The organism is Pseudomonas sp. NFACC32-1, from assembly GCF_900101215.1.
Lineage (GTDB): Bacteria > Pseudomonadota > Gammaproteobacteria > Pseudomonadales > Pseudomonadaceae > Aquipseudomonas.
On sequence record NZ_FMUL01000005.1, the window covers coordinates 112,434 to 330,873 of the forward strand.

At 61.8% G+C, this 218,440-nt stretch carries 216 protein-coding genes, 5 tRNA genes and 1 pseudogene (1 of these 222 running past the window's edge); 151 read left to right on the forward strand and 71 right to left on the reverse strand.

Going from position 1 to position 218,440, the window contains the following annotated elements:
- A protein-coding gene (locus tag BLP99_RS10370) for an alpha/beta hydrolase (RefSeq protein ID WP_072459317.1) crosses the window boundary here: on the reverse strand, positions 1-612 show its 5' portion. It extends 354 nt beyond the left edge of the window; the window shows 612 of its 966 coding nt (coding positions 1-612); the start codon lies at positions 610-612; its stop codon lies off the left edge, out of view.
- A gap of 142 nt (positions 613-754) precedes the next feature.
- On the opposite strand from BLP99_RS10370, the gene aroC reads away from it, so the two are divergent.
- The 3 genes from aroC to BLP99_RS10385 are packed head-to-tail and all read left to right on the forward strand — an operon-like array spanning position 755 to position 3,606.
- On the forward strand, positions 755-1,846 hold the full coding sequence (gene aroC, locus BLP99_RS10375) for a chorismate synthase (RefSeq protein WP_072431604.1): 1,092 nt from the start codon (positions 755-757) through the stop codon (positions 1,844-1,846).
- A gap of 34 nt (positions 1,847-1,880) precedes the next feature.
- Entirely contained in the window at positions 1,881-3,026 is a 1,146-nt protein-coding gene (locus BLP99_RS10380; protein WP_092180275.1) for an MFS transporter, read from the forward strand.
- Between the two features lie 34 nt (positions 3,027-3,060).
- Positions 3,061-3,606 carry a 1,2-dihydroxy-3-keto-5-methylthiopentene dioxygenase gene (locus BLP99_RS10385; RefSeq protein WP_092180277.1) on the forward strand — a complete coding sequence of 182 codons (546 nt, stop codon included), beginning with the start codon at positions 3,061-3,063 and terminating at the stop codon, positions 3,604-3,606.
- A 122-nt stretch (positions 3,607-3,728) separates the two neighbouring features.
- Here the strand turns inward: BLP99_RS10385 and BLP99_RS10390 are convergent, their stop codons facing one another.
- Entirely contained in the window at positions 3,729-4,007 is a 279-nt protein-coding gene (locus BLP99_RS10390) for a DUF3509 domain-containing protein (protein ID WP_053149889.1), read from the reverse strand.
- Between the two features lie 343 nt (positions 4,008-4,350).
- On the opposite strand from BLP99_RS10390, the gene BLP99_RS10395 reads away from it, so the two are divergent.
- The 4 genes from BLP99_RS10395 to BLP99_RS10410 all read left to right on the forward strand — a co-directional run bounded on the left by BLP99_RS10395 (position 4,351) and on the right by BLP99_RS10410 (position 7,731).
- Entirely contained in the window at positions 4,351-6,177 is a 1,827-nt protein-coding gene (locus BLP99_RS10395) for a long-chain-acyl-CoA synthetase (protein WP_072431601.1), read from the forward strand.
- Positions 6,178-6,271: 94 nt separating this feature from the next.
- Positions 6,272-6,790, forward strand: coding sequence for an ankyrin repeat domain-containing protein (locus BLP99_RS10400; RefSeq protein WP_072393656.1), 519 nt, complete (start codon positions 6,272-6,274; stop codon positions 6,788-6,790).
- A 148-nt stretch (positions 6,791-6,938) separates the two neighbouring features.
- Positions 6,939-7,469, forward strand: a complete 531-nt coding sequence (locus tag BLP99_RS10405; RefSeq protein WP_072459314.1) for a hypothetical protein — start codon at positions 6,939-6,941, stop codon at positions 7,467-7,469.
- Between the two features lie 70 nt (positions 7,470-7,539).
- The gene (locus tag BLP99_RS10410) at positions 7,540-7,731 is read left to right on the forward strand and encodes a PLDc N-terminal domain-containing protein (RefSeq protein WP_053149901.1); all 192 of its coding nucleotides are present in this window, start codon (positions 7,540-7,542) and stop codon (positions 7,729-7,731) included.
- Between the two features lie 50 nt (positions 7,732-7,781).
- On the opposite strand, the gene BLP99_RS10415 is transcribed toward BLP99_RS10410, so the two are convergent.
- From BLP99_RS10415 to gcl, 9 genes are all read right to left on the reverse strand, one after another.
- Complete coding sequence (locus tag BLP99_RS10415; protein WP_072393650.1) at positions 7,782-8,987, reverse strand: MFS transporter; 1,206 nt, start codon at positions 8,985-8,987, stop codon at positions 7,782-7,784.
- A gap of 294 nt (positions 8,988-9,281) precedes the next feature.
- Positions 9,282-10,280, reverse strand: a complete 999-nt coding sequence (locus BLP99_RS10420) for a sulfate ABC transporter substrate-binding protein (protein WP_072393647.1) — start codon at positions 10,278-10,280, stop codon at positions 9,282-9,284.
- Positions 10,281-10,360: 80 nt separating this feature from the next.
- Entirely contained in the window at positions 10,361-11,185 is an 825-nt protein-coding gene (locus tag BLP99_RS10425) for an ion transporter (protein ID WP_092180279.1), read from the reverse strand.
- 20 nt (positions 11,186-11,205) lie between these two features.
- The gene (locus BLP99_RS10430; RefSeq protein WP_072431599.1) at positions 11,206-12,108 is read right to left on the reverse strand and encodes an urea transporter; all 903 of its coding nucleotides are present in this window, start codon (positions 12,106-12,108) and stop codon (positions 11,206-11,208) included.
- Between the two features lie 170 nt (positions 12,109-12,278).
- Positions 12,279-13,694, reverse strand: a complete 1,416-nt coding sequence (gene pyk, locus BLP99_RS10435) for a pyruvate kinase (RefSeq protein ID WP_076406460.1) — start codon at positions 13,692-13,694, stop codon at positions 12,279-12,281.
- The gene (locus tag BLP99_RS10440; RefSeq protein WP_072431597.1) at positions 13,684-14,964 is read right to left on the reverse strand and encodes a glycerate kinase type-2 family protein; all 1,281 of its coding nucleotides are present in this window, start codon (positions 14,962-14,964) and stop codon (positions 13,684-13,686) included. The genes pyk and BLP99_RS10440 overlap by 11 nt, the downstream gene beginning before the upstream one ends.
- 77 nt (positions 14,965-15,041) lie before the next feature.
- Positions 15,042-15,932 carry a 2-hydroxy-3-oxopropionate reductase gene (locus tag BLP99_RS10445; RefSeq protein ID WP_072393631.1) on the reverse strand — a complete coding sequence of 297 codons (891 nt, stop codon included), beginning with the start codon at positions 15,930-15,932 and terminating at the stop codon, positions 15,042-15,044.
- 150 nt (positions 15,933-16,082) lie between these two features.
- Positions 16,083-16,865, reverse strand: coding sequence for a hydroxypyruvate isomerase (hyi, locus tag BLP99_RS10450; protein WP_092180281.1), 783 nt, complete (start codon positions 16,863-16,865; stop codon positions 16,083-16,085).
- Between the two features lie 136 nt (positions 16,866-17,001).
- A complete protein-coding gene (gene gcl / locus BLP99_RS10455; protein ID WP_092180283.1) occupies positions 17,002-18,777 on the reverse strand; it encodes a glyoxylate carboligase in 1,776 nt (591 codons plus the stop codon).
- A gap of 268 nt (positions 18,778-19,045) precedes the next feature.
- On the opposite strand from gcl, the gene BLP99_RS10460 reads away from it, so the two are divergent.
- Positions 19,046-19,486 (forward strand): GlcG/HbpS family heme-binding protein, encoded by a 441-nt coding sequence (locus BLP99_RS10460; protein WP_072393622.1) that lies wholly within the window; start codon positions 19,046-19,048, stop codon positions 19,484-19,486.
- Positions 19,487-19,612: 126 nt separating this feature from the next.
- Here BLP99_RS10460 and BLP99_RS10465 read toward each other — a convergent pair whose 3' ends face one another.
- Positions 19,613-20,221 (reverse strand): TetR/AcrR family transcriptional regulator, encoded by a 609-nt coding sequence (locus tag BLP99_RS10465; RefSeq protein ID WP_072431596.1) that lies wholly within the window; start codon positions 20,219-20,221, stop codon positions 19,613-19,615.
- A 128-nt stretch (positions 20,222-20,349) separates the two neighbouring features.
- Here BLP99_RS10465 and BLP99_RS10470 point away from each other — a divergent pair, with 128 nt between their 5' ends.
- Complete coding sequence (locus tag BLP99_RS10470; RefSeq protein WP_092180285.1) at positions 20,350-21,264, forward strand: DUF808 domain-containing protein; 915 nt, start codon at positions 20,350-20,352, stop codon at positions 21,262-21,264.
- Between the two features lie 132 nt (positions 21,265-21,396).
- Here BLP99_RS10470 and BLP99_RS10475 read toward each other — a convergent pair whose 3' ends face one another.
- Together BLP99_RS10475 and BLP99_RS10480 are read right to left on the reverse strand one after the other, a co-directional pair.
- Positions 21,397-22,185: an MlaA family lipoprotein gene (locus tag BLP99_RS10475; RefSeq protein WP_072393617.1), complete on the reverse strand. Its 789-nt coding sequence runs from the start codon at positions 22,183-22,185 to the stop codon at positions 21,397-21,399.
- Entirely contained in the window at positions 22,178-23,476 is a 1,299-nt protein-coding gene (locus BLP99_RS10480) for a serine/threonine protein kinase (protein WP_072393615.1), read from the reverse strand. The genes BLP99_RS10475 and BLP99_RS10480 overlap by 8 nt, the downstream gene beginning before the upstream one ends.
- Positions 23,477-23,850: 374 nt before the next feature.
- Here BLP99_RS10480 and BLP99_RS10485 point away from each other — a divergent pair, with 374 nt between their 5' ends.
- The 3 genes from BLP99_RS10485 to BLP99_RS10495 all read left to right on the forward strand — a co-directional run bounded on the left by BLP99_RS10485 (position 23,851) and on the right by BLP99_RS10495 (position 26,988).
- Positions 23,851-24,705: a glycine betaine ABC transporter substrate-binding protein gene (locus tag BLP99_RS10485; protein ID WP_072393612.1), complete on the forward strand. Its 855-nt coding sequence runs from the start codon at positions 23,851-23,853 to the stop codon at positions 24,703-24,705.
- A gap of 316 nt (positions 24,706-25,021) precedes the next feature.
- The gene (locus BLP99_RS10490; RefSeq protein ID WP_072393609.1) at positions 25,022-25,333 is read left to right on the forward strand and encodes a DUF485 domain-containing protein; all 312 of its coding nucleotides are present in this window, start codon (positions 25,022-25,024) and stop codon (positions 25,331-25,333) included.
- Positions 25,330-26,988 carry a cation acetate symporter gene (locus BLP99_RS10495; RefSeq protein ID WP_072393601.1) on the forward strand — a complete coding sequence of 553 codons (1,659 nt, stop codon included), beginning with the start codon at positions 25,330-25,332 and terminating at the stop codon, positions 26,986-26,988. The genes BLP99_RS10490 and BLP99_RS10495 overlap by 4 nt, the downstream gene beginning before the upstream one ends.
- A gap of 286 nt (positions 26,989-27,274) precedes the next feature.
- Here BLP99_RS10495 and gltA read toward each other — a convergent pair whose 3' ends face one another.
- Entirely contained in the window at positions 27,275-28,564 is a 1,290-nt protein-coding gene (gene gltA / locus BLP99_RS10500; RefSeq protein ID WP_053149956.1) for a citrate synthase, read from the reverse strand.
- 351 nt (positions 28,565-28,915) lie between these two features.
- On the opposite strand from gltA, the gene sdhC reads away from it, so the two are divergent.
- From sdhC to BLP99_RS10555, 11 genes are all read left to right on the forward strand, one after another.
- On the forward strand, positions 28,916-29,302 hold the full coding sequence (gene sdhC, locus BLP99_RS10505; protein WP_172679607.1) for a succinate dehydrogenase, cytochrome b556 subunit: 387 nt from the start codon (positions 28,916-28,918) through the stop codon (positions 29,300-29,302).
- Positions 29,296-29,664, forward strand: coding sequence for a succinate dehydrogenase, hydrophobic membrane anchor protein (gene sdhD / locus BLP99_RS10510; protein ID WP_047698960.1), 369 nt, complete (start codon positions 29,296-29,298; stop codon positions 29,662-29,664). Before sdhC ends, sdhD begins: the two co-directional genes overlap by 7 nt.
- Positions 29,665-29,667: 3 nt before the next feature.
- On the forward strand, positions 29,668-31,440 hold the full coding sequence (gene sdhA / locus BLP99_RS10515) for a succinate dehydrogenase flavoprotein subunit (RefSeq protein ID WP_072393598.1): 1,773 nt from the start codon (positions 29,668-29,670) through the stop codon (positions 31,438-31,440).
- Between the two features lie 11 nt (positions 31,441-31,451).
- Complete coding sequence (locus BLP99_RS10520) at positions 31,452-32,156, forward strand: succinate dehydrogenase iron-sulfur subunit (protein ID WP_039594133.1); 705 nt, start codon at positions 31,452-31,454, stop codon at positions 32,154-32,156.
- Positions 32,157-32,418: 262 nt separating this feature from the next.
- A complete protein-coding gene (locus tag BLP99_RS10525; protein WP_072393595.1) occupies positions 32,419-35,250 on the forward strand; it encodes a 2-oxoglutarate dehydrogenase E1 component in 2,832 nt (943 codons plus the stop codon).
- 42 nt (positions 35,251-35,292) lie between these two features.
- A complete protein-coding gene (gene odhB / locus BLP99_RS10530; protein WP_072393592.1) occupies positions 35,293-36,519 on the forward strand; it encodes a 2-oxoglutarate dehydrogenase complex dihydrolipoyllysine-residue succinyltransferase in 1,227 nt (408 codons plus the stop codon).
- 110 nt (positions 36,520-36,629) lie between these two features.
- Positions 36,630-38,066, forward strand: a complete 1,437-nt coding sequence (gene lpdA / locus BLP99_RS10535) for a dihydrolipoyl dehydrogenase (protein ID WP_072393589.1) — start codon at positions 36,630-36,632, stop codon at positions 38,064-38,066.
- Positions 38,067-38,262: 196 nt separating this feature from the next.
- A complete protein-coding gene (gene sucC, locus BLP99_RS10540; protein ID WP_003179235.1) occupies positions 38,263-39,429 on the forward strand; it encodes an ADP-forming succinate--CoA ligase subunit beta in 1,167 nt (388 codons plus the stop codon).
- On the forward strand, positions 39,429-40,313 hold the full coding sequence (sucD, locus tag BLP99_RS10545) for a succinate--CoA ligase subunit alpha (RefSeq protein ID WP_053149972.1): 885 nt from the start codon (positions 39,429-39,431) through the stop codon (positions 40,311-40,313). The genes sucC and sucD overlap by 1 nt, the downstream gene beginning before the upstream one ends.
- Positions 40,314-40,848: 535 nt before the next feature.
- Positions 40,849-42,162, forward strand: coding sequence for a branched-chain amino acid transport system II carrier protein (brnQ, locus tag BLP99_RS10550; protein WP_092180287.1), 1,314 nt, complete (start codon positions 40,849-40,851; stop codon positions 42,160-42,162).
- A gap of 281 nt (positions 42,163-42,443) precedes the next feature.
- Positions 42,444-43,181 (forward strand): DUF599 domain-containing protein, encoded by a 738-nt coding sequence (locus BLP99_RS10555; protein WP_092180289.1) that lies wholly within the window; start codon positions 42,444-42,446, stop codon positions 43,179-43,181.
- Between the two features lie 74 nt (positions 43,182-43,255).
- Here the strand turns inward: BLP99_RS10555 and BLP99_RS10560 are convergent, their stop codons facing one another.
- The gene (locus tag BLP99_RS10560; protein WP_072393580.1) at positions 43,256-43,507 is read right to left on the reverse strand and encodes a hypothetical protein; all 252 of its coding nucleotides are present in this window, start codon (positions 43,505-43,507) and stop codon (positions 43,256-43,258) included.
- Positions 43,508-43,664: 157 nt separating this feature from the next.
- On the opposite strand from BLP99_RS10560, the gene BLP99_RS10565 reads away from it, so the two are divergent.
- The 4 genes from BLP99_RS10565 to BLP99_RS10580 all read left to right on the forward strand — a co-directional run bounded on the left by BLP99_RS10565 (position 43,665) and on the right by BLP99_RS10580 (position 47,390).
- A complete protein-coding gene (locus BLP99_RS10565) occupies positions 43,665-44,141 on the forward strand; it encodes a PaaI family thioesterase (RefSeq protein WP_072393577.1) in 477 nt (158 codons plus the stop codon).
- Complete coding sequence (locus BLP99_RS10570) at positions 44,138-44,599, forward strand: PaaI family thioesterase (RefSeq protein ID WP_092180291.1); 462 nt, start codon at positions 44,138-44,140, stop codon at positions 44,597-44,599. Before BLP99_RS10565 ends, BLP99_RS10570 begins: the two co-directional genes overlap by 4 nt.
- A gap of 87 nt (positions 44,600-44,686) precedes the next feature.
- Positions 44,687-46,591, forward strand: a complete 1,905-nt coding sequence (htpG, locus tag BLP99_RS10575) for a molecular chaperone HtpG (protein WP_072393571.1) — start codon at positions 44,687-44,689, stop codon at positions 46,589-46,591.
- A gap of 70 nt (positions 46,592-46,661) precedes the next feature.
- Positions 46,662-47,390: a dienelactone hydrolase family protein gene (locus BLP99_RS10580; RefSeq protein WP_072459309.1), complete on the forward strand. Its 729-nt coding sequence runs from the start codon at positions 46,662-46,664 to the stop codon at positions 47,388-47,390.
- A 160-nt stretch (positions 47,391-47,550) separates the two neighbouring features.
- On the opposite strand, the gene BLP99_RS10585 is transcribed toward BLP99_RS10580, so the two are convergent.
- Complete coding sequence (locus BLP99_RS10585; RefSeq protein ID WP_076406468.1) at positions 47,551-48,411, reverse strand: pirin family protein; 861 nt, start codon at positions 48,409-48,411, stop codon at positions 47,551-47,553.
- 161 nt (positions 48,412-48,572) lie between these two features.
- Between BLP99_RS10585 and BLP99_RS10590 the strand changes: the two genes are divergently transcribed.
- Both BLP99_RS10590 and BLP99_RS10595 read left to right on the forward strand, forming a co-directional pair.
- Entirely contained in the window at positions 48,573-49,526 is a 954-nt protein-coding gene (locus BLP99_RS10590; RefSeq protein WP_092180349.1) for an amidohydrolase family protein, read from the forward strand.
- 223 nt (positions 49,527-49,749) lie between these two features.
- Positions 49,750-50,214, forward strand: coding sequence for a DUF3859 domain-containing protein (locus BLP99_RS10595; RefSeq protein ID WP_072431591.1), 465 nt, complete (start codon positions 49,750-49,752; stop codon positions 50,212-50,214).
- Positions 50,215-50,411: 197 nt separating this feature from the next.
- Here BLP99_RS10595 and fabB read toward each other — a convergent pair whose 3' ends face one another.
- The 5 genes from fabB to BLP99_RS10620 form a co-directional block, all read right to left on the reverse strand.
- Positions 50,412-51,632 (reverse strand): beta-ketoacyl-ACP synthase I, encoded by a 1,221-nt coding sequence (gene fabB, locus BLP99_RS10600; RefSeq protein WP_072393556.1) that lies wholly within the window; start codon positions 51,630-51,632, stop codon positions 50,412-50,414.
- Between the two features lie 11 nt (positions 51,633-51,643).
- Positions 51,644-52,159: a 3-hydroxyacyl-[acyl-carrier-protein] dehydratase FabA gene (gene fabA, locus BLP99_RS10605; protein WP_072393552.1), complete on the reverse strand. Its 516-nt coding sequence runs from the start codon at positions 52,157-52,159 to the stop codon at positions 51,644-51,646.
- A gap of 237 nt (positions 52,160-52,396) precedes the next feature.
- Positions 52,397-54,298, reverse strand: coding sequence for an ATP-binding protein (locus BLP99_RS10610; RefSeq protein ID WP_072431590.1), 1,902 nt, complete (start codon positions 54,296-54,298; stop codon positions 52,397-52,399).
- Positions 54,295-55,227 carry an ABC transporter substrate-binding protein gene (locus BLP99_RS10615; protein WP_072393546.1) on the reverse strand — a complete coding sequence of 311 codons (933 nt, stop codon included), beginning with the start codon at positions 55,225-55,227 and terminating at the stop codon, positions 54,295-54,297. The genes BLP99_RS10610 and BLP99_RS10615 overlap by 4 nt, the downstream gene beginning before the upstream one ends.
- Positions 55,228-57,387: a TonB-dependent receptor plug domain-containing protein gene (locus BLP99_RS10620; RefSeq protein WP_231991055.1), complete on the reverse strand. Its 2,160-nt coding sequence runs from the start codon at positions 57,385-57,387 to the stop codon at positions 55,228-55,230.
- A gap of 164 nt (positions 57,388-57,551) precedes the next feature.
- Here BLP99_RS10620 and BLP99_RS10625 point away from each other — a divergent pair, with 164 nt between their 5' ends.
- From BLP99_RS10625 to BLP99_RS10640, 4 genes are all read left to right on the forward strand, one after another.
- Entirely contained in the window at positions 57,552-58,577 is a 1,026-nt protein-coding gene (locus BLP99_RS10625) for an NAD(P)H-dependent glycerol-3-phosphate dehydrogenase (RefSeq protein WP_072393543.1), read from the forward strand.
- Between the two features lie 31 nt (positions 58,578-58,608).
- Positions 58,609-58,956 carry a DUF4389 domain-containing protein gene (locus tag BLP99_RS10630; RefSeq protein WP_072393540.1) on the forward strand — a complete coding sequence of 116 codons (348 nt, stop codon included), beginning with the start codon at positions 58,609-58,611 and terminating at the stop codon, positions 58,954-58,956.
- Positions 58,953-59,405 carry a phosphohistidine phosphatase SixA gene (gene sixA / locus BLP99_RS10635; RefSeq protein ID WP_072393537.1) on the forward strand — a complete coding sequence of 151 codons (453 nt, stop codon included), beginning with the start codon at positions 58,953-58,955 and terminating at the stop codon, positions 59,403-59,405. Before BLP99_RS10630 ends, sixA begins: the two co-directional genes overlap by 4 nt.
- A gap of 62 nt (positions 59,406-59,467) precedes the next feature.
- Positions 59,468-59,911 carry a hotdog fold thioesterase gene (locus tag BLP99_RS10640; protein WP_072393534.1) on the forward strand — a complete coding sequence of 148 codons (444 nt, stop codon included), beginning with the start codon at positions 59,468-59,470 and terminating at the stop codon, positions 59,909-59,911.
- Between the two features lie 19 nt (positions 59,912-59,930).
- Here BLP99_RS10640 and BLP99_RS10645 read toward each other — a convergent pair whose 3' ends face one another.
- Positions 59,931-62,945, reverse strand: coding sequence for an RHS repeat-associated core domain-containing protein (locus BLP99_RS10645; protein ID WP_092180293.1), 3,015 nt, complete (start codon positions 62,943-62,945; stop codon positions 59,931-59,933).
- A 228-nt stretch (positions 62,946-63,173) separates the two neighbouring features.
- On the opposite strand from BLP99_RS10645, the gene BLP99_RS10650 reads away from it, so the two are divergent.
- The 4 genes from BLP99_RS10650 to BLP99_RS10665 all read left to right on the forward strand — a co-directional run bounded on the left by BLP99_RS10650 (position 63,174) and on the right by BLP99_RS10665 (position 66,864).
- Entirely contained in the window at positions 63,174-63,968 is a 795-nt protein-coding gene (locus BLP99_RS10650; RefSeq protein WP_072393528.1) for an alpha/beta fold hydrolase, read from the forward strand.
- Positions 63,965-64,816: an alpha/beta hydrolase gene (locus BLP99_RS10655; RefSeq protein WP_092180295.1), complete on the forward strand. Its 852-nt coding sequence runs from the start codon at positions 63,965-63,967 to the stop codon at positions 64,814-64,816. The genes BLP99_RS10650 and BLP99_RS10655 overlap by 4 nt, the downstream gene beginning before the upstream one ends.
- A 141-nt stretch (positions 64,817-64,957) precedes the next feature.
- The gene (locus BLP99_RS10660; protein WP_076407341.1) at positions 64,958-65,764 is read left to right on the forward strand and encodes a DUF4892 domain-containing protein; all 807 of its coding nucleotides are present in this window, start codon (positions 64,958-64,960) and stop codon (positions 65,762-65,764) included.
- Between the two features lie 62 nt (positions 65,765-65,826).
- Positions 65,827-66,864: an AI-2E family transporter gene (locus BLP99_RS10665; protein ID WP_072393522.1), complete on the forward strand. Its 1,038-nt coding sequence runs from the start codon at positions 65,827-65,829 to the stop codon at positions 66,862-66,864.
- A 73-nt stretch (positions 66,865-66,937) separates the two neighbouring features.
- Here the strand turns inward: BLP99_RS10665 and xopAW are convergent, their stop codons facing one another.
- From xopAW to BLP99_RS10680, 3 genes are all read right to left on the reverse strand, one after another.
- Positions 66,938-67,789: a XopAW family type III secretion system calcium-binding effector gene (gene xopAW / locus BLP99_RS10670; RefSeq protein ID WP_092180297.1), complete on the reverse strand. Its 852-nt coding sequence runs from the start codon at positions 67,787-67,789 to the stop codon at positions 66,938-66,940.
- Between the two features lie 159 nt (positions 67,790-67,948).
- On the reverse strand, positions 67,949-69,025 hold the full coding sequence (locus BLP99_RS10675; RefSeq protein WP_072393516.1) for a sensor histidine kinase: 1,077 nt from the start codon (positions 69,023-69,025) through the stop codon (positions 67,949-67,951).
- On the reverse strand, positions 69,025-69,783 hold the full coding sequence (locus tag BLP99_RS10680) for a response regulator (protein WP_072394128.1): 759 nt from the start codon (positions 69,781-69,783) through the stop codon (positions 69,025-69,027). Before BLP99_RS10680 ends, BLP99_RS10675 begins: the two co-directional genes overlap by 1 nt.
- Positions 69,784-70,075: 292 nt before the next feature.
- On the opposite strand from BLP99_RS10680, the gene pyrF reads away from it, so the two are divergent.
- Positions 70,076-70,774 (forward strand): orotidine-5'-phosphate decarboxylase, encoded by a 699-nt coding sequence (pyrF, locus tag BLP99_RS10685; protein WP_176776500.1) that lies wholly within the window; start codon positions 70,076-70,078, stop codon positions 70,772-70,774.
- Between the two features lie 57 nt (positions 70,775-70,831).
- Here pyrF and BLP99_RS10690 read toward each other — a convergent pair whose 3' ends face one another.
- The gene (locus tag BLP99_RS10690) at positions 70,832-71,836 is read right to left on the reverse strand and encodes an NADP-dependent oxidoreductase (RefSeq protein WP_072393513.1); all 1,005 of its coding nucleotides are present in this window, start codon (positions 71,834-71,836) and stop codon (positions 70,832-70,834) included.
- Positions 71,837-72,061: 225 nt separating this feature from the next.
- On the opposite strand from BLP99_RS10690, the gene BLP99_RS10695 reads away from it, so the two are divergent.
- The 4 genes and pseudogenes from BLP99_RS10695 to BLP99_RS26830 all read left to right on the forward strand — a co-directional run bounded on the left by BLP99_RS10695 (position 72,062) and on the right by BLP99_RS26830 (position 76,503).
- Complete coding sequence (locus BLP99_RS10695; protein WP_072393510.1) at positions 72,062-72,823, forward strand: SDR family oxidoreductase; 762 nt, start codon at positions 72,062-72,064, stop codon at positions 72,821-72,823.
- A gap of 214 nt (positions 72,824-73,037) precedes the next feature.
- Positions 73,038-74,429 (forward strand): aminotransferase-like domain-containing protein, encoded by a 1,392-nt coding sequence (locus tag BLP99_RS10700; RefSeq protein WP_092180300.1) that lies wholly within the window; start codon positions 73,038-73,040, stop codon positions 74,427-74,429.
- A 148-nt stretch (positions 74,430-74,577) separates the two neighbouring features.
- Positions 74,578-75,642: pseudogene (locus BLP99_RS26825) on the forward strand (HAMP domain-containing protein); the annotation flags it as partial.
- On the forward strand, positions 75,640-76,503 hold the full coding sequence (locus tag BLP99_RS26830; RefSeq protein ID WP_371128594.1) for a methyl-accepting chemotaxis protein: 864 nt from the start codon (positions 75,640-75,642) through the stop codon (positions 76,501-76,503). The pseudogene BLP99_RS26825 and the gene BLP99_RS26830, both read left to right, overlap by 3 nt.
- Positions 76,504-76,653: 150 nt before the next feature.
- Here the strand turns inward: BLP99_RS26830 and BLP99_RS10710 are convergent, their stop codons facing one another.
- Positions 76,654-77,412 (reverse strand): VHS/ENTH/ANTH domain-containing protein, encoded by a 759-nt coding sequence (locus BLP99_RS10710; RefSeq protein ID WP_072393500.1) that lies wholly within the window; start codon positions 77,410-77,412, stop codon positions 76,654-76,656.
- A 370-nt stretch (positions 77,413-77,782) separates the two neighbouring features.
- Between BLP99_RS10710 and BLP99_RS10715 the strand changes: the two genes are divergently transcribed.
- From BLP99_RS10715 to BLP99_RS10730, 4 genes are all read left to right on the forward strand, one after another.
- Positions 77,783-77,858, forward strand: a tRNA-Glu gene (locus BLP99_RS10715).
- A 2-nt stretch (positions 77,859-77,860) separates the two neighbouring features.
- Positions 77,861-77,936 (forward strand) — tRNA-Gly (locus BLP99_RS10720).
- Positions 77,937-78,041: 105 nt separating this feature from the next.
- A tRNA-Glu gene (locus BLP99_RS10725) sits at positions 78,042-78,117 on the forward strand.
- 3 nt (positions 78,118-78,120) lie between these two features.
- Positions 78,121-78,196: transfer RNA gene (locus tag BLP99_RS10730), tRNA-Gly, on the forward strand.
- Between the two features lie 54 nt (positions 78,197-78,250).
- Here the strand turns inward: BLP99_RS10730 and BLP99_RS10735 are convergent.
- The gene (locus BLP99_RS10735) at positions 78,251-79,120 is read right to left on the reverse strand and encodes a helix-turn-helix transcriptional regulator (RefSeq protein WP_072459172.1); all 870 of its coding nucleotides are present in this window, start codon (positions 79,118-79,120) and stop codon (positions 78,251-78,253) included.
- Between the two features lie 276 nt (positions 79,121-79,396).
- Here BLP99_RS10735 and BLP99_RS10740 point away from each other — a divergent pair, with 276 nt between their 5' ends.
- From BLP99_RS10740 to BLP99_RS10795, 12 genes are all read left to right on the forward strand, one after another.
- Positions 79,397-79,591: a Flp family type IVb pilin gene (locus BLP99_RS10740; RefSeq protein WP_072393491.1), complete on the forward strand. Its 195-nt coding sequence runs from the start codon at positions 79,397-79,399 to the stop codon at positions 79,589-79,591.
- A 142-nt stretch (positions 79,592-79,733) separates the two neighbouring features.
- Complete coding sequence (locus BLP99_RS10745) at positions 79,734-79,928, forward strand: Flp family type IVb pilin (RefSeq protein WP_072393488.1); 195 nt, start codon at positions 79,734-79,736, stop codon at positions 79,926-79,928.
- 26 nt (positions 79,929-79,954) lie between these two features.
- Positions 79,955-80,485, forward strand: a complete 531-nt coding sequence (locus BLP99_RS10750; RefSeq protein ID WP_072393485.1) for an A24 family peptidase — start codon at positions 79,955-79,957, stop codon at positions 80,483-80,485.
- Positions 80,486-80,487: 2 nt separating this feature from the next.
- On the forward strand, positions 80,488-81,816 hold the full coding sequence (locus BLP99_RS10755; protein ID WP_072393482.1) for a P-loop NTPase family protein: 1,329 nt from the start codon (positions 80,488-80,490) through the stop codon (positions 81,814-81,816).
- 15 nt (positions 81,817-81,831) lie between these two features.
- A complete protein-coding gene (gene cpaB, locus BLP99_RS10760) occupies positions 81,832-82,650 on the forward strand; it encodes a Flp pilus assembly protein CpaB (RefSeq protein ID WP_072393479.1) in 819 nt (272 codons plus the stop codon).
- A 65-nt stretch (positions 82,651-82,715) separates the two neighbouring features.
- Positions 82,716-84,035 (forward strand): TadE/TadG family type IV pilus assembly protein, encoded by a 1,320-nt coding sequence (locus BLP99_RS10765; RefSeq protein WP_072393476.1) that lies wholly within the window; start codon positions 82,716-82,718, stop codon positions 84,033-84,035.
- 8 nt (positions 84,036-84,043) lie between these two features.
- A complete protein-coding gene (locus BLP99_RS10770) occupies positions 84,044-84,523 on the forward strand; it encodes a TadE/TadG family type IV pilus assembly protein (RefSeq protein ID WP_072393473.1) in 480 nt (159 codons plus the stop codon).
- 11 nt (positions 84,524-84,534) lie between these two features.
- Positions 84,535-85,029, forward strand: a complete 495-nt coding sequence (locus BLP99_RS10775) for a TadE family protein (RefSeq protein WP_072394120.1) — start codon at positions 84,535-84,537, stop codon at positions 85,027-85,029.
- On the forward strand, positions 85,023-86,243 hold the full coding sequence (locus tag BLP99_RS10780; RefSeq protein ID WP_072393470.1) for an AAA family ATPase: 1,221 nt from the start codon (positions 85,023-85,025) through the stop codon (positions 86,241-86,243). Before BLP99_RS10775 ends, BLP99_RS10780 begins: the two co-directional genes overlap by 7 nt.
- Positions 86,244-86,246: 3 nt before the next feature.
- Positions 86,247-87,689, forward strand: coding sequence for a TadA family conjugal transfer-associated ATPase (locus BLP99_RS10785; RefSeq protein ID WP_072393467.1), 1,443 nt, complete (start codon positions 86,247-86,249; stop codon positions 87,687-87,689).
- Positions 87,686-88,672 carry a type II secretion system F family protein gene (locus BLP99_RS10790; protein ID WP_072393464.1) on the forward strand — a complete coding sequence of 329 codons (987 nt, stop codon included), beginning with the start codon at positions 87,686-87,688 and terminating at the stop codon, positions 88,670-88,672. Before BLP99_RS10785 ends, BLP99_RS10790 begins: the two co-directional genes overlap by 4 nt.
- Positions 88,673-88,699: 27 nt before the next feature.
- The gene (locus tag BLP99_RS10795) at positions 88,700-89,665 is read left to right on the forward strand and encodes a type II secretion system F family protein (protein ID WP_072393461.1); all 966 of its coding nucleotides are present in this window, start codon (positions 88,700-88,702) and stop codon (positions 89,663-89,665) included.
- Between the two features lie 446 nt (positions 89,666-90,111).
- Here the strand turns inward: BLP99_RS10795 and BLP99_RS10800 are convergent, their stop codons facing one another.
- The 5 genes from BLP99_RS10800 to BLP99_RS10820 form a co-directional block, all read right to left on the reverse strand.
- Entirely contained in the window at positions 90,112-90,381 is a 270-nt protein-coding gene (locus tag BLP99_RS10800; RefSeq protein ID WP_072393458.1) for a DUF3613 domain-containing protein, read from the reverse strand.
- Positions 90,382-90,402: 21 nt separating this feature from the next.
- Positions 90,403-91,113 (reverse strand): tetratricopeptide repeat protein, encoded by a 711-nt coding sequence (locus BLP99_RS10805; RefSeq protein ID WP_072393455.1) that lies wholly within the window; start codon positions 91,111-91,113, stop codon positions 90,403-90,405.
- 56 nt (positions 91,114-91,169) lie between these two features.
- Complete coding sequence (locus BLP99_RS10810) at positions 91,170-92,393, reverse strand: type II and III secretion system protein family protein (protein WP_072393452.1); 1,224 nt, start codon at positions 92,391-92,393, stop codon at positions 91,170-91,172.
- Positions 92,394-92,898: 505 nt separating this feature from the next.
- On the reverse strand, positions 92,899-93,306 hold the full coding sequence (locus BLP99_RS10815) for a PA2817 family protein (RefSeq protein ID WP_072393448.1): 408 nt from the start codon (positions 93,304-93,306) through the stop codon (positions 92,899-92,901).
- An 83-nt stretch (positions 93,307-93,389) separates the two neighbouring features.
- The gene (locus tag BLP99_RS10820; protein ID WP_072393444.1) at positions 93,390-95,837 is read right to left on the reverse strand and encodes an acyl-CoA dehydrogenase; all 2,448 of its coding nucleotides are present in this window, start codon (positions 95,835-95,837) and stop codon (positions 93,390-93,392) included.
- 308 nt (positions 95,838-96,145) lie between these two features.
- Here BLP99_RS10820 and BLP99_RS10825 point away from each other — a divergent pair, with 308 nt between their 5' ends.
- The 4 genes from BLP99_RS10825 (at position 96,146) to BLP99_RS10840 (ending at position 99,362) form a co-directional block, all read left to right on the forward strand.
- Positions 96,146-96,805 (forward strand): transglutaminase-like domain-containing protein, encoded by a 660-nt coding sequence (locus BLP99_RS10825; protein WP_072393441.1) that lies wholly within the window; start codon positions 96,146-96,148, stop codon positions 96,803-96,805.
- A 44-nt stretch (positions 96,806-96,849) separates the two neighbouring features.
- On the forward strand, positions 96,850-97,473 hold the full coding sequence (locus tag BLP99_RS10830; RefSeq protein ID WP_072394117.1) for a glutathione S-transferase family protein: 624 nt from the start codon (positions 96,850-96,852) through the stop codon (positions 97,471-97,473).
- A gap of 180 nt (positions 97,474-97,653) precedes the next feature.
- Positions 97,654-98,586 (forward strand): ABC transporter ATP-binding protein, encoded by a 933-nt coding sequence (locus BLP99_RS10835; protein ID WP_072393438.1) that lies wholly within the window; start codon positions 97,654-97,656, stop codon positions 98,584-98,586.
- Positions 98,583-99,362 (forward strand): ABC transporter permease, encoded by a 780-nt coding sequence (locus BLP99_RS10840; RefSeq protein WP_053150099.1) that lies wholly within the window; start codon positions 98,583-98,585, stop codon positions 99,360-99,362. The genes BLP99_RS10835 and BLP99_RS10840 overlap by 4 nt, the downstream gene beginning before the upstream one ends.
- A gap of 62 nt (positions 99,363-99,424) precedes the next feature.
- Here the strand turns inward: BLP99_RS10840 and BLP99_RS10845 are convergent, their stop codons facing one another.
- Positions 99,425-99,940, reverse strand: coding sequence for a DUF2062 domain-containing protein (locus BLP99_RS10845; protein ID WP_072393434.1), 516 nt, complete (start codon positions 99,938-99,940; stop codon positions 99,425-99,427).
- A gap of 145 nt (positions 99,941-100,085) precedes the next feature.
- On the opposite strand from BLP99_RS10845, the gene BLP99_RS10850 reads away from it, so the two are divergent.
- The 12 genes from BLP99_RS10850 (at position 100,086) to BLP99_RS10905 (ending at position 111,695) form a co-directional block, all read left to right on the forward strand.
- Positions 100,086-102,320 (forward strand): DNA internalization-related competence protein ComEC/Rec2, encoded by a 2,235-nt coding sequence (locus BLP99_RS10850; protein ID WP_072431801.1) that lies wholly within the window; start codon positions 100,086-100,088, stop codon positions 102,318-102,320.
- A 139-nt stretch (positions 102,321-102,459) separates the two neighbouring features.
- Positions 102,460-103,095 carry a MotA/TolQ/ExbB proton channel family protein gene (locus BLP99_RS10855; RefSeq protein ID WP_165887346.1) on the forward strand — a complete coding sequence of 212 codons (636 nt, stop codon included), beginning with the start codon at positions 102,460-102,462 and terminating at the stop codon, positions 103,093-103,095.
- Positions 103,092-103,520, forward strand: coding sequence for an ExbD/TolR family protein (locus BLP99_RS10860; RefSeq protein WP_072393427.1), 429 nt, complete (start codon positions 103,092-103,094; stop codon positions 103,518-103,520). The genes BLP99_RS10855 and BLP99_RS10860 overlap by 4 nt, the downstream gene beginning before the upstream one ends.
- Positions 103,520-104,530 (forward strand): tetraacyldisaccharide 4'-kinase, encoded by a 1,011-nt coding sequence (gene lpxK / locus BLP99_RS10865; RefSeq protein ID WP_072393424.1) that lies wholly within the window; start codon positions 103,520-103,522, stop codon positions 104,528-104,530. The genes BLP99_RS10860 and lpxK overlap by 1 nt, the downstream gene beginning before the upstream one ends.
- 23 nt (positions 104,531-104,553) lie before the next feature.
- The gene (locus BLP99_RS10870) at positions 104,554-104,739 is read left to right on the forward strand and encodes a Trm112 family protein (RefSeq protein ID WP_042728811.1); all 186 of its coding nucleotides are present in this window, start codon (positions 104,554-104,556) and stop codon (positions 104,737-104,739) included.
- Positions 104,736-105,500 (forward strand): 3-deoxy-manno-octulosonate cytidylyltransferase, encoded by a 765-nt coding sequence (gene kdsB, locus BLP99_RS10875; protein ID WP_092180304.1) that lies wholly within the window; start codon positions 104,736-104,738, stop codon positions 105,498-105,500. Before BLP99_RS10870 ends, kdsB begins: the two co-directional genes overlap by 4 nt.
- Positions 105,500-105,964 carry a low molecular weight protein-tyrosine-phosphatase gene (locus tag BLP99_RS10880; protein WP_092180306.1) on the forward strand — a complete coding sequence of 155 codons (465 nt, stop codon included), beginning with the start codon at positions 105,500-105,502 and terminating at the stop codon, positions 105,962-105,964. Before kdsB ends, BLP99_RS10880 begins: the two co-directional genes overlap by 1 nt.
- Positions 105,961-106,980 (forward strand): UDP-N-acetylmuramate dehydrogenase, encoded by a 1,020-nt coding sequence (murB, locus tag BLP99_RS10885; protein ID WP_072393415.1) that lies wholly within the window; start codon positions 105,961-105,963, stop codon positions 106,978-106,980. The genes BLP99_RS10880 and murB overlap by 4 nt, the downstream gene beginning before the upstream one ends.
- A 340-nt stretch (positions 106,981-107,320) precedes the next feature.
- Positions 107,321-107,791 carry a (2Fe-2S)-binding protein gene (locus BLP99_RS10890; RefSeq protein WP_072459176.1) on the forward strand — a complete coding sequence of 157 codons (471 nt, stop codon included), beginning with the start codon at positions 107,321-107,323 and terminating at the stop codon, positions 107,789-107,791.
- Positions 107,788-110,103 (forward strand): xanthine dehydrogenase family protein molybdopterin-binding subunit, encoded by a 2,316-nt coding sequence (locus tag BLP99_RS10895; RefSeq protein WP_076406487.1) that lies wholly within the window; start codon positions 107,788-107,790, stop codon positions 110,101-110,103. The genes BLP99_RS10890 and BLP99_RS10895 overlap by 4 nt, the downstream gene beginning before the upstream one ends.
- Positions 110,103-111,074 carry an XdhC family protein gene (locus BLP99_RS10900; protein WP_072393407.1) on the forward strand — a complete coding sequence of 324 codons (972 nt, stop codon included), beginning with the start codon at positions 110,103-110,105 and terminating at the stop codon, positions 111,072-111,074. The genes BLP99_RS10895 and BLP99_RS10900 overlap by 1 nt, the downstream gene beginning before the upstream one ends.
- Positions 111,075-111,101: 27 nt before the next feature.
- A complete protein-coding gene (locus tag BLP99_RS10905; RefSeq protein ID WP_076406489.1) occupies positions 111,102-111,695 on the forward strand; it encodes a nucleotidyltransferase family protein in 594 nt (197 codons plus the stop codon).
- A gap of 90 nt (positions 111,696-111,785) precedes the next feature.
- Here BLP99_RS10905 and rne read toward each other — a convergent pair whose 3' ends face one another.
- Entirely contained in the window at positions 111,786-114,986 is a 3,201-nt protein-coding gene (rne, locus tag BLP99_RS10910; protein WP_092180308.1) for a ribonuclease E, read from the reverse strand.
- Positions 114,987-115,684: 698 nt separating this feature from the next.
- Between rne and rluC the strand changes: the two genes are divergently transcribed.
- From rluC to sppA, 3 genes are read left to right on the forward strand one after another with little or no spacing between them, the layout of a single operon-like run.
- Entirely contained in the window at positions 115,685-116,641 is a 957-nt protein-coding gene (gene rluC, locus BLP99_RS10915; RefSeq protein ID WP_072394114.1) for a 23S rRNA pseudouridine(955/2504/2580) synthase RluC, read from the forward strand.
- Positions 116,631-117,293, forward strand: a complete 663-nt coding sequence (locus BLP99_RS10920) for an HAD-IA family hydrolase (RefSeq protein WP_092180311.1) — start codon at positions 116,631-116,633, stop codon at positions 117,291-117,293. The genes rluC and BLP99_RS10920 overlap by 11 nt, the downstream gene beginning before the upstream one ends.
- Positions 117,294-117,313: 20 nt before the next feature.
- Positions 117,314-118,303, forward strand: a complete 990-nt coding sequence (gene sppA, locus BLP99_RS10925; RefSeq protein ID WP_072459181.1) for a signal peptide peptidase SppA — start codon at positions 117,314-117,316, stop codon at positions 118,301-118,303.
- Between the two features lie 66 nt (positions 118,304-118,369).
- On the opposite strand, the gene BLP99_RS10930 is transcribed toward sppA, so the two are convergent.
- A complete protein-coding gene (locus BLP99_RS10930) occupies positions 118,370-118,948 on the reverse strand; it encodes a Maf family protein (protein ID WP_092180313.1) in 579 nt (192 codons plus the stop codon).
- Between the two features lie 105 nt (positions 118,949-119,053).
- Between BLP99_RS10930 and BLP99_RS10935 the strand changes: the two genes are divergently transcribed.
- From BLP99_RS10935 to araH, 23 genes are all read left to right on the forward strand, one after another.
- The gene (locus tag BLP99_RS10935; protein ID WP_072393389.1) at positions 119,054-119,581 is read left to right on the forward strand and encodes a YceD family protein; all 528 of its coding nucleotides are present in this window, start codon (positions 119,054-119,056) and stop codon (positions 119,579-119,581) included.
- A gap of 13 nt (positions 119,582-119,594) precedes the next feature.
- Positions 119,595-119,777: a 50S ribosomal protein L32 gene (gene rpmF / locus BLP99_RS10940; protein WP_003179396.1), complete on the forward strand. Its 183-nt coding sequence runs from the start codon at positions 119,595-119,597 to the stop codon at positions 119,775-119,777.
- Positions 119,778-119,780: 3 nt separating this feature from the next.
- Positions 119,781-120,791: a phosphate acyltransferase PlsX gene (plsX, locus tag BLP99_RS10945; protein ID WP_072393385.1), complete on the forward strand. Its 1,011-nt coding sequence runs from the start codon at positions 119,781-119,783 to the stop codon at positions 120,789-120,791.
- Between the two features lie 123 nt (positions 120,792-120,914).
- Positions 120,915-121,853, forward strand: a complete 939-nt coding sequence (gene fabD / locus BLP99_RS10950; RefSeq protein WP_072393382.1) for an ACP S-malonyltransferase — start codon at positions 120,915-120,917, stop codon at positions 121,851-121,853.
- A 15-nt stretch (positions 121,854-121,868) separates the two neighbouring features.
- Positions 121,869-122,612, forward strand: a complete 744-nt coding sequence (fabG, locus tag BLP99_RS10955; protein WP_072431811.1) for a 3-oxoacyl-ACP reductase FabG — start codon at positions 121,869-121,871, stop codon at positions 122,610-122,612.
- Positions 122,613-122,803: 191 nt separating this feature from the next.
- Positions 122,804-123,040, forward strand: a complete 237-nt coding sequence (gene acpP, locus BLP99_RS10960; RefSeq protein WP_007987170.1) for an acyl carrier protein — start codon at positions 122,804-122,806, stop codon at positions 123,038-123,040.
- A 108-nt stretch (positions 123,041-123,148) separates the two neighbouring features.
- Complete coding sequence (gene fabF / locus BLP99_RS10965) at positions 123,149-124,393, forward strand: beta-ketoacyl-ACP synthase II (RefSeq protein WP_072393376.1); 1,245 nt, start codon at positions 123,149-123,151, stop codon at positions 124,391-124,393.
- Positions 124,393-125,208, forward strand: coding sequence for an aminodeoxychorismate lyase (gene pabC, locus BLP99_RS10970; protein WP_092180315.1), 816 nt, complete (start codon positions 124,393-124,395; stop codon positions 125,206-125,208). The genes fabF and pabC overlap by 1 nt, the downstream gene beginning before the upstream one ends.
- A 3-nt stretch (positions 125,209-125,211) precedes the next feature.
- Positions 125,212-126,372 carry an endolytic transglycosylase MltG gene (gene mltG, locus BLP99_RS10975; protein ID WP_072393370.1) on the forward strand — a complete coding sequence of 387 codons (1,161 nt, stop codon included), beginning with the start codon at positions 125,212-125,214 and terminating at the stop codon, positions 126,370-126,372.
- Between the two features lie 19 nt (positions 126,373-126,391).
- Complete coding sequence (gene tmk / locus BLP99_RS10980; RefSeq protein ID WP_072393367.1) at positions 126,392-127,024, forward strand: dTMP kinase; 633 nt, start codon at positions 126,392-126,394, stop codon at positions 127,022-127,024.
- Positions 127,017-128,003 (forward strand): DNA polymerase III subunit delta', encoded by a 987-nt coding sequence (locus BLP99_RS10985; RefSeq protein WP_072393364.1) that lies wholly within the window; start codon positions 127,017-127,019, stop codon positions 128,001-128,003. Before tmk ends, BLP99_RS10985 begins: the two co-directional genes overlap by 8 nt.
- Before the next feature lie 162 nt (positions 128,004-128,165).
- Positions 128,166-128,522: a PilZ domain-containing protein gene (locus BLP99_RS10990; RefSeq protein ID WP_072393361.1), complete on the forward strand. Its 357-nt coding sequence runs from the start codon at positions 128,166-128,168 to the stop codon at positions 128,520-128,522.
- A gap of 11 nt (positions 128,523-128,533) precedes the next feature.
- Positions 128,534-129,328, forward strand: coding sequence for a TatD family hydrolase (locus tag BLP99_RS10995; protein ID WP_072393358.1), 795 nt, complete (start codon positions 128,534-128,536; stop codon positions 129,326-129,328).
- Positions 129,329-129,712: 384 nt separating this feature from the next.
- The gene (locus BLP99_RS11000) at positions 129,713-130,351 is read left to right on the forward strand and encodes a TetR/AcrR family transcriptional regulator (RefSeq protein WP_072393355.1); all 639 of its coding nucleotides are present in this window, start codon (positions 129,713-129,715) and stop codon (positions 130,349-130,351) included.
- A gap of 136 nt (positions 130,352-130,487) precedes the next feature.
- Entirely contained in the window at positions 130,488-131,456 is a 969-nt protein-coding gene (locus BLP99_RS11005) for a GTP 3',8-cyclase MoaA (protein WP_072431813.1), read from the forward strand.
- Positions 131,457-131,683: 227 nt separating this feature from the next.
- Positions 131,684-132,289, forward strand: coding sequence for a DUF4823 domain-containing protein (locus BLP99_RS11010; protein ID WP_072393349.1), 606 nt, complete (start codon positions 131,684-131,686; stop codon positions 132,287-132,289).
- Positions 132,290-132,304: 15 nt separating this feature from the next.
- Positions 132,305-132,865, forward strand: coding sequence for a DUF1285 domain-containing protein (locus BLP99_RS11015; protein WP_092180317.1), 561 nt, complete (start codon positions 132,305-132,307; stop codon positions 132,863-132,865).
- Positions 132,866-132,975: 110 nt separating this feature from the next.
- Complete coding sequence (locus BLP99_RS11020) at positions 132,976-133,722, forward strand: FadR/GntR family transcriptional regulator (protein ID WP_072393343.1); 747 nt, start codon at positions 132,976-132,978, stop codon at positions 133,720-133,722.
- Positions 133,719-134,594: an SMP-30/gluconolactonase/LRE family protein gene (locus BLP99_RS11025; RefSeq protein WP_072393340.1), complete on the forward strand. Its 876-nt coding sequence runs from the start codon at positions 133,719-133,721 to the stop codon at positions 134,592-134,594. The genes BLP99_RS11020 and BLP99_RS11025 overlap by 4 nt, the downstream gene beginning before the upstream one ends.
- A gap of 235 nt (positions 134,595-134,829) precedes the next feature.
- A complete protein-coding gene (locus BLP99_RS11030) occupies positions 134,830-135,648 on the forward strand; it encodes an SDR family oxidoreductase (protein ID WP_072393337.1) in 819 nt (272 codons plus the stop codon).
- Between the two features lie 171 nt (positions 135,649-135,819).
- A complete protein-coding gene (locus BLP99_RS11035; protein WP_072393334.1) occupies positions 135,820-136,824 on the forward strand; it encodes a substrate-binding domain-containing protein in 1,005 nt (334 codons plus the stop codon).
- Positions 136,825-136,919: 95 nt separating this feature from the next.
- A complete protein-coding gene (gene araG, locus BLP99_RS11040; protein ID WP_072431816.1) occupies positions 136,920-138,464 on the forward strand; it encodes an L-arabinose ABC transporter ATP-binding protein AraG in 1,545 nt (514 codons plus the stop codon).
- 9 nt (positions 138,465-138,473) lie between these two features.
- Entirely contained in the window at positions 138,474-139,442 is a 969-nt protein-coding gene (gene araH, locus BLP99_RS11045; RefSeq protein WP_072393328.1) for an L-arabinose ABC transporter permease AraH, read from the forward strand.
- Positions 139,443-139,670: 228 nt separating this feature from the next.
- Here the strand turns inward: araH and BLP99_RS11050 are convergent, their stop codons facing one another.
- Together BLP99_RS11050 and BLP99_RS11055 are read right to left on the reverse strand one after the other, a co-directional pair.
- Positions 139,671-140,051 (reverse strand): Rho termination factor N-terminal domain-containing protein, encoded by a 381-nt coding sequence (locus BLP99_RS11050; protein WP_072393324.1) that lies wholly within the window; start codon positions 140,049-140,051, stop codon positions 139,671-139,673.
- A gap of 30 nt (positions 140,052-140,081) precedes the next feature.
- Positions 140,082-140,426, reverse strand: a complete 345-nt coding sequence (locus BLP99_RS11055) for a hypothetical protein (RefSeq protein WP_072393321.1) — start codon at positions 140,424-140,426, stop codon at positions 140,082-140,084.
- Between the two features lie 167 nt (positions 140,427-140,593).
- Here BLP99_RS11055 and BLP99_RS11060 point away from each other — a divergent pair, with 167 nt between their 5' ends.
- On the forward strand, positions 140,594-141,076 hold the full coding sequence (locus BLP99_RS11060; protein WP_072393318.1) for a GNAT family N-acetyltransferase: 483 nt from the start codon (positions 140,594-140,596) through the stop codon (positions 141,074-141,076).
- A gap of 5 nt (positions 141,077-141,081) precedes the next feature.
- Here the strand turns inward: BLP99_RS11060 and BLP99_RS11065 are convergent, their stop codons facing one another.
- Positions 141,082-141,714: a glutathione S-transferase family protein gene (locus BLP99_RS11065; protein WP_072393315.1), complete on the reverse strand. Its 633-nt coding sequence runs from the start codon at positions 141,712-141,714 to the stop codon at positions 141,082-141,084.
- Between the two features lie 185 nt (positions 141,715-141,899).
- Here BLP99_RS11065 and BLP99_RS11070 point away from each other — a divergent pair, with 185 nt between their 5' ends.
- From BLP99_RS11070 to BLP99_RS11090, 5 genes are all read left to right on the forward strand, one after another.
- On the forward strand, positions 141,900-142,871 hold the full coding sequence (locus BLP99_RS11070) for a 2-dehydro-3-deoxygalactonokinase (RefSeq protein ID WP_092180319.1): 972 nt from the start codon (positions 141,900-141,902) through the stop codon (positions 142,869-142,871).
- A gap of 20 nt (positions 142,872-142,891) precedes the next feature.
- Positions 142,892-143,512, forward strand: coding sequence for a 2-dehydro-3-deoxy-6-phosphogalactonate aldolase (locus BLP99_RS11075; protein WP_072459184.1), 621 nt, complete (start codon positions 142,892-142,894; stop codon positions 143,510-143,512).
- A 49-nt stretch (positions 143,513-143,561) separates the two neighbouring features.
- Positions 143,562-144,710 carry a galactonate dehydratase gene (dgoD, locus tag BLP99_RS11080; RefSeq protein ID WP_072393306.1) on the forward strand — a complete coding sequence of 383 codons (1,149 nt, stop codon included), beginning with the start codon at positions 143,562-143,564 and terminating at the stop codon, positions 144,708-144,710.
- Between the two features lie 179 nt (positions 144,711-144,889).
- Positions 144,890-146,200 (forward strand): MFS transporter, encoded by a 1,311-nt coding sequence (locus tag BLP99_RS11085; RefSeq protein ID WP_092180321.1) that lies wholly within the window; start codon positions 144,890-144,892, stop codon positions 146,198-146,200.
- 59 nt (positions 146,201-146,259) lie between these two features.
- On the forward strand, positions 146,260-147,063 hold the full coding sequence (locus tag BLP99_RS11090) for an IclR family transcriptional regulator (RefSeq protein WP_072393299.1): 804 nt from the start codon (positions 146,260-146,262) through the stop codon (positions 147,061-147,063).
- Positions 147,064-147,069: 6 nt separating this feature from the next.
- Here the strand turns inward: BLP99_RS11090 and BLP99_RS11095 are convergent, their stop codons facing one another.
- Positions 147,070-148,122 carry an NAD(P)-dependent alcohol dehydrogenase gene (locus BLP99_RS11095; protein ID WP_072393296.1) on the reverse strand — a complete coding sequence of 351 codons (1,053 nt, stop codon included), beginning with the start codon at positions 148,120-148,122 and terminating at the stop codon, positions 147,070-147,072.
- A 177-nt stretch (positions 148,123-148,299) separates the two neighbouring features.
- Between BLP99_RS11095 and BLP99_RS11100 the strand changes: the two genes are divergently transcribed.
- Positions 148,300-149,190 (forward strand): AraC family transcriptional regulator, encoded by an 891-nt coding sequence (locus tag BLP99_RS11100; protein WP_072393292.1) that lies wholly within the window; start codon positions 148,300-148,302, stop codon positions 149,188-149,190.
- Between the two features lie 183 nt (positions 149,191-149,373).
- On the opposite strand, the gene BLP99_RS11105 is transcribed toward BLP99_RS11100, so the two are convergent.
- Positions 149,374-151,038 carry an electron transfer flavoprotein-ubiquinone oxidoreductase gene (locus tag BLP99_RS11105; RefSeq protein ID WP_072393289.1) on the reverse strand — a complete coding sequence of 555 codons (1,665 nt, stop codon included), beginning with the start codon at positions 151,036-151,038 and terminating at the stop codon, positions 149,374-149,376.
- 546 nt (positions 151,039-151,584) lie between these two features.
- On the opposite strand from BLP99_RS11105, the gene BLP99_RS11110 reads away from it, so the two are divergent.
- The 14 genes from BLP99_RS11110 to BLP99_RS11175 all read left to right on the forward strand — a co-directional run bounded on the left by BLP99_RS11110 (position 151,585) and on the right by BLP99_RS11175 (position 162,965).
- On the forward strand, positions 151,585-152,334 hold the full coding sequence (locus tag BLP99_RS11110; RefSeq protein ID WP_039760104.1) for an electron transfer flavoprotein subunit beta/FixA family protein: 750 nt from the start codon (positions 151,585-151,587) through the stop codon (positions 152,332-152,334).
- 2 nt (positions 152,335-152,336) lie between these two features.
- Positions 152,337-153,266 (forward strand): electron transfer flavoprotein subunit alpha/FixB family protein, encoded by a 930-nt coding sequence (locus BLP99_RS11115; protein ID WP_072393286.1) that lies wholly within the window; start codon positions 152,337-152,339, stop codon positions 153,264-153,266.
- A gap of 86 nt (positions 153,267-153,352) precedes the next feature.
- Positions 153,353-154,177 (forward strand): substrate-binding periplasmic protein, encoded by an 825-nt coding sequence (locus BLP99_RS11120; protein WP_072393283.1) that lies wholly within the window; start codon positions 153,353-153,355, stop codon positions 154,175-154,177.
- 9 nt (positions 154,178-154,186) lie between these two features.
- The gene (locus BLP99_RS11125) at positions 154,187-154,546 is read left to right on the forward strand and encodes a DUF4398 domain-containing protein (RefSeq protein WP_072393279.1); all 360 of its coding nucleotides are present in this window, start codon (positions 154,187-154,189) and stop codon (positions 154,544-154,546) included.
- Positions 154,543-155,352 carry an OmpA family protein gene (locus BLP99_RS11130; RefSeq protein WP_072459188.1) on the forward strand — a complete coding sequence of 270 codons (810 nt, stop codon included), beginning with the start codon at positions 154,543-154,545 and terminating at the stop codon, positions 155,350-155,352. The genes BLP99_RS11125 and BLP99_RS11130 overlap by 4 nt, the downstream gene beginning before the upstream one ends.
- A 197-nt stretch (positions 155,353-155,549) precedes the next feature.
- Complete coding sequence (locus tag BLP99_RS11135) at positions 155,550-156,992, forward strand: aminotransferase-like domain-containing protein (RefSeq protein ID WP_072393273.1); 1,443 nt, start codon at positions 155,550-155,552, stop codon at positions 156,990-156,992.
- 98 nt (positions 156,993-157,090) lie between these two features.
- Complete coding sequence (locus BLP99_RS11140; RefSeq protein ID WP_072393271.1) at positions 157,091-157,564, forward strand: translation initiation factor 2; 474 nt, start codon at positions 157,091-157,093, stop codon at positions 157,562-157,564.
- A gap of 146 nt (positions 157,565-157,710) precedes the next feature.
- Complete coding sequence (locus BLP99_RS11145; protein ID WP_072393268.1) at positions 157,711-157,965, forward strand: YkgJ family cysteine cluster protein; 255 nt, start codon at positions 157,711-157,713, stop codon at positions 157,963-157,965.
- Between the two features lie 78 nt (positions 157,966-158,043).
- A complete protein-coding gene (locus BLP99_RS11150) occupies positions 158,044-158,655 on the forward strand; it encodes an START domain-containing protein (protein WP_072393265.1) in 612 nt (203 codons plus the stop codon).
- A 147-nt stretch (positions 158,656-158,802) separates the two neighbouring features.
- Positions 158,803-159,039, forward strand: coding sequence for a hypothetical protein (locus BLP99_RS11155; protein WP_072393262.1), 237 nt, complete (start codon positions 158,803-158,805; stop codon positions 159,037-159,039).
- Positions 159,040-159,241: 202 nt separating this feature from the next.
- Complete coding sequence (locus BLP99_RS11160; protein ID WP_072393259.1) at positions 159,242-159,583, forward strand: ribonuclease E inhibitor RraB; 342 nt, start codon at positions 159,242-159,244, stop codon at positions 159,581-159,583.
- Between the two features lie 194 nt (positions 159,584-159,777).
- Positions 159,778-161,187, forward strand: coding sequence for a circularly permuted type 2 ATP-grasp protein (locus BLP99_RS11165; protein ID WP_072431823.1), 1,410 nt, complete (start codon positions 159,778-159,780; stop codon positions 161,185-161,187).
- A gap of 27 nt (positions 161,188-161,214) precedes the next feature.
- Positions 161,215-162,165, forward strand: coding sequence for an alpha-E domain-containing protein (locus BLP99_RS11170; protein WP_072431824.1), 951 nt, complete (start codon positions 161,215-161,217; stop codon positions 162,163-162,165).
- Entirely contained in the window at positions 162,162-162,965 is an 804-nt protein-coding gene (locus BLP99_RS11175) for a transglutaminase family protein (protein WP_072459189.1), read from the forward strand. Before BLP99_RS11170 ends, BLP99_RS11175 begins: the two co-directional genes overlap by 4 nt.
- A gap of 4 nt (positions 162,966-162,969) precedes the next feature.
- Here the strand turns inward: BLP99_RS11175 and BLP99_RS11180 are convergent, their stop codons facing one another.
- Positions 162,970-163,797 (reverse strand): c-type cytochrome, encoded by an 828-nt coding sequence (locus BLP99_RS11180; RefSeq protein WP_072393246.1) that lies wholly within the window; start codon positions 163,795-163,797, stop codon positions 162,970-162,972.
- Between the two features lie 590 nt (positions 163,798-164,387).
- On the opposite strand from BLP99_RS11180, the gene BLP99_RS11185 reads away from it, so the two are divergent.
- The 3 genes from BLP99_RS11185 (at position 164,388) to BLP99_RS11195 (ending at position 168,600) form a co-directional block, all read left to right on the forward strand.
- Entirely contained in the window at positions 164,388-165,593 is a 1,206-nt protein-coding gene (locus BLP99_RS11185) for an acetyl-CoA C-acetyltransferase (protein ID WP_072431826.1), read from the forward strand.
- A 41-nt stretch (positions 165,594-165,634) separates the two neighbouring features.
- Positions 165,635-167,779: a 3-hydroxyacyl-CoA dehydrogenase NAD-binding domain-containing protein gene (locus BLP99_RS11190; RefSeq protein ID WP_092180323.1), complete on the forward strand. Its 2,145-nt coding sequence runs from the start codon at positions 165,635-165,637 to the stop codon at positions 167,777-167,779.
- Positions 167,780-167,865: 86 nt separating this feature from the next.
- Positions 167,866-168,600, forward strand: coding sequence for an amidotransferase (locus BLP99_RS11195; RefSeq protein ID WP_072393237.1), 735 nt, complete (start codon positions 167,866-167,868; stop codon positions 168,598-168,600).
- Between the two features lie 147 nt (positions 168,601-168,747).
- Here BLP99_RS11195 and BLP99_RS11200 read toward each other — a convergent pair whose 3' ends face one another.
- From BLP99_RS11200 to BLP99_RS11210, 3 genes are all read right to left on the reverse strand, one after another.
- The gene (locus BLP99_RS11200) at positions 168,748-169,719 is read right to left on the reverse strand and encodes a magnesium and cobalt transport protein CorA (protein ID WP_072393234.1); all 972 of its coding nucleotides are present in this window, start codon (positions 169,717-169,719) and stop codon (positions 168,748-168,750) included.
- Between the two features lie 136 nt (positions 169,720-169,855).
- A complete protein-coding gene (locus tag BLP99_RS11205; protein WP_072393231.1) occupies positions 169,856-170,578 on the reverse strand; it encodes a lysophospholipid acyltransferase family protein in 723 nt (240 codons plus the stop codon).
- 207 nt (positions 170,579-170,785) lie between these two features.
- On the reverse strand, positions 170,786-171,475 hold the full coding sequence (locus BLP99_RS11210; RefSeq protein ID WP_092180325.1) for a crotonase/enoyl-CoA hydratase family protein: 690 nt from the start codon (positions 171,473-171,475) through the stop codon (positions 170,786-170,788).
- Between the two features lie 307 nt (positions 171,476-171,782).
- Between BLP99_RS11210 and BLP99_RS11215 the strand changes: the two genes are divergently transcribed.
- The 4 genes from BLP99_RS11215 to BLP99_RS11230 all read left to right on the forward strand — a co-directional run bounded on the left by BLP99_RS11215 (position 171,783) and on the right by BLP99_RS11230 (position 173,652).
- A tRNA-Ser gene (locus tag BLP99_RS11215) sits at positions 171,783-171,872 on the forward strand.
- Between the two features lie 333 nt (positions 171,873-172,205).
- The gene (locus tag BLP99_RS11220) at positions 172,206-172,679 is read left to right on the forward strand and encodes a hypothetical protein (RefSeq protein WP_143007944.1); all 474 of its coding nucleotides are present in this window, start codon (positions 172,206-172,208) and stop codon (positions 172,677-172,679) included.
- 162 nt (positions 172,680-172,841) lie between these two features.
- Positions 172,842-173,339, forward strand: a complete 498-nt coding sequence (locus tag BLP99_RS11225; protein WP_231991056.1) for a nuclear transport factor 2 family protein — start codon at positions 172,842-172,844, stop codon at positions 173,337-173,339.
- 85 nt (positions 173,340-173,424) lie between these two features.
- A complete protein-coding gene (locus BLP99_RS11230) occupies positions 173,425-173,652 on the forward strand; it encodes an integrase (RefSeq protein WP_072393222.1) in 228 nt (75 codons plus the stop codon).
- Positions 173,653-173,931: 279 nt separating this feature from the next.
- On the opposite strand, the gene BLP99_RS11235 is transcribed toward BLP99_RS11230, so the two are convergent.
- The gene (locus BLP99_RS11235; protein ID WP_072459194.1) at positions 173,932-174,510 is read right to left on the reverse strand and encodes a TetR/AcrR family transcriptional regulator; all 579 of its coding nucleotides are present in this window, start codon (positions 174,508-174,510) and stop codon (positions 173,932-173,934) included.
- 167 nt (positions 174,511-174,677) lie between these two features.
- On the opposite strand from BLP99_RS11235, the gene BLP99_RS11240 reads away from it, so the two are divergent.
- Together BLP99_RS11240 and BLP99_RS11245 are read left to right on the forward strand one after the other, a co-directional pair.
- Positions 174,678-175,475 carry a crotonase/enoyl-CoA hydratase family protein gene (locus BLP99_RS11240; RefSeq protein ID WP_072393216.1) on the forward strand — a complete coding sequence of 266 codons (798 nt, stop codon included), beginning with the start codon at positions 174,678-174,680 and terminating at the stop codon, positions 175,473-175,475.
- A 106-nt stretch (positions 175,476-175,581) separates the two neighbouring features.
- The gene (locus BLP99_RS11245; protein ID WP_072431831.1) at positions 175,582-176,463 is read left to right on the forward strand and encodes an alpha/beta hydrolase family protein; all 882 of its coding nucleotides are present in this window, start codon (positions 175,582-175,584) and stop codon (positions 176,461-176,463) included.
- A gap of 29 nt (positions 176,464-176,492) precedes the next feature.
- Here the strand turns inward: BLP99_RS11245 and BLP99_RS11250 are convergent, their stop codons facing one another.
- Positions 176,493-177,017 (reverse strand): hypothetical protein, encoded by a 525-nt coding sequence (locus tag BLP99_RS11250; protein WP_371128593.1) that lies wholly within the window; start codon positions 177,015-177,017, stop codon positions 176,493-176,495.
- Position 177,018: 1 nt separating this feature from the next.
- Between BLP99_RS11250 and BLP99_RS11255 the strand changes: the two genes are divergently transcribed.
- The 8 genes from BLP99_RS11255 to BLP99_RS11290 all read left to right on the forward strand — a co-directional run bounded on the left by BLP99_RS11255 (position 177,019) and on the right by BLP99_RS11290 (position 184,073).
- Entirely contained in the window at positions 177,019-177,600 is a 582-nt protein-coding gene (locus BLP99_RS11255; RefSeq protein WP_072459196.1) for a GNAT family N-acetyltransferase, read from the forward strand.
- An 88-nt stretch (positions 177,601-177,688) separates the two neighbouring features.
- Positions 177,689-178,717, forward strand: coding sequence for a sterol desaturase family protein (locus tag BLP99_RS11260; RefSeq protein WP_092180351.1), 1,029 nt, complete (start codon positions 177,689-177,691; stop codon positions 178,715-178,717).
- A gap of 223 nt (positions 178,718-178,940) precedes the next feature.
- Positions 178,941-181,130, forward strand: coding sequence for a GAF domain-containing hybrid sensor histidine kinase/response regulator (locus BLP99_RS11265; protein WP_072431833.1), 2,190 nt, complete (start codon positions 178,941-178,943; stop codon positions 181,128-181,130).
- A gap of 662 nt (positions 181,131-181,792) precedes the next feature.
- A complete protein-coding gene (locus tag BLP99_RS11275) occupies positions 181,793-182,200 on the forward strand; it encodes a glycine zipper domain-containing protein (protein ID WP_072393204.1) in 408 nt (135 codons plus the stop codon).
- Between the two features lie 124 nt (positions 182,201-182,324).
- Positions 182,325-182,483 carry a hypothetical protein gene (locus BLP99_RS26395; RefSeq protein ID WP_165887350.1) on the forward strand — a complete coding sequence of 53 codons (159 nt, stop codon included), beginning with the start codon at positions 182,325-182,327 and terminating at the stop codon, positions 182,481-182,483.
- A 29-nt stretch (positions 182,484-182,512) separates the two neighbouring features.
- Complete coding sequence (locus BLP99_RS11280) at positions 182,513-182,716, forward strand: hypothetical protein (protein WP_072393201.1); 204 nt, start codon at positions 182,513-182,515, stop codon at positions 182,714-182,716.
- A 94-nt stretch (positions 182,717-182,810) separates the two neighbouring features.
- On the forward strand, positions 182,811-183,167 hold the full coding sequence (locus BLP99_RS11285) for a hypothetical protein (protein WP_072393198.1): 357 nt from the start codon (positions 182,811-182,813) through the stop codon (positions 183,165-183,167).
- Between the two features lie 210 nt (positions 183,168-183,377).
- Complete coding sequence (locus tag BLP99_RS11290) at positions 183,378-184,073, forward strand: HAD-IA family hydrolase (RefSeq protein WP_072393195.1); 696 nt, start codon at positions 183,378-183,380, stop codon at positions 184,071-184,073.
- A 62-nt stretch (positions 184,074-184,135) separates the two neighbouring features.
- Here the strand turns inward: BLP99_RS11290 and BLP99_RS11295 are convergent, their stop codons facing one another.
- Positions 184,136-184,882: a 3-oxoacyl-ACP reductase family protein gene (locus tag BLP99_RS11295; protein WP_092180327.1), complete on the reverse strand. Its 747-nt coding sequence runs from the start codon at positions 184,880-184,882 to the stop codon at positions 184,136-184,138.
- 125 nt (positions 184,883-185,007) lie between these two features.
- On the opposite strand from BLP99_RS11295, the gene BLP99_RS11300 reads away from it, so the two are divergent.
- On the forward strand, positions 185,008-185,931 hold the full coding sequence (locus BLP99_RS11300) for a LysR family transcriptional regulator (protein ID WP_092180329.1): 924 nt from the start codon (positions 185,008-185,010) through the stop codon (positions 185,929-185,931).
- A gap of 45 nt (positions 185,932-185,976) precedes the next feature.
- On the opposite strand, the gene BLP99_RS11305 is transcribed toward BLP99_RS11300, so the two are convergent.
- The 3 genes from BLP99_RS11305 to BLP99_RS11315 all read right to left on the reverse strand — a co-directional run bounded on the left by BLP99_RS11305 (position 185,977) and on the right by BLP99_RS11315 (position 189,554).
- Positions 185,977-186,705 carry an aspartate/glutamate racemase family protein gene (locus BLP99_RS11305; protein ID WP_072393184.1) on the reverse strand — a complete coding sequence of 243 codons (729 nt, stop codon included), beginning with the start codon at positions 186,703-186,705 and terminating at the stop codon, positions 185,977-185,979.
- A 60-nt stretch (positions 186,706-186,765) separates the two neighbouring features.
- Positions 186,766-188,295 (reverse strand): NCS1 family nucleobase:cation symporter-1, encoded by a 1,530-nt coding sequence (locus BLP99_RS11310; protein ID WP_072394102.1) that lies wholly within the window; start codon positions 188,293-188,295, stop codon positions 186,766-186,768.
- Positions 188,296-188,813: 518 nt separating this feature from the next.
- Positions 188,814-189,554 carry a phosphoadenylyl-sulfate reductase gene (locus BLP99_RS11315; protein WP_092180331.1) on the reverse strand — a complete coding sequence of 247 codons (741 nt, stop codon included), beginning with the start codon at positions 189,552-189,554 and terminating at the stop codon, positions 188,814-188,816.
- A gap of 154 nt (positions 189,555-189,708) precedes the next feature.
- Between BLP99_RS11315 and thrH the strand changes: the two genes are divergently transcribed.
- Positions 189,709-190,326: a bifunctional phosphoserine phosphatase/homoserine phosphotransferase ThrH gene (gene thrH, locus BLP99_RS11320; protein ID WP_072431836.1), complete on the forward strand. Its 618-nt coding sequence runs from the start codon at positions 189,709-189,711 to the stop codon at positions 190,324-190,326.
- Between the two features lie 116 nt (positions 190,327-190,442).
- Here thrH and pabB read toward each other — a convergent pair whose 3' ends face one another.
- The 4 genes from pabB to rloA all read right to left on the reverse strand — a co-directional run bounded on the left by pabB (position 190,443) and on the right by rloA (position 195,166).
- Positions 190,443-191,786 carry an aminodeoxychorismate synthase component I gene (gene pabB / locus BLP99_RS11325; RefSeq protein ID WP_072393175.1) on the reverse strand — a complete coding sequence of 448 codons (1,344 nt, stop codon included), beginning with the start codon at positions 191,784-191,786 and terminating at the stop codon, positions 190,443-190,445.
- 319 nt (positions 191,787-192,105) lie between these two features.
- On the reverse strand, positions 192,106-193,092 hold the full coding sequence (locus tag BLP99_RS11330) for an alpha-L-glutamate ligase-like protein (protein WP_072393172.1): 987 nt from the start codon (positions 193,090-193,092) through the stop codon (positions 192,106-192,108).
- A complete protein-coding gene (gene rloB / locus BLP99_RS11335) occupies positions 193,092-194,624 on the reverse strand; it encodes an osmotic stress tolerance membrane protein RloB (RefSeq protein WP_072393169.1) in 1,533 nt (510 codons plus the stop codon). The genes BLP99_RS11330 and rloB overlap by 1 nt, the downstream gene beginning before the upstream one ends.
- Positions 194,625-194,629: 5 nt before the next feature.
- Entirely contained in the window at positions 194,630-195,166 is a 537-nt protein-coding gene (rloA, locus tag BLP99_RS11340) for a retropepsin-like aspartic peptidase RloA (RefSeq protein ID WP_072393166.1), read from the reverse strand.
- Positions 195,167-195,447: 281 nt separating this feature from the next.
- On the opposite strand from rloA, the gene BLP99_RS11345 reads away from it, so the two are divergent.
- The 5 genes from BLP99_RS11345 (at position 195,448) to prpF (ending at position 202,279) form a co-directional block, all read left to right on the forward strand.
- Positions 195,448-196,161: a GntR family transcriptional regulator gene (locus tag BLP99_RS11345; RefSeq protein WP_072459198.1), complete on the forward strand. Its 714-nt coding sequence runs from the start codon at positions 195,448-195,450 to the stop codon at positions 196,159-196,161.
- Positions 196,158-197,048, forward strand: a complete 891-nt coding sequence (prpB, locus tag BLP99_RS11350; RefSeq protein ID WP_072431840.1) for a methylisocitrate lyase — start codon at positions 196,158-196,160, stop codon at positions 197,046-197,048. The genes BLP99_RS11345 and prpB overlap by 4 nt, the downstream gene beginning before the upstream one ends.
- Before the next feature lie 58 nt (positions 197,049-197,106).
- Positions 197,107-198,234: a bifunctional 2-methylcitrate synthase/citrate synthase gene (gene prpC / locus BLP99_RS11355; protein ID WP_092180333.1), complete on the forward strand. Its 1,128-nt coding sequence runs from the start codon at positions 197,107-197,109 to the stop codon at positions 198,232-198,234.
- Between the two features lie 190 nt (positions 198,235-198,424).
- On the forward strand, positions 198,425-201,016 hold the full coding sequence (gene acnD, locus BLP99_RS11360; protein ID WP_072431842.1) for a Fe/S-dependent 2-methylisocitrate dehydratase AcnD: 2,592 nt from the start codon (positions 198,425-198,427) through the stop codon (positions 201,014-201,016).
- A gap of 69 nt (positions 201,017-201,085) precedes the next feature.
- Positions 201,086-202,279, forward strand: coding sequence for a 2-methylaconitate cis-trans isomerase PrpF (prpF, locus tag BLP99_RS11365; RefSeq protein ID WP_072431843.1), 1,194 nt, complete (start codon positions 201,086-201,088; stop codon positions 202,277-202,279).
- 112 nt (positions 202,280-202,391) lie between these two features.
- Here the strand turns inward: prpF and BLP99_RS11370 are convergent, their stop codons facing one another.
- The 10 genes from BLP99_RS11370 to soxR form a co-directional block, all read right to left on the reverse strand.
- A complete protein-coding gene (locus BLP99_RS11370) occupies positions 202,392-203,285 on the reverse strand; it encodes a metal ABC transporter solute-binding protein, Zn/Mn family (RefSeq protein WP_092180335.1) in 894 nt (297 codons plus the stop codon).
- Positions 203,286-204,185 carry a metal ABC transporter permease gene (locus BLP99_RS11375; RefSeq protein WP_072393143.1) on the reverse strand — a complete coding sequence of 300 codons (900 nt, stop codon included), beginning with the start codon at positions 204,183-204,185 and terminating at the stop codon, positions 203,286-203,288.
- The gene (locus BLP99_RS11380; protein ID WP_092180337.1) at positions 204,185-204,952 is read right to left on the reverse strand and encodes a metal ABC transporter ATP-binding protein; all 768 of its coding nucleotides are present in this window, start codon (positions 204,950-204,952) and stop codon (positions 204,185-204,187) included. The genes BLP99_RS11375 and BLP99_RS11380 overlap by 1 nt, the downstream gene beginning before the upstream one ends.
- Positions 204,949-205,878, reverse strand: coding sequence for a metal ABC transporter solute-binding protein, Zn/Mn family (locus tag BLP99_RS11385; RefSeq protein WP_072393137.1), 930 nt, complete (start codon positions 205,876-205,878; stop codon positions 204,949-204,951). Before BLP99_RS11385 ends, BLP99_RS11380 begins: the two co-directional genes overlap by 4 nt.
- A 34-nt stretch (positions 205,879-205,912) precedes the next feature.
- Complete coding sequence (locus BLP99_RS11390) at positions 205,913-206,488, reverse strand: DUF6162 family protein (protein WP_092180339.1); 576 nt, start codon at positions 206,486-206,488, stop codon at positions 205,913-205,915.
- Positions 206,485-206,811, reverse strand: a complete 327-nt coding sequence (locus BLP99_RS11395; protein WP_072431846.1) for a hypothetical protein — start codon at positions 206,809-206,811, stop codon at positions 206,485-206,487. Before BLP99_RS11395 ends, BLP99_RS11390 begins: the two co-directional genes overlap by 4 nt.
- Positions 206,808-207,353 (reverse strand): thiamine pyrophosphate-binding protein, encoded by a 546-nt coding sequence (locus BLP99_RS11400; RefSeq protein WP_072393128.1) that lies wholly within the window; start codon positions 207,351-207,353, stop codon positions 206,808-206,810. Before BLP99_RS11400 ends, BLP99_RS11395 begins: the two co-directional genes overlap by 4 nt.
- Complete coding sequence (locus tag BLP99_RS11405; protein ID WP_092180341.1) at positions 207,350-208,564, reverse strand: PepSY-associated TM helix domain-containing protein; 1,215 nt, start codon at positions 208,562-208,564, stop codon at positions 207,350-207,352. Before BLP99_RS11405 ends, BLP99_RS11400 begins: the two co-directional genes overlap by 4 nt.
- A 294-nt stretch (positions 208,565-208,858) precedes the next feature.
- Positions 208,859-209,317, reverse strand: coding sequence for a VOC family protein (locus BLP99_RS11410; protein ID WP_092180343.1), 459 nt, complete (start codon positions 209,315-209,317; stop codon positions 208,859-208,861).
- A 102-nt stretch (positions 209,318-209,419) separates the two neighbouring features.
- A complete protein-coding gene (gene soxR / locus BLP99_RS11415; RefSeq protein WP_072459208.1) occupies positions 209,420-209,872 on the reverse strand; it encodes a redox-sensitive transcriptional activator SoxR in 453 nt (150 codons plus the stop codon).
- Positions 209,873-209,965: 93 nt separating this feature from the next.
- Here soxR and BLP99_RS11420 point away from each other — a divergent pair, with 93 nt between their 5' ends.
- The 5 genes from BLP99_RS11420 to BLP99_RS11440 all read left to right on the forward strand — a co-directional run bounded on the left by BLP99_RS11420 (position 209,966) and on the right by BLP99_RS11440 (position 214,601).
- The gene (locus tag BLP99_RS11420) at positions 209,966-210,331 is read left to right on the forward strand and encodes an antibiotic biosynthesis monooxygenase (RefSeq protein WP_072393118.1); all 366 of its coding nucleotides are present in this window, start codon (positions 209,966-209,968) and stop codon (positions 210,329-210,331) included.
- A gap of 113 nt (positions 210,332-210,444) precedes the next feature.
- Positions 210,445-210,714, forward strand: a complete 270-nt coding sequence (locus BLP99_RS11425; protein WP_072393115.1) for a hypothetical protein — start codon at positions 210,445-210,447, stop codon at positions 210,712-210,714.
- A 95-nt stretch (positions 210,715-210,809) separates the two neighbouring features.
- Positions 210,810-211,424: a LysE family translocator gene (locus BLP99_RS11430; protein ID WP_072393113.1), complete on the forward strand. Its 615-nt coding sequence runs from the start codon at positions 210,810-210,812 to the stop codon at positions 211,422-211,424.
- Between the two features lie 158 nt (positions 211,425-211,582).
- Positions 211,583-212,749, forward strand: a complete 1,167-nt coding sequence (locus BLP99_RS11435) for a cysteine desulfurase family protein (RefSeq protein WP_092180345.1) — start codon at positions 211,583-211,585, stop codon at positions 212,747-212,749.
- A 43-nt stretch (positions 212,750-212,792) separates the two neighbouring features.
- The gene (locus BLP99_RS11440; protein ID WP_076406524.1) at positions 212,793-214,601 is read left to right on the forward strand and encodes an aminopeptidase P family protein; all 1,809 of its coding nucleotides are present in this window, start codon (positions 212,793-212,795) and stop codon (positions 214,599-214,601) included.
- 8 nt (positions 214,602-214,609) lie between these two features.
- On the opposite strand, the gene BLP99_RS11445 is transcribed toward BLP99_RS11440, so the two are convergent.
- The gene (locus BLP99_RS11445) at positions 214,610-215,200 is read right to left on the reverse strand and encodes a 2-hydroxychromene-2-carboxylate isomerase (protein ID WP_072393104.1); all 591 of its coding nucleotides are present in this window, start codon (positions 215,198-215,200) and stop codon (positions 214,610-214,612) included.
- 33 nt (positions 215,201-215,233) lie between these two features.
- The gene (locus tag BLP99_RS11450) at positions 215,234-215,962 is read right to left on the reverse strand and encodes an SDR family oxidoreductase (protein WP_072394096.1); all 729 of its coding nucleotides are present in this window, start codon (positions 215,960-215,962) and stop codon (positions 215,234-215,236) included.
- A 90-nt stretch (positions 215,963-216,052) separates the two neighbouring features.
- Here BLP99_RS11450 and BLP99_RS11455 point away from each other — a divergent pair, with 90 nt between their 5' ends.
- On the forward strand, positions 216,053-216,622 hold the full coding sequence (locus BLP99_RS11455) for a TetR/AcrR family transcriptional regulator (RefSeq protein ID WP_076406529.1): 570 nt from the start codon (positions 216,053-216,055) through the stop codon (positions 216,620-216,622).
- A 10-nt stretch (positions 216,623-216,632) separates the two neighbouring features.
- Here the strand turns inward: BLP99_RS11455 and BLP99_RS11460 are convergent, their stop codons facing one another.
- The 3 genes from BLP99_RS11460 to BLP99_RS26505 form a co-directional block, all read right to left on the reverse strand.
- Positions 216,633-216,914: a hypothetical protein gene (locus BLP99_RS11460; protein ID WP_072393098.1), complete on the reverse strand. Its 282-nt coding sequence runs from the start codon at positions 216,912-216,914 to the stop codon at positions 216,633-216,635.
- Between the two features lie 167 nt (positions 216,915-217,081).
- Entirely contained in the window at positions 217,082-217,969 is an 888-nt protein-coding gene (gene rhtA / locus BLP99_RS11465; protein WP_072459205.1) for a threonine/homoserine exporter RhtA, read from the reverse strand.
- Positions 217,970-218,213: 244 nt separating this feature from the next.
- A partial coding sequence (locus BLP99_RS26505; protein WP_218124369.1) for a hypothetical protein occupies positions 218,214-218,440 on the reverse strand: 227 nt, incomplete at its 5' end.

The following is a 218,440-nucleotide window of genomic DNA, read 5'->3' on the forward strand; positions in this document are numbered from 1 at the left end:
TCGACCGCCCTTGAGGCTGTCGAGCAGCTCGTTGCTGCGTAGCATCAGGGGAGGCGGCAGGCGGCTGCCCAGTTGTTGGCGAAGCACCTGGTCGATCGGCCGGGCACTGCCGCCCACTGAAACCACCGCCACCGCGCTGGCCTGGGGAGCGGCGAGACTGGCGATCAAGGCACCCTCGCTGTGCCCAAGCAGGACCAGCGGCCCCAAGCGCGGATCGGCGGCGAGCTTGCGACTCCAGGCCACGGCATCGGCCACGTAGGCTTCGACGCTCAGGTTGCGTTCATCCGCAGTGGCGGCCAGGCTGGCGGCCACCCCGCGCTTGTCGTAGCGCACACTGGCGATATTGTGCCTGGCCAGCACCCAGGCCAGGCGCTTGAGGCTGTCGTTGCGCCCGCCTTCGGGGTTGTTGCCGTCGCGATCCGTGGGGCCGGAGCCGGAGATGATCAGGACAACCGGCACGGGCGTATCGGCCTTGGGCAACAACAAGGTGCCGAACAGCTCACCGTTGCCCGTGTCGAGGCTGATGGGGCGTTGCAGGACCGTGGCCTGGGCCAAGCCGCAAAACAGGCAAGTGAACAGGGTGAGGCTCAGGGCAAGCAGGTTTAACATCATCACGCCATTAGTTGCGAAGGTGCCGGTTGGACTGACGGGCCTCGATAAGGTTCGAGGATGAACTACGCAGGGAGCCTGCGTATACTGGCGTCCATCACGAATCCAAGGTTGAGTCTCTCAGCGATTTCACGGAGCACCCTGCATGTCCGGCAATACCTACGGCAAGCTGTTCACTGTCACCACCGCGGGCGAAAGCCATGGCCCGGCGTTGGTCGCCATTGTCGATGGCTGCCCGCCGGGCCTGGAGATTTCCCTGGAAGACCTGCAGCGTGACCTGGACCGCCGCAAGCCGGGCACCAGCCGCCATACGACCCAACGCCAGGAAGCCGATGAAGTCGAAATCCTCTCCGGGGTGTTCGAAGGTCGCACCACCGGCTGCGCCATCGGCCTGCTGATCCGCAACACCGACCAGAAATCCAAGGACTACTCGGCCATCAAGGACCTGTTCCGGCCGGCCCACGCCGACTACACCTACCACCACAAGTACGGTGAGCGCGACTACCGTGGCGGCGGTCGCAGTTCGGCCCGGGAAACCGCCATGCGCGTGGCGGCCGGGGCGATTGCCAAGAAATACCTGGCCAGCCAGGGCATCGTGATCCGCGGCTACATGAGCCAGCTGGGGCCCATCGAGATTCCGTTCAAGACCTGGGACTCGGTGGAGCAGAACGCCTTCTTCAGCCCTGACCCGGACAAGGTGCCGGAGCTCGAGGCCTACATGGACCAGCTGCGTCGGGACCAGGACTCGGTCGGTGCGAAGATCACCGTGGTGGCCGAAGGCGTGATGCCCGGCCTCGGCGAGCCGATCTTCGACCGTCTCGACGCGGAACTGGCCCATGCGTTGATGAGCATCAACGCGGTGAAAGGGGTGGAGATCGGCGCCGGTTTCGCCTGCATCGCCCAACGTGGCACCGAGCACCGTGACGAGCTGACGCCGCAGGGTTTCCTGAGCAACAATGCGGGTGGCATCCTCGGTGGCATTTCCTCGGGCCAGCCGATCGTGGCGCACCTGGCGCTGAAGCCCACGTCCAGTATCACCACCCCGGGGCGCTCCATCGACATCCACGGCAATCCGGTGGACGTGATCACCAAGGGCCGTCACGACCCCTGTGTCGGCATTCGGGCTACGCCAATCGCCGAGGCGATGATGGCGATCGTGCTGATGGACCACCTGCTGCGTCATCGCGGCCAGAACGCCGGCGTGCGGGTCGCCACGCCGGCGCTGGGTCAGCTTTGATGGCTGGCCTGCCGACCGCCGTGGCCTGACGACCGTGGCGGCACTGCCGTACTGGCGGCTCTCCAGTTTCTATCTGTTCTATTTCGCGCTGCTCGGTTCGACGGCGCCGTTCCTGGCGCTGTATTTCGATCATCTGGGTTTCAATGCGGCGCGCATCGGCGAGCTGGTGGCGATTCCCATGCTGATGCGCTGCGTGGCGCCGAATATCTGGGGCTGGCTGGGGGACTACACCGGCCAGCGCCTGGCAATCGTGCGTTTCGGCGCGATCTGCACGCTGCTGACCTTTTCCCTGATCTTCATTGACAAGAGCTATGCCTGGCTGGTGATGGTGATGGCGCTGCATGCTTTCTTCTGGCACGCGGTGTTGCCCCAGTTCGAGGTCATTACCCTGGCTCATCTGGGGGGCCAGGCCTCGCGCTACAGCCAGGTTCGCCTGTGGGGCTCCATCGGCTTCATCATCGCGGTGGTGGCCCTGGGACGGCTGCTCGAATGGCTGAGCCTGGACATCTATCCGGTGGCGCTGGTGCTGATCATGGGCGGCATCGTGTTCGCCAGTTTCTGGGTGCCCAACGCCCAGCCGGTGCAGGGGCCCCGGGTGGCGGGGGATGGTTTCCTGCGCCAACTGCGCAACCCGGGCGTCCTGGCGTTCTATGCCTGCGTCGGCCTGATGCAGGTGAGCCATGGGCCGTATTACACCTTCCTGACCCTGCACCTGGAACACCTGGGCTACAGTCGTGGCCTGATCGGCGTGCTCTGGGCCGTGGGCGTGGTAGCCGAAGTCTTGATGTTCCTGTTGATGAGCCGGATCCTCGCGCGCTTTTCCGTGCGTCGTGTGCTGCTGGCGAGTTTCCTGTTGGCGGCATTGCGCTGGTTGCTGCTGGGATCGCTGGCCGAGTTCCTCTGGGTGCTGCTGTTTGCCCAGGTGCTGCATGCCGCCACCTTTGGCAGCTTCCATGCCGCCGCCATCCATTTCGTGCAACGTAGCTTCGGCCCACGCCAGCAAGGCCAGGGTCAGGCGCTGTACGCAGCGCTGGCTGGCACGGGTGGGGCGCTGGGTGCGTTGTATTCCGGCTACAGCTGGAACGCCCTGGGCGCCAGTTGGACATTCAATATCGCCAGCCTCGCGGCCTTTGCGGCAGCACTCCTCATTGCCATTCGCATGAAAGAGGACAGGTCATGAGCCTTCGAACCGTTAATTTGCTGGAGCCACAGTCATGAGCAGCCTGTCCGTTTATCACCTCTCAAGCCCCGACATCCCGAACAAGGTGCTGACCCACTTCGAAGATATCGCCGCGACCCTGGCCGAAAAGGGCGTTCGCTTCGAGCGTTGGCAAGCCGCCACGAAGATCCAGCCTGACGCGACCCACGACGAGATCATCGCGGCCTACCGGCCCCGGATCAAGCAGTTGATGGGTGAGGAGGGATTGTGTGAGGTCGAGGTCATCAGCTTGGATAACGACCATCCGCAAAAAGACGAAGTCCGCGCCCGGCTCCTCGAAGAGCACCACTACGAACAGGACGAAGTCCGTTTTTTCGTGGCCGGTCGAGGCCTGTTCAGCCTGCACATGGACGATTACATCTACGCCGTGCTGTGTGAAAAGAACGACCTGATCTCGGTGCCCGCCGGCACGTCTCACTGGTTCGACATGGGGGAGCAACCGTATTACGTGACTCTTCGCCTGTTCAAAGATCAGGAAAAGCGCGCCGCCCGGTTCACCGGCAATGACATTGCCAGCCGTTTCCCACGGCTCGAGGACTGACGCGGCGCCTTGAGCGTGCCAGGAAAAACGAAGCGGGCTTGTTGGCAAAAGCGCGGTGTCGGCCAGTATTCAACTGACTGGCACCGCGCTTTTGTCAGCAAGCCCGCTTTTTTTCGACAGACTCAGGCGCTGTGATAGGTCGGCAGCGCGAAGCGATGTTGGCTCTGCAGCAGGGTAATCTGCGGCAATTCGCTGGCCTGCTCAGCCAGGTCACGACGGATGGCGCTGATGGCCCAGGACAGTTGATCCCCGGCGTGCAACTGGGCGTAGGAAATCGTGCGTTTGAACAGTTTGCCTTCGCTGTTGCGCAAGGTCAGCAGGATGCCGCCGTCCGGGCGTGCCTGAGTGGTGACTTCATAGTTGGAAAACAGGGATGCAAACTTTTCTTGAATCATGTTCATGTGACTGCTCCATGGTGAGGCAAACCGTGGAGGAGCTGTTGCAGTGTCTGTGCCAGCCTTTGAAGTTAAATAAATACCTTTAAAAACAATAGGTTAAATTTTCATTGGGTTTTTGCGGTCGTGCATCTTGCATGAATGGCCATCGTGCATCCTGCATTTTGCGTGGTGGGTCGATGTTTTACGGAACCAAATCGCTTCGCGATGCTCCCGTTTCGCTCCCAGGGTGGTGGGATACAAAACATTGCAAAAACCGCATGTACAGCCCCGCGATCCCTGGCGTACTTTCGAGCCCATACCACCTTCCGCCCGATAACAAGACACTCGAAGGTCGAACGGGAAATCCATGAGTCCAACACCCAGCGATGCCATTACCTGGGGCATGATGCTGCGCAAGCTGCCCACCCTGGCCAGGGCCGTTCCCCGGATCGTCAAAGGCCTCAAGCTGGCCAACGTCCAGGACCCGACCCAGCCCTGCGGCCTGGGCTGGTGTTTCGAACAGGCCGTCCAGCGCAACCCCCAGGGGCCGGCGCTGCTGTGCGGCGACCTCTGTTTGAGTTATGCACAGGTCAACGAGCAAGCCAACCGCATCGCCCACTACCTTTTGGCGCAAGGGATCGGCAAGGGTGACTGCATCGCCATCTTCCTGGAGAACCGCCCGCAGCTGCTGGTCACGGTATTGGCCGTGGCGAAGGTCGGCGCGGTCAGCGCCATGGTCAACACCTCGCAGACGGGGGATGCACTTGTCCACAGCCTGGCGTTGGTCGCGCCGGTGGCCGTGGTGGTGGGCGACGAGCGGGTCCCGGCGTTCAATGAAGTACGCGGCCGAACCGGATTATCGGACACCCGCACCTGGTGGGTCGCGGATGAACAGAGCGCCGCCATGCCCGAGGGGTTCGTCGACCTGATGGGCAGTACCGCAGACTACCCGCACGATAACCCGGCCAGCAGCCGGCAGGTCTTTTCCAACGACCCCTGCTTTTACCTCTACACCTCGGGCACCACCGGGCTGCCCAAGGCCGGCGTGTTCCGCCATGGCCGCTGGATGCGCACTTCCACCAGCTTCGGGCTGATCGCCCTGGACATGAAGCCCGATGACATTCTCTATTGCACCTTGCCGCTGTACCACGCCACGGGCCTGTGCGTCTGCTGGGGCGCGGCAATCTGCGGAGCCTCGGGATTCGCGATCCGGCGCAAGTTCAGCGCCAGCCATTTCTGGAGCGATGTGCGTCGCTATAGGGCCACTACCCTGGGGTATGTCGGTGAGTTGTGCCGATACCTGATCGACCAGCCAGCCAGTACCGAAGACCGCCGGCACCGGGTGCGCAAGATGATCGGCAACGGCCTGCGACCGGGGGCCTGGTCGGCTTTCAAGACGCGCTTTGGCGTGGAACATATCTGCGAGCTGTACGCCGCCAGCGACGGCAACATCGGCTTTACCAACGTGTTGAATTTCGACAATACCGTCGGTTTCTCCCTGATGGGCTGGGAGCTGGTGCGCTACGACCATGACAGCGGGGCACCGCTGCGCAACCTGCAGGGGCGCATGCAGAAGGTTCCCAAGGGCCAGCCGGGCCTGCTGTTGGCGCGCATTGACGACAAAGCCCCACTGGACGGCTACACCGATCCGGCCAAGACCGAAAAGACCATCTACCGGGACGTCTTCGTGCCGGGCGACCGCTACTTCAACACCGGCGATCTGCTGCGCAACATCGGCTTCGGTCATGGGCAATTCGTCGATCGCCTGGGTGACACCTATCGTTGGAAAGGTGAAAACGTCTCCACCACCGAGGTCGAGAATGTGTTGTTGCAGCATCCGCAAGTGGCCGAGGCGGTGGCTTACGGTGTGGAGATCAATGGCACCAACGGCCGGGCAGGCATGGCGGCGATCACCCCGTCCGAGTCCCTGGCGACCCTGGATTTCAGCGAGTTGCTCCTGTTCCTCCAGGGCAAGTTGCCGAGCTATGCGGTGCCGTTGTTCTTGCGCATCAAGGTGAAAATGGACACCACCGGCACCTTCAAGTACCAGAAGAACCGCCTCAGGGCCGAGGCCTTCGATCCCTGTGTCACCGGCGACGAACCGGTCTTTGCCTGGCTGCCCGGCACCGAAACCTATGTGCGCATCGACCGGCCATTGGCCGCACGGATTCAGGGCGGGCAATACCGTTATTGACTACGGCTATGGCCGGTACAGAAAAAAAGCGAGTGACAGGGCATGGGGCGCCCCGGAAACTAGCCGCTTCGTGAAGAGCCAAGTGGAGTTGCCCATGTCCGATACAAGCCGCCAGATGACCCCGCAAGAAGCCGCGGAATTTGCCGAGCAGGTATTCAACGTTGCACGCCAGGGCGATGCCGCCATGATGGCGGCCCTGCTCAATAAAGGCCTGCCACCCAACTTGCGCAACCACAAGGGCGATACCCTGCTGATGCTCGCTGCCTATCACGGCCATGTGGACACGGTGAAAGTCCTGCTGGAGCACAAGGCCGACCCGGAAATACGCAACGACAATGGCCAGAGTCCGATTGCCGGCGCGGCATTCAAGGGCGACCTGGCCGTGGTCACGGCGTTGGTGGAAGGGGGCGCACAGGTGGAAGGCGCCTCCTTCGACGGCCGCACGGCGTTAATGATGGCGGCCATGTTCAACCGGGTGCAGATCGTCGATTACCTGATCAGCCAAGGCGCCGACCCGAAAGCCCGGGACGCCAATGGCAGTTCGGCGCTGGACGCGGCCAGGACCATGGGCGCGGCCGACACCACGGCGCAGTTGGAGAAGTTGCTCGGCTGAGAGCCTTGGGTACAAAGCTCGAACCTGCTGCTGGTGGCGAGGCGCTTGCGTTCGCAGGGCTGCCTGGTCACCTGTCAGCCCCATCCTAATCGGTTCGCGGATGCGCTATTCTGCGCGCCCTTGAAATTCCCTCGCCACAGGATTTGCCATGAAACCCGCACTCGTCGAACTCATCAGCAAAATCAGCTCCGGTTGCCTGGGCGATGCCGAGATTGAGCGAATCGCAGATGAAGCGGCCCAGGCCTATGCCGATCCAGCGACATTTCTGGCGGCCAACCCGGACATCAATTACGACGACACTTTCCCGATCCCGCTGGGTGAGTGGGTCGTGGTCGGCAGCCTGCCGGATACCGTGCTGTTCCAGGCCGATACCTATGTGCAGTTGTTCGAGCAGATCCTCGCCTCGTTCGGCCCGGGCGTGGCGTTCAACCTCAAGCCCAAGCAGTTGGCGAAGACCGAGGCACTCACCGCGCTGAATCGTATCCAGGTCCAGATGAGCAGCCTGAACAAGGAAAACGGCGGCTACGTGCTGATGAACTTCAGCCAGTTGCTCGACGATGAATTGCAGATGGTGCTGGTATACGGCAATGACGTGCCGCGGGTGCTGGAACTGTGTGCCGAGGTCGGCATCGCCGCCACGCCAGCCCTTGAGGCCCTCAGGATCGCCGTGCATATCTGAAGCGATAAACGGAACCCTTGCCGAGGCGCCGCTATCCTAAGAGTGCATGTCACCATTCTGGAGCGACACCATGGGTTCTACCTTCAACGGCCTGATAGGCCTGATCATCCTGGCGCTCGATATCTGGGCGATCATCAATGTGCTCAAGAGCGGCGCGGGAACCGGGGCGAAAGTGCTGTGGGTGCTGCTCATCCTGCTGCTGCCGGTGCTGGGGCTGATCATCTGGGCGATTGCCGGGCCGCGAGGCAACGTGCGGGTCTGACGGCTGCCTGCGATACCCGGCGGTCCCTGACCGCCGGGTTGTCGTTCGTGTCAGGCCGTCGCCACTGAGCGCTCCTGCGAAGCGCCCAGGAAGCGCAGCAAGGCCAGCAACGGGAATACGCTGCCGACGATGACCACCCACGACCAGCCGCCGTGTTCATAGATCGCGCTGGCAATCGACGAGCCGAATGCGCCGCCGATGAAGATGCTGGTCATGTACAGCGCATTGAGGCGACCGCGACTCTTGGCGTCGAGGGCGTAGATGGTGCGCTGGCCCAGGACCATATTCATCTGTACACAGAAATCCAGCAGCACCCCCGTGACGGCCAGGCCGATGACGCTGTAGAGCGGATGCACGAATGCCGGCAGGAAGCTCAGGCTCGCAAAGAGCATGGCCAGCAGCGAAGCGATGCGGGTATGACCGGCGTCCGCCAGGCGCCCGGCGATGGGCGCGGCGATGGCGCCGATGGCCCCGACCAGGGCGAACAAGGCAATTTCGCTCTGGCTCAGGCCATGGTTGCGTGCCAGTTCCAGGGGGACCGCCGTCCAGAACAGGCTGAAGGTGGCGAACAGGCAGGCCTGGTAAAAGGCCCGTTGCCGCAGCAGCGGTTGCTGGCGCAGCAGGGTGCCGAGGGAGGCCAGCAACTGGCCGTAGGAGGCACTGTGGTCAGGCTGGCGCTTGGGCACGGTGAAAGCCAGGATGATACTGATGGCTGCCATCAATCCGGCCGCGCCCATGAACATGGCACGCCAGCCGAAGTGGTCGGCGACGACGCTGGACACCGGCCGCGCCAGCAGGATCCCCAGCAACAGGCCCCCCATGATCCCGCCGACCACCCGTCCCCGGGAGGCTTCCGGCGTCAGGTGCGCGGCCAGGGGAATCAGGACTTGCACCGACACTGAACTGAAGCCCACCAGCAATGAAACCAGCAGGAACACATTGGGCTGATCGGTGAACGCCGCGCCCAGCAGGCTGGCGATCGCCACCAGGCTGGTGAGGATCATCAACCGACGGTTTTCCAGCAGGTCGCCCAGCGGCACCAGGAAAAACAGGCCCAGGGCGTAGCCGATCTGGGTCAGCGAGACGATCAGGCTGGCCATTGTGCTGGTCAGGCCGATGTCTGGTGCGATCAGTTCGATGATGGGCTGGGCGTAGTAGATGTTGGCGACGATGGCGCCGCAGCAGAAGGCGAACAGCAGCACCATGCCGCGGGTCATGCTTGTACCGGCGGGTGCGGTGGATGGGGGGGCACTCATGGCAATCTCGTCAGTAGCTTGAAAGGATGGCGTGAGGCTAATGAGTTGCGCCGCTCAGGAACAGGCTTTGCGGCTGATATCAGACATGCTTGCCGTTGATGGTGCGGCGAATCCTTTATAGGGCGAGGGCGTTGCCTCTGTGGGAGGGGATTCATCCCCGCTGGGCTGCGCAGCAGCCCTAAAACAGGACACAACGGTATTCAGACAACCCGCGTCGGCTGGATTGGGGCCGCTACGCAGTCCAGCGGGAATAGATCCCCTCGCCACAGGACTGCGCATGACCCATTGGTTTTGTTACTGGCCGCTGTAGATCTGGTCGAAGACCCCACCGTCATTGAAGTGAGTCTTCTGCACCGTGCGCCAGTCACCGAAGGTTTTTTCCACCGACAGGAAATCCACTTTCGGGAAACGATCGGTGTATTTGGCCAGGACAGCCGGGTCTCGTGGACGCAGGTAGTTGGCGGCGGCGATTTCCTGGCCTTCCGGCGACCACAGGTACTTGAGGTATGCCTCGGCGGCCTGGCGGGAGCCTTTCTTCTCGACGACCTTGTCCACCACGCTCACGGGCGGCTCGGCTTCGGCGGACACGCTCGGGTAGACCACTTCGAACTGGTCGCGGCCGAACTCGCGGGCGATCATTTCGGCTTCGTTTTCAAAGGTCACCAGGACATCGCCGATCTGGTTGGTCATGAAGGTCGTGGTCGCCGCGCGGCCGCCGGTGTCCAGGACCGGGGCCTGCTTGAACAGCTTGCCGACGAAGTCCTTGGCCTTGCTTTCATCGCCGCCATTCTTGAGCACGTAGCCCCAGGCCGACAGGTAGGTGTAACGGCCGTTGCCGGAGGTCTTGGGGTTGGGCACGATCACCTGCACGCCGTCCTTGAGCAGGTCGGGCCAGTCTTTCAGGGCCTTGGGGTTGCCCTTGCGCACGATGAACACCGTGGCCGAAGTGAACGGGGCGCTGTTGTTCGGCAGACGGGTGACCCAGTTCTCGGGGACCAGCTTGCCGTTGTCCGCCAGGGCATTGATGTCGGTGGCCATGTTCATGGTGATGACATCCGCCGGTAGCCCGTCGATCACCGAACGCGCCTGCTTGCTGGAGCCGCCGAAGGACATTTGCACCGTGATGCTTTCGTTGTGTTCGGCCTGCCAGTGCTTCTGGAAAGCAGCGTTGTAGTCCTTGTAGAAGTCGCGCATCACGTCGTAGGAAACGTTGAGCAGGGTCGGGGCGGCGTGGGCCAGGCTGCCGAAGGTCAGGCCGGCGGCAAGGAGTGAGGCGCCAAAGAGTTTCTTCACTGCGAATTCCTTTTTATTGAAAGGGGTTCCGGACACTAGCTGTAAGCCTAGGGCCCTTCAAGCATCAAAAAGTGCTTTGCTTATTCCAGTTTCTTGAACAGTGCATTACCGCAGCGGGAGCAGAACGCCGCCCCGTGCTCGTGGTTGTTTTTGCTGCACACCGGGCAGTCGTGCTTGAGCTGGTCACCGCGCATGGCCGAGGCCAGTTCAGCCGTGAAGATACCGGTCGGCACCGCGATGATCGAGTAACCGGTGATCATCACCAGGGATGAGACCACCTGGCCCAGCGGTGTCTTGGGCACGATGTCGCCGAAGCCCACGGTGGTCAATGTCACGATAGCCCAGTAGATGCCCTTGGGGATGCTGGTGAAGCCGTGCTCGGGACCTTCGATGACATACATCAGCGTGCCGAATACGGTCACCAGGGTCGAGACGCTGACCAGGAACACGATGATTTTCTGCTTGCTGCCCCGCAGTGCCGACATCAGGTAATTGGCCTGCTTGAGGTAGGGGCTGAGCTTGAGCACGCGGAAAATGCGCAGCATGCGGATGATCCGGACGATCAGCAGGTACTGGGCATCGCTGTAGTACAACGCCAGGATACCCGGCACGATCGCCAGCAGGTCCACCAGGCCGTAGAAGCTGAAGGCGTAGCGCAGGGGCTGGGGCGAGCAGTACAGGCGCAGGCCATATTCCATCAGGAAGATGAAGGTAAAGCCCCATTCGATGTAGGCCAGCAGGGCCGCGTAGTCCTTGTGCACGCTGTCGATGCTGTCGAGCATCACCGTCACGAGGCTGGCGAGGATGATCAATAGCAATGCGCTGTCGAAGCGTCGGCCGGCCACGGTGTCGGTCTGGAAAATCATGATGTAGAGGCGCTGACGCCAATCGTTGCTGTGGTCCATAACCTTCGCCTGAGTCGGAATCAGCGAAGCCTAGGTCGATTGCGTTGCAGAGCGCAAGGCGTGGCGTCGAGACTGGCCTGGCGCCATGTCCGAACCGTGGCGTGGACCAGCCAGCAGGCGAGGATGAACGGGGCCGTCAGCGGCACCAGGCCGAGGGCGGCGAACCCTGGTGCGAGGATCAACGCCAGCACGATGCCAGTCAGTGGCAGCCATGGCCGGTGATGCTGTTGGCTGAGGGCCAGGGCCACCAGCACCGGGTTGTAGCTGCCCAGCCCGGAAAGGGCGGATGCGTTTTCATGCTGTAGCAACGTGAAGGCCAGGCCGACGGCGGAAGCGAACAATGCCCAGGCGCCGGCGCGCAGGTTGGCCAGCAGCAGACCGGTGGCAATCAGCGCACCGGCCACCGGATGGCCGAGAAACATGGCCTGGCCCAGTCCGCTCAACTGAGCGGCCAGCAGGTTGGGTAAGGTTATTTCAATCGAGGTGGCCAGAGGCGGCGGCAGGGTGAACCCCATCAGCAGCCAGGCCAACGCAACAAAGGGCGCGGTGTAGGCGGGCAGGCAGCGAGGGTCTCGGGTGCGCTTGAGCCATTGCTGGGTGAGCATCGCGCTGAGGCCACCCGCGGCGATGATCAACGGTGGCAACAGGACGGACCAGGGCAACGTGAGGCTCAGCAGCAAGCCCAGCAGAATGCCGTTGTAGCTGAACAGTCCGGCTTGGCGGTCGGCCTTGGTGTAACCACGTCGCTGGGCCGTCAGCAACCCGGCCACCCCGCCGAGCAACGCGCCGCCGAACAGGGCGGGCGCAGTGAGCAGAATCGCCGACAGGCACAGCAGACCGCACAGCGGATGGCGCTGGAGAAAAACCTGGCTGAAGCCGTTGAGCAGGGCGGTGGCCCAGTCGGGGCAGTGGGTGTTGGGCATGATAGGTATATGTCAGAGGGACGAGTCGACTTCATCGCGAGCAAGCTCGCCCCCACAAGGGCACCGCAGCTCCCTGTGGAAGCGAGCTTGCTCGCGATCAGGCCAGTACCGACGTTCGTGGCCTGTGTGGCTGATGCGTGCGCTCAAATTCGAATCAGCCGTACAGGCCCCTAGATCAACGTCTCGATGCGCAGGGAATTGGTCGACCCCGGTTTCCCGAACGGAACGCCCGCGGTGATCAGCAGCGTATCGCCGCGTTGGGCCATGCCTTGCGCCTGGGCGATTTCCAGGGCGGTGGAGCACACCTCGTCCACCTGCCGCAGTCGATCGTTGACCACCGAGTGCACGCCCCAGGCCACCGTCAGGCGGCGGGCGGCCTGCAGGTTCGGCGTGAGATTGAGGATCGGTACTGTCGGCCGCTCCCGCGCCGCTCGCAGGCTGGAGCTGCCCGACTCGCTGTAGTTCACCAGCACCGCCACCGGCAGGACATTGCTGATCCGGCGGATCGCGCAACTGATGGCGTCCGACACCGTGGCCTCGGCTTTCGGCCGGCTGACATCCAGCTGGGCCTGGTAATCCGGACCGTTTTCCACCTGGCGAATGATCTTGCTCATCATCTGCACGGCTTCCAGGGGGTAATCGCCGGAGGCGGTCTCCGCCGACAGCATCACCGCGTCGGCGCCTTCGGCCACGGCGTTGGCCACATCGGTCACCTCAGCCCGGGTAGGCGCCGGGGAGAAACGCATCGACTCCAGCATCTGGGTCGCCACCACCACCGGTTTGCCGAGGGCGCGACAGGTGCCGATGATGGTCTTCTGGATCTGCGGCACACTCTCGGCAGGCACCTCCACGCCCAGGTCTCCACGAGCGACCATGATCGCGTCGCTCAGTTCGGCGATTTCCCGCAGCCGGGTCACCGCCGATGGCTTTTCGATCTTCGCCATCAGGAAGGCCTTGTCGCCGATCAGAGCGCGAGCTTCGCGGATATCTTCGGGGCGTTGCACGAAGGACAGGGCCACCCAGTCCACACCCAGTGCCAGGCCGAAGCTCAAGTCGCGGCGGTCCTTGGCCGTCAGCGGGCTCAGGTCGAGCAAGGCCTGGGGCACGTTCACGCCTTTGCGGTCCGACAGCTCGCCGCCATTGAGCACTTCGGTGTCGATGGCGTCATCATGCCGGGCCGTCACTCGCAGGCGCAGCTTGCCGTCATCCAGCAACAGGTCCATGCCGGGTTCCAGGGCCGCGATGATTTGCGGGTGGGGCAGGTTGACCCGACGGCGATCGCCCGGTGTCGGGTCCAGATCCAGCCGCAGGGCCTGGCCTCGCTGCAGCGACACTTTTGCTTCGGCGAAGCGGCCGACCCGCAGTTTCGGACCTTGCAAGTCCATCAGGATGCCCAATGGGTAGTTGAGCTGTTGTTCGACCTCACGAATCCACTGGTAACGCTGGGCGTGGTCGGCATGCTCGCCATGACTGAAGTTGAGGCGAAAGATGTTCACGCCGGCCTCCACCAGTTCACGTACATCGTCGAGGCCACGGGTGGCGGGGCCGAGGGTCGCGAGGATCTTGACCTTTTTATCAGGCGTCATGAGTGGAGGTCTCGAGAATCAGGAGGGCGCGAAAGTCGTTGACGTTGGTGCGGGTCGGCTCGGTGACGATCAATGCGTCCAGCGCGGCGAAATAGCCATGGCCGTTGTTGTTATCCAGTTCATCGCTGGCATTGAGGCCCAGCTCGGCGGCGCGGCGGTAACTGTCCGGGGTCATGATGGCGCCGGCGTTGTCTTCGGAACCGTCGATGCCGTCCGTATCGCCGGCCAGTGCGTAGATGCCAGGGTGGCCCTTGAGGCTGTCGGTCAGGCTCAGCAGGAATTCGGCATTGCGCCCGCCACGGCCCTGGCCACGCACGGTCACGGTGGTTTCGCCGCCGGACAGGATCACGCAGGGTGCCGCCAGAGGCTGGCCATACCGGGCGACTTGCCGGGCAATGCCGGCATGGACCTTGGCCACTTCCCGGGACTCGCCTTCCAGGTCGCCCAGGATCAACGGGCTGAAGCCGGCCTGGCGGGCTTTCACCGCGGCCGCCTCCAGGGATTGCTGGGGCCGGGCGATCAACTGGAAGTGACTGCGGGACAGGCTCGGGTCGCCGGGCTTGACGGTTTCCGATTCCGGGCTCAGCAGCCAGTTGCGCACCGAGGCCGGGACCTCGATGTCGTAGCGTTTGAGGATCGCCAGGGCTTCGGCCGATGTACTGGGGTCGGCCACGGTGGGACCGGACGCGATGACCGTGGCCAGGTCGCCCGGCACATCGGAGATGGCATAGGTGTAGACCGTCGCCGGCCAGCAGGCCTTGCCCAGGCGTCCACCCTTGATGGCCGACAGGTGCTTGCGCACGCAGTTCATCTCGCCGATGGTGGCGCCGGACTTGAGCAGGGCTTTGTTGATCGCCTGTTTGTCCGCCAGGGTGATTCCGGCGGCTGGCAGCGCCAGCAACGCCGAGCCGCCGCCGGACAGCAGGAAGATGACCCGGTCGTCTTCGTTCAGGTGGCTGACCAGTTCCAGCACCCGCCCGGCCACCGCCAGGCCGGCCGCGTCGGGCACGGGATGAGCGGCTTCCACCACCTCGATTTTCTGGCACGGCGCGCCGTGGCCGTAGCGGGTCACCACCAGGCCGGTGACTTCGCCCTGCCAGCAAGCCTCGACCACCTGGGCCATTGCCGCGGCCGCCTTGCCGGCACCGATGACGATCACCCGGCCGCTGCGGTCGCTGGGCAGGTACTGTTCGAGGACATGCTGCGGATGGGCCGCTTCGATGGCTGTGGCAAACAGCTCGCGGAGCAATTGTTGCGGATCGACCGACATGGCGGGCTCCCGGTTTTTTATTATTGGTGTTGAAGCGAGCCTTGTGGGCGCGAGCTTGCTCCCACAAGGGGCAGGGTTTATTTGTCGCGAATCGAGAAATTGGCCATATGCTCCAGGCCCTTGATCAGCGCCGAGTGGTCCCAGTTGCTGCCGCCGATGGCCGCGCAGGTGCTGAACACTTGCTGGGCGTTGGCGGTATTGGGCAGGTTGATGTTCAGTTCCCTGGCGCCTTGCAGGGCCAGGTTCAGGTCCTTCTGGTGCAGGCTGATGCGGAAGCCTGGGTCGAAGGTGCCCTTGATCATGCGCTCGCCATGCACTTCGAGGATCTTCGACGAGGCGAAACCGCCCATCAGGGCTTCGCGGACCTTGGCCGGGTCGGCGCCGTTCTTCGAGGCGAACAGCAAGGCTTCGGCCACGGCCTGGATGTTCAGCGCCACGATGATCTGGTTCGCCACTTTCGCGGTCTGGCCGTCGCCGTTGCCGCCCACCAGGGTGATGTTCTTGCCCATGGCCTGGAACAGCGGCAGGGCGCGCTCGAAGGCCGCACTGTCACCGCCGACCATGATGCTCAAGGTCGCGGCCTTGGCGCCGACTTCGCCGCCGGAAACCGGCGCATCGAGGTACTGCGCGCCCTTTTCGTTGATCTTCGCCGCGAACGCCTTGGTGGCGGTGGGGGAGATCGAACTCATGTCGATGACCACCTTGCCCGCACCCACGCCAGCCGCCACGCCGTCGGTGCGTAACAGCACATCCTCGACTTGCGGAGTGTCCGGGACCATGACGATGATGAACTCGGCTTCCTGGGCGACTTCCTTCGGATTGGCCAGGGCCACCGCGCCGCCATCCAGGAGGTCGGCGGGTGCCGGGTCGTGATGCACGGACAGGAACAGGCTGTGCCCGGCCTTTTGCAGGTTCAGTGCCATGGGGTGGCCCATGATGCCGGTGCCGATGAATCCGATTTTAGCCATGGGAAAATCCTCTTGTGGTTATCGCTGCTTCAAGCAAACGAGGGAGTGCTTTCTGTGGGAGCGAGCTCGCGATGACGGTGTGTCAACCAGAAAATGAGTGACCGGACTGACGCCATCGCGAACAAGCTCGCTCCCACAGGGGGAATTGCGTCAGATCGCGTTATGGCTCTTCAGCCACCCCAGACCTGCTTCGGTGCTGGTCAACGGCTTGTATTCACAGCCGACCCAACCCTGGTAGCCGATGCGGTCCAGGTGTTCGAACAGGAAGCGGTAGTTGATTTCGCCGGTGCCCGGCTCGTTGCGTCCCGGGTTGTCCGCCAGCTGCACATGATTGATCTCGCCCAGGTGCGCCGACAGGGTCCGGGCCAGGTCGCCTTCCATGATTTGCATGTGATAGATGTCGTATTGCAGGAACAGGTTGGCGCTGCCCACCTGCTCGCGGATCGACAGGGCCTGGGCGGTGTTGTTCAAGTAGAAGCCTGGAATGTCGCGGGTGTTGATGGCTTCCATCACCAGCTTGATGCCTTTGGCCTGCAGTTTTTCGGCGGCGTACTTGAGGTTGGCGACGAAGGTTTTCTCCGCCAGGGCTTCGTCGCATTTGTGCGGGCGAATCCCGGCCAGGCAGTTGACCTGGGTATTGCCCAGGACCTGGGCGTAGGCGATTGCCAGGTCGACGCCGGCGCGAAACTCCTCGACCCGGTCCGGCAGGCAGGCGATACCACGTTCGCCTTTGGCCCAGTCGCCGGCCGGCAGGTTGAACAGCACCTGGGTCAGGCCGTTGGCGTCCAGCAGGGCCTTGAGTTCGGCGGAGCTGTAGTCGTAGGGGAACAGGTACTCGACACCGCTGAAGCCGGCCTTGGCGGCCGCCTCGAAACGGGCGAGGAAATCCTGCTCGGTAAACAGCATGGACAGGTTGGCTGCGAAACGCGGCATGGTGGTCTCCTGTGAATATTTATCAGGCCCCCTGTGGGAGCGAGCTTGCTCGCGATAGCGGTGTGTCTGCTTGCATCCAGGTTGAATGTTGCGCCGTCATCGCGAGCAAGCTCGCTCCCACTGGGACGCCGGTCGGTCAGTCCAGCAGCGAAATGGCGGTTGGTGCATCGTTGCCCACCAGCGCCAGGTCTTCGAACTCGTTGACCGCGTTGATCTCGGTACCCATGGAAATATTGGTCACCCGCTCCAGGATGATCTCGACGATCACCGGTACCCTGAATTCCTCGATCATGTCCTGGGCCTTGCGCAGCGCCGGCTGGATGCCGGATGGCTCGAATACCCGCAGCGCCTTGCACCCCAGGCCCTCGGCCACGGCGATGTGGTCCACGCCATAGCCGTTGAGCTCCGGCGCGTTGAGGTTGTCGAAGGACAGCTGCACGCAGTAGTCCATATCGAACCCGCGCTGGGCCTGGCGGATCAGTCCGAGGTAGGAGTTGTTCACCACGACATGGATGTAGGGCAGCTTGAACTGCGCCCCCACCGCCAGTTCTTCGATCATGAACTGGAAGTCGTAGTCCCCCGACAGCGCCACGACCTTGCGGCTCGGATCGGCCTTGACCACCCCCAGTGCCGCCGGAATGGTCCAGCCAAGTGGGCCTGCCTGGCCGCAGTTGATCCAGTGGCGCGGCTTGTAGACATGCAGGAACTGCGCACCGGCGATCTGGGAAAGGCCGATGGTGCTCACGTAGCAGGTGTCTTTGTCGAACACCTGGTTCATTTCCTCGTACACCCGTTGCGGCTTGACCGGCACGTTGTCGAAGTGAGTCTTGCGCTGAAGGCTGGCCTTGCGCTGGCGGCAGTCCTGCAACCAGGCGCTGCGGTCCTTTAGCTTGCCTGCGGCCTGCCATTCGCGGGCCACTTCGATGAACGCCGTCAGCGCCGAAGCGGCATCGGAGACGATACCCAGGTCGGGTGTGAAGACCCGGCCGATCTGGGTCGGCTCGATATCCACATGAATGAACGTTCGGCCTTCGGTGTAGACGTCCACCGAGCCGGTGTGACGGTTGGCCCAGCGGTTGCCGATACCCAGCACCAGGTCCGACTTGAGCAGGGTCGCGTTGCCGTAACGATGGGATGTCTGCAAGCCGACCATGCCGACCATCTGGGGATGATCGTCCGGGATGGTTCCCCAGCCCATCAGCGTAGGGATTACCGGAATGCCGGTCAGCTCGGCGAACTCCACCAGCAGGTCGCTGGCATCGGCGTTGATGATGCCGCCACCGGCCACCAGCAGGGGACGCTCGGCCTGATTGAGCATGGCCAGGGCTTTCTCGATCTGCACGCGGTTGGCGGCGGGTTTGGCCAGGGGCAGCGGCTGGTAGGCATCGATGTCGAATTCGATCTCGGCCATCTGCACATCGAAGGGCAGGTCGATCAGCACCGGGCCCGGACGGCCGGAGCGCATCTCGAAGAATGCCTTCTGGAAGGCATACGGCACTTGTCCGGGTTCGAGCACGGTGGTCGCCCACTTGGTCACGGGCTTGACGATGCTGGTGATATCCACCGCCTGGAAGTCTTCCTTGTGCAGGCGAGCGCGGGGGGCTTGCCCGGTAATGCACAGGATGGGAATGGAATCGGCCGAGGCGCTGTAGAGCCCGGTCACCATGTCGGTACCGGCCGGACCCGAGGTACCGATGCATACGCCGATATTGCCGGCCTTGGTGCGGGTGTAACCCTCGGCCATGTGCGAGGCGCCTTCAACGTGGCGAGCGAGGACATGATCGATGCCGCCCACCTTTTGCAGGGCCGAGTACAGCGGGTTGATCGCAGCGCCCGGAATACCGAAGGCGGTGTCCACGCCTTCATGGCGCATCACCAGAACAGCGGCTTCGATTGCTCTCATTTTGCTCATCGCTTTGTGCCTCTTGCGTTTTGTAATTGTATACAAGTTGCTGTGTGGCGGAGTTTATTCACGGCAAGAGGCCCAGGTCAATGCCTTTTCTCAAGCGGCTGTTTCATTGTCTCGTCCCCAGGAATGCGCCGGCCTTTCGTCGATAATGAGACTGTGTAGAGTATTTTTGTATACAAAAAATGTGTTTGTTGTGTTCTATTTGGTTGGTCCGGTTTTGCTGGAAATTTGATCCGGAAGGCTTCTCCATAACAAAAGAAGGACAGCACCCATGAGCGCTTTAACCTTGAAAACAGCCGTAGACCTGGCAAGACAGGCCCTTGCCGCGGGACGGGAAATCAACGCCGCCCCCTTGACCGTGGCGGTCCTGGACGGCGGCGGGCATCTCATCACCCTGCAGCGCGAGGACGGCGCCAGCCTGCTTCGCCCACAGATCGCCATCGGCAAGGCTTGGGGCGCTATCGCCCTGGGCAAAGGCTCCCGCCTGCTCGCCCAGGACGCCCAACAACGCCCGGCGTTCTTTGCGGCTTTGAATGGGTTGGGACAAGGCAACGTCGTACCGGCCCCGGGTGGGGTGTTGATCAGGGATCAGGATGGCAGGGTGCTGGGGGCGATGGGGGTCAGCGGCGATGTTTCGGATGTGGATGAGCAGGTGGCGATCAAGGCTGTGGAGGCGGTGGGGTTGTGGGCGGATGCGGGGATGGTTGCCTGATTTTGTGGTGAGTGGGCCGGCGCCATCGCGAGCGAGCTCGCTCCCACAGGGTTTGATGCTGGACACATAATGTCTAGACACCGCAAACCAGTGTGGGAGGGGGCTTGCTCGCGATGAAGCCTCGGGCTATCGGTCTGGCTCGCATCCCTTCAACACCAACCGGATAATCGTCTGCGCCGCGGCTTCGTAGTCGGTTTCATCCAGCTTCGCCTTGCCGGTCACGGCGGAGATCTGCCAGTCGAAATCGGCGTAGGTCTGGGTAGCCGCCCAGATGCTGAACATCAGGTGGTTGGGGTCGATGGGGGCGATCTGGCCGCGGTCGATCCAGGTCTGGATGCATTCGATGTTGTGCCGGGCCTGGGCGTTGAGCTGTTCCACCAGGTCGGGGCTCAGGTGCGGGGCGCCGTGCATGATTTCGCTGGCGAAGACTTTCGAGGCAAAGGGCAGGTCGCGGGAGATGCGGATCTTGGAGCGGATGTAGTGACTGAGCACCTCGCCCGGCACGCCATCGGCGTTGAACGGCGTCGAGGCCTGGAGGATGGGTTCGATGATGCTTTCCAGGACTTCCCGATACAGGTTTTCCTTGGATTTGAAGTAGTAGTAGACGTTGGGTTTGGGCAGGCCCGCCTTGGCCGCGATGTCGCTGGTCTTGGTCGCCGCGAAGCCCTTGTCGGCAAATTCCTCGCTGGCGGCACGCAGGATCAATTCTTTGTTGCGCTCGCGGATAGTGCTCATAAACCCAGGGGTTCCTTGCCTGTTCTGGCGGTTGCGCATGGTAGCACCGGCCTCGTGAGGCGCTCAAGAATGCCCCGGATTGACGCATGCGCTATGCTGCGCAGCATTTATGATCAAGGAGCCTTTCCATGGCTGGAAGCAGTTTGCTGGTGCTGATCGATGACATCGCCACCGTGCTCGACGATGTTGCATTGATGACCAAGATGGCCGCCAAGAAAACCGCCGGGGTGCTCGGCGATGACCTGGCACTCAATGCCCAGCAGGTCTCCGGCGTCCGTGCCGAGCGAGAGTTGCCCGTGGTCTGGGCGATGGCGAAGGGGTCCTTCATCAACAAACTGATCCTGGTGCCTTCGGCCCTGGCCATCAGCGCTTTCGTACCCTGGCTGGTGACGCCGTTGTTGATGGTGGGGGGCGCCTACCTGTGCTTCGAAGGCTTCGAAAAGCTCGCCCACAAATTTCTTCACAGCCCGGCCGAGGACCAGGCCGAGCATGAGCAATTGGTGGAGGCGGTGGCTGACCCGGCGGTCGACCTGGTGGCCTTCGAAAAGGACAAGATCAAGGGCGCGGTGCGCACCGACTTCATCCTGTCGGCGGAAATCATCGCCATTACCCTGGGCACCGTGGCCGATGCACCATTGACCCAGCAGGTGATCGTGCTGTCGGGCATCGCTATCGTCATGACGGTGGGTGTCTACGGCCTGGTGGCCGGGATCGTCAAGCTCGATGACCTGGGCCTGTGGTTGACGCAGAAACCAGGCCAGGCCGCCAAAAGCATCGGCGGTGCGATCCTGAGTGCGGCCCCCTACATGATGAAAAGCCTGTCGGTGATCGGCACGGCGGCGATGTTTCTGGTGGGCGGTGGCATCCTGACCCATGGCGTGCCAGTGGTGCATCACTGGATCGAAGGCGTGGCGACCAGTGCTGGCGGTGCCGGGTTTATCGTGCCGATGCTGCTCAATGCGGTGGCGGGGATCGTGGCAGGGGCGGCGGTGTTGGCGGGGGTGATGGTTGTCGGCAAGGTCTGGAAAGCGCTGAAAGGCTAAGACCTGGCAACCCATGATAACTGTGGGAGCGAGCTCGTTCGCGATAGCGGTCTGTCAGACAACATCAAGGTTGAATGTCAGGCCCTCATCGCGAGCAAGCTCGCTCCCACAGAGGGTTTGGGGCGGCGAAAATTACTCGGCAATCTGCAACTTGCGTGACTCGGTGTACACGTAGCGCACCTTCTCGTATTCGAACGGCGAGTTCAGCTGGCCGTAGCGGAAGCTGGTCTGGTAACGCCGGTCCACGCCACGCAAGAGCAGCAGTTCCGGGTGGTTGGAGCTGACCTCGGAGACGTTCAGGAAGTTGATCGCCGATTCGGCGGTGTAGTCCACCAGCAAGCCCGAAGTATCCCGCAGGTTCGAAGGGCCGAAGATCGGCAGTACGAAGTACGCCCCGGCTGGCACGCCATAGAAGCCCAGTGTCTGGCCGAAGTCCTCGCTCTGGCGCGGCAGGCCCATGGCGGTGGCCGGGTCCCACAGGCCGGCGATGCCGACGGTGGTGTTGAGCAGCAGCCGCGCCGTGGTTTCCATCGAACGCTTGCCCTTGAACTGCAGCAGGCTGTTCATCAGGTTCGGCACATCCCCCAGGTTGTTGAAGAAATTGCTGACCCCTGTGCGCACGAAACTCGGGGTGATGTAGCGATAGCCGTCCACCACCGGCAGGAACACCCATTGGTCGAAGCGGTAGTTGAAGTGATAGACGCGACGGTTCCAGGATTCCAGCGGGTCATAGACGTTCAAGGCGCTGAGGGTCGAGCGCTCGAATTCCCGCTGGTCCAGCCCTGGGTTGAACTTGAGCTTGGTCAAGGGCTCCTTGAAGCCGTCGGCGTCTTCTACCACGGGGTCGTTGGCCTTGCTGTTGTCGGCATGAACAAGGCCTGCGCTCATTAAAGCGGCGATAAGCAGGAGATATTTAGCCACGGAAGAACTCCAGCATGGCGTCGCTGTTGACGCGATAGTTAAGGTTGCCGCAGTGGCCGCCCAGTGGATAAACCGTCAGGCGGTCACCAAAGGTCTTGCGCAGGAAGCCCAGGTCGCCAGGGCCGAGAATGACGTCGTCGGCGTTGTGCATGACGGCGATCTTGGGGCTATCGTGCAGGTAGTCCTTCAGTGCATAGAGGCTGACCTGATCGATCAGCTGCAGCAGGCTGCCGCCATCGGTGCGCGCGCGCCACATTGGAATCACCTGTTCGGTGAGGTAGCAGTCGAAATCGCATTGCAGTGCACGCTTGAGGAACGGCGACAGGCTGGTGCTTTCTGAGATCGGGTATTTGGGTGGGGTGATAAGGCCGCGGCGGTTGATCAGGTCCGAAGTGAACGCGATATCGGCCGCCGAAAAGCGGAACGATGTGCCGATCAGCATTGCCATCTGCTCGTTGCTCAGGTGTTGCTTGGATTGCTGGAAGTCATAGAGCAAGGCGTCGTTGAGGTCGATGTAGCCTTTTTGCTGGAAGTAGCGGGTCAGCTTGTTCAGCACCAGTTCATAGAAGGTGGTGGTGCTGTTGATACCTTTCACCTCGGTCTGGACCAGTTTGTCCAGGTTGGTGATCGAGGTGTAGAGGTTCACCGGGGGATTGAGCAGCAACACTTTCTTGAAATTGAAGCTGCGCCGGGTTTCATCCAGATGGGCGACAAACGCCGCGTCCAGGGCGCCGAGGCTATAGCCGGTGAGGTAGTACTCGGTCACCGGTACGTTGGGGTTCTGCGCACGCACGGCTTGCATCACCCGGTACATGTCCTCGGCGTCTTCCTTGGTGATGCCCGGCGTGGCGAAGCGCGAGGCGGCGCTCATGAAGTCGAAGCTGGTGGGCGAAGACAGCTGCACCACGTGGTACCCGGCCTTGTAGTAGAGGCGCTTGAGGTATTCGTTGAGGGTGCTGTCGTAGCGAGCCCCGGTCCCGGCGATCAGGAAGATCAGCGGCGCCGGCTTGTCCTGGGTGGCCATGCGGTAGGTGAGACTTTTTACCGGCCAGAAATTGTCCGGCAGGATGAACTCGCGTTCCGGGCGCAGAGTGACGCTATGGTCCGCCTGGTTGATGTCTTCGACCAGAGGCAGCTCCGGGCGCAGGTCGGGCGGTGTGGTGGCGATGGTCGCCTCGAACGGGTTGGTCAAAGGGTAGCCATAGCTGGCGGCGTCGATATCCGCCGCCAGCGCGGACGCACTCAGAAGAAGGCCGCCGGCGAGGGCAGCGAAGCGCAAGGAACGGAGCATGACGGTATCCCTTAGAGGAAGGTGCCGAATGAAGGTCGCAGGCTATGACCACCGAAGTGAAGCCTAGTGCCATGACGGACATTAAACAGGTATGAACGTGGCGCAATGGCTACGGGACGATACACGTTGCGGCCGGTTGGTGGCTAGTTGCCTTCGACTTGTCGCTGATGGCGTTCTCATGTCGTTTCCCGCTGTTTCGAGGTCGCTGCCAGAGCAGGTCCCGGATCGGCGCAGGCCGATGATCGACAGGTCAGTACTCCACTGGCGTTCGAGGCAGTTAGGCAGGCGAGCGTGATGGGGGCGCTGGGCACCATAAAAAATACGTTGATGTCGCTCGACATCCGTCGGGCGCAGCACTTTCGGGGAAGTAAACGATGAAGATGCGACGACTCTTGGGCGCAGGTGCCGCACTGGTACTGGCGATCAGCTCCACCCTGGCCAGCGCCGAAACCAAAACCCTGAGCATCGGTTACGTTGACGGCTGGTCCGATAGCGTCGCGACCACTCACGTGGCGGCCGAAGTCATCCAGCAGAAGCTCGGTTATGACGTGAAACTGCAGGCGGTCGCGACCGGGATCATGTGGCAAGGTGTAGCCACCGGCAAGCTCGATGCAATGCTCTCGGCCTGGTTGCCGGTGACCCATGGCGATTACTGGACCAAGAACAAGGATCAGGTCGTCGACTACGGCCCCAACTTCAAGGACGCGAAAATCGGCCTGATCGTGCCTGAGTACGTCAAGGCCCAGACTGTGGCCGACCTCAAGACCGATGACAGCTTCAAGAAACGCATCGTCGGCATCGACGCCGGTTCGGGCGTGATGCTCAAGACGGAACAGGCCATCAAGGATTACGACCTGACCGGCTATCAACTCAAGGCCAGTTCCGGCGCCGGCATGATCGCCGAGCTGACCCGTGCCGAGAAGAAGAACGAATCCATCGCCGTCACCGGTTGGGTGCCGCACTGGATGTTCGCCAAATGGAAACTGCGCTTCCTGGAAGACCCGAAAGGCGTCTATGGCGCGGCTGAAACCGTGAACAGCATCGGCAGCAAGGGCCTGGAGGCCAAGGCACCGGAAGTGGTGGCGTTCCTGAAGAAATTCCAATGGGCTTCGAAGGACGAAATCGGCGAAGTCATGCTGGCGATCCAGGAAGGTGCCAAGCCGGACGCCGCTGCCAAGGATTGGGTTGCCAAGCACCCGGACCGCGTCAAAGAGTGGACCGGCAAATAATTCACCTGGTTCAGCTGTCCCGCAAAACCGCATGACGTTGGGTCATGCGGTTTTTTTGTGCCTGCAGTTTTCGATTGGCGCCACTCCCCTGTGGGAGCGACTTTGCTCGCGATAGCGATGTGTCTGCTTGCATCCATGTTGAATGTGGCGCCGTCATCGCTAGCAGGCTCGCTCCCGCAGGGGGTAACTGCCGGAATTTGGCTGGAAAATGGCAAAACCGTCATGTCGTTCTAATACTAAGGTCGTCTGGAACCTGGCCTTGAGCCGCATAGAGTAGAGTCGTTCCAATTAAATCTGTGCTGCGAGGATAAAAACAATGAACGACAGCATTTACCTCTCGATTCAAAACAGCCCGCGCTTCAAGGAGCTGGTGAGAAAAAGGGAAAGGTTCGCCTGGATTCTTTCGGCGATCATGCTAGGGCTGTATTCCGGCTTCATTCTTCTGATTGCCTATGGGCCACATATTCTCGGGGCCAAAATCACGCCCGAGTCCACCATCACCTGGGGGATTCCCATCGGTGTCGGCCTGATTCTCTCGGCCTTCGTCCTGACCGGCATCTACGTGCGACGTGCCAACGGCGAGTTCGACGATCTGAACAATGCGATTCTCAAGGAGGCTCAGCAATGATCCGGCGTCTATTGGCTCTCTTGAGCATCGCAGCATTCGCACCGGGCGTCTGGGCGGCTGACGCCGTGGCGGGTGCTGTGCAGAAACAACCCCTCAACATCGCGGCTATCTTGATGTTCGTCGCCTTCGTCGGCGCAACGCTGTACATCACGTACTGGGCTTCCAAGAAAAACAACTCCGCGGCCGACTACTATGCGGCTGGCGGCAAGATCACTGGCTTCCAGAACGGCCTGGCAATCGCTGGCGACTACATGTCGGCGGCGTCTTTCCTGGGTATTTCCGCGCTGGTGTTCGCGTCCGGTTATGACGGCTTGATCTACTCCATCGGCTTCCTGGTGGGCTGGCCGATCATTCTGTTCCTGATCGCCGAGCGCCTGCGTAACCTGGGTAAATACACCTTTGCTGACGTGGCGTCTTATCGCCTCGGGCAGACCCAGATCCGCAGTCTGTCCGCCTGCGGCTCGCTGGTGGTGGTAGCGTTCTACCTGATCGCGCAAATGGTCGGTGCGGGTAAGCTGATCCAGCTGCTGTTCGGCCTGGACTACCACGTTGCGGTGATCCTGGTCGGTATCCTGATGTGCCTCTACGTGTTGTTCGGTGGCATGCTGGCCACCACCTGGGTGCAGATCATCAAGGCGGTGCTGTTGCTGTCGGGTGCTTCGTTCATGGCCCTGATGGTCATGAAACACGTCAACTTCGACTTCAACATGCTGTTTGCCGAAGCGGTCAAGGTTCACCCTAAAGGCGAGGCGATCATGAGTCCCGGTGGCTTGGTGAAGGATCCGGTCTCGGCCTTCTCCCTGGGTCTGGCGCTGATGTTCGGTACCGCTGGCCTGCCGCACATCCTGATGCGCTTCTTCACCGTGAGCGATGCCAAGGAAGCCCGCAAGAGCGTGCTGTATGCCACTGGTTTCATCGGCTACTTCTATATCCTGACCTTCATCATCGGCTTCGGCGCGATCCTGCTGGTCAGCACCAACCCGGCCTTCAAGGACGCGGCAGGTGCCTTGCTGGGCGGCAACAACATGGCGGCGGTGCACCTGTCCAACGCTGTGGGCGGTAGCATCTTCCTGGGCTTCATCTCGGCGGTGGCGTTCGCGACCATCCTGGCGGTGGTGGCGGGCCTGACCCTGGCCGGCGCCTCGGCGGTGTCCCATGACCTGTACGCCAGTGTCATCAAGAAGGGCAAGGCCAACGAGAAGGACGAGATTCGCGTCTCGAAGATCACCACCATCGCCCTGGCGGTTCTGGCGATTGCCTTGGGTATCCTGTTCGAGAAGCAGAACATCGCGTTCATGGTGGGCCTGGCGTTCTCCATCGCGGCGAGCTGCAACTTCCCGGTACTGCTGCTCTCGATGTACTGGAAGAAGCTGACCACCCGTGGCGCCATGATCGGCGGCTGGATGGGGCTGGTCAGTGCCGTGGGCCTGATGGTTCTCGGCCCGACCATCTGGGTACAGATCATGGGGCACGAGAAGCCGATCTACCCGTATGAATATCCGGCGCTGTTCTCGATGATCATCGCGTTCGTCGGCATCTGGTTCTTCTCCATCACTGACAAGTCGGCCGAAGGCGCCAACGAGCGGGCGCTGTTCTTCCCGCAGTTCGTGCGTTCGCAGACTGGCCTGGGGGCGAGCGGGGCGGTCAACCACTGATGCGCTAAGTTGTAAAGGGTGAAGAAGTACCCCGGTCGAGAGACCGGGGTATTTTTTTGTCCCCGTTTCGGGGTGGGCAGGTCTACCGTCATCGCGAGCAAGCTCGCTCCCACAAAGCAGGCGGGTACACGGATCCACTGTGGAGCGAGCTTGCTCGCGATGACACAGGGTCTGGCACTGAAATGCCGGGAGGTAAAGGAGGAGGGCGTAAACAAAACAGCCCCCGCTCTTATATAAGAAGCGGGGGCCGTTTCAGTGCAGCGTCGGACCTGGCATAGAGCAGGTCTTACTTGCGGTCTTCCAGCTTGGTGATGTCACGCGACTCGTAGCCGGTGTACAGCTGGCGTGGACGGCCGATCTTGTACGGGCTGGAGAGCATTTCCTTCCAGTGGGAGATCCAGCCCACGGTGCGCGCCAGGGCGAAGATCACGGTGAACATGCTGGTTGGAATGCCGATCGCCTTGAGGATGATCCCCGAGTAGAAGTCGACGTTCGGGTACAGCGAGCGCTCGATGAAGTACGGATCGGTCAGGGCGATCTCTTCCAGGCGCATGGCCAGTTCGAGTTGCGGGTCGTTCTTGATGCCCAGTTCCTTGAGGACTTCGTCGCAGGTCTGCTTCATGACGGTGGCGCGTGGGTCGCGGTTCTTGTAGACCCGGTGACCGAAGCCCATCAACTTGAACGGATCGTTCTTGTCCTTGGCCTTGGCGATGAACTTGTCGATGTTCGAGACATCGCCGATTTCATCGAGCATGGTCAGTACCGCTTCGTTGGCACCGCCGTGGGCTGGGCCCCAGAGTGCCGCGATGCCGGCGGCGATACAGGCGAACGGGTTGGCACCCGACGAGCCGGCCAGGCGCACGGTGGAGGTAGAGGCGTTCTGCTCGTGGTCGGCATGGAGGATGAAGATCCGGTCCATGGCCTTGGCGAGCACCGGGCTGATCGGTTTGATCTCGCACGGTGTGTTGAACATCATGTGCAGGAAGTTCTCTGCATAGTTCAGGTCGTTGCGTGGGTACATCATGGGCTGGCCCATGGAGTACTTGTAGACCATGGCTGCCAGGGTCGGCATCTTCGCCACCAGGCGGATCGCGGAGATTTCGCGGTGCTGGGGGTTATTGATGTCCAGGGAGTCGTGGTAGAAGGCCGAGAGGGCACCGACAACGCCGCACATGACGGCCATCGGGTGGGCGTCGCGACGGAAGCCGTTGAAGAAGGACTTCAACTGCTCGTGAACCATGGTGTGGTTCTTCACGGTGCTGACGAACTGGGCCTTTTGCTCTGCGGTTGGCAGCTCGCCGTTGAGCAGCAGGTAGCAGGTTTCCAGGTAGTCCGATTTTTCAGCCAGTTGCTCGATCGGGTAGCCGCGGTGCAGCAGGATGCCGTTGTCGCCGTCGATGTAGGTAATCTTCGACTCGCACGAAGCGGTCGACATGAACCCCGGGTCGAAGGTGAAACGGCCCGTGGCGGTCAGGCCGCGGACGTCGATTACATCGGGACCAACGGTGCCGGTTAAAATGGGCAGCTCGACGGGGGCTGCGCCCTCGATGATCAACTGCGCTTTTTTGTCAGCCATGTGGCCTCCTATTAATGCTTGGAATCATCAGACAGACCCCCCACGCAGGGCCCGCACCACTATAGTGAGATAAATCCGAATGTCAATTTGCCTAAAGTCTTGCTCCAGAAGGCTTTAACCGGACTTTTTCCTCGAAATTACCTGCCGTTTACGCCTTTTGCCGTTGTTGTGCAATGCGCCATCAGTGGAAGGTGAACGCGTTGTCATTAGTAACCTAACTGTCTATACTCGGCAGCCGACCGCCAGGGGCTTTTGGGCCAGCTTTGCTGGGGGTCGTCACTCCCTGGGTGGTGAGTACCTGACCAGTGCGCGCCGCAACAACTTTGCCCTGATTCTTAGGGGCTCTTCAGTGTGAAAAAAGCCGTGAAAAGCCAACGACCTGTAAACCTAGACCTAAGGACCATCAAACTCCCAGTCACTGCTTACACGTCCATTCTTCACCGTATCTCCGGTGTCATCCTCTTCGTCAGCCTGGCCATCATGCTTTATGCATTGGACAAGTCGCTCGACTCGGAAGAAGGCTTCGGTCAGGTGAAAGCGTGTCTGACCAGTCCGCTAGCCAAGCTAGTGATTTGGGGCATCCTGTCCGCCTTGCTGTATCACCTGGTTGCCGGTGTGCGCCACTTGATCATGGACATGGGCATCGGTGAGACGCTGGAAGGCGGCAAGCTGGGCTCGAAAATCGTTATCGCCGTTTCCGTGGTGGTAATCGTTCTGGCAGGAGTCTGGATATGGTAACCAACGTTACGAACCTCTCTCGTTCGGGCCTCTATGACTGGATGGCGCAGCGTGTGTCTGCGGTCGTTCTCGCGGCTTATTTCATTTTCCTGATCGGATATGTGGTCGCCAACCCTGGCCTTGGCTATGCCCAATGGCATGAACTGTTCGCAAGCAACTGGATGCGTATCTTCAGTCTGCTGGCCCTTGTCGCACTGGGCGCTCACGCCTGGGTCGGCATGTGGACCATCGCGACCGACTACCTGACGCAGATGGCGTTCGGCAAGTCGGCGACTGCCGTACGTTTCCTCTTCCAGGCAGTATGCGGCGTTGCGATGTTCGCTTACTTCGTCTGGGGCGTGCAGATTCTCTGGGGTATCTGATCCATGGCTAACATTCCAACTATTTCCTTCGACGCCATCATCATTGGTGGCGGCGGTGCCGGCATGCGCGCAGCGCTGCAACTGGCACAGGGCGGTCACAAGACTGCCGTGATCACCAAGGTTTTCCCGACCCGTTCGCACACCGTTTCCGCCCAGGGTGGCATTACCTGCGCCATCGCTTCGGCCGACCCGAACGATGACTGGCGCTGGCACATGTACGATACCGTCAAGGGTTCCGACTATATCGGCGACCAGGATGCTATCGAATACATGTGTCAGGAAGGTCCGGCCGCGGTCTTCGAACTCGACCACATGGGCCTGCCGTTCTCGCGCACCGAAACCGGCCGTATCTACCAGCGTCCGTTCGGTGGCCAGTCCAAGGACTACGGCAAGGGCGGCCAGGCTGCGCGTACCTGCGCGGCGTCCGACCGTACCGGTCACGCACTGCTGCACACCCTGTACCAGGGCAACCTGAAGGCTGGTACCACGTTCCTGAACGAGTACTACGCCGTTGACCTGGTGAAGAACCAGGACGGCGCCTTTGTCGGTGTGATCGCCATCTGCATCGAAACCGGCGAAACCACCTACATCCGTTCCAAGGCCACCGTGCTGGCGACCGGCGGTGCCGGCCGTATCTATGCCTCCACCACCAACGCCCTGATCAACACCGGTGACGGCGTCGGCATGGCCCTGCGTGCCGGCGTGCCGGTGCAGGACATCGAAATGTGGCAGTTCCACCCGACCGGCATCGCCGGCGCCGGTGTACTGGTTACCGAAGGTTGCCGCGGTGAAGGCGGTTACCTGATCAACAAGCACGGCGAGCGTTTCATGGAGCGTTACGCTCCGAACGCCAAGGACCTTGCCGGTCGTGACGTCGTGGCTCGTTCGATGGTTAAAGAGATCATCGCCGGCAACGGCTGTGGCCCGAATGGCGACCATGTGATGCTCAAGCTCGACCACCTGGGCGAGGAAGTGCTGCACAGCCGCCTGCCAGGCATCTGCGAGCTGTCCAAGACCTTCGCTCACGTCGACCCGGTCGTCGCGCCAGTTCCGGTCGTTCCAACCTGCCACTACATGATGGGCGGCGTTGCCACCAACATCCATGGCCAGGCCATCACCCAGAACGCCGAAGGCGTGGACGAAATCATCCCTGGCCTGTTCGCAGTGGGTGAAGTGGCGTGCGTATCGGTTCACGGTGCCAACCGCCTGGGCGGCAACTCGCTGCTCGACCTGGTGGTCTTCGGCCGCGCGGCCGGCCTGCACCTGGAAAAGGCGCTGACCGACGGCATCGAATACCGCGACGCCAGCGACACCGACATCGACGTGGCCCTCAAGCGCCTGGCCGGTCTGAACGAGCGTACCGAAGGCGAAGACGTCGCCACCCTGCGTCGCGAGCTGCAAAGCTGCATGCAGAACTACTTCGGTGTGTTCCGTACCGGTGAGTACATGCAGAAGGGTATCGCCCAGCTGGCGCAACTGCGTGAACGAATTGCCAATGTGAAGATCAACGATAAGTCACAGGCGTTCAACACTGCACGTATCGAAGCGCTGGAACTGCAGAACCTGCTGGAAGTGGCCGAAGCCACCGCCATCGCGGCAGAAACCCGTAAAGAGTCCCGTGGTGCCCATGCCCGCGAAGACTATGAAGACCGTGACGACGAAAACTGGCTGTGCCACACCTTGTACTTCCCGGGTGAGAAACGTGTCGCCAAGCGTGCCGTGAATTTCTCGCCGAAGACTGTTCCGACTTTCGAACCTAAAGTCCGGACTTATTAAGGGTGACCGCTATGTTGCAAGTCAGTGTTTATCGCTACAACCCTGATCAGGACGCTGCGCCGTTCATGCAGGATTTCCAGGTCGATACCGGTGGTAAGGACCTGATGGTGCTGGACGTGCTGGCCCTGATCAAGGAACAGGACGAAGGTTTCTCCTATCGTCGCTCCTGCCGCGAGGGCGTGTGCGGCTCCGACGGCATGAACATCAACGGCAAGAACGGGCTGGCCTGCATCACGCCGCTGTCGGCGGTGGTCAAGGGCAACAAGCTGATCGTGCGTCCGCTGCCAGGTTTGCCGGTGATCCGTGACCTGGTCGTCGATATGAGCATCTTCTACAAGCAATACGAGAAGGTGAAGCCATTCCTGCAGAACGACACGCCGGCTCCGGCCATCGAGCGTCTGCAGTCCCCGGAAGAGCGTGAAAAGCTCGACGGTCTGTACGAGTGCATCCTGTGCGCCTGCTGCTCGACCTCGTGCCCATCCTTCTGGTGGAACCCGGACAAGTTCCTGGGCCCGGCCGCCCTGCTGCAAGCGTACCGCTTCCTGGCAGACAGCCGCGACACCAAGACGTCCGAGCGTCTGGCCGCACTGGATGACCCGTTCAGCGTATTCCGCTGCCGCGGGATCATGAACTGCGTCAACGTCTGCCCGAAAGGCCTGAACCCGACTAAGGCCATCGGTCACGTACGTAACATGCTGCTGCAAAACGGCGTGTGATTCAGCTGCTGTACCCGTAGAACCGCTGTACCCGTAGAGGCTAGGGCGCGGGCTTCAACCCGCGTCGTAGCATAACCAGAACAGCCGCTCACAAAGCGGCGGTTCTTATTTTTGAAGAAATGAGACAAGCAGGGGCATCCGGGCTGGTACCCGGACTATCAGCGTGATCCTAAGTGGCTTGTTTTAGTCGCTGCACTCGGACTTCTGCAAGTTTGCTCGGTGTTTTCGCCGGTGGTGTTCCCCTAATCGAGGGTGACCAAGCATGCAAGAAAGCGTGATGCAGCGCATGTGGAACAGTGCCCACCTCTCCGGTGGTAACGCTGCCTATGTGGAAGAGCTCTACGAGCTCTACCTGCACGACCCTAACGCTGTGCCAGAAGAATGGCGCACCTATTTTCAGAAGTTGCCGGCCGACGGTAACTCTGCCACAGATGTTTCGCACTCTACGATTCGCGATCATTTCGTGCTGCTGGCGAAGAACCAGCGCCGCGCTCAACCGGTATCTGCCGGTAGCGTGAGCAGCGAGCACGAGAAGAAGCAAGTCGAAGTGCTGCGATTGATCCAGGCCTACAGGATGCGAGGCCACCAGGCAGCCCAGCTGGACCCGCTGGGGCTGTGGCAGCGTCCTGCACCTGCAGACCTGTCGATCACTCATTACGGCTTGACCAATGCCGATCTCGATACGACCTTCCGTGCCGGCGACCTGTTCATCGGCAAAGAGGAAGCGAGCCTACGCGAAATTCACGAAGCGTTGCAGCAGACATATTGCCGCACCATCGGCGCCGAGTTCACGCACATCACCGATTCCGAGCAGCGCCAGTGGTTCCAGCAGCGTCTGGAAAGCGTGCGCGGGCGTCCGACGTACTCCGCCGACATCAAGACCCATGTGCTGGAGCGCGTGACAGCCGGTGAAGGCCTGGAGAAATACCTGGGCACCAAGTACCCGGGCACCAAGCGTTTCGGCCTGGAAGGCGGCGAAAGCCTGATCCCGATGCTCGACGAGCTGATCCAGCGTTCCGGTTCCTACGGCACCAAGGAAGTCGTCATCGGCATGGCCCACCGTGGTCGTCTGAACGTGCTGGTCAACACCTTCGGCAAGAACCCGCGTGAGCTGTTCGACGAGTTCGAAGGCAAGAAGAAGGTCGAACTGGGTTCCGGTGACGTGAAGTATCACCAGGGCTTCTCGTCCAACGTGATGACCACCGGCGGCGAAGTCCACCTGGCCATGGCGTTCAACCCATCCCACCTGGAAATCGTTTCCCCGGTGGTCGAGGGTTCGGTTCGCGCCCGCCAGGATCGTCGCAACGACCCGACCGGTGAGAAGGTCCTGCCGATCTCCATCCACGGTGATGCGGCATTCGCCGGCCAGGGCGTGGTCATGGAAACCTTCCAGATGTCGCAGACCCGCGGTTTCAAGACCGGCGGCACCGTGCACATCGTGATCAACAACCAGGTCGGCTTCACCATCAGCAACCCGCTGGACTCGCGCTCCACCGAGTACGCCACCGACGTCGCGAAGATGATCCAGGCGCCGATCCTCCATGTGAATGGTGATGATCCGGAAGCCGTGCTGTTCGTGACCCAGCTGGCCATCGACTACCGCATGCAGTTCAAGCGCGACGTGGTGATCGACCTGGTTTGCTACCGTCGTCGTGGCCACAACGAGGCGGACGAGCCAAGCGGTACCCAGCCTCTGATGTACCAGCAGATCACCAAGCAGCGCACCACCCGCGAGCTGTATGCCGATCGCCTGATCCAGGACGGCGTACTGGATGCCGAGCGCGTCCAGGCCAAGGTCGACGAATACCGCAACGCGCTGGACAACGGTCTGCACGTGGTGAAAAGCCTGGTCAAGGAGCCGAACAAAGAGCTGTTCGTGGACTGGCGCCCATACCTGGGTCACGCCTGGACTGCACGTCACGACACGCGTTTCGACCTCAAGACCTTGCAGGAACTGTCCGCCAAGCTGCTGGAGATCCCGGAAGGCTTCGTGGTTCAGCGCCAGGTCGCGAAGATCTACGAAGACCGTCAGAAGATGCAAGCCGGCGGCCTGCCGATCAACTGGGGCTACGCCGAAACCATGGCGTACGCGACCCTGGCGTTCGAAGGTCACCCGATCCGCATGACCGGCCAGGACATCGGCCGCGGTACGTTCTCGCACCGTCATGCCGTCCTGCACAACCAGAAAGATGCCAGCACCTACATTCCGCTCAAGAACCTGTACAAAGGCCAGCCGCTGTTCGACCTGTACGACTCGTTCCTGTCGGAAGAAGCCGTACTGGCGTTCGAATACGGTTACTCGACCACCACGCCGAACGCGCTGGTGATCTGGGAAGCCCAGTTCGGCGACTTCGCCAACGGTGCGCAGGTCGTGATCGACCAGTTCATCACCAGTGGCGAGCACAAGTGGGGTCGTCTCTGCGGCCTGACCATGTTGCTGCCGCACGGCTACGAAGGGCAGGGTCCCGAGCACTCCTCGGCGCGCCTGGAGCGCTACCTGCAACTGTGTGCCGAGCACAACATCCAGGTGTGCATGCCGACTACCCCGGCACAGATCTACCACTTGCTGCGCCGCCAGGTGATTCGTCCGCTGCGCAAGCCCCTGGTGGTCCTGACGCCGAAGTCGCTGCTGCGCCACAAGCTGGCCGTTTCGACGCTCGAAGAACTGGCCGATGGCTCGTTCCAGACCGTTATCCCGGAAATCGATGCCCTGGACCCGAGCAAGGTCGAACGCGTCGTTCTGTGCAGCGGCAAGGTCTACTACGACCTGCTGGAAAAACGCCGTGCCGAAGGCCGCGAAGACATCGCCATCGTGCGTATCGAGCAGCTGTACCCATTCCCTGAGGACGACCTGAAGGAAGTCCTGGCGCCTTACACCAATGCCAAAGCGGCTGTCTGGTGTCAGGAAGAGCCGATGAACCAGGGCGCATGGTACTGCAGCCAACACCACCTGCGTCGCAGCATCAGCTACCTCAACAAGTCTCTCGTACTCGAGTACGCGGGCCGCGAGGCTTCTGCCGCACCTGCATGTGGTTACGCATCGATGCACGCCGAGCAGCAGGAACAACTGCTGCAAGACGCGTTTACCGTTTAACGCCTTCGAGCACCTGAAACCGAATTTAAGGAACCCAAGATAATGGCTATCGAGATCAAAGCCCCCACTTTCCCAGAATCGGTTGCCGATGGCACCGTTGCCACCTGGCACAAGAAACCGGGCGAGGCCGTCAAGCGTGACGAACTGATCGTCGACATCGAGACCGACAAGGTCGTACTGGAAGTCCTGGCCACCGCCGACGGCGTGCTGGGCGCGATCGTCAAGAACGAAGGCGACACCGTCCTGTCCGACGAAGTGCTGGGCTCGATCGTTGAAGGTGGTGCTGCCGCCGCTCCGGCCGCTGCTGCTGCCGCTGCGCCGGCTGCCGCCCAGGCTGCCGCTCCAGCGGCCGATGGCGAAGACGACCCGGTCGCCGCGCCTGCTGCCCGCAAGATCGCTGAAGAAAACGGCATCAACATCGCTTCCATTGCCGGCACCGGCAAGGGTGGTCGTGTGACCAAGGAAGACGTGGTTGCCGCTGTTGCAGCCAAGAAAGCCGCTCCAGCCGCTGCCCCGGCCAAGCCTGCTGCGCCTGCCGCTGCCGCTCCGGTGTTCGCGGCCGGTGATCGCGTTGAAAAACGCGTTCCGATGACCCGCCTGCGGGCCAAGGTTGCCGAGCGCCTGGTCGAAGCCCAGTCGAACATGGCGATGCTGACCACTTTCAACGAAGTGGACATGACCGAAGTCATGGCGCTGCGTTCGAAGTACAAGGACCTGTTCGAGAAGTCCCACAATGGCGTGCGCCTGGGCTTCATGTCGTTCTTCGTCAAGGCTGCCACCGAAGCGCTCAAACGCTTCCCGGCCGTCAACGCGTCGATCGACGGTTCCGACATCGTCTACCACGGCTATGCCGACATCGGTGTTGCTGTTTCCAGCGACCGTGGTCTGGTGGTTCCGGTGCTGCGCAACGCCGAGCTGATGAGCCTGGCCGAAATCGAAAACGGCATCGCCACCTTCGGCAAGAAGGCCCGTGACGGCAAGCTGTCCATCGAAGAGATGACCGGTGGTACGTTCACCATCACCAACGGTGGTACATTCGGTTCGATGATGTCGACCCCGATCGTCAACCCGCCACAAGCAGCGATCCTGGGGATGCACAACATCATCCAGCGTCCGATGGCAATCAACGGTCAAGTCGTGATTCGTCCGATGATGTACCTGGCACTGTCCTACGATCACCGTCTGATCGATGGTAAAGAAGCCGTGACGTTCCTGGTGACCATCAAGAACCTGCTTGAAGATCCGGCTCGCCTGCTGCTGGATATCTGATTTCGCCGCGAGGGCCGGTCGGTTGACCGGCCTCTTGCTGAAACAACCGGTTTCGTCCCACGACGGTCACCACAAGTGGCCGTCCGGTTTGATTCGAAAAGGAATGACTCATGACTCAGAAATTCGACGTGGTAGTGATTGGTGCTGGCCCTGGTGGCTACGTAGCGGCCATCAAGGCTGCACAACTTGGCCTCACCACTGCCTGCATCGAGAAATACACCGACAGCGAGGGCAAGCAAGCCCTGGGCGGTACTTGCCTGAACGTCGGCTGCATTCCTTCCAAGGCGCTGCTGGACAGCTCCTGGAAATACAAGGAAGCGAAAGAAAGCTTCAACGTCCATGGCATCTCCACCGGCGAAGTCAAGATGGACGTCGCCGCGATGGTTGGCCGCAAGGCCGGCATCGTGAAGAACCTGACCAGCGGTGTCGCCACCCTGTTCAAGGCCAACGGCGTGACCTCGATCCAGGGCCACGGCAAGCTGCTGCTGGGCAAGAAGGTCGAAGTGACCAAGCCCGACGGCTCGGTCGAAGTGATCGAAGCCGAGAACGTCATCCTGGCGCCAGGCTCGCGTCCGATCGACATCCCACCGGCTCCAGTCGATCAGAAAGTGATCGTCGACTCCACCGGCGCCCTGGAATTCCAGAGCGTGCCTAAGCGCCTGGGCGTGATCGGCGCCGGCGTGATCGGCCTCGAGCTGGGTTCGGTCTGGTCGCGCCTGGGTGCGCAAGTGACCGTGCTGGAAGCCCTCGACACCTTCCTGATGGCTGCCGATACCGCGGTGTCCAAGGAAGCGTTCAAGACCCTGACCAAGCAGGGCCTGGACATCAAGCTGGGCGCTCGCGTGACCGGCTCCAAGGTCAACGGCGAAGAAGTCGTGGTGAACTACACCGACGCCAACGGCGAACAGACCATCACCTTCGACAAGCTGATCGTCGCGGTGGGCCGTCGTCCGGTGACCACCGACCTGCTGGCTGCCGATAGCGGCGTGAACATTGATGAGCGCGGTTTCATCGCGGTCGATGATCATTGCGCAACCGACGTACCGGGCGTCTTCGCCATCGGTGACGTGGTCCGCGGCATGATGCTGGCCCACAAGGCGTCCGAGGAAGGCATCATGGTCGTCGAGCGCATCAAGGGCCACAAGGCCCAGATGAACTACGACCTGATCCCATCGGTTATCTACACCCACCCGGAAATCGCATGGGTCGGTAAAACCGAGCAGGCCTTGAAAGCCGAAGGCGTTGAAGTTAACGTCGGCACCTTCCCGTTCGCCGCCAGTGGCCGTGCCATGGCAGCCAACGATACCGGCGGTTTCGTGAAAGTCATCGCCGATGCCAAGACGGACCGCGTATTGGGCGTTCACGTCATTGGCCCAAGCGCTGCCGAGCTGGTACAGCAAGGCGCGATCGGTATGGAATTCGGCACCAGCGCTGAAGACCTGGGCATGATGGTCTTCTCCCATCCGACCCTGTCCGAAGCCTTGCACGAAGCGGCCCTGGCCGTAAATGGCGGCGCCATCCACGTGGCCAACCGCAAGAAGCGTTAATAGATAATAAGAAACCACGGCGGTTCGGCCCGTCGTGAGCCTTGCGCGCAAGACTCACCGCGGAATGTCCGCTGGACGCAGTCTTGCGTAGCTCTGCCGGTTCACCGGAAGGCTACGCAAGCAGCAGTCACAGGTGGTGCGGCACTAAACTGGTGCAGCACCGAATGCGCAGTACCTAACGAAGACGGTAATAAGCATGAATCTTCACGAGTATCAGGGTAAGCAGCTGTTCGCTGAATACGGCCTGCCAGTATCCACAGGCTACGCGGTAGACACCCCGGAAGCGGCAGCAGAAGCTTGCGACAAAATCGGCGGCAGCGAGTGGGTTGTCAAAGCCCAGGTTCACGCCGGTGGTCGCGGTAAAGCGGGCGGCGTAAAGCTGGTTCGCAGCAAAGAAGACGCCAAAGCCTTCGCACAGCAGTGGCTGGGCAAGCGTCTGGTGACCTACCAGACTGACGCCAACGGTCAGCCGGTCACCAAAATCCTGGTTGAATCGTGCACTGATATCGCTAAAGAGCTGTACCTGGGCGCTGTCGTCGACCGTTCGAGCCGCCGCATCGTGTTCATGGCTTCCACCGAAGGTGGCGTGGACATCGAGAAGATCGCTCACGATACCCCTGAGAAAATCCTCAAGGCCACCATCGATCCACTGGTTGGCGCCCAGCCATTCCAGGGTCGCGAGCTGGCATTCCAGCTGGGCCTGGAAGGCAAGCAGGTCACTCAGTTCGCCAAGATCTTCGTAGGTCTGGCCAAGCTGTTCCAGGATCATGACCTGGCGCTGCTGGAAGTGAACCCGCTGGTGATCAAGGCCGACGGCGACCTGCACTGCCTCGATGCCAAGATCAACATCGACGCCAACGCCATGTACCGTCAGCCGAAGCTGAAGACTTTCCACGATCCATCCCAGGACGATCCGCGCGAAGCGCACGCTGCCAAGTTCGAACTGAACTACGTGGCCCTGGAAGGTAACATCGGCTGCATGGTCAACGGTGCCGGCCTTGCCATGGGTACCATGGACATCGTCAACCTGCATGGCGGCAAGCCAGCCAACTTCCTCGACGTGGGCGGCGGCGCTACCAAGGAGCGCGTAACCGAAGCGTTCAAGATCATCCTGTCCGACACCAACGTCGCCGCAGTACTGGTCAACATCTTCGGCGGCATCGTTCGTTGCGACATGATTGCCGAAGGCATCATCGGCGCCGTGAAAGAAGTCGGCGTGAAAATCCCGGTTGTTGTTCGCCTCGAAGGCAACAACGCTGAGCTGGGCGCTAAAGTACTGGCAGAAAGCGGTTTGAACATCATCGCTGCTACCAGCCTGACCGACGCTGCTCAACAAGTCGTAAAAGCTGCGGAGGGCAAATAATGAGCGTCCTGATCAATAAAGACACCAAGGTTATCTGCCAGGGTATTACCGGTTCGCAAGGTAGTTTCCACACCCAGCAAGCCATCGAGTACGGCACCCAGATGGTTGGCGGCGTAACTCCGGGCAAGGGCGGCACCGAGCACCTGGGCCTGCCTGTCTTCAACACCGTCAAGGACGCTGTTGCTGCCACTGGCGCCACCGCCAGCGTGATCTACGTTCCGGCTCCTTTCTGCAAGGACTCCATCCTTGAGGCGGCGTTCGGCGGCATCAAGCTGATCGTGTGTATCACCGAAGGCATCCCGACCATCGACATGCTGGAAGCCAAGGTCAAGTGCGACGAGCTGGGTATCACCCTGATCGGCCCTAACTGCCCAGGCGTGATCACTCCAGGCGAATGCAAGATCGGCATCATGCCAGGTCACATTCACTTGCCAGGCAAGGTCGGTATCGTGTCCCGTTCCGGCACCCTGACCTATGAAGCCGTGAAGCAGACCACTGACGCCGGTTTCGGCCAGTCCACCTGCGTCGGCATCGGCGGTGACCCGATCCCAGGCTCCAACTTCATCGACATCCTGAAGCTGTTCCAGGAAGACCCGAAGACCGAAGCGATCGTCATGATCGGTGAGATCGGCGGTTCCGCTGAAGAAGAAGCCGCTGCCTTCATCAAGGCCAACGTGACCAAGCCGGTCGTGTCCTACATCGCTGGTGTGACTGCTCCTCCGGGCAAGCGCATGGGCCATGCTGGCGCAATCATCTCCGGCGGCAAGGGCACTGCGGACGAGAAGTTCGCTGCCCTGCAAGACGCCGGCGTGAAAACCGTGCGTTCGCTGGCAGACATCGGCAAGGCCCTGGCCGAGCTGACTGGCTGGGAAATGAAGAAGTAAGCTTCGGCTGACCTTTTCGTTCCAGCAACAAAGGCCACCTCCAGGTGGCCTTTGTCGTTTCTGGCCTTTTGGATCTACGCATTGTTTCTGCGCAGAGGGCCTTAGTCTGTGGTGGAGGATTTATCTGTGGTGGGAGGATTTATCTGTGGCGAGGGGATTTATCCCCGCTGGGCTGCAAAGCAGCCCCCAAGCAATCGAGCGCGGTTTATCTGGAAGAATGCGGCCACCTTGTTGGGGCCGCTTTGCAGCCCAGCGGGATGAATCCCCTCGCCACAGGTCATCCCCTGTCTATCAGGAGTGTGATGAGGGAAAAATAGATACGTAAACGCGACATTGAAATGTCGTGTATCGGATAGTGCGCCCCGTAACAGTGCGTTTTCTGCACGGATTCGTTAGGCTAGCAGCCATTTTTGCGACCGCTCCCCACAAGGAAGCGACGCGCTAAACGGGTCGGTCCCATACGGATCGACAACATTTCCCTCACCCATAAGGGAAATCCCTCTCTAAATTCCGATTCAGCAGTGTGGTTTCCTTAATGAAAGTGTTGAAAGGCCAGGACATCCTGGCACTTGGTTTCATGACATTTGCCCTGTTCGTCGGGGCCGGCAATATCATTTTCCCGCCAATCGTCGGCTTGCAGTCCGGGCCCCATGTCTGGATGGCGGCGCTGGGCTTCCTGATCACCGCGGTCGGCCTTCCGGTTGTCACCGTCGTTGCGCTGGCCAAGGTGGGCGGGGCGATGGATGCCTTGAGCAGCCCCATCGGCAAGGTCGCCAGCGGGTTGCTGGCCGCGGTCTGCTACCTGGCTGTCGGCCCGCTGTTCGCCACGCCGCGCACCGCCACGGTCTCGTTCGAGGTGGGCCTGGCGCCATTGACCGGCGAAAGCCCGCTGGCCCTGTTGATCTACAGTGCCGTGTACTTCCTCCTGGTGTTCTTCATTTCGCTCTACCCGGGCCGTCTGCTGGATACCGTCGGACGGTTCCTCGCACCGCTGAAGATCATTGCCCTGGCCGTGCTGGGGATCGCCGCGTTCGCCCTGCCTGCCGGCGGTATCGGCGTGGCGACACCGGAATACGTGGCGGCGCCGTTTTCCCAGGGCTTCATCAATGGTTACCTGACCATGGACACGTTGGGCGCATTGGTGTTCGGCATCGTCATCGTCAACGCGATCCGTTCCCGGGGTGTCGAATCGCCAGTCTTGATTACCCGCTACGCCATCATCGCCGGGCTGATTGCCGGGGTGGGCCTGGCGCTGGTCTACGTCAGCCTGTTCCGCCTCGGTTCCGGCAGCCATGAAGTGGCCGCAGGGGCGACTAACGGCGCCGCTGTGCTGCATGCCTACGTGCAACACACCTTCGGCAGCCTGGGCAGCGGCTTCCTCGCGGTGCTGATTTCCCTGGCCTGCCTGGTGACCGCCGTTGGCCTGACCTGCGCCTGTGCCGAATACTTCAGCCGTGTCCTGCCGCTGTCCTACAAGACCCTGGTGGTGATCCTGGCAGCGTTTTCACTACTGGTGTCCAACCTGGGCCTGACCAAGCTGATTGCGTTCTCCATCCCGGTCCTGACCGCGATCTACCCGCCATGCATCGCCCTGGTGGCCCTGAGTTTCTGCAAGGACTTCTGGCATGAGCAGAGTCGCATTGTCGGCCCGGTGATGCTGGTGTCGTTCCTGTTTGGCCTGGTCGATGCGCTCAAGGGCGCCGGTCTGGCGGACTGGATGCCGGCGCAACTGGCCCAATTGCCGTTGAGCGAACAAGGCCTGGCCTGGCTGGTGCCTTCGGTGATGACCCTGGTGGTTGCCGTGGTGTGCGATCGCCTGCTGGGCAAACGCAGCGAAGCTCTGGCTTAAGCAGCTTCAGGCCGATTCACCGGCCACAACCGAAATGCCCCGTATCAATCGATACGGGGCATTTTTTTTGGGTGCAGTGTCTTTTTTCGTGCGCTAACGTCGAAGCAGTGTCTGAAAGGCGTACACAGCACCTGTGGAGCGAGCTTGCTCGCGATAGCGCCAGATCAGCAGCATCAACGTGTCTGATAGATCGCAATCGCGAGCAAGCTCGCTCCCACAGGTCGGCATTTCAAGGCGCGTCTGGCTTTAGACGTCATGTTTTTAGATATACAGGAAATCGAATGTCATTCATCCAAGCCAACCTGTCCCATCTGCTTGCCGCTGTCTGGTTCATCGTCTGCTGGGGCGGCTATACCCGCTATGCCACCTGGAAAGCCCGTGACACGGCTTGTCTGGCGAGCGTGATGCACTTGTATCGCGAGGACTGGATGCGTCGCATGCTGCTGCGCGAGAACCGCATCGCCGACGCCAGCGTGATCGGTAACCTGGAGCGCAACGCCTCGTTTTTCGCCTCCAGCACGCTGATTATCCTGGCGGGTATCCTGACCGTGCTCGGGGCGTCCGATCGGGCGGTGTCGCTGCTGGCCGACCTGCCGCTGGTGCAGCAGGCTTCCCAGGGGCTGGCGGAGGTCAAGCTGTTGTGCCTGGCATTGGTGTTCGTCTATGCATTCTTCACGTTCAGCTGGTGCATGCGCCAATACAATTTCGCGGCGGTGCTGGTGGGCTCTGCGCCGATGATCGGCGAGCGGCATGTGTCGGAGCAGGAGCGCAAGGCCTTTGCGCTCAGGGCGGCCCGGGTCATTTCGATGGCGGCCAACCAGTTCAACTTCGGCCTGCGCTCTTATTACTTCGGCATGACCATGCTGGCCTGGTTCGTCAGCCCCTGGTTGTTCATGTTGATGAGCGCCGGCGTGGTATTTGTGCTGTACCGCCGGGAGTTTCATTCCGACGTGCTGGATGTCATGGTCTACACCCCGACCGAAGCGCCACCCAGCGAAGTGAGCCGGGAAGCGACCTGATTCATTGGTCCCGCCAGAATGCAGACAAAAGAAAACCCGCACCAGGCGGGTTTTCTTTTGTCACTAAAACCGGATCAGTTGGTTTTAGGCGCGGTTGCAGGGGCTTGTTCCTGCGTTGCTGCTTCGTTCGATTCGGCCTGGGCTTTGGCGGCTTCGGCGTTTTCTTTCGCCGCGTCGTTCACTTTATCCTGTGCTTTGTTCATGTCCTGCTGAGCTTGCTCCGAATGTTGGGCGGCATCTTGAGCTTTGTCTTCGGATTTCTTGTCGCAGGCAGCGAGGCCGAGGGAGGCAGCCAACATCAAGGCAATAGTCAAAGTCTTACGCATGGGGTGTTTCTCCTTATGGAAATAACTACTGGCCTTTTGAGCTATACCCCTTGGCTTAAGTTCCTCTTTTGCTACAGATATATAACTTCGTGTCGGCATGGAACTTTATCGGGTTCGTCTATTATCGGACCTGGCCACTAACAAGAGTTTCTAACCAATGGCTGAAAACCCCGTTTTTGAGCGCGCGACCCGGTTTCTATCGGCACTGCGCCATTGCCAGGTGCTGGGCCTGACGCTGAAAAGCGCCAGCGAGGAAGGACTGACACTGGTGCTGCCTTTCAGTCCCCGGATCGTGGGCAACCCCCTCTCGGGCATCATCCATGGTGGCGCGCTGACGTCATTGATGGACACCGCTTGCGGCATGTCGACCCTCTGTGTACTGCCGCAATTCGAGGTCTGTCCGACCCTCGACCTGCGCATCGACTACATGCACGCCGCCCAACCCCACAAGGACGTCTACGGCTTCGCCCAATGCTACCGGGTCACGCCGGACGTGATCTTCACCCGGGGCTTCGCTTATCAGGACGACCCCGATCAACCCATCGCCCATGTGGTGGGCACTTTCATGCGCCTGGGGCAGCATGCCAGGGGTATGGGCAGGCAGGTACCCAAGGCCGGAGCGGACACGCCATGACGGCCATTACCCAGGAACAACTGCGTCAGGCCTGCGAGCAGGGCGACTATGGACTATTGATGGCGTCGATCCCTTACGCACAGTTGATCGGCGCCGAATGCACTCGTCAGGGCAATGACCTGCTGTTTCGCCTGCCGGCGAGCCCGGACAACATTGGCAACCCTTTATTGCCGGCGATCCATGGTGGGGTGATCGCCGGTTTCATGGAACTGTCGGCCGCCGTTCATCTGCTGATTACCACCCGTACGCCAGGTGTGCCGAAGATCATCGACTTTTCCCTGGATTACCTGCGCGCCGGGCAGTTCCGTGACACGTACGCTCGTTGCCAGGTCTGGCGCCAGGGGCGGCGGGTGGCCAACGTGGCCATCACGGCCTGGCAGGACGACGAGGCCGAACCCATCGCCACCGCGCGGGCGCATTTCAAGATCCAGGAGCCGACGAAGCCGACCCACCCTTGAAATCATCGGCGCCGCCCCCACCTTGAGGTCATCCCGCCGCCGATCTCAGCGAGGCGGACACCACCATCCACTTGGAGTTTGATGACAATGAGCGTGGAAACTCAAAAGGAAACCCTGGGCTTCCAGACCGAGGTGAAGCAACTGCTGCACCTGATGATTCACTCGCTGTATTCGAACAAGGAAATCTTCCTTCGCGAGCTGATCTCGAACGCCTCCGACGCTGTCGACAAATTACGTTTCGAAGCCCTGTCCAAGCCAGAATTGCTGGAAGGCGGCGCTGAACTGAAGATTCGTGTGAGCTTCGACAAGGACGCGAAGACCATCACCCTGGAAGACAACGGCATCGGCATGAGCCGCGAAGAGGTGATCACTCACCTGGGCACCATCGCCAAGTCCGGCACCGCCGACTTCATGAAGAACCTTTCGGGTGACCAGAAGAAGGATTCCCACCTGATCGGTCAATTCGGCGTCGGTTTCTATTCCGCGTTCATCGTGGCCGATCATGTCGAAGTCTTCAGCCGCCGTGCCGGCCTCGCCGCGAGCGAAGGCGTGCACTGGTCGTCCAGGGGCGAAGGGGAATTCGAAGTCGCCACCCTCGACAAGGCCGATCGCGGTACCCGTATTGTGCTGCATCTCAAGTCCGGTGAAGACGAGTTCGCCGATGGCTGGCGCCTGCGCAACATCATCAAGAAATACTCCGACCATATCGCACTGCCGATCGAGCTGCCCAAGGAAGTCACCGCCGCCGAAGGCGAAGAGAAGCCTGAGGTGCAGTGGGAAACCGTCAATCGCGCCAGTGCCCTGTGGACTCGTCCGCGCACCGAGGTGAAAGACGAGGAATACCAGGAGTTCTACAAGCACATCGCCCACGACTACGAGAACCCGCTGAGCTGGAGCCACAACAAGGTCGAAGGCAAGCTGGAATACAACTCCCTGCTGTACGTGCCGGCCCGCGCGCCGTTCGACCTGTACCAGCGCGAAGCACCACGCGGCCTGAAGCTGTACGTGCAACGGGTATTCGTGATGGACCAGGCCGAATCGTTCCTGCCCCTGTACCTGCGCTTCATCAAGGGTGTAGTGGACTCCAACGACCTGTCCCTGAACGTCTCCCGGGAAATCCTGCAGAAAGACCCGATCATCGACTCCATGAAGTCGGCGCTGACCAAGCGCGTGCTGGACATGCTGGAGAAGCTGGCGAAGAACGAGCCCGAGCAGTACAAGAGCTTCTGGAAGAACTTCGGCCAGGTGATGAAAGAAGGCCCGGCCGAAGACTTCGCCAACAAGGAAAAGATCGCCGGCCTGCTGCGCTTTGCCTCCACCCAGGGTGACGATGGCGAGCAGGTGGTCGGCCTGGCCGATTACCTGGCCCGCGCCAAGGAAGGCCAGGACAAGATCTACTACCTCACTGGCGAAACCTATGCCCAGGTCAAGAACAGCCCGCACCTGGAGGTTTTCCGCAAGAAAGGCATCGAAGTGCTGCTGCTGACCGACCGCATCGACGAGTGGCTGATGAGTTACCTCAACGAGTTCGACGGCAAGAGCTTCGTCGACGTGGCGCGTGGCGACCTGGACCTCGGCAACCTGGATTCGGAAGAAGACAAGAAAGCCGCCGAAGAAATCGCCAAGAGCAAGGAAGGCCTGGTGGAGCGGATCAAGACGGCCCTGGGCGACGCGGTCAGCGAAGTGCGGGTGTCCCATCGCCTGACCGATTCTCCGGCGATCCTGGCCATCGGTGAGCAGGACCTCGGCCTGCAGATGCGCCAGATCCTCGAGGCCAGCGGCCAGAAGGTTCCGGATTCCAAGCCGATTTTCGAGTTCAACCCTTCTCACCCGCTGGTGGAGAAGCTGGACAACGAGCAGAGCGAAGAGCGCTTTGGCGATCTGTCGCACATCCTGTTCGACCAGGCGGCCCTGGCCGCTGGCGATAGCTTGAAGGACCCGGCGGCTTATGTTCGCCGCCTGAACAAGCTGTTGGTGGAACTGTCAGCTTAATCAAGTGCAGGAAAAACCCGCTTCGGCGGGTTTTTTCATTTCGGGATGTTCGATTGAAGAGGAGTCCGTCATGAGTCAGATCACGGTTCGTTCACTGGTCTATCAGATCGAAGGTCAAGCCTATGAAGGCCGCCTGGCCTTCGACATCAACCAGCAGGGCCCGCGCCCGGGCCTGTTGATGGCACCGAATTGGATGGGAGTGGGGGCGGGGGCCGAGGAGATCGCCAAGTCCGTGGCAGCCAATGGCTATGTGGTGTTGATCGCCGACCTGTACGGACAGACGGTGCGTCCGAGCAATGCCGATGAGGCGGGGGCGGCGATGATGCCGCTCAAGAATGATCGGGCCCTGTTGCGCAAGCGCATGCAGGCAGCGTTCGAGCAATTGCAGAGCCAGGGCGAGGCACCGGTCGATGTGTCGAAACTCGCCACATTCGGCTTCTGTTTCGGCGGTTGCTGTGCCTTGGAACTGGCTCGCACCGGCGCGCCGCTGAAGGCCGCCATCTCCTTCCACGGCACCCTGGACACGCCGGATCCGACGGATGCGCGAAATATCCAGGGCTCGGTGCTGGTGATGCACGGTGCGTCCGACCCGCTGGTGCCCAAGGAACAGCTACCGGCATTCGAGGAGGAAATGAATGCCGCCGGGGTGGATTGGCAATTGCTGAGCTACGGTGGAGCGGTGCATTCGTTCACCGATCCGCAGGCCAATGTCCCCGGCAAGATGATGTACAACGCCAAGGTCGCCAATCGCGCGTTCCGGTCGATGCATAACTTGCTGGACGAGGTGTTCAGGGGCTGAAGCCGGGTTCTGGATTTGAATCTCCTGTTGCCTGGTATAAAGCCGTCGCGAGCAAGCTCGCTCTCACAATGATCCGCTGTGAACGCACATTCCGTGATCACTCAAATCCGATGTGAGAGCGAGCTTGCTCGCGATGGTGGCCCGACAAGCAATCCTGGAATCAGGGCAACTCGATCCGCTCGCTTTCCCCTGGCACGCTCGGCCAGTCTCCGGCCGCCCAGCGCCGGCGGGCTTCGTCGATGCGGGCGGGGTCGCTGGAGACGAAATTCCAGTTCATCCGTCGCGGCCCGTCCAGCGGTGCCCCGCCGAACAGCACGGCATGGCAGTCGCTTTCGGCGCACAAAGTCATTTCTTCGCCCGTCGGCAGGATCACCAGGGTGTGCGGCTCTACCGGCTCGCCCTCCAGCATTGCCTCGCCGCTCAATACGTACAACGCCCGTTCTTCATGCTCCGTGGGAATCAGCAAGGTCGTCGCGGTTTGCAGGTTCAATTCGGCGTATAGCGTAGGAGACAGCACCGGCACCGGTGATTCCAGGCAAAAGCCTGACCCGGCAATCATGCGGATACTGACCCCCAGGTTTTCGCTGACCGGTAGGGTGCGGGCCGGATGATGGCTGTAGTGTCCCGGTCCTTGTTCGTGGGGCTGGGGCGAGGCCAGCCAGACTTGCAGCCCGTGCAGGGCGAAGGCTTCCCCCAGCAGCGCCTCTGGGGTGCGCTCCACATGGGCAATGGCGCTGCCGGCGGTCATCCAGCTCACATCGCCGGCCTCCACCACCTGATCGGAACCGAGGCTGTCCTTGTGCTGGAGCGTGCCCTCGAACAGGTAGGTGAGGGTGGACAGCCCGATGTGGGGGTGCTGACGGATATTCATCCCCTGGCCGGCCGGGTAGGTGGTTTGCAGCATATGGTCGAAAAACACGAAAGGGCCGACGCTGCGGCACTTGGCGCAGGGCAGTGGACGAAGGATCGGCTGGCCTTCGACATCTTCTGCGCGGGGGCGGACGGTCAGGGGCGTGGGCATGGTGTCTTCCTGGTCGGTAACGGATGTGGCGAGCATAACCCGGCACGGGTACTTGAACCCAGGTGGCAAGGCCAGGGTCTATGTTGCTCACGTTCCTGGGAAGTTATCCGTTGACCCGTCTGATCCTTACCTGGTTGCTGGTCGTTTCGAGCAGCGCGACCATGGCTCGCGAATACACCTACAGCGATGCGCACCTGCATTACGTCGACTTCTTCCAGGAAACCGCCGGGATGCCCAAGCTGCTCAAGGCCATGGACGACAATCGCATCGAGCACGTCATGATCTCCGGTATCCCGGTGGCCAAGAAATGGCATGAAGACGAGCCCAAGCGCCCACGTTACTACGCCGGTGACGATGCCGATGCCTATTGGTACAGCGCCACCGATGTGATCGTCGCGGCGGCGGTGAACAAGCTGACGACCGAGCAGCGCCAGCGTTTCCATCCGTTCCTGTCCGGCTTCAACCCCAATGACAAGAACTCCGCCGCCCACATCCAGCGCATGCTCGATCTGTATCCGGGGCTATGGCAGGGCATCGGCGAAGTCTTCACGCGCCACGATGACCTGACGGCGCTGACCTCGGGGGATACGCCGCGGGCCAACAACGAGGCCATGACGCGGATCTATCACCTGGCGGCGGAGAACGACCTGCCGGTGATGCTGCATTCCAACATCACCTCCAAGCGCGAAAGGAACCCGTTGTACCTGGCGGAAATCGAAGAGCCGCTGCGCAATCATCCCCACACCCGATTCATCTGGGCCCACGCCGGTACCAGCATGGAGATCCATCGGCACCAGACCCAGCTGGATTTCCTCTTGCCGACGCTGAGCCGGATGCTCGAAGCCTATCCCAACCTGTACATCGACCTGTCCTGGAGCCTGCTGACGCCCTACCTGCTGGACGAGGCAGGCAAGCCTCGACCGGAGTGGGTCGAGTTGGTGAAGCGCTTCCCCGACCGCTTCATGGTGGGCTCGGATGTGGTCGGACGGTTCAAGAAGCTCGGTCACGAGCTGCACGGCTTCGATCCGTTCCTGGATGCCTTGCCCGAGGAGGTGGCCAGGAAAGTGGCGCGGGATAATTTCCTGGCGGTGCTGCCTCGTTCGGTCCCACGATAAGGAAAGTGCTTTGTGACGAGGGGATTTATCCCCGCTGACTGTGCAACAGGCCCGAAGCTTCGATGGTGATCGGTCCAGCCACCGAGACATCGGGCTTGAGCCCGCTTCGCGAGCCAATGGGATAAATCCTTTCGCCACAGAGGCTGCTCGGTGATGCTGGTTTGTCATCAACCTGTCACTGCCGCGTCATACCCTCGCGCTCATCTCAATCAAGGAGCGCACCATGCAATTCACCTGTTCAAGCGCACTGTTCGCGCTGCTGTTGACCTGTGGCCTGGCTCAGGCGCAGGTCCGTGTCGAAGGTCCGGTGGAGTACGGCGTCTTCGAAGGCCCGCAAGCCGAGCTGCAATCGGGGGAGCGGGTCCTGCGTCGCAGTAACGAGCAAATCCGCCAGACCCAGGAGGTACCTGCGAAGCTGGGCACCAAGTTCGGCATGCGCTACCAGCTGGCGGGCAAGGTCGCCGATGACCAGCCGTTGACCCTGCTGTATTTCACGCCTGGCATCCAGACCCCCGATGGCCTGCGCCACGATAAACTCGAAGTCATCCAGAAACTGGTACCCGGTGCGCCCCAGGACGTCATGGCCTACGAATTCACCGAGAGCCACGAAGTGGTACCGGGTGAGTGGCGGTTCATGGTGTTCCAGGGGGATCGGCTGCTGGCCCAGCAGCGGTTTGTAGTGCGCTGAGTTCCAATTCACCACAGACCCCATGTGGGACCGAGCTTGCTCGCGATTGCGGCAGGCCAGTCAACTTATCGGGTGCATGACACGCTGCAGTCGCGAGCACGCTCGCTTCCACAAAGGGGACTACGGTGTGTTGAGCAGGCGCAAAAAAACGCCCCGAACCGGTCGGGGCGTTTTCGCGTGCGGCGTGACGGCGAGGCTTACTTGCCTTGCCAGCGCTTCAGGACCAGGGTGGCGTTGGTGCCACCGAAGCCGAAGCTGTTGCTCATCACGGTGTCGATGGTGGCGTTTTCGCGAGTCTTGGTCAGGATCGGCAGGTCGGCCACTTCCGGATCCAGCTCGTCGATGTTGGCCGAACCGGCAATGAAGTTGCCTTCCATCATCAGCATGCAGTAGATCGCTTCGTGGACGCCGGCGGCGCCCAGGGAGTGGCCCGACAGGCTCTTGGTGGAGCTGATGGCCGGGGCCTTGTCGCCGAACACTTCACGCACGCCTTTCATTTCCGCGACGTCGCCGACCGGAGTGGAAGTGCCGTGGGTGTTCAGGTAGTCGATCGGCGTGTCGACGGTGGACATTGCCATCTGCATGCAGCGGATAGCACCTTCACCACTCGGGGCCACCATGTCGTAGCCGTCGGAGGTGGCGCCGTAGCCAACGATTTCGGCATAGATCTTCGCGCCACGGGCCAGGGCGTGTTCCAGTTCCTCGACCACCACCATGCCACCGCCACCGGCAATGACGAAACCGTCACGGTCGGCATCGTAGGCGCGAGAGGCTTTTTCGGGGGTGTCGTTGCGCTTGCTGGACAGGGCGCCCATGGCGTCGAACAGGAACGACTGGCTCCAGTGTTCCTCTTCACCGCCGCCGGCGAACACGATGTCCTGCTTGCCCATCTGGATCTGTTCCATGGCGGTACCGATGCAGTGGGCACTGGTGGCGCAGGCGGAGGCGATGGAGTAGTTCAGGCCCTTGATCTTGAAAGGCGTGGCCAGGCAGGCGGAAACGGTGCTGCTCATGGTCCGGGTGACGCGATACGGGCCGACGCGCTTGACGCCTTTTTCCCGCAGGATGTCCAGCGCTTCCATCTGGTTCAGTGTGGAGGCACCACCGGAGCCGGCGATCAGGCCGGTGCGCGGGTTGGAAACCTGCTCTTCGGTGAGTCCGGAATCGGCGATGGCATCTTTCATGGCCAGGTAGGCGTAGGCCGCCGCGTGGCCGACGAAACGGTAGATCTTGCGGTCGATCAGCTCTTCGAGATTGAGGTCAATGGAGCCGGAAACCTGGCTACGCAGACCCATTTCGGCGTATTCCGGGTTGAACCGGATGCCAGGGCGGCTTGCACGCAGGTTAGCGGAGACGGTCTCTTTGTCATTGCCCAGGCAAGAAACGATGCCCAGACCAGTGATAACGACGCGGCGCATGCGGATAACCCTTAGAAGTTGTCAGTGGAGGTGAAAACGCCGACCCGGAGGCCTTCGGCGGTGTAGATCTCGCGTCCGTCGACAGCCACCGAACCATCGGCAATGGCCATGTTCAGCTTGCCCTTGAGGACACGTTTGATATGAATGTTATAGGTAATCTTGCTGGCGGTCGGCAGTACCTGACCGAAGAACTTCACCTCGCCCGAACCCAGGGCGCGACCACGGCCCGGCAGGCCTTGCCAGCCGAGGAAGAAACCGACCAGCTGCCACATGGCATCCAGGCCCAGGCAGCCCGGCATCACCGGATCGCCTTCGAAGTGGCAAGCGAAGAACCACAGGTCCGGCTTGATATCCAGCTCGGCGACCAATTCACCTTTGCCGTACTTGCCACCCTCGTCGCTGATATGGGTGATGCGGTCCACCATCAGCATGTTCGGGGCGGGCAGTTGCGCGTTACCTGGGCCGAACAGCTCACCGCGACTGCAGCGCAGCAGGTCTTCCCGGGTAAAGGCGTTTTGTTTGGTCATGCGAGCTCCTCAATAATCCCATGCGGCAGGGTGGGGCGAATCTTCCCGACCGATCGAAGCGTTCATGCCTCGCATCGGCAGCCTACCCATAGACTATTGCGTTGTAGTGAAAGTCACAGCGCACAGGAAAATGAATGAACAACTGTGCACTGAAATATTAATTCAAGCCCCCAGTCGAGGCTCGTCGGGTGCCTAAGACTGCCGCACTTTCGCTTTTCACGCCAGCCACACAGGCTACTAATGCACCCATCGCTGCAGAATCTGCTGCAGATCAACTCTTTTGAACGGTTTTGCCAGGTAATCGTTCATGCCCGCCGCCAGGCAGGCTTCGCGGTCGCCTTGCAGGGCGTTGGCCGTCAACGCGACGATCGGCAATTGGTCGCACCCCGGCAGCTGGCGAATCTGCCGAGTGGCCTCGTAACCGTCGACGATGGGCAGCCGGCAGTCCATGAGGATCAGGTCGAACTTCAGGCTTTCGGCGCTGCGTATGGCTTGTGCGCCGTCGGAGGCGATGCTGATGGCGAACCCCAGGCTGCGCAACATGGCTTCGATCACGGTCTGGTTCACCGGATTGTCCTCCACCAGCAGCACGTGCCGGCCCTCACCATGCCCGTTGCCGCCGGGCAGGCGAGGTGCCAGGGCCGCCGGGACCTGGGTGGACAGCGCCAGCGGGATTTCCAGGGTGAACACCGACCCCTGGCCTTCCTCGCTCTGGGCCCGCAACGTTCCGCCCATGCGTTCGGCCAGGGTCCTTGCGATCGGCAGGCCCAGGCCGGTGCCGCCGTAGCGTCGGGAGATGGAGCTGTCCGCTTGCTGGAAGGCGTCGAACATGCGCTCCAGGCTCTCGGCCGGGATGCCGATGCCGCTGTCGCGTACCGTGCAGGTGAACCACAGCAGTTCGTGGTCCAGGGCCTGCCACTGGCACTGCACGGTGACGCGGCCCTGCTCGGTGAATTTCAGCGCATTGCCGATCAGGTTCACCAGGATCTGTCGGATCCGTGTCGGATCGCCTTGTACCTGCAGGGCGTGCATGTCGTCCGGGATCTGCAGGTCCAGGCCGAGCCTGCGTTGCGCGGCGCTGTGCTGGAAGGATTGGGCGCAGCTGCCCACCAGTTCCGCCAGGTTGAACGGGATGTGCTCCAGCTCCAGGGCCGAGCGTTCGATGCGCGAGAAGTCGAGGATGTCGTTGATCACCTTCAGCAGGTGCTCGGTGGATTCCGAAGCCAGCGCCGTGTACTCGTGCTGCTCGTCGGTCATCCGGGTGGTTTCCAGCAACTGCAGCATGCCCAGCACACCGTTCATGGGGGTGCGCAGCTCGTGGCTCATCATTGCCAGGAACTCGGATTTGGCACTGTTGGCCTTTTCCGCCTCTTCCCGGGTCTTGATCAACTGGGTCATGGCCTGGTGCTGCTCGCGGCTGGCTTGTTTCAGGCCGTCGGCGAGGTTGTTGATGTGCCGCGACAAGGCCCCCAGCTCGGCATCGTCGACGATGGGCAGGGGCTTGCTGTAGTCACCCTGCTGGATGGCCTTGACCGCATCGCCGATGTCCCGGATCGGCCGGGACAGGTTGGCGGCCAGGCGGCGCGCCACCAGGAAGGTGAACAGCAAGGCGAACAGCGCCAGGATCGCGGCCTTGAACAGGATCTCCTGTTGCCGCTGGCTGAAGGCGTCGTTGGACATGCCGACGATCACCCGGCCCAGGTAGTCTTCGCCGGGCGTCTCGATGGTGGTGCTGTTGCCTTGCAGGAAGTCATTGTTCAGGGCAATGCGTTGCAGGCGCACCGGTGCCTGGAAAACCTCGATCTGTTGGGAGTGGCTGCGGGCCTGGGCGGGTTGTTCGACGTACACCAGGACGCGGTCCGCGCTGTCCTGGACTTCCAGGAAACGCACATGGGGCGTGGCCAGGGTGGCGGTGAGCAGGCTTTCCAGCACTTCGTTGTTACCGGAAATCACCCCGTACTCGGTGGCCGGCGCCAGTTGGTTGGCGATCAGTTGCCCGGTGTGATTGAGTTCCTGGCGCAGGTCCTGGATCCGCACGAAGGTAAAGAAACTGATCAACAGCACGGTCAGCAGCAACGCCGGGCCGAGGGCGATGAGCTGGGTGCGGGTATTGATATCCCAACGGCGACGCAAGGTCATGGGCGTGATTCTCCTTCGGCCAACTGCGCGGCGACGGATTCGGTGTCGATCGGTTCGATCCCCAGGGAGCGTGCGACCTGTTGATTGCTCAAGACCTTGAAGCGGGCCGGATACAAGGTGCGCGGCCAGCTGGAAGCGGGGCGGTCGAGCAGCTCGTCGAGGATCGCCAGCCAGTCTTCCTGGTCACTGTAGGTACTGGCCAGGCTGCCGGCCTTGACGAAAGCCGCGCTGGGCCCGATCAGCGCACGTTGCCGGGCATAGCTGCTGAGCAGCAGGTTTTTCACGGTCTTGGGGTTGTACAGGTCGGGGTCATCGAGGCCCAGTAGCACATCGCTGCGACCCAGCAGATTCTGCAGGGGGCGACTGTCGCTGGTGTCGTCCCAGCGTTCGGTCACGATCTCGAGACCCAGCGGCGCGGCGGCCTGGCGGATTTCCCTGAGCAAGAACTCGCTGTGCCCATCGAACAGCACACCGATGCGTCGCACCTGCGGAAGGATCATGCGGATCAAGCGCAATTGCCGCGCCACTGGCGGATCGCTCCACAGCAGGCTCAGATGAGCGGGTGTCGTCTCGCCCAGGCGTTCCATGGCTTGCTGGCGGCTGATGCGCAACACCAGCGTGGCCGGGCCCTGGGAGGCTTGCAGGCGCCAGTCGAGGCTGGGCAGGTCGAGCAGGACCAACCGGGTCGTGGCCGGCAGCTTGTCCGGTGCCGGCAGGCTCGCCACGGGGATGAATCGCACGCTGTCTTCGGGGCGCAGGGCCTTCAGGGCCTGGGTGAAGGACTGCACGCCGGGGCTGTCCTGGGCGCCGGTCAGGAGAATATCGGCGGCCCTGGCCTCGATCACGGACAACCAACCGGCGACCACCAGGCACAGCGCCAGTGGCAGGCGCCAGGCAAAGGGCCTTTTGCGCGATCGGTCCCGGACCATCTAGAAGGACAGCTCCGCGCTGAAGTACAGGACATGACGGGAGTCGTAGCGGTTGTCGACGAAGGTGGTGGGCTGGTTGTCGAGACGTTCCTGCAGGACGCCCGCCAGTTCGAGGTTGGCCTTGCCCAGCGGGATGCGCCGGGCCAGGCGGGTATCGACCCGTTCGAAGCGGTAGCCATTGAGGGCGTCGGCGGCATAGTAGAACACCGAGCTGTTCCAGCCCTGGCCCCAGTCCCGCAGCCACCCGGCCGAACCGCTGTTGCGAGCGGTCAGCGCTTCGTCCAGGGCGTTGCTGGCCAGGGCGTCGACGTAGGCATAGGTCACCCGCAGGCGGTCGGCGCTGGTCATGCGCCAGTCCAGCTGGGTCTCGGCGCCGGAGAACTGCGATTCGTTGGAGTTGCTGGCGATGTACTGGTTGTTGCGCAGCGGTTCGCTGATCATGCCGGTGATTTCGTCATGGAACACCCGCACATCCACCGACAGGCCCAGGTCCATGAAATAACCGTTGTAGCCCAGTTCCCGGGAACGCATGTGTTCCTGGTCGAGGTTCCCCGGGCCACGGGTCTGGACAAAGTAGCGGGCGCTGCTGCGGCCGAAGGCGTTGGGTTGCAGGTTGGTGACCTGGTAGCTCCAGTTGACGTTGTTCTCGAACATGTCCGGTGAGCGCACTGCTTCGGAGTACACCGCCCGCAATCCATGGCGCGGCGTGATCAGGTAGTTCAGTGCCACCCGTGGCGTCAGCGAACTGCCGATCAGGCGGGTGTCCTCGAACATGGCGCCGCCCTGCAATAGCCAATGTTCGGTGGCTCGCCATTCGAACTGGCCGAACAGTCGCCAGGTGGTGTCGTCCAGGGTGCCGTTGAAGTACGTCTCGGAGTCGGCGCGGTCATAGCGATAGTTCGCCCCGGTCACCAGTCGCAGGCTGTCGGACAGGCTTAGGGTGTCCTGGATTTCCAGGTCATAACGCGATTCCCGGGCACTCTGGTCGATGTCGCCGCAGACGGTCCGCGAAGCGCCGTTGCGCCACTGGTCCAGCACCTGGTTGGCCAGCGCCTGCTCCTGGGCCGTTCCGGGGGGCGCGCCGGTGTTGGTGAAGGTGGGCATGTTGCGCGCCAGCTTCTCGGCGTAATTGGGGTTGAGCAGCCAAAGATCGGTCAACTGTGGGCTGAAGGACACTTCGGCATCGCAGGCCCGCCAGGTCTGCTGGCGGTCCCAATGCTGGACCGAGCCTTGTACGTAGAGGCTGTGGTCGGGGTCCAGGTCCAGGTTCCAGCGCAACGAACCGGCATAGTCCTTGGCAATGACGTCGGAGTTATCCCCTGCCGCGGTGATCCCGGCGAAGACTGGCTTGTAGGTGTAGGGCCGCTGGTTGGTGCCATCCTTGGCGTTCAACTGCCAGTCGATGCTCTGTCGTTCGTCCAGGGTCTGGCTGACCGACAGGTTGAAGCGGTTCAAGCGTCGGCCGTCGCGGTAGTCGGCGCCGTTGCGGTTGCTGTCGAAGCCGTCGTCTTCCTGGCCGGACAGGGAAAGCCGCATGTCGCCGCTGTCCCAGGCAGTGCCCTGGCTGGCGTACCAGTCGCTGATGCCGCGTTGGCCGCGGGTCATTTTCAGGCGGGTGCCGTGGCTGTCGGCCGGGGCGCGGGTAATGATGTTGACCACCGCCATCAGGGCGTTGGCGCCGTAGCTGACGGTGTTGGGGCCGCGGAAGACTTCGATCCGTTCGATGTCCTCCATGGCGACCGGAATGTCGCTCCAGTCCACCGTGGCCAGGCCGGCGCGGTACACCGAGCGGCCGTCGATCAGCACCTGCATGCGGCGTGCTTCGCTGGCGTTGGTGCCGTGGTAGTTCACGGTGGGTTGGTTGCCGGTGAGGTTGCCGACCATCATGCCGGGCACCAGGCGCAGCAATTCGCTGATGTCCCGGGCGCCACTGGCCTTGATCAGCTCGCTGTCCAGCACGGTCATGCTGCCGGGCACCGCTGCGGGCGACTGCTTCAATCGCGTGGCGGTCAGGACCTGCGGCAGGGGCTGGCTGTCCACGAACAAGTCGTCAGCCCACACTGGCGAACTGATGAACAGTGCCAATAGCAGCGACGAACCTGAGCGGGAAGAGCCTACGGACACGGCATAGCCTTTAGGTAGCAGAAGGATGGCAGGCATGTTAACTGAGCTGAGAGACTTTTCCAGTTGAGTTGACGGCATTTTCCTGGCAATTGATGGTCAGCTTCCTACGGTTGCGGGTAATTGATGCTGACACTAGTCGCGATCCGGCCGCTCCGTATAATGCCCGGCATCGCCACTTGGTATGGATGAACGGATTGCATATGACTGAACAGCGCCCGATTGCGGTCCTGGGGGGCGGAAGTTTCGGTACCGCCGTGGCTAACCTGCTGGCCGAGAATGGCCATGCGGTGCGTCAATGGATGCGTGACCCGGAGCAGGCGGAGGCCATTCGGGTCAACCGCGAGAATCCGCGCTACCTCAAGGGCATCAAGATCCGCCCGGAAGTGGAACCGGTGACCGACCTGCAGGCGACCCTCGAGGGCTGCGACCTGTTTTTCGTCGCCTTGCCCTCCAGCGCCTTGCGCTCGGTGCTGGCGCCTCACGCCGAACGCTTGAGCGGCAAGCTGCTGGTGAGCCTGACCAAGGGCATCGAGGCCCAGACCTTCAAGCTCATGAGCGAGATTCTCGAGGAGATCGCGCCCAAAGCGCGGATCGGTGTGATTTCCGGGCCGAACCTGGCGCGGGAAATCGCCGAGCACGCCCTCACCGCCACGGTGGTGGCCAGTGAAGACGAGGCGTTGTGCCAGCGGGTCCAGGCTGCACTTCACGGCCGGACTTTCCGGGTCTACGCCAGTGCCGACCGTTTCGGCGTGGAACTGGGCGGGGCGCTGAAGAATGTCTACGCGATCATCGCCGGCATGGCCGTGGCGCTGGGCATGGGCGAGAACACCAAGAGCATGCTGATCACCCGTGCGCTGGCGGAAATGACGCGCTTTGCCGTCAGCCAGGGCGCCAATCCGATGACCTTCCTCGGACTGGCTGGAGTGGGCGACCTGATCGTCACCTGTTCCTCGCCCAAGAGCCGAAACTACCAGGTCGGTTTCGCCCTCGGCCAGGGCCTGAGCCTGGACGAGGCCGTATCGCGCCTGGGAGAAGTGGCCGAAGGGGTGAACACCCTGAAGGTCCTCAAGGCCAAGTCCCAGGAGACCGGGGTCTACATGCCGCTGGTCGCCGGGCTGCACGCGATCCTGTTCGAAGGGCGCACCCTTGAACAGGTCATCGAACTGTTGATGCGTGGCGAACCCAAGACCGATGTCGATTTCATTTCCACCAGTGGCTTCAACTGAGCCTCTGGCGATAGAGAAACAGGAGCGAACCATGAACGATCCGAAAGGGCAGCCCCAATACGAGTCCATTCTGTTGCGTGTGTTGTGGATGGTGATCTACCTGCTGGTCTGGCAGGTGGCGCAATTCATTCTCGGCGCGGTGGTGCTGGTGCAACTGATCTATCGGCTGATCTATGGCGCCCCCAGTGCCAGCCTGATGAATTTCGGCGATAGCCTGAGCCAGTTCCTGGCCCAGATCGGCCGTTTCGGCACCTTCCACAGCGACCAGAAGCCCTGGCCGTTCGCGGACTGGCCAACGCCGCGTGCGCCGGAAGGCGAGGCGCCGCATGCCGTGGCACCCGCCCCACATCCTGTCCGTGATGAGGAGCCCAAACTATGAAAGTATGGGTATTGCGCCATGGCGAGGCCGAGCCTCACGGTGCTCGTCCCGATCCCGAGCGGGCCCTGACCGCTCACGGTCGCGAAGAAGTATTGCGCAGCGCCGCCGAGCTGATGGGGCGGCCGCTGACCGCCATCTATGCCAGCCCCTACGTGCGTGCCCAGCAAACCGCGCAGCTGGTGCGCGAAGCGCTGGGGTTCGAGCCGGAGCTGATCACCGTCGACTGGCTCAAGCCGGAAACCCGGCCGCAGAAAGTCCTGGAGCACCTGGACGACCGGGACCATGTCCTGCTGGTCAGCCATAACCCGCTGGTGGGCAGCCTGCTCGGTCTTGCACAGCACGGCCATCTGCAGCAACCCGAACAGGTGCAAACCGCCGGCCTGGCGGAGCTCGAAGGTGACCTGCCCCTGGCCGGGGCGATGAAGCTCAACGGCATCAAGCACCCATAAGCCGCAAACGGCGCGGCTTGGGCAGGATTGAATGCAACGACAAGCAGAAGGAAAGGGCAACGATGAGTCTGTGGCGCAATACACCCAATATCGAGCAACTGAACGCCGCTGGTAAAAATACCATCAGCGAAATGCTGGACATCCGTTTCGAGTCGTTCGACGACGAGTCCCTGACCGCCAGCATGGTCGTCGATCACCGCACTCACCAGCCGTTCGGCCTGCTGCATGGGGGCGCTTCGGTGGTGCTGGCCGAAACGGTCGGCTCCATGGCGGCCTACCTGTGCGTGGACACGAGCAAATTCTATTGCGTGGGCCTGGAGATCAACGCCAACCATTTGCGTGGCGTGCGCAGCGGGCGTGTGACGGCCACGGCCCGGATGATTCACCTGGGTCGTACCACCCAGGTCTGGGATATTCGCCTGACCGACGATAACGGCAAGCTCAACTGCGTGTCGCGCCTGACCATGGCGGTCGTTCCGTTGGGAGAGCAACCGCCATCGCGCTGATGGCGGCAGGCCGTTTCGTTCACATATGTCCGATGTTCAATTGGCTCCGTGAGTATTTGCGCCGGCCTTCGGGCAATTCGCTGACCATATAGAAATAGGGATCGACCTGCGATGGGGGAACGGTGCCGATGCTCACTGGCACGTTTTCGCGGGTGATCGCGGTACCCACGGTGCCCTTTTCCACATCCCAGGTGGTCTGCCCCAGCTCCGCGCTCAACCCCGGAGTGGCGGTGGTCACGAACGTCGAGCGCAGGTCACCGATGGCGCTGCTGATCGCTCGGCTTACCAGGGCCCGGGTATTGGCGTCCAGGTCACCGTATCCGGGAATCTGCACGACCGCCAGATTGGCGGCCTGGCCCAGGGAGGCGAAGAAGTGCCGGCTGCTGGCACCCACCACAGCCTTGGCCTTGTCGAATGCAGGGCCTGTTCCTTTCGAGGGCTTGGTGGGGGTGCCCCTCAGTCCCCTGACCCCCGAGGCAGCGGCGGCGCCGAGACCTGTCGCCGCGGCACCGGCGACGATCGATTGCAGGGCACTCCCCGCCGGCCCGGAGCCGAACAGGGCCGCTCCACCATAGCCTGCCGCCGCGCCGGCAAGGCCCACGGCGCCCATGCTGGCCGAGCCTGTGATCAGGTCCGTGCGCCCGACGCTGGGATTGCTCGGGCCGACATCCGCCAAGTATTGGGCGCTCATTTCGCGATATACCGTTGCGAAAACCCCGGCGATCTGCGCAACAGCCGCGGAATTGCCCCGGGGGTCGAGGGAACCCAGCAGGGACGGCGCAGCTCCCACCGCGGCTCCCAGGGCGGCGCCACCGATTTTGGCGATCAGGGGAGCCCAACTGGAAGGATCGTCGACCGAGAGCCTGGACTGGGCCCAATTGGCGCTTGCGTACCCGCTGATGCCGCCGGAAATGGCGCCTGCGGTGGCACCGGCAATGGTCACTCCCAGGCTCGCAGGTGCCATGAGCGCCGCGAGCGGGTATTGCATAAACGAGGCGAGCAGGGCGCTGGTGAATTCCCGGGCGCCCGTGGCGCCGACGGCCGAGAGTGTGTCGACGCCCACCAGGCCCTGGAAATCGACGAACCGGACCGGATTGCCATGGACCATGGCGAACAGGTTCAAGCCATCGCCGATCCCGGTCGGATCGGCACTCAGCCAGCGTCCGAGCCAGGGGGCGTAGTAGCGCTTGCCGAAATAATACAGGCCGGTGGCATCGCGCTCCTGGTTCGAATAACGCCGTGTCCTGTAGCTCGCCTGCGTCTTGTCCGGGCCGGCCCACCATGACGTACCGCCATAGGGGTAGTACATTTCCTCGCTGATCATATCGGCATGGGCGTCAAGCTCCAGCGTGCTGGAGCCCAGGTGGTTGGTCAGGGAGTAGCGGTACTGGTCGGCCCGGACACTGCCCGATTGCCAATGCAGCACCTGCACCGAGCAGCGCCCGGCCTGTATCGAGATGACCTGCAGGACTTCTTCGGCCCAGGTGCGGATTTCCAGGTCGGGCAGATACCTCACCTCTCGCGTTCGACTGTTGCGCGCGTCATGGGTCACGCGAACCTTGCGTTTGCGCTGGCCTGATTCGTCATAGACATAGATTTCGCTGTCGTTCGCCGCATCTTCGCGCACGACCTGATGAACCTGTCGCAGCAGGTTGCCCTGGCCCCAGGTCAGGTCCTGACCGGCCAATAATTGTTTCCTGTTGCCATTGGCATCGAACCCGGCAGCGATCTCCTCCTCGCCGGGCAAGCTGCCGTCGGGCTTTTGCGGCAGTCCCCGGTTGCTGTACCTGGAAATCGCCATCTGGTGTGTCCAGCTGCGGCTGGCGGCGCTGTGGATCAGTGTCGTGAGGTTGCCGCTGTGATCGTAATGGTAGGCCTGGCGGTAGTTTTCCAGTTGCCCGGGGTCGGGAGGGGAAACGAAAACCGGTTCCTGGGGGCCGTGCTGGCTGTCGAGCCGTTGCCAGCCGCTTGCCTCGATCAGTTGATAAAGGCTGTCGTAGCTAAAGGTGCGAGTCGGTTCGATTCTCTGGTTGCGGAAATAACGGGTCTGTGCGGTCCCATCCTGAAGGCTGAGAATATTGCCGGCCCGGTCATAGCCATAAATCAGGTGCTGCAGCGGTGGATGACCGGGAACGCCGGCCTTGATGCACAGCAACCGGCCATCCTGTGGGTCGTACCGGGTCTCGCTTACCACGCCGTTGCCGGCGGTCTGGCGCTCGACGTTGCCCGAGGCGTTGTAGTCCATGTCCTTGATCAGCGCCGTGGCCTGTGGCTGCCCGGCGAGCTGCAGGCGGACCTGGTGCAGTTGTCCGGCGACATCCAGCTCCATGAACTGGACGTTGCCCTGCGCATCCTGCTGGCGGACCGGCTCCCCCAGCGCGTCATGGACGGTGTGAGTGACGGCGCCATTCCCTGCTTCGTTCAACCGGTCCCTTTCTGCTTCATCGGCGGGCCAGTCAGGCTCTTGCAGGTCCTTGAGAAAATGCCGGGTCTGGGAGCTGACGCCGCCTGTCAGGGCAAACTCAGTGAAAAGCTGTGTGCCAGCGTTGTCGTCGTGGCGGATCAAGCGGCCGCATCGGTTATGCGAAGCCGATGCCGGGGTGCTGTCGCCGTAGGCATAGAAGGCACGGTTCCTGGCCGGAGCACCTGGCGCCTGCTCGACGATCCTGACGGTGCGCAACCGTGAGTCGTAGTCGTTTCGCACTTGCCCGTACAAGCTGTCCCAGCCGATGAGGTGTTGGCCGGCCACGCCGAACAAGGCCAGGCGGCTTCCCGCGTCGACGCTATCGCTGTAGAGGGGAAGTCCTGAGAGGCTGAAAAGCGTTTTCAGATTGGGACGGGCATCCGGCTCGGTCTCGAGCAGCTTGAACAGACGCGGATCGCGACTGGTCACGGGGCGGTCCGCGACATCGTAGGACTGGCGATGAACCCGCGGCTCAGCGGCCTGGCCGGGGGTATTGCGATAGTAGGACACCGAGGCGACCTCAAGTTTTCGCGGGTCCTTTATGGTGACCGTGGGGGTTCTGGCGTGCATGAAGGTCGACCTCACCAGGGAGCGACGAATCTGTTGCCAGTTATTCGTGGTTAACCGGTGGCGTCAACTGTCAGAAGTAACAGGTGGGCAACCCTGAAGGCGGTTGAAGAGGGCGAGTTTTCATTGGCGAAACGCCGCCGTCATCATTCCTGGCAGTTACGGTCATTGCTGCAAGAGCGCGTCTTGCGGACAATCAGGGCCTGTTTCCCCGTCCATGGATCTGCCGCAATGCCGCAACCGATCTTTTTCGCCCACGCCAACGGATTCCCCTCGGGCACCTATGGCAAGTTATTCGCGGCGCTGGCTCCGCAATATCAGGTTGCGCATCTGGAGCAGCACGCCCACGACCCGAGTTTCCCGGCGGATGACAACTGGCACAACCTGGTGGACGAGCTTATCCATCACCTGGAACAACAACCGCAGCCTGTGTGGGGTGTCGGGCATTCCCTCGGCGGGGTGCTGCACCTGCATGCCGCGTTGCGCTGCCCCCGGCTGTATCGCGGGGTCGTCATGCTCGATTCGCCGGTGCTGACCCGCGCCGATCAATGGGTGATCCTGGCGGCCAAGCGCCTGGGCTTCATCGATCGCCTGACGCCGGCCGGCCGCACCCTGGGGCGGCGCGAGGAGTTCGAAGACCTGGAGTCGGCCCGGCAGTATTTTTCCGGCAAGACGCTGTTTCGCGGTTTCGACCCGGATTGCTTCGATGCCTACCTGCAACATGGCTTGCAACAGGTGGGCGATCGCTGGCGACTGCGCTTCGACCCGGCCACGGAAATCAGCATCTACCGCGGCGTGCCTCATACCAGCCCCGGTCGGCCCCGCAAGCTCCAGGTGCCGCTGGCCGTGGTACGCGGTCGCCAGAGTCGTGTGGTGATGCGTCATCACACCCGCACGGTGGGGCGCATGCCCCGGGGCGAGGCCTTGAGCATGCCCGGTGGGCATATGTTTCCACTGGAACGCCCCCTGGACACCGCCAACCTGCTCAAGGACCTGTTCCAGCGCTGGGAAGGACGCCGCGCATGAGCCAGGTCGAGGAAGTCCGCCTGAGCCTGCCCCATATCGAACTGGCGGCGCACCTGTTCGGGCCGGAGGACGGGCGCCCGGTGATCGCCTTGCATGGCTGGCTGGACAACGCCAACAGCTTTGCCCGCCTGGCTCCCCGGCTCGAAGGGTTGCGCATCATCGCCCTGGACATGGCCGGCCACGGTCATTCCGGACATCGGCCGCCCGGCGCCGGCTACGCCCTGTGGGACTATACCCATGATGTGCTGCAGGTCGCCGAGCAGCTGGGGTTGCAGCGTTTTGCGCTGTTGGGGCATTCCCTGGGCGCCATCGTGTCCCTGGTGCTGGCTGGCTCATTGCCGGAACGGGTGACGCACCTGGGGCTGATCGATGGTGTGATCCCGCCCACCGCCCAGGGCGACGACGCCGCCGAACGCATGGGCATGGCCCTGCAGGCGCAACTGGATCTGCGGAAAAAAAGCAAACCGGTCTACAAGACCCTCGACCGGGCTATCGAAGCCCGCATGAAAGGGGTGGTGGCGGTCAGCCGAGAGGCCGCCGGCCTGCTGGCCCAGCGCGGGCTGATGCCGGTGCCGGGCGGTTACACCTGGCGCACCGACAATCGCCTGACCCTGCCATCGCCGCTGCGCCTGACCGAGGAACAGGCCATGGCGTTCGTGGCACGGGTCGGTTGCCCCGCGCATCTGGTGGTGGCGGCCGATGGCATGCTTGCCCGCCACCCGCAGTTGCTGGAGCGTCTACCCTTCAGCCATGAGCTGTTGCCCGGCGGCCACCATCTGCACCTGAACGATGAGTCCGGGGCGACGCTTGTAGCAGACTGTTTCAATCGGTTCTTCAGCCTTTCTTGACTTGCGTCGGGCAACTGTCGAGGCTGGGCGGGTTGAAAGGGAGACAAGCATGACCGATATCCGTGTACCCGCCTTGCGGTCCATGATCGACGCCGATTTCGTCCAGGAACAGCAGGCCCGGTCGATCCGATGAAATTACCTATCCCATCATTCGCATTACTGGCGCTGGGCTGTTTCGCCACGGCGTCCTTCGCCGCCGACGTAGCCGGCAGTCGAGACCTGGAGCGCGTGCCGCGCATGCCCGATGCGCAGATCGTCGACTACCGGCAGGTCAGGGACGCGGAGCGGATCTACCCGTTGGGCGCGATCCGCAAGATCAGTGGCCAGTTGCGCTTCGACGGTCAGGTCGATGCCCGTGGCGACACCACCTCGGTGACCTATGAGCTGCCACCGGAGCATTCGGCGACCCAGGGTTTCACCGCCGCCCGCGAAGCGTTGCAGAAACAGGGCGCCGAACTGCTTTTCTGGTGCCAGGCCCGCGATTGCGGTGAAAGCAGCCTCTGGGCCAACGACGTCTTTGGCAATGCCAAGCTCTACGGCGCGGACAGCGGCCAGGCCTATCTGCTGCTGCGCCTGGCGCCGCCTGTGGATAACACCCTGATCGCGCTGTATGCCATCACTCGCGGCAATCGCAAGGCCTATCTGCACGTCGAGCAATTCGAGGCGAAAGCGCCCCTGGGCGATCTGCTGCCGACATCCGCCACGCTGCTGCGCCAGCTCAAGGACACCGGCGTGCTGGACTTGCCCCGCCTGAGCGGCGAGCCGGACGAAACCTGGTTGCGCCTGCTGGCCCGGGCGCTGAACCTGGATACCGGCCTGCGGGTCAGCCTCGCGGGGCCCCGGGCCGAGGCCTGGCGCCAGGCGCTGACGGGGCAGGGCGTGCGGGCGGCACGAATGGAGGCCGCCGATGGCGACACGACGGGCCTGCACCTTGAATTGTTGCGATAAGCTGTCCCGGGCGACGGGTTACACGCCGTTGCCCAGGTCCTGTTCTTTTTTCGAGACCCTACATGCTCAATAACGATCGGCTGTTGGTGCAGATCCTGCTCCTGGTGTTGTTCGGCGCAAGCCTCTGGGTGATGGCGCCGTTCTGGTCGGCGCTGTTCTGGGGCGCGGTGCTGGCCTTTGCCAGTTGGCCGCTGATGCGCCTGTTGACTCGCTGGGTCAACGGGCGCGAATCCCTGGCGGCGGGCCTGCTGACGGTCGGCTGGATGTTGCTGGTGGCGGTGCCGCTGGTGTGGCTGGGTTCCAACCTGGCCGATCATGTGCGTGATGCCACGACATTCATCAGGGACGTGCAGGTCGACGGCTTGCCGGATGCCCCGCAATGGCTGGCCGGCTTGCCCCTGGTGGGCGGGCGGCTGGTGGCGATCTGGAACAGCATCGACCAGCAGGGCGCCGCGATGATGGGAGCCGTCAAGCCTTACCTGGGGCAGGTGGGCAACTGGCTGCTGGCACGCAGCAAGCAGATTGGCGGCGGCATCCTCGAACTGACCCTGAGCATCGTATTCGTCTTCTTTTTCTACCGCGACGGCCCGCGCCTGGCTGCGTTCGTCCATGGCTTGCTGGAACGCCTGATCGGCGACCGTGCCGGCTACTACATCGAACTGGTGGCCGGTACGGTGCAACGGGTGGTCAATGGGGTGATCGGTACCGCCGCGGCCCAGGCCGTGCTGGCACTGATCGGCTTCCTGATCGCCGGTGTGCCGGGTGCGCTGGTGCTGGGCATTGTCACCTTCCTGCTCAGCCTGATTCCCATGGGGCCGCCCCTGGTCTGGATCCCCGCCACGGCCTGGCTGGTGTGGCAGGGCGAATACGGCATGGCGGTGTTCCTCGGGATCTGGGGCACGTTCGTCATCAGCGGCGTGGACAACGTGCTCAAGCCATACCTGATCAGCCGGGGTGGCAACCTGCCGTTGGTCATCGTGTTGCTGGGGGTGTTCGGCGGATTGATCGCCTTCGGATTCATCGGCTTGTTCATCGGCCCGACCCTTTTGGCCGTGGCGTACAGCCTGTTGACGGACTGGAGCAAGAGCCAGGCGCGTTGACGGCGGCCCTGGGGCCGGCAAGGTTGGCTCGGTGGGCCGTGAACCTGCTGCAAGGCCAGGTTCACGGCAGGAGTCAGGCCGCCACGTTCAGGTGTTTACCCACGCTGGCGACGTTATCCAGCGAGTATTGACGGTTGAGGTTGGCGATCATCCTGTTCAACGCTTCGTTGGCGTTGGCGTTGGCGTTGGCCTGACCGGCGGGGCGGCCATTGTCGCGGCTGGCCTGCAGGGCGCTGTCGAGTTCGTCGCTGCTGACGCCACCGCTGCTGTCGCTGTCCAGTGCCGCCATCAGCGTAGCGCTGGTTTCGGCGCCGGACGTCGCGTCGCCGGCCTGCAAGGCGCTGGTCAGTTCGGCGGCAGTGACGGTGCCGTCGCCATCGCTGTCGAGCTGGCCGAACAATGTTTCACCGGACGCGTCCTGTGCCGGTGGAGGCGGTGGCGTGAGGGTGGCGGCGAGTTCGTCGCGGCTGACGGTGCCATCTTCATCCTTGTCCAGTGCCGAGAATACCTGCGTGCTGTCGGCGCTGCTGCCGGCGCTGGCCAGGCCGTTGCTCAACTCGTCGCTGCTGACCTTGCCGTCACCGTCTGCATCCAGGACGCTGAGCAGCGCGTCGGCCAGCTCGGTGCCTGGCGCCTGGTCCCGTGGCGGCGGGGGCGGTGGCGCCAAGGCGGCCATTTCCTCGCTGCTCAGGTCACCGCTGCCGTCGCTGTCCAGATCGCCGAACTGCTTGCTCAGGCTGACCAGCAGGCCATCGTCGCTGTGCTGGGACAGGGCCGTGCTCAATTCGTCCTGGTCCACCGTTGCGTTGCCGTCGCTGTCGAGCCGGGTGAGCAGCTCCTTTTGAAACTGCTGGCTGCGGGCACTGCTGGTGGCCGTGCTGCTGGTGTACGTCGAGTAACCGCTACTGCTGACGCTGCCGATCATGGGCATTCTCCTTGGGATGGAATTGCCGGCGGGTGCACCGGCTTATGCAGCCTCGGCGGGGCAGTTGTCGTGGGTATGTGGAATTTGTACCGGGGGACGTACAAATCGTCACGTGGGGGGCGCTCCGGGCGGCGGCCCGACGAAGACGGCAGGAATGACTCAGGTCCGGGGGAGGCGGATGACGGCAGTCAGGCCGCCCCCTGGGGTTTGCTCCAGGTCCAGATGGCCGCCCAGGCGTTCGGCGGCTTCCCTGGCGATGGTCATGCCCAGGCCGACGCCGCCGGAGTTGCGGTTGCGCGAGCCCTCCAGGCGATAAAAGGGTTCGAATACCGCTTCGCGCTTGTCTTGGGCGATACCGGGGCCATGGTCGATGACCCGTATCAGCAACTGGCAGTCCTGGTCTTCGAGGGCGATCAGGGCATGACCGGCATAGCGCAAGGCATTGTCCATGAGGTTGGCGATGCAGGAGCGCAATGCCATTGGCTGCACCTGCAGCGGCGCGCAGGAACCCTCGACCTGGACATCGGCGCCATGGTCCTGGGCGTTTTCGCTCAGGGACTCCGCCAGGGCTTGCACATCCATCCATTGCAGCGCCTCGCTGGTGCGCTGTTCGTGCAGGTAGGTCAGCGTGGCGTCGAGCATGCCGATCATGTCGTCCAGGTCCTGGCGCATTTGGCCTTGCAACCTGGCGTCATCGATCTGCTCCAGGCGCAACTTGAGGCGCGAGAGCGGGGTGCGCAGGTCGTGGGACACCGCCCCAAGCATGCGTGAGCGTTGCTGGACCTGTTCGCGGATTCGCTGCTGCATCAGGTTGAACGTGTGGGCCGCCTGCCGGGCTTCCCGGGGGCCGGTTTCGTCCAGCGGCGGGCTGTCGAGGTCCTCGCTCAGGCGTTCAGCCGCATCGCTCAAGCGCTGGATCGGTCGGGTCAGCAACTTGGCGCCATACCAGGCCGCGATGATCAGGCACACGAACTGGAACGTCAGCGGTACCACCGGGCCGCCGAACCACGGGCGCTGACGGCGTTGGGGCGGCGGGGCAAAAGGGGACGGGGTCAAAGGTGACAGACCCGCGGGCGGTGTTCCTTCGCTCTGCCGGGAAAATTCCGGCGGCGGCCCGGGCGGAGGCGGCTGGTCGTAATGGAAAAACCAGGCGAAGGCCAGCAGATGCGCCAGGACGATCGCCAGCAACAGCATGCCGAACAGGCGACCGAACAGGGAGTCGAGGCGCAATCGCATCAGCCGATGTCCCGGGCGTCGAACAGGTAGCCTTCACCGCGGACGGTCTTGATCAACTGCGGGGCCTTGGGGTCGTCGCCCAGCTTCTGGCGCAGTCGTGACACCAGCAGGTCGATGCTGCGGTCGAAGGCCTCGATGGAGCGTCCACGGGCGGCATCGAGCAGTTGCTCGCGACTGAGTACCCGGCGCGGTCGTTCGATGAAGACCCACAGCAGCCGGAATTCAGCATTGGACAGCGGCACCACCAGCCCATTGGCGGAGATAAGTTGGCGCAGCACGCTGTTGAGCCGCCAGTTGTCGAAACGGATATTGGCCCGTTGCTCGGTGCGGTCGTCACGCACCCGGCGCAGGATCGTCTGGATCCGTGCCACCAGTTCCCTGGGTTCGAACGGCTTGGCCATGTAGTCGTCGGCACCCAGTTCCAGGCCGATGATGCGATCGGTAGGTTCGCAACGGGCGGTGAGCATCAGGATCGGGATGTCCGATTCGGCGCGCAGCCAGCGGCACAGTTGCAGGCCGTCTTCGCCCGGCAGCATCAGGTCGAGCACGATTACATCGAAATGTTCGGATTGCATTGCCTGGCGCATGGCCGCGCCGTCGCTCACGCCACTGGCGCGGATGTTGAAACGGGCCAGGTAATCGATCAGCAGCTCGCGGATCGGCACATCGTCATCGACGATCAGTGCGCGGATGCTCCAGCGCTTGTCATCGCTGGAGGCTTTTTGATCGTCAGAATTGGCAACGGGGGTGTTCTGCATGGATGCTTCATCTGCCTGGTAGGCTGCCAGCCGCAAGGAGCGACGGCAAGGTGGTGGCTTCAGCATAAGCTCCGTGCCGCAAGGCGTGAAGCGCTGAAAGGGCGGGGTGCGGCGGCGAACGGTAGCCTGCGGGCGTGTTGTGCGCATGTCATGAATGTATCGGCTTGGACACAAAGCGTCCTGTCGGCCATGCTGGTTGGGGCACCATGAGGATTTACCGATCATCGGGTCCCGCAGCGCCGCTGGTTCCGCTACAATGCGCGCCGATTTCGACTTGCCTGAGAGCCCGCTCATGTCCGCCTGCCAGACGCCTATCATCGTCGCCCTGGATTTTCATACCCGTGACGCCGCCCTGAAGCTGGCCGACCAGCTGGACCCCAGCCTTTGCCGGGTCAAGGTTGGCAAGGAGCTGTTCACCAGCTGCGCTTCGGAGATTGTCGGCACCCTGCGCGACAAGGGGTTCGAAGTATTCCTGGACCTGAAATTCCATGACATTCCCAATACCACCGCCATGGCCGTCAAGGCCGCCGCGGAGATGGGCGTGTGGATGGTCAACGTGCACTGCTCCGGCGGTCTGCGCATGATGGCGGCCTGCCGTGAGGTACTGGACCAGCGCAGCGGGCCGAAACCGCTGCTGATCGGCGTGACCGTGCTGACCAGCATGGAGCGTGAGGATCTGGCGGGGATCGGCCTGGACATCGAGCCTCAGGAGCAGGTGCTGCGCCTGGCGGCCCTGGCCCAGAAGGCGGGCATGGACGGCCTGGTATGTTCAGCGCTGGAAGCCAGTGCGTTGAAGTCGGCACACCCGTCGTTGCAACTGGTGACACCGGGGATTCGTCCGGCGGGCAGCGCCCAGGACGACCAGCGCCGCATCCTGACTCCGCGCCAGGCATTGGACGCCGGTTCCGATTACCTGGTGATCGGCCGCCCGATCAGCCAGGCGGCGGACCCGGCCAAGGCGCTGGCGGCGGTGGTGGCCGAGCTGGCCTGATTCGACACGCATGGGCCGTGGTGGGCGCGAGCAAGCTCGCGCCCACCATTATTTCGCTCAGACCTTGAGCACGAGCTTTCCGAAATTCTCCCCGCTGAACAGTTTGGTCAGCGTCTCGGGGAATGTCTCCAGCCCTTCGACGATGTCTTCCTTGCTCTTGAGCTGCCCCTTGGCCATCCAGCCGGCCATTTCCTGCCCGGCGGCGGCGAACTGCGCGGCGTAGTCCATCACCACGAAGCCTTCCATGCGTGCCCGGTTCACCAGCAGCGACAGGTAGTTGGCCGGTCCCTTCACGGCTTCCTTGTTGTTGTACTGGCTGATGGCGCCGCAGATCACGACGCGAGCCTTGAGATTCAGGCGGCTGAGCACCGCATCCAGGATGTCGCCCCCGACATTGTCGAAATACACATCCACTCCCTTGGGGCATTCACGCTTGAGACCGGCGTGGACGTCTTCGTTCTTGTAGTCGATGGCGCCATCGAAGCCCAGTTCATCGATCAGGAACCTGCATTTGTCGGCTCCGCCGGCGATGCCCACCACGCGGCAGCCCTTGATCTTGGCGATTTGCCCGGCAATGCTGCCCACGGCGCCGGCTGCGCCCGACAGCACCACGGTTTCACCGGCCTTGGGGGCGCCGACGTCGAGCAAGGCAAAGTAGGCGGTCATGCCGGTCATGCCCAGCGCGGACAGATAACGGGGCAGTGGCGCCAGTTTCGGATCGACCTTGTAGAAACCTCTCGGCTCGCCCAGGAAATAATCCTGCACACCCAAGGCGCCATTGACGTAGTCCCCGACCGCGAATCCCGGATTGTTCGAGGCAATCACCTGGCCCACGCCCAAGGCTCGCATCACCTCACCGATACCCACCGGGGCGATGTAGGACTTGCCTTCGTTCATCCAGCCGCGCATGGCCGGGTCCAGGGACAGATATTCGTTCTTCACCAGAATCTGGCCAGGCCCCGGTTCGCCGACCGGTACTTGCTGATAAGTGAACGTCTCGCGGGTGGCGGCGCCCACCGGGCGTCTGGCGAGCAGGAACTGGCGATTGGTCTGGGCAGTCATGGCTGGCACTCAAGGTAAATGAAGCTTTGTTGATAGACCGTCGAGGCATTTGCCGCAAGGTTTTGCCGACACAGCGAATGCACCTCGATCCAACGCAGTGATAGTGGCTACCGCTGCGTCATCACTGGCACCCATGAATGCCCAACCGGCATCTGGATAGTGCTGCCGTGCCACGGGGGCTGTGGCTACACTGGCACGACCCCGCATTCTTCGAGGAACAGGACAATGAGCATGACGTTTTCCGGGCAGGTGGCAGTGGTTACGGGCGGCGCCGCAGGCATCGGCCGCGCTACCGCCCAGGCGTTCGCGGCGCAAGGGCTGAAAGTGGTCGTGGCGGATCTGGACGCGGCCGGCGGCGAAGACACGGTGCGCTCGATCCTGGACGCCGGCGGCGAGGCGGTGTTCGTGCGCTGCGACGTGACGCTGGAACCTGACGTGCAGAACCTGATGAACGCGGTGATCGATACGTATGGCCGCCTCGACTACGCCTTCAACAACGCCGGGATCGAAATCGAGAAGGGCAAGCTGGCCGACGGCACCCTCGATGAGTTCGACGCGATCATGGGCGTCAATGTGAAGGGCGTCTGGCTGTGCATGAAGTATCAGTTGCCGCTGCTGCTGGCCCAGGGCGGTGGCGCCATTGTCAATACTGCCTCGGTGGCCGGCCTTGGGGCGGCGCCGAAGATGAGCATTTATGCGGCCTCCAAGCATGCCGTGATCGGCCTGACCAAGTCCGCCGCCATTGAGTACGCCAAAAAGAAGATCCGCGTGAATGCGGTCTGCCCGGCGGTGATCGATACCGACATGTTCCGCCGTGCCTATGAAGCGGATCCGAAAAAGGGCGAGTTCGCCAACGCCATGCACCCGGTGGGGCGTATCGGCAAAGTGGAAGAGATCGCCAGCGCCGTGTTGTATCTGTGCAGTGACGGCGCGGCATTCACCACCGGCCATTCCCTGGCGGTTGACGGTGGCGTCACGGCTTTTTGAAGAAGCTTGTAGGAAGAAGCCCGCACTGGTTGCGGGCTTTTTCTTTGATGGTAGGAAATTTCTTGAATGAATCCGCCAATGTGTTTCAAAGGGTGAGAATCGGCGGTTTTGGCGCCGTTGTCGTACCTCGTTCCTGGACACCCTGTGCTTAACTGTTTTCCTAAAAACAAACTGTTTCCAGAAATAAAACAAACGCTTAGGAGCTTGGTTACTCATGGAATTGAGAATCGACCGACAGGCCCTGGTGCCTGTCGTGCAGCAAATTGTCGACGCGCTGGCCGGCTGGATTCGACAGGATGCGGTGCAACCGGGAACTCGCCTGCCATCCATCCGGCAACTGGCGCGGGATAACCTGCTGAGCCAGTCCAGTGTCAGTGAAGCATGCGAGCGCCTGGTCGCCCAAGGCATACTGGCGTCCCGTCACGGCTCGAGCTTCTTCGTGGCGCCACCAGCCTTGGCCAGGTATACGCCCGGCGACTGGCCGGATGACGCGTCCCTCACCCAGGCTGGCCTGGTCGATGATGCCCAGTGGGAGCTGCACCTGGGCTGCGGCGGGCTGCCTGAGCGCTGGCGCGAGAGCGATGACCTGGGTTATGCGATCCGCCAGGTGACCCGCACCGACATGGCGGGGTTGTTCAATTACAGCACGTTGTTGGGGCTGCCTGCGCTGCGGGAGCAATTGTCCAGGCGTCTGAAGCAGCTCAATATCAATGCCGGCGCGGACCGGATCCTGACCACGACGGGAGCCACCCATGGGCTGGACCTGATCGTGCGAACCCTGCTTCGGCCGGGGTGTTGCGTGGTGGTGGAGAGCCCCGGCTATCCAAGCCTTTTCGAATTGCTCAGGCTTCACCGGATCGACATGATCGAATTGCCCAGGACTCCACGGGGCCCGGACGTGGAGGCATTGCAGGCACTATTGGCCAGTCACCGGCCCAGCGCCCTGTTCATCAACAGTGCCTGCCATAACCCGACCGGAAGCAGCCTGGCGCCCGCCGTGGCCCAGCAGTTGCTGCAACTGGCAAAAAAACACGCCCTGCTGGTGGTCGAGGACGATGTCTATGCTGACTTCCAGGGCGCCACACGGACCCGGCTGGCGGCGCTGGATGCCGATGTCCTCTATGTGGGCAGTTTCTCGAAAACCCTCAGCAGCTCGTTACGAGTCGGTTTCGTGGCGGCCGGACCTGGCGTCGTCGAGCGGTTGAGCGCGGTCAAGGGGATCACCAGCATGGGCGGTTCGCGGTTCTGTGAGTCAGTGGTGGCCAGCCTGTTGGCCAACGGCGCCTATCGCAAACTGGCCCAGCGTCAGCGACAGCGATTGGGTGTCGATATGGCGGCGGTGCTGCAGGTGCTGGAGGATGCCGACTGGACGGTCTTCGGCAAGCCGGCCGGCGGGCTGTTCATCTGGGCCCGCCCGCCCCGGTGCGATCACGCTGGGCTGCAGCGCCTGGCCAAGCGGTTCGGCGTGCTGCTGTCCTCACGCACGGCATTCAGTCCTTCAGGCACCGAAAGCGACTGGCTACGGATCAATGTGGCTTATGCACGGGACCCCAGGGCGCTGGCGTTTTTCCGGGCCAGCGCTTTGGATCGACCTCAAGTGTTCTGAAAACGACGGAGCTGTAGCTTTTTGCCATTATTCCGACGCCAGCATCTTGTGTTGGAGGGCATCTCGTTGCGAATCTGCGGATACACAAACTGGCAGAGGACTGAGCGCAATGATTTCGGCCGTGCAAGGACGTTTTGCCAACCTCGGTATGGCGAAGAAATTGGGGATCGGGTTTGTCCTGGTGCTGCTGCTCACCGCTGTGGTGGCAGCCATCGGTGTCTGGTCCCTGCAAACCATCAGCCAGCGCTTCGGTGATCTGAAGCAGATGTCGTCCCTTAACAGCGAGCTGCTCAAGGTCCGGCTGCTGGAGCAGGAATATGCCCTGCGCTCCGATCCCAAGACGGTCGACGCCCTGCGCCAGGGCGTCGACGGGCTGATTGTCCTGGCCAACGACCTCAAGGCGAAATCGACGGCCAACGTGCCGGTAATGAATGACGTCGAACAGGCCCTGTCGGCGTATCGCAAGGCGTTCGATGAATTTGTCGAGTTGAACCAGAGCAAGGAGCTGGCGCTGGAAATGGCCAGTTGGTCGGTCTCCAGCGTTGCCAATAACCTGGATGTGCTGCAGGCGGGGCTGGCGGATGACGGCGCCTATAACCTGAAAGACTCCGAAGGCAAGGAGGGCGCTGAATTCATCGAGCAGGCCAACCAGGTCAGCGAGGTGTCGCGCCTGATGCTGCAGGCCATGAACGAAGCGCGGGTCCGTCTCGACCAGAGCCGCAAGGGCAATGAAGAAGCGGCACAAGGCGACATCGAACAGGCCGAGCAGGCCATGAAACAGGCCGAGGCGCTCAAGACCGCCGTCAAGGACCCGGGTTACCAGACCGTGCTCAACGAAGTGGCCGGGCACATCGCCGGATTCAAACAGCAGCTTGCCGACTACACCGGCCTGCTGGCCAAGGAAAAGATTGTCTACCGACAATTGCACGAACGCGCGGCCCAGGTCGTGGAACGGGTCAACCAGGCCTATAGCGCCGAAGACGGCGCCATGCAGGCGGAGTTGAAGAAGAACTCGCTGTTGATCATCGGTTCGTCGGCCCTGGCCTTGCTGGTGGGCCTGGTTGCGGCCTGGATCATTACCCGGTTGATCGTTGCACCGTTGCGCACGGTCATCCGCGTGGCCCAGCAGATAGCATCGGGCGATCTGAGGGCCACGGTGGAGGTGACGCGCCGGGATGAGATCGGCCAACTGATGCTTGCGATGCAGCAGATGGGGGCCGGCCTGAGCAGTATCGTCAGCGGTTTGCAGGCCGGTATCGAACAGTTGGCCAATTCTGCCCAGTCCCTGTCGGCCGTGACCGAACAGACCAACCTGGAAGTCAGCAGCCAAAAAGAGGAAACCGAGCAGGTCGCCACGGCCATGAACCAGATGACCGCCACCGTGCACGATGTGGCACGCAATGCCGAAGAAGCGGCCCAGGCGGCCCAGACCGCCGACGACAAGGTCGAAAGCGGCCAGCAGGTGGTGCGCCAGAGCATGGTGCGCATTGAACAGTTGGCCGATTCGGCTACATCGGCCAGCTCCAGCATCGAAAGCCTCAGCGCCGAAATCCAGAACATCGGCACCGTACTGAGTGTGATCAAGAGCGTCGCCGAGCAGACCAACCTGCTGGCGCTCAATGCCGCCATCGAGGCGGCACGGGCCGGCGAGCAGGGCAGGGGCTTCGCGGTGGTGGCCGATGAAGTGCGGGCCCTGGCCCGGCGCACGCAGCAGTCCACCGAGGAAATCGAGCGGCTGGTCAGCGCGTTGCGTTCAGCTGCCCAGACCTCCGTACAGCAGATCCAGAGCAGCGGCGAATTGGTGAAGATGGCGGTCAGCGATGCGCTACAGACCGAAAGCGCCCTGGGCAGCATTGCCGCGGCGGTGTCCCTGATACAGCAGATGAACCAGCAGATCGCCGCCGCGGCGGAGCAGCAGAGCTCCGTCGCCGAGGAGATCAATCGCAGCGTCACCAGCATCCGCGCCAGTGCCGATCAATCTTCCCTGGCGATGCAGGGCAACGCGACGTCCAGCGTCGAGCTGGCGCAGTTGGGCGTTGAGCTGAAGGGGATGGTGGGGCATTTCAGGTTGTGATGCGCTGAGGGGATACTGGCAAGAGGGATATTCCCGTCGGGCTGCCAGGTGCCCTGCATCGATACCGCATCGGGATCGCAAAAGGCTGGGGCTGCCATGCAGCCCCGCAGAGGGTGAGCCCCCCTTGTCCTCGATGATGGTGTCGGGACCTCAGTCGTAGACTTTCTTTTTCTTCCAGTCCGATTCCGCTTCGACTTCCTTGAGCCCTTCGGTCAACTGGTTGACCTCGCCCTCGACGGGCTGGGTGCTGGCCAGGACCATGGCGTTGGCGCGGGCCAGGAGTTTTTCCAGGTAATCCAGCTGTTCGGCGTAGACCTGGGGATCCTGCTGCTTGCGCAGGTATTGCACGCCGCGCTCGAAGGCCAGGCGTGCCTGCCCGGGTTGTTCCTGCTGCAAGGCCTGTTGACCGAGGTTGTTGAAGAATTCGATGTGCAGCAGGACCAGGATATGGCGCACCTCACGAATCCAGCGCTTGGCTTCGTTGGGTGGCAGGAAACCGTCCTGGGCGGCACGGGTGATCTGGCCATGCAAGGCCTCGAGCAGGAAGCGCACGTCCTTGGCCTTGGCTTCGGTCTGGATCGGTGCCGGAGGATTGTTCACCGGGATCGATTCGCCCTGGGCGGCCAATGCATTCAGTTCGTCCAGGCGAGCCTTGACCGCGGCGTTACCCTTGTCGAGATTCAGCAAGCGCTGGCAGACATTGATCTCGAGGCGAGTGATCAACAGCTTCAGGGCCGGTGTCATCAGCTGGCCGGGGAAGGTTTCGGTCAGCTCGCCGCAGCGACGCAGGCGGTCGTTGAGTTCAACCTTGGTACGGGCCTTTTCCAACTTGTTGTTTTCCGCCACATGGTTCATGTAGCCAATGGCGATCAACAGTGCGATCCCGGCTACGACGAGCAGGGTGATCATGAGTGGTGTCACCGGTAAGACCTCTTTTATGGGGTTCGCATACTTCAGTGTAGTGGCTTGGCTTTTAAGCGCATAGGCCCGTGCGGCGTCATTAGACGGGCGTCGTACTGTTCGTGGGGCTTGCAGCGGACTAGATGCACATTGCCACTATTTGCCGAGCGCGACTATAGCGTCTTGGCGGACGACAGAATATAGGCGCCAGAGACCGGACGGGAAAAATCTGCGGATCCGTTCCAAACCGGGGGAAGTCATTGATTTAAATAAATTTATACGTGGGGGTTGACGACCTACCAATCCATCCATAGAATGCGCGCCACTTACAGCGTAAAGCACTCAGCCAAGCGCCATAAGCAGTGAATGTTGTACGTGTGTCCCCTTCGTCTAGTGGCCTAGGACACCGCCCTTTCACGGCGGTAACAGGGGTTCGAGTCCCCTAGGGGACGCCAATGCGGGAATAGCTCAGTTGGTAGAGCACGACCTTGCCAAGGTCGGGGTCGCGAGTTCGAGTCTCGTTTCCCGCTCCAATTTTAAACAGTCTTGCTTCAAGGCAAGATTGAGTGAAACCAGAACCGATACCTTCGGGTCAGGATCTGGGCACTGGAACACACACCATGTGTTCCGGGCAGCGTGTCCCCTTCGTCTAGTGGCCTAGGACACCGCCCTTTCACGGCGGTAACAGGGGTTCGAGTCCCCTAGGGGACGCCATTTGCGGGAATAGCTCAGTTGGTAGAGCACGACCTTGCCAAGGTCGGGGTCGCGAGTTCGAGTCTCGTTTCCCGCTCCAAATTCAAGAAAACGCCGCTCATCGAGCGGCGTTTTTTTATGTCCGCAGAATACCTCAACCCTCCAGGCTATGGACCAGGTTCTCAAGCGCCTCCACGCTGGCGTCGTCCGGCGAAGGCTGGATGACGATCGTCGCGCGCATCTGGCGAGCCAGGCGATATTCGCTGGGTGTGCAGCTGGCGTACTGCTTGAAGGCACGGGCGAAGTAGGACGGGTCCTTGAAACCGGCTTCGTAGCCAATGCTGGTGATGGGCATCTCGCTGTTGTCCAGCAGTTCCTTGGCGAAGCTCATGCGTTTGTTCAGCACGTAGTCGGTGAAGCCCAACCCGTTGGCTTCCTTGAACAGGCGACTGAAGCGAAACGTCGTCATGCCGCAGCGTTTGGCCAGGTCCCGTTGGTCGATGCTGTCGCGAAAGTGCTGGTCGATGTACAGCATGATATGGCTCAAGGCCTGGTGCTTCTGATGCCCCGACGTCAGGCGGATGCTGTCCGGCAGGGTAGGGGCATGGTCGATCTGCGAGGCTTTGCCCCGGCCAAGGGCGTTGCGCCGCAGCTCGCATAATTGCACCAGGGCCGCCAGGTAGCGTTTCCTTTCGGTGGCCGACAGGGGCAGCACCATGTATTCCCAGACGCTGGAGCGCATCGCCCAGACCGCCAGCTCTTCGGAATGCTGCACCGTGAACATGGTAATGGGGATGGCGGGTACCGTGCGCTTGATCTCCAGCAGGCGCCTCAGGCCGGGGGTGTCCGGCCGGTCGAAATGGATGCAGATCATGTCCACCTGCTCTGCGCCGGGCAACATGGCATGTTTGCCCAGTGTGCAGATGCAGGATTCCTCGAACTGAGTGATGAGTTCATTCGTGGACCGATCATGGGTCAGATCGAACCACAACAACTTTGGCTTTCCGGTCAGATTCGACGTCATGTGCCTGTCCAGGTGGTTCTTCCTGCCCTTTAGCCGGAAGTATCGTCAATGTGCCATCATCTCGCCGAATAAATTCTTCTAAGAAATCGATCCCTTATCTCCATCCCCCCTCAGTGTCGGCTGCGGCGCGGGGTGATGTCCTCTGCGCGAACCTGCGCAAAAAAGTCCTAGGGATGTGCAAAATCCTCCTAACGGCTCTCCCGCCCCCCTGACTAGGGTTGCATCAGGCAGTTCGCAATGTACTGCCTTTAAAACAACCCCGATGAGGTGTGCGAAATGACTCTTCAAACAATCAAGGCTTCGGTAGTGAAGTTCGCCAAAGATGAAGACGGCCTGACCATTGTGGAATACGCAGTGGCCGGCGGGTTGATCACGGTACTGGTGGCCGCTGCCTTCGTTCTCCTGGGCGGTGCCGTGAATACCAAGATCCGTGCCCTGTGCCAGGCCGTCAACGGCAACGTTGCCTGCTGATCGTAACCATTACGGCAGGGGACGCGGCAACTTTCATGGAATAGCGCTTGCGACTCTTTAGCAGTGAGTACAACCAACTGATTCGAATGGATCTCGCGCTGTCCCCCGACCCCAGCTTCTTTCCGAAGACGAGGTAAATGAAATGACTCTGCACACAATCAGAACTTCGATCGGCAAGTTCGCCAGAGATGAAGACGGCTTGACCATCGTCGAGTACGCAGTGGCGGGAGGCTTGATCACGGTCGCGGTGGCCGCGGCGTTCGTCCTGTTGGGTGGCGCCGTGGATACCAAGATCCGTGCCCTGTGCCAGGCCGTCAATGGCAACGTTGCCTGCTAACGATCACTGCAACCGGGAGACGCGTCATGTCCATGGAATTGCTGGTATCGACAGTACTGCTGGTGGGACTGCTGGGTGTGGCGGTGGTGAGCGATCTGCTTCGCCACCGCATTCCCAACACGCTGGTCCTGCTGGGGCTCGCCCTGGGAGTGGCCGGTCAGGTCTATGCAGCTGGCATCGCCGGGCTGGGTGACAGCCTGTTGGGCATGCTGATTTGCTTCGGGCTGTTCCTGCCCATGTATGCGGTGGGCGGCATGGCGGCGGGAGACGTCAAGTTGATGGCCATGGTGGGCAGTTTCCTGCCGTTCCATTATGCGTTGTGGGCGGCGCTGTTCAGCCTGATCGCAGGCGGGGTGTGCGGTTTCCTGATTGTCCTGGCCCGCGGTCAACTGCTCCAGACCCTTGGTCGCTACTGGCTGATCCTCAGAGCCCAGGCTTACCTGGCGCCCACGACGGATGAAGTGGCCGGCAAACCTTTTCCTTATTCGATTGCCATCCTGATCGGCACCTTGAACAGCGTCTATTGGCAGCTGGTTGCCGACGGCTGGGGAGTCTAGTCATGCACGTCATCAACGATAGTGATGCCTACCCCAGCGAACGGGAGGCGGTACAGCGCCTGGCACCCCAGCCCTGCACCATTCGCGACACCGGCCTGTCCGACAGCTTCCTGGGCGAACTGGTGTGCAAGCATCTGCATGATGCCGGCGTGCTGGACATGCCGCGGCTGGTGGAGCGCCTGGCGCTGACCGGCGCGGTACTGGAGGAAGTCCTCGCGTTCCTGCGCAAGGACGGGCGTGTCGAAGTGCTTGGCCAGATCGGCCAGGCGAGTGTCCAGGGGCTGCGCTATGGCCTGACCGAGCGCGGTCGCAGCTCGGCCCGTGACGCCTTGTCCCGCAGTGGCTACATCGGTGCGGCCCCGTTCCCGGTGAGCACTTACCGGTCGCTGATCAAGATCCAGACCATTCACCATGGCCGAATCACCGCCAACGACATGCAACGGGCCCTGTCCGGGATCGTGTTGACCCAAAGCATGCTCGACCAGTTGGGTGTAGCGCTGAACTCCGGTCGGGCCATCATGATCTACGGCCCTGCGGGCACCGGCAAGACGTATGTCAGTAGCCGCCTGATCCGTCTGTTCGCCGAGGCCATCTGGGTTCCCCACGCCATTGTCATCAACGAGTCGGTGATCGAAATCTACGACCCGCAGGTCCACCAGCGCCTGGACGACAACAGCCAATCGAACAACCTGATGCTCAACGAGGGCATCGACCGCCGTTTGCTGTGCTGCAAGCGCCCCATCGTGATCACTGGCGGCGAGTTGAGCATGGAGCAACTGGATGTGCGCTACGACCCGTTCACCCGCCAATACCAGGCCGCGTTGCAGCTCAAGGCCAGTAACGGCCTGTTCATCATCGACGACATGGGCCGCCAGCGCATGGCGCCGGCCGAGCTGCTCAACCGCTGGATCGTGCCCATGGAAGAGAAGCGCGACTTCATCAACCTGGGCGGCGGTCGTCACTGTGAGCTGCCGTTCGACCTGATCCTGGTGTTTTCCACCAACCTCAACCCCCTGGAACTGGCCGACGAGGCCTTCCTGCGGCGCATTGGCTACAAGGTGCAATTCGGCTACCTCAAGCCTGAGGAATACGAGCGCATCTGGCGCCAGGAATGCGAACGCCTGGGCATTCCCTACGACCCGTTGCTGGTGCGCTACGTGCTGCAGCGGCTCTATGCGGGCGAAGGCATGCCCCTGGTGCCTTGCCATCCACGTGATCTGTTGAACATGGCGCTGGACCGCCAGCGTTACCTGGGCGGCTCCGGGCCGCTGGCGCCCCAGGAGCTGGAATGGGCGTGGCACAACTATTTCGTTCAGCTCGACTTCCTTTGATTCGGAGATACCGACATGAGCTCTCGTACGCTTTCGCTGATAGGCGTTTCCCTGGTAATGGGCCTCGGTGCCGCATGGATGGCCGACTCCTGGCTGAGCGCACGACTCAATGCCACGCCTGACGATCACCTTCGAAGCGTGGTGGTCGCCACGGTGGAGATCCCGTTCGGGCAGATGGTCGAGGCCCAGCAGGTCACGACCGTGCGCATGCCCATGGACACGATTCCGGAAGACGCTTTCGATTCCAGCGAAAAGGCCGTGGGCAAGATCGCCACGTTCGACATCCTGCGCGGTGACATCGTGCGGGGGGCGCGCCTGAGCGAGCATCTGGGAGGCAGCACCCTGGCCTCGCTGATCGCCCCGGACAAGCGCGCCATTTCGGTACGGGTGGACGATGTGGTCGGCGTGGGCGGCTTCCTGTTGCCGGGTAACCGGGTCGATGTGCTGGCGACCAAGACCACCAGTGCCGGCAGCAACAACGCGGTGTCCCGGACCATCCTGGAAAACCTGCGGGTGCTGGCGGTCGACCAGACGGCGGGCACCGACAAGACCCAGCCAGTGGTAGTGCGGGCCGTGACGCTGGAGATGACCGCCGCGGAGGCGGAGGCCCTGGTTACCGCACAGACCGAAGGCAAGTTGCAACTGGCCCTGCGAAATCCACTGAACCTGGAGAAAAAAGCCGCGGCCGTCGCGCCACCCGCTCCCGCGCCGGTCATGGCGGTGGCGGCTGCCCCGGTACCAAGGCCCGTGGTGCAACGCCGCGCCAAGGCGCCGGACGGCGGGGCGGTCACGGTGATCCGAGGGGTTGAAAGCAGCGTGATCAACGTCCGCTGATTCGCGCGGACGAAACGGCCTGGCTCCCAGGCGATGACGATCCTCAAGCAGTCAGCGAGGGCGTGATGATGAGTTCCAATATTCGGCAGCGCCAGGGAGGGGCAGTGAGTGTACTGATGGTGATCGCCTTGGTGGCGATCTCCATGATGGCGGCATTGGCCCTGGATGGCGGTCACATGCTGCTCAACAAGACCCGCCTGCAGAATGCCGTGGATGCCGCGGCGCTGAGCGGCGCCAAGACCCTCAGCCAGGTCGTGGGCGGCCTGAACATGGCCAGCACGACGCGTGCCGCAGCCCTCGATACCCTGACGAAAAATGCCGATGCCTTGGGTAACGCCGAACTGGCGAGCGCAGTGGCCGGCAACCCGGGGGCATTCGCCGTGGTGGAGTTGGCCAGCAGTGTCTATGGCCCTTTCTCTTACCCGGGGCCGACGGATGCCAAGTATGTACGGGTGTCGGTGTCCAGTTATCAATTGAACGGGTTCTTCTGGAGTTTCGTCCAGACCATGGGCAGCGCCGGTCTCGGCGGCAAGGCCGTGGCGGCGATCGCTACCGCGGGCCCCAGCCCGACTTCGCCCTGTGACCTGGCACCGCTGATGGTCTGCGGCGATCCCAACCAGTACGACCCCTCCGCCGGCAATTTCTGGGGTTACCACTTCGGTGACCTGGAGGTGCTGAAGACGGCGGCGGGCAATACGTCGCCCATCGGTCCCGGCAACTTCCAACTGCTGGATTTCGGCTCCGGCGGCAGTGCGGTCCGGGAAGACCTGGCCGGTGGAGGCTCGGTCTGCCGCAGCGTGGGCGACAACGTCCAGACCGCTCCCGGCAACAAGGCCGGTCCCACCTCCCAGGGCTTGAATACACGCTTCGGCATCTACAACGGCCCCGTCAGTTCGTCCGACTATCCGCCGGACCTGGTGACCTCGTCGAGCAATCCGGCGATGACCTATGACGATGCGCTTGCCCAGGCGAAATACAAGAACCAACCCGTGACCGCGAGCAACGGCGATCTCACGGCGGGTGGCGAGGCGATCCAGGACTATAACGACTGGCGAACCCAGGTCGCCGCCTGTGTGGCCGGCAGCGGCAGTGGCTGTGAAAGCAACGGGGTGTTCGAGCGCCGGATGCTGAAGATCGTGATAGGCAACTGCACCGGCAAGCAGGGCGGCTCCACCTCGATTCCGGTCCTGGGCTTTGGCTGCTACTTCGTCGTGCAACCGGTGGACGGCGGCGGCTCGGACTCCCTGGTCTTCGGCCAGTTCGTGCAGGAGTGCGAAGGGGACGGGGTACCGGGCCCTACGCCATCCACCGATGTCGGCCCGCAGATCATCCAGCTCTACAAGACCTATCTCAACGGCAGCGGCACTCCGAGCACCGACTCGTAGGAGGCTTCATGAGACTTGCCCCGTTCGATCCACCCCAGGCCCAGCGAGGCGTGGCGCTGGTGGAGTTCACCCTGGTGCTGCCGCTGTTGCTGCTGTTGCTGCTGGCCTTCGGCGAATTCGGCCGCATGCTCTTGCAGTACAACGTGCTGCTGCAGGCCAGCCGCGAAGCCGATCGTTTCGTCGCCAGCCAGGCCTGGAACTCCACCTTGGGAGGTGTCGCCCTGACCAGTACATTGCAGACCCAGACCAAGAACGTCGCGGTGTACGGCGTGCCCAACGCGGTCGGCAGCCCTGTGGTGTCGGGTTTGACAACGGCCCATGTGGAAGTCGCCGTCGTGGGCAGCGATCACGTGCGCGTCACCATTACCTACCCCTTCTGCCCGGTGATTGGCGCAGGCAACTGCAGCGGATCGATTCCGGCGTTCTTTGGCAACGCCATGCCGCTGGGCATACCGCTGGTCGCGACAACGGTCATGAGGGTGCTGTGATGAACAGGCAGATAAACATGAAGCACATGCGCGGCACGTACATCGTGGAGTTTTCCTTCGTTGGCCTGCTGGTGTTCATCCTGCTGTTCGGCGTGGTGGAAATGGGCCGGCTGTACTTCGTCGCCAATGCACTGGACGAAGCCGCACGCCGGGGCGCGCGCCTGGCGGCGGTGTGCAACATCAGCGATCCGGTGGTGCTGCGCCGGGCCATCTTCAATGCCGCGACCGATGCCGGGACCAGCCAGCTGATCAGCAGCCTGGCCACCTCGAACCTGGCGCTGACCTATCTGGACGCCAATGGCGCGGTGGTGGCGAACCCCGCCGACACGGTCAGTGCCAGTGGCTTCCGGGCCATCCGCTATGTCCGCCTGAGCGTGCAGAACTACGTTTTCAATCTGTTCATTCCCGGCTTGGGCGTGCCCATTACGTTGCCCCCGTTCCGGGCAACCTTGCCACGCGAAAGCCTTGGGCGTCATTCCGATTCCGGGGAGATCACACCATGCTGAATACCAGGGAAACTCCGCTCTCGTCCGCCACCGGCAAAGCCGGGCTGCGGCTGCTGATCAGCAGTCGCGACGCCACATCCTTGCGCGACCTGCAATGCGTCTGCCAGCGTATGCCGAGCCTGGAGGTGAGCACGCGCCTGGTGAGCAACGGCCATGTCGATCCCCTTTATGGGCTGGACCGCATGCCCGACCTGCTGCTGTTGCGGGTCAGCCATCTGTGGCGCGAGGAATTGGCCGCACTGTTGCAACGTCCGGCCCATGAGCGCCCGCCGATGCTGGTGTGTGGCTTGCTCGGCGACCAGGAAGGCATGCGCCTGGCGATGCAGGCCGGTGCACGGGATGTGTTGCCCGAGCCGTTCGCCGAGACGGAACTGGTGGCAGCCTTGAATCGGTTGGTGGCGGAGGTACGCCTGGGCAATGGCGCCGAGGGCAAGCTGGTGGCCGTTATCAGTGCCAAGGGCGGCTCCGGCGGGACCCTGGTGGCCTGCAATCTGGCCCAACAGCTCAGCATGCGGGCCGGCAACACACTGCTGCTGGACATGGACCTGCAATTCGGCAGCGTGACCCACTACCTCGATGTGGCCCAGTCCCACAGTCATCTGGAGGTGCTGCAGCAGGTCGATGACCTGGACGGTATGGCGTTGCGCGGCTTCTGCAGCCATTTCAGCCCGACCCTTCATGTCCTGGGTGGCCGGGCCGGCGAATTGTGCCTGCCCCAGGATGCCCAGCCCGAACAGCTCGATGCCTTGTTGCAACTGGCCCGTACCAGCTACGACTGGGTGGTGGTGGACCTGCCGCGGCAGATCGACCACCTCACCGGCGCGGTGCTGGAACAGGTGGACCGGGTCTACGTGGTGGTGCAGCAGAGCGTCAGTCACCTGCGCGACGCCTGCGCCCTGGTGCGGATCCTGCGCGAAGACCTGGGCATGCGCGGGGACCAGTTGCAGATCGTGGTCAACCGCTACGACAAAGCCGCCGCCATCAGCCTCAAGGATATCGGCGAGGCCTTGCGCTGCGCGAACCTGTCCAGATTACCCAATGACTTCAACCTGGTCAGCCAGAGTCAGAACACTGGCGTGCCGTTGGGGCTGCATGCGCCGAGGGCGGCTATCACCGTGGCCCTGCGCGATTTGACCGAAGACCTGGTCGGTCACCAGATGGCGGCAGACAAAGGCCTGCTCAAACGTGCCTTCAACCGTTTTTTCGGGGGATGACCCATGATCAGCGATTTCCGCAACCGCTTGCGCAAACAATCCGCCAAGCCCGGTGCCTCGATGGCGGCCCAGAACGGCGACAGCCTGCCGGACCCGACCGATGAACTGATGGCCTGGGAACAGGCTGTCCCGGATGTCATCTATGAAACCCGCAGCCAGGTCTCCCCGGTGGAAGCCGAATGGCGGGAACGGATCTACCAGCAGTTGCTCAAGGTCATGGACCTGTCCTTGCTCGACGCCCTGGAGCAGGCCGAGGCGACGCGGCAGATCCGTGATATCTGCCAGCGCCTGCTGGACGAGCATTCGGCGCCGGTGAGTTCCGCCGGTCGCCAGTTGATCATCAAGCAGATCACCGACGAGGTGCTTGGCCTGGGGCCGCTGGAACCCTTGCTGGCCGACCATAGCGTGTCCGACATCCTGGTCAATGGGCATGCCTCGGTCTATGTCGAGCGCTTCGGCAAGTTGCAACGCACTGACGTTCGCTTCCGTGACGACCAGCACCTGCTCAATATCATCGACCGCATCGTCTCCGGCCTGGGACGGCGTATCGACGAGTCGTCGCCCCTGGTGGACGCCCGGCTCAAGGACGGCTCGCGGGTCAACGCGATCATCCCGCCCCTGGCCATCGACGGTCCGAGCATGTCGATCCGGCGCTTTGCCGTGGACCTTCTCAACACCGACAGCCTGATCCAGGTGGGCAGCATGACCCCGGCCATTGCCCTGTTGCTCAAGGCCATCGTGCGCGGACGCCTGAATGTGCTGATTTCCGGCGGGACCGGCAGCGGCAAGACCACCATGCTCAACGTGCTGTCCAGCTTCATCCCGCATAACGAACGCATTGTCACCATCGAGGACTCGGCCGAACTGCAGCTGCAGCAGCCCCACGTGGTCCGTCTGGAAACCCGGCCTTCGAACATCGAGGGACGCGGCGAGGTGAGCCAGCGCGAACTGGTACGCAACAGCCTGCGGATGCGCCCGGACCGCATCGTCATCGGCGAAGTGCGCGGCGCCGAGGCGCTGGACATGCTGACGGCCATGAACACCGGCCACGATGGCTCCCTGACCACGATCCACGCCAACACCGCCCGCGATGCCCTGGGACGAATCGAGAACATGGTATCGATGACTGGCGCGACTTTTCCTATCAAGGCGATGCGTCAACAAATTGCCTCGGCCATCGATGTGGTGATCCAGCTGGAGCGTCAAGAAGACGGCAAGCGCCGCGTGGTGAGCATGCAGGAGATCAACGGCATGGAAGGAGAGATCATCACCATGACCGAAATCTTCTCTTTCGTGCGCCAGGGTATCGGCGAAAACGGCGAGGTGCTCGGGGAGTATCGACCCAGCGGCATGATCCCGGCCTTTCGCGACGTGCTGGCCAAGCGCGGCATCGAGTTGCCATTGACCATGTTCCGCCCTGAATGGATGGAGGCCCGTTCGTCATGAACAATATCCCTGCTGAGTTCATTCTGATTTTCCTGGGCATGGTGTTCATCGCGGTCTTCCTCTTGTCCCAGGGCGTGGTGGTGCCGGTGTTCGGCGAGGCCGGCAAGATGCGCAAGCGCATTCGCGGACGCTTGCACGTATTGGAAAAAGCCAATCACCTGCCCAACATGCAGACGGTGTTGCGGCAGAAATACCTGACGCGCCTGTCCCCCCTGGAAGCCAGCCTGGAGCAGTTGCCATTGATGGCCAACCTGACCCAGTTGATCGAGCAGTCCGGTCACGAATATCGCGCCTACCGGGTGATGCTGCTGGGCCTGGCCCTGGGAATGGGAGGCGGGGCCGTGGTCCTGATGATTTCGCAGGTGTGGTGGATGGCCCTGCTGGCGTTGTCGGGATTGTTCTGGTTGCCGGTACTCAAGATCATGCGCGACCGCAGCAAGCGGTTCGCCACGTTCGAGGAAGGCCTGCCGGATGCACTGGACGCCATGTGCCGGGCGTTGCGCGCCGGTCATCCGTTCAACGAAACCCTGCGCCTGGTGGCCGATGAGCACAAGGGCCCGGTCGCCCAGGAGTTCGGCATGACCTTTTCCGACATCAACTACGGTAACGACGTGCGCCGGGCCATGCTGGGCCTGCTGGAGCGCATGCCCAGCATGACCGTGATGATGCTGGTGACCTCGATCCTGATCCACCGCGAGACCGGCGGCAACCTGACCGAAGTGCTGGAACGCCTCAGCCGGCTGATCCGTGGGCGATTCCGGTTTCACCGCAAGATCCGGACCCTCTCGGCGGAAGGACGGATGTCGGCCTGGGTGCTGGTGGCGATCCCCTTCGTGCTGGCGATCGCCATCGTGCTCACCAGCCCCAGCTATATGCCGGTGCTGATCAACGACCCCATCGGCCACAAGCTGATCATCGGTGCGTTCTGCGCCATGTTGATCGGGATTTTCTGGATTCGAAAAATCATTCGGATCCAGGTTTAAGCGCCGTCCTGCCGCGAGGTATCAGTCATGGATTTTTTGCTCGGGTTGTTCAGTCGGTTTACAGGAAGCGAGGAGGTGGCACGGCTGCTGTTCATTGCCGTGATCGGTGTCAGTACGGTACTGGCGGTGGTCGCTGTGCTCTTGCTGCTGCTGGGCCTGCAGGACCCGGTGCAGAGACGCCTGGCCTTGATCAAGCGCGGCTATGGCGGCACGTCGGCGGGACAGCAGGCCCCCGGTAACCTGCAACTGCTGCTGGAGCGGGTAGGCCAGCGCTTTGCCTCGACCGACCAGGCCCAGGCATCCGCCACCCAGACCTTGCTGACCCATGCCGGTTACCGGTCCGCATCGGCGGTGCAGATGTACTGGGCCGTGCGCTTGATGCTGCCGTTGCTGCTGCTCGGTATCGCGTTGGTGTTGCTGCCGCTGATCAAGGTGTCGTTGATTGTCGGGCTGCTGATCGTGACTGTGGTGGCGGGGGTCGGCTGGTTGCTGCCGGCGATCTATGTCGGCAAGCGCAAGCAGGCGCGACAAGGCCGGTTGCGTGCGGCATTTCCGGATGCGTTGGACTTGATGGTGGTGTGTGTCGAATCGGGCCTGGCCCTGCCTACCACCATCGAACGGGTGGCGGAAGAAATGTCGGTCAGCCAGGTCGAGCTGGCCGAAGAGCTGGCCCTGGTCAATGCGCAGATCCGTGCCGGCATCACCAGCACCGAGGCGCTCAGGCAACTGGCCGTGCGCACCGGGCTGGAGGACATCCAGGGCCTGGTCAGCCTGTTGGCGCAGAGCATCCGTTTCGGCACGAGCGTGGCCGATACCCTGCGTATCTATGCCGATGAATTTCGCGACCGGCGGACCCAGGCCGCCGAGGAGATGGGGGCGAAGATCGGCACCAAGCTGATCTTTCCTTTGATCTTCTGCCTCTGGCCAAGCTTCTTCCTGGTCGCCATCGGGCCCGCCATGATTGGCGTGTTCAGGGCCTTCGGCAATATGTAGCCGCGCCTGCGAACGTTGGCTCGCGCTGACGAGAAAGCTTGCTCCCCTCCGGGCCGCCTCGCGGCCCTTGTTGTTTGCGGCGGTTGGGCCCAGGGGCACAACCGCCCTCGCCAGGGTTGTTCCAGCCTATTCTTAAGTCTCGCCTCAGTACCCTGTGACGGGATGCGTGCGCTCTTCGGGTCGCATGGAGGCCTTGGAGTCCACCTTCGTGCTGCATCAGCCGGGGTGGAGTTGTGCCGCTTTCGGGGCGCAGCCCTGCGATGCGCCACAAGGGTGTGTGATTCTGAATGTGACGAGGGCGCGTGCCCCGTTGGGTCGTCTGGCGTCCTACGCGCTGGCTTCGTGATGCATCAGCCAGCTCCGGCAAAGGAATCGAGCCTTGCCAACGGTATAAAAAAAGCCCCAGGGCGGTGGGGCCTCGGGGCGATCTGTATTGTTGCCGGATTTCATTTGCTGCTGGTGATCTCTCCACCCGAGTCCTGGTCGAAGTACTCCGGGATCGGATAGTTGAAACTATTGAGCCAGCGCTGCATGGCCAGTTCGCGTTCGGTGGCCGAGGCGGTTTGCAGGTGGGTGGAGGCAACCACTCCGCGAATCTGTAGCTGCATCCAGCTCTCGGTGCCTTGTTGGGCGGCGGAAGAAGGACCGGGCTCGATTGCCCAGGCGGTGGTGCAAAGGCAGGCCATGCACACGATCGACAGTTGTTTGGTTTTCATCTCTTGAACTCCTCGCAATGCTTACTTGACCGTGCCGGATGAGACATCGGCTACCTCGGTCAGACGGTCGGCCTGTGTGATCCCCACCTTGTTGGTCATGCCCCTGATTTTTTCCGCGCGGGCCTGGGCGTCTGCCACCTGGCTGGGACTCAGCCTGGCCATGCTTGCCAGTTCGGCGGCCTGTTTCCAGTTGTCCTGGTAGATCAGCAGCGTCACCATGTTGAGCGCCGCCAGGGAATCCGACTGGCGCAGTTCCATGGCGGTCATGAACTCGAAGCGTGCTTCAGGGATCCGGCGCTGGTTCAGATAGACAACGCCCAGGTCGTTGCGGATCTTTCCTTCGGTGGGAGCCATTTTCACCGCACGTTCGAGGTGTTCGATGGCGGTGGCATTGTCGTTCCTGGCGGCGGCCAGTTGGCCGAGGCCATGTTCGCCATCGGCGGCCAGGCAGGTCCCGAGCAGGCTCTGGTACAACGGCTCCGCTTCGTTACGCCCCATCAGGCGCAGGACCCGGGCCTTGCGCAAGCGGACCTGGACCAGGTCCTCGGGCAGCCCCTCGAGGTTGGCGAGGCTGGCGTACAAGCGACCGTCATTGGCCATGTCGTCGGCCAGGTTCAGGGCCAGCTCCTGGTCGGATCCGGGCTTGACGCAACTGGTCGGGCGAGACGCCACGCCGTTACTGGCACAGCCGGCGAGCACCAGGCTGGCCGTCAACGCGATGATTGCTTTCATTGAATGTCCCCTGGTTACAGGCTCGATCCCTGGACGCCGGCACAGCAGGCGCCGGCTCATTGGGAAAGACCCGTGCGGTTGTCGAACTCGCCGTTTTCGAGAAAGTACATCCGGTAGAAATTAGGGTCGTAGTTGCGCAGCTGTTCGCCCGGCAACGTCGGCAGTTGCGCGTTGGCAGCCAGGGGTTGGACCAGGTGCGGCGTGACGATCATCAACAGTTCCCGTTCTTCGCGGTTGATGGAGTTGTCGCGAAAGAACGCGCCGAGAATCGGAACATCGCCCAATCCCGGAAACTTGTTCACCTGGGAAGCGTTGCGGGTGCTGATCAGGCCGCTGATGACGAAACTTTCGCCGTCGGCCAGGGCAATGCTGGTATCGGTACGGCGCACGGTAAGCGCCGGAACCAGCGTGCCGGCGATGTTCACGGCGTTGGTGAAATCCAGCTCACTGACTTCCGGAGCCACCTTCAAGGCAATGCGGTTTTTCCCGATGACGGTTGGCGTCAGGGTCAGGCGGATACCGAACTCCTTGTATTCGATGGAGACGTTGTCGCTGCCGGCGCTGGGCACCGGGATTGGCACCTCGCCACCGGCCAGGAAGCTCGCGCTCTGGCCACTGAGGGCTACCAGGCTCGGCCGCGCCAGGGTGTAGGCAAAGCCGCTGCCTTCCAGTGCGTTGATCATCAGCAGGGTTTGCCCGGTGGCGAATGACAGGTTGAACATGTCGTTGTTGACCGGCAGCGACGGCCGGACCACGCCACCGATGGTGGGCAAGGTCCGAGGGGAGCCGAACAGGAAGTTGCCACGGCTGCCGAAGATCGAGGTCGAGGCTTCCTTGAGCTTGGTCCGGCTGACCTCGACGAAACGGATATCGGTCTGCACCTGGGCCAGCAGCATCGGATCCTCGGTAGGCACGCTGGCCGCGCTGGTCAACGCCGCGGTGGCCCGGCCTTCGACGAAAATCATGCTTTGGCGGGGCGTTTTCGAGCATTCCGTCCAGACCATCAGACTGGTGGCGCCCGGCGCGATGCCCGTAAGAATGAAAGCGTCGCTGCCACTGGGCTGGACGTCGGCAATTTTCGGGTCGCCCACTGCCAGCTTGGTCACGGGCGCCAGGATACGCAATTCGTCCTGGAGGCCCTGGCCAACCACGAAGGTGGCCGGCAACTTGTCCAGTTGCGCACAGCTGGCAGGTGCGGCCTGCGCCGCATCCAGGCCAAGGCCCATCCAGAACAAGCCATGGATAAGGTGTTTTATAGCGGGCACGGTACGGTAGCTCATAAGATGATCCTCGACAGACTGGCCGTCCATAGGCTTGAACGATGCCTCGGATCATTTATGGGGCCCGGGCAACCCCCTCACTCACCACGCGACTCAATGAGCCGGTACGGAATTCGCCGCTGAACGCCAGCGACGATCACCGGCCCGACTGAACGGCGGGCGGCTTTCGAAAACATCCTCAAGACCCGGAAAGCTCCGGTCGTCGAGCCAATGGCGGATATCCACAGCTCACCCGCAAGGGCGCTCTGCCTGCCATCGTTCTCGCTTCTGTTTGAAGGTAGTCGACCTATGGCAAAGCGCCACGCCTGAAATGAAAAAAACGCCTAAAAAGTGACGGTCGGCGAAATGATGGCAAAACACGTGTCAATAAAATGTCTTTTGCCCTGAGTAGCCCTTGGTCTGCATTCCTTCCAGGAATGCTCCAAGGCCTGGCGCCTGTTTCGGTTTCCCAATAAAAAGGCCCGCAGGATCAACCGTGCGGGCCTTTGGCGTGACTGGATCGAGATCAGTGCTTGCTGTCCTGGTCCGACATCGCCAGCAATTGTTTTTCCTGGTTCCAGTCGAACGGCTCGTCGTTCTGTTCGGCTTCGAAACGGCGCTCCTCCAGCGCCTGGTACAGGCTGATTTCTTCATCGGGCATGTAGTGCAGGCAGTCACCGCCGAAGTACCACAACAGGTCGCGAGGTACGAGATGGGCGACCTGTGGGTAACGTACGATCACCTGGCACAGCAGATCCTGGCCCAGGTACTGGCTTTCGATCGGGTCGATGGGCAATTGCGCACGCAACTCGTCGAAGCGCTCCAGGAACAAGGCATGGCTTTCTTCGGGAACCTGTTCGGCCTCACCCACGGCGACCAGGATGCTGCGCAAGTGGTCAAGCAGGAGAAGGTGATCGGCAACGACGTTGGACACGAGATAAGTCCTCAAGAGCAAAACGGGCGCGGGAGTATAAAGCCACCGCGCCCGTTTTTACATGGTGGAACCGGTCGGCGGGATCAGCGGACCCTGCCTTCGGCGAGTGTCAGCGCCTCCTTGTCGAAATCATCCACGTCGATGACCTTGCGTCGCGCCGCTTCGGCCTCGCGCAGGGCCTGGGCTTCGCCGGCCTGCAGCACTCCCGCTTCGAGGGCGGCGTCGATGAGGTGTTCCCCCGGGGCCGGGTTGAGCTGGCCTTGCTTGAGTGCCGTATGCAACTTGCGTTGCGTGGGATGCGCAGCGGCCAGCAGGTCGGCGGCGTGCTGCAGGGCGCCCACGGGGTCGTCGACCGATTGTGGGCGATAGCAGCCCTGCAACAACTCCTCGAGGGTCGGATCGCCCTTGGCTCGGCCGATCACCGCGGCCACTTCGGCATCCAGGCGGTCGCTCGGCCCCTTGTGGCGGCGGCCGAAGGGGAATACCACGCAGCGCAGCAGGCCACCCAGCAACCGGTTGGGGAAATTTTCCAGCAGTTCGTCCAGCGCACGCTCCGACTGACCGAGGCTTTCTTCCATGGCCCAGGTGAACAGCGGCGCCATATGGTCCGGTGAATCCAGGTCGTGGTATCGCTTGAGGGCCGCACTGGCCAGGTACAGGTGGCTGAGCACATCGCCCAGGCGTGCCGACAGGCGTTCGCGACGTTTGAGCTCGCCGCCCAGCAACATCATGCTCAGGTCGGCCAGCAGGGCGAATGCCGCTGCCTGTCGGTTGAGCGCTCGGAAATAACCCTGGCTCAAGGTGTCGCCCGGAGCTCTTTCGAAATGCCCCAGCCCCAGGTTCAGCACCAGGGTGCTGGCGGCATTGCTGACGGCGAAGCCGATGTGCTTGAGCAGCAGCCGATCGAATTCCAGCAGCGCCTGGTCCTTGTCCTCGCGAGTGGCCAGGGCCATTTCCTTGAGTACGAAAGGATGGCAGCGGATCGCCCCCTGGCCGAAGATCATCAGGTTGCGCGACAGGATGTTCGCGCCTTCCACGGTGATGAAGATCGGCGCGCCTTGCCAGCTGCGCCCCAGGTAGTTGTTCGGGCCCATGATGATGCCCTTGCCCCCATGCACGTCCATGGCGTGGCTGATGCACTCGCGGCCGCGTTCGGTCAGGTGGTACTTGAGGATCGCCGACAGCACCGAGGGTTTTTCACCCAGGTCCACCGCGTTGGCGGTGAGCATGCGCGCGGCATCCATCAGCCAGGCATTGCCACCGATTCGAGCCATGGCCTCCTGGATGCCTTCGAAGGCCGACAACGGTACGTTGAACTGCTCCCGCACCTGGGCGTACTGGCCGGTTACCAGGCTGGTGAATTTCGCCGCCCCGGTTCCCACCGCCGGCAGGGAGATCGAGCGCCCCACCGACAGGCAGTTCATCAGCATCATCCAGCCCTTGCCGAGCATGGCCTGGCCGCCGATGAGGAAGTCCAGGGGGATGAACACGTCCTTGCCCCAGTTCGGTCCGTTCATGAACGCCGCGCCGAGGGGCAGGTGACGGCGACCGATATTGACCCCGGGTGTATCGGTGGGAATCAGCGCAAGGCTGATGCCCAGGTCTTCTTCGTCGCCCAGCAGGTGGTCGGGGTCGTACGCCTTGAACGCCAGGCCGAGGAGGGTCGCCACCGGGCCGAGGGTGATGTAGCGTTTTTCCCAGTTCAGGCGCAGGCCGAGGGTTTCCTGGCCCTGCCACTCTCCCTTGCAGACGATGCCGGTGTCGGGCATCGCTCCGGCGTCGGAGCCGGCCAGTGGCCCGGTCAGGGCGAAACAGGGGATATCGTCGCCACGTGCCAGCCGTGGCAGGTAATGGTCGCGTTGTTCCTCGGTGCCGTAGTGCAGCAGCAGTTCCGCCGGACCCAGGGAGTTGGGGACCATCACGGTCGACGCCAGGTCGCCGCTGCGGGTCGCCAGTTTCATGGCCACCTGGGAGTGGGCATAGGCGGAGAAACCCTTGCCGCCGTAGGCTTTGGGAATGATCAGCGCGAAGAACCCGTGCTCCTTGATGTGCGCCCAGGCTTCGGGCGGCAGGTCCATGGCCTGGCCGATCTGCCAGTCGCTGACCATGGCGCAGAGTGCTTCGGTGGGCCCGTCGAGGAAGGCCTGTTCTTCTTCGGTCAGTTGCACCTTGGGGTAGGCCAGCAGCGTGTCCCAGTCGGGCCGACCGCTGAACAGCTCGCCGTCCCACCACACCGTGCCGGCGTCGATGGCGTCACGCTCGGTCTCCGACATGGGCGGCAGGGTTTTCTGGAACCACTCGAACATCGGCGCGCTGAAGTATCTGCGGCGCAGGTCCGGCAGCAGCAGGGGGGCCGCGATGGCGGCCAGCACCACCCAAAGGATCGCCATCAGCCAGCCGGGGGCGGGGCTGAAGATGCCCATGGCCAGCAGGTAGACCGCGACGACACCCAGCACGGGTAGCGGGGCGATGCGCCGATGCGCCAGCCAGGCGATCCCGACGACCAGGACCAGTATCCACAACAACAGCATATGTAATCCTCCGTGAACCAAGGCAAGACCGACCCCCAGAGCTTAGACGGCATCGGTCAATCCGGCGGTCAGCGCGATGTGATGGGTTTCGTGGGAAATCTCGCATGCGTTACGCCAGTCTGGTTGGCAACAGCCGTGGGAAATCGTTCGCCGAAAAGGAGAGAAAACGCCATTGTTTGGCCGAAACGCCGTTATCGCTGCATCAGGGCTGTGGATAGACTCAGCGTTTCCCTGATGCCGTAGGCGTTGCGCCGGTGCAGGAGCAAGTTCTGACCCTGGCAGCGGCGTTGCAGTGCGAGAGGTTTCCCATGCAGCAATACCTGAACCCCGGCCGCTTCATCGACAGCGATCATCCTGCGGTCATGGCGTTCGCCGAAACCCACCGCGGCACCGACCGCGATCCGACGGCGCAGGCGATCAGCCTGTATTACGCCGTGCGCGAAGCAGTGCGCTACAACCCTTATACCTTCAGCCGCGACCCGGCGACTCTGCGTGGCAGTCATGCATTGGCCCTGGGTGAAAGCTATTGCGTGCCCAAGGCAACGTTGCTGGCCGCCTGCGCCCGTCACTGTGCTGTCCCGGCCCGGATCGGCCTGGCGGATGTGCGCAATCACTTGTCCACGCCGCGCCTGCTGGAGCTGCTCAGGAGCGATGTGTTCGCCATGCACGGTTACACCGAGCTGTACCTGAACGACCGCTGGGTCAAGGCCACGCCGGCCTTCAACCAGGGTTTGTGTGAGTTGTTCGACGTCGCGCCCCTGGAGTTCGATGGTCGTCATGACAGCATCTTCCATCCGTTCAATCGCCAGGGTGCCCGGTCGATGGAATACGTCACTGACCACGGTCCTTTCCCCGACGTACCGGAAGGGTTCTTTTTCCAACACCTGGAAAAATGCTATCCGCACCTGTTCGAGGATCGGCTGGCGCCGGTGCTGGGCGACATGCAGGGCGATTTGAGTCATGGCTGATCCGGCGTATGCTGCTGCGGCACTTATTCATCGAGGATGCCGTGATGCTGAAGATCTGGGGCCGGAAAAACTCATCGAATGTCCGTAAGGCGCTGTGGTGCGCCGAGGAGTTGGGATTGGCCTTCGAGGCCATCGACGCCGGTGGCGCATTCGGCGTGGTGGACACGCCCGAATACCGCGCGAAGAATCCCAATGGCCGGGTTCCGATGCTCGAGGACGATGGTTTCGTGCTCTGGGAGTCCAACACCATCGTGCGTTACCTGATGGCCCGTCACGCATCCGGTTCGGCCTGGTACCCCACCGACCTTCAGGCTCGGGCCCAGGCTGAAAAATGGATGGACTGGACCACTTCCACCTTCGCCGATCCGTTTCGCACCGTGTTCTGGGGCGTCCTGCGCACGCCCGCCGAACAGCAGGACTGGGCTGCCATCAAGTCGGCGATCCAGGTCTGCGACGCGGTGCTGGCAGTGGCGGACCAGGCGCTGGGCGAGCAACCTTTCCTGTCGGGCGATGAAATCGGCATGGGGGACATTCCCCTGGGCAGTTTCATTTATGCCTGGTTCGAGATGCCCATCGAGCGTGCCCCATTGCCTCACCTGCAGGCCTGGTATGCGCGATTGCAGCAGCGTCCGGCTTATCGCAAGGCGGTCATGACCGCGTTGACTTAATACTTACTATCGACACGCTTGACTGTACTTGTTTGGCGACGCCAAGCACCATGGCACCTCCTGCGCCAGTGGTTGCATTGTTCGCCACTCGCCCTTATCTAGGGTTTGTGCGAAAGGTCGCGCAGGCACTTTTCGTACAAAACCTAATGTTTTTCTCTCCTCTTGGTGCGTAGATCCGATATGAGTTCCGCTCTGTCCATCCGGCAGCTAACCAAAACCTACAGCAACGGTTTCCAGGCCTTGAGTGGTATCGATCTGGACGTCGCCGAAGGTGATTTCTTCGCCTTGCTCGGCCCCAACGGCGCGGGCAAATCCACCACCATCGGCATCCTGTCCACGCTGGTGAACAAGACCAGCGGCACCGTGAGTGTCTTCGGCCATGACCTGGACCGCGAACCCGCCGCGCTCAAGCGCTCCATCGGCGTGGTCCCCCAGGAATTCAATTTCAACCAGTTCGAAAAGACCTTCGACATCGTCGTGACCCAGGCGGGTTACTACGGCATCCCGCCGAAGATCGCCAACGAGCGCGCCGAGCGCTACCTGACCCAACTGGGGTTGTGGGACAAGCGCGACGTGCCGTCCCGTTCGTTGTCCGGTGGCATGAAGCGGCGATTGATGATTGCCCGGGCCCTGGTGCACGAGCCACGCCTGTTGATCCTCGACGAACCGACCGCGGGCGTGGACATCGAGCTGCGTCGTTCGATGTGGACCTTCCTGACCGAGCTGAACCAGAAAGGCATCACCATCATTCTTACCACCCATTACCTGGAAGAGGCCGAGCAGTTGTGCCGCAACATCGGCATCATTGACCACGGCACCATCGTCGAGAACACCAGCATGCGGCAACTGCTCAGCCAACTGCATGTGGAAACCTTCCTGCTGGACCTCAAGGGCGATCTCGATAGCGCGCCGCAGTTGGTCGGTTATCCGGCCCGGCTGCTGGATCATCGCACCCTGGAAGTGCAGGTGGACAAGTCCGTCGGCATTACCGGACTGTTCACCCAGCTGGCCCTGCAGAACATCGAAGTGCAGAGCCTGCGCAACAAGACCAATCGCCTCGAGGAGCTGTTCGTGTCCCTGGTGGAAAAAAACCTGGCGAAGGTGGCGGTATGAGTTCCGAGTTCCGTCCCAATCTCATTGCCCTCAACACCATCGTTTACCGTGAGGTCCGCCGCTTCATGCGGATCTGGCCACAGACCTTGCTGCCGCCGGCCATCACCATGGTTCTGTACTTCGTGATCTTCGGCAACCTGATCGGTCGGCAGATCGGTGACATGGGTGGCTTCACGTACATGGACTACATCGTGCCCGGGCTGATCATGATGTCGGTGATCACCAACTCCTACGGCAACGTGGTGTCGAGTTTCTTCGGCAGCAAGTTCCAGCGCTCCATCGAAGAACTGATGGTCTCGCCGGTTTCGCCCCATACGATCCTGATCGGCTTTACCCTGGGCGGTGTCTTGCGCGGCCTGGCGGTGGGCTTGATCGTGACCCTGCTGTCGTTGTTCTTCACCGATCTGCAGGTGCACCACCTGGGAGTGACGATACTGGTGGTGGTGCTCACCGCGACGATCTTTTCGCTGCTGGGCTTCATCAATGCCGTGTTCGCGCGCAACTTCGATGACATCTCCATCATTCCCACGTTCGTGCTCACGCCGCTGACTTACCTGGGCGGGGTGTTCTACTCCATCTCGCTGCTGCCACCGTTCTGGCAGACCGTGTCCCTGGCCAACCCGGTGCTGCACATGGTCAACGCCTTCCGCTACGGGATCCTCGGGGTTTCGGACATCAGGATCAGCATCGCGATCACCTTCATGCTGGTGGCGACGGTGGTGCTCTATATCGGTTGCGCCCGGTTGCTGGTGAGCGGACGCGGGATGCGGACATAACGGGCTGCGCATTTACCTTGCACCACTGAAAAGGCCTCCGATCAGGGAGGCCTTTTTGCATTTCACTGCCGTCTTTTCTTGCGCTTTTTCCATTGCCGCGCCACCCACCAGCGCCAGTAGCTCATGGTCACGAAATACGCCAGGACGCCGAGCACCAGGCCAGTCACCACCGAGCCCAGCAGGAACGGTCGCCACAAAGTGGACAGCTGGTCGGTGATCCATGCCCAGGTCAGTTCATCGGGCAGGGTCCGGGCAGGAACGTCCATCAGCCACGCCCCGGTCTGGTAGGTGCAGAAAAACACCGCCGGCATGGTGATGGGATTGGTCAGCCAGACCAGGCTCACCGCAATGGGGATGTTGCCGCGGACCGTGACGGCCAGCGCGGCGGCCAGCAGCATCTGCAGGGGGATGGGGAGAAAGGCGGCGAACAGGCCGACGGCCATTGCCCGGGCCACGGAGTGGCGATTGAGGTGCCAAAGGTTGGGATCGTGCAGCAGGGCGCCGAGAAAGCGTAAGGATTTGTGTTCCCGAATGATCGCTGGGTCTGGCATGTAACGTTTGAATAGGCGCCGGGGCATAAGGCTTCTCGGTCGGTTCAAAGCAATAAAGCCGCAAGTATGTCCGGATTCTAGGAGCGGCAGATTCAGACTTTGTGACAATTGATAACGGCCACGGTGCCGCAGACCGACTATGCCTGAGTGAGGAACTCTCAAGGATGGGGTTATGCGCAGGGGAATGGTCGCGCTTGCACTGGGTCTGTCGGCCCCGGTTTTCTTGTCGGCGCTGCCGTCGCCATGGCTGATGGCGGCCATGCCGGTACTGGCTTTGATGCTGCTACCGTTTCGAGCCTACCCGCTGGGTTTTTTCCTGCTGGGGTTGGCCTGGGCCTGCCTGGGGGCGCAGTGGGCACTGGACGACCGGTTGCCCTTGGCGCTGGACGGCGAGACCCGCTGGGTCGAAGGGCGGGTCGTGGGGTTGCCGCAACAAGGTGATGGCGTGGTGCGCTTCGAGCTGGCCGATGCCCGTTCGCGGCGCACCCGGTTGCCGTCATCGATGCGCCTGGCCTGGTTTGGCGGGCCGCCGGTCAGTAGCGGCGAACGTTGGCGGTTGGCGGTGAAACTCAAGCGGCCCACGGGTCTGCTGAACCCTCATGGTTTCGACTACGACGCCTGGCTGCTGAGCCGGGGGATTGGCGCGACCGGTACGGTCAAGGACGGTCATCGCCTGGCTTCGGCCCAGGGAGCGTGGCGCGATGGGGTCCGCCAGTCGCTGGCACGGGTCGACGTCCAAGGCCGCTCGGGCGCGCTGATCGCCTTGGTCCTGGGCGATGGGGCAGGGTTGAGCCGCGATGAATGGCAGGTGCTGCAAGACACCGGCACGGTTCACTTGCTGGTGATTTCCGGGCAGCACATTGGCCTGCTCGCCGGCCTGATGTACCTGTCAGTGGCCGGGGCGGCGCGTTACGGTTTATGGCCGGCGCACCTGCCATGGCTGCCCTGGGCCTGTTTCCTGGCTTTTGTCGCGGCGTTGGGCTACGGCTTGCTCGCCGGTTTCGAAGTGCCGGTGCGAAGGGCCTGCGCGATGATCGGGCTGGTGTTGCTGTGGCGCCTGCGCTTCCGTCATCCGGACCCGTGGCGGGCGTGGCTGCTGGCGCTGGTCGGGGTGCTGGTGTTCGACCCGCTGGCAAGCCTGAGGCCTGGGTTCTGGCTGTCGTTCGCCGCAGTCGCCATACTGATTTTCATCTTCGGCGGGCGCCTGGGTCCCTGGCGCTGGTGGCAAACCTGGACCCGCCCCCAGTGGCTGGTCGCGGTGGGGCTGTGTCCGCTGCTGCTGATACTGGGTTTGCCGGTCAGCCTCAGCGGGCCGTTGGTGAACCTGGTGGCGGTGCCCTGGATCAGCCTGTTGGTGTTGCCGTCGGCATTGCTCGGAACGGCCTTGCTGCCGGTGCCATACATCGGTGAAGGATTGCTGTGGATCGCCGGTGGGCTGCTCGACCTGCTGTTCCGGGGATTGGCCCTGGTCGGCGCAATATGGCCAGCCTGGGTTCCGGTTGCGCTACCGGTGTGGGCCTGGTGCATTGCAGCGCTTGGCGCTGTCATCATATTGCTGCCGCAAGGCGTGCCGCTGCGCGTGCTGGGCTGGCCGATGCTGTTGCTGTTGGTTTTTCCGCCGCGGGACGAGGTGCCGGCGGGGCACGCCGAGATCTGGCAGCTGGATGTGGGCCAGGGGCTGGCGGTGCTGGTGCGTACCCGACGGCATAACCTTCTATATGACGCTGGGCCGCGTTTCGGCGACGCCGATGCAGGCGAGCGTGTGGTGCTGCCCACCTTGCGCAAACTGGGTGTGGGCGGGTTGGACCTGATGCTGCTCAGCCATGCCGACGCCGATCACGCCGGTGGTGCCAGGGCGGTGCACAACGGCTTGCCCACCGCCCTGGTCATCAGCGGAGATCCGGCCGCCTTACCCGCTGCACTGAAGGCCGATCCTTGCCACAGCGGTACGCAGTGGGAGTGGGACGGCGTCAGGTTTGAGCTGTGGCGATGGGCAGCGGCTCTTGAAAGCAACCAGAAGTCCTGTGTCTTGCTGGTCGAGGCCGGCGGCGAGCGGCTGCTGCTGACCGGCGACATCGATAGCCACGCCGAGCGCGCCTTGCTCGACGGCCCCTTGGCGGTCCCCATCCAGTGGCTGGCGGCGCCTCATCACGGAAGCCGCAGCTCGTCGTCGATGGCACTGCTCTCGCGTCTCACTCCTCATTCGGTCCTGATCTCGAGAGGGCGAGGCAATGCGTTCGGCCACCCTCATCCTCGAGTAATGGCCCGCTATCGACGGTTGGGCATGGCGGTCTACGACAGCGCCGAACACGGTGCCATTCGTCTGCAACTTGGAGCCTTCGCTGCGCCGACGACCCAGGCCGGGCAGCGACGTTATTGGCGCGACCCGCCGTCCTCCGGGCCATGAATCCGCTTGGCACAGGGGCTGACGCGGGGGGAGGCGGACCTGTCTCCCGAGGCCCGATGCACGGGCTTTTGGCGGGGCGGGCCTGCACGGCCGATTCTGTATGATAAAGTGGCGCACTTTTTCCGAGGGGGCTGTCACTGTGTGGGAATTGGTCAAATCCGGCGGCTGGATGATGTTGCCGATCATTCTGAGTTCCATCGCGGCACTGGGTATCGTTGCCGAACGCCTGTGGACCCTGCGGGCCAGCCGTGTGACCCCGGAGCATCTGCTCGGGCAGGTCTGGGTCTGGATCAAGGACAAGCAACTGAACAAGGACAAGCTCAAGGAGCTGCGGGCCAGTTCACCGTTGGGGGAAATCCTGGCGGCAGGCCTGGCGAACTCCAAGCACGGTCGCGAGATCATGAAGGAGTGCATCGAGGAAGCTGCCGCCCGGGTCATCCATGAGCTGGAGCGCTACATCAATGCCCTGGGCACCATCGCCGCCATGGCTCCTCTTCTGGGGCTGCTGGGTACCGTACTGGGCATGATCGATATTTTCAGCGCCTTTACCGGTTCGGGCATGAGCACCAATGCTTCGGTGCTGGCGGGCGGGATTTCCAAAGCCCTGATCACGACGGCCGCGGGCCTGATGGTGGGTATTCCGTCGGTATTCTTCCATCGATTCCTGCAACGCCGTGTCGATGAGCTGGTGGTGGGCATGGAGCAGGAAGCCATCAAGCTGGTCGAGGTGGTGCAGGGCGACCGAGACGTGGACCTGGCCGGGGGCAAGAAGTGAGATTTCGCCGTAAACCACGGGAGAACATCGAGATCAACCTCGCGTCGCTGATCGACGTGGTGTTCATCCTGCTGCTGTTCTTCGTCGTGACCACGACCTTTACCCGGGAAACCCAGCTCAAGGTCGAACTGCCGCAAGCCGTCAGCGGCTCGCCGGCCGAAGACCAGCAGGTCAAGAACCTGGAAGTCACCATCAACGCGGAGGGGGCCATTTCGGTGAACAACCAATTGCTGCCCAAGAGCGACCTGGCGACACTGATCGAGGTGTTGCAGAAGGAGTCCGGTGGTGACACCAGCCTGCCGTTGTCCATCAGCGCCGACGGCAAGACGCCTCATCAATCGGTCATCACCGCCATGGACGCTGCCGGCAAGCTCGGTTTCAGTCACCTGCGCATGACCACGGTCGAGGCGGCGCCGGCACCCTGATGGCCATGTCCGATCGATTGCTCGCCGCGTGGTACGAAGGTCACCCGGCCTTGTCGCTGTTGCGCCCGCTGGAGTGGCTCTACCGGCGCGTGGTGGTGGGCAAGCGCGAGCGCTTCCTGGCAGGCGAGGGCAACATCTACCAGCCTCCGGTACCGCTGATGGTGGTGGGTAATATCACAGTGGGTGGCACCGGCAAGACACCGATGATCCTGTGGATGATCCAGCATTGCCAGCGCAGCGGCCTGCGTGTTGGCGTGGTCAGCCGTGGCTACGGGGCCAAGCCCCCGCAACTGCCGTGGCGGGTACGGGCCGACCAGCAAGCCGGTGTTGCGGGTGACGAGCCGCTGCTGATCGTCCAGCGCACTGGCGTGCCGTTGATGATCGACCCGGATCGCAGCCGCGCGGTCCGGGCGCTGCTGGCCAGCGAACCGCTGGATCTGATCCTGTCCGACGATGGCCTGCAGCATTACCGGCTGGCCCGGGACCTTGAACTGGTATTGATCGACAACGCCCGTGGCCTGGGCAACCGGCGCTGCTTGCCTGCCGGGCCGCTGCGTGAGCCGGTCGAACGCCTGCAATCGGTCGACGCGGTGCTCTACAACGGCGCCAGCGCCGACCGCGAGGACGGTTTCGCCTTCGAACTGCAGCCCACCGCCCTGGTGAACGTGGCCAGCGGCGAACGACGCTCGCTCGACCATTTTCCGCACGGCCAGGCACTGCATGCCGTGGCCGGGATCGGCAATCCCCAGCGTTTCTTCAAGACCCTCGAAACGCTACACTGGCGTCCTATACCGCACGGGTTTGCCGACCATGCCGAATACAGTGCCCAGGCCTTGAGCTTCACACCGTCGTTGCCGGTGGTCATGACGGAAAAGGACGCGGTCAAGTGCCGTGCCTTTGCCGCTTCCGACTGGTGGTACCTGACGGTGGACGCCGCGCCGTCACCGGCCTTCGCGGCCTGGTTCGATACGCAGTTGATGCGCCTGTTGCCGGATCGTCTGTTGCCTTAAAAACCTTTATCCAGGGGAATCTCATGGACACCAAACTGCTCGATATCCTGGCCTGCCCGGTCTGCAAGGGGCCGCTCAAGCTCAGCGCCGACAAGACCGAGCTGATCAGCAAGGGCGCCGGCCTTGCGTATCCGATCCGCGACGGTATTCCGGTGATGCTCGAAAGCGAAGCGCGTACCTTGAGCACCGACGAGCGCCTGGACAAATGACAGTTGCCTTTACCGTCGTCATCCCGTCGCGCTTCGCCTCGACGCGCCTGCCCGGCAAACCGTTGCTGACGATCGCCGGCAAGCCCATGATCCAGCACGTCTGGGAACAGGCCTGCAAGAGCAGCGCCCAGCGCGTGGTCGTGGCGACGGACGATGTGCGAATCGTCGAGGCCTGCAACGGTTTCGGCGCCGAAGTGGTCATGACCCGTGAAGACCACAACTCCGGCACTGATCGCCTGGCGGAGGTGGCGCAGAAACTGGGCCTGGAGCCCGACGCCATCGTCGTCAATGTGCAAGGCGACGAGCCGCTGATCCCCCCCAGCGTGATCGACCAGGTGGCGAACAACCTGGCGGCCCACCCCCAGGCGCGCATGGCCACCCTGGCCGAGCCGATCGAGGACGTGAAGACGCTGTTCAACCCGAACGTGGTCAAGGTGGTCAGCGACCTTGATGGCCTGGCGCTGACCTTCAGCCGTGCCACGTTGCCCTGGGCCCGGGATGCGTTCGCTCAAGACCGCGACGTCATGCCCGCCGGCGTGCCGTATCGCCGCCATATCGGCATCTATGCCTACCGCGCCGGCTTCCTCCAGGATTTCGTGAGCTGGGGCCCATGCTGGCTGGAAAACACCGAAGCCCTGGAGCAATTGCGCGCCCTCTGGCATGGCGTGCGGATCCACGTCGCCGATGCGCTGATCGCACCGCCGACCGGCGTCGACACTGTCGAAGACCTCGAGCGCGTTCGTCGCCTGCTGGAGGCTTGATGCGGGTTCTGTTCGTTTGCCTCGGCAACATCTGCCGATCCCCCACCGCCGAGGGCATCCTGCGGCATAAGCTGCGGGAGGCCGGGTTGGCCGGGCAGGTGGAAGTGACTTCCGCCGGTACCGGGGACTGGCACGTGGGCAAGGCCCCGGACAAGCGCAGCCAGGCTGCCGCCCTGCGACGCGGCTATGACCTGTCGGCCCAGCGTGCCCGGCAGGTCAGCCGGGCCGACTTTGCCGCCTACGATCTGATCCTGGCGATGGACAGCAGCAACCTGCGCAATCTCAAGGCCCTGCAACCGGCCAATGCCAGGGCCGAACTGGACCTGTTCCTGCGCCGCTACGAAGCCGGGCTCGACGATGTACCGGATCCCTACTATGACGGTGAACAAGGCTTCGAGCAGGTGCTTGACCTGATCGAGCACGCCACGGATCGCCTGGTGATCGAACTGAAGGGGCGCTTATGAGCCTGCAAGTACGCAGCGGCGTCAGCCTCAAGCCATTCAACAGCTTCGGGGTGGACGTCACGGCCCGACTGTTCGCCGAAGCCCATTGCGACGAGGATGTTCGCGAGGCGCTGGCGTATGTCGCCGGACATCAGGTGCCATTGTTGGTGATCGGTGGCGGCAGCAATCTGCTGCTGACCGGCGATATCGACGCGCTGGTGCTGCGCATGGCCAGCCAGGGAATCCGCTTGCTCGGTGATGACGGCGAGCGGGTCGTGGTCGAGGCCGAAGCGGGGGAGCCGTGGCACCCTTTCGTCCAGTACACGCTGGCGCAAGGCTGGTCAGGCTTGGAAAACCTCAGCCTGATTCCCGGTACGGTGGGGGCGGCGCCGATGCAGAACATCGGCGCCTATGGCGTCGAGATAAAGGATGTCTTCGCCGGTCTCACTGCCCTGGATCGCCAGACAGGCGAGCTGCGCGATTTCACCCTTGAGCAATGCCAGTTTGCCTACCGCGACAGCCTGTTCAAGCAGCAAGCGGGGCGCTGGTTGATTCTGCGGGTGCGTTTTGCCCTCAGTCGCGCCGCGCACTTGCATCTGGAATACGGCCCGGTTCGCCAGCGGCTGACCGAGCAAGGCGTCGACCGCCCGACGCCCCTCGATGTCAGCCGGGCCATTTGCAGTATCCGCAGTGAAAAGCTTCCAGACCCGGCGGTGCTGGGCAATGCCGGCAGCTTCTTCAAGAACCCGTTGGTACCGGCCGCTCACGTGGCGCGTCTCAAGGCACAATACCCCGACCTGGTGGCTTATCCACAGCCTGAGGGGTACATGAAACTGGCTGCAGGCTGGTTGATCGAGCGAGCCGGCTGGAAGGGCTTTCGCGAAGGCGACGCCGGGGTGCACAAGTTGCAGGCCCTGGTGCTGGTCAACTACGGCGAGGCCACGGGCTCGCAGCTACTGGAACTGGCGTTGCGCATCCAGAAAGACATTGCCGAACGTTTCCAGGTCGAACTGGAAATGGAGCCCAACCGCTACTGAACCCTGCCCGTTGCCGTCATCGCGGATTTTCCGGGGCTGGCGATCCCTGCCGGGCATAGCGCCCCGCGGCGCAATCGCCTGCTTATGGCGAGGGTAAACCAAACGCCCTGCATGATCCTCGCAAGCTTCATTTGTGCAGGATTGTGCAGGGCTTTTTTTCGGGTCCTGGGTTAATTTAGTCCGCTGACGATGCGCCATAGCATCTGTAAAGGCCCGGTGCAGACACCTGCGTGTGCGCATAAGAGAGCCCGATTAGCCTGAGCCAGTCTGCGATAACCAAACCGCTACCCAAGCGGCAGATTGCTCGACCCCATAACTCGATAACTATGCGGGCGTGCCCATGATTACCCTGAAACTCAATGGAAAAGATCATCAACTGGATGTGACCGAGGACATGCCGCTGCTGTGGGCGATCCGCGACGTTGCCGGTTATAACGGTACCAAGTTCGGCTGCGGCATGGGCTTGTGTGGCGCATGCACCATTCATATCGATGGCGCCCCGGCGCGCAGCTGCATCACGCCGATCGGTTCGGTGAAAGGGCAGGACGTCAGCACCATCGACGAGCTCCATGCCGATCCGATCGGGCAAGTCGTCCAGAAGGCCTGGCTCGATACCGCCGTGGCCCAGTGTGGTTACTGCCAGGGCGGGCAGATCATGTCCGCGACGGCCTTGCTCAAGACCAATCCCAACCCGAGCGATGAGCAGATCGAGGAAGCCATGATGGGCAACATCTGCCGCTGCGGTACCTATAACCGGATCAAGACCGCGATCCGGCAGGCTTCCACGCATCTGAAGGAGGCCAAGGCATGAGCCGTTTACCCGATGATTTCGTGCTGAGCAACCTCAGCCGCCGCGGCTTTCTCAAAGGCGCCAGCGCCACGGGTGTGCTGGTACTGGCCGCCAGCTGGGGGCTGCCGGACGCCTTCGCCGAAGAAAAGAAGTTTGGCGCCGAGGGCATGCCGCATGGCGCGGTCGATGACCCCAAGGTGTATGTGAGCATTGCCGCCGATGGCAGTGTGACGGTGATCTGCAACCGCTCGGAAATGGGCCAGGGCGTGCGCACCAGCCTGACCATGGTCGTGGCCGATGAGCTGGAGGCCGATTGGGCTCGGGTGAAGGTGCAGCAGGCTCCGGCCGATGAAGTGCGCTTTGGCAACCAGGATACGGACGGCTCGCGCAGCATGCGTCACTGGTATGAGCCGATGCGTCGTTGCGGTGCGGCCGCCAGGACCATGCTGGAGCAGGCTGCTGCGGCGCAGTGGAAGGTTCCGGTGGGCGAATGTCATGCCCGCCTGCACAGCGTGGTCCACCAGCCTTCCGGTCGAGAGCTGGGTTATGGCGCGTTGGCCGCCGCTGCCAGTGCCTTGCCGGTGCCGGCGCGCGATAGCCTGCGTCTCAAGCAGCCTTCGGAGTTTCGCTACATTGGCAAGGAGGGGAGCCGGGCCATCGACGGCGCGGACATCGTCAACGGTCGTGCCGTATTCGGCGCCGACGTGCATTTCGACGGCATGCTCTACGCCGTGGTAGCCCGCCCGCCGGTCTATGGCGGCAAGGTCAAGTCCGTGGACAGCAGCGCGGCGCTGAAGGTCCCCGGGGTGGTCAAGGTGCTGCAGATCGAGCCTCGTCCCCTGCCTTCGGAATTCCAGCCCCTGGGCGGCGTGGCGGTGGTGGCGAAAAATACCTGGGCGGCCATGAAGGGGCGCGAGGCGCTGAAAATCGAGTGGGACGATGGCCCGAACGCGGGCTATGAGTCCGTCGCCTACCGCAAGGAGCTCGAAGCCGCAGCCCTCAAGCCTGGAAAAGTCGTGCGCAATGCCGGTGATGTCGACGATGCGCTGGCCAAGGCCGACTCGACCCTGGAAGCGACCTATTACTTGCCACACCTGTCCCAGTCGCCCATGGAGCCCATGGTCGCCACCGCGCGCTTCAAGGATGGCCAGTGCGAAGCCTGGGCCCCGAGCCAGGCGCCGCAGGTCACGCGTGAGCGCATCGCTGAACGGCTGGGCATTCCTTTCGAAAAGGTCACGGTGAATATCACCTTGCTGGGGGGCGGCTTCGGGCGAAAATCCAAGCCTGACTTCGTCCTTGAGGCGGCGCTGCTGGCCAAGGAGTTCCCAGGGCAGGCGATCCGGGTGCAGTGGACCCGCGAGGATGACATCCATCACTCCTATTTCCATACCGTATCGGCCGAATACCTGAAGGCCGGCCTGAATCGGGACGGCCTGCCTTCCAGCTGGTTGCATCGCACCGTCGCGCCCAGTATCACCGCGCTGTTCGCCCCGGGAATGACTCACGAAGCCCCCTTCGAGCTGGGCATGGGCGTTACCAACATGGCCTATGCCATTGCCAACCTGCGCCTGGAGAACCCCGAGGCGACGGCTCATACCCGGGTGGGCTGGTACCGCTCGGTGTCGAATATTCCCCACGGTTTCGCGATCCAGAGTTTCATCGACGAACTGGCCCACAAGGCCGGTCAGGATCCGCTGGACTACCACCTCAAGTTGCTTGGCCCGGACCGCAAGATCGATCCGCGCACCTTGAACGAGGAGTGGAACTACGGCGAATCCCCCGACCGCTATCCCATCGATACGGCACGGATCCGCACCGTGCTGCAAACGGCTGCCAAGGCGGCGGGTTGGGGGCAGCAACTGCCCAAGGGGCGCGGCCTGGGGCTGGCGGTGCACTACAGCTTCGTCACCTACGTGGCGGCGGCGATCGAAGTGGAGGTCAAGGACGATGGCACGGTGATCGTGCACAAGGCTGATATCGCGGTGGACTGCGGCCCGCAGATCAACCCGGAGCGCATCCGTTCCCAATTCGAAGGTGCCTGCGTCATGGGCCTGGGCAACGCGATGGTGGGGGAGATCAGCTTCAAGGATGGCAAGGTGCAGCAGGACAACTTCCACATGTACGAAGTGGCGCGCATGTCCCTGGCGCCCAAGAAAGTGGCCGTGCATCTGGTGACGCCGCCGGGCGAGGTTCCGTTGGGAGGGGTCGGGGAGCCGGGAGTGCCGCCGATTGCCCCGGCGCTGTGCAACGCGATTTTCGCCGCCACCGGCAAGCGCATCCGTGATCTGCCTGTGCGCTATCAGCTGCAAGGCTGGCAGCAGGCCAAGGCCTGATGGACAGTGTCGACCTGAACGTCCTGCGCAGCGTGCTTCAATGGCGCCGTGCGGGGCAGCGCGTGGTGCTGTTCACCGTGGTCCAGACCTGGGGCACCGCGCCAAGGCCACCCGGGGCGATGCTGGCCCTGCGCGAAGACGGCGTGGTGATCGGCTCGGTGTCGGGCGGCTGTGTGGAGGACGACCTGATCGCCCGGCTGCATGATGGTCGTATCCCGGCGCAAGGTCCGCCGGTGCAACTCATCACCTATGGCGTCACCCGCGAGGAGGCCGCGCGTTTCGGCCTGCCGTGCGGTGGCACCCTGCGCCTGACCGAAGAGCGGGTCGGCGATCCGCAATGGGTCGCTGAACTGCTGGAGCGTTGCGACGCCCACGAGATTGTCGCCCGGGAGCTGGTGATCGCCACTGGTGCCGTGACGCTGGTACCTGCCAGTAAACACGACGCGCTGGTTTTCGATGGCCAGACGCTGCGAGCCATTTATGGCCCACGCTGGCGGCTGCTGCTGATCGGTGCCGGACAACTGTCGCGTTATGTGGCACAGATGGCTCGGTTGCTGGACTTCGAAGTGCTGATCTGCGATCCGCGCAAGGAGTTTGTCTATGGTTGGGAAGAGCAGCAGGGGCGCTTCGTCTCCGGAATGCCCGACGAAGCGGTGTTGAGCATCCAGACCGATGAGCGCACGGCCATCGTCGCCCTGACCCACGACCCACGGCTGGATGACATGGCGCTGCTGACCGCCCTGGATTCCAAGGCATTCTATGTCGGGGCCCTGGGGTCGCGGGTCAACAGTCAGAAGCGCCGGGACAACCTGGCTCAGCTAGGCTTGTCGGCACAGGCCATCGAGCGGCTGCATGGGCCGATCGGGCTGCACATCGGCAGCCATACCCCGGCGGAGATCGCCTTGTCGCTGCTGGCTGAAATCGTGGCCATCAAGAATGGCGTCGAGCTTCGGCAGAAGAAGCCGTTGTAAGTCGCGGGTGGAGGGCGAGGAGGGCGTATGACTGAATCCATTGGGGCGATTATCGTCGCGGCCGGGGCGGGGAGCCGGTTCCGTCAGGTCGCGGGTCCCGACAAGGACAAATTGCTGGCCGATTGCGCCGGGCGTGACGGTGCTGTGCGTTCGGTGATCGAGCAGGTCCTGGTGAATCTGCCGGTTTCCCTGGCAAAGCGCATCCTGGTGACTCGCGAAGATCGTCCCCAGGCCATTCGCATGGCCCAGGCCTATGGGTGCGATTTCATCGAGCTGCAGTCCCCGGGGCTGGGGGATAGCATCGCGGCCGGCGTGCAGGCCTCGCCCGATATGGATGGCTGGCTGATCGTGCTGGCAGACATGCCGTTCATCCTGCCATCAAGCATCGAGCGGGTGATGGCGAATATCTGCGAAGACGGCATCTGCGTTCCGGTCTTTGCGGGTGAGTATGGGCATCCGGTGGGATTCGGTCGTGGTCTGGGGGCGAAATTGATGGCCTTGACCGGCGATCGTGGTGCCAGGGTCTTGTTCGCCGAGGCGGAAGTGGTCGAGGTGGCGGTCGATGACCCCGGTGTGTTGTGGGACGTGGATGTGCCTGAGGCTCTGGTCTTCAAGCAATAGCTGCGGGGCGGAGCCCGCCCGAGTGGATGGACAGGAAATAAAAAGCCCCGCCTGGCATTACCAGGCGGGGCTTTTTATCGGGCTATGGAATCAGGCGTGAGGTTTTGGCTCGTGCTCTTTTTCCAGGGCCTGGGGGTGACGCGGTGCGACTTCCTCGGCTTCAGCGGTGTGCTGAGGCTGGGATTCATCGCTTGCCGGCACCGATTCAACCGGTTCAGCCGGAGCAGGTTCGGCAGCGGCCTCAGCGGTTGGGGCAGGGGCTGCCTCGACGGCTTCCACCACCGGAGCCGGTTCGGCGACAGGTGCCTGAGCGGCAGCCAGTTCAGCTTCCTTCTGCAGGCGTTCGGCTTCGCGCTTGCGACGACGCACTTCACGTGGGTCGTTCGGTGCGCGACCGTTCGGAGTCAAGGCGCTCACAGGGGCAGGTGCTTCGACTGGCGCCTGTACCGCAGCCGCTACAGGGGCTTCGACCGCCGGAGTCGGCTCGACCGTCTTCACAGGTTCAGCCTCGGGGGCTGGCTCAGGCGCTGGCGCTGGCTCGTCGACCGCAGCCGGTGCGGCAGGCTCCGAATGCCAGTTGAACGCGGTCTGTTCCTCGCGTACCAGCGGCTCCGGTGCTTTTTCCTCTGCTGGTGTTTCGACGACAGGTTCGGCTTCAGCAATCACCGGCTGCTCGACGACCGGCGCAGGTTCGGCGACGGTTTCGGCGGCAGGCTGGGCTTCACTGACCGGCGCGACTTCCACTTCCGGCGAAGCGGTGACTTGCACTGCCGTATTGGCTTCGACCACCGGAGCTTCGACCTGTGCTTCTTCCACCGCGGCGGTGGCGCGTTCGGCCTGCTCGTTGGCCTGGGCTTCGGCCGGGGCACTGATGGTGCTGCTGGCAACTGCCGCGGTGACGGCCAGGCCGGCGGCCAGGTCCGCAGCACTTGGCGCTTCGGTAGTGGCGGACTCTTCCGAGCCCTCGATCACGTTCCCGTTGGCGTCGCGTTGGCGCTCGCGGCGGTTGCTGCGACGACGCTGGCCGCGGGAACGGCGACGTGGACGATCGCCTTCGGCGGCGTCCTGGCCGTCTTCCTGCAATTGTTCCTCGGTGTTCAGCACTTCGTCTTCGCTGGCTGCGGCGGCAGCCTGTTCGGCCCGAGGCTGACGCTCTTCACGCGGTGGACGTGGAGCACGCTCTTCGCGAGGCTGGCGAGCCGGACGCTCTTCAGCGGTGGCGGCAACGGCAGGGGCGGCGTCCAGCGGCTCGCGCAGTTCGCGAACACGTTCTTCACGCTCGCCACGTGGCTTGCGGTCTTCACGCGGGGCACGCGGTTGACGCTCTTCACGTGGTGGACGTGGCGTGCGTTCTTCGCGGGCTACGGCCGGTGCATCCTCGCGGGCTTCGCGCGGCTGGCGTTCTTCACGCGGTGCGCGTTCTTCACGCGGGGCCCGTTCTTCGCGTGGCTTGCGCTCTTCGTCGCGGCGGCCGTTGCGGTTGCGGGTCTGCTGGCGACCGTTGCGACGCTCTTCGTTGCGGGCCGGACGCTCGGTGGCAGGCTTGGCGGTGACCACGGGCGCGGCCGGTTCTTCCTTGGTGGCGAACAGGCTGACCAGGGACTTCACCAGGCCCTTGAACAGGCTAGGTTCAGGCGCGGCGGCCGGTGCAGGTGCGGCAGTGGCAACTTCGGTCGGAACCGGCGCGTTGGCGCGGGCCGGCGCGGTCTTGACGGCGGCTTCCTGGCGAACCAGGGTGCGGGTGGCGGCAGCCGGCTGGACGTCTTCCACTTCGGCTGCGGCGGCAGCGATCTCGTAGCTGGACTGGTTGGTGTGGGCTTCCGGGCTATCGTCGCGCAGGCGCTGCACTTCGAAATGCGGCGTCTCGAGGTGGTCGTTCGGCAGGATGACGATGCGGGCACGGGTGCGCAGTTCGATCTTGGTGATCGAGTTGCGTTTTTCGTTGAGCAGGAACGCGGCCACCGGGATCGGCACCTGGGCGCGGACTTCGGCGGTGCGGTCTTTCAGGGCTTCTTCTTCGATCAGGCGCAGGATCGCCAGGGACAGCGACTCGACGTCACGGATGATGCCGGTGCCGTTGCAGCGTGGGCAGACGATGCCACTGCTCTCGCCCAGGGATGGACGCAGGCGCTGACGGGACATTTCCAGCAAGCCGAAGCGCGAGATGCGGCCAACCTGTACGCGGGCGCGGTCGGCTTCCAGGCATTCACGGACCTTTTCTTCCACGGCGCGCTGGTTCTTGGCCGGGGTCATGTCGATGAAGTCGATGACGATCAGGCCGCCGATGTCGCGCAGGCGCAGCTGGCGGGCGATTTCCTCGGCCGCTTCCAGGTTGGTCTGCAGGGCGGTTTCTTCGATGTCGCTGCCTTTGGTGGCGCGAGCCGAGTTGATGTCGATGGACACCAGGGCTTCGGTGGGATCGATGACGATGGAGCCGCCGGAAGGCAGTTCGACGACGCGCTGGAAGGCGGTTTCGATCTGGCTTTCGATCTGGAAGCGGTTGAACAGCGGGACGCTGTCTTCGTAGAGCTTGATCTTGCTGGCGTACTGCGGCATCACCTGGCGAATGAAGGTCAGGGCTTCGTCCTGGGCTTCGACGCTGTCGATCAGCACTTCGCCGATGTCCTGGCGCAGGTAGTCGCGGATGGCGCGGATGATGACGTTGCTTTCCTGGTAGATCAGGAACGGCGCGGAGCGATCCAGGGACGCTTCCTTGATGGCGGTCCACAGCTGCAGCAGGTAGTCGAGGTCCCACTGCATTTCTTCGCTGCTGCGGCCCAGGCCGGCCGTGCGCACGATCAGGCCCATGTCGGCAGGAGCCACCAGGCCGTTGAGGGCTTCACGCAGTTCGTTGCGCTCTTCGCCTTCGATGCGGCGGGAGATGCCACCGGCACGCGGGTTGTTGGGCATCAGGACCAGGTAACGGCCGGCCAGGCTGATGAAGGTGGTCAGGGCGGCGCCCTTGTTGCCACGCTCTTCTTTTTCGACCTGGACGATGACTTCCTGGCCTTCGCTCAGGACGTCCTTGATATTGACGCGGCCTTCGGGGGCCTTCTTGAAGTATTCGCGGGAGATTTCTTTGAGGGGCAGGAAGCCATGGCGCTCAGAGCCGAAATCGACAAAGGCAGCCTCCAGGCTTGGTTCGATGCGAGTGATCCGGCCTTTGTAGATGTTGGCCTTCTTCTGCTCGCGTGCACCGGATTCGATATCCAGGTCGTAGAGGCGCTGGCCGTCTACCAGTGCAACACGCAACTCTTCGGGTTGAGTTGCGTTAATCAGCATTCTTTTCATGTAGTACCGTCGGTTTCCGGGCTGCCGGAAACGGCGTTCGGCACACACGACTTCTCACGGTCGGTGTCAGGTGCGTCATGGAAGTGGCATTGCCACTCCAGTGTCCAGCGAGTTCGGCCCAATAACGGCGAAGTCGCGACGGACGCGTCCTGCTTGCTGGTACTCAAGCACTCAGTCAGGAGGAGGAATCAACCGGCGCCTGTGGACGAGATGAAGCGTCTAAATATAAGCCTAGTGCTACACAGTCCGACGGTTGTACATCTCCACCCTACACGTATCCCTGATAATTCGGGTGCTGCCGCGCGCAGAATCCGCAGCGGGTTGGCATTTACCGTGAGCTCCGGAAGGGGAGGTCACGCATCATGGCTAATTAGGCGTTGTTTCCGAAGCTCTCGCCCGGGGTCGTCCGCAACTGACTGCACTTTGTGAACTGGCCGTGAATGTGGCGCGCAAGGCGAGCAAAAACTCTGCTTTGCGGCGTATTTCAGGCCTCATGTCACCTGCGCTCGTTACACCTGCAAACTCTGCCGTTACGTAGCAAAAGCCCCGTAGGACGGCCTCTCGTCCTCGTGAATTGCGTTGGTCAGGGCCGGTTTTTGACCGTTAGTCCGCTGTCCAGCCACTTTTGGCGGCGTTCGCGACTATAGCAGCAATGATTAAGTGCTTCAATTCCATAAAAAATTGTTATGATCGCCGCCATGACGACTACTGCCCCTTCGACCCCTGGCGTTCAACTGCTCGAGGTCTCGCCGGAATATGCCGGCCAACGAATCGATAATTTCCTGCTAGCCCGGCTCAAGGGTGTGCCCAAGACCTTGATTTATCGCATTTTGCGCAAGGGCGAAGTGCGGGTGAACAAGGGCCGGATCAAGCCTGAGTACAAGCTCCAGGCGGGCGATATCGTGCGTGTGCCGCCGGTTCGCGTGCCTGAGCGCGACGAACCGGTGCCCGTCGCCCAGGGACTGCTGCAGCGCCTGGAGGCTTCGATTGTCTACGAAGACAAGGCGCTGATTGTGATCAACAAACCCGCGGGCATCGCAGTTCACGGCGGCAGCGGCCTGGATTTCGGCGTGATCGAAGCCTTTCGTCAGTTGCGTCCCGACGCCAAGGAGCTGGAACTGGTCCATCGCCTGGACCGGGACACTTCCGGCCTACTGATGATCGCCAAGAAACGCAGCATGCTGCGTCATTTGCACGAACAGTTGCGGGGCGATGGTGTCGACAAGCGCTACATGGCCCTGGTCCGCGGCCATTGGGCGACGTCCATCAAGCAGGTCCGCGCACCGTTGCTCAAGAGCAACCTGCGTTCCGGCGAGCGCATGGTCGAGGTCAACGACGAAGGCAAGGAAGCGCTGACCGTATTCAAGGTCCTGCGCCGTTTCGGCGAGTTCGCCACCCTGATCGAAGCCAAGCCGATCACGGGGCGCACCCACCAGATTCGTGTCCATACCCTGCACGCCGGGCACTGCATTGCCGGTGACCCCAAATACGGGGACGACGACTTCAGTCGGGAGATACGCGATCTTGGCGGAAAGCGATTGTTTCTCCATGCTTATATGCTCACGGTGCCGCTGCCCGATGGGGGTGAGCTGAAACTGCAGGCCCCCGTGGATGACATGTGGGCCCGAACCGTGGAGCGGTTGAGTGCATCCTGAATACAAGCTGCTGATATTCGATTGGGACGGCACTCTGGCCGATTCCATCGGTCGGATCGTGGAGTCGATGCATGCCGCATCGGATCGTACGGGTTTTGCCAGGCGTGACGACCTTGCAGTCAAAGGCATTATCGGTCTCGGCTTGCCCGAGGCGATTCGCAGCCTGTATCCGGAGATCGGCGACCAGGAGTTGGTGGTGTTTCGTCAGCACTACGCCGACCATTACATCGCGCTGGAGGCCGAGCCTTCGCCGTTGTTCGATGGCGTCCTGGATACCCTCCAGGCGTTTCGGGCGGAGGGTTACCACCTGGCCGTTGCCACTGGAAAGGCTCGTCGGGGATTGGATCGCGTGCTGAAGGCTCATGGCTGGGAGGACTATTTCGATGTCACTCGTGCTGCCGATGAAACCGCCAGCAAGCCCCATCCCTTGATGCTCGAGCAGATCCTGGCGCACTGCGAGGTGCGTGCGGAGCAGGCGCTGATGGTGGGGGATTCGTCCTTCGACCTGCAGATGGCGCGCAATGCCGGCATGGGCTCGGTGGCTGTCAGCTACGGTGCGCAGACCATCGAGGCGCTGCGGGCATTCGAACCGCGATTGACGATTGACCGTTTTACTGAATTACACGCCTGGCTGAGCCGGCCTACCGATTAGAACCTGTTGGAGATGCATGTATGACCGATGAATGGAAAGCACCGGCCAAGGCAAGCGCTGAAAACGGTGACGATAAAAGCTGGAAGTTGCTGGAAAAAACCCTCCTGGCGGGGGTGCAAGAACAGCGTCGCGCTCGCCGCTGGGGAATTTTCTTCAAGTTCCTGGTCTTCATTTATCTTTTCGTCGGGCTGGGTGTCATCATCCAGGCGATCGATATGAAGAAGAGTCCCGGCAGTGCTTCGGCCTATACGGCGGTGATCGACGTCGAGGGCATGATCGCCGACAAGGAGGCGGCCAGCGCGGACAACATCATTGGCAGTCTGCGGGCTGCGTTCGAGGATGAGAAGGTCAAGGGGGTGGTGCTGCGTATCAACAGTCCGGGCGGCAGTCCGGTGCAGTCCGGCTACGTCTATGACGAGATCGTTCGCTTGCGCGCTGCGCATCCGGACACCAAGGTCTATGCGGTGATCGCCGACCTCGGCGCTTCCGGTGCCTATTACATCGCCAGTGCGGCGGATCAGATCTATGCCGACAAGGCCAGCCTGGTGGGGTCCATCGGTGTCACCGCTGCCGGTTATGGCTTTGTCGAGACCCTCGACAAGCTCGGTATCGAGCGCCGGGTCTACACCGCCGGTGAGCATAAGTCGTTCCTCGACCCCTTCCAGCCGCAGAAGCCGGAAGAGATCGCTTTCTGGCAGGGCGTGCTCGATACGACCCATAAGCAGTTCATCGCCAGCGTCAAGAAAGGTCGGGGCGATCGGCTCAAGGACAAGGATCATCCGGAGCTGTTTTCCGGCCTGGTATGGTCTGGAGAGCAGGCGTTGTCGCTGGGCTTGATCGACGGCCTGGGCAGTGCCAGTTCGGTGGCGCGGGATGTGATCGGCGAGAAGGAGCTGGTGGACTTCACTGTCGAAGAATCGCCGCTCGACCGTTTCTCGAAGAAGCTGGGGGCGAGCATCGCCGAGCGCCTGGCAATGTGGATGGGGTTCCAGGGGCCGGTATTGCGCTGACTCGCTGGCAGGGCTCCGGCCGTTCGGTTGCGGGCGGCGGGTGCTCTGCCATGGATGATGCCAGATTCAGGGTATCTCTACGCCCTCCGCCAGCAACATATCCACAAGGCGAATCAAGGGCAGTCCGATCAGGCTGGTGGCGTCCGGGCCTTCGGTGCTCTGGAACAGGCTCACGCCCAGCCCTTCGGCCTTGAAGCTACCGGCGCAGTCATAGGGCTGCTCGGCCCGCAGATAGCGCTCCACTCGCTCCGGGTCGAGCGCGCGCATATTGACGCTAAAAGCCACGCAATCGACCTGGCAGGCGCCGGTCTGGCTGTTGAGCAGTGCCAGGCCTGTGAGAAACGTGACCTTGGTGCCGCTGGCCGCCAGCAGTTGCTCGCGGGCCCTTTCGAAGGTATGGGGTTTGCCCAGGATGCGTTCGCCGAGCACGGCGACCTGGTCCGAGCCGATGATCAGGTGTCCCGGGTGACTGTCGGCCAGGGCCAGGGCCTTTTCCCGCGCCAGGCGTTCCACCAGTGTTCGGGCAGCCTCGCCGGGGCGTTGGCTTTCGTCGATATCCGGTGACTGGCAGACGAATAGTAACCCCAGGCGGGCGAGCAATTCCCGGCGATAGACCGAGCTGGAGGCAAGTAATAAGGGCAGCATGGGCATCTCCAAAAGGCAGGGGCGAATTCTAGCGGGGCGTGCAAGTGACGGACAGGGCTGAATTTCCTTTGACATGGCTGGGTGCATCCCTATAATGCTGCGCCTATGTTGAATGACCCGATTCCACCTCACGTTGACCCGCGCAAATTGGCTGATCGTGGCACCACCCTTCAAGGTGAACTGCCGCTGGCCGATTTGAAGAGACTCTGCGACCCGCTTTCCGACGATATCGGGACGGTCCAGGCCAAATTCGTTTTTGAACGAGATGAACGTAAATCTGTGGTTATCCACAGCTTTATCGACACTGAAGTCAAAATGGTTTGCCAGCGTTGTCTTGAGCTGGTCACCCTGCCGATCCACAGCGAATGCAGTTACGCCGTGGTGAAGGAGGGTGCGAATACCCAGTCGTTGCCGAAAGGCTATGACGTGCTGGAACTGGGCGAAGATCCATTGGATCTGCAGTCACTGATCGAGGATGAGCTCCTGCTCGCCTTGCCCATTGTGCCTGCTCATCATCCGGAAGAATGCCAGCAGCCGGCGGGAGCAGATGAGCCCGAGCCGAGCGAGGACGAGGTAACGCGGTCCAACCCGTTCAGTGTTTTGGCGCAGTTAAAGCGTGACCCAAACGTTTAGGAGTTAATCAATTATGGCTGTTCAGCAGAACAAAAAATCCCGCTCTGCCCGTGACATGCGCCGTTCGCACGACGCTCTCGAGGCTAGCACCCTGTCTGTAGAAAAAACCACTGGTGAAGTTCACCTGCGTCACCACGTATCGCCAGAAGGCGTATACCGTGGTCGCAAAGTGATCGACAAGGGCGCTGACGAGTAATCCTTGTCCGCTCAAGTCATCGCGATTGACGCAATGGGCGGGGACTTCGGTCCCCGCAGCATTGTTCAGGCCAGTCTTGCTTGCCTGAATGCTACGCCCTCGTTGCACCTGACCCTCGTCGGTCAACCCTCCCTCCTGGAAGAAATGCTCAGCGGCCAGCCTGCTGCGGATCGTGCGCGCCTGACGATTACCCCGGCGTCTGAAGTGATCGCCATGGACGAAAAACCCGCCCAGGCCCTGCGCGGCAAGCCCGATGCGTCGATGCGGGTGGCTTTGGAGCTGTTGCGCGATGGCAAGGTCCAGGCGTGTGTCAGCGCCGGGAACACTGGCGCGCTGATGGCGCTGTCGCGCTACGTGCTCAAGACGCTGCCAGGCATCGACCGGCCGGCAATGGTCGCGGCGATACCGACCCGGCGCGGTTTCTGCCAGTTGCTGGACCTTGGCGCCAATGTCGATTGCAGTGCCGAGCATTTGCTGCAATTTGCGGTGATGGGCTCGGTGGCCGCTGAAACCCTGGGCATTGCACGTCCTCGCGTGGCACTGCTGAACATCGGTACCGAAGACATCAAGGGCAACCAGCAGGTCAAGCTGGCCGCCACCCTGCTGCAGGGTGCGCGTGGCATCAACTACATCGGCTTTGTCGAGGGCGACGGCTTGTACCGGGGCGAGGCGGATGTGGTCGTGTGCGACGGCTTCGTTGGCAATATCCTGCTCAAGTCCAGCGAAGGCCTGGCCACCATGATCAGCGAGCGCATCGAGACCCTGTTCCGGCAGAGCCTGGCCTCGCGCCTGGTTGGAGCGCTGGCCTTGCCATTGATGCGTCGCCTGCAGGCAGACCTGGCGCCGGCGCGACATAACGGCGCGAGTTTCCTCGGCTTGCAGGGCATCGTGATCAAGAGCCACGGGTCGGCGGGGGTGCAGGGCTTTCAAAGTGCGATCAATCGTGCGGTGATCGAGATCCAGGAAAACCTGCCGGAACGCCTGCATGGCCGCCTCGAAGATTTGTTAACTTAGGCGTTTTCGTCCGACAATGCTTAAATGTGACCGGCTGGTTCAACCCGCCATCCAACTGTCAGTTTCCTAGCGCCCCCAGGGGCGTCAATTTTTGACGACAAGATCATTAGGGGCTTTGTTTTCATGTCTGCTTCCCTCGCATTCGTCTTTCCAGGACAGGGCTCGCAGTCCCTCGGCATGCTGGCCGAGCTGGGCGCGCAATACCCGCTGGTCCTCGAAACATTCAAAGAAGCATCCGATGCGCTCGGCTACGACTTGTGGGCATTGACCCAGCAAGGGCCGGAAGAGCTGCTCAATCAAACCGACAAGACCCAACCGGCCATCCTCACCGCCTCGGTCGCGCTGTGGCGCCTGTGGCTGGCTGAAGGTGGCGCGCGTCCGGCTTTCGTCGCCGGCCATAGCCTGGGTGAATACAGTGCTCTCGTGGCCGCTGGCAGTCTCAGCCTGGGCGATGCCGTGAAACTGGTGGAGCGTCGCGGCCAGTTGATGCAGGAGGCCGTTCCGGCCGGGCAGGGCGGCATGGCCGCTATCCTCGGCCTGGAAGATGCAGATGTGCTGGCTGCCTGTGCCGAAGCGGCGCAAGGCGATGTGGTCAGTGCCGTGAACTTCAACTCGCCTGGCCAGGTGGTGATTGCCGGCGCCAAGGCCGCGGTCGACCGGGCCATCGAGGGCTGCAAGGCGCGTGGAGCCAAGCGCGCCATGCCGCTGCCGGTCAGCGTGCCGTCGCACTGTGAACTGATGCGGCCTGCCGCCGAACGCTTTGCCGAATCCATTGCCGCCATCGATTGGCAGGCTCCGCAGATACCTGTGGTGCAGAACGTCAGCGCCGATGTGGCGCCGGACCTCGAAACCCTCAAGCGCGATCTGCTGGAACAACTCTACAAGCCGGTTCGCTGGGTCGAAACGGTGCAGACCCTGGCGGCCAAGGGTGCGACCGAGCTGGTCGAATGTGGCCCGGGCAAGGTGCTGGCCGGTCTGAACAAACGCTGCGCCGAAGGCGTGTCGACTTCCAACCTCAATACCCCAGACGCTTTCGCTGCCGCTCGTGCAGCGCAGGCCTGAACAGGAGAAGCTTGCATGAGTCTGCAAGGTAAAGTTGCACTGGTGACCGGTGCGAGCCGTGGCATCGGCCAGGCTATTGCCCTGGAATTGGGTCGCCAAGGCGCCATCGTCGTCGGCACCGCGACTTCCGCTTCGGGCGCCGAGCGCATCGCCGCGACCCTGAAGGAAAACGGTATCCAAGGCACCGGCCTTGAACTGAACGTCACCAGCGACGAATCCGTCACGGCGGTGCTGGCAACTATCCAGGAGCAGTTCGGTGTCCCGGCGATCCTGGTCAATAACGCCGGTATCACTCGTGATAATCTGATGATGCGCATGAAAGATGACGAATGGTTCGATGTGATCGATACCAACCTGAACAGTCTGTACCGGCTGTCCAAGGGCGTCCTGCGCGGCATGACCAAGGCTCGCTGGGGTCGTATCATCAATATTGGCTCGGTTGTGGGTGCCATGGGCAACGCAGGCCAAGTAAACTATGCTGCGGCCAAGGCCGGTCTGGAAGGTTTCAGCCGTGCGCTGGCGCGGGAAGTGGGTTCGCGTTCGATTACGGTAAACTCGGTGGCCCCGGGTTTCATCGACACCGACATGACCCGCGAATTGCCAGAGGCGCAGCGTGAGGCCTTGTTGACGCAAATTCCGCTGGGGCGTCTGGGGCAGGCTGAAGAAATCGCATCCGTGGTGGCTTTTCTTGCATCCGACGCTGCGGCATACGTCACGGGGGCTACAATCCCGGTGAACGGCGGGATGTACATGAGTTAAATGTGACGGATTGCTTCAAAAAAATGTCATACGAGCTGTCTAAAATCCGTTATAAAGCTGCAATCTATTTATAGGGGCGGGCCCGAGGGGTTTGAGGAGTGAAGCTTTCGGTTGAAAAACCGAAAAGCCTTTCTATACACTTACCCACCGGCCAGCTGCCTGAATTTGTCCATTAGGAGTGAAAACAAGGTATGAGCACCATCGAAGAGCGCGTCAAGAAAATCGTTGCCGAGCAACTGGGCGTCAAGGAAGAAGAAGTTGTGAACACTGCTTCCTTCGTTGAAGACCTGGGTGCCGACTCCCTTGACACCGTTGAGCTGGTGATGGCTCTGGAAGAGGAATTCGAGACCGAGATTCCTGACGAAGAAGCTGAGAAGATCACTACTGTACAAGCTGCCATCGACTACGTTACTGCCCACCAGGCGTAATCGTTTTTAGTCGTCGCTAGCTGTCATGGAAAAACCGCACTGCCGTTACGGCGTGCGGTTTTTTCTTTAGGCCTGATGCAAAGTCGTCATTAGAAAAAGGAGAGTGCTGTGTCGCGTAGACGCGTCGTAGTCACCGGTATGGGTATGTTGTCGCCACTGGGCACGGATGTGCCGAGCAGCTGGCAGGGCATTCTGGCTGGCCGTAGTGGCATTGGTCTGATCGAACACACCGACCTTTCTGCCTATTCCACCCGTTTTGGCGGCTCGGTAAAGGGCTTCAATGTCGAGGAATACCTGTCGGTCAAGGAAGCCCGCAAGCTAGACCTGTTCATCCAGTATGGTCTGGCAGCCGGATTCCAGGCAGTGCGTAACGCCGGCCTGGAAGTCACCGACGCCAACCGTGAGCGCATCGGCGTTGCCATGGGCTCGGGTATCGGCGGCTTGACCAATATCGAAGAGACCAGCCGTACATTGCACGATTCGGGGCCGCGACGGATTTCCCCGTTCTTCGTGCCGGGCTCGATCATCAACATGATTTCCGGTTTCCTGTCCATCCACCTGGGTGTGCAGGGGCCCAACTACGCCATTGCCACGGCGTGCACCACGGGTACCCACTGCATAGGCATGGCTGCCCGCAACATCATGTACGACGAAGCCGACGTCATGATTGCCGGCGGTGCCGAGATGGCCGCGTGTGGCCTGGGCATGGGTGGCTTCGGTGCGTCCCGTGCGCTGTCGACCCGCAACGATGAACCGACCCGCGCCAGCCGTCCATGGGACAAGGGCCGTGATGGCTTCGTGCTGTCCGATGGTTCCGGTGCGCTGGTACTCGAGGAACTGGAGCATGCCAAGGCCCGCGGCGCTACCATTTATGCCGAGCTCATCGGCTTCGGTACCAGCGGCGATGCGTACCACATGACATCGCCTCCGGCCGATGGCGCCGGTGCGGCCCGTTGCATCGCCAATGCTCTGCGGGATGCGAAGGTCAATGCCGACCAGGTCCAGTACATCAACGCCCATGGCACCTCGACCCCCGCGGGCGACCTGGCCGAAGCCCAGGCGATCAAGACCGTATTCGGTGATCATGCCTACAAGCTGGCCGTCAGCTCCACCAAGTCCATGACCGGTCACCTGCTGGGGGCCGCCGGTGCGGTAGAGGCGATCTTCAGCGTACTGGCGATCAACAGCCAGGTCGCGCCGCCGACCATCAACCTCGACGAGCCGGATGAAGGCTGCGACCTGGACTTCGTTCCGCATACCGCCCGTGGCATGGATATCGATGTAGTGATATCCAACTCCTTCGGCTTTGGCGGGACCAACGGCTCGCTGGTGTTCCGCCGGTTCGCTGGTTGATGGATAGCTGGGTCGACGGTCAGCCGGCCGACGTTCTGTCGCTGAAGGATCGCGGCCTGGCTTATGGCGATGGGTTGTTTGAAACCATCGCCGTGCGTGCCGGCGTACCCGTGCTGCTGGAGCGTCATCTGCAACGTCTTGAACAGGGTTGCCAACGGCTGGCGCTCCATGTCGACTGGGTTGCGTTGAGCGCCGAGCTGGACGCCTACGCGCAAGGCCTGGGGCAGGGGGTGCTGAAACTGATCGTGACCCGAGGCGACGGCCTGCGGGGTTATGCCGCCGTCCCGTCGGCCCCGGCCCGGCGCATCCTGCAAGGCAGTCCGCCGGTCGCGTATCCCGCTGCGCATGCCGAGCAGGGAATTTCCCTCTTTCCTTGTGCCACGCGCCTGTCCGAGCAGCCTTTGCTCGCGGGCCTCAAGCACCTCAATCGCCTTGAGCAGGTGTTGGCCCGCGCCGAATGGGGCGGTGCGGAACATGCCGAAGGCCTGATGCGGGATACCTCCGGGCGAGTGATCGAAGGGGTGTTCAGCAATCTGTTTCTGGTGTGCAATGGTGTGCTGATGACGCCTGACCTGAGCCGTTGCGGTGTGGCCGGGGTGATGCGCGCCGAATTATTGTTTCAAGCCGAGTCCCAGGGCATCGTCACGCAGATTGCCGATATTGGCCTGGAGCAACTGCACCTGGCCGACGAAGTCTTTGTCTGCAACAGCGTATATGGCGTGTGGCCGGTACGCGCATGCGGTTCGGCACGCTGGTCGGCCGGGCCGCTCACCCGTAAACTGCAGACCCTTGCCCGCGCGTTATTGGATGTTTGATTCGTGAGACGTAAATTCTTGCTGTTGCTGGAAACCGGACTGGTTCTGGCAGGGCTGTTGTGGGGCGCTTCGGCCTGGAAGATTCATTCGGCGCTGCAGCAGCCGTTGAACATTACCCAGGAAGAACTGCTGGATATTCCCAGCGGGACCAACCCGACCGGGACCCTCAAGCGTCTCGAGGCCGAAGGTCTGATCAAGGACGCTTTCTGGCTGCGGGTGTATTGGCGTTTCAACCTTGCCGGCCAACCCCTGCACGCCGGCGAGTACCGCATGGTGCCGGGCATGACGATGCAGGACCTGATCGCCGTGTGGAAGCGTGGGGAAGTGGTGCAGTACAGCGTGACGCTGGTGGAGGGCTGGAATTTCCGTCAGGTCCGTGCCGCGCTGGCCAAGGATGAAAAACTCCAGCAGACCCTGACCGGCCTGAGCGACAGCGAGGTCATGGATCGGCTCGGCCACTCCGGCGTCTTTCCCGAGGGGCGGTTTTTCCCCGACACCTATCGTTTCGTACGCGGGACCTCGGACGCCGACGTGCTGAACCAGGCCTACAACCGGCTCGAGGAAGTGCTCGCCAGGGAGTGGGCCGAACGCTCCCCCGATGCCCCTTACACCCAGCCTTATCAGGCGCTGATCATGGCGTCGCTGGTGGAGAAGGAAACCGGCGTGCCACAGGAGCGCGGGCAGATCGCCGGTGTGTTCGTGCGTCGGCTGCGCATGGGCATGTTGCTGCAGACCGACCCTACGGTTATCTACGGCCTGGGCGAGCGCTACACCGGCAAGCTCACCCGAGCCCATTTGAAAGAAGAAAACCCATACAACACCTACATGGTCCCGGGCCTGCCGCCGACGCCAATCGCGATGGTGGGACGAGAGGCGATTCATGCGGCCCTGAATCCGGCGCCGGGAAGCAGCCTTTACTTTGTCGCTCGCGGTGATGGCAGCCATGTCTTCTCCGACAGCCTGGAATCGCACAACAATGCGGTGCGCGAGTACCAGCTCAAGCGACGTGCCGATTATCGTTCCAGTCCTGCGCCAGCTACGCTGGACGACACCGCGCCGATTCCCGCCGCATCGCCTGATACGGCGCCCGAAGCCGTGCCCCAGGTCCCGGCACAGCAGCCGGCTCCCGAACCGAATGCCAGCGAGCCGTCGGGCTCGCAATGACTCTGATTAAGGACCGCCCGTGACTGGCTTGTTTATAACGCTGGAAGGCCCTGAAGGCGCCGGCAAGAGCACTAACCGCGAATACCTGGCCGAACGCTTGCAGGCCGCGGGGGTCGAGGTGGTATTGACCCGCGAGCCTGGCGGTACGCCGCTGGCGGAGCGGATTCGCGAGGTGTTGTTGACACCGGCGGACGAGGTCATGAATCCCGACACCGAGTTGCTGCTGGTGTTTGCCGCCCGGGCACAGCACCTGTCCGAGGTGATTCGTCCGGCCCTGGCTCGTGGCGCCGTGGTGCTCTGTGATCGCTTTACCGATTCGACCTATGCCTACCAGGGGGGCGGCAGGGGATTGTCCCTGGAGCGCATCGCTACACTGGAGAGCTTCGTGCAGCGTGAATTGCGCCCGGACCTGACGCTGGTGTTCGACCTTCCCGTGGAAGTCGGCCTGGCTCGCGCCAGCGCCCGCGGGCGGCTGGACCGTTTCGAACAGGAAGGCGCGGCGTTCTTCAATGCTGTGCGCAGTGCGTTCCTGAGCCGCGCCAAGGCCGATCCGTCGCGTTACCTGCTGATCGATGCCGCGCAGCCCCTGGCGCAGGTCCAGCGGTCTCTGGATGATCTGTTGCCGCGCCTGCTGGAGCGTGTCCGTGGCTGAAGCCTATCCCTGGCAGGACGGTCTCTGGCAGCAATTGGCCGGACGTACCCAACATGCCCACGCGTATCTGCTGCATGGCCCGGCCGGTATCGGCAAGCGGGCGCTGGCGGAGCGCCTGATGGCCAGCTTGCTGTGCCAGCATCCCGGGCCCTCCAATGCATGCGGTGAGTGCAAGTCCTGCCTGTTGCTCAAGGCCGGGAGCCATCCCGACAACTATGTGCTGGAGCCGGAAGAGGCGGACAAGGCGATCAAGGTCGACCAGGTCCGCGATCTGGTCAGCTTTGTAGTCCAGACCGCGCAACTGGGTGGGCGCAAGGTGGTGCTGATCGAGCCGGTGGAATCAATGAACATCAATGCGGCCAACGCCTTGCTCAAGAGCCTGGAGGAGCCTTCGGGCGACACCGTGCTGTTGCTGGTCAGCCATCAGCCGAGCCGCTTGCTGCCGACCATCAAGAGCCGTTGCGTGCAGCAGGCGTGTCCGTTGCCGAGCGAGGCAATGAGCATGCAATGGCTCGCCCAGGCCTTGCCGGAGAGTACCGAGCAAGAGCGGGGCGAGCTGCTGACCCTGGCCGCCGGTTCCCCCTTGGCCGCCGTCAGCCTCCAGGCCCAGGGTGTGCGTGAACAGCGGGCCCTGGTGGTGGAAGGGGTGAAACAACTGCTCAAGCAGCAGCAATCCCCCACGCAGCTGGCCGAGGGCTGGAATGCTGTCTCGCTGTTGTTGCTGTTCGACTGGTTCTGCGACTGGTCGAACCTGATCCTGCGCTACCAGCTCACCGAGGATGAGTCTGGCCTGGGGCTGGCGGACATGCGCAAGGTGATCCAGTACCTGGCGCAGAAAACCAGCCGGGACAAAATCTTGAACATTCAGGACTGGATACTTGCCCAACGTCAGAAGGTGCTGAGCAAGGCGAACCTCAACCGGGTCTTGTTGCTCGAAGCCCTGTTGGTGCAATGGGCGAGCCTGCCGGGCCGAAACTGACAGGCTGCAACTGAAGGAAAACCGGTGAGAATGTTCCTTGCTCTGTACGAAAAGCCTTGATACTCGTTCAGGCAGCGTTGAAAGCTGCCTCGCCTTGCCTGGCCTTCGTCTCAAGACTTTCATACAGAGCCTAGACTCAGCTCAATCGCAGCGGAGGTCAGCATGAACGAACCTGTCAGTCCCGGTCCACGCAATGGCATCCTGTCCCTGACCATCAAGGACAAATCGGTGCTTTACGCCGCCTACATGCCTTTTATCAAAAATGGTGGCCTGTTCATTCCCACCAACAAGAATTATCGCCTGGGCGATGAAGTGTTCATGCTGTTGAGCCTGATGGAGGAGCCGGAGAAGATCCCGGTCGCCGGCAAGGTGATCTGGCTGACCCCCAAGGGCGCCCAGGGCAATCGCGCCGCCGGCGTCGGCGTGCAGTTCAACGAGGGCGACAACTCCGCCCGCAACCAGATCGAAACCCACTTGGCCGGAACCCTGAAATCCGACCGTCCCACCCATACGATGTAACCTGGTTCCCTATGCTTGTAGATTCCCATTGCCACCTTGACCGCCTCGATCTTGCCGCCCATGGCGGCTCCCTGGATGCTGCGCTGGACGCGGCTCGTCAGCGGGGCGTCGGGCACTTCCTGTGCATCGGCGTCAGCGCCGACAATGCCGCCGACGTCAAGGTCCTGGCCGAACGCTACGAAGATGTCGATTGTTCGGTCGGCATCCATCCCCTCGATGTCCAGCCCGACGCCGCGCCGGCTCTGGACTGGCTGTTGCGCGAACTCGATCATCCGCGGGTGGTGGCGATTGGTGAAACCGGTCTGGACTATCACTATGAGCCCGAAGCCGCCGAAGTCCAGCAGGCGTCGTTCCGACTGCACCTGGAAGCGGCTCGACAAACCGCAAAGCCGGTGATCATCCATACCCGGGGCGCCCGAGCCGATACCCTGGCCTTGTTGCGCGAGGCCGCGTTGCCCCAGGCTGGCGTGCTGCACTGCTTCACCGAGGACTGGGACATGGCCAGGGCTGCGTTGGACATGGGCTATTACATTTCCCTGTCGGGCATTGTCACGTTCCGCAACGCCGATGCCTTGCGCGATGTGGCCAGCAAAGTGCCGGCCGACCGCTTGCTGGTGGAAACCGATTCGCCTTACCTGGCGCCGATTCCGTACCGCGGCAAACCGAACCTGCCGCAATACGTACGGGAAGTGGCGGAGTTTCTGGCGATGTTGCGGGGCGAATCCTACGAGCGTTTTGCAGCCCAGACGACAGAGAACTTCCAACGGCTGTTCCCGCTGGCCCACGTCCGTTCGGCACGGGCTTGAATTTCAAGCAAAAAAAACCCGGGTTCTGGGGGGTGAATCCGGGTTAAGACCATTAGGAGTAAAACAAAGGCACGCGGTCCTTTGGTACCTTTATCGGCGCGTCACTTGGGGGAGATGTCGCACCGACAGTTCAAGTATTGATCAGTATGCGGACGCGTCCAGTTTGCCCGGGGCGGTTTTTAAACAAATTTGGAATACGCTCGCTTCGGATAAGTTCTCATTGTCGCCTATGCCTGCCTCCGGGGCGTGGTGGGGCAAGGGAAGAAGAGCCAGATCTATACGATTTTGTGAAGAACTGAGGCCGGGAACGGATGATCCGTGCATTTTTGCGTAAGTTAGGCATAATACCCGGCTTCGAATTTTGACCCTTCAGACCTTTCTCTTATGCACAAAGAACCTCGTAAGGTCCGTGAGTTTCGTCGCCGCGAGCAGGAAATTCTCGACACCGCGCTCAAGTTGTTCCTCGATCAGGGTGAAGACAGCGTCACCGTCGAGATGATTGCGGATGCCGTGGGTATCGGCAAAGGCACGATTTATAAACATTTCAAATCCAAGGCGGAGATCTACCTGCGCCTGATGCTCGATTACGAGCGTGATTTGAACGAACTGCTGCATTCGGCCGATGTGGACAAGGACAAGGAAGCCCTGTCCCGGGCCTACTTCGAATTCCGCATGCGCGATCCGCAACGTTATCGCTTGTTCGATCGCCTGGAAGAGAAGGTGGTCAAGGGCAACCAGGTACCGGAGATGGTCGAGGAGCTGCACAAGATCCGCGCCTCGAATTTCGATCGCCTGACCTTGTTGATCAAGGGCCGGATCAGCGAAGGCAAGCTTGAAGACGTGCCACCCTATTTCCATTACTGCGCTGCCTGGGCGTTGGTGCATGGCGCGGTGGCGCTGTATCACTCGCCGTTCTGGAGCAACGTGCTGGAAGATCAGGAAGGCTTCTTCCAGTTCCTGATGGACATCGGCGTACGCATGGGCAACAAGCGCAAGCGCGATACCGACGTCCCGAGCAGCTGACATTCACCTGTCTGATTGCGCCATGGCTGCTTACATGGCGCAGTGCCCCAGTAATATACTCAGGCATGAGGCTTGCAAAAACTTGAATTCTGGGTCAAGTTTTGCCAGTCCGATTCTTCTTCCGCCGGAGTGATCCATGATCGTTGATCGTCAGGGCAGGCGTTTTCGCAATTTGCGAGTCAGCCTGACTTCCGCCTGCAACTACGCCTGTACCTACTGCGTACCTGATGGCAAGCGTCTGGTCGCCGCACAGGATGAGCTGTCGGCCGAGGCGATGGCCCGAGGCGTGGCTTACCTGATCGAGGCCGCCGGTATCGAGCGTTTGCGCATCACCGGTGGCGAGCCGCTGGTGAGCCCAAAACTCGAGCGTTTCATGACGGCGGTGGGGCAGATGGGGCTGGAAGACATCAGCCTGACCACCAACGGCCAATTGTTGGCGAAGAAACTGCCTTTGCTGGTGGACGCCGGAATCCGTCGCATCAACGTTTCCCTCGACACCCTGGATCCTTCTGCGTTTCGCGGGATCGCACGAGGGGGCGACCTGGCGACCGTGCTAGACGGCATGGACCAGGCCCGGGCGGCGGGCATGAAGATCAAGGTCAACATGGTGCCGTTGCGCGGACAGAACCTGGACCAGGTCATGCCGCTGCTCGAATACTGCCTGGAGCGGGGTTACGAGCTGCGTTTCATCGAGTTGATGCGCATGGGCCACCTGGCCAGCGACTCCAATGCATTCCTGCAGCAGTTCGTCAGCCTCGAACAGCTGTTGAGCCTGATTGGCGACCGGTACGAATACCTCCAGGCCAACGCGCCGGTGGATGCCACGGCGGTACGTTACGAGATTCCGGGCATGGGGCACTTCGGGGTGATCGCCAACGAAAGCGTGCCGTTCTGCCGTACCTGCTCGCGGCTGCGGTTGTCCTCGACGGGCTGGTTGCACGGCTGCCTGTCGTCGAGCAATCGTCACTTCATTGGCGACCTGCTGGATAAACCTCGTCACCAGGCCTTGCCGGCTATCCAGCGGTTGCTGGTCAAGGCCCTGGGAGACAAGCAGGAAGTAGCGTTTTCCGGTGGCGCCACCATCATGAAGATCATCGGCGGCTGATCCGCCTTTGTGGCGAGGGGATCTATCCCCGTCGGGGGCGAAACAGCCCTCGGCCCTGTCACCCCTGGGAATCGGACTGACTGCATTACAAGGGGCGCCTCGCACCCCATCGGGGATGAATCCCCTTGCAACAGGAATATGACGGCCCCCTCATCTATCGAACTGGCGCAAAAGCTGCATCCAACGGCCATTCGCCGGTTTTCCGACACCGGTCTCTGGAGGGTAGGATGCGTAGCCTGGTTTTGCTGCTGGCCGTCTTGGTGCTTGGCGGCTGCATGAATGTCAGCGACATGGGGGAGGGCGTGCGTTATCACATGAGCGACGCCGGCCTGCTGGATCACAGCGATAGCCGTCGTGTGAATAACCTGCGTATCCAGCCCGATTCCTTTATCTATATTGCCCAAGGGGCCTTCGCTCCGCCGGGCAGCGCCTATCCGCGACCCAATGTCGTGGCCGAGGAAGCCTTCAACGGTTTCATCGAATATTTCCCCATGGTTCGGCGCGCCCGGGTTCCTGAGGGCCTCGACCAGGCCATGGGCGAAGCCCGTGCCGCCGGTGCCCATTACCTGCTGTATACCCGGTTCGCCAAGGCCGACAACCGCATCGGCAACACCGACGAATGGTTGGACGAGGAAGCCGTGGACCGCCTGGGCGTCGACACCAGCGTGATCCAGATCATGTTGATCGAGACCAGTACCCAGTATTTGATCGATACTGCACGTATCAAGAGTCGTGGCGGTTTGCTGACACTGCACGACAAACAACCACAAGACCTCATCGCCCCACCCTTGCGTGAATATGCCCGCAGCCTGCTGGGGATGAGTGATCAGTAAACACAAGGAGTCGACATGAGCGGACCGCAAAAAGCCAATGACTTGCTGGGGCAGATCCCCAAGACCAGAGGCCTGCCACCGGTCCACCTGTGGAACCCCGACTTCTGCGGCGACATCGACATGCGCATCGCCCGGGACGGTACCTGGTATTACCTGGGGACGCCCATCGGGCGAAAGCCGATGGTCAAGCTGTTTTCCACCATCATCCGCCGTGACGGCGATGACTACTTCCTGATCACCCCCGTGGAAAAAGTCGGCATCCAGGTCGACGATGCGCCGTTCGTGGCCGTGACCCTCGAGGTCGAAGGCGAGGGGGAAGGGCAGTTGCTACGCTTCACGACCCATGTCGACGAAACCACCGAGGCCGGCCTCGAACATCCGATACGGGTGGTGATCGATCCCCACACCCAGGAGCCCGCGCCTTACGTTCATGTGCGCAGCAACCTGGAAGCGCTGATCCATCGCAATGTCTTCTACCAACTGGTCGAGCTGGGGGTGAGCCGCGAAATCGACGGCCAGCGATGGCTGGGCGTCTGGAGCGGCGGTGAGTTCTTTCCCATCGGCCTGGAACCGTAGATCCGGTAGGAAGCTCCGGCCCCCGTTGTGAGGCCAACCGAAATTCAAATTGACACCCAATCATATGATGATTAGCGTGAGCCTCCATCGAGAGTGCTCATGGGGTGTTCATGTCCAGCAGTTATCATGCATCGACCGTCGATTGGCTGGGGGGCTGGATCGCCGCCGGCCAGGTCAAGCCTGGGCAGACCATCAAGGTCGAGGCGGACCTGGGCGAGCAATTGGGTGTCAGCCGTACGGTCATTCGTGAGGCGATCAAGACCCTGGTGGCCAAGGGCATGCTGGAGGTCGGGCCGAAAGTCGGTACGCGGGTATTGCCGGTGCGGCGCTGGAACCTCTTCGATCCACAGGTGGTCGGCTGGCTGTCGCGCAGCGGCCTGCCGGAGAACTTTGTGGACGACTTGCTGGACCTGCGCCGGACCATCGAGCCCATGGCGGTGCGGTGGGCCTGCGAGCGGGCGACCGCCGAACAGGTAGAGGCCATCCGTCTGGCCTACCATGCACTGGAGCGGGCCGTGGACAGCGGCGCGGACTACAATCTGGCCGACCAGTTTTTCCATGAGTGCATCCTCGCCGCCAGTCATAATCAATTCATCGAACAAATGATCCCGGCCCTGGGTGCGTTGCTGGCGGTGTCGTTCGAGGTGTCGGCTGCCGACCCGGACGAACTGCGCCGCACCTTGCCTATCCACAAGGACATCGCCGAAGCCATCGCCGCTCGTGATGCGGCGCGTGGCGTCTGGGCCTGCATGACCTTGATCGACAATGCCGACCTGGCCATCAAGCGGTTTTACCCTGATGTGATGGCCGGTCGTACCGACACCGCCGGGCAAGCCGGAAACAGGAGGATTCAGTGATGTGGAAGGCTGTGACGGAACATAGGGCGAAACTGGGCGAGGGCCCTTTCTGGGACGAGCCGACCCAGGCGCTCTACTGGGTCGATATCGCGGGCAGGCAGGCCTTGCGCTTGATCGGCGCCAATGTGCAGATCTGGCAGATGCCCGAGCACGTATCCGCCTTCATCCCGACCCAGAGAGGTGATGCCCTGGTGACGCTGAGCAGCGGCGTCTACCGTCTCGACCTGGAGTCGCCAGGGCTGGAACCTCGGCTGACGTTGCTGTGCATGGCCGATCCCCAGCCGGGCAACCGGGCCAACGAAGCTCGTTGTGACGCGCTGGGCCGGCTCTGGCTCGGCACGATGCAGAACAACATCGGTGAAGACGGCGAAGACCTGCCCATCGAGCGCCGCTCGGGTGGCCTGTTCCGGGTGGGGGGCGATGGCCGGGTCATGCCGTTGCTGCGGGGGCTGGGCATTCCCAACACCCTGCTATGGAGCCCCGACGGTACCACGGTGTATTTCGGCGAAAGCCTCGATGGCACGCTGTACCGACATTTCATCTACCCCGATGGCAGCCTGGCGCCGGCCGAGGTCTGGTTCGGTCCTCACTCGCGGGGCGGTCCCGACGGTTCGGCGATGGACGCCCGCGGCTATATCTGGAACGCGCGCTGGGACGGCAGTTGCCTGTTGCGGTTGAGTCCGGAGGGACATATCGACCGGGTCATCGAGCTGCCGGTCAGCCGCCCGACCAGTTGCGTATTTGGCGGGGAAGACCTCAAGACCCTGTACATCACCAGTGCGGCAAGCCCGCTGGGTCATCCGCTGGACGGTGCAGTGCTGTCCATGCGGGTGGATGTACCGGGTATACCGTGTACACGGTTTGCGGGTTAAATCCCAAAATATGGGATGTAAATATATATATTGAGATTGTTCGGCGGTCGGGTTTATAGTCGGTTCCATCAGCAACATGCACTCACACTAAAAAAACAACACAGGTGAAGTGATGCAACGATCTGCCCTCGCGTGCCTCGGTGGCACAAGCGACTCTCCGTTCCAGCAATGCCAAAGGCCGGTCATCCCTGGATGCCCGGCCTTTGGCACGCCTTCGAACCGGGGGGCCTGAGCGATGGCCCAACCGCTTTGCTTGCCACCGGTGCCCGAGCCACCCAAGGGCGAGCGATTGAAGAACAAGGTGGTGCTGTTGACCGGTGCCGCCCAAGGGATCGGCGAGGCGATCGTCGCCGCGTTCGCTTCGCAGCAGGCGCGGTTGGTGATCAGCGATATCCAGGGCGAAAAGGTCGAGCAGGTCGCCGCTCAGTGGCGGGAGCGCGGGGCGGATGTGCAAGCATTGAAAGTCGATGTGGCGAAACAGCATGACCTGCACGCCATGGCACGCCGCGCCGTGGAACTGCACGGACGCATCGATGTGCTGGTGAATTGCGCTGGCGTCAATGTGTTCCGCGATCCACTGCAGATGAGCGAAGAAGACTGGCGTCGCTGTTTCGCCATCGACCTGGACGGCGCCTGGTATGGCTGCAAGGCGGTGTTGCCGCAGATGCTGGAACAGGGCGTGGGCAGCATCATCAACATCGCTTCGACCCACTCGTCCCACATCATTCCCGGCTGTTTTCCTTACCCGGTGGCCAAGCACGGCTTGCTCGGCCTGACCCGCGCCCTGGGCATCGAATATGCGCCCAAGGGCATACGTGTCAATGCCATCGCACCAGGTTATATCGAGACCCAACTGAACGTCGATTACTGGAACGGCTTTGCCGACCCCCATGCCGAACGCCAGCGGGCGATGGACTTGCATCCGCCCCGGCGCATCGGCCAGCCGATCGAAGTGGCAATGACAGCCGTGTTCCTGGCCAGCGACGAAGCACCTTTCATCAACGCTTCATGCATCACCCTCGATGGTGGACGTTCGGTCATGTATCACGACTGAATGTCCGGGTGGGCAGGTGGTTATGCTGTCTGTCATCCAATCATCATACGATATGACTATTTGGATCTATGCTGTAGCAACACGATTTGACGGCCCGGCCTGCGCAGCACCACCCCGTAGGGGAGCAGAACCGAGGCCTTGGCTTTCAATAAAAAAAACAAGGAGTCAGCTATGAATCATCGTCGTGGGATTCGTTCCCTGTGTCGCGCCGCCCTGGCCGTTACCGCGTTCACTTTCGGCAGCAACCTGCTGGCCGCTGAAGAAGTGAAAATCGGCTTCCTGGTCAAGCAGGCCGAGGAGCCCTGGTTCCAGACCGAATGGGCGTTCGCCGAGAAGGCCGGCAAGGACCGAGGCTTCAAAGTGATCAAGATCGCCGTGCCTGACGGCGAGAAGACCCTCTCGGCCATCGACAGTCTTGCCGCCAATGGTGCCAAGGGCTTCGTCATCTGCCCGCCGGACGTGTCCCTGGGTCCGGCGATCATGGCCAAGGCCAAGCTCAACGATCTGAAAGTCATCGCGGTGGATGACCGTTTCGTCGATGCCAACGGCAAGTTCATGGAGGATGTGCCGTACCTGGGCATGGCCGCATTCGAAGTGGGCCAGAAGCAGGGCGCCGCCATGGCCGCCGAAGCGAAGAAACGCGGGTGGGACTGGAAAGACACCTACGCGGTGATCAACACCTACAACGAACTGGACACTGGCAAGAAACGCACCGACGGTTCGGTCGATGCCCTGAAGAAAGCCGGCATGCCCGAGGACCACATCCTCTTCTCGGCCCTCAAGACCCTCGACGTACCCGGCAGCATGGACTCCACCAACTCCGCGCTGGTGAAACTGCCCAGCGCCGCGAAGAACCTGATCATCGGTGGCATGAACGACAACACGGTGCTGGGTGGCGTACGCGCTACCGAAGCCGCCGGATTCAAGGCCGCCAACGTGATCGGGATCGGCATCAACGGTACCGACGCCATCGGCGAATTGAAGAAACCGGAGAGCGGCTTCTTCGGCTCGATGCTGCCAAGCCCGCACATCGAAGGCTACAAGACCGCCGAGATGATGTTCGAGTGGGTCACCACCGGCAAGGAGCCACCGAAGTACACCGCCATGGATGAGGTGACGCTGATCACTCGGGAGAACTTCAAGCAGGAGCTGGAAAAGATCGGCCTGTGGAATTGATGGCCGGTTGATTCAAAAGCGGCGCAGGTGTCCTGTCCCCAGCTTCGGACAGGACCTCGACGGCGCCGCTTGATCTCTGTGAGTTCGAGGTGGTTATGCAAGCGCAGACAGCGACACAACAACACAACACCGGCGCCAGCCTGCGGTTCAATGGGATCGGCAAGGCCTTTCCTGGCGTGCAGGCGCTGGCCAATATCAGTTTCGTTGCCCATCCGGGGCAGGTCCATGCCTTGATGGGCGAGAACGGCGCGGGCAAGTCCACGTTATTGAAGATTCTCGGTGGCGCCTACATTCCCAGCAGTGGCGAGTTGCAGATCGGCGAGCAGACGATGGCGTTCAAATGCACCGCCGACAGCATCGCCAGCGGTGTGGCGGTGATCCACCAGGAATTGCACTTGGTGCCGGAAATGACCGTGGCGGAAAACCTGTTCCTGGGGCACCTGCCGGCCCGTTTCGGCCTGGTCAATCGCAGCGTGCTGCGCCAGCAGGCGCTATCGTTGCTCAAGGGCCTGGCCGATGAAATCGATCCGCTGGAGAAAGTCGGTCGCCTGTCTCTCGGCCAGCGGCAACTGGTGGAGATCGCCAAGGCCTTGTCCCGGGGCGCCCATGTCATTGCGTTCGACGAGCCCACCAGCAGCCTTTCGGCTCGGGAAATCGATCGTTTGATGACGATCATAGGGCGCCTGCGGGACGAGGGCAAAGTGGTGCTGTACGTCAGCCACCGCATGGAAGAAGTGTTCCGTATCTGTGACGCGGTGACGGTGTTCAAGGACGGTCGCTACGTGCGTACCTTCGAGGACATGAGCGAGTTGACCCATGACCAGTTGGTGACTTGCATGGTCGGTCGCGATATCCAGGACATCTATGACTACCGCCCGCGGGAGCGGGGTGACGTGGCGCTGCAAGTGAAGGAGCTGCTGGGGCCGGGCCTGCGCGAGCCGGTGAGTTTCCAGGTGCACCAGGGCGAGATCCTCGGCCTGTTCGGGTTGGTCGGCGCCGGTCGTACCGAGTTGCTGCGTTTGCTCAGCGGCCTCGAACGCCAGAGCGAGGGGAGCCTTGTCCTGCACGGCCACGACTTGAAATTGCGTTCTCCAAGGGATGCCATCGCCGCCGGCGTGCTGCTCTGTCCGGAAGACCGCAAGAAGGAAGGCATCATTCCGTTGGGCAGCGTGGGCGAGAACATCAACATCAGCGCCCGTGCGTCCCATTCCACCCTCGGCTGCCTGCTGCGGGGCGATTGGGAACGAGGCAATGCCGACAAGCAGATCAAGGCGCTGAAAGTGAAGACGCCGACAGCCGGGCAGAAAATCATGTACCTGTCCGGTGGCAATCAGCAGAAGGCGATCCTCGGTCGCTGGCTGTCGATGCCGATGAAGGTGCTACTGCTGGACGAGCCGACACGTGGCATCGATATCGGGGCCAAGGCCGAGATCTACCAGATCATCCACAACCTGGCGGCCGATGGCATCGCCGTGATCGTGGTGTCCAGCGACCTGATGGAAGTGATGGGTATTTCCGACCGAATCCTGGTGCTCTGCGAAGGGACCTTGCGTGGCGAACTGCCCCGTGACCAGGCCAATGAATCCAACCTGCTGCAACTGGCGCTGCCACGCCAACGCGTTGCCGACGCGGCGAACTGAGAGGTAATCATGACCATTCAAAACAATGCACTGCCGACGGCACGCAAACCCCTGGACCTGCGGCGTTTCCTGGACGACTGGGTCATGCTGCTGGCGGCCATCGGGATCTTCGTGCTCTGCACCCTGATGATCGACAACTTCCTGTCTCCGCTGAACATGCGGGGCTTGGGCCTGGCGATTTCCACCACGGGCATCGCCGCGTGCACCATGCTGTATTGCCTGGCGTCCGGGCACTTCGACCTGTCGGTCGGCTCGGTGATCGCCTGCGCCGGCGTGGTGGCGGCGGTGGTGATGCGTGACACCAACAGCGTTTTCCTGGGCATCGGCGCGGCGTTGGTGATGGGGCTGATCGTCGGCCTCATCAACGGTATCGTCATCGCCAAGCTGCGGGTCAATGCGTTGATCACTACCTTGGCGACCATGCAGATCGTCCGGGGCCTGGCCTACATCTTTGCCAATGGCAAGGCGGTGGGTGTGTCCCAGGAAGCGTTCTTCGTGTACGGCAACGGCCAACTGTTCGGCGTTCCGGTACCGATCCTGATCACCATCGTCTGCTTCCTGTTCTTCGGCTGGCTGCTGAACTACACCACCTATGGGCGCAACACCATGGCCATCGGTGGCAACCAGGAGGCGGCCTTGCTGGCGGGGGTCAATGTCGACCGCACCAAGATCATCATCTTCGCCGTGCATGGCGTGATCGGTGCGCTGGCGGGAGTGATCCTGGCGTCGCGCATGACTTCCGGCCAACCGATGATCGGCCAGGGGTTCGAGCTCACGGTGATCTCCGCCTGCGTCCTGGGTGGGGTGTCGTTGAGCGGTGGCATCGGCATGATTCGCCACGTCATCGCCGGGGTACTGATCCTGGCGATCATCGAGAACGCGATGAACCTGAAGAACATCGACACGTTCTACCAGTACGTCATCCGTGGCTCGATCCTGCTGTTGGCGGTGGTCATCGACCGGATGAAGCAACGCTGAGGTTTGCCAGGCTCCGTACGAAGAGTCTTGAGACAAAGGTCAGGCAACGGGAGAACAGCCGAGCAAGCGCAGAGTGCTGGAGTACATGAGCATGGCGAGGCCGTTTTCAACGCTGCATGGATGAGTATCAAAGGCTTTTCGTAGAGCCTGGGAAAAGGGTGGCTCGACCTCATCGTCAGTTGACCCAACGCCATCGCGAGCCGGCTCGCGATGGCGTGTTGCCGCTTACTAGCCGGCCTTGCGCAGCGCTTGGATCAGCTCCTCCTTGCGCATCTTCGATCGGCCGGGAATGTTCTTCGCCCGGGCCTCCTTCATCAGGCTATCCACGGTCTGGGCCTCATGGGAGGCCTTGCTGGTACGCGGATGTCCTTCGCGGGTCTTGGCGGCGCGTCGGGCCGATTCCTTGCGGTCGGTTTTCTTCTGCTCGGCGGGTTTTTTCTTGCCCGACCCGCCGGAGCGTTCGCCGCCGCCGGACTGCTTGTTCACCGTTGCCCAGGCCCGCGCCTCGGCCTGGCCTTCGGACACACCTTTTTGCTCATAGCTCTCTTCGATGTGTTCGGCCTTGCGTTTCTGCTTGTCGGTGTACTTGTCTTTGCTTCCACGAGGCATGCCAATTCCTCCTCATCTGTCGCTCAGCGGTTATTGGCTGGCGGCGCCACCTTCCGAGCCCGATCCCCCGGTGGTGGTCTTGGAACCCACGCCGGTCTCGGCGTTGTCGGGGGTGTTGGTGTCGGGGGTGTTCAAGCCACCCTGGCGCCCGGTGTCGTTGCCCTGCACGCGTGGATCGGTCCCGGTGGCCGGAGGCTGGCCGTTGTTCAAGGTGCCGCCTGTGCCGTCGGTGTTCAACTTGGGCAGGCCCTGGGTCGCCGGTGAGTTGGGTGCTTGTACCGGGTCGGTGGGGCCGGTTCCGGAGGTGGAAGCCGCCAGGGCCACCGAGGAAAGCAATGCGGCAAATGTGAATGCAGTCAGCCTTGCAGTGATCATGGTGTCGCCTCCATTTTTCGGATACTTGCCTGATCTTGGGCTGCCCGGGATAGGCGTTGGTGCCGTATGGGCGACGAATGGCGTTTTGAAGGGCGGGATCATTGAGGTGTGACGAGCGCTGCGTAGCGGCTTAGTATGGCGCTTTCCATTGGCTACAAGGGCCGTTCATGTCGATCGAGATCCGTCCCGCGCAACCCAGCGATGCGCCTCAAATCCTTGCCTTCATCACCGAGTTGGCCGACTACGAAAAAGCCCGCCACGAAGTCATCGCCAGCGTCGCCGACATCGAGCGCAGCCTGTTCAGCGAAGGCGCGACCGCCCACGGGCTGATCTGCCTGCGCGACGGTGTGCCGATCGGTTTCGCGGTGTTTTTCTTCAGCTATTCGACCTGGCTGGGCAGCAATTGCCTGTACCTGGAAGACTTGTACATCACGCCTGAACAGCGCGGCGGCGGTGCGGGCAAGACCTTGCTGCGCCACCTGGCAAAGATCGCCTGCGACAACGACTGCGGTCGCTTCGAGTGGAGCGTGCTGGAATGGAACACGCCGGCCATCGAGTTCTACAAGTCCCTCGGCGCGCAACCCCAGGAGGAATGGGTGCGCTACCGAATGGACGGCAAGGTGCTGCGGGACTTCGCCCAAGGCAATTGAACGCCTCAGCAATAGGTGTCGCCTGCGTATTCGGCAAACCCCGGTCGCTGTTCCAGTCGCTTGCAATAGGCGGCCACTGCCGGGTAGTCCGGGCGTTCCATGGGCGTCTGGCGCCAGCGGTGCACCGACAGCCCGATGAGCACGTCCGCGAGGGAAAAGTCCTTGCCGGCCACGTAGGCGCCGGTGCGGTTCAACTGCTGTTCAAGCAGCCCCATCTTCTCGTTCCACCCTTTGATACCGGCAGCGATGCGCTGCGGGTCCTGGAAATCCGGGTTCTTGCGTACCAGGGCATGGAATGCATAACCCCATGACGGGTTGAGTTCCGTCGCCTGCCAATCCATCCATTGCTCGATTCGTGACCGGGCGGCAGGTTCGGCAGGCAGCAGGTCATCGCGCCCTTGCTTGCCTGCCAGGTAGCGGCAGATGGTGTTCGATTCCCAGAGCACGCCGTTCTCGTCGATGATCACCGGCACCTGGGCGTTGGGGTTCAGGGCCAGGAATGCAGGGTCGTGGGTGGAGTTGAAACCGATGCCCCAATCTTCACGGTCGTAGGGGATCTCAAGTTCCTGACAGGTCCACAGCACTTTTCTGACATTGATCGAGGAGGTGCGACCGAGGATTTTCAGCAGTTGGCCCATAATCGTTTTCCCTGAGTGGCTGAGGCATCCGATCAGGAAACTTAGCAGGGTCGTTGGCGGATAGCGATGGGCTTTAATCAAACTTCGTCCCTATATATGGGATCAATATTTATATATTGAGATATTGCTGCGCCCGGGTTTATAGTCCGTTCACTCACTGCCAAAAAACAGAACAGGTGAAGCGGATGCAGGCGCAATTGATCGCGCTCGATTGGGGGACCACCTCATTACGGGCATACAAACTCGCCGACGGAGGCGAGGTGCTCGAACAGCGCTCGCTATCCTCGGGAATCATGCAATTGCCTGCCGGGCCGCGAACGGTGGCCGGGCTGGCCTGCACGGACGGTTTCGAACTGGCGTTCGACGAGGCCTGCGGCGACTGGCTCGACGCGCAACCAGGCCTGCCCGTGATCGCCTGCGGCATGGTCGGCAGCGCCCAGGGCTGGCGTGAGGCACCTTACTGCGACACGCCAGCCGATGTCGCCCAGCTTGGGCACTCCCTGCAAACCATCCGCAGCCTGCGTGGTGTCGATGTACACATCGTGCCGGGGGTGATCCAGCGTTCGCGACTGCCCAATGTCATGCGCGGCGAAGAGACCCAGGTGCTGGGCGCCTTGCACAGCCTGCCGAACGAAGCCGTGCTGATCGGCCTGCCTGGCAGCCACTCCAAATGGGTGGAGGTGGCTGACAGCTGCATCGTGCACTTCGACACCTTCATGACCGGCGAGATCTTCGCCGTGCTCAGCGACCACAGCATTCTCGGCCGTACCCAGCAACGAGGCGTGGCTTTCGACGCTCAGGCCTTTGACCGGGGCGTGCACGTGGCCTTGTCGACGGATGGCCAGGCCGGCCCGTTATCCACCGTGTTCAGTGCCCGCAGCCTGGGCCTGACCGGCGAACTTGCCGCCGGTGCCCAGGCGGACTACCTGTCCGGCCTGTTGATCGGCCACGAACTGACGGCACTGGCCGCCGTGCAACGCCAACGCCGCAACAGCGTCCATCTGCCGGCGGTGGTGCTGATTGGCAATTCCCAACTCTGTGCCCGTTACCAACGGGCCCTCGACGCCTGCGGTTTCGCCCGGGTGACCCTGGCCGAACAGGCCACCGAACGTGGTTTGTGGCAGTTGGCCGTGGCGGCCGGGCTGCTTGGCCGCTGAACCTGACTGGAGGTCTGACAATGCTCACACAAGCCCTGGCGCAAAACGGGTTGATCGCGATTCTGCGCGGTCTGCGTCCCCAGGAAGCGACAGCCATCGGCCACGTCCTGTACGAGGCCGGATTCCGAGTCATCGAAGTGCCGCTCAACTCCCCCGAACCGTACGAAAGTATTCGCATCCTGCGCAGTACCTTGCCCGCCGATTGCCTGATCGGTGCCGGTACGGTGCTCACACCGGAGCAGGTGGCCCAGGTGAAAGCCGCTGGCGGCCAGGTGATCGTCATGCCTCACAGCGATCCGAAGGTGCTGCGGGCGGCGAAAGCGGCGGGGCTGTACCTGTCGCCCGGGGTCGCCACCCCGACCGAGGCGTTTGCCGCGTTGGCCGAAGGCGCCCATGTATTGAAGATGTTTCCCGCCGAGCAAATGGGCCCGGCGGTGGTCAAGGCCTGGCTCGCGGTATTGCCGGCCGGGACCGTGCTGGTGCCAGTGGGGGGAATCACACCCGACAACATGACGCCGTTCGTCGAGGCGGGCGTGAAGGGCTTCGGCCTCGGCTCCGGTCTGTTCAAGCCAGGCCTGACGGCCGATGAGGTGGCGGTGCGCGCCAAGGCATACGTGGCCGCGTGGAAAGCCTTGAACTGAAGATTTTTCCGGCGCTCCGTGCGCTGCATCCGACAAGAGAGACAACACGATGAAAATCACCAAATTGACCACGTTTATCGTTCCGCCGCGCTGGTGCTTCCTCAAGGTCGAAACCGACGAAGGCGTCACTGGTTGGGGCGAGCCCGTGGTCGAGGGGCGCGCCCACACGGTGGCGGCTGCCGTCGAGGAATTGTCCGACTACCTGATCGGCAAGGACCCACGCAATATCGAAGACATCTGGACCGTGCTCTATCGCGGCGGCTTCTACCGGGGCGGAGCGGTGCACATGAGTGCCCTGGCCGGTATCGACCAGGCGTTGTGGGATATCAAGGGCAAGGCCCTGGGCGTGTCGGTCAGCGATCTGCTGGGCGGCCAGGTGCGCGACAAGATCCGCGTCTATTCATGGATCGGCGGCGACCGGCCGGCGGACACCGCACGCGCCGCCAAGGAGGCCGTGGGGCGGGGGTTCACCGCAGTGAAGATGAATGGCACCGAAGAACTGCAGTTTCTCGACACGTTCGAAAAGGTCGACCTGGCCCTCGCCAACGTCGCGGCGGTGCGGGACGCGGTGGGGCCGAACGTCGGCATCGGCGTGGATTTCCACGGTCGGGTCCACAAGCCCATGGCCAAGGTGCTGATGAAGGAACTCGACCCCTACAAGCTGATGTTCATCGAGGAGCCGGTGCTCAGCGAAAACTACGAAGCGTTGAAGGAACTGGCGCCGCTGACCAGCACGCCGATCGCCTTGGGCGAGCGGCTGTTTTCCCGCTGGGATTTCAAGAGGGTACTCAGCGAAGGCTACGTGGACATCATCCAGCCGGATGCCTCCCATGCCGGCGGCATCACCGAAACCCGCAAGATCGCCAACATGGCCGAAGCCTACGACGTGGCGCTGGCGCTGCACTGCCCGCTGGGCCCCATCGCCCTGGCGGCGTGCCTGCAACTGGATGCGGCCTGCTACAACGCGTTCATCCAGGAACAGAGCCTGGGTATCCACTACAACGAGAGCAACGACCTGCTGGACTACATCAAGGATCCGCGGGTGTTCGACTACGAGAAAGGCTTCGTGAAAATCCCCAATGGCCCGGGCCTGGGTATCGAGATCAACGAGGAATACGTGATCGAGCGTGCGGCCATCGGCCATCGCTGGCGCAATCCGATCTGGCGTCATGCCGACGGCAGTTTCGCCGAATGGTAAGTCAGGCCTGACCCTGTGGGAGCGAGCTTGCTCGCGATGGCGATGTATCAGTTACACATGTACCAACTGACACGCCCTCATCGCGAGCAGGCTCGCTCCCACAATTTGATCTTCGCAAGCAGAGAGATCTTCTTCGATACGCCCGTTTCCTCAATAAACATAAAAAAGAGGCACCTCACATGCAAGCGCACACCCTGAGCGCGCAAGCGTCGTTGGTGACGCCCAGCCGCAAGCGTTTTTTCATTATGGTCCTGCTGTTCATCACGGTGGTGATCAACTATCTGGACCGCAGCAACCTGTCCATTGCCGCCCCCGCACTGACCAGTGACCTGGGCATCGACCCGATCCATGTCGGGCTGATCTTCTCGGCGTTCGGCTGGACCTACGCCGCCATGCAGATCCCGGGTGGCTGGCTGGTGGACCGGGTGCCGCCGCGCATTCTCTACAGCGTCGCGCTGCTGCTATGGTCGGTGGCCACGGTCATGCTGGGGTTCGCCGCCAGCTTCATCGCCTTGTTCGTGCTGCGCATGGCCGTCGGCGCCCTGGAAGCGCCGGCCTATCCGATCAACAGTCGTGTCGTCACTACCTGGTTCCCTGAGCGCGAGCGGGCCACGGCCATCGGTTTCTATACCTCCGGACAGTTCGTCGGCCTGGCATTCCTGACGCCGGTACTGGCCTGGCTGCAGCACACGTTCGGCTGGCACATGGTGTTCGTGGTGACCGGCGCGGTGGGGGTTCTCTGGGCGGTGATCTGGTACGCGGTGTATCGCGAACCACGTGACTTCAAAGGCGCCAACGCCGCAGAGATCGAGCTGATTCGCGAAGGCGGCGGGTTGGTGGATATCCAGGCCGAAACTGCCCGAGTGAAGGCGAAATTCAGCTGGGCCGACCTGGGGATCGTCCTGACCCAACGCAAGTTGTGGGGCATTTACCTGGGGCAGTTCTGCCTCAACTCCACGCTGTGGTTTTTCCTCACCTGGTTCCCCACTTACCTGGTGAAATACCGTGGCATGGATTTCATCAAGTCCGGCCTACTGGCGTCGTTGCCGTTCCTTGCGGCATTTGTCGGCGTGCTGTGCTCCGGTTTCTTCTCCGACTGGCTGATTCGTCGCGGCGCCACGGTAGGATTCGCACGCAAGTTGCCGATCATCGGTGGGTTGCTGATTTCCACTTCGATCATCGGCGCCAACTTTGTCGAGTCGACGCCGCTGGTGATCGCGTTCCTGGCCCTGGCATTCTTCGGCAATGGCCTGGCGTCGATCACCTGGTCGCTGGTTTCCACCCTGGCGCCGGCGCGATTGCTCGGGTTGACCGGAGGGGTGTTCAACTTCATCGGTAACCTGGCGGCCATCGCGACGCCGATCGTCATTGGCTTCCTCGCCAGCGGCGATTCGTTTGCCCCGGCCATCACCTATATCTCTGTCCTGGCCCTGGCTGGCGCGCTGTCCTACATCCTGCTGGTGGGGAAGGTCGAGCGCATCGAGTTGTAGTCCGACGGGGCGGGCGACCATAATGCCGCCCGTTCCCCGCTCACAGTCGAAGGCCGGATATGCAGCAAGACGATCCAAAAATCACCAAGGACGCCGCGCCTACTGGCACGCAAACCCTGCTGCGCGGCCTGGGTGTGGTCCATGCGGTTGCCAGTGGCGCCCGGGATCTGAAGGAAATCGCCCGGCTGATCGGTACCACCCGCAGCACGACCCATCGCCTGGCCAGTTGCCTGGTGGACGAGCGGTACCTGCGAGTGGTGCCGCAGGTGGGTTATCTGCTGGGACCGAAACTGATCGAGCTGGGTTTCCAGGCTCGGGAAGAATTGCCCCTGGTGAGCCTGGCGGGACCGTATCTGGACGAGCTGTCGGCGTTGACCGGTGACACCGTGCACCTGGCGATTCGCGAGGGCGACGAGGTCTTGTACCTGCTGAAGAATCCGGGACGCAATGGTCCGGAGATGCGCTCGCGGGTGGGGCATCGCATGCCGTTGGCGCGTACGGGGATCGGCAAGGCGCTGATGCTGGACGACACTGAGGAGCAATGGCAGCGCTTGTATGAAATCAGCTTGCCGGCAGTAGGAAAAAATCAGTTCTGGCCGCAGCATCAGGAGCAATCCTGGGAGCAGTTCCAGCAGCGGATGCGGGAGTACGTGGCGGGGGGCTACGCGTTCGACCTGGAGGACAACGAACCGTCGATTCGTTGTGTGGCGGCACCGATTCGCGACGCCGGCAAGCGTATTGTCGCCGGTATCAGCATCGCCAGCACCGTGCCGTACATGCCATTGGAAAAAATGGCCGAGCTGATTCCCCTGGTCAAAGGGGTCACAGCCCGGCTGTCGGCGGAGCTGGGCGCCAAGGTCTGAGGAAAATCAGGCCTTGAGCGTCGCCATGTCGATGACGAAGCGGTACTTCACGTCACCGGCGATCATGCGGCTGTAGGCCTCGTTGATCTGGCGGATGTCGAGCATTTCGATGTCGCAGCTGATGTTGTGTTCGGCGCAGAAGTCCAGCACTTCCTGGGTCTCTGCGATGCCGCCGATCAACGAGCCGGCCAGGACGCGACGACCCATGATCAGTTTCGCGGCATGGACCGGCGGATCGATCGGTTCCACCAGGCCTACCAGGATGTGCACGCCGTCGAAACGCAACGTGTCGAGGTAGGGGTTGAGGTCGTGCTGTACCGGAATGGTGTCCAGCAGGAAGTTGAAGCGTCCGGCGGCAGCGGCCATCTGCGCAGGGTCGGTGGATACGATCACATGGTCGGCGCCCTGGCGACGGGCCTCTTCAGCCTTGCCGGCCGAGCGGGTGAACAGGGTCACTTCCGCACCCATGGCCTTGGCGAACTTGATGCCCATATGGCCCAGCCCACCCATGCCCAGCACGCCGACCTTGTCGCCGGCCTTCACACCGTGGTGCTTGAGGGGCGAGTAGGTGGTGATGCCGGCGCAGAGGATCGGCGCGGCAGCGGCCGGGTCGAGTGTCTGCGGTATGCGCAGCACGAAATGCTCGCTGACCACGATGCTGTTGGAGTATCCCCCCATGGTGTGGCCGCCGCTGATGCGATCCGGGCTGGCGTAGGTCTGCGTCATGCCCTGGTAGCAGTATTGTTCCAGGTCGGCGCGACAGGCCTCGCATTCGCGGCAGGAGTCGACCATGCAGCCAACGCCCACCAGGTCACCGACCTTATAGCGGGTCACATTCGCACCGACCGCGGTAACTTTGCCTACGATCTCATGACCGGGCATCAGTGGGTAGACGGCGATGCCCCATTCATTGCGGGCCTGGTGGATATCGGAGTGGCAGACGCCACAGTAGAGGATGTCGATGGCCACGTCGTCAGCCTGCGGGCTACGGCGCTGGAATTTCATCGGGGCGAGGGGAGTGGTGGGCGATTGGGCGGCATATCCGATGGCGGTATACATAATGAACCTCGCTAGGCTGTGAACAGAGGCGATCTATTCTGGGTGCCGTGGCGGCATGGGGCGATGGCGATTCCTACGGGTGTCATGCCTAATCCTCCGACCTTGGCCGTGGATCAGTCTTATGTGACGCCAGACCTGCGATGATGTTCCCATCCCTTTTTGCGTGAAGTTCCTACCATGTTGTTGACCCGCCATCTCGATGCCAATGCGGCGCTGGTTTCACTGATCGAACCCCTGGCGACCCGTGACGGTTTCATCCCTACATCGCTGCCGGGTGTGCAAGTGCTGCGGTGCAGCCAGGACATCGCCCGGGGGCCGCAGCTCTATGAGCCAAGCCTTGTGATCATTGCCCAAGGCAGCAAACTGGCTTACCTGGGACCTCGCACAATGGAGTATGGCGCCGGGCACTACCTGATCCAGGCGTTGCCGGTGCCGTTCGAGTGCGAAACCTATGCCATGCCCGATGCTCCGTTGCTCGGGATTTCCGTGGCGATCGATCGGGCGATGCTGGGGGAACTGGTGCTGGCCATGGGGTTGACGCCGGGGCGAAGCCTGGCGGCGCAGACACCGGAATCCATGACCAGCGCCGCGCTCGATGGTGCGATGCGAGGGTGTGTCGAACGGCTGTTGCACTGTTTGCACGATCCGCTGGAGTGCCAGGTCATGGGCCAGGCGCGACTGCGGGAATTGCTGTTCGTCGCCTTGCGCGGGCCTCAGGCCGACGTATTGCGAGCGCTGGTGGAGCAGCATGGGCAATTCGCTCGGATTGCCGCGGCCCTGAGTCATCTGCATGCGCATTTCACCGAACCGCTGAACGTCGAGACACTGGCCAGTTGCGCCAACATGAGCGCTTCGACGTTTCATGAACATTTCAAGCGCAGCACCTTGCTCTCACCCGTGCAGTACCTCAAGCGTTTGCGTTTGCTGAAGGCGCAGCGGTTGCTACTGGTCGAGGGCATGGGCGTGGCGCAGGTCGCGCATCAGGTGGGCTATCAGAGCTCTTCGCAGTTCAGCCGGGAGTACAAGCGCTACTTCGAACACAGTCCCGCAGATGAGCGCGCCGCCTGAGCCAGTGATCTTCCCCTGTGGGAGCGAGCTTGCTCGCGATAGCGGCGGTTCAGTTTGCATCAAGGTTGAATGGGCTGCCGTCATCGCGAGCAAGCCCGCTCCCACATTGGGTTGTGGTGTTCCTTGGATGGCAGGCAACAAAAAGGCCCCCATTGCGGGAGCCTCGATGTCTTGCGTGCCAGCTTACATGTTCGGGTAAGTCGGACCGCCGGCGCCTTCCGGCGAGACCCAGGTGATGTTCTGCGCAGGATCCTTGATGTCACAGGTCTTGCAGTGCACGCAGTTCTGGGCGTTGATCTGGAAGCGCTTCTCGCCGTCCTCCTTGGTCACCACTTCGTACACACCAGCCGGGCAGTAACGCTGCGCCGGTTCGTCGTACAGCGGCAGGTTCTTGCTGATCGGGATGCTCGGGTCGGTCAGCTTGAGGTGGCAGGGTTGTTCTTCCTCATGGTTGGTACCGGAGATGAACACCGAGCTGAGTTTATCGAAGCTGATCTTGCCGTCCGGTTTCGGATAGTCGATCTTCTTGCAGTCTGCCGCCAGTTTCAGGCAGGCGTAGTCGGGCTTGTTGTCATGCAGGGTGAACGGCAGCTTGCCGCCGAAGATGTTCTGGTCGAGCCAGTTGAAGCCGCCGCCGATGATGGCGCCGTACTTGTGGATCGCCGCGCCGAAATTGCGGCTGGCGAACAGTTCTTCGTACAGCCAGCTGTTCTTGAAGCTGTCGACGTAGGCGGTCAGTTCATCACCGCCTTCGGACTCGGCGAACAGGCGATCGGCCACCGCCTCGGCAGCGAGCATGCCGGATTTCATGGCGGTATGGCTGCCCTTGATCTTGGCGAAGTTCAGGGTGCCGAGGTCGCAACCGATCAAAGCGCCGCCCTTGAAGACCATTTTCGGCAGCGAATTCAGGCCGCCCTTGCAGATGGCGCGGGCACCGTAGCTGACACGCTTGCCGCCTTCCAGGTATTGCTTGAGCACGGGATGGTGCTTGAGGCGCTGGAACTCGTCGAACGGCGAGAGGAACGTGTTGCTGTAGGACAGGTCGACGATCAGGCCCACCACCACCTGGTTGTTTTCCAGGTGATAAAGGAATGAACCACCGGTGTTTTCGGTACCCATGATGTCCAGCGGCCAGCCGGCGGTGTGTACCACCAGGCCGGGTTGATGCTTGGCCGGGTCGATTTCCCAGATTTCCTTCAAGCCGATGCCGTAGTGCTGCGCATCGGCGTCGCTGTCCAGGTTGAAGCGCTTGATCAGTTGCTTGCCGATATGACCACGGCAGCCCTCGGCGAACAGCGTGTACTTGCCGCGCAGTTCCATGCCGGGCGTGTAGAGGCCTTCCTTCGGATGGCCTTCGCGGTCGACACCCAGGTCACCGGTGATGATCCCGCGCACCACGCCGTTCTCGTCGAACAATGCTTCCTGGGCGGCGAAGCCTGGATAGATTTCCACGCCCAGGTTCTCGGCCTGCTGGGCCAGCCAGCGGCACAGGTTGCCCAGGGAAATAATATAGTTGCCTTCGTTGTGCATGGTCTTGGGCACAAAGAAGTCAGGGATTTTGCTCGCGGTGTCGGCGTTTCTCAGGACATAAATGTCATCGCGCTTGACGGGCGTGTTCAATGGCGCGCCCAGCTCTTTCCAATCCGGGAACAGCTCGTTCAGGGCGCGGGGCTCGAACACCGCACCGGAGAGGATGTGCGCGCCAACTTCAGAGCCTTTTTCCACCACGCAGACGCTGATTTCCTTACCGGCTTCGGTGGCCTTCTGTTTCAGTCGGCAAGCGGCAGACAGGCCAGCGGGGCCGGCACCGACGATGACCACGTCGAATTCCATGTATTCGCGTTCCACAGGCTATCTCCTACTCAAGGCTCAGCGGTTTTTTCTAATTGGAGGTTGGCGTTGCATCCATTGTTTCCTTCATCGGTATGACGAAAGCGACAATGGATGAATCGCGGCGCTCTCTTTGAGCGGCGCATTATATCTACACCACTCTCAGCGTCCAATACAAACGTTTGTTTGAAATCGCTGGAAGCCAGATAAATCACTGACGTGCGGCTTATGGCTGGACATTTTGCCGTATTGACCGGAATAGGCGTTCCGGTCAAGATACGGTCGGTTTTGCGCTCGCCGTAGGCTGACTGTTGGTTTCAAGAGCACCTCTAAAGACAGGGCGAAGGCAGCACAAAGTGACTGGATTGCGTGTTCGGATGCGCAGTTTACACGCCGCGATAATGAATGACTCATCGGTCACCACTGACGAACGGTCATCACTCCCGTGAGCAAGGTCATGTGTGGTTCATGCCGGCGTTTTTAGAGGTGCCCTTGCGCCCATGAGCATCAACCGCCAGGTTCGCCTAGGCGACTTTCTTTTCACCGGAGAGTAACGAGGAATCCATGAAGGTTCTTGTAGCTGTCAAACGAGTGGTCGACTATAACGTCAAGGTTCGCGTCAAGGCGGACAACTCCGGCGTCGACCTCGCCAACGTCAAGATGTCGATGAACCCTTTCTGCGAAATCGCCGTAGAAGAAGCCGTGCGCCTGAAAGAAAAAGGCGTGGCGACTGAGATCGTCGTTGTCTCCATCGGTCCGACCACTGCCCAGGAGCAACTGCGCACCGCGCTGGCGCTGGGTGCCGATCGCGCCATCCTCGTCGAATCCGCCGAAGACCTGACCTCCCTGGCCGTGGCCAAGCTGCTCAAGGCCGTCGTCGATAAGGAACAGCCACAGCTGGTGATCCTCGGCAAGCAGGCCATCGACAGCGACAACAACCAGACCGGCCAGATGCTTGCTGCACTGAGCGGCTACGGTCAGGGCACCTTCGCGTCGAAAGTCGAAGTGTCCGGCGACAGCGTTGCCGTGACCCGTGAAATCGATGGCGGTGCGCAGACCGTTTCCCTGAAGCTGCCGGCCATCGTCACCACCGACCTGCGTTTGAACGAGCCGCGTTATGCGTCCCTGCCAAACATCATGAAAGCCAAGAAGAAGCCTCTCGAGACGCTGACTCCGGACGCTTTGGGCGTTTCCACCGCCTCCACCAACAAGACCCTGAAAGTCGAAGCGCCGGCTGCACGCAGCGCGGGCATCAAGGTCAAGTCGGTGGCTGAACTGGTCGAGAAACTGAAAAACGAAGCGAAGGTAATCTAACGATGACTATCTTGGTAATCGCCGAACACGACAACAAAGCGCTGGCTCCTGCCACGCTGAACACCGTTGCTGCCGCTGCCAAAATCGGTGGCGATGTGCACGTCCTGGTGGCCGGTCAGGGCGCAGGCGCCGTTGCCGAAGCCGCTGCGAAAATCGCTGGCGTGAGCAAGGTCCTGAACGCTGACAATGCCGCTTACGCGCACCAGCTGCCGGAAAACGTCGCTCCGCTGGTGACCGAGTTGGGCAAGGGCTACAGCCACATCCTGGCAGCCGCGACCTCCAACGGTAAAAACATCTTGCCGCGCGTCGCCGCTGCCCTGGATGTCGACCAGATCTCCGAGATCATCTCGGTAGAAAGCGCCGATACCTTCAAGCGTCCGATCTACGCCGGTAACGCCATTGCCACCGTGCAATCGAACGCCTCGGTCAAGGTCATTACCGTTCGCGCCACCGGTTTCGACCCGGTTGCCGCCGAAGGTGGCTCGGCTGCCATCGAAGCCGTGGGCGCCGCCCATGACGCCGGTATCTCCAGCTTCGTCAACGAAGAGCTGGCCAAGTCCGATCGTCCGGAACTGACCGCTGCCAAGATCGTCGTTTCCGGCGGCCGTGGCATGCAGAACGGCGACAACTTCAAGCACCTGTACGCCCTGGCCGACAAGCTGGGCGCTGCCGTCGGCGCTTCCCGCGCGGCGGTCGACGCAGGTTTCGTACCCAACGACATGCAGGTCGGCCAGACCGGCAAGATCGTTGCGCCACAGCTGTACATCGCCGTCGGTATTTCCGGCGCGATCCAGCACCTGGCCGGCATGAAGGACTCCAAGGTGATCGTTGCGATCAACAAGGACGAAGAGGCGCCGATCTTCCAGGTGGCCGATTATGGCCTGGTGGCGGACCTGTTCGAGGCCGTTCCAGAGTTGGAGAAGCTGGTCTGATCCGGCATCTTCACTTATAAAGAACCCGGCCGGTTGGCCGGGTTTTTTATTTCTGCATCGTGTGTTTGCAAGGGGAGCGTATCGTCATGGAGCTTCATCGTCTGGCTGGCTGGTCGCTGGCATGGTTGCTGGCAGGTGCGCCGGCCCTGTCCGTTGCGGCCGGCAAGTGTGAGCGACTGATCGCCACCGGCAGCCCGGATGCGCCACCCTACCTCTGGCAGGACCCTCAGGACCCCAAGCACCTCATCGGTGCCGGCGCCGACCTGCTGACGAAAGTGGCGGGTGAGTTGGGTATCAAGGTCGAACTGCTCTACGCCGGCAAGCGGGCCCAGGCGCTGGAGGAAGTGCGCAGCGGCCGCATGGACCTGCTCACCGATGCCCCGCTGACCACGGCCGGGCTCGATTCGCTCGATTACATCCACCCGCCGTTGCTGGAGAACGATTACCTGGTCTGGACCCGCAAGGATTCGCCACTCATCGCCGAGCGCCCCGAAGACCTCCACGGCCACACCGGGGCGTTGTCGGAAAAGGCGCGCATGACCCAGGCATTCGGTATGTTCGCAGAGCAGCAATTGTCCCTGGTACGCACCTCCAACTTGACCCAGGCCTTTCAGAAATTGCTGCTTGGAGAGGTCGAGTATGTCCTGGCGGGGCGCTATTCGGGCCTGGCGATGGCGCAGACGTTGGGCATGGCTCAAGACCTCCAGGCCATGCCGCAACCGGTGGATAAACCGGGGCTGTTCCTGGCGGTTTCCCATGACTCGGCCTGCAATGACCCATGGCTACGCGGACAGCTGGCGCAAAAGATGACAGAATTGGCCGCGTCCGGCCTGGCGGAGTCTGTATTGCAACGCAATCTCGAGCGCTGGAACACACAGTTGCAGTCATCTGCCAGCGCCTCAAAACAGTAGGGAACATTAGTGACTATTCGACCTCTTTTCGCTGCCCTGGCCGTTCTGGCTCTGGCGGGCTGCGCAGCCGATCCGGCGCCGAATGAACAGATCCGCCTGACCGAACAGGCGCTGGAGCAAGCCCGGGCAGTGGGTGCCACCGCCGACGAAGTGCCAGAGCTGAAACTTGCCGAAGAAAAGTTCGCCCGGGCCAAGAGCAACATGGCTGACGAATCGTACAAGAAGGCGCGCATGCGCGCCGAGCAGGCCGAGCTGGATGCGCGCCTGGCGGAAGCGAAGGTGCTGACGCTCAAGAGCCAGGAGCAATTGAACGTGCTCAACACCCGCATTGCACGCCTGCGCAAGCAATTGAGGGAGGATGCCCAATGAAGCTCTCCCATGTGATGGGCAGCCTGGTCCTGCTGGGGCTGGCCAGTCTGTATGGCTGCGCGGGGCAGCGCAGCGAGGCAGCACTGGAAAAAGCCAGTGACGACTTTCAGAAGGTCAAGGAAGACTCCAACGTGCTGCGTGCCGCGCCCAAGGACGTGATACGCGCCGGTGAATCACTAGCCCGTGCCGATCGGCTGTCCACATACTGGGGCAGTGGCGAGGACGTCTTGCATTACGCCTACCTCAGCCAGCGCTACAGCGAAATTGCCCGGGAACACACCAACCAGGTGCTCAACGAAGAGCGCGCGGCGAAACTCGAACTGGAGCGCCAGCGCCTGCAGTTGGCCTTGCGAGAGTCCAAGTTGCTCAGCGTCCAGCAGCAAGGCAAATGGCTCGAAGAGCAGATCAAGGAAATGGCGACCACCCAGACCGATCGCGGCCTGGTGATGACCCTCGGTGATGTCTTGTTCGACACCGGCGAAGCTGAACTCAAGAGCTCGGCCAACCGGGTAGTGCTCAAGATCGTGCAGTTCCTGCAGCTCAATCCCAAGCGCGTGGTGCGCATCGAAGGGTATACCGACAGCACCGGAGGCAAGCAGGAGAACCTCAAGCTCTCCCGCGACCGCGCGCAGTCGGTGGCGGACGTGCTGGTGGATCTGGGTATCGATGAAAAACGCATCCAGGTCGAGGGCTACGGCGATCAGTTTCCGGTGGATGTGAACGCTACCGAACGAGGGCGGGCGCAGAACCGTCGTGTTGAAATCGTCTTTTCCGACGAAAAGGGCCAGCTCGGCGCCGCCCGCTGAAACTTGCCTGATCCAAAAACCCGGCCCCCTGCAAAGGCGCCGGGTTTTTGCTTTCTGAACCTGCCATCATGAGTACAGTTGGGGCTATCAACCCACTGTACTGTCGAGTAATCTGGCAACTGTCCCAGTACACTTCTAAACTGTTCCGGTATCGTTTCCGACAAGAATAAAATGCCCGTGAAATCGAGTGCTGCGCCATGACCAATCTCTTGCTCTATCAACGTATTGCACAGCAACTGGCTGAAGACATCCGGCGTGGTGTGTATCAGCCCGGTGAACGCGTGCCTTCGGTGCGCAAGATGAGCTCACAGCTCAACGTCAGCCACGCGACGGTGTTGCAGGCCTACGCGAACCTCGAGGACCAGGGGCTGATTCGGGCGCGGCCGCAATCGGGCTATTACGTGCACCAGACCCCTGCGCTCACGGCGTCGACCCCGGATATCGCCCGGGTGGAGCGCCCGGGCCTGGTGACCCGCAGCAGCATCATCCAGCAGGTGCTGGTGGAGTCGCGACGCGAAGGAGTGTTTCCCCTGGGGGCGGCGGTGCCGAGCGTCGATTACCTGCCAGTCCGAGCGCTGCATCAGCAGTTGGCCAAGGTCACGCGCTTCCACAGTCCGCGGGCGTTCAGCTACATGTTCAGCCCGGGTTTCGAGCCGTTGCGGCGTCAGGTGGCGATCCGCATGCGCGATGCCGGCGTGGTGGTGGATCCCTCCGAAGTCGTGATCACCCACGGCTGTGTCGATGCGCTGCAGATGTCCTTGCGAGTACTGACCCGCCCGGGAGACCTGATTGCCGCCGAGTCACCCACCTACTATGGCTTGTTGCAACTGGCGGATCTGTTGGGGCTCAAGGTCATCGAGATTCCCAGCGATCCGGTGACCGGCATGAGCCTGGAAGCCCTTCAACTGGCGGCCAACCAATGGTCGATCAAGGCATTGGTACTGACCACGCGCTTGAGCAACCCTCTTGGCGGGACCATGCCGGAAGAGCGGCAGAAACAGCTGTTGCGCCTGGCATCGGACTTCGACATCCAGATCGTCGAGGACGATATCTATGGCGAGTTGATGTTCGAGCAGGGCCGTACCAAGGCGCTCAAGGCCTATGATCGGCTGGACCGAGTCATCTACTGTTCGAGCTTCTCCAAGACATTGTCACCGGGCGTGCGCATTGGCTGGATGATCGCCGGTAAATTCCAGCAGGAAATCCAGCGGCTCCAGACCTTCAGTACCCACTCGGCCTGCAGCGTCACCCAGATGGGCATTGCGGCCTATCTGGAAAATGGCGGCTATGACCGGCACCTGCGCTATATCCGCCAGGAATACCGCAAGAATCTCAGCGCCTTCCAATTGGCGGTGCAGCAGCATTTCCCCGAGGGTACGCAGATGAGCCGCCCCACCGGGGGCTTCATCCTGTGGGTCAGCCTTCCGGGGCGGGTCAATACCCAGGAACTGCATGTCCGTGCGCTGCAACAGGGCATCAGCATCGCACCGGGGTTGATCTTCAGTAATACCGAGCAGTTCAACCACTGCATCCGCCTGAACTGTGGCATCCCCTGGAATCGCGAGGCGGAACGGGCCTTGATGACGCTGGGGCTGCTGGCCACTCAGTTGTGCCAGGAGACGGCCGGCGGGTTCTTTTAGAAAATCCGCTTGAAGATCAGCACCTTGGATTGATGTGCTTGTCAGCGCCCCATTATCGGGCGAGCATGGGTACCTCTGTCGTAGCTGCCATTGTATTTATGAAAGTCATTGCTCCTGCCGCCTGGGTTCTGATCGGCCTGCTGACCGCCTTCCATGCCGAAGGCGTTCTGGCTGCGCCAGCGCAGGAGAAACCGGCCGCCAGCGCCACGAACAACGTGTCCAAAAAAACAGTGGCGGCGAAAAAGGCTCCTGCCAAAAAAGCGGTCTCCCCGAAGAAGAAACGACCGCCCATTGCCTCCAAGACCAAGTCGGCCCGGGAAATCGCCAAGACTCCCCTGCCTGCGGCCAGACTGGACCTGAGCCTGCCTCATGAAATGGTCGAGGAGCTGGAGCCGCCGGGAAAAGCCCCTTTGCCCAAACGTGAGCCGCTGCTGCCGTCGATGTTTGGAGAGAAGCCTGGTCCGTTCCAGCTCAACGGTCGTCTGCTGAGCAACGAAATGCAGCTTCCGCTGCGTAATCAGGAACGCAACGAGGTTGAAGGGGCCGCGTTGGACTTCGAATTCAAACAGTGAAACCTGATGGCCATCGAGCCGTCGCTGACTGTCCGGTCGTCTGCATTGAGCGAAAAAACGCGTTCACGGCAATTTAAAACGAGCGTTTTAGCCGTTACTCTGTGTTGCGTTATGAATCCGTTACCTGTCGTGAGGATGTCGACGTCATGAAATGCCGTGAAGGCTGTGGCGCCTGTTGCATTGCCCCTTCCATCAGTTCGTCGATCCCTGGCATGCCCCATGGCAAGCCTGCCGGCGAACGTTGCGTGCAGCTGTCAGTCGATAACCTGTGCCAGATCTTCGGGCAGCCGGAACGTCCGGCGGTCTGCTCGGGATTCGCGGCCGACATCGAGGTTTGCGGCAGCAGTCGTGAAGAAGCCATTCGATTGCTCGGATGGTGGGAACAAGTCACCGCAGCGTAACGGGTCGACGGACGGGTCCTGGCGATTCGTTCCGATGACAAAACTCAATGAACGGACTTCGACAATAAGGAAAACACTATGGGTTCGCTGCATCGTATGGCTGTGTCGTGTGGTCTGGTCGTTCTGTTGGCGACGGCAAGCGCCCAGGCCGAAGACTGGAAAGTCGCCAAGGAGCAGGACGGCATCAAGGTTTCCCTCAGTGAAGTGGCCGGCTCCAAATACAAGGCCTACCGTGGCGTCACCGTCATGAACACCACGGTGGACAAACTACGCGCCCTGCAGGAAGACGTTCCCGGGGCCTGTGCCTGGATCCACGAGTGCAAGAAGCAGGAACTGATCAAGCACGAAGGCGACAAGAGCTGGACCTACACCCAGTTCAACACGCCGTGGCCTGTCACGTCACGGGACTCGGTGCTGGAAGTCACCACTGTAAACGGTGCCGATGGAAGCCTGACCCGTAACCTCAAGGGTGTGCCAACCTATCGGCCAGAAGAAAAGGGGTTCGTGCGGGTGACCCAGGTCGACGGGTTCTGGAAGTTGACGCCCAAGGGCCCGGGCCAGGTCGAAGTGGTCTATCAGGTCCATACCGAGCCAGGTGGGGATGTACCGTCCTGGCTGGCCAACAAGTTCGTGGTGGATGCGCCATTCAATACGTTGAAAGCCCTGAAAAAGCTTGCCGAAGAGAAGTAATCGGCGAGATTGTCTGCAAACAGCATCGACAGACCGCCGCGAGGCGGTCTTTTCATCTGTACCGCCCACTACCCGGCGGAACGATCGTTCAGCCTTCAAGGTCGAGATAGAGGTAAGCCCGACGATGAATTGATCGAGGAGACACCAATGCGCAAGTGGGAGATCACTTTCGTTGATGATCACGGCGAAGCCATCGCCGAGCAGTTCGACCATGACCAGGAACCCACTATGGAGCAGGCAGCTCAGCTGATTCGTGAAAGATTGCTCCCGGTGTCCGCCAAGCTGGATCTCAATGACCTGGAAGGAAGGACAGAAGATCCCACTGTGAAGAATCTCAAGTCCCAGCACAGCATCGAAATCATCAGTATTAAACCGATTTCATGAAATCGTGGCCTGGCCCCGCTTGGCAGTGGCCATGACTTGCGACTACTCTGCAAACGAGATCAGCGAAGAGATCGCTAAGGTCTGGTCTTGTCAGCTACATGCTTGTGTCCCGACGGTCAGTTGATGCCGTGTTGCACGCAATCCCCGGATTGCCTGCGCGGGAAGACGGAAAGTCTATCCATCGATTTGAGGAGGACGTTTCATGAGCACAGCCTATCAAGAAGACATCAGCACCCGTGTGTTGCGCCGCATGAAAGAAGGCGGGTTCGATTTTTCACAATTCCATCCCATCGAGTTCTACGCCATCTTCCCGGATGAGGAGCGGGCGCGCAGGGCGGCGGGTCAATTTCGGGGTGAGTCCCTGAATGCACAGATCAGTCCACGGGATGACGGTGGCTGGTCACTGGAACTGAGTCGGGTGATGTACGCCACCTACGATGACATCGGGGACTTCGAGCAAGACTTCGAAGCGGTTGTGGAGCCCTTGGGCGGTGTCATCGAGGGTTGGGGCGTCAAGCAGGAAATCCGGCGCTTCCAGGCCTGAGGATTCATCCGCGACAACTGACAACGGCTGGCCTTTGGGCCGGCCGTTTTTCGTTTTGTACCCAACTGTATCCGGGACGGGCCGGGTTCTTTTTCCATGTCTATGCTCAGGGGAGCGAAGCTCCTGCGCCGCAACGAACCAGCGGCGCAGGAGAGGGCCGCGATGCCTTGATGTCGGATGACAGGGAGAACGGCATGAGCCGCGCCGGTTTTGATGAAATGTACGATGCCGAGGGTCAGGTTCGCCCGCATTACCGGGCGTTTGCCCATTGGCTGGCGTCAGCGCCGGAGGAGCTCCTGGCCCAGCGGCGGCGCGAAGCCGATCTGTTGTTTCATCGTGCGGGAATTACCTTCACGCTCTACGGCGATGAGCAGGGAACGGAGCGCCTGATTCCCTTCGACACGATCCCGCGCAGCATTCCCGCCAGCGAATGGCGAGTCGTCGAGCGTGGCTGCGTCCAACGGGTCCGGGCGCTGAACATGTTCCTGGCCGACCTCTACCATGAGCAACGGATCATCCGTGCCGGCATCATCCCGGCCGAACAGGTGTTGGCCAACGAACAATATCAGCTGGCGATGCAAGGCCTGGATCTGCATCGTGACGTCTATGCCCACATCTGCGGTATCGATCTCGTACGCGATGGGGATGGCACGTACTACGTACTCGAGGACAATCTTCGTACGCCCAGTGGCGTGAGCTATATGCTGGAAGACCGCAAGATGATGATGCGGCTGTTCCCCGAACTGTTCGCGGCCCAGCGCATCGCCCCCATCGACCATTATCCCAACCTGCTGCTCGATACCCTGAGAAGCGCCAGCGCGCTGGAAGATCCCAGCGTCGTGGTGCTCACGCCGGGGCGTTTCAACAGTGCATTCTTCGAACATGCATTCCTGGCCCGGGAAATGGGCGTGGAGCTGGTGGAAGGCGCGGACCTGTTCGTACGCGATGACAAGGTGTTCATGCGTACCACCGACGGGCCGAAAGCGGTGGATGTGATCTACCGGCGCCTTGACGATGCGTACCTCGATCCGCTGGCCTTCAATCCGGAATCGATGCTCGGCGTGCCGGGGATCCTGTCCTCCTACCGCTCCGGCAACGTGGTGCTGGCCAATGCCATCGGTACCGGCGTGGCGGACGACAAGTCGGTGTACCCGTTCGTCACCGATATGATCCGTTTCTACCTGGATGAAGAACCGGTCCTGAAGAACGTTCCCACCTGGCAGTGTCGTGATCCTGTCCATCTGTCCCATGTACTGGCGCACCTTCCAGACCTGGTGGTCAAGGAAACCCAAGGTTCCGGTGGGTATGGAATGCTGGTGGGGCCTACTTCGACGAAGGCCCAGATCGACGCATTCCGGGAGCGGATCAAGGCCAGGCCGCATGCGTATATCGCCCAGCCGACGCTATCGCTTTCCACCTGCCCGACTTTCGTCGAGAACGGTATCGCACCGCGACACATCGATTTGCGACCGTTCGTGTTGTCCGGCCACGAAACCCGGGTAGTGCCCGGTGGCCTGACCCGCGTAGCGCTTCGCGAAGGATCGCTGGTGGTCAATTCGTCCCAGGGTGGTGGCACCAAGGACACCTGGGTGGTCGAGCAATGAGGGAGCTACGATGCCAGGAAGCCTGCCATGTTGAGTAGAACCGCCTCGGACCTTTACTGGATGTCACGTTACCTGGAGCGGGCGGAAAATCTCGCCCGGATGCTCGACGTCAGTTATTCGCTGTCCTTGATGCCCCAGGACGGTCATGGCGATGGCCTGCACGAGTTGGCCATGCCCTTGCTGATCACCGGTACGCTGGATGACTACCGGGAGCGACACGGCGATCTGCATGCCGAGCGATTGCTGCATTTCTTCGCCCTGGAGGCCGCCAACCCCGCCAGTATCTACAGTTGCCTCGGGGCGGCTCGGGCCAGCGCCCATGCGGTGCGTGGGCGAATTACCGCCGACATGTGGGAAAACATCAATGCCACCTGGCTGGATATCCGCGATATTGCCGGGCAGGGCCTGGGGCGTTACGGGCTGAGCCGTTTCTGTGAATGGATCAAGGAGAGGTCCCACCTGTTTCGGGGGGCAACCTATGGCACCGTCATGCGCAACGATGCGTTCAGGTTCATCCGCCTGGGAACGTTTATCGAAAGGGCCGACAACACCCTGCGTCTGCTCGATGCCCGCTATGAGATGGCCGGCGACCAGGCTGACGCCGTCAGCGACGGCACGGCCCATGCGTATTATCAGTGGAGCGCGCTGTTGCGTGCCCTGTCTTCCTTCGAAGCCTATACCGAGATCTACCGCGATGCCCCCGGAGCCCGCCATGTGGCCGAGTTGCTGTTGTTGCGTGCCGATGTGCCGCGCTCGCTGCGCGCCTGCACCGAGGAAATCGACCAGATCCTGGCCAGCCTGCCAGGGACCAATGGGCGGCCGGCGCAACGCCTGGCGGCGCAGATGGATGCACGCCTGCGCTATACCGGTATCCATGAAATCCTTGATGGAGGTCTGCATGCCTGGCTCACGGAGTTCATCCCGAGGGTCCGCGAGCTGGGCGACGCGATCCACCGTTCCTACCTGGAGGTCATATGAGACTCTCGATCAGCCACGAAACGGCCTACCACTATGAACATCAGGTTCGCGCCAGCATCCAGTACCTGCGCCTCACACCCCAAGACAGCGAACGCCAGCACGTGCTGAGCTGGAAGCTCGACTTGCCTCGACCGGTGCGTTCCCAGCTGGATCCGTTCGGCAATATTCTCCATGTGCTCACCCTGGACGAGCCCCACGAAACCATCATCATTGGTGCACGCGGCCAGGTCGATATCGATCCCTCGCATGAGGCCGAGCATGAGCAACGCTCGGCGCTACCGTTCCTGCGGTTCACCCGGCTGACCGAAGCGGACGAGGCCTTGCGTGACTTCGCCCATGAGCAGTGCGGGCAACGGCGTGACCGCGTGGCACTGATCGACCTGATGCACGGGCTGAACCGGCACATCGCGTATACCCCGGGCTCGACCGAGGTCGAGACCCGCGCGGCACAGGCGTTCGCCGGCCGCAGCGGGGTGTGCCAGGATCATACCCACGCCTTCCTGGCCTGCGCCCGCAGTCTGGGCGTGCCGGCGCGCTATGTGTCTGGCTATGTGTACAGCGACGGCTGCGAGCACCTGGCCAGTCATGCCTGGGCCGAAGCCTGGCTCGACGACGCCTGGTACAGCTTCGATGTCACGCACCAACTGGCCCGCCCGGAGCGACACTTGAAACTGGCCGTAGGCCTGGATTACCTCGACGCCTGCCCGGTACGGGGCATGCGTCGCGATGGCGGTTGCGAGCAGATGCGGGCCCGGGTGGTCGTGACGCCGGCTACGGTGGTTGCCTGGCAGGAACAATGATGCCTCATGGACTCGGCAGCTGTTTGCGTCCGGCCATGTGCTTCAGATAACCCACCAACAGGTCCAGTTCCGAATCCGGCAACACCGCTGCGGAGAACCCTGGCATCTTCCCTTGGGGCCAGCGGCGCAGGCTCTGGGGGTCGCGGATGTAGCGTTTGAGGAAGTCCCCCGAGAAGTATTCGGTGGGATTGAAGGGAATATTCAGGTCCGGACCGAACTGTGCGTCGCCCGCGCCATTGAGGCGGTGACACGCCAGGCAGTTTTTCTGGAACAGCTCGAAGCCTTTGTTGACCGGATCGTCCTTGGCCAGGGTAGGCGCCGGCAGCAGGGCAGGGAAGCGTTCGGCTACCGCTGGCAGGCGCTTGATGCTCGCCACCGCGTAGGGCCATTGCTCGGGGCTGATATGGCCCGCCTGCGGATCGGTCCAGACCAGGTAGAAAGGCCCGGCGCTGTGCTTGCCTTCACCCAGTGGAGGCCATGGCGCGGCCGGATCCTCTATCGCCAGCCAGGCGCGTGCGCCGCTCTTGTTCAACAAGGGCGCAGCGGGCAATTCGGCGGCGAAGCCATCCAGTGCCACGGCTTGCAGATGATCGTCCGGCTGGATGCCGGTCAACAACTCCGTCAGCGGCACGGCGCGGTAGGTCATCGGTTTCTTGTAGGAGACGTCCTCGGCGATTTGTACGGTCCGGGCTTGCGGATGCTTGAGCAGTTCTTCGGTTTGCCAGGTGCGTGTATTCGCGCCCAGTTCCAGCGTCAGCTGGGCGGCGTACAGGGGCGTGCCGAGCAGCAACGCCCCGAGCATGATGAGAGCCTTCAATGGATCGCCTTCCATGTCGAGTGGGGTGCCGCAAAGGTTGGCACAGCCACTGCGGCCCGAACAACGAGCCTGTCGCTTTTTTTAGCGAGAAACACAGTATCGAGGCAACTGCCCGCGTACGGATTCAGCCGATCATCTTGGGGATATTCGGCAGAATCAACAGCAGCGTCGTGGCGAAGAGAATGAGTCCGGCTTGACGAACTTTCGTATGTTTGAACATGGCTGACCCGCCTTTTTTGTTATTTCCTGAGCCAGCCTGCATAACTCCATGACGGCTGGCGTTGCACTTCCTGTCTGACAAGCGCCTCGGCAAAACCCGACGACTCTCTTGTACAAGGATTACATTAGGGGCCGCAGCCGGCTTGGCTTAGATCCAATTAGTATCAGTTTTTAACCAGCAGTTATCAAAACGCTATGAGGCCTATTGCCATCTACCTGAAGGACCTTTTGCTAGACAGTTCGCTCTCCTGAAACGGTTAACCCGATAGCACGCTACCGTTCGTCTGACCGTGGTCGTCAACGCTGTTGAGCGCTGTGGTCATTGAATCCCCTGCCGCTGGGCTTATGGTTGGAGGCCTTGCATACAACTGCGGTTCGAGGGTGTCATGACCGAGGCTTTGATTTTCGACGCGTTGCGCACGCCCCGTGGCAAGGGCAAGGCTGACGGTGCCTTGTACAGCGTCAAGCCGGTGAGCTTGGTGAGTGGGCTGCTCAATGCCCTGCAGCAGCGCATGGACCTGGATACCGGCCAGGTGGATGACATCGTGCTCGGGTGTGTGACACCGGTGGGCGACCAGGGCGCCGACATCGCCAAGACCGCCGCCGTGGTGGCAGGCTGGGATATCAGTGTCGCGGGCATGCAGCTCAACCGGTTCTGTGCCTCGGGCCTGGAAGCGGTGAACCTGGCGGCGATGAAAGTGCGCTCCGGGTTCGAAGACCTGGTGGTGGCCGGTGGCGTCGAATCCATGTCCCGGGTGCCCATGGGCAGCGACGGCGGGGCCTGGGCGCTGGATCCGCAGTCCAACCTGTCGGGGCATTTCATACCCCAGGGCATCGGCGCCGACCTGATTGCCACCCTGGAAGGTTTCAGCCGGGAGGATGTCGACCGCTATGCACTGCATTCCCAGCACAAGGCTGCGCGAGCCAGGGCGGACGGTTCGTTCGATCGATCCCTGGTGACGGTGCGGGACCAGAACGGCCTGGCGCTGCTGGATCAGGATGAATTCATTCGCGCCGACTCGACCCTTGAGGGTCTTGGCAAGCTCAAGCCGAGTTTCGAGGCCATGGGCCAGATGGGATTTGATGCCACCGCACTCAGGGTCTACAGCCATGTCGAGCGGATCGATCATGTGCATACGCCGGGCAACAGCTCCGGGATCGTCGATGGCGCGGCGCTGATGCTGGTCGGCTCCGAAGCCAAGGGACGGGCCCTGGGCTTGCAACCCCGTGCACGGATCGTCGCCACGGCCATCACCAGCACCGACCCGACCATCATGCTCACCGGACCCGCGCCGGCTACCCGCAAGGCCTTGGCCAAGGCCGGCTTGCGGGTGCAGGACATCGACCTTTTCGAGGTCAACGAAGCGTTTGCCTCGGTGGTGCTCAAATTCATCAAGGACATGGCCATCGATCCGACGAAGGTCAACGTCAACGGCGGTTCCATTGCCCTGGGCCATCCCTTGGGGGCGACGGGGTGCGCGATCCTCGGCACCTTGCTCGACGAACTGGAGGCGCGTCGCCTGCGTTATGGCCTGGCGACCCTGTGCGTCGGTGGTGGCATGGGCATCGCCACGGTGATCGAGCGTCTCTGAGCCCGTCTTCAAGGAACCGTATTTTTTAAGGAACGCTGTCGATGACCGATGCCATACGTTACGAAGCAGGCCCCGACCGGATTGTCGTCCTGACCCTGGATATGCCGGGCCAGAGTGCCAATACCATGAATGCGGTGTACCGCGAGGCCATGGCCGCCTGCATCGCCCGACTGAATGCTGAAAAGGACCGCATAGCCGGGGTGGTCATCACGTCCGCCAAGAAAACCTTCTTCGCTGGCGGCGATCTCAACGAACTGGTCAAGGTCGGCAAGGACCAGGCCAAGGCGTTCTACGACATGATCCTGGCTCTCAAGGCGCAACTGCGCGCCCTGGAAACGTTGGGCAGGCCGGTGGTGGCCGCTATCAACGGCGCGGCCCTGGGCGGTGGCTGGGAGCTCTGCCTGGCCTGTCATCACCGTGTGGCGCTGGACGATCCATCCGTGCAGATCGGTCTGCCGGAGGTCACCCTCGGCCTGCTGCCGGGCGGTGGCGGGGTGGTGCGGATGGTGCGTCTGCTTGGCTTGGAGAAAGCCTTACCGTATCTGTTGGAGGGTAAGAGGGTCACCGCTCGGCAAGCCTTGCAGGTTGGGTTGATCGATGAGCTGGCAGGCGACCGTGACGAGTTGCTGGCCAAGGCTCGCGCCTGGATACTCGCCAATCCGAATGTGCTCCAGCCCTGGGATTTGAAGGGGTATCGGATTCCGGGGGGCACGCCATCCGACCCGGGCATGGCGCAGATGCTGGCGATTGCGCCTTCGATCCTGCGCAACAAGACCCAGGGTTGCCTGCCGGCGCCGGAGAAAATCCTTTGTGCAGCGGTGGAGGGCGCACAGGTGAGCTTCGACGCTGCGCACTTGATCGAAACCCGCTATTTCACCGAACTGACCACCGGCCAGGTGGCAAAGAACCTGATCGGTACCTTCTGGTTCCAGCTCAACGAGATCAAGGCCGGACGCTCCCGTCCGCAGGGTTTTGCGCCGTTCTCGACAAAAAAAGTCGGCGTGCTGGGAGCCGGTATGATGGGCGCCGGTATTGCCGGTGTCTGCGCCCAGGCCAACATCGAGGTGGTCCTCAAGGACATCGACCTGGCCGCGGCAGAGAAGGGCAAGGCTCGTCTGGCGGCTTTGCTCGACAGCAAGGTCGACCGCGGGCAGATCAGCGCGCAACAACACGAAGCCACGCTGGCGCGGATTCATGCCACTGACCGCGATGCCGACCTCGCCGGCTGCGACCTGATCATTGAAGCGGTGTTCGAAGATCGCGCCCTGAAGGCCAGGGTCTCGGCCGCCGCCCAGGCTCTGGCAGGGCACGACGCCGTGATTGCCTCCAACACTTCGACATTGCCTATCACCGGCCTGGCGACGGCGGTACCGGACCCGACGAAGTTCATCGGCCTGCACTTTTTCAGCCCGGTGGAAAAAATGCCCCTGGTGGAAATCATCAAGGGCGCCGGTACCAGTGATGAAACCCTGGCGCGCAGTTTCGATTTCGTCCTGCAGATCCACAAGACGCCGATTGTGGTCAACGACAGTCGCGGCTTCTTCACATCACGGGTCTTCGGTACCTTCGCCCAGGAAGGCATCGCCATGCTCGGCGAGGGCGTGAGTGCGCCCACGATCGAGACCGAAGCACGCAAGGCCGGCATGCCGGTCGGCCCCTTGGCGGTTTCTGATGAAGTTTCCCTCAGCCTGATGAGTCATATTCACGCCCAGACCCTTCAGGATCTGGAGGCGGAAGGGAAAGCCCCCATCGAGCATCCCGCGTTCGCGGTAATCGATTGGCTGCTCAATGAATGCAAGCGCCCAGGCAAGGCCGCTGGAGCGGGTTTCTACGAATACCCGGCCAGCGGGCCGAAGCACTTGTGGCCGGGACTCAAGATGCATTTCGAGGAGGCGGGCAGGCGGATTTCAGCGCAGGATATCCGTGACCGCTTGCTGTTCATCCAGGCCCTGGAGACGGTGCGTTGTGTGGAAGAGGGCGTGCTCACTTCGACGGCCGATGCCAACGTCGGCTCGATTTTTGGCATCGGCTTCGCGGCATGGACCGGCGGCGCGTTGCAGTTCATCAACCAGTACGGCCTGAAGGATTTCATTGCTCGCGCCCAGTATCTGTCCGAGCAATATGGCGAGCGTTTCGCTCCGCCGGCCCTGTTGCTGGAGAAGGCCGCGAAGCAGGAGCTGTTCTGACGACGAGGAAGGGCTTGCCTTGGAACAGTGTTTCGAGGCAGGCTCTTGGGTGTGCAATATTCCCATCACCGTGTCAGGTATTTTTTATGTCGCTACGCATCTGCATCTTGGAGACCGATATCCTGCGTCCGGAATTGGCCGATCAATATCAGGGCTACGGGCAGATGTTCCAGCGCCTGTTCTCGCAGCAGCCCATCGAGGCGCAATTCGTCGTCTACAACGTGATGCAAGGCCATTACCCCAGCGATGACGAGCGTTTCGATGCCTATCTCGTGACGGGCAGCAAGGCTGACTCCTTTGGCACCGATCCGTGGATTCAAACCCTCAAGGCCTTCCTGCTGGATCGCTACAAGCGGGGCGACAAATTGCTGGGCGTCTGTTTCGGGCATCAGTTGCTGGCGCTGTTGCTTGGCGGCAAGACCGAGCGCGCGACCCAGGGCTGGGGCGTAGGCACCCATCGCTACAAATTGGCAGCCAAGGCGCCATGGATGAGCCCGGTGATGGAAGAGCTGACCTTGCTGATCAGCCACCAGGACCAGGTCACCCAGCTTCCGGAAAACGCCACGGTCATTGCCTCCAGCGATTTCTGCCCGTTCGCCGCCTACCACATCGACGATCAGGTGTTGTGTTTCCAGGGCCATCCTGAATTCATCCACGACTATTCCCGGGCGTTGTTGGATATTCGCCAGGAACACCTGGGCGAAAAGGTCTACAGCCAGGGTGTGGCAAGCCTCGAACAGGAGCACCACGGCACGACCGTGGCGGAATGGATGATGCGTTTTGTCGCCCATAAGCCGCAGGCGGAAACGCCCCAGGGGTAAGCGCCGCAGGAAGGGTAGTCGGAGGGCGGGCTTGTCTGGAGAAGGGGCGGCCTGTCCGTTATCGATGCCGACTGACCGGGCAGCATTGCGCAACGCCCTGCACCATGGCTTCGGGCGTCATCCAGGACATCCTGCCTTTGGACCGCTCTATAACCACCCCGATCGCTTGAAGCTCGCCCAGAGCCCGGTGCACCCCACCGCGATCACTCCCAGCACCATGAAGTAGCCGTAATGCCAGGTCAGCTCTGGCATGTTCTCGAAGTTCATCCCGTAGATACCGGCCACCGCCGTGGGAAATGCGAGGATCGCGGCCCACGCTGCGAATTTGCGCTGCACCACGCTCTGGCGCGACGCTTCGAGCAATACCCCGACCTCGATGGTCTGGCTGGCGATATCCGCCAGGGTGGTCAGGTCTTCCATCTGCCGCGTGACATGGATCTGCACATCGCGGAAGTAAGGACGCATGTTCTTGTCGATGAAAGGAAAGCTCAGTCTCTGCAGTTCTTCACTGATTTCCACCATCGGCGCCGCGTAGCGACGCAGCCGTAAGACGTCCCGTCGCAAGCCATGGAGTTTCTGGATGTCCCGTTCGTTCAGGGCGCTGCACAGGACATGTTGTTCCAGCTCATCGATCTCGGCATGAATGGCTTCGCCCACTGGCTGGTAGTTCTCGATCACGAAGTCGAGGATGGCATAAAGAACGAAGTCTTCCCCATGCTCCAGCAGCAGGGGACGGGCCTCGCAGCGTTGTCGCACGTAGGCGTAGGACGCCGAGTGGCCGTTACGGGCGGTGATGATGTATCCATTGCCAGCGAAGATATGGGTCTCGATGAACTGCAGCTTGCCGTCCTTGCGTACCGGTGAATACGTCACAATGAACAGCGCATCGCCGAAGGTCTCCAGCTTCGGGCGGCTGTGCTTCTCCATGGCGTCTTCGATCGCCAGTTCATGCAGGTTGAACTGGCGCTGCAGGTTGGTCAGTTCCTCGTTATTGGGCTCCTCGAGGCCGATCCATACGAAATGATCGGGTTTGGCGGCCCAGGTGCTGCCTTCATCGAGGGTGATATTGGTGACTTTCTTACCGGCGCTGTAGACCGCAGCGGCAACGACTCTACCCATGGTGGTGGTTCACTTTTCTTGGAAATGGCAGTGACAGGCTATGCGATGCGCAGCTTAGCGCGCCCTGATGCTTGAGAGTCAGCAAAATCCGCCAAGTTCGCCGGCAAAAGAAAACCCGCCGTGGGGCGGGTTTCGTTCAGGATTTGCGGATCTGTCGATCCATCGACTCGATGCATTCATGCATCTGCTCACGGCATTGGTTCATGAGCCGGGGCATGTCTTCCATGCTCAGCCCGGCTGTAGGAATTGCTGGCAATGAGCGTATGAGAATGTCACCGCTGCGCCAGCGATTGAGGCGCATGTGGTTGACGTAGTTGCTGACGCACACCGGGACAATCGGTACCCCGGCGGCGATCGCCATCTGGAAGGCGCCTTTCTTGAATGGCAGCAACTCATGGCCAAGATTGCGCGTACCCTCCGGGAATACCCAGATGGACGTATCTTCATGCTGCAACGTGTGGGTGGTGGTCAGCATCGCCCGGCGTGCCTTGATCGCGTTGCCCCGGTCGATCAGCACGTTACCCGCCAGCCAGAACAGTTGCCCGAACAACGGCACCCATTTCAGACTCTTCTTGCCGATGCACACGGTGCGCCGCGGCACCACGCTGCCGAAGACGAACAGGTCATAGTTGGACTGATGATTGGCAATGATCACGCAGCTCCGAGGCTTGTTCGCCAGCGTATCCACCCCGGCCTTGAGCCGCAGGCCCAGGATCCACATCGCGGGCCAGGCATACAGCCGGGCGCATAAACGGCTGTTGTCCGGATTGAACGGTCGGCAGACGCCAAGGATCAGGCCGAGCACACCCGCGAGGATAAAGTGCAGGCCCAGCAACAACATACGCAGTACGAACAACATCTACAGGCCCATCGGGAAAAAGGTGGCGCAGTGTACGGATGTGCACTGTTTTCGGCAATTACTGCCCTGCAGGAAGGAGATGGGCGATGTTCGACGGCGTGCCCACGGATGGACGCGTCAGAAGCAGGCTAGAGCGGCCGGGGATTTTTAAACGCAACATGAAAAAGCCCGACACGTGGGCCGGGCTTCGATTCGCGGGTGTAGATGTCAAACCTGGAAATCCTGGTCCAGCAGAATGGCACTGTCCAACGTGTCCAGCAGAGCCTTGCGCACTTTCAACTTGGTCTGCTTGTGGGCGTTCATGTTGATTTTCTTCAACTGACGTGCCGCTTCCAGCGCAGCCCCTTGCAGCTCTTCGGCCGATACCGCCTTGTCGAGGAAGCCGGCATCCACCGCTGTCTGTGGATTGAACATCTCGCCGTTGATCACCGAGCGATGGAAGGCAGACTTGCGCAGGCGATCACGGGCCAGTTCGATTCCGGCGTGGTGCATGGTCATGCCGATCTGCACCTCGTTCAGGCCGATGCTGAAAGGCCCGTCCACGCCGATGCGGTAGTCCACCGAAAGCAGCAGGAAAGCGCCCTTGGCCACTGCATGGCCCGGGCACGCGACGATGACGGGGAAGGGGTGTGACAACAGGCGACGGGCAAGGGTCGAGCCCGCCGTGACCAGGCTCACCGCTTCCTTGGGGCCGGCAGTCATCACCTTCAAGTCGTAGCCGCCCGACAGAATGCCCGGTTGGCCGGTAATGATCACCACCGCCCGATCCGCCACTGCCCGATCCAGCGCAACGTTGAACGCGGTAATCACATCCGGCGAAATGGCGTTGACCTTGCCGTTGTTCAAGGTCAGGGTCGCGATACCGTCTTCGTGATGGTAGGCAATCAGATCGCTCATGACGCTATTCCTTGTAAGAGAAGTGATGCAGACGTTACCCACCACCGCAGGTCAGGTAAAGCGCCGTGACTGACTCACCGGTCAGCTGCCGGACCTCCTAAACAGCCTGCCCCACCCAATCGACCGCGCTGGGGGCCATCACGTCGCGTACAGACCGACCCGAAGATTGTCCGGTTTGCCATGTCCGCTGGATTTCAAATCGTCGTCCATCTTAAGCGCATGAAAATTCTCAAAAAAACCTTTGCCATCAGGAAAGCTTTCGACTACATTAGCGCGCCTCGACAGACTGAACAGTTTGCCGAGACACGGTGAAGTGTCCGAGTGGCTTAAGGAGCACGCCTGGAAAGTGTGTATACAGGAAACTGTATCGAGAGTTCGAATCTCTCCTTCACCGCCAAATTCGTTGAACACAAACCCCCGATTTTCAAGAGAAAATCGGGGGTTTGTGTTTTCTGGTGCCTGCAAAAAAGTAGCGATAGCGGCCCCGATCGATGCCGACGGTCCGCAGTTGCGTCGACTTGGCCGGCTGGGGTGGGTATGGAGGCGGATGCTGGCGTGCCGATGATGGTTGAATGGCCCGTCGCCGTCATTGGATAGTCGTTTTTGATTTGCTACTGTCCAGGCGTGAAATGGATTTGCTAACCAGACGGTACATTTTCGGTGGCAGCCCCTTCACGCTCGAACTACGCTCAAAACATCGTTTGTCGATTGGAAATGGAAAATGAAAAGGATGTCGCCTGCTGTCATTGCGCTGACAATGTTCGTCGCATGCTCGAATACCGTGCACGCCGATGCCGCTTCGCTCAATGACGCTCGTACCCTCGTTGCCCGGTCCGGAATGGGCAATAAACTCTCCTCCCTGGCGCTTTTGACGGCCAAGAGCAGTACGACCTACGCGGTTATCGCCGACAAGCTGGGAAACGCGAGTGCGAACAGCGCACTGTCCGATGAGATCAATGCACTGTTGCCGCAATACCAGCCCAAGTGGGATGAAAACCTGGCGGCTGCCTATGAACAGTCGTTTACCGGAGAAGAGTTGGCGTCCCTTGCCACCGAAGGCCGCGCCTCGAAGTACGCGCCGAAGGTCAGGGAGCGGCAAGACGGGATTGGTCGCTACATGGCGGTGAATGCCGAGCCTATCCTGGCGGCCCTGGCCTCCGATGCACTCAAGGCGACCTTGTCCAAATACGTTTCTCCACAGTAGGAAGCAGGTTTCGTCTGAAGAGCGCCAGGTTCAATTGCGTTTCGCCAGTCAGTGCCCCTTCCCAGCATCAGGCAACTTCGCAGCAGTATCGGGCAAAAGTTTTTGAGTGCGTGCCGTTAAGGTTTTCCCGGAGAGAAAATTCATCAACCGGGAGAAACCGCCATGACTCTATGGACAAGTTCGATCGTGCGTCTTCAGTTCTTTTTGCTGTGCCTGATACTGCCGGGAGCCGTTTGGGCTTCGCAAGCCTACGGCCAGGATGCCAACGCGCATCGGGTCCACCAGTCCTTCGTGAATTGGCAGCAGGGCAAAGGCAGTGTGTTCGATCTGCTGGCGCCCAATGCCAGATGGACAGTCGCCGGCTCCAGTCCCGTCTCCGGGGTGTACGAGAGCAAGGCAGATTTGATGGACCGGGCCGTACGCCCCATTACAGCCCGGCTGGCAACGCCCATTTTCCCTACGGTCCAGAGCATTGTTGCCGAAAATGACATCGTGGTCGTTCTCTGGAGCGGCAAGGCAACGGCGCTGGACCAGCAGCCCTATAACAATACTTACCTGTGGCACATGAAGTTCAAGGACGGGAAAGTGATCGAGGTAACCGCCTTACTCGACACTTATGTGCTGAACGACCTCCTGCACCGTGTGAAGCCAGCCGGTTGAGTCGGCCTTGGCGCATTGGCGCTCCAGAACAAAAGCAGCTATGCATGGTCTTTGAGAACCGAAACTCAACGCCTGAGGTTGCATAATGAGTCTGATCGATTGTCCTGAATGCGCTTCCCGAATTTCCGACAAGGCTTACGCTTGCCCGCATTGCGGCAACCCGTTCAGGGAGCCAAGTTTCCGATTGACGGAAAAAAACGTCGGCCAGATCGCCGGAGTGACCGGCGTCTGGCTTACCGCGCCCTGGATCGCCCGCATGGTATTCGGTGTGACGGCCGTGATCGCGGTCGCTGCCGTGCTGATCCTGCGTTGAGGCAAGCGGGGGGACGCGACGCTGGTGCTGGTGACTACCGCGAGGTTGCGGCTGAACTCGAATACTCCACAACGCCGGTGTGTCTTGCCGTGAATGAGATGGTATCGCCTGTCTTCATCTCCAATTGCTCGCCGGTGTCGAGGGAAATGGCGATATGGCCTTCGATCAGCACGAAGGCTTCGTCGTTATCGAAGCAACAGCGAATTCAGACGGATGTGAAGTCAAAACACCCTGGAGGAAGGCAGGCCTGATGGCGGCTGCCTTGTTTGCACCACGCTCTCAGCCGGACGGGCTGCTGGCAGGTTCCAGCTGACGCATGCCGCGTTCGATCACGGCATCGATGTAACTTGAGTCGTCGTAGATGCGCGCCAACAGAATCGCACCTTCGAAATCGGCCACCAATTGTCGCGCCAGGCCATGCGCCTCAGTCTGGCCGTGGGCGGCGCGATAAAGCTCGGCGAAGGCCTGGGCCCAGTCATCCAGAAAGCGCCGGATCGGCGCCATGAGTTCCACCTTTCCATAAGTGGCATCGACTGCCACGACGCCCATCAGGCAACCGATCGAATCGTCCTGGAAGAGTCGCTTGGCCTTGCGTCCCATGCTGGCGAGGCGTTCGCGCACCGGCAGGTTTTCATCGAAAGCAATGGCGAACAACGATTGCTTCAATCGCTCGTGCGTCCAGTCCAGCACATCCCGCAGCAGCGCTTCCTTGTTGGGGTAATGGTGATAGAAGGAGGCCTTGGTCAGGCCGCAGGCCGATGACAGTTCATCCATGGTCGTGCCGTGGTAGCCGAGACGCTTGAAGGTATTGGCACAGCGTTGCAGAAGCACATCGCGTGGGATTTTCGGTGGACGCACGGGTAACTCCTGCGAACGATCATGCAAATTGATTCTACGGCATAAGCCTGACCGTCACAATTTGACGGTTACCGAATGTTTGTTTAGTTTTCTTGAACCGAACGTTCGGTAAGTAATGGGTTGGTACGGACCCTTACGTTCCTCCATGAAGCCAGGAGACTTTTTCCATGAGCGAAGCAAACAGTGGACCGGGTCGAGTGACCCGGGAGCAGCGCGGTCATCTGATCCTGATCGGCCTCGATCGGGCTGGTAAGCGCAATGCATTCGATAGTGCCATGCTGAACGACCTTGCCCTGGCCCTGGGCGAGTACGAGCGCAATGACGAGCTGCGTTGCGCCGTCGTATTCGCCCATGGCGAGCACTTCACCGCGGGTCTCGATCTGATGGAGTTGACCCCCAAACTGGCTTCGGGAGGCTTCAGGTACCCGGATGAAGGCATCGACCCGTGGGGTGTGTCGAAACCGCGCCGCAGCAAACCGGTGGTGGTGGCCATCCAAGGCACTTGCTGGACCGCCGGTATCGAACTGATGCTCAACGCCGACATCGCGATTGCCGCCAGCAATGCCCGCTTCGCGCACTTGGAAGTGCTGCGTGGCATCTCGCCGTCCGGCGGGTCCACCGTGCGTTTCACCCAGGCTGCCGGCTGGACTGACGCCATGCGCTACATGCTGACCGGCGAGCCATTCAATGCCGCCGATGCGCTGCGCATGCGCCTGTTGACCGAGGTCGTTGAGCCCGGGCAGGAGCTGGCGCGTGCCATCGAGTACGCCGAACGCATCGCCAAGGCTGCGCCCCTGGCGATCAAGGCCACCCTGCAATCAGCCTTCCAGGCTCGCGACGAAGGCGCCGATGCGGCCCTCGGCAAGCTCAACGATCTGCTGTTCACCCTGATCAAGAGCGAAGACGTGCGCGAAGGCGTCATGGCGATGATGCAAAAGCGCGAACCGGTGTTCAGAGGTCGTTGATTCCTCAGGGCAGGGGTAAGCGATGCAGCAGCACCAGACACCGATGGCAGCGCGCGGTATAGCGCGTCTGTCTGAAGCCCAGCGGCCTGTTAAGGCGGATTCTTTGATGATCGAACAACTGACGCTGGTGGCGGACGATGGCTACCGCCTGGCCGCCAACCGATACTCGGCCCAAGGGCCATTGAAAGGCAATCTCATCATGGCGGGCGCGACGGGTGTGCAACAACGCTTCTACCGCCGCTTCGCCGAACATGCCAGCAGACAGGGCTTCAATGTCCTGACGATGGATTACCGGGGTGTCGGTGCGTCCGCCCCCGACTCCTTGAAAGGCTTCGAGATGTCCTACCTCGATTGGGGGCTGCGCGACCTGGCGGCGGCCGTCGAGTACATGGATGACGCAGAGACGGGGTTGTACTGGGTCGGTCACTCTTTCGGAGGGCATGCATTGGGATTGCTGCCCAACCACCGCAAGATCGCGGCGGCCTATTGTTTTGGCACAGGGGCCGGATGGGCCGGGTGGATGCCCAGGCTGGAGGCCATCAAGGTGCGTCTGTTGTGGCGATGCGTCCTGCCACTGATCGTGACGTACAAGGGCTACATGGCCTGGAGCCTGCTGGGAATGGGCGACGACCTGCCGCTGGGGGTCTACAAGGATTGGCGGCGCTGGTGTGTCTATCCCCATTACTTCTTCGATGACCCATCGATGGCGGCTGTCGCCGACCGCTACGCGCAGGTCCGTTCGCCTTGTGTGTTCGCCAACGCGGTGGATGATCCATGGGCGCCGCCTCGCTCGAGAGACGCCTTCATCAAGGGCTATCGCAATGTGCCGTTACGGGTCCGGGACCTGCATCCTGAAACGAAAAAGCAACCCATCGGCCATATGGGCTATTTCCGTCCAGACGCCGCGCCCCTCTGGGATGAGGTTCTCGGCTGGTTCATTGACCAAAAAGCCTGGCAGACGAGCCAACGGCCAATGAGCGATGCCTGAACGTCAATCCGCAATCTATCCCATGGGGATCATCGTCCGATGGGATAGTGCTTGATACGGCACGGGTGGCTATTGCCGTCGCCTTTGCAGATGCCGTCCAGATAGCGATAGTCGACCTGCATGGATTGCCCTTTTCGAGGCCATTGCCGGCGAGGAAGCGTGGCCTGGTAATCGGCGGTTTCCGGCGTGAAGGTCAATGTTGACCCTTGCTCCGGACATTCCACCGAGGCTGACGCGGGGTTTGCCTTCAGGATCTTGGCTTGTAGTTGGGGGAATGGACGTTTCAATACGTCAGTAATCTCCAGGTCCATCTTGCAAATCTGCCAGGTTCCTGCCTGTGCGTGGCCACAGCACACCAGCAGTGCAAGAACCGATAACCCGTAGCGTGTTGCGTGAGATTTCATGATGGCTTGCCTGGGTTTCAGGTGTGTCGATGATGAAGCGATCAGACCTAGGATGCCCTGCGCGTTGAAATGCATCAAATCGTCGATCAGCGTAGAGACAGCGAAATGTCGGGCTATTATCGAGCCGACAACAGGAAGAAGGACCTTCACCGTGCAAATCTTCCCTGAGCTGCAGACCCGACGCCTTTTACTCTCGCCCCTGCAACTGAGCGACGCAGCGGCCATCCAGCAGCTGTTCCCTCATTGGGACGTGGTGCGTTATCTCGACAGTCGCGTGCCATGGCCATATCCCGATGACGGCGCGCTGGCGTACGTTCGCGACCAGGCACTTCCCGCCATGGCGGCGGGGCACGAATGGCACTGGATGATTCGCCTGCGCGAGGAGCCGTCCCCTTGCATCGGCAGCATCAGTCTGTATGACCAGCCCGGCAATAACCGAGGTTTCTGGCTGGCACCCCAATGGCAGGGGAAAGGCTATATGCGCGAAGCCTGCGAAGTCATCAATGTCTTTTGGTTCGAAACCCTGGGACGTCCCACGATGCGAGTCCCCAAGGCCGTCGGCAATCACGCCTCGCGCCGGATTTCGGAGCACGAGGGCATGCGTCTGGTGGCAACGGCTCAAGGGGATTTCGTTTGCGGGACTTTGCCCAAGGACATCTGGGAAATGACGCGGGAGAACTGGCTGGCAAGCACTGCTTCGCCCGACCCACAGCACCCAGGGGGGCTGCGGTAAATCCTTGAGGTTTCAGGACAATCAGAAACGCAAGCTCCCCCAGCCGGACTGATCTACAATGCCGCACCTTCGCAGAGGCTGGCATTTCGTGGATGCTTTTTCCCTTGTCTATCAACAACTGATCGAGTGGGTCGTCGAGCCCGTCTGCGAACAGTTCTTCAGCCTCTTCAACCTGAACGGTCGTCTCGGGGCCTTGTTCCTCTGCACTTCCTACGGGGTTGCCTATGGTCTTTATCGTTCGCGCAAGCACCGCGGCCTGACCCAGGCCCGTTCGTTCTGGCAATTCATCGGCGGCAGTCGGGTGTATTGGCATCCCTCGGCATTGCTCGATTACCGGTATTACTTCGTGCGGGCGATTCTCAAGGTTGCCCTGGTATTGCCCATCGTCCATCTGGTGGATCCTTACATCCTGCGTTCAGGAGACTACCTGGCTTTCTTCATCAATCTCTGGGGCGCGCGACCGCGCCTGGGGGAGAGTCTCTCGCTGGCCTTGCTCTATGGGCTTGGGGTGTTCCTGGTGAAGGACTTTATCCATTACTGGGCGCACCGGGCGTTCCACTCGCGCTGGCTCTGGGCATTCCATAAGGTTCATCACTCGGCCCCGGTACTGGTACCGGCCACGGCGAGTCGGGTGCATTTTTTGGAAAAGATTGTCGAGAAGCTCGCCGTCGGCGCTGGTCTTGGGCTGTACGTCGGAGGGTTCTGGTATGTCTGCGGCGGCGAGGTCAGTCGCTACACATTGTTTGGGGTGACCTATCTGGTGTTCATCTTCAATGGTCTTGCGGCGAACCTGCGCCACACCCATGTCTGGCTGTCATTCGGCCCGGTGATGGAGCATCTGCTCAATAGCCCCGCCCAGCATCAGATCCACCACAGTGACGCGCCGCGCCATTTCAACCGGAATTTCGGTACTAATCTGTCACTCTGGGACTGGATGTTCGGCACGCTCCATGTCACCCGTTCTCAACCCGAAAGCCTGCGCTTCGGCACCGGCGAGCCGGAGCATGACCGTTACCAGACGGTCTATGGCTTGATTGTCACGCCGTTTGTCGAAACCGTGGGCAAATTCAGGGGAAGGCGAGGGCAGCGGATCGAGCCGCAAGCGCCAAGTCCATGAGAGCGCCACTGATCCTTTGGAACTGATTGGCAGGCAAATTCCTTATTACGTGTAGGACGCGTCTGTAGTTTTATCGCCATTTTTTACCGTTCAGCACTCGGTCGCAGCGCTATACGCCTCACATTCCAATCGCACATTCCCGTCCGGCACGGGATAATACGGCGCGGCTTGAGGACGCAAGCACTTCGCTTCGATGATAAGGCAGTTGGGAAGGATCGAACGCATGACAGACTGGCTGCAGAGCGATGGTGAAATGGCCGCCCAGGTAAGGCGTCATGATTGGGCCGGCACGGCCATCGGACCGCTGGAGCAATGGCCGGATGTGCTCAAGACGACCGTGGCGCTGAGCCTTGCTTCGCAGTTTCCCCAGGCCATTGTGTGGGGACCGGAGCTGATCACCCTGTACAACGACGCATTCATGGCCATTCTCGGCAACAAGCCCGACGCATTGGGTCGCGGATTCGACGAGATATGGCAGGAGGCATGGAGCGAGATCGGCCCCATCGTGCAGGGGGCCTTCGACGGGCAAGCGACCTATATCGAGAACTTCCCCTTGGTCATCGAGCGGGGCGGTGGCCCTGAACAGGCCTATTTCACCTTCTGCTACAGCCCTATCCGCGACCAGTTCGGCAAGGTGGTGGGCATGCTCGACACCGTCACCGAGACCACGTCCACCGTCTTCATGACCCAGCGCCTGGCCGTTCTCGATGCCATTGGCAGCGCGGTGGCCAACGCCACCGATCCACAGACCATCATGGCAACCACCACGCGCATCCTGGCGGCGCATCTGAACCTGTCCAACTGCGCATACGCGGACATGGAAGAAGACGAGGACGCCTTCACGATTCGTGGCGATTGGGCCAGGGTGGGGTCTGCGAGTATTGTCGGTCGCTATCGACTGGCGGATTTCGGTCGGCTGGCGGTCGCCAACCTGCGGGCCGGCAAGCCCCTGGTGATCAATGACAACCTGGCGGAGCTGGCGCCGGAAGAAGCCGCGACATTCCAGGCGATCGGCATCGCCGCCACCATCTGCGTCCCGCTGATCAAGAACGGGCGTTTGACCGCCTTGATGGCGATCCACGATAAAACGCCTCGGGTCTGGTCTTCCAACGATCTGGCGCTGCTGCTGGAGGTCACCGAGCGCTCCTGGGCCCACATCGAGCGCGCCCGTGCCGATGCGGCGGTGCGCGAGGGGCTCGCGGCCCTGGCCGAACTGAACGCGACGCTGGAGGAGCGGGTCGAGGAGCGCACTACCCGGCTGCAGCAGACCGAAGCGGCACTGCGCCAGTCGCAGAAGCTCGAAGCCATTGGCCAGCTTACCGGGGGCGTGGCCCATGATTTCAATAACCTGCTGACCATTATCCGCTCCTCCATGGATTTCCTGCGCCTGCCCAACCTCAGCGATGAGCGCCGCCAGCGCTACATGACGGCGGTGTCCGAAACGGTAGAGCGTGCCGCCAAGCTGACCAGCCAGTTGCTGGCCTTCGCTCGGCGTCAGCCTTTGAAGCCGAAAGTCATCGATGTGGGCAAGCAGGTGCAGAGCCTGGGGGACATGCTGGAGACCATCACCGGGGCACGCATGCAGGTCAAGGTGCAGTTGTGCGAGCGTCCCTGCTTCGTCCGCGCGGACTTGAGCCAGTTCGAAACAGCCCTGATCAACATGGCGTTGAACGCTCGGGATGCCATGAGCGGGCAGGGCACGCTGTGGCTGCGACTCAAATGCGGTAAAGGCATGCCGCCGATCCGTGGCCACGCCGGGTCCGGGCAGGCTTTTGTCGCCGTCGCCCTGGCAGACACCGGCACGGGGATCGCGCCTGAGGTCCTCGAACACATTTTCGAGCCGTTCTTCACCACCAAGGAGGTGGGCAAGGGCACGGGATTGGGCTTGTCCCAAGTGTTTGGCTTTGCCAAGCAATCTGGTGGCAATGTCGATGTCTCGACTGTGGTCGGCGAGGGTACGGTGTTTACCCTGTACCTTCCCGAAGTGAAAGCCGAAAAGACAAAGGAGCCCGCGAAGGAAGAGGCAGTCGATCTGATCCTGGAGAAGGGCAAGCGGCGCGTGCTGGTGGTGGAGGACAACCTGGAGGTAGGCAAGTTTGCCAACCAGATCCTGCAGGACCTGGGTTACGAAACCGTCTGGGCTACCAATGCCGAGGAGGCGCTGGACCTGGCCGGCCCGGACGCCATGGCCTTCGATGCGGTGTTTTCCGACGTGGTCATGCCGGGTATCAGCGGTATCGCCCTGGCCAAGGAGCTGCGCCGGCGCCGCGAGAACCTGCCGGTGGTGCTGACGTCCGGCTACAGCGAGGAACTGGCCCACAGTGGCCATGAGGGCTTCGAGTTCTTGTCCAAGCCCTATTCGGCCGATCAGGTTTCCCGGGTGCTGAGCCGGGCAATCGTGCGTACAGGTTGACTGTTTCCCTTCTGAAACAGTGGGTTCCATTCGTCGGTCAAGCGAGCATCGAATGAGCGGTCTGTTGATGACCGGCTAGTCTCAAGACTTGAAGATCGATATTTTCCAGGCAACGGTTGTTGCCGGTATCGGTCCCGACGAAAGGGGAAGGCGATGGGAGCATCCTACAGCGAGGACATCGGAGCCACTTATCCGATTAACGAAGGGTTGCAATGCGGTCAATCGGCTTATCGATCTGACTTCGGCGATGAGCCGATCAAGTCCATCAGGACCAGGGTGCCCAAAGTGCAACGTGGGGAGAAGGCCAAGTTCCTGCCCAGGGTCCCGGCCAGAAGGTAGCGACAGTCGCAGCCCCGTCAGTGGACGGGGCTTTTTGTTGGGGGACCGGATGCGTGCGCGTGCAGCATCGACCGGCGTGTAGATTTTTTCTTCATCTTTTTTTGTCGACGTTTCTTTCACGTTTCTTTCACACTCGGCCGCGTAGTCTCAGCTCATCCGTTAGAAAGCAGTACCTGCCCGTTTCCCCAGCGGGCTTTTTTTTGCCTGTCATAAAACAACTCCTGCATTCGCTGTCCAACCGGCATGGTTGAGCCGTTTGGCGTAAACTCGCGCCCGCGCGCAGCGGCCATTTTTCCCGATGCGGCATTTTCGAGGTTTTTATCATGCGTTTGACTTTGTCCACCCTGGTGCTTGGGCTTGTGATTGCCCAAGGTGCGATGGCGGCTGGCGATGGAACCGCTGCAATCGGCGGTGGCCTTGGCGGTGTCTTGGGTAATGTGGTTGGCCAGCAGATGGGCGGTAGCACAGGTGCCGCCATCGGTGCCGGTGTCGGCGGTGCGGCCGGCAGCGCGGTGGGGGCTCGCAAGGGCAGTCGTACAGAAGCAGCCATCGGCGGCGGCCTGGGGTCGGCCGGTGGTTCGATCGTCGGCAATCGCTTGGGTGGCTCAACGGGCTCCACCATTGGCGCGGGCATTGGCGGCGCAGCAGGCGGAGCCCTGGGCAGCAACCTGTCCAACGACAACGACGGGCACTCCGGCAAGAAACACAAGCACAAGAAAAAGCATCGCTGAGGTGATGCCTGAATGAGAAAACCCGGCCCCCGTGCCGGGTTTTTCTTTCTCGGGGATTTGTCCGGAACGTTTACCTTCCTCTCGCCTCGAATCCATACATCCATCTGCAATTGCGAGGTGTGCCATGACGCCGGAAACAGAAGGCAAGGAAGAGAAAGGTCCGTCGGGCCTTCCTTTCGTCAATGATCCGGGCAATGAGGATCCCGGTTCCCTGATGGACGACGCCCAGGTCCCCCTGATCGACGATGAAGACGCCGAGCTTGAGGAAGAATCCTACGATTGAGGTCGGTTCATCCGCCTCTGGAGGTTGCCATGACTGCCAATTCACCTGCCCCCGACGAAGATGAAACGCCGGAATACCCACTGCCATCACCCACGGACTCCCTGAGCCGGGACCAGCGTCCGCCGGATGACGAGGCCGGCATCGAGCAGGTGCCCGAAGAGGATGACAGCGTCGAAGCGACCCCGGATGACCCGGACATCGCCGGTGACGATGCTTCCGGTAAACCCAGCTGAACGCCGCAAGAGCGGCCGCCTGTCGATTTCGGGGCACCATCGGCGTCTCCTGGCGGCCACACATCAGGTAGGTACCTTGAAAAGGAGACTCACCATGATGAAATCACACTTGGCGGCGATGACACTCGCCGGCATTCTTTCGACCAGTTCGCTGGCGGCTTTCGCACAGACCACGGGCGATAATCCACCCGTGGACAAAGGTGGAATGCCACCTTCCACCCAGATGGATGCCGGTTCCACGACCGACACCAGCGGTAACGCCTTGCCCCCTGGCTCTGTCAGTGGTGGTAACGGCGGCGACGCCAGCGGCAGCAGCACCAGCCCTGGCACAGGGACCGGTTCGACCAGTGGGGGCAGTTCCATGGGTGGCGATGCCTCCAGCAGCGGGACCGGAGCCGGCACCACCGACAGTGGTGGTAGCTCAGGCGGATCCAGCGGGTCGAGCCAATAAGATAGATGAGCATTGACGGTGGGCACTGTAGGAGCTGGCGAGGGAAAGCTCGCCAGCTCCTACAGATTGCGCATGTACCTGTCGTAAGATTTTTCGTTGCCTGTTCCAACTCCCCCTCGTTATCCTGCTGAATCCTTTAAGGCGCACACCTCATCCTGGACGTACCTGAGCCATTTCCCGGAATGTAGTGTTGATAACGGATCCGCTGCGATGAAAGCACCGCACAAAGAGTTTGGCCCGATCAAGGCTGTGATATTCGACATGGATGGTCTGTTGCTGGATACCGAGGGCATCTACACCGAAGTCACCTCCATCATTGCCGAGCGTTACGGACGTACGTTCGATTGGAGTGTGAAGCAGAATATCATCGGCCGTGGCGCCGGGGACCTGGCTCGCTACGTGGTCGAGGCGCTGGAGCTACCGATCACCCCCGAGGAGTTCCTGGTGATCCGCGAACCGCTCATGCGCGAGCGGTTTCCTCATGCCCTGGGGATGCCCGGTGCCGAGGAGCTGGTGCGGCATCTGAAGGCCCATGATGTGCCGATCGCGGTGGGCACCAGCTCGTCGAGCCATACGTTCAAGCTCAAGACCACTTTGCACCGAGACTGGTTCGCCCTGTTCGATTTCATCGTCACGGCGGACGATCCCGAGGTGGGAGCGGCAAAACCGGCGCCGGATATCTTCCTCACCGCGGCGCGGCGCCTGGGCGTGGCGCCGCGAGATTGCCTGGTGTTCGAAGACTCGCCATTCGGTGTCACCGCAGCCAAGGCGGCCGGCATGACAGCCATCGCGGTGCCGGACTCGGCCATGGCCGATGAGAAATACGCCCATGCCGACGCGATCATCCGTTCTTTGAAGCTGTTCCAGCCGGCCTTGTGCGGTCTGCCGCAGCTTGAGTGGGCCTGAGAAAACAAAGCAAAACGCCGGTCATGGTCGGGCCATGGCCGGCGTTTTCCGCATGGGCCGGGTCAGGCGCCGAAACCACCGTCGATGGTCAGGCTGGCCCCCGTGATATACGCCGCTTCCGGACCGGCCAGATACGCAACGAAACTGGCGATTTCATCCACATTGCCATAGCGACCGATGGCCATCAGTGACATCAGGCTGCCAGCGAACTCGCTGTCGGCCGGGTTCATGTCGGTGTCCACCGGGCCGGGTTGCACGTTATTGACCGTAATGCCCCGTGGGCCGAGATCGCGGGCCATGCCTTTGGTCAGGCCCACCAGCGCCGCTTTGCTCATGGCGTAGGGTGCACCTCCGGCGAAGGGCATGCGATCGGCGTTGGTGCTACCGATGTTGATCACCCGACCTCCTTCCTTCATATGCCGCGCAGCCTCCTGGGTCGCGATGAACACGCTGCGCACGTTGACGGCCAGGGTCTGGTCGAAATCCTCCAGCTTGAATTCTTCCAGCGGTGCCATTGCCAGGATCCCGGCGTTATTGACCAGGATGTCCAGCCCGCCGAAGGCTTCGACAGTGGCGTTGACAGCATCGCGGATCGCCTCGGCGTCGGCGCTGTCGGCCTTGATTGCCAGGGCCTTGCCGCCGGCGGCGATGAGGCTGTTCTGCAGTTCCTCGGATTTGGCCGCGGAGCTGACGTAGGTGAAGGCCACCGCGGCGCCTTCGGCGACCAGGCGTTTGACGATGGCGGCGCCGATGCCGCGGGAACCGCCCTGGATCAAGGCGACTTTACCGTTCAGTGTTTGAGTGCTCATGGTTTTCTCCAAAGTATGCCGGGGCGAGAGGCCACGGGGATGGAGCGAGTATCGGGATCGGATCGCCGGCTGTGTAGACCGCCATTGATATAGTCTGTGTAAACCAGAAGTTTAGAGTGGCGCTTATGGAGACCTTCAGCAGTATCGAATGCTTTGTGCGCAGTGCCGAAGTCGGCAGCTTTGCCGAAGCCGCCCGGCGACTGAGTATTACCCCGGCGGCGGTGGGCAAGAATGTCGCCAGGCTCGAAGCACGGCTGGGGGTGCGCCTGTTCCAGCGCAGTACCCGCAGGCTGACCCTGACCGAGGCCGGTCATTTGTTTTTGAGCGAAGTGAGCGGCAGCCTCAATACCATCCAGAACGCGGTCGCCAACCTGGCCAGCGCCGGTGGGCAGCCGGCAGGTACGTTGAAGGTGAGCATGGGCACGGCATTCGGACGACTGTATGTGGTGCCATTGCTGGGGGAGTTTCTACGACGCTTCCCGGCGATCAGCCCGGACTGGCACTTCGATAACCGACAGGTCGACCTGATCGGCCAGGGTTTCGATGCGGCCATCGGGGGTGGTTTCGAGTTGCCCCAAGGCGTGGTGGCACGCAAGCTGGCGGTGGCCCATCGGGTACTGGTGGCCTCACCGGGTTACCTGCAGGAGCACGCCGCGGTGCTGGAGCCGGACGACCTGGCGAACCATCAGGGCATCCTGATCCGTTCGCCCCAGACCGGGCGCATTCGCTCCTGGCAACTGACCAGTCGTACCGGGCAGCACAGTCCGCTGATGCTCAAGGCGCGCATGACCATGAGTGACTCGGAAGCCGACTGTGCGGCCGCGGCCCAGGGGCTGGGCATTGGACTGGTGAGCATGCCGGTGGCCGTTCCGTTCCTGGAGTCCGGCGAACTGCAGCGGGTATTGCCGGACTGGTATGTGGATGATGGCAACATTTCCATCTATTACGCCGAGCACAAGTTGCTGCCGGGCAAGACCCGAGCCTTCGTGGATTTCATCATCGAACAGTTTGCCGAGCAGGAATGGGCGCAGCGGTTCAGGGCCGTTTGAGACCACTCGCCCATCGCAGCACGATCGCGATGGGCACGACGTGTCTCAGCGCCCGAACCGCCCCGGCCAGCCGATGATGGTCTTGGGCCGAGGTGTCGCGTAGGTGCGGACCTTGGAAGTGGATAACCCCAGTCGCACCAGGGATTCGGCGATGGTCACCGCCGCGGTCACCCCATCCACCACCGGCACCCCGGTGCATTGGCGGATCCGTTCATCGAGCCCGGCCATGCCGCCGCATCCCAAGCAGATCACCTCGGCCTTGTCCTGGCTCACCGCCAGTTCCGCCTGCTGCACAATGGCTTCGACGGCCCGTTGCGGGTCCTGCTCCAGCTCCAGCACCGCCAGGCCACTGGCCCTGACCGATGCACACCGGTCGTACAGGCCGGAGAGCTTGAGCCGGTCTTCGATCAGCGGCACGGTGCGGTCCAGGGTGGTGACCACTGAATACGCATGGCCCAGGAACATCGCGGTGCTGGCGGCGGCGTCGGTGATATCCACCACCGGCACGTCGAGCAGCTCCTGCAGGCCTTCGCGGCCATGCTCGCCATAACCGGCCTGGATCACGGCGTCGAACGGCTGATCGTAGGACATCACTCGGTCCATCACTGCGATGGCGGCCAGGTAACTTTCGAAGTTGCCTTCGACCGAGTCGGCCCCGAAATGCGGCGTGAGCCCGACAATCTCCGTACCTGGGGCGGCCACGGCCTGCGCCTGGCGGGCAATGGCCTGGGTGATGGACTCGGTGGTGTTGACGTTGACTACGAGAATTCGCATGGGCTTTCCTTGAGGTGAGATAAGCGGCCCGAGCCGGGCAGGCCGCGTTGAAATCGGGCTTCAGTGGCTGACGTTATCCACGGCGATGGATTCACCGCTGACATCTTCGTAAAACGGCTGCCGCTTGGCGATCGCCAGGTAGAGCAGCCCGGCGATCCCGGCGCCGATCAACCAGGAGAACGGTGAAACGCTGTCGAAGCCGGGCACCAGCGCCAGGACGATGGCAATCAGGGCCGCCGGAATGAATGCCGCCACCGCACGCAGGTTGACCCCCTTGCTATAGAAATAGGCGCCATCGGGGTCTTCGCTGTAGAGCTGTGGCACATTGATCCGGCCTTTTCTGATCAACCAGTAGTCGACCATGATCACGCCATACAGCGGCCCGAGCAGCGCACCGAGGCCGGACAGGAAATACACGATCACCAGCGGGCTGTTATAGAGATTCCACGGCAGGATCAGCACGGCGATGGCGGCGCTGATCAGTCCGGCCCGGCGGAACGTCAGGTATCTGGGGGCCAGGTTGCTGAGCACGAAGGCCGGTGCGACGAAATTGGCCATGATGTTCACGGCCACGGTGACGATGAGGAACGCCAGGCAGCCAAGCACCAGTAAAAAGGTGTTGGGGATCGAGGCGATGACCTGGGTCGGGCTTTCGATGATCTGCCCGTTGATCTGGAACTGCGCACCGCACAGCAGGATCGTGATTGCGGCGAAAACCAGGATATTGACCGGCAGGCCCCAGAAGTTGCCGACGACGATGGTTCGGCGGCAGGGCGAAGAACGCGCGAAGTCGCAGAAGTTGAGTACCAGGGTGCCGTAGATCGCCAGCCACAACGCGCCGCCGGCGAAAATGTTGCGCCACATCTCGGCACCGCTCAGCGGTTCACGGATCGACCAGGCAATGGTGGCGCCGGCCTGGGTGTACATCCAACCGGCCAGGGCGGCGACGGTGACGAGAATCACCGGCCCGGCAAAGCCTTCGTAGCGGCGTACCATTTCCATGCCATAGGCCAGGATCAACAACTGCACGAACCAGATCACCACGAAACACACCCAGCCCAGGCTCGACAGGCCCAGGATCGAGTCCTGGTCGTAGTCGGCGAAGCCCGGGTGGATGGCGGTCAGCAATACCCGAAAGACCACCGACGCAAGGTAGGTCTGGATACCGAACCAGGCGATGGCGATAACCGCCCTGATCAACGCAGGAATCTGCGCGCCGTGGATGCCGAAACTGATCCGGCTGATGACGGGAAACGGCACTCCGGTCTTCTGCCCCATGTAGCCGGACAGGTTCATGAAGCCATAGACCAGCGCGGCACCGATCCCCAGGGACAGCAGGATCTGCCAGCCGCCCAGGCCCAGCGCATACAGGCCGATGGCGAAGGAATAGTTGGCGATGTTGTGTACGTCGTTGGTCCACAGGGCAAAGATGCTGTATCGACCCCAGCGCCGGCCCTCGGCCTTGGTCGGCGCCAGGTCCTTGTTGTGCAGCCTGGGGCTCAGGATCAGGGGGGCTGTGGTTCGGGTATCCGCGGCAGTGGTGGAGGAGGGTAGATCCAGTGCGATGTCATTGGAGAGGCTAGTACGCATTCCGGCAGGCTCCTGATCCTCGATGCCGCGATGACTGTGCATGAGCGCATGGCTCGACAAATCTTCGTCGCGGCGGGCGAGCATCCTTGGTCAAGGGGCATCTGCAGCCTGTACGGGATAGGGCGCTTCAGGCTTGCGGAGCTAAAGTGTGTGTAGGTTTTATTTGATTTGTATACAAAACACATGTCGACTCAAGCCATATCTATGCCAGCTTCGGATCTAAAGCTTTCTGCCTTGATTTCGTTTCGTTATTTGTTTCGTATAAGTCACTGAAAAAAGGTCGTTATAAATTGACCAATCGAACAGGTATTTATTTTCAGGACGCGAGCTTTCGCCAGGAAGGAAAAATGCGATGGGGAGGGCAGGTGTAACTTTTCGGGGCATTACGGGAATAAGTGCACACAAAAATGGCACCTGAGGTGACATTTTTGTGTACAGGTTGCCGGCGCGTCACGCCATGGCCAGCAGGTCATCCCTACCGCTTCCTTCAAAGTTCGAAGCGGTCGCGGGTTGAGGGATCAGGCCTTGGATTTGCTGATGATGTTACCGGCATGCAGGCCACATTCTTTCTGCGTGGCTTCTTCCCACCACCAGCGACCTTCGCGCTCATGCTGGTTCGGCAGCACCGGGCGGGTGCAGGGTTCGCAGCCGATGCTGATGAACCCCCGTTCATGCAAGCTGTTGTAAGGCAGCTCAAGCATGCGGATATAGCCCCAGACTTCCTCGCTGGTCATCTGCGACAGCGGATTGAATTTGTACAGGGTGCGTTCCGGGGTCGAGAATGCTGTGTCGATCTCCAGCACGGCCACCTGGCTGCGGGTCCCGGGGCTCTGGTCGCGACGCTGGCCGGTGGCCCATGCGCGGACATCGGCCAGTTTGCGTCGCAATGGTTCGATCTTGCGGATGCCGCAGCACTCGCCATGACCGTCCTTATAGAAACTGAACAGGCCTTTTTCCTTCACGAACGGCTCCAGTTTCGTATGGTCCGGCGAAATCACCTCGATATCGATCTTGTAGTGTTCGCGCACCTGATCGATGAACCGGTAGGTTTCCGGGTGCAGGCGACCGGTGTCGAGGCTGAACACCTTGACGTTCTTGTTCAGCTTCCAGGCCATGTCCACCAGCACCACGTCCTCGGCGCCGCTGAAAGATATCCACAGGTCGTCGCCGAACTCGGCGAAGGCCAGCTTGAGGATGTCTTGTGAAGACTTGTTGGCATAGGTCGTGGCGAGTTCCACGACGTCAAACGATGGGCTCATCAGGGCGGTTTCCTACAGGTCGGTGGCGCTGAGCGCTCTATAGGAGGCCGATGGTAACAAAAGCGGCCGGGACTGGCGCGCTCCTGTGCGAATGGCTAGAGTCGGCAAGCCTTTTGTTCGCTCAACCGACAGACATCAATAATGGGAGTGTCCTGTGGAAATTGCCTGCCTCGACCTGGAGGGTGTATTGGTCCCGGAAATCTGGATCGCCTTCGCTGAAAAAACCGGGATTCAATCCCTCAGGGCAACCACTCGGGACATTCCCGACTACGACGTGCTGATGAAACAGCGGTTGCGCATCCTCGACGAACACGGGCTCAAGCTTTCCGATATCCAGGAGGTGATCGCCACCCTCCAGCCGCTGGACGGCGCCATCGAGTTCGTCGACTGGCTGCGGGAACGCTTCCAGGTGGTGATTCTTTCGGACACGTTCTACGAGTTTTCCCAACCCTTGATGCGGCAGCTGGGTTTTCCCACCTTGTTGTGCCATCGCCTGATCACGGATGAGAGCGGGCGGGTCACCGGGTATCAACTGCGTCAGAAAGATCCCAAGCGGCAGTCGGTCCTGGCATTCAAGAGTTTGTACTACCGGGTGATTGCCGCAGGAGATTCCTACAATGACACCACAATGCTCGGCGAAGCCGACGCCGGCATCCTGTTCCATGCCCCGGATAATGTGATCCGTGAGTTCCCGCAGTTCCCGGCGGTGCACAGCTTCGCCGAGTTGAAGCAGGAATTCATCAAGGCGTCGAACCGCAATCTCAGCCTGTAGGTAAAAAACCTGTGGGAGCGACGCTTGTTCGCGATAGCGGTGTGCCAGTCGGCTCCAGTGCTGCTGACCCAACGCAATCGCGAGCAAGCTCGCTCCCACAGGAGATGGTGTGGTCACTAAAGGTTCTGCAAGGTTTCCAGCAAGACCCTGACCTTGGTAATCGACTCCTGATACTCCGCCTGCCAGTCCGAGTCCGCGACAATCCCGCCGCCGCCCCAGCAGCACACCTGTCCATCCTTGACCAGCAGGCTGCGGATGGCGATGGAGCTGTCCATCTCCCCACGTACGTCCAGGTACAGCAACGAACCGCAATAGAGGCCGCGCCGGGTCGGTTCGAGCTCGTCGATGATCTGCATGGCGCGGATCTTCGGTGCGCCCGTGATGGAGCCGCCGGGGAAACTGCCGGCGATCAGGTCCAGGGCGTCTTTGCGCTCGGCCAGTTCGCCGGTCACGCTGCTGACCAGATGGTGTACGTTCGGGTAGCTTTCCAGGCTGAAGAGTTCCGGTACCCGCACCGAGCCGATGCGGCAGGTACGGCCCAGATCGTTGCGCAGCAAGTCGACGATCATCAGGTTCTCCGCCCGGTCCTTGGGGCTGGCAAGCAGCTCGGCGGCATGGGCGGCGTCTTCGCCAGGCGTGCTGCCACGGGGGCGGGTGCCCTTGATGGGACGGGTTTCGACGTGGCCCTCGCTGACCCTGACGAAACGCTCGGGCGACAGGCTCAGCACCGCGCCGCCATCCGGCAGGCTCTGGAAGCCCGAGAACGGTGTCGGGCAAGCCGCTCGCAGTGCCTGGTACGCAACCCAGGCATCACCCTGGCAAGGCGCCCGGAAGCGCTGGGCAAAATTCACCTGGTAACAGTCACCAGCCTGGATATAGGCCTGGATCCGGTCGATTGCCTGTCGATAGGTTTCGGCGCTGAGGTCCGGCGCCATAGGTCCTTCGAGCCTGAAAGCGCTGGCGGGCATCGGGGTGGTCCGGCTGAACAGCTCGATCAGACGCTGGCGTTCGCTTTCGCCACAATGAGGGTGGAACACCAATTGGCTGGTGCCGGCCTGATGGTCGCTGACAAGCGCCCAGTCATAGACGCCGAAGCAGGCATCGGGCAGTTGCAGGTCGTCCTGGGCCTGGGAAGGCAGGGTTTCCAGGTGTCGGCCGAAGTCATAGCTCAAGTAGCCGATCAAGCCGCCCGCGAAGGGCAATTGCACCGTGGCCGGCAGCGCCGCGTCGCCCAGTTGGGTCAGCTGAATGCGCAGGCGTTGCAGGAAGTCACTGCCGCTCTCGTTCGGCATCACCGCCAATTGTGTCAGCGGCCATGCGCTGAGCAGGTCATAACGTCCGCGTTCGGCACTCGGCCGGCCACTGTCGAGCAGCACGCTGCCCGGGGCATGACGAATCGCCGCGAAATACTCGGCAGGGTTGGCGCGGTAAGGTAACGGGTGTACGGAGCAGGTTGGCATGGGCGGGGCGGGTCAGCCATTCAGGCGGGGGAGCGATTGTAATCCCCCGTAGGATTTGCTCCTAGGGGCATGTCGGAGATGAGCATGTCTGTGGCTGTCGAAGATGACTGCGGGGAACATTTGTGATGAGAACATCCTGTGGCGAGGGAATTTATCCCCATTGGGTTGCGAAGCGACCCCAGACAGGTAGTGCGACCACCCTGATGTATTGGGGTGGCAGCTTTTGGGGATACCACGCAACCCAGCAGGGATAAATCCCCTCGGCACAAGTTCACAATGTCCCGGTCCAGACAATTGGCATTGTTCAGGATTAGAGGGATCAGCCCTCAACCGGCGGGATATGCCCGAACAGCTCCTGGGCAAACGCCACGCGCTCTTCCACGGTTTCCACGACGCCCCGTGCCTGGAGCTCCTCCAGGTGCGCTTCCACCGCATGGGTACGCAGGGTCAGGCCGCAGTCGTTGGCGATCTGGATGTTCAGCCCTGGTCGGGCGTTCAGTTCCAGGATCAACGGCCCTTTCTCCTGGTCCAGCACCATGTCGACGCCGATGTAGCCCAGTCCGCACAGTTCATAGCAACCGGCGGCCAGTTTCATGAAACCGTCCCAGTAGGGCAGTTGCACGCCGTCCACCGCGTTGGTGGTGTCAGGGTGTTTGGTGATGATGTTGTTCAGCCAGGTGCCGCGCAGGGTCAGGCCAGTGGCGAGGTCCACGCCGACGCCGATGGCGCCCTGGTGCAGGTTGGCCTTGCCACCGGACTGCCGGGTCGGCAGCCGTAACATGGCCATCACCGGATAACCCATCAGTACGATGATGCGAATGTCCGGCACGCCCTCGTAGCTGATGCTCTTGAAGATCTGGTCCGGGGTCACGCGGTACTCGATCAGCGCCCGGTCACGGTGCCCGCCCAGAGAATACAAGCCGGTGAGGATACTGGAAATGTGATGCTCGATTTCCTCGTGGCTGATGATCTTGCCGGACACGGTGCGGTAGCGGCCCTCGAAACGGTCGGCGATGACGATGATCCCGTCGCCGCCGGCGCCCTGGGCCGGCTTGATGACGAAGTCGGTGCGCCCGCCGATGATGCCATCGAGCTTGTCGATCTCCTTCTCGGTGGAAATGATTCCGTACAGCTCCGGCACATGGATGCCGGCGGCGATGGCCCGTTCCTTGGTGATGATCTTGTCATCGACGATGGGGTACAGGCTGCGCTTGTTGTATTTGAGCACGTAGTCGGCATTGCGCCGGTTGATGCCCATGATGCCCCGGGCTTCCAGGGCCTTCCAGGTTTTCCAGAGGCCGAACATTACGAGTCAGCCTTGACGAAGGCCTTGAACCGTACCAGCTCGGTCAGGCGGTAGCCGCGGTAGCGACCCATGGCCAGCATGAAGCCCACCAGGATCAGCAGGATGGCCGGGAAGGTGAACACGAAGTAGACCAGTTCCGGCACGCTCATGATCAGGTGCGCCAGGGACGCGGCGAACAGCGTGCCGATGGCCACCTTCATGGCATGGCCGGCGCCGCGCTCTTCCCAGGTGATGGACAGGCGTTCGATGGTCATGGTCAGGATCACCATCGGGAACAACGCCACCGACAGGCCGCGCTCCAGGCCCAGCTTATGGCTGAGCAGGCTGATGGCGGCGATCAGCACCACCACGAATGTCAAGACCACCGAGAGTCTTGGCAGCATCTGCAGCTTGAGGTGCTCCAGGTACGAGCGCAGCGACAGGCCCAGGGTGGTGATCACCGTGAACAGGATGATCCCGAAGCCCAGTTGGGTTTCACGGAAGGCCAGTGCGATCAGCACCGGGGTGAAGGTGCCGAGGGTCTGCAGGCCGATCAGGTTGCGCAGCACGAGGATCACCAGCACGCCGATCGGGATCATGACCATGATCATGAAGGTCTGCTGGGTCTGCAGGGGCAGGCCGTAGAGCGAGTATTCGAGGAAGTTGGCGTCGGTGTTCTCGTCCGTCAGCTTGGCCAGGCGAATGGCGTTCATTTCGCTGTTGTTCATGCTGAACGTGACGGTGGCTTTCTTGCCGCCATCGACGGTGATCAGGTTTTCATCGCCAGTCCACCACAGCAGGCGGTCGGTGGGCAGCCCCTGCTCGCCGGTGTCCGGGTTGAAGTACAGCCAGTCGGTGCCGTTGAAACTGCGCAGCCACAGTTCGGGCGTCTGCGGCTGGTCGGCCACCAGGCGGATGGTGTGGACCTTTTCCACCGGCACATGGGCGATGGACAGCACCAGCTCGACGATCCTTGCCTTGTTGCCCGAGGAGACGTCGCCGGCCAGCAGCAGCTTGACGTTGTCGTCGTTGAGGTTGTTGACCCGCTTGATGGCTTCGCTGATGAAGGTCTCGACGTCGGCAGAGTGCTGGCGGATCGGCGCGAGCAGTGCTTCGGCGGCGATCTTCTCCGGGCCTTCGACGGCGATGCTGTCGCGGAAGGTCGGGCCCTTGACCTTGGTTTTCTCGGCGCTGTAGCGCTTGGTCAGCACCAGGCGGTAATACAGGGTCTGGTTGCCCTTGGCCCGGCGGGCCGACCAGGTCACCTTGCGGTTACCGTCGATCCGGTTCACCGCCACGCCATAGTTGTTGGAAATGAAGCTCTCGTTGAGGCTCACATAGTCGCGGCTCAGCGGCGGCACGAACATCTGGACCTTCACCGGATCCTTGGCGTTGGGCACGAACTCGACCTTGGCGTCGATGTTCCACAGGTCGTCGGTGGCATCTTCGGTCACCGGGATGCCGAGCACGAAAATCTGATAGGCCGTCACCGACAGGCCCAGCACCACCAGGATGGCGATCAGCATTTTCAGATGGAGGGTAAGGGAGCGCATTGGGATTACTCTGCGGTTTGAGCGGCATTGGCGCAGGCGGGTTTGCCGGCAGCGTATTTGAGACTGGGGTCGACCAGCGCGTCGAAGCGTTTGAGCGCCTCGGAGCCGATCAGCAACGGGTATTGGAATGCACTGCGGTCGGTCAGGTTCACTTCGATGCTGCGCAGGGCCGAGCCCATGCAGATATCCAGTTCGATGACCGGCCGGGCCGTGTATTTCTTGCCTTCCTCCGGGTCGTAGTCACCGGCGCGGCGCTTGATCTTGCTGACCCGGGCCAGCGGGCGTTCGATAGGGTGCGAATGGGCCGCGTCGATGGCGAGGTAAAAGCGGACCCAGGATTCGCCGTTGCGCTTGAAGCGCTTGATGTCTCGGGCGCTGAGGGACGCGGTCTTGGCCCCCGTGTCCAGCTTGGCGGCGACTTCCAGGTCGATGCCCTGGAGCGCCGCATATTCGTTCAGGCCGTACACGGTCTTTTCACCCGCCGCGGCAAAGCCAGGCAGGCAAATGAAACACAGGACAGCGGAGAAGGGCTTGAATGTCATAGATCCTGGTGCGCAGCGGTCCGTTTATCGGTTCAGGCCCTGGCATTACTGCACAAGCTCCCTGGCGGCCTTCTTTAATAAGAAGAGAGTGGCGAATAGCGGCGGCATTCTAGCACGGTGGTTTTCTGACGCCACCGCTGGCAGGACGCTACGAGCCCGCCCAGCGGCCGGTTATGGCAAGGCACCTTGTTAGACGATTGTCGACAATATATATATTTTCTTTGACCTTTATCCTGCTCTTGGCTATTTTTCGGCGTATTGATTTTCAAGGTGTCGACAATATGCTCGATCAGCTCGAAACCCCGGTCGTCGCCCAGGACGACTCGGAAACCCTGTCCGAGAACGTCTTCCGGCGCATCCAGGCGGCCATCGTCAAAGGTGAGATCGCCCCCGGCAGCAAGATCTCCGAGCCCGAGCTGGCCCGCACGTACGGCATCAGCCGCGGTCCCTTGCGCGAAGCGATCCATCGCCTGGAAGGCCAGCGCCTGCTGGTGCGTGTGCCTCACGTCGGTGCCCGAGTGGTGTCCTTGAACCATGCCGAACTGCTGGAGCTCTACGAAATACGAGAGTCCCTGGAGGGCATGGCCTGCCGCCTGGCGGCCGAACGCATGACCCTGGAAGAGATCGACGAATTGCGCCGCGTACTGGAAACCCATGAGCGCGACGCGGCGTTCCAGGCCGGTGTCGGCTACTACCAGCAGGAAGGGGATTTCGACTTCCACTACCGGATCATCCAGGGCAGCGGCAACCGCACCCTCACGCAGATGCTCTGCGGCGAGCTGTACCAGTTGGTGCGCATGTACCGCATCCAGTTTTCCACCACCCCCAATCGTCCGCGCCAGGCCTTTGCCGAGCACCACCGGATACTCGATGCCATCGCCGACCGTGACGGCGAGCTGGCTGAATTATTGATGCGACGGCACATCGGCGCATCCAAACGCAACATCGCGCGTCATTACCAGGACAGCGCCGCCACTGAACGAGGTGAGTCATGAGTTCCAGCAAGAGCACGCCAGGCCAGCGTTTTCGCGAGGCGGTCGCCACCGAGCACCCGCTGCAAGTGGTGGGTACCATCAACGCCAACCATGCGCTGCTGGCCAAACGCGCCGGTTTCAAGGCCATCTACCTGTCTGGTGGCGGCGTGGCCGCAGGTTCCCTCGGCGTGCCGGACCTGGGCATCACCGGCCTGGATGACGTGCTGACCGATGTGCGTCGGATCACCGATGTCTGCGACCTGCCGCTGCTGGTGGATGTGGACACCGGTTTTGGTTCCTCGGCGTTCAACGTGGCCCGTACCGTCAAGTCGATGATCAAGTTCGGCGCGGCGGCGATCCACATCGAAGACCAGGTGGGAGCCAAGCGCTGCGGCCATCGTCCGAACAAGGAGATCGTCTCGCAGCAGGAAATGGTCGACCGCATCAAGGCCGCGGTGGATGCCCGCACCGACGACAGTTTCGTGATCATGGCCCGCACCGACGCCCTTGCGGTGGAAGGGCTGGAGTCGGCCCTCGATCGAGCTGCCGCCTGCATCGAGGCCGGGGCCGACATGGTCTTTCCCGAAGCCATCACCGAACTTGAAATGTACAAGCTGTTCGCCAGCCGCGTGAAAGCGCCGATCCTGGCGAACATCACCGAATTCGGCGCGACACCGCTGTACACCACCGAGCAACTGGCCGGCGCCGACGTCTCCCTGGTGCTGTACCCGCTGTCGGCCTTCCGCGCCATGAACAAGGCGGCCGAGAACGTCTACACCGCGATCCGCCGAGACGGCACGCAGCAGAACGTCATCGATACCATGCAGACACGCATGGAGCTTTACGATCGTATCGACTACCACACCTTCGAGCAGAAGCTCGATGCGTTGTTCGCTGCGAAGAAGTAAGGCGCCCATTCCCTGCAACTTGCCGATTCCCTACAAATTCAAAAATTGGAGAAAGCAAATGGCCGAAGCAAAAGTACTCAGTGGCGCCGGGCTCCGTGGCCAGGTGGCCGGGCAAACCGCATTGTCCACCGTGGGCCAGTCGGGCGCCGGCCTGACCTATCGTGGCTATGACGTGCGCGACCTGGCGGCCGATGCGCAATTCGAAGAGGTGGCCTACCTGCTGCTTTATGGCGAACTGCCGACCCAGCCCCAGCTGGATGCCTATATCAGCAAGCTGCGCCAGTTGCGGGACTTGCCCCAGGCCTTGAAGGAAGTGCTGGAGCGTATTCCCGCCGACACTCATCCGATGGATGTGATGCGCACCGGCTGTTCGTTCCTGGGCAACCTGGAGCCGGAGAAGGATTTCTCCGAGCAGCATGACAAGACTGACCGCCTGCTGGCCGCGTTCCCGGCGATCATGTGCTACTGGTATCGCTTCAGCCATGAAGGCCAGCGCATCGAATGCGTGACCGACGAAACCTCCATCGGTGGCCATTTCCTGCACCTGCTGCATGGTCGCAAGCCGAGCGAGTTGCACGTCAAGGTGATGAACGTGTCGCTGATCCTGTACGCCGAGCATGAGTTCAACGCCTCGACCTTCACCGCCCGGGTGTGCGCCTCCACGCTCTCGGACCTGTTTTCCTGCATCACGGCAGCTATCGGCTCGCTGCGCGGCCCGCTGCATGGCGGCGCGAATGAAGCGGCAATGGAAATGATCGAGCGCTTCCAGTCGCCGGAGGAGGCGATCAAGGGCACCCTGGCGATGCTCGAGCGCAAGGACAAGATCATGGGCTTTGGCCACGCCATCTATAAGGACAACGATCCGCGCAACGAGGTCATCAAGGGCTGGTCCAGAAAACTTGCCGATGAGGTGGGCGACACAGTGCTGTTCCCGGTTTCCGAAGCCATCGACAAGACCATGTGGGAACAGAAGAAGCTGTTTCCCAACGCCGATTTCTACCACGCTTCGGCTTATCACTTCATGGGCATCCCCACCAAGCTGTTCACGCCGATCTTCGTCTGCTCGCGCCTGACCGGCTGGGCCGCCCACGTATTCGAACAACGCGCCAACAACCGCATCATCCGCCCGAGCGCCGAATACACCGGCGTCGAACAGCGCAAGTTCGTGCCAATCGAACAACGCTGAGCTGGAGGGTTTTAGCCACCGGAACTGAATGACCCCGAAACCCTGTGGAAGCGAGCTTGTTCGCGATTGCGCACTGACATTCAACGTCGATATGCACCGCTATCGCAAGCAAGCTCGCTCCCAGTGGCCGGAGGGTGACTTCAAATCCTTCGCCAACCCCTTCTGAAACCACCGTGACCGAGTCCTGACGATGAACACAGAATTTCGTAAACCGCTGCCCGGCACCGCCCTGGATTATTTCGACGTTCGCGCCGCGGTGGATGCCATCTGCCCTGGCGCCTACGATGGGCTGCCGTACACCGCCCGCGTGCTGGCGGAAAACCTGGTGCGTCGCTGCGAGCCGGCCACGCTGCGTGAATCGCTGCTGCAATTGATCGAGCGCAAGCGCGACCTGGACTTCCCGTGGTTTCCGGCCCGGGTGGTGTGCCATGACATCCTTGGCCAGACGGCCCTGGTGGACCTGGCCGGCCTGCGCGACGCCATCGCCCAGCAAGGCGGCGATCCGGCGCAGGTCAACCCGGTGGTGCCGACCCAACTGATCGTCGACCACTCCCTGGCGGTGGAAAGCGGCGGTGCCGATCCCCAGGCATTCGCCAAGAACCGCGCCATCGAAGACCGGCGCAACGAAGACCGTTTCCACTTTATCAACTGGACCAAGAAGGCCTTCAAGAACGTCGATGTGATTCCGCCCGGCAACGGGATCATGCACCAGATCAACCTGGAGAAAATGTCGCCGGTGATCCAGCAGCGTGACGGCGTCGCGTTCCCCGATACCTGCGTGGGCACCGACAGCCACACTCCCCATGTCGATGCGCTGGGCGTGATCGCCATCGGAGTCGGTGGGCTGGAAGCCGAAAGCGTCATGCTCGGTCGCGCCTCGTGGATGCGCCTGCCGGAAATCGTCGGCGTCGAGCTGACCGGCAAGCTGCAACCGGGCATCACCGCCACCGACATGGTGCTGGCGCTGACCGAATTCCTGCGCAAGCAGAAAGTCGTTGGTGCCTGGCTGGAGTTTTTCGGTGAAGGCGCCAGCGCCTTGACCCTGGGCGACCGTGCGACCATTTCCAACATGGCGCCGGAATATGGCGCCACGGCGGCCATGTTCTATATCGACCAGCAGACCATCGATTACCTGAAGCTCACCGGACGCGAAGACACGCAGGTGCAGTTGGTGGAAACCTATGCCAGGCACGTGGGGCTATGGGCCGATAGCCTCAAGGGCGCGCAATACGAGCGTGGCCTGACCTTCGACCTGTCCTCGGTGGTGCGCAACATGGCCGGTCCGAGCAATCCGCACGCCCGCGTCGCGGTGTCGGACCTGGCCGCCAAAGGCATCGCCGGGCAATGGACCGAAGTGCCGGGGCAGATGCCCGACGGTGCTGTGATCATCGCCGCCATCACCAGTTGCACCAATACCAGCAACCCACGCAACGTCATCGCAGCCGGTCTGCTGGCGCGCAATGCCAATCGCCTGGGCCTGACCCGCAAGCCATGGGTCAAGTCGTCCCTGGCGCCCGGCTCGAAGACCGTGGCGCTGTACCTGGACGAAGCCGGCCTCACCCCTGAACTCGAAAAGCTGGGCTTTGGCGTGGTGGCGTTCGCCTGCACCACCTGCAACGGTATGTCCGGCGCGCTGGATCCGGCGATCCAGCAGGAAATCATCGACCGCGACCTGTATGCCACCGCAGTCCTGTCGGGTAACCGCAACTTCGATGGGCGAATCCATCCGTATGCCAAGCAGGCTTTTCTCGCCTCGCCGCCGCTGGTGGTGGCCTACGCCATCGCCGGGACCATCCGCTTCGACATCGAGAAGGATGTGCTGGGTGTGGTGGACGGTCGGGAAATCCGTCTCAAGGACATCTGGCCGAGCGACGAGGAAGTCGATGCCGTGGTCAAGGCCTCGGTGAAACCGGAGCAGTTCCGCCAGGTGTACATCCCGATGTTTGCCATCCAGGAAGACACCGGGCCGAAAGTGACGCCGCTGTACGACTGGCGTCCACAAAGCACCTACATCCGCCGTCCGCCCTACTGGGAAGGGGCACTGGCCGGCGCGCGGCCGCTCAAGGGCATGCGCCCTTTGGCGGTGCTGCCGGACAACATCACCACCGATCACCTGTCGCCGTCCAACGCCATCATGGCGGACAGTGCGGCCGGGGAATACCTGGCCAAGATGGGCCTGCCCGAAGAGGACTTCAACTCCTACGCAACCCACAGGGGCGACCACCTGACCGCGCAACGCGCCACCTTCGCCAACCCGAAACTGTTCAACGAAATGGTCCAGGAAAATGGCAAGGTCAAGCAGGGCTCCCTGGCCCGGGTGGAGCCGGAAGGCAAGGTCATGCGCATGTGGGAAGCCATCGAGACCTACATGGGACGCAAGCAGCCGTTGATCATCATCGCCGGTGCCGACTACGGCCAGGGTTCGTCCCGGGACTGGGCGGCCAAGGGGGTGCGCCTGGCCGGTGTCGAAGCGATCGTCGCCGAAGGGTTCGAGCGCATTCACCGCACCAACCTGGTGGGCATGGGCGTATTGCCGCTGGAGTTCAAGCCGGGCACCAACCGCAAGACCCTGGGCATCGATGGCAGTGAAATCTATGACGTGATCGGCGAGCGCACACCTCGGGCGACCTTGACCCTGGTGATCACCCGCAAGAACGGTGAGCGCCTCGAAGTGCCGGTGACCTGCCGCCTCGATACCGCTGAAGAAGTGTCGATCTATGAAGCCGGGGGCGTGCTGCAACGCTTTGCCCAGGACTTCCTTGAATCGGCGGTTGCCGTTTGAGTCTGCTGCGCGGGTGTGGGATTCGAGACCCCTTGCCCGCGGGCTTCAACATTCAGGAGTAGGCGCATCATGGCTCACGCCCCCCAAATCAGAATTCCCGCTACCTATATGCGTGGCGGCACCAGCAAAGGCGTGTTCTTCAGCCTGCAGGACCTGCCCGAAGCCGCCCGTGTCCCGGGTGCCGCCCGGGACGCCTTGCTGCTGCGGGTGATCGGCAGTCCCGATCCGTACGAAAAGCAGATCGACGGCATGGGCGGCGCGACGTCCAGTACCAGCAAGACCGTGATCCTGTCCAAGAGCACCCGGGCCGACCATGACGTCGATTACCTGTTCGGCCAGGTGTCCATCGACAAGCCGTTCGTGGACTGGAGCGGCAACTGCGGCAACCTGTCGGCGGCGGTGGGGTCATTCGCCATCGGCAGCGGCCTGGTGGATGCCGCTCGCCTGCCGGAGAACGGCGTGGCGGTGGTGCGGATCTGGCAGGCCAATATCGGCAAGACCATCATTGCCCATGTGCCGATCACCGATGGCGCGGTGCAGGAAACCGGCGATTTCGAACTCGACGGCGTGACCTTTCCGGCAGCCGAGGTGCAATTGGAATTCATGGAGCCGGCGGCCGAGGAAGAGGGGGGAGGAGGATCGATGTTTCCCACCGGCAACCTGGTGGACGACCTGCAAGTGCCTGGTGTCGGTACGCTCAAGGCAACCCTGATCAACGCCGGCATCCCGACGATCTTCATCAACGCCCGAGACGTCGGTTACACCGGTACCGAACTGCAAGGCGCCATCAATGGCGATCCCAAGGCCCTGGCCATGTTCGAAACCATTCGTGCCCACGGTGCCTTGCGCATGGGCCTGATCAAGCACCTGGACGAAGCCGCCCAGCGTCAGCACACGCCGAAAGTAGCGTTTGTCGCGCCGCCAGCGGATTACCTGTCCTCCAGCGGAAAAGCCGTGGCGGCAGGGGATATCGACTTGCTGGTGCGGGCGTTGTCCATGGGCAAGTTGCATCACGCCATGATGGGCACTGCCGCCGTGGCCATCGGCACTGCGGCGGCTATTTCCGGCACCCTGGTGAACCTGGCCGCCGGCGGCATCGAACGCAACGCCGTGCGCTTCGGCCATCCCTCCGGCACTTTGCGCGTTGGCGCCGAGGCCAGCTTGGTGAACGGCGAATGGACCGTAAAAAAAGCCATCATGAGCCGCAGCGCGCGGGTGTTGATGGAAGGGTTCGTGCGGGTGCCGGGGGATGTTCTGAACTGAGTCGAAAAAGCTGTGGGAGCGAGCTTGCTCGCGATGGCGCTGTATCAGCCAACATGGATGTTGGATGTGTTGGCCTCTTCGCGAGCAAGCTCGCTCCCACAAGGGATGGCCGTCAGCCTTCCGTCAGCGCGGCGACGACCAGTCCCACATTACTCTCCAGCTCCGCTACCGGATCGGCGGCATCGGTGCTGAGCACCAGCAATCGGCTGCCGCCCTCGGCAATGGCTGCCTTCAGCGCATCCGAAGGCTGGCGATGATGGAGCACCAGCGCCACGTCGTTGTCCTTCAACGTCGCACTCAATTGCTTGAGGGTTTCGGCGGTCCATTCGGCATCGGGCCGGGTATCGGTGCTGATGGCGTCCAGGTTCAGCCCGCTGATCAGGTAGCCGAAATGCTCGCTCAGGCTGACCACGCTCGGGTTGTCGGCATTGGCGAGCTGTTTTTCGCTGTCGGCGCTGAGCTTGAGCAGACGCTGCTTGAGGGCCGCCAGGTTGGTATCGATCCTCGGTTTGGCCGTCGGGGCCAGTCGCACCAGATCGGCGGCGATCACATCGGCCATGCGGCCCAGGTTATGACTGGCCATCCACGGCTGGCTCGCCAGGCCGTCGGCCATTCCCGGTTGCACGGCGATACCGGGCAGGGCGCCATCCACCGGGCGCGCGGCGTCGATTTCGACGACGCGGATATTGCTGCGTCGGGCCATGGGATACAGCGGATCGTCCGGCCATAGCGAGCGCAGGCCGATCACCGCGTCGGCGTCACTGGCCAGCTTGCTCAGCGCCGCTGCGCCCCGGCCGCTGAAGTAGGCACTCTGGCGGGTGCCGGGCAGGTTGGCGGGGGCGGCTCGCTCCAGGCTGACATCGGTGCCCTTGAGCAAGGCCTCGCTCAATCCATAGGTAACTGGCAGAGATGCCAGCAGACGAACCTTTTCGCTGGCGAATGACGAGGTGGCGGCCACGCCGCACAACGCGAAGGCCAGGGTCAGTTGTCGCAATGAAAAAACCATTTATCCAAGATTCCCTTTGAGGCTGGGGACGACGCCACGGGCGATGGCGCTCAGGGCGAAGGCGATGCCGGCCACCAGGATGATCGCGGCACCGGATGGGATCGGCAGGTCGAAGACAATTGGCGCAAGAATCCCGCACAAGGTACTGAGGGTCGCGATCAGTACCGAACACCAGAAGAAGCCTTTCAACGATTGGCTGAGCAAGCGTGCCGCCGCGGCGGGAATCACCAGCAACGCGCCCACCAGAATGGCCCCGATGACCTTCACTGCCGCTACGGTGATCAAGGTCACCAGGACCACGAACAGGTAATCCAGGGTCTTGACCGCCACACCGCGCACCGCCGCCAACTGCGGGTTGAAGCTGGCGAGCATGATGCGGTTGTACAGCGGCAAGGCCAGCGCCATCACCAGCGAGCCGACCACCGCCAGCACCAGCAGATCATTGCCGTTGACCGTCAGCACCGAACCGAACAGCACGTTCTCCAGGATATGCACGTTGATCTTGCCGGCCAGGATCAACAGCAGGCTGGCGCCCAGGGCCAGGGAAACCGACAGGAAGACGCCGATTAGCGTGTCGGGGGCCAGGCCGGTGCGGTTGCGCAGGTAATTGAGAAGGATGCCGAACAGCAGGCAGTAGCCGAACAGGCTGCCGTAGGGGCCGGTATAGGGTTCGCCCAGCAGAATGCCGATTGCCACGCCGGTCAGTGCGGCATGGCCCACGGCCTCGGAGAAGAACGCGAAACGCTTGACCACCACCAGCGTGCCGAGGCCGCCCAGTACCGGGCCGATCAACAGCCCGGCCAACAACGCATTGACCACGAAACCGTAGGCCAGCGCCTCGGGCAGGTAACCGGACGAGGCCCAGGCCTGCACCGTCAGACGAAAGGCTTCATAACTCATCAGGCGGCACTCCCGTTGCTGTGTGGATGAGGGGCGCGCGGATGCGTGGAAAACAGTGACAGCAACCGTTCCGGCGTCAAGGCCTGGCGCGGCGGGCCGTCGAACAGTACCCGGCGATTCAATCCGGTGACACGGTCGGCCAGACGCCCGACGGCTTCCAGGTCATGTTCGATCCACAGCACGGTGATACCTGCCTGGCGCCAGTCCTGCAGCAACCGCTCGAAAACCTGGATGCCAGCCTCGTCCAGGGCCGACATCGGCTCGTCCAGCACCAGCAATTGCGGCGAAGGAATCAACCCTTGGGCCAGCAACACCCGCTGGCGCTCGCCGCCGGACAGCGCGCCCATGCGGCGCTTGCGTTTGTCTTGCATGCCGACCCGCTCCAGGGCCTGGCCGATGGCGTCGGTGTAATGCTTGCTCAAGCCGAGAAAGGCGGGCTTGCGCTGACACATCGCCGCCATGAAGTCATCCACGGTCATGGGCAGGCCCCGATCGAACTCCAGCGCCTGGGGCACATAGCCGATGACGCCGGGTTCGCCTGGCCATTGCAGGCTCAGCTGTCCCTGGTGGGGCATCTGCCCGAGCAGGGTCTTGATCAATGAGCTCTTGCCGCCGCCGTTGGGGCCGACCAGGGCGTGGACGCTGCCGGCCTGCACCTGGAAAGCCACGCCGTCGAGAATGAGCGTGCGGCCCAGGTTCAGGCTGACGTCGGCGAATTCGACCAGGGGTCCGACGCGTTGCAGGGTGAGGGTTTCCTGGACGGTCATGCGCCGGACTCCTGGATTGCCCGGACCACGGTGTCGAGGTTGCCGGCCATCTCCTTTTCATATTTCTCGGCGCTGTATTCACCGTAGGAAATGTGCGAAAGCGGATACAGCTTCACTCCGGATTCACGTTGGATGGTGTCGACATAGGTGGACGGGAAATCCATCTCCGAGAAGATCACCTTCACGTCCAGCTCCCGGAGTTGATCGATGGTTTTCTTCAACTGGCTGGGGCTCGGTTCGATGCCATGTGCCGGCTCCACCACGGCGGTCACTTCCAGGCCGAATTCACGCAGCAGGTAGTCGTAGGCGGCATGTACCGTGGCGACCCGCAGTTCGGCGTTGGGTGCCTGGGTCAGCTTCGCCAGGGCGGCGGCACGCATCTGCCGCAGGCGCTTGCCATAGGCACGGGCGTTCTGGGTGTAGGCCTGGGCGTTGTCCGGGTCGAGCTTGCCCAGTTCCCGGGCAATGTTGTTGACCTGGGCAATGGAGGCACTGATGGACAGGAAGGTGTGCGGGTTCACCACCTTGCCGGCTCCCCGGGCGGCTGTACCGGTGGCGGCCAGCAGGGGAACGTTCTCGTTGGCCTCGATCACTTTCACGTCCGGGGTTTCGCTGGCGGCGATCATCCGGTCGGCGAAATCGTCATGGCCGACGCCATTGAGCACGACCACATCCAGACCGCTGATGCGCTTGATGTCCTCGGCGCGTGGTTCATAGGCATGGGGATTGAAACCGGCGGGGATCAGCGGCACTACTTCAGCCTTGTCGCCGACGATGTTGGCGACGTAACTGTAGTAAGGGTGCAGGGTAATGCCGATGCGCAGGCGCTTGGCGGTTTCGGCGTTGGCCGGGGCGGTGAACAGGCAGGCCAGCAGGCCGATCAGCAGCAGGCGTAGCAAGGGCTGGCGTTGAGATGCAATAGACATGGGCGAGCGGTCTTCTCTGCAGTGAGACGTGGGGTCAGTGCCGGTGCTGGCGCGTTACGCCGGCATCGAACTGCGCGACGATCTGTTGCCAGCCCGCGGCGGACAGGGTGCTGTCGTCCAGCGCGCCGGGGGGCGCGAGCGGGGTGCCCCGGTTGAGCCAGATATCAGGGGCTGCGTCGGACGTTTCGCTGATGCGCATCAGAAACGAACCGGCAATGGAGGCATTGGCACTTGCACCGAAGTAAGCGTGGTCCTCCAACCGTTGCCAAGCGTGGCCGCCCCGGCTGACGGAACTCGCGTCCTTGGCGAAAGGGGCAAAGCCTTCATCGGCCAGGACCTGCGGACTGGGCAGCGCCTGTTGCTCCTTGCGCAGCAGGCGGATCTCATCCAGGGTCACCCGCAGGTCGGCATAGATGCCTTGTTCGGCGGCGCTGAGGTCGCGGCGGGCGTCGATCTGGTGAGCGGCGAGGTGGCTGACATCCTGGGTTTCTCCATGCAAGGCCACGACCGAACCGGCCATAAGGACGATGAACAGGCACAGCAGCAATACGTAGAGTGTTTCATGGCCCGCGCCTGCGGGGCGGATGACCTGAGTAGTGGCGTTGCTCATGGGGCCTCGATGTCGGCTTGGTCGATTTCCACCACGTGGCCAGGGCCTGCGTCGAAGAGTACGTAGAATTCGGTGTCCGGTTTCTTGAAGGTCAGTTTCGAATCGGCGCCGAGCTTGCCCGGCACCAGGATGGTTTCGTCGTAGCCGATCACGTCCAGCGTCACGCCGGGAGCGCCACTGCCGTCGGAAAAGCCGCCGGTGCACTGGATCTGCTCGGCATCGATGGCCTTGCATTCGCACATGGGGTTGTGGGCCTGGACGCCGGCGCTGAAACCGACGCACAGGAGCAGCGCCAGGCTGCGCAGAGAGGTGTTGTGGGTCATGGTTGGGTTCCGTGGGTCTTCAGCCAGGCAATGGTGGCCGGAGAAGCCTGGCTCAGGGGAATGGAGGCCTGGTGCATCGAACCGTCCCAGCCTTCGAGGGTAAGCCACAGTTCGGCGTCGGGCTGGGTCTTCTTCGGCACCGGCAACCAGGCGCCCATGCGATAGGGCGAACCGAAGAAAATCACTCCGGCGGCTCGCAGGCTGCGAGGCTTGCCGATGCGCAGGTAGGTGGCCTTGACCTGGCTGATGCAGCTTTGGCAAAGCGCGGCGTTGAATTGCTTCATATGCCCGGCCGGGCCGTCGGCACGCGGGGCTTCATCGCGAAATTCGGCCAGTCGCACGCTCCAGGGACCGACCTGGATTTCGCCGACCTCCCGTTCGCCGAGGCCGGCATCGCCCCGGAACAGGGCCGCTTCGGAAAAGTACTTGGGCATGAAGCCCAGGGGAATCAGCAGCAACAGCACGTTGAGATGGAAGCGCCATTTCTGCCAGAACAGGGCCAGGCGAGAGGGAGAGGGTGGTGCCACGGTGGTCTGGCTCACAGGTTGCCCTCCGGTGATTCACGATTGATGGACGGTTGCAGCGGGCGGACGGCCTGAGGCGCGCGCGGGGCTTTATGACTGCGCTTGAAGGCATTGGCGGTGGCCAGGGCGGTGCGTTTGGTCCAGATCAGCAGTCCGCTGAGGACCATCATGCTCAGGACCAGGCCGAAGAAAAACCAGATGAGTTTGATCCAGAGCCCGCCGAAGTCCCCGGTGTGCAACGGGCGCATCGACTCGGTGACGAACTCCAGCGCCGTGCGATCCGACAGCAACCGCGAGGCCGCCACCTCGCCTGTATAGGGATGGATCGTGGCGGTCTGGAACATCAGCGGGTACCAGCCGCGCCCACCGATCTCCAGGTGGCTGTAGGCATTGCCGGGCATGCTGATGAAGCTCGCTTCCAGGCCAGGAATCTGTTGCCGGGCGATCTCGACGGCCCGGTCCAGGCTCAGTTGCGGCGGTGGCAGGCCGTCGGTCGACAAGGGCACGCTTTCACGGGAGACGGCCGGTATTACCGGGGCGCTGGAAATGGAAATGTGGTTATCGCCCAGCACGGCCTGGATCAGGAACCAGGTGCCGGTAATGGAGATGACTGCGATGAACCAGATCGACCAGATGCCGCTGAGGCGGTGGAAATCTCCCCAGAAAATCCGTGCACCGTGGCGCAGGCGCAGGGTCGGATGGAAGAATCCTTTCCAGAACCGCTTGTAGACCACCAGCCCGGTCACCAGGGAGGCCAGCAGCGGCAGCCCCAGGAACGAGACCAGATACCAGCCCCAGCTGTAGCCGTTGGTGAACGGCACCAACCACCATCCATGCAGGGCGCGGGTGAAGGCCCTGAAGTTGAACACCGGCGCCGAGCCCTGGACGATCCCGGTGTACGGGTTGACGTAGACGGTATCGGGACGGCCGTCGGGGTAGGTCACCTTGGCCTCCAGGGCGAAATGCGACTCGTCCGGACGGGCGATGCTTAGCACCTGGGTCTGCGGCTGGGCGCGCTTGATGGCGGCGACGACCTGGTCGTAGCTGAGCCGTTGGGCATCGTCCGAGGGTCTGCTGGCGCGCATGTCCGGGTTGACCAGCCAGACGATCTCCTGGCTGACCACCGCCAGTGTGCCGGTGACGCAGACGATGAGTACAAAAAACCAGATGGGCAGCGCCAACCAGCTATGCACCAGGAACCAGAGTTTGGAGCGGGACTTCTTTGACATGGCTGAACGTCTTGATCCGATGAAAGGTTCCGTATCGCGGGCTTCGCAACAGCGTGAACCATGAAAAACAGGCCGTGGCTTTTGCCGACGCGGCCTGTTGCATCTAATTAAGACGAACGAGCAGAGGAAATCCCGAAGATAAAGATGAAAGAAAATGTTTCGCGTTTACCGAACGCGCCAGGCCTTTGCAGATGAGCCTGTGCGCGAGAGTGACGTGGCGGTTGGCAGCCTCTGTACCGTCGGACCGCAGTGCTCGCGAACAGGCCTGGGTGATTGCAGGGATGAGTTGGGAAATCAGTTTTGCTGGAACATCTCCCTGGCCCGCTGTTCGATCTGCTCCTGGGTCAAATCCTCTTTATGGGTTGCCAGGAACCACACGTGCCCATAGGGATCCTTCAGGGAACCGCTGCGGTCGCCATAGAACTGATCCCTGACTTCGCAAATCACGGTTCCACCGGCGGCGATCGCCTGGGCAAACAGGCTGTCGACGTCCTTGACGTATAGATGCAGGCCCACCGATGGCGATTGATCGGGATTGCTCAGCGGGCCCTGATCGCATGGCGTGCCGAGCATGATGGGGCTGCCGCCGATCCGCAGTTCGGCATGACCGATGCTCCCGTCGGGCATGGCCAGGCGCATGACTTCGGTGGCATTGAAGGCTTTTTTATAGAAATCGATGGCTTGCGCAGCTTCTTTGATGCCCAGGTAAGGCGTGACGCTGTGGAAGCCTTCTGGAATGGCTTTGACGCCCATGACATTTCTCCTTGTTCCCGTACGACGAAGAGGCCTTCGTCGATTTGCGCTTCACCACTATAGGGCAGCGACCTGGAGCCGACTCTTGCGCCGACGAACGTTTCAGGTCTGATCCAGCAGATGAGGGCCCGGTCCACGCTTGCCCAATACGTCCCCCTGGTTGCGCAGCGGACACGCTTGCATCGACAGGCACCCGCAGCCGATACAGCCTTCGAGCCGGTCACGCAGTGCCACCAATTGATTGATGCGTTCGTCCAGGTCGCGACTCCATTGTTGCGACAGGCGCTTCCAGTCGGCAGCCGTCGGGGCTTGGTCGGCGGGCAAGGTTTCCAGGGCCCGGCCGATTTCCGCCAGGGGGATACCCAGGCCCTGGGCCGCCTTGATCAGCGCCACGCGCCGTAACACGCCCCTGGGATAGCGTCGTTGGTTGCCCTGGTTGCGGGTACTCCTGATCAGCCCCTTTGCTTCATAGAAATGCAAGGCAGTGACCGCGACGCCGCTGCGGGCGGCCACCTGGCCTACGGTGAGCGCTTTATGGATATCGATCTGCGTCATGATCATTCACCGCTTGACCTTGAGTTAACTGGAGGTTTTACCCTGCACGCCTTCGGATCGCAAGATTCGCCCCACCTGTATCGAGGAACCGTCATGCACGTGCCTGGGAACAATCGCAGCTTTACTCAACTGATCGAATTCGACATCGAACCGCAATGGCAGCCGACATTGATCCTGGCGCTGTCGGAACGGATCGAACGCCTGGCTCGGGATCAGCAGGGGTTTCTAAGCGCCAGTATCCAGGCCAGCGAGGATGGCAGGCGTGTACTCGGCTACTTGCAGTGGCGAACCCGCGAGGCGGGCCAAGACGCGTTTCGATGCTTTGAAAGCGGTGACGAGGATTTCTGGCAATTGATTCCGGCGCACCGGGTCAGGGCGGTGACGTTCGGCTCGTTCCAGGTGGTGCGCAGCATCGAGCGCAGCCCGGACAATGCGCTGCATTGCCAATTGGTCGTCTGAGCGCAGCGACGGGATCCGAAGCGGCGATACCCACTATCGAGAGGGTTGATTTCTGCCCCGCGAGGCTGGCGGGTAGCCTTTGTTCCATCACCTCGGAACACTGGACACTCGCCATGAATCGTATCCTTGCTGTCTTGCTGTTGTCGGCCATCGCCGTATTGAGCGGTTGCGCCAGTTCCTCGCCTGAATTGCGTCCCTACACCGCCGAAGAAACCCGTGAACTGGCGCTTGAAGCCTTGAATCGCCGGGGACTGTCGTTCGATGAATATCATGCGAAAAAAGCCGAGTTGCTCGGTCCATCGCAGAAGAATTCGAGCTTCGATGACCGTGGCGAGATGAGCGCTGAGCAGACCGTACAGAAGCTGCCAGGCAGGCCAAGCTGAGCGACTGTACTGCTTGAAGTTTCACTCAACTGTCCATGGGTTTGGGTCGAAACGTCGGGTAGGGTCATTACCCGACCACCCGATGGATTCCTGCCATGACCCTTTCGCTTGATCTGCTGCTGGGCTTTGCCCTGTTTGCCCTCGTGACCTCGATCACGCCTGGCCCCAACAACACAATGTTGCTGGCTTCGGGTGTCAATTTCGGATTCAACCGCACCATTCCTCACATGCTGGGCATCACCTGCGGGTTCTTTTCCTTGGTGCTGGCGGTGGGCCTTGGCCTGGGGGCGGTGTTCCAGACTTATCCGTTGCTCTATACCGTGCTGCGCTACGCCGGCGCAGCCTACCTGCTGTACCTGGCCTGGAAAATCGCCCACTCCGGTCCGGTCTCGGACAGCCGGACGGGGGAGCAGACACCTATCAGCTATTGGGGCGCGGCGGCCTTCCAATGGGTCAACCCCAAGGCCTGGATCATGGCTATCGGCGCTATCAGTACATACACGCCGCTTCAGGGTTATTTCTTCAATGTGGTGGTGATTGCCGCGGTGTTTGCTCTGATCAACTTGCCCAGCGTGAGCCTGTGGGTGGTGTGCGGCAGTCTCTTGCGCAATCTGCTGCGTGATCGCCGCTGGTTGCGGTTGTTCAACTGGGGCATGGCCCTGTTGCTGGTTGCCTCGCTGTACCCGTTGTTGCTCGAAAGCATCGGTTGAGGGCTGAGCTTCGACCGGATGCCTGCTAAGCTCGCTGTTCAGGAGCGTTCCTACGCACTTTTAAACGAAGTCTCACTTCTTTAAGGTCTTGATCGGGTAACGCCAGTCTCGAACCCAACGAGGGCGCCCGGTCCCGGAACAGGCTCTGCGAGTTTTCCATGAATAAACGTCCTTTGTATTTCGATTATGCCGCCACTACGCCGGTGGATGAGCGGGTCATCCAGGTGATGGTTGAATGCCTGGGCTTCGACGGCAATTTCGGCAATCCGGCCTCCAGCTCCCACGCTTTCGGCCAGCAGGCCCGCCGCTCGGTGGAGCATGCGCGCCGGCAGGTGGCGCAGTTGGTGGGAGCGCAGTCGGAGCAGATCGTCTGGACTTCCGGCGCCACCGAATCCAACAATCTGGCCCTCAAGGGCGTGACCCAGGCGCGCGGGGCGTCCACGGGGCATGTCATCACCAGCCTGATCGAGCACAAGGCGGTTCTCGACACAGTCCGGCAACTGGAAGAGGGCGGCCTTGCGGTGACCCGGCTGGCGCCGGACGCCGATGGCCTGATCGACCCGCAAGCGGTGCGCGAGGCGTTGCGCGAAGACACTTTCCTGGTGTCGCTGATGCTGGTGAACAATGAGTTGGGTACCCTGAACGACGTCGCGGCCATCGGCGAGATCGTGCGTGGCCATGGCGCACTGTTTCATGTGGATGCTGCCCAGGGGGCCGGCAAGGTCAGGATCGACCTGGCCCGGTGGCCGGTGGACCTGATGTCGTTTTCCGCCCACAAGATCTATGGCCCCAAAGGTATCGGCGCGCTTTATGTCGGTGAGCGCGCACGGCCGCGTCTGTCAGCCCAGATCCATGGCGGCGGGCATGAGGGAGGTTTCCGTTCCGGCACGCTCGCAACCCATCAGATCGCAGCCATGGGCGCGGCCTTCGAACTGGCGAATCAGGCGTTCGACGATGAACTCGACAAAATCGCTCGATTGCGCAATCGTTTGCTCGAACCGCTGCTGGCCCTGCCGGGTGTGCGAGTCAATGGCAGTGCGACCCAGCGAATTGCGCATACGCTGAGCCTGACTTTCAATGACGGTGAATTCGACCCGACTGCATTGGGGGCTTCGCTTGCTTTTTCCGCCACGTCTGCCTGCAATTCGGCGAACAATACGCCATCCCACGTACTGCTGGCCTTGGGGCTCGATGCGCGTGCGGCCGAGCGCACCATCCGCTTGAGCCTGGGACGCTTCACCCGTGAGCAGGATATCGACGAGGCGGTACGGTTGATCAAGGCGGCCTGCGCCGCTGCGCCAGCATTCTGGGCCACCACTTCATAAGCCGGACGTCCGGCGCGAACAATAATGATGAACAGGAGAAACGATGAGTACCGAGCCTTTGACCCACGGACTGGTTCCCCAACGCCTGGCCCGAATCCGTGAGCTGATGAGCCGTGAAGGCATCCATTCGCTGCTGGTGCCGTCGGCCGATCCGCATCTTTCGGAGTACCTGCCAGGTTACTGGCAAGGTCGGCAATGGCTGTCGGGGTTCCATGGCTCGGTCGGTACCTTGATCGTGACGGGGGATTTCGCCGGGGTCTGGGCCGACAGTCGTTATTGGGAGCAGGCTACCCATGAGCTGGAGGGGAGTGGGATCGAACTGGTCAAGCTCATTCCGGGCCAACCCGGTCCGTTGGACTGGCTTGCCGAACAAACCCCTGAAGGCGCGGTGGTCGCGGTCGATGGGGCGGTGATGGCCGTGGCGTCGGCGCGGACCCTGAGCGGTAAGCTTCAGGAGCGAGGCGCGCGGCTGCGCACCGATATCGATCTGCTCGACGAGGCCTGGAGCGACCGTCCGGACCTGCCCAACCAGCCGGTCTACCCGCATTTGCCCCCTCACGCGACCGTCAGTCGCGTCGAGAAGCTCGCCAAGCTGCGTGCAACCCTCAAGGAGCGTGGCGCCGACTGGCATTTCATCGCCACCCTGGACGATATCGCCTGGCTGTTCAACCTGCGTGGCGCGGATGTGTCGTTCAATCCGGTGTTCGTTTCGTTTGCCTTGATCAGCCAACAGCAGGCGACCTTGTTCGTCGCCCTGGACAAAATCGACGGTGCGTTGCGCGCGACTCTGGAGCAGGATGGCGTATCCCTGCGCGATTACAGCGAAGCGGCCAGCGCGCTCCGGGAAGTGCCGGACGGTGCGAGCCTGCTGGTCGATCCGGCCCGAGTCACGGTCGGCTTGCTGGACAATCTGCCCAGCGACGTGAAACTGGTGGAAGGGCTCAACCCCACCACGCTGGCCAAATCTCGCAAAAGCCTGGCCGATGCCGAGCACATCCGTCGGGCCATGGAGCAGGATGGCGCGGCGCTCTGTGAGTTCTTCGCCTGGCTGGAAGGTGCCTGGGGCCGAGAACGCATCACCGAGCTGACCATCGACGAACACCTGACGGCGGCGCGCAGGCGGCGTCCGGATTTCGTTTCCCTGAGCTTCAATACCATTGCCGCGTTCAACGCCAACGGTGCGATGCCTCACTACCGCGCCACGGAAGAATCCCACGCGGTCATCGAAGGCAATGGCTTGCTGTTGATCGACTCAGGCGGCCAGTACCTTGGCGGCACCACCGATATCACCCGCATGGTGCCGGTCGGGACGCCCAGCGCTGAACAGAAGCGTGACTGCACGCGCGTGCTCAAGGGCGTCATTGCCTTGTCCAGGGCTCGGTTTCCGCGGGGTATCCTGTCGCCTCTGCTGGACGCCATCGCGCGGGCGCCGATCTGGGCCGAGCAGGTGGACTACGGGCACGGTACCGGTCACGGCGTCGGATATTTTCTCAACGTCCACGAAGGTCCGCAGGTCATTGCCTACCAGGCGGCTCCCACACCACAGACGGCCATGCAGCCAGGCATGATCACATCCATCGAACCGGGAACGTATCGTCCGGGACGCTGGGGCGTACGCATCGAGAACCTGGCCATGAACCTTGAGGCGGGCAGCAGCGAGTTCGGCGAATTCCTCGAGTTCGAAACCCTGACCTTGTGCCCGATCGACACGCGTTGCCTGGAGCCATCGTTGCTGACCCAGGATGAAAAGGCCTGGTTCAACGCCTACCACGCCGAGGTGCAGCGGCGCCTGAGCCCGTTGCTGGAGGGCGACGCCCTGCAATGGTTGAACACGCGAACGATGGCAATCTGATCCACAGATCAACCGAGGGCTTCCCGGACGAAGTCCAGCCGATCCTGGCCAAAGAACAACTCTGCGCCAACGAACATGCTGGGGGCACCGAATACGCCCCTGGCAATGGCTTCTTCGGTGGTGGCCTTGAGTGCTTGCTTGATTTGTTCGTCTGCTGTCAGCGCCAGCACCTGGCCAGGGTCGAAGCCGCCTTCATCCAGCACCGTCGCCACGGTTTCCGGTTGGTTGAGATCTCGAGCATCGACCCATAGGGCCTGGAACAGACAATCGAGGAATGCCATGAAACGTTCCGGCTGGCGCATTTGCATGCCAGTCACGGCGCGCATCAATGACAGGGTGTTGATCGGGAAGTAAGGATTGAGCTTGAAGGGCACGCCATAACGCTTGGCGAAGCGCTCCAGGTCCTTGGCCATATGCGCGCCCTTGGCTGGAACGGTCACGGGCGATGCATTGCCTGTCGCCTTGAAGACACCGCCCAGCAGCATGGGGCGATAGATCAGCTCACTGCCGGTATGTGCGCAGAGCAAGGGGAGTTGGGTAAACGCCAGATAAGTCGCGGGGCTGCCAAGATCGAAGAAAAACTCTACCGATTTGCTCATGGTCACAGCTCTCTTGTTGTTATGGGGAGGGACTTACCAGCGTTCGCTCCAGGGGCGCAGGTCCAGCTCGAAGGTCCAGGCGTCACGAGGTTGGGTATGCAGGTACCAATAGTTCTCGGCGATATGTTCAGGATCGAGGATGCCGTCCTCATCCTTGGTCGCGTACTTTTCCGGGAAATTGTCGCGAATGAAGTCGGTGTCGATGGCGCCGTCCACCACTACATGGGCCACATGGATATTCAGGGGGCCCAACTCACGAGCCATGCTCTGGGCCAGCGCTCGAATGCCGTGTTTGGCACCCGCGAACGCGGCGAACCCCGAGGCGCCCCGTAGGCCTGCTGTGGCTCCGGTAAAAAGAATGGTTCCACGCTGGCGCTTGACCATGCGTTTGGCCACTTCCCGGGCGTTCAGGAAACCGGAGAAACAGGCCATTTCCCAAATCTTGAAATATTTACGGGCGGTTTCTTCGAGAATGCTGCAGGGCACGTTGGCACCGATGTTGAACACGAACGCGTCGATGGGGCCGATCTGGCTTTCGATTTGTTCGATAAGCGCGATCACATCGTCTTCCTTTCGTGCGTCACAGGCAAAGCCGTGGGCTTCGCCGCCCTGGCTGTGTATCGCCTCGATCAATGGTGCGAGTTTATCGGCGCTGCGGCGCGTGACGCAGGCGATGAACCCTTCCCGCGCGAAACGTTTGGCAATTGCGCCACCCGTGGCATCTCCCGCGCCAACAACCAGTACGACCTTCTTGTTATCCATGATCAGCCTCATTGGTAAACGATCGTTAGCTGAACGGACGTTATGCTAAGGTCGGGTATAGGTCAAGGTGAACGATCAGAGGCAGGATTCATGCGTTATTCAGCCAATCACAAAATGGAAACCCGGGAAAAGCTGCTTGCCAGCAGTGCCGTATCCGCCAAGAAATCAGGTTTTTCGACGGTGGGCGTCGATGGGCTGATGAAGGCGATCGGGCTGAGTGGAGGAGCGTTCTATAGCCACTTTTCTTCCAAGGATGAGCTTTTCAAGGCCATCGTAGAGCGGGAACTGACCCACAGCCTGGATCGTTTGAGTGGTGGTCATGTTCTGGACGCGGCCAGGTTGGAGCGTTGTCTCAAGCAGTACCTGAGCATGAGTCATGTCGAACAACCTGAAGCGGGTTGCGCACTGCCGGTGCTTGGCGCTGAAATCGCTCGTTCGGATCTACAGGTGCGGGAGACGGCTCAGACTTGGATCTGCCGTTTGCATGAGGGTTGGGCGCAGATACTGGGAAGCGATAGCCTGGCCTGGTCGATCCTGTCGCAATGCGTGGGAGCGCTGGTCGTTGCGCGCATGCTGGTGGCGCCAGAGATCCAGCGTAATGTCCTTCAGGCCAGCCAGGAGGAGATCGGCCGTCGAATGGCCGAGCAACGGATTGACTGAAGACCGTTGCTTATTTGCAGATGACGATCATGCTGCGGCTGGTATAGCCGGCTGGGTTGAGGCCGAAAGGATAGTCACCTGGTTCTTCGACCGCATCGCCCGACTTGGCGATGATTTTGTAATTCTTCGGGGCGCATGAGTTGGCGGCGCTGGCTAGGCATTGATCCCAGGACGAGGACAGGCCGGAGCAGTTGATATGCAAACCTTTCTTGCCACGCTTGACTTCACTTTTCGTGGTCGCCGCGCAACCTGCGATTGCGAGCACGGCGATCAATATCAAAATTCGTTTCATTCCCGTCCTTATGCCGTCGTGCATCTGATGTCCACGTACGGCTGTGTTCGCTTGCGTTTGAAGCGTTCGTGACGTCCTGTATGAAAAAATCCATGACTGACATTGGCTTACGCGCCTAAACATGGCCTAAAAGCGCGGCAAATGCCAGAGCTTCGTGAAGTCCTGCTTCAATCCGCCGCGACGGCGGGCTTTACAGGGTTGTTCATGGTCAAGGTTGCACCCACCGATGCGAGAATGATGCACGCAATGGCGGCCCATTGAGGCAAAGAAAGGTACTCCTGGAGGAATACGAACCCCGACAAGGCCGCGACGGCGGGCTCGATACTCATCAAGGTGCCGAAAGTGCGGGCGGGCAGGCGGGTCAGGGCGACCATTTCGAGGGTGTAGGGCAGGGCTGTAGACAAGATGGCGACGCCGATGGCGACGGGTATCAGGCTTGGCGTCAGCAGCGCGGCCCCCGCATGAACGATACCGAAGGGGGCGACGAACAAGGCGGCGATCACCACGCCCAACGCGGCGGTCTGGACGCCATTGTCTGCTCCGGCCTTTTGACCGAACAGTATATAGAGCGCCCAGCAGACACCTGCTCCCAGGGCATAGCCTGCTCCTATCAGATCGATGCCCGTGCTGGTGGCTCCGGTCGGTATCAACAGGCACAGACCAACCACTGCCAAAGCGATCCAGAGGAAGTCGATTGCCCGTCTCGAGGTGTAGATAGCCACCGCCAGGGGGCCGGTGAACTCCAATGCCACGGCGATGCCCAGCGGTGTCGTGCGAACCGACATATAGAAGAGAAAATTCATACCGCCCAGCGCCATCCCATAGACGATTACGGTACGTAGGGATTGGGCCGTGAGCTTGGCGCGCCAGGGGCGCAGCAGCAACAGCATGATGAGGCTGGCAAATATCAGTCGCAGGGTCGTGGTGCCTTGAGCGCCTATGACCGGAAACATGCTTTTGGCGAGGGAGGCGCCGGACTGGATGGACGCCATGGCGATCAACAGGAGTGCAACGGGGTATAAGGTGGCTGCCAGAGGGCGATGTGGGGGAGTCATTGAAACGCGTCGTCCAGTTAAGAGTGTGGGAATAATGGATTGAGCAATATATTGCGCACTTGTTGTTGCCCCGTCCATATATAGAACTGCTTTCAGGCAGTAATCGTCGCAAGCGGATAGATAAATCAAATTAAAGGTTGACGGCAGATTCTGAGTCTCTATAATTCGCCCCACTTCCGGCGCAGTCGAAACGGAAAACTTCTTGAGATTCAATGAGTTATGAAGTTTTCGGGTGTGCAGGACTTCAAATCATCGAAGTCCGGAAGGGGTCGACAGGGTTGCAGTCAAGTCCCGTCGGCACTTCGATCTTAACGATCGAAGACGCTGGAAAAGAGGTGTTGACAGCAGCGGCTAACGCTGTAGAATTCGCCTCCCGCTGACGAGAGATCGAAAGCGCAAGTGGTTGAAGTTGCAAAGGAAACTTTGAAAACTTCTGAAAATAACCACTTGACAGATGTACGGGGCGCTGTA

What these genes read in the sequence shown, in the direction of transcription:
- BLP99_RS10665 (WP_072393522.1), top strand. Translation starts at nt 65,827, where the DNA reads ATGCTCAATAACGATCGGCTGTTGGTGCAGATCCTGCTCCTGGTGTTG.
- rloB (WP_072393169.1), bottom strand. Translation starts at nt 194,624, where the DNA reads ATGCGCTCCCTTACCCTCCATCTGAAAATGCTGATCGCCATCCTGGTG.
- BLP99_RS11280 (WP_072393201.1), top strand. Translation starts at nt 182,513, where the DNA reads ATGACTGCCAATTCACCTGCCCCCGACGAAGATGAAACGCCGGAATAC.
- BLP99_RS11285 (WP_072393198.1), top strand. Translation starts at nt 182,811, where the DNA reads ATGATGAAATCACACTTGGCGGCGATGACACTCGCCGGCATTCTTTCG.
- prpF (WP_072431843.1), top strand. Translation starts at nt 201,086, where the DNA reads ATGGCTCACGCCCCCCAAATCAGAATTCCCGCTACCTATATGCGTGGC.
- htpG (WP_072393571.1), top strand. Translation starts at nt 44,687, where the DNA reads ATGAGCGTGGAAACTCAAAAGGAAACCCTGGGCTTCCAGACCGAGGTG.
- BLP99_RS11290 (WP_072393195.1), top strand. Translation starts at nt 183,378, where the DNA reads ATGAAAGCACCGCACAAAGAGTTTGGCCCGATCAAGGCTGTGATATTC.
- BLP99_RS10490 (WP_072393609.1), top strand. Translation starts at nt 25,022, where the DNA reads ATGAACGACAGCATTTACCTCTCGATTCAAAACAGCCCGCGCTTCAAG.
- BLP99_RS10680 (WP_072394128.1), bottom strand. Translation starts at nt 69,783, where the DNA reads ATGCAGAACACCCCCGTTGCCAATTCTGACGATCAAAAAGCCTCCAGC.
- rloA (WP_072393166.1), bottom strand. Translation starts at nt 195,166, where the DNA reads ATGACATTCAAGCCCTTCTCCGCTGTCCTGTGTTTCATTTGCCTGCCT.
- BLP99_RS10625 (WP_072393543.1), top strand. Translation starts at nt 57,552, where the DNA reads ATGACTGAACAGCGCCCGATTGCGGTCCTGGGGGGCGGAAGTTTCGGT.
- BLP99_RS10795 (WP_072393461.1), top strand. Translation starts at nt 88,700, where the DNA reads ATGGATTTTTTGCTCGGGTTGTTCAGTCGGTTTACAGGAAGCGAGGAG.
- BLP99_RS11460 (WP_072393098.1), bottom strand. Translation starts at nt 216,914, where the DNA reads ATGAAACGAATTTTGATATTGATCGCCGTGCTCGCAATCGCAGGTTGC.
- BLP99_RS10425 (WP_092180279.1), bottom strand. Translation starts at nt 11,185, where the DNA reads ATGGACCACAGCAACGATTGGCGTCAGCGCCTCTACATCATGATTTTC.
- BLP99_RS10595 (WP_072431591.1), top strand. Translation starts at nt 49,750, where the DNA reads ATGCAATTCACCTGTTCAAGCGCACTGTTCGCGCTGCTGTTGACCTGT.
- BLP99_RS10470 (WP_092180285.1), top strand. Translation starts at nt 20,350, where the DNA reads ATGGCTGGAAGCAGTTTGCTGGTGCTGATCGATGACATCGCCACCGTG.
- BLP99_RS10820 (WP_072393444.1), bottom strand. Translation starts at nt 95,837, where the DNA reads ATGCTGTTGTTGTGGATACTGGTCCTGGTCGTCGGGATCGCCTGGCTG.
- BLP99_RS11380 (WP_092180337.1), bottom strand. Translation starts at nt 204,952, where the DNA reads ATGACCGTCCAGGAAACCCTCACCCTGCAACGCGTCGGACCCCTGGTC.
- BLP99_RS11345 (WP_072459198.1), top strand. Translation starts at nt 195,448, where the DNA reads ATGCTCGATCAGCTCGAAACCCCGGTCGTCGCCCAGGACGACTCGGAA.
- BLP99_RS11295 (WP_092180327.1), bottom strand. Translation starts at nt 184,882, where the DNA reads ATGAGCACTCAAACACTGAACGGTAAAGTCGCCTTGATCCAGGGCGGT.
- BLP99_RS10385 (WP_092180277.1), top strand. Translation starts at nt 3,061, where the DNA reads ATGAGCAGCCTGTCCGTTTATCACCTCTCAAGCCCCGACATCCCGAAC.
- BLP99_RS11185 (WP_072431826.1), top strand. Translation starts at nt 164,388, where the DNA reads ATGACCGAGGCTTTGATTTTCGACGCGTTGCGCACGCCCCGTGGCAAG.
- BLP99_RS10990 (WP_072393361.1), top strand. Translation starts at nt 128,166, where the DNA reads ATGAACGAACCTGTCAGTCCCGGTCCACGCAATGGCATCCTGTCCCTG.
- BLP99_RS26395 (WP_165887350.1), top strand. Translation starts at nt 182,325, where the DNA reads ATGACGCCGGAAACAGAAGGCAAGGAAGAGAAAGGTCCGTCGGGCCTT.
- hyi (WP_092180281.1), bottom strand. Translation starts at nt 16,865, where the DNA reads ATGCCGCGTTTCGCAGCCAACCTGTCCATGCTGTTTACCGAGCAGGAT.
- BLP99_RS10645 (WP_092180293.1), bottom strand. Translation starts at nt 62,945, where the DNA reads ATGCACGCCAGAACCCCCACGGTCACCATAAAGGACCCGCGAAAACTT.
- BLP99_RS10790 (WP_072393464.1), top strand. Translation starts at nt 87,686, where the DNA reads ATGAACAATATCCCTGCTGAGTTCATTCTGATTTTCCTGGGCATGGTG.
- BLP99_RS10745 (WP_072393488.1), top strand. Translation starts at nt 79,734, where the DNA reads ATGACTCTGCACACAATCAGAACTTCGATCGGCAAGTTCGCCAGAGAT.
- rluC (WP_072394114.1), top strand. Translation starts at nt 115,685, where the DNA reads ATGACGACTACTGCCCCTTCGACCCCTGGCGTTCAACTGCTCGAGGTC.
- BLP99_RS10650 (WP_072393528.1), top strand. Translation starts at nt 63,174, where the DNA reads ATGCCGCAACCGATCTTTTTCGCCCACGCCAACGGATTCCCCTCGGGC.
- dgoD (WP_072393306.1), top strand. Translation starts at nt 143,562, where the DNA reads ATGAAAATCACCAAATTGACCACGTTTATCGTTCCGCCGCGCTGGTGC.
- gcl (WP_092180283.1), bottom strand. Translation starts at nt 18,777, where the DNA reads ATGAGCAAAATGAGAGCAATCGAAGCCGCTGTTCTGGTGATGCGCCAT.
- BLP99_RS10410 (WP_053149901.1), top strand. Translation starts at nt 7,540, where the DNA reads ATGGGTTCTACCTTCAACGGCCTGATAGGCCTGATCATCCTGGCGCTC.
- sixA (WP_072393537.1), top strand. Translation starts at nt 58,953, where the DNA reads ATGAAAGTATGGGTATTGCGCCATGGCGAGGCCGAGCCTCACGGTGCT.
- BLP99_RS10780 (WP_072393470.1), top strand. Translation starts at nt 85,023, where the DNA reads ATGCTGAATACCAGGGAAACTCCGCTCTCGTCCGCCACCGGCAAAGCC.
- sucC (WP_003179235.1), top strand. Translation starts at nt 38,263, where the DNA reads ATGAATCTTCACGAGTATCAGGGTAAGCAGCTGTTCGCTGAATACGGC.
- BLP99_RS10405 (WP_072459314.1), top strand. Translation starts at nt 6,939, where the DNA reads ATGAAACCCGCACTCGTCGAACTCATCAGCAAAATCAGCTCCGGTTGC.
- pabB (WP_072393175.1), bottom strand. Translation starts at nt 191,786, where the DNA reads ATGCCAACCTGCTCCGTACACCCGTTACCTTACCGCGCCAACCCTGCC.
- BLP99_RS10615 (WP_072393546.1), bottom strand. Translation starts at nt 55,227, where the DNA reads ATGGTCCGGGACCGATCGCGCAAAAGGCCCTTTGCCTGGCGCCTGCCA.
- murB (WP_072393415.1), top strand. Translation starts at nt 105,961, where the DNA reads ATGAGCCTGCAAGTACGCAGCGGCGTCAGCCTCAAGCCATTCAACAGC.
- sucD (WP_053149972.1), top strand. Translation starts at nt 39,429, where the DNA reads ATGAGCGTCCTGATCAATAAAGACACCAAGGTTATCTGCCAGGGTATT.
- rhtA (WP_072459205.1), bottom strand. Translation starts at nt 217,969, where the DNA reads ATGACTCCCCCACATCGCCCTCTGGCAGCCACCTTATACCCCGTTGCA.
- BLP99_RS11395 (WP_072431846.1), bottom strand. Translation starts at nt 206,811, where the DNA reads ATGACCCACAACACCTCTCTGCGCAGCCTGGCGCTGCTCCTGTGCGTC.
- BLP99_RS11375 (WP_072393143.1), bottom strand. Translation starts at nt 204,185, where the DNA reads ATGAGTTATGAAGCCTTTCGTCTGACGGTGCAGGCCTGGGCCTCGTCC.
- BLP99_RS11145 (WP_072393268.1), top strand. Translation starts at nt 157,711, where the DNA reads ATGAAATGCCGTGAAGGCTGTGGCGCCTGTTGCATTGCCCCTTCCATC.
- pabC (WP_092180315.1), top strand. Translation starts at nt 124,393, where the DNA reads ATGGATAGCTGGGTCGACGGTCAGCCGGCCGACGTTCTGTCGCTGAAG.
- BLP99_RS11300 (WP_092180329.1), top strand. Translation starts at nt 185,008, where the DNA reads ATGGAGACCTTCAGCAGTATCGAATGCTTTGTGCGCAGTGCCGAAGTC.
- BLP99_RS11055 (WP_072393321.1), bottom strand. Translation starts at nt 140,426, where the DNA reads ATGATCACTGCAAGGCTGACTGCATTCACATTTGCCGCATTGCTTTCC.
- BLP99_RS10710 (WP_072393500.1), bottom strand. Translation starts at nt 77,412, where the DNA reads ATGATCACCCTGCTCGTCGTAGCCGGGATCGCACTGTTGATCGCCATT.
- BLP99_RS10590 (WP_092180349.1), top strand. Translation starts at nt 48,573, where the DNA reads ATGGCTCGCGAATACACCTACAGCGATGCGCACCTGCATTACGTCGAC.
- BLP99_RS10440 (WP_072431597.1), bottom strand. Translation starts at nt 14,964, where the DNA reads ATGTCGGTCGATCCGCAACAATTGCTCCGCGAGCTGTTTGCCACAGCC.
- BLP99_RS11315 (WP_092180331.1), bottom strand. Translation starts at nt 189,554, where the DNA reads ATGAGCCCATCGTTTGACGTCGTGGAACTCGCCACGACCTATGCCAAC.
- BLP99_RS11035 (WP_072393334.1), top strand. Translation starts at nt 135,820, where the DNA reads ATGAATCATCGTCGTGGGATTCGTTCCCTGTGTCGCGCCGCCCTGGCC.
- BLP99_RS11150 (WP_072393265.1), top strand. Translation starts at nt 158,044, where the DNA reads ATGGGTTCGCTGCATCGTATGGCTGTGTCGTGTGGTCTGGTCGTTCTG.
- sppA (WP_072459181.1), top strand. Translation starts at nt 117,314, where the DNA reads ATGACCGATGAATGGAAAGCACCGGCCAAGGCAAGCGCTGAAAACGGT.
- pyk (WP_076406460.1), bottom strand. Translation starts at nt 13,694, where the DNA reads ATGACGCCTGATAAAAAGGTCAAGATCCTCGCGACCCTCGGCCCCGCC.
- soxR (WP_072459208.1), bottom strand. Translation starts at nt 209,872, where the DNA reads ATGACGCAGATCGATATCCATAAAGCGCTCACCGTAGGCCAGGTGGCC.
- BLP99_RS11010 (WP_072393349.1), top strand. Translation starts at nt 131,684, where the DNA reads ATGCGTAGCCTGGTTTTGCTGCTGGCCGTCTTGGTGCTTGGCGGCTGC.
- BLP99_RS10900 (WP_072393407.1), top strand. Translation starts at nt 110,103, where the DNA reads ATGGACAGTGTCGACCTGAACGTCCTGCGCAGCGTGCTTCAATGGCGC.
- BLP99_RS10700 (WP_092180300.1), top strand. Translation starts at nt 73,038, where the DNA reads ATGGAATTGAGAATCGACCGACAGGCCCTGGTGCCTGTCGTGCAGCAA.
- BLP99_RS11440 (WP_076406524.1), top strand. Translation starts at nt 212,793, where the DNA reads ATGAGTACCGAGCCTTTGACCCACGGACTGGTTCCCCAACGCCTGGCC.
- BLP99_RS11230 (WP_072393222.1), top strand. Translation starts at nt 173,425, where the DNA reads ATGAGTCTGATCGATTGTCCTGAATGCGCTTCCCGAATTTCCGACAAG.
- BLP99_RS10565 (WP_072393577.1), top strand. Translation starts at nt 43,665, where the DNA reads ATGGCTGAAAACCCCGTTTTTGAGCGCGCGACCCGGTTTCTATCGGCA.
- BLP99_RS11085 (WP_092180321.1), top strand. Translation starts at nt 144,890, where the DNA reads ATGCAAGCGCACACCCTGAGCGCGCAAGCGTCGTTGGTGACGCCCAGC.
- BLP99_RS10800 (WP_072393458.1), bottom strand. Translation starts at nt 90,381, where the DNA reads ATGAAAACCAAACAACTGTCGATCGTGTGCATGGCCTGCCTTTGCACC.
- BLP99_RS11065 (WP_072393315.1), bottom strand. Translation starts at nt 141,714, where the DNA reads ATGGGCCAACTGCTGAAAATCCTCGGTCGCACCTCCTCGATCAATGTC.
- BLP99_RS10930 (WP_092180313.1), bottom strand. Translation starts at nt 118,948, where the DNA reads ATGCTGCCCTTATTACTTGCCTCCAGCTCGGTCTATCGCCGGGAATTG.
- BLP99_RS10770 (WP_072393473.1), top strand. Translation starts at nt 84,044, where the DNA reads ATGAGACTTGCCCCGTTCGATCCACCCCAGGCCCAGCGAGGCGTGGCG.
- BLP99_RS10935 (WP_072393389.1), top strand. Translation starts at nt 119,054, where the DNA reads ATGTTGAATGACCCGATTCCACCTCACGTTGACCCGCGCAAATTGGCT.
- BLP99_RS10620 (WP_231991055.1), bottom strand. Translation starts at nt 57,387, where the DNA reads ATGCCTGCCATCCTTCTGCTACCTAAAGGCTATGCCGTGTCCGTAGGC.
- BLP99_RS10480 (WP_072393615.1), bottom strand. Translation starts at nt 23,476, where the DNA reads ATGCTCCGTTCCTTGCGCTTCGCTGCCCTCGCCGGCGGCCTTCTTCTG.
- BLP99_RS10870 (WP_042728811.1), top strand. Translation starts at nt 104,554, where the DNA reads ATGGACACCAAACTGCTCGATATCCTGGCCTGCCCGGTCTGCAAGGGG.
- BLP99_RS11000 (WP_072393355.1), top strand. Translation starts at nt 129,713, where the DNA reads ATGCACAAAGAACCTCGTAAGGTCCGTGAGTTTCGTCGCCGCGAGCAG.
- BLP99_RS11405 (WP_092180341.1), bottom strand. Translation starts at nt 208,564, where the DNA reads ATGTCAAAGAAGTCCCGCTCCAAACTCTGGTTCCTGGTGCATAGCTGG.
- BLP99_RS10750 (WP_072393485.1), top strand. Translation starts at nt 79,955, where the DNA reads ATGTCCATGGAATTGCTGGTATCGACAGTACTGCTGGTGGGACTGCTG.
- BLP99_RS10555 (WP_092180289.1), top strand. Translation starts at nt 42,444, where the DNA reads ATGTCATTCATCCAAGCCAACCTGTCCCATCTGCTTGCCGCTGTCTGG.
- BLP99_RS10465 (WP_072431596.1), bottom strand. Translation starts at nt 20,221, where the DNA reads ATGAGCACTATCCGCGAGCGCAACAAAGAATTGATCCTGCGTGCCGCC.
- aroC (WP_072431604.1), top strand. Translation starts at nt 755, where the DNA reads ATGTCCGGCAATACCTACGGCAAGCTGTTCACTGTCACCACCGCGGGC.
- BLP99_RS11165 (WP_072431823.1), top strand. Translation starts at nt 159,778, where the DNA reads ATGAGCCGCGCCGGTTTTGATGAAATGTACGATGCCGAGGGTCAGGTT.
- rpmF (WP_003179396.1), top strand. Translation starts at nt 119,595, where the DNA reads ATGGCTGTTCAGCAGAACAAAAAATCCCGCTCTGCCCGTGACATGCGC.
- BLP99_RS11390 (WP_092180339.1), bottom strand. Translation starts at nt 206,488, where the DNA reads ATGAGCAACGCCACTACTCAGGTCATCCGCCCCGCAGGCGCGGGCCAT.
- BLP99_RS10655 (WP_092180295.1), top strand. Translation starts at nt 63,965, where the DNA reads ATGAGCCAGGTCGAGGAAGTCCGCCTGAGCCTGCCCCATATCGAACTG.
- BLP99_RS11015 (WP_092180317.1), top strand. Translation starts at nt 132,305, where the DNA reads ATGAGCGGACCGCAAAAAGCCAATGACTTGCTGGGGCAGATCCCCAAG.
- BLP99_RS11020 (WP_072393343.1), top strand. Translation starts at nt 132,976, where the DNA reads ATGTCCAGCAGTTATCATGCATCGACCGTCGATTGGCTGGGGGGCTGG.
- BLP99_RS10890 (WP_072459176.1), top strand. Translation starts at nt 107,321, where the DNA reads ATGATTACCCTGAAACTCAATGGAAAAGATCATCAACTGGATGTGACC.
- sdhD (WP_047698960.1), top strand. Translation starts at nt 29,296, where the DNA reads ATGGTAACCAACGTTACGAACCTCTCTCGTTCGGGCCTCTATGACTGG.
- BLP99_RS11100 (WP_072393292.1), top strand. Translation starts at nt 148,300, where the DNA reads ATGTTGTTGACCCGCCATCTCGATGCCAATGCGGCGCTGGTTTCACTG.
- BLP99_RS10805 (WP_072393455.1), bottom strand. Translation starts at nt 91,113, where the DNA reads ATGAAAGCAATCATCGCGTTGACGGCCAGCCTGGTGCTCGCCGGCTGT.
- BLP99_RS11275 (WP_072393204.1), top strand. Translation starts at nt 181,793, where the DNA reads ATGCGTTTGACTTTGTCCACCCTGGTGCTTGGGCTTGTGATTGCCCAA.
- BLP99_RS11455 (WP_076406529.1), top strand. Translation starts at nt 216,053, where the DNA reads ATGCGTTATTCAGCCAATCACAAAATGGAAACCCGGGAAAAGCTGCTT.
- BLP99_RS11050 (WP_072393324.1), bottom strand. Translation starts at nt 140,051, where the DNA reads ATGCCTCGTGGAAGCAAAGACAAGTACACCGACAAGCAGAAACGCAAG.
- BLP99_RS10460 (WP_072393622.1), top strand. Translation starts at nt 19,046, where the DNA reads ATGAGCGCTTTAACCTTGAAAACAGCCGTAGACCTGGCAAGACAGGCC.
- BLP99_RS10785 (WP_072393467.1), top strand. Translation starts at nt 86,247, where the DNA reads ATGATCAGCGATTTCCGCAACCGCTTGCGCAAACAATCCGCCAAGCCC.
- BLP99_RS10415 (WP_072393650.1), bottom strand. Translation starts at nt 8,987, where the DNA reads ATGAGTGCCCCCCCATCCACCGCACCCGCCGGTACAAGCATGACCCGC.
- BLP99_RS11175 (WP_072459189.1), top strand. Translation starts at nt 162,162, where the DNA reads ATGAGACTCTCGATCAGCCACGAAACGGCCTACCACTATGAACATCAG.
- BLP99_RS11305 (WP_072393184.1), bottom strand. Translation starts at nt 186,705, where the DNA reads ATGCGAATTCTCGTAGTCAACGTCAACACCACCGAGTCCATCACCCAG.
- BLP99_RS10395 (WP_072431601.1), top strand. Translation starts at nt 4,351, where the DNA reads ATGAGTCCAACACCCAGCGATGCCATTACCTGGGGCATGATGCTGCGC.
- BLP99_RS11070 (WP_092180319.1), top strand. Translation starts at nt 141,900, where the DNA reads ATGCAGGCGCAATTGATCGCGCTCGATTGGGGGACCACCTCATTACGG.
- BLP99_RS11130 (WP_072459188.1), top strand. Translation starts at nt 154,543, where the DNA reads ATGAAGCTCTCCCATGTGATGGGCAGCCTGGTCCTGCTGGGGCTGGCC.
- BLP99_RS11370 (WP_092180335.1), bottom strand. Translation starts at nt 203,285, where the DNA reads ATGGTTTTTTCATTGCGACAACTGACCCTGGCCTTCGCGTTGTGCGGC.
- BLP99_RS10895 (WP_076406487.1), top strand. Translation starts at nt 107,788, where the DNA reads ATGAGCCGTTTACCCGATGATTTCGTGCTGAGCAACCTCAGCCGCCGC.
- BLP99_RS10690 (WP_072393513.1), bottom strand. Translation starts at nt 71,836, where the DNA reads ATGACTGCCCAGACCAATCGCCAGTTCCTGCTCGCCAGACGCCCGGTG.
- BLP99_RS10735 (WP_072459172.1), bottom strand. Translation starts at nt 79,120, where the DNA reads ATGACGTCGAATCTGACCGGAAAGCCAAAGTTGTTGTGGTTCGATCTG.
- gltA (WP_053149956.1), bottom strand. Translation starts at nt 28,564, where the DNA reads ATGGCTGACAAAAAAGCGCAGTTGATCATCGAGGGCGCAGCCCCCGTC.
- BLP99_RS11225 (WP_231991056.1), top strand. Translation starts at nt 172,842, where the DNA reads ATGACTCTATGGACAAGTTCGATCGTGCGTCTTCAGTTCTTTTTGCTG.
- BLP99_RS11310 (WP_072394102.1), bottom strand. Translation starts at nt 188,295, where the DNA reads ATGCGTACTAGCCTCTCCAATGACATCGCACTGGATCTACCCTCCTCC.
- BLP99_RS26830 (WP_371128594.1), top strand. Translation starts at nt 75,640, where the DNA reads ATGGGGGCCGGCCTGAGCAGTATCGTCAGCGGTTTGCAGGCCGGTATC.
- BLP99_RS11095 (WP_072393296.1), bottom strand. Translation starts at nt 148,122, where the DNA reads ATGTATACCGCCATCGGATATGCCGCCCAATCGCCCACCACTCCCCTC.
- BLP99_RS11425 (WP_072393115.1), top strand. Translation starts at nt 210,445, where the DNA reads ATGAATCGTATCCTTGCTGTCTTGCTGTTGTCGGCCATCGCCGTATTG.
- BLP99_RS10585 (WP_076406468.1), bottom strand. Translation starts at nt 48,411, where the DNA reads ATGCCCACGCCCCTGACCGTCCGCCCCCGCGCAGAAGATGTCGAAGGC.
- acpP (WP_007987170.1), top strand. Translation starts at nt 122,804, where the DNA reads ATGAGCACCATCGAAGAGCGCGTCAAGAAAATCGTTGCCGAGCAACTG.
- BLP99_RS11005 (WP_072431813.1), top strand. Translation starts at nt 130,488, where the DNA reads ATGATCGTTGATCGTCAGGGCAGGCGTTTTCGCAATTTGCGAGTCAGC.
- BLP99_RS11330 (WP_072393172.1), bottom strand. Translation starts at nt 193,092, where the DNA reads ATGTTCGGCCTCTGGAAAACCTGGAAGGCCCTGGAAGCCCGGGGCATC.
- BLP99_RS10495 (WP_072393601.1), top strand. Translation starts at nt 25,330, where the DNA reads ATGATCCGGCGTCTATTGGCTCTCTTGAGCATCGCAGCATTCGCACCG.
- BLP99_RS11115 (WP_072393286.1), top strand. Translation starts at nt 152,337, where the DNA reads ATGACTATCTTGGTAATCGCCGAACACGACAACAAAGCGCTGGCTCCT.
- odhB (WP_072393592.1), top strand. Translation starts at nt 35,293, where the DNA reads ATGGCTATCGAGATCAAAGCCCCCACTTTCCCAGAATCGGTTGCCGAT.
- BLP99_RS11245 (WP_072431831.1), top strand. Translation starts at nt 175,582, where the DNA reads ATGATCGAACAACTGACGCTGGTGGCGGACGATGGCTACCGCCTGGCC.
- acnD (WP_072431842.1), top strand. Translation starts at nt 198,425, where the DNA reads ATGAACACAGAATTTCGTAAACCGCTGCCCGGCACCGCCCTGGATTAT.
- BLP99_RS10740 (WP_072393491.1), top strand. Translation starts at nt 79,397, where the DNA reads ATGACTCTTCAAACAATCAAGGCTTCGGTAGTGAAGTTCGCCAAAGAT.
- fabG (WP_072431811.1), top strand. Translation starts at nt 121,869, where the DNA reads ATGAGTCTGCAAGGTAAAGTTGCACTGGTGACCGGTGCGAGCCGTGGC.
- BLP99_RS10400 (WP_072393656.1), top strand. Translation starts at nt 6,272, where the DNA reads ATGTCCGATACAAGCCGCCAGATGACCCCGCAAGAAGCCGCGGAATTT.
- xopAW (WP_092180297.1), bottom strand. Translation starts at nt 67,789, where the DNA reads ATGATCGGCAGCGTCAGCAGTAGCGGTTACTCGACGTACACCAGCAGC.
- BLP99_RS11135 (WP_072393273.1), top strand. Translation starts at nt 155,550, where the DNA reads ATGACCAATCTCTTGCTCTATCAACGTATTGCACAGCAACTGGCTGAA.
- rne (WP_092180308.1), bottom strand. Translation starts at nt 114,986, where the DNA reads ATGAAAAGAATGCTGATTAACGCAACTCAACCCGAAGAGTTGCGTGTT.
- BLP99_RS10810 (WP_072393452.1), bottom strand. Translation starts at nt 92,393, where the DNA reads ATGAGCTACCGTACCGTGCCCGCTATAAAACACCTTATCCATGGCTTG.
- BLP99_RS10580 (WP_072459309.1), top strand. Translation starts at nt 46,662, where the DNA reads ATGAGTCAGATCACGGTTCGTTCACTGGTCTATCAGATCGAAGGTCAA.
- araG (WP_072431816.1), top strand. Translation starts at nt 136,920, where the DNA reads ATGCAAGCGCAGACAGCGACACAACAACACAACACCGGCGCCAGCCTG.
- BLP99_RS10840 (WP_053150099.1), top strand. Translation starts at nt 98,583, where the DNA reads ATGAGTTCCGAGTTCCGTCCCAATCTCATTGCCCTCAACACCATCGTT.
- prpC (WP_092180333.1), top strand. Translation starts at nt 197,107, where the DNA reads ATGGCCGAAGCAAAAGTACTCAGTGGCGCCGGGCTCCGTGGCCAGGTG.
- BLP99_RS10765 (WP_072393476.1), top strand. Translation starts at nt 82,716, where the DNA reads ATGATGAGTTCCAATATTCGGCAGCGCCAGGGAGGGGCAGTGAGTGTA.
- BLP99_RS10830 (WP_072394117.1), top strand. Translation starts at nt 96,850, where the DNA reads ATGCTGAAGATCTGGGGCCGGAAAAACTCATCGAATGTCCGTAAGGCG.
- BLP99_RS11195 (WP_072393237.1), top strand. Translation starts at nt 167,866, where the DNA reads ATGTCGCTACGCATCTGCATCTTGGAGACCGATATCCTGCGTCCGGAA.
- BLP99_RS10995 (WP_072393358.1), top strand. Translation starts at nt 128,534, where the DNA reads ATGCTTGTAGATTCCCATTGCCACCTTGACCGCCTCGATCTTGCCGCC.
- BLP99_RS11220 (WP_143007944.1), top strand. Translation starts at nt 172,206, where the DNA reads ATGTCGCCTGCTGTCATTGCGCTGACAATGTTCGTCGCATGCTCGAAT.
- BLP99_RS11430 (WP_072393113.1), top strand. Translation starts at nt 210,810, where the DNA reads ATGACCCTTTCGCTTGATCTGCTGCTGGGCTTTGCCCTGTTTGCCCTC.
- BLP99_RS10520 (WP_039594133.1), top strand. Translation starts at nt 31,452, where the DNA reads ATGTTGCAAGTCAGTGTTTATCGCTACAACCCTGATCAGGACGCTGCG.
- BLP99_RS11180 (WP_072393246.1), bottom strand. Translation starts at nt 163,797, where the DNA reads ATGGAAGGCGATCCATTGAAGGCTCTCATCATGCTCGGGGCGTTGCTG.
- BLP99_RS10610 (WP_072431590.1), bottom strand. Translation starts at nt 54,298, where the DNA reads ATGACCTTGCGTCGCCGTTGGGATATCAATACCCGCACCCAGCTCATC.
- BLP99_RS11140 (WP_072393271.1), top strand. Translation starts at nt 157,091, where the DNA reads ATGAAAGTCATTGCTCCTGCCGCCTGGGTTCTGATCGGCCTGCTGACC.
- BLP99_RS10445 (WP_072393631.1), bottom strand. Translation starts at nt 15,932, where the DNA reads ATGGCTAAAATCGGATTCATCGGCACCGGCATCATGGGCCACCCCATG.
- lpdA (WP_072393589.1), top strand. Translation starts at nt 36,630, where the DNA reads ATGACTCAGAAATTCGACGTGGTAGTGATTGGTGCTGGCCCTGGTGGC.
- BLP99_RS11210 (WP_092180325.1), bottom strand. Translation starts at nt 171,475, where the DNA reads ATGAGCGATCTGATTGCCTACCATCACGAAGACGGTATCGCGACCCTG.
- BLP99_RS10845 (WP_072393434.1), bottom strand. Translation starts at nt 99,940, where the DNA reads ATGCCCCGGCGCCTATTCAAACGTTACATGCCAGACCCAGCGATCATT.
- BLP99_RS10755 (WP_072393482.1), top strand. Translation starts at nt 80,488, where the DNA reads ATGCACGTCATCAACGATAGTGATGCCTACCCCAGCGAACGGGAGGCG.
- BLP99_RS11190 (WP_092180323.1), top strand. Translation starts at nt 165,635, where the DNA reads ATGACCGATGCCATACGTTACGAAGCAGGCCCCGACCGGATTGTCGTC.
- BLP99_RS10835 (WP_072393438.1), top strand. Translation starts at nt 97,654, where the DNA reads ATGAGTTCCGCTCTGTCCATCCGGCAGCTAACCAAAACCTACAGCAAC.
- pyrF (WP_176776500.1), top strand. Translation starts at nt 70,076, where the DNA reads ATGTCCGCCTGCCAGACGCCTATCATCGTCGCCCTGGATTTTCATACC.
- BLP99_RS11160 (WP_072393259.1), top strand. Translation starts at nt 159,242, where the DNA reads ATGAGCACAGCCTATCAAGAAGACATCAGCACCCGTGTGTTGCGCCGC.
- BLP99_RS10850 (WP_072431801.1), top strand. Translation starts at nt 100,086, where the DNA reads ATGCGCAGGGGAATGGTCGCGCTTGCACTGGGTCTGTCGGCCCCGGTT.
- BLP99_RS10695 (WP_072393510.1), top strand. Translation starts at nt 72,062, where the DNA reads ATGAGCATGACGTTTTCCGGGCAGGTGGCAGTGGTTACGGGCGGCGCC.
- BLP99_RS11410 (WP_092180343.1), bottom strand. Translation starts at nt 209,317, where the DNA reads ATGGGCGTCAAAGCCATTCCAGAAGGCTTCCACAGCGTCACGCCTTAC.
- brnQ (WP_092180287.1), top strand. Translation starts at nt 40,849, where the DNA reads ATGAAAGTGTTGAAAGGCCAGGACATCCTGGCACTTGGTTTCATGACA.
- BLP99_RS11420 (WP_072393118.1), top strand. Translation starts at nt 209,966, where the DNA reads ATGCACGTGCCTGGGAACAATCGCAGCTTTACTCAACTGATCGAATTC.
- BLP99_RS10485 (WP_072393612.1), top strand. Translation starts at nt 23,851, where the DNA reads ATGAAGATGCGACGACTCTTGGGCGCAGGTGCCGCACTGGTACTGGCG.
- BLP99_RS10630 (WP_072393540.1), top strand. Translation starts at nt 58,609, where the DNA reads ATGAACGATCCGAAAGGGCAGCCCCAATACGAGTCCATTCTGTTGCGT.
- sdhA (WP_072393598.1), top strand. Translation starts at nt 29,668, where the DNA reads ATGGCTAACATTCCAACTATTTCCTTCGACGCCATCATCATTGGTGGC.
- fabD (WP_072393382.1), top strand. Translation starts at nt 120,915, where the DNA reads ATGTCTGCTTCCCTCGCATTCGTCTTTCCAGGACAGGGCTCGCAGTCC.
- BLP99_RS10430 (WP_072431599.1), bottom strand. Translation starts at nt 12,108, where the DNA reads ATGCCCAACACCCACTGCCCCGACTGGGCCACCGCCCTGCTCAACGGC.
- BLP99_RS10570 (WP_092180291.1), top strand. Translation starts at nt 44,138, where the DNA reads ATGACGGCCATTACCCAGGAACAACTGCGTCAGGCCTGCGAGCAGGGC.
- BLP99_RS11030 (WP_072393337.1), top strand. Translation starts at nt 134,830, where the DNA reads ATGGCCCAACCGCTTTGCTTGCCACCGGTGCCCGAGCCACCCAAGGGC.
- BLP99_RS10675 (WP_072393516.1), bottom strand. Translation starts at nt 69,025, where the DNA reads ATGCGATTGCGCCTCGACTCCCTGTTCGGTCGCCTGTTCGGCATGCTG.
- BLP99_RS11060 (WP_072393318.1), top strand. Translation starts at nt 140,594, where the DNA reads ATGTCGATCGAGATCCGTCCCGCGCAACCCAGCGATGCGCCTCAAATC.
- BLP99_RS11120 (WP_072393283.1), top strand. Translation starts at nt 153,353, where the DNA reads ATGGAGCTTCATCGTCTGGCTGGCTGGTCGCTGGCATGGTTGCTGGCA.
- fabA (WP_072393552.1), bottom strand. Translation starts at nt 52,159, where the DNA reads ATGACCAAACAAAACGCCTTTACCCGGGAAGACCTGCTGCGCTGCAGT.
- BLP99_RS11265 (WP_072431833.1), top strand. Translation starts at nt 178,941, where the DNA reads ATGACAGACTGGCTGCAGAGCGATGGTGAAATGGCCGCCCAGGTAAGG.
- BLP99_RS10640 (WP_072393534.1), top strand. Translation starts at nt 59,468, where the DNA reads ATGAGTCTGTGGCGCAATACACCCAATATCGAGCAACTGAACGCCGCT.
- lpxK (WP_072393424.1), top strand. Translation starts at nt 103,520, where the DNA reads ATGGCCATGTCCGATCGATTGCTCGCCGCGTGGTACGAAGGTCACCCG.
- BLP99_RS10390 (WP_053149889.1), bottom strand. Translation starts at nt 4,007, where the DNA reads ATGAACATGATTCAAGAAAAGTTTGCATCCCTGTTTTCCAACTATGAA.
- fabB (WP_072393556.1), bottom strand. Translation starts at nt 51,632, where the DNA reads ATGCGCCGCGTCGTTATCACTGGTCTGGGCATCGTTTCTTGCCTGGGC.
- BLP99_RS11435 (WP_092180345.1), top strand. Translation starts at nt 211,583, where the DNA reads ATGAATAAACGTCCTTTGTATTTCGATTATGCCGCCACTACGCCGGTG.
- prpB (WP_072431840.1), top strand. Translation starts at nt 196,158, where the DNA reads ATGAGTTCCAGCAAGAGCACGCCAGGCCAGCGTTTTCGCGAGGCGGTC.
- BLP99_RS11445 (WP_072393104.1), bottom strand. Translation starts at nt 215,200, where the DNA reads ATGAGCAAATCGGTAGAGTTTTTCTTCGATCTTGGCAGCCCCGCGACT.
- BLP99_RS10905 (WP_076406489.1), top strand. Translation starts at nt 111,102, where the DNA reads ATGACTGAATCCATTGGGGCGATTATCGTCGCGGCCGGGGCGGGGAGC.
- BLP99_RS10560 (WP_072393580.1), bottom strand. Translation starts at nt 43,507, where the DNA reads ATGCGTAAGACTTTGACTATTGCCTTGATGTTGGCTGCCTCCCTCGGC.
- BLP99_RS11200 (WP_072393234.1), bottom strand. Translation starts at nt 169,719, where the DNA reads ATGGGTAGAGTCGTTGCCGCTGCGGTCTACAGCGCCGGTAAGAAAGTC.
- kdsB (WP_092180304.1), top strand. Translation starts at nt 104,736, where the DNA reads ATGACAGTTGCCTTTACCGTCGTCATCCCGTCGCGCTTCGCCTCGACG.
- BLP99_RS11450 (WP_072394096.1), bottom strand. Translation starts at nt 215,962, where the DNA reads ATGGATAACAAGAAGGTCGTACTGGTTGTTGGCGCGGGAGATGCCACG.
- BLP99_RS11090 (WP_072393299.1), top strand. Translation starts at nt 146,260, where the DNA reads ATGCAGCAAGACGATCCAAAAATCACCAAGGACGCCGCGCCTACTGGC.
- BLP99_RS10880 (WP_092180306.1), top strand. Translation starts at nt 105,500, where the DNA reads ATGCGGGTTCTGTTCGTTTGCCTCGGCAACATCTGCCGATCCCCCACC.
- BLP99_RS11205 (WP_072393231.1), bottom strand. Translation starts at nt 170,578, where the DNA reads ATGTTGTTCGTACTGCGTATGTTGTTGCTGGGCCTGCACTTTATCCTC.
- BLP99_RS10525 (WP_072393595.1), top strand. Translation starts at nt 32,419, where the DNA reads ATGCAAGAAAGCGTGATGCAGCGCATGTGGAACAGTGCCCACCTCTCC.
- BLP99_RS11155 (WP_072393262.1), top strand. Translation starts at nt 158,803, where the DNA reads ATGCGCAAGTGGGAGATCACTTTCGTTGATGATCACGGCGAAGCCATC.
- BLP99_RS11385 (WP_072393137.1), bottom strand. Translation starts at nt 205,878, where the DNA reads ATGTCTATTGCATCTCAACGCCAGCCCTTGCTACGCCTGCTGCTGATC.
- BLP99_RS11110 (WP_039760104.1), top strand. Translation starts at nt 151,585, where the DNA reads ATGAAGGTTCTTGTAGCTGTCAAACGAGTGGTCGACTATAACGTCAAG.
- BLP99_RS11170 (WP_072431824.1), top strand. Translation starts at nt 161,215, where the DNA reads ATGTTGAGTAGAACCGCCTCGGACCTTTACTGGATGTCACGTTACCTG.
- BLP99_RS11075 (WP_072459184.1), top strand. Translation starts at nt 142,892, where the DNA reads ATGCTCACACAAGCCCTGGCGCAAAACGGGTTGATCGCGATTCTGCGC.
- BLP99_RS10825 (WP_072393441.1), top strand. Translation starts at nt 96,146, where the DNA reads ATGCAGCAATACCTGAACCCCGGCCGCTTCATCGACAGCGATCATCCT.
- BLP99_RS11240 (WP_072393216.1), top strand. Translation starts at nt 174,678, where the DNA reads ATGAGCGAAGCAAACAGTGGACCGGGTCGAGTGACCCGGGAGCAGCGC.
- cpaB (WP_072393479.1), top strand. Translation starts at nt 81,832, where the DNA reads ATGAGCTCTCGTACGCTTTCGCTGATAGGCGTTTCCCTGGTAATGGGC.
- araH (WP_072393328.1), top strand. Translation starts at nt 138,474, where the DNA reads ATGACCATTCAAAACAATGCACTGCCGACGGCACGCAAACCCCTGGAC.